Source organism: Streptomyces sp. NPDC015131, from assembly GCF_043079975.1.
GTDB lineage: Bacteria > Actinomycetota > Actinomycetes > Streptomycetales > Streptomycetaceae > Streptomyces.
In genome coordinates this window covers 108,747-333,935 of the sequence record NZ_JBIBVB010000006.1, presented here as the reverse complement: position 1 = coordinate 333,935, position 225,189 = coordinate 108,747, and the positions used below count along the sequence as shown (strand labels likewise).

At 74.3% G+C, this 225,189-nt stretch carries 212 protein-coding genes, 1 tRNA gene, 2 pseudogenes and 1 riboswitch (2 of these 216 running past the window's edge); of the genes and pseudogenes, 113 read left to right on the top strand and 102 right to left on the bottom strand.

Annotated features, from left to right (window positions below; translation table 11 throughout):
• The 3 genes from ACF08D_RS24800 to mscL all read left to right on the top strand — a co-directional run.
• Positions 1–850 carry the 3' portion of an S-methyl-5'-thioadenosine phosphorylase gene (locus ACF08D_RS24800; RefSeq protein ID WP_392225295.1) on the top strand. 176 nt of this gene lie to the left of the window's left edge, so the window shows 850 of its 1,026 coding nt (coding positions 177–1,026); its start codon lies beyond the left edge, outside the window; its stop codon occupies positions 848–850.
• A 401-nt stretch (positions 851–1,251) separates the two neighbouring features.
• Entirely contained in the window at positions 1,252–1,833 is a 582-nt protein-coding gene (locus ACF08D_RS24795) for a hypothetical protein (protein ID WP_392225293.1), read from the top strand.
• Positions 1,834–1,887: 54 nt separating this feature from the next.
• Positions 1,888–2,403: a large conductance mechanosensitive channel protein MscL gene (mscL, locus tag ACF08D_RS24790; RefSeq protein WP_392225292.1), complete on the top strand. Its 516-nt coding sequence runs from the start codon at positions 1,888–1,890 to the stop codon at positions 2,401–2,403.
• A gap of 6 nt (positions 2,404–2,409) precedes the next feature.
• On the opposite strand, the gene ACF08D_RS24785 is transcribed toward mscL, so the two are convergent.
• Entirely contained in the window at positions 2,410–2,655 is a 246-nt protein-coding gene (locus ACF08D_RS24785) for a hypothetical protein (protein WP_392225290.1), read from the bottom strand.
• A gap of 106 nt (positions 2,656–2,761) precedes the next feature.
• Between ACF08D_RS24785 and ACF08D_RS24780 the strand changes: the two genes are divergently transcribed.
• The 3 genes from ACF08D_RS24780 to ACF08D_RS24770 all read left to right on the top strand — a co-directional run bounded on the left by ACF08D_RS24780 (position 2,762) and on the right by ACF08D_RS24770 (position 5,870).
• Complete coding sequence (locus tag ACF08D_RS24780) at positions 2,762–3,952, top strand: low temperature requirement protein A (RefSeq protein WP_392225288.1); 1,191 nt, start codon at positions 2,762–2,764, stop codon at positions 3,950–3,952.
• The gene (locus tag ACF08D_RS24775) at positions 3,949–4,998 is read left to right on the top strand and encodes a P1 family peptidase (protein ID WP_392225286.1); all 1,050 of its coding nucleotides are present in this window, start codon (positions 3,949–3,951) and stop codon (positions 4,996–4,998) included. The genes ACF08D_RS24780 and ACF08D_RS24775 overlap by 4 nt, the downstream gene beginning before the upstream one ends.
• Positions 4,999–5,150: 152 nt before the next feature.
• Complete coding sequence (locus ACF08D_RS24770) at positions 5,151–5,870, top strand: DUF6227 family protein (RefSeq protein WP_392225612.1); 720 nt, start codon at positions 5,151–5,153, stop codon at positions 5,868–5,870.
• A gap of 55 nt (positions 5,871–5,925) precedes the next feature.
• Here the strand turns inward: ACF08D_RS24770 and ACF08D_RS24765 are convergent, their stop codons facing one another.
• Entirely contained in the window at positions 5,926–7,512 is a 1,587-nt protein-coding gene (locus tag ACF08D_RS24765) for an MFS transporter (protein WP_392225284.1), read from the bottom strand.
• Between the two features lie 61 nt (positions 7,513–7,573).
• On the opposite strand from ACF08D_RS24765, the gene ACF08D_RS24760 reads away from it, so the two are divergent.
• Entirely contained in the window at positions 7,574–8,551 is a 978-nt protein-coding gene (locus ACF08D_RS24760; RefSeq protein ID WP_392225283.1) for a helix-turn-helix transcriptional regulator, read from the top strand.
• A gap of 68 nt (positions 8,552–8,619) precedes the next feature.
• Here ACF08D_RS24760 and ACF08D_RS24755 read toward each other — a convergent pair whose 3' ends face one another.
• Entirely contained in the window at positions 8,620–9,621 is a 1,002-nt protein-coding gene (locus ACF08D_RS24755) for an RNA polymerase sigma factor RpoD/SigA (RefSeq protein WP_392225281.1), read from the bottom strand.
• 150 nt (positions 9,622–9,771) lie between these two features.
• Here ACF08D_RS24755 and ACF08D_RS24750 point away from each other — a divergent pair, with 150 nt between their 5' ends.
• Complete coding sequence (locus tag ACF08D_RS24750) at positions 9,772–10,344, top strand: GNAT family N-acetyltransferase (protein WP_392225280.1); 573 nt, start codon at positions 9,772–9,774, stop codon at positions 10,342–10,344.
• Between the two features lie 61 nt (positions 10,345–10,405).
• Positions 10,406–10,918 (top strand): MarR family winged helix-turn-helix transcriptional regulator, encoded by a 513-nt coding sequence (locus ACF08D_RS24745; RefSeq protein ID WP_392225278.1) that lies wholly within the window; start codon positions 10,406–10,408, stop codon positions 10,916–10,918.
• Positions 10,919–10,939: 21 nt separating this feature from the next.
• Here ACF08D_RS24745 and ACF08D_RS24740 read toward each other — a convergent pair whose 3' ends face one another.
• The 5 genes from ACF08D_RS24740 to ACF08D_RS24720 all read right to left on the bottom strand — a co-directional run bounded on the left by ACF08D_RS24740 (position 10,940) and on the right by ACF08D_RS24720 (position 16,255).
• A complete protein-coding gene (locus ACF08D_RS24740) occupies positions 10,940–12,124 on the bottom strand; it encodes a YeiH family protein (RefSeq protein WP_392225276.1) in 1,185 nt (394 codons plus the stop codon).
• A complete protein-coding gene (locus ACF08D_RS24735) occupies positions 12,124–12,684 on the bottom strand; it encodes a cysteine dioxygenase (protein WP_392225274.1) in 561 nt (186 codons plus the stop codon). Before ACF08D_RS24735 ends, ACF08D_RS24740 begins: the two co-directional genes overlap by 1 nt.
• A 92-nt stretch (positions 12,685–12,776) precedes the next feature.
• Positions 12,777–13,682, bottom strand: coding sequence for a LysR family transcriptional regulator (locus ACF08D_RS24730; RefSeq protein ID WP_392225272.1), 906 nt, complete (start codon positions 13,680–13,682; stop codon positions 12,777–12,779).
• Positions 13,683–13,816: 134 nt separating this feature from the next.
• Positions 13,817–15,403, bottom strand: coding sequence for an MFS transporter (locus tag ACF08D_RS24725; protein WP_392225270.1), 1,587 nt, complete (start codon positions 15,401–15,403; stop codon positions 13,817–13,819).
• A gap of 117 nt (positions 15,404–15,520) precedes the next feature.
• Positions 15,521–16,255 carry a TetR/AcrR family transcriptional regulator gene (locus tag ACF08D_RS24720; RefSeq protein ID WP_392225268.1) on the bottom strand — a complete coding sequence of 245 codons (735 nt, stop codon included), beginning with the start codon at positions 16,253–16,255 and terminating at the stop codon, positions 15,521–15,523.
• A gap of 291 nt (positions 16,256–16,546) precedes the next feature.
• Here ACF08D_RS24720 and ACF08D_RS24715 point away from each other — a divergent pair, with 291 nt between their 5' ends.
• Positions 16,547–17,830: a M6 family metalloprotease domain-containing protein gene (locus tag ACF08D_RS24715; protein WP_392225266.1), complete on the top strand. Its 1,284-nt coding sequence runs from the start codon at positions 16,547–16,549 to the stop codon at positions 17,828–17,830.
• A gap of 137 nt (positions 17,831–17,967) precedes the next feature.
• Here ACF08D_RS24715 and ACF08D_RS24710 read toward each other — a convergent pair whose 3' ends face one another.
• The 5 genes from ACF08D_RS24710 to ACF08D_RS24690 all read right to left on the bottom strand — a co-directional run bounded on the left by ACF08D_RS24710 (position 17,968) and on the right by ACF08D_RS24690 (position 23,469).
• Positions 17,968–19,710 carry a class I adenylate-forming enzyme family protein gene (locus ACF08D_RS24710; protein ID WP_392225610.1) on the bottom strand — a complete coding sequence of 581 codons (1,743 nt, stop codon included), beginning with the start codon at positions 19,708–19,710 and terminating at the stop codon, positions 17,968–17,970.
• Between the two features lie 271 nt (positions 19,711–19,981).
• The gene (locus ACF08D_RS24705) at positions 19,982–20,602 is read right to left on the bottom strand and encodes a ScbR family autoregulator-binding transcription factor (RefSeq protein ID WP_392225264.1); all 621 of its coding nucleotides are present in this window, start codon (positions 20,600–20,602) and stop codon (positions 19,982–19,984) included.
• 160 nt (positions 20,603–20,762) lie between these two features.
• Entirely contained in the window at positions 20,763–21,929 is a 1,167-nt protein-coding gene (locus ACF08D_RS24700; protein WP_392225262.1) for a pyridoxal-phosphate dependent enzyme, read from the bottom strand.
• Positions 21,926–22,834: an NAD(P)H-binding protein gene (locus ACF08D_RS24695; RefSeq protein ID WP_392225261.1), complete on the bottom strand. Its 909-nt coding sequence runs from the start codon at positions 22,832–22,834 to the stop codon at positions 21,926–21,928. Before ACF08D_RS24695 ends, ACF08D_RS24700 begins: the two co-directional genes overlap by 4 nt.
• Positions 22,831–23,469: a ScbR family autoregulator-binding transcription factor gene (locus tag ACF08D_RS24690; protein ID WP_392225259.1), complete on the bottom strand. Its 639-nt coding sequence runs from the start codon at positions 23,467–23,469 to the stop codon at positions 22,831–22,833. Before ACF08D_RS24690 ends, ACF08D_RS24695 begins: the two co-directional genes overlap by 4 nt.
• Before the next feature lie 122 nt (positions 23,470–23,591).
• Here ACF08D_RS24690 and ACF08D_RS24685 point away from each other — a divergent pair.
• The 4 genes from ACF08D_RS24685 (at position 23,592) to ACF08D_RS24670 (ending at position 26,406) form a co-directional block, all read left to right on the top strand.
• A tRNA-Arg gene (locus tag ACF08D_RS24685) sits at positions 23,592–23,664 on the top strand.
• Between the two features lie 368 nt (positions 23,665–24,032).
• Positions 24,033–24,599 (top strand): Uma2 family endonuclease, encoded by a 567-nt coding sequence (locus tag ACF08D_RS24680; protein WP_392225257.1) that lies wholly within the window; start codon positions 24,033–24,035, stop codon positions 24,597–24,599.
• A 126-nt stretch (positions 24,600–24,725) separates the two neighbouring features.
• Entirely contained in the window at positions 24,726–25,847 is a 1,122-nt protein-coding gene (locus ACF08D_RS24675; RefSeq protein ID WP_392225255.1) for a DUF1152 domain-containing protein, read from the top strand.
• A 46-nt stretch (positions 25,848–25,893) separates the two neighbouring features.
• Positions 25,894–26,406, top strand: a complete 513-nt coding sequence (locus tag ACF08D_RS24670; protein ID WP_392225253.1) for a hypothetical protein — start codon at positions 25,894–25,896, stop codon at positions 26,404–26,406.
• Positions 26,407–26,539: 133 nt separating this feature from the next.
• Here ACF08D_RS24670 and ACF08D_RS24665 read toward each other — a convergent pair.
• Positions 26,540–26,692: pseudogene (locus ACF08D_RS24665) on the bottom strand (DNA-binding protein); the annotation flags it as partial.
• Positions 26,661–26,831 carry a hypothetical protein gene (locus ACF08D_RS24660; protein WP_392225252.1) on the bottom strand — a complete coding sequence of 57 codons (171 nt, stop codon included), beginning with the start codon at positions 26,829–26,831 and terminating at the stop codon, positions 26,661–26,663. The pseudogene ACF08D_RS24665 and the gene ACF08D_RS24660, both read right to left, overlap by 32 nt.
• A 108-nt stretch (positions 26,832–26,939) precedes the next feature.
• Here ACF08D_RS24660 and ACF08D_RS24655 point away from each other — a divergent pair, with 108 nt between their 5' ends.
• From ACF08D_RS24655 to ACF08D_RS24640, 4 genes are all read left to right on the top strand, one after another.
• The gene (locus tag ACF08D_RS24655; RefSeq protein WP_392225608.1) at positions 26,940–29,561 is read left to right on the top strand and encodes a LuxR C-terminal-related transcriptional regulator; all 2,622 of its coding nucleotides are present in this window, start codon (positions 26,940–26,942) and stop codon (positions 29,559–29,561) included.
• Positions 29,562–29,662: 101 nt separating this feature from the next.
• Complete coding sequence (locus ACF08D_RS24650) at positions 29,663–31,297, top strand: MFS transporter (protein ID WP_392225250.1); 1,635 nt, start codon at positions 29,663–29,665, stop codon at positions 31,295–31,297.
• Between the two features lie 18 nt (positions 31,298–31,315).
• Positions 31,316–31,858: a hypothetical protein gene (locus ACF08D_RS24645; protein ID WP_392225248.1), complete on the top strand. Its 543-nt coding sequence runs from the start codon at positions 31,316–31,318 to the stop codon at positions 31,856–31,858.
• 18 nt (positions 31,859–31,876) lie between these two features.
• Positions 31,877–32,074, top strand: a complete 198-nt coding sequence (locus ACF08D_RS24640; protein ID WP_392225246.1) for a hypothetical protein — start codon at positions 31,877–31,879, stop codon at positions 32,072–32,074.
• Positions 32,075–32,113: 39 nt separating this feature from the next.
• On the opposite strand, the gene ACF08D_RS24635 is transcribed toward ACF08D_RS24640, so the two are convergent.
• Together ACF08D_RS24635 and ACF08D_RS24630 are read right to left on the bottom strand one after the other, a co-directional pair.
• On the bottom strand, positions 32,114–33,547 hold the full coding sequence (locus ACF08D_RS24635) for a DUF2252 domain-containing protein (RefSeq protein ID WP_392225244.1): 1,434 nt from the start codon (positions 33,545–33,547) through the stop codon (positions 32,114–32,116).
• Positions 33,548–33,693: 146 nt separating this feature from the next.
• Positions 33,694–34,290: pseudogene (locus ACF08D_RS24630) on the bottom strand (potassium channel family protein); the annotation flags it as partial.
• Positions 34,291–34,471: 181 nt separating this feature from the next.
• Here ACF08D_RS24630 and ACF08D_RS24625 point away from each other — a divergent pair.
• The 3 genes from ACF08D_RS24625 (at position 34,472) to ACF08D_RS24615 (ending at position 37,098) form a co-directional block, all read left to right on the top strand.
• Positions 34,472–35,137, top strand: coding sequence for an HdeD family acid-resistance protein (locus tag ACF08D_RS24625; RefSeq protein ID WP_392225242.1), 666 nt, complete (start codon positions 34,472–34,474; stop codon positions 35,135–35,137).
• A 124-nt stretch (positions 35,138–35,261) separates the two neighbouring features.
• A complete protein-coding gene (locus ACF08D_RS24620; RefSeq protein WP_392225241.1) occupies positions 35,262–35,729 on the top strand; it encodes an SHOCT domain-containing protein in 468 nt (155 codons plus the stop codon).
• Between the two features lie 19 nt (positions 35,730–35,748).
• Positions 35,749–37,098, top strand: coding sequence for a diacylglycerol/lipid kinase family protein (locus ACF08D_RS24615; protein WP_392225240.1), 1,350 nt, complete (start codon positions 35,749–35,751; stop codon positions 37,096–37,098).
• Between the two features lie 3 nt (positions 37,099–37,101).
• Here the strand turns inward: ACF08D_RS24615 and ACF08D_RS24610 are convergent, their stop codons facing one another.
• From ACF08D_RS24610 to ACF08D_RS24590, 5 genes are all read right to left on the bottom strand, one after another.
• Entirely contained in the window at positions 37,102–37,893 is a 792-nt protein-coding gene (locus ACF08D_RS24610) for a cytochrome c oxidase assembly protein (protein WP_392225238.1), read from the bottom strand.
• A complete protein-coding gene (locus ACF08D_RS24605) occupies positions 37,890–38,429 on the bottom strand; it encodes a DUF2243 domain-containing protein (RefSeq protein ID WP_392225237.1) in 540 nt (179 codons plus the stop codon). Before ACF08D_RS24605 ends, ACF08D_RS24610 begins: the two co-directional genes overlap by 4 nt.
• A gap of 244 nt (positions 38,430–38,673) precedes the next feature.
• On the bottom strand, positions 38,674–39,378 hold the full coding sequence (locus ACF08D_RS24600) for an adhesin (RefSeq protein ID WP_392225236.1): 705 nt from the start codon (positions 39,376–39,378) through the stop codon (positions 38,674–38,676).
• A gap of 53 nt (positions 39,379–39,431) precedes the next feature.
• On the bottom strand, positions 39,432–41,135 hold the full coding sequence (locus ACF08D_RS24595) for an MFS transporter (RefSeq protein WP_392225606.1): 1,704 nt from the start codon (positions 41,133–41,135) through the stop codon (positions 39,432–39,434).
• Positions 41,136–41,533: 398 nt separating this feature from the next.
• A complete protein-coding gene (locus ACF08D_RS24590) occupies positions 41,534–43,810 on the bottom strand; it encodes a hypothetical protein (protein ID WP_392225234.1) in 2,277 nt (758 codons plus the stop codon).
• Between the two features lie 176 nt (positions 43,811–43,986).
• Here ACF08D_RS24590 and ACF08D_RS24585 point away from each other — a divergent pair, with 176 nt between their 5' ends.
• The 3 genes from ACF08D_RS24585 (at position 43,987) to ACF08D_RS24575 (ending at position 46,240) form a co-directional block, all read left to right on the top strand.
• Positions 43,987–44,721, top strand: a complete 735-nt coding sequence (locus tag ACF08D_RS24585) for a GPP34 family phosphoprotein (protein ID WP_392225232.1) — start codon at positions 43,987–43,989, stop codon at positions 44,719–44,721.
• Positions 44,722–44,965: 244 nt separating this feature from the next.
• Complete coding sequence (locus ACF08D_RS24580; protein ID WP_392225230.1) at positions 44,966–45,835, top strand: helix-turn-helix domain-containing protein; 870 nt, start codon at positions 44,966–44,968, stop codon at positions 45,833–45,835.
• 195 nt (positions 45,836–46,030) lie between these two features.
• Positions 46,031–46,240 (top strand): DUF397 domain-containing protein, encoded by a 210-nt coding sequence (locus tag ACF08D_RS24575; protein ID WP_392225228.1) that lies wholly within the window; start codon positions 46,031–46,033, stop codon positions 46,238–46,240.
• A gap of 219 nt (positions 46,241–46,459) precedes the next feature.
• Here the strand turns inward: ACF08D_RS24575 and ACF08D_RS24570 are convergent, their stop codons facing one another.
• The 3 genes from ACF08D_RS24570 to ACF08D_RS24560 form a co-directional block, all read right to left on the bottom strand.
• Positions 46,460–47,581, bottom strand: a complete 1,122-nt coding sequence (locus ACF08D_RS24570) for an ADP-ribosylglycohydrolase family protein (RefSeq protein WP_392225227.1) — start codon at positions 47,579–47,581, stop codon at positions 46,460–46,462.
• 154 nt (positions 47,582–47,735) lie between these two features.
• Positions 47,736–50,324: a bifunctional FO biosynthesis protein CofGH gene (locus ACF08D_RS24565; RefSeq protein ID WP_392225226.1), complete on the bottom strand. Its 2,589-nt coding sequence runs from the start codon at positions 50,322–50,324 to the stop codon at positions 47,736–47,738.
• A gap of 27 nt (positions 50,325–50,351) precedes the next feature.
• The gene (locus tag ACF08D_RS24560; RefSeq protein ID WP_392225225.1) at positions 50,352–51,179 is read right to left on the bottom strand and encodes a TIGR03619 family F420-dependent LLM class oxidoreductase; all 828 of its coding nucleotides are present in this window, start codon (positions 51,177–51,179) and stop codon (positions 50,352–50,354) included.
• 100 nt (positions 51,180–51,279) lie between these two features.
• On the opposite strand from ACF08D_RS24560, the gene ACF08D_RS24555 reads away from it, so the two are divergent.
• From ACF08D_RS24555 to ACF08D_RS24545, 3 genes are read left to right on the top strand one after another with little or no spacing between them, the layout of a single operon-like run.
• Positions 51,280–52,746: a CehA/McbA family metallohydrolase gene (locus tag ACF08D_RS24555; protein ID WP_392225223.1), complete on the top strand. Its 1,467-nt coding sequence runs from the start codon at positions 51,280–51,282 to the stop codon at positions 52,744–52,746.
• A 24-nt stretch (positions 52,747–52,770) separates the two neighbouring features.
• Positions 52,771–53,556 (top strand): IclR family transcriptional regulator, encoded by a 786-nt coding sequence (locus ACF08D_RS24550; RefSeq protein ID WP_392225221.1) that lies wholly within the window; start codon positions 52,771–52,773, stop codon positions 53,554–53,556.
• Positions 53,557–53,593: 37 nt separating this feature from the next.
• Positions 53,594–53,923, top strand: coding sequence for a putative quinol monooxygenase (locus ACF08D_RS24545; protein WP_392225220.1), 330 nt, complete (start codon positions 53,594–53,596; stop codon positions 53,921–53,923).
• Positions 53,924–54,019: 96 nt separating this feature from the next.
• Here ACF08D_RS24545 and ACF08D_RS24540 read toward each other — a convergent pair whose 3' ends face one another.
• The 4 genes from ACF08D_RS24540 to ACF08D_RS24525 all read right to left on the bottom strand — a co-directional run bounded on the left by ACF08D_RS24540 (position 54,020) and on the right by ACF08D_RS24525 (position 57,396).
• A complete protein-coding gene (locus ACF08D_RS24540; RefSeq protein ID WP_392225219.1) occupies positions 54,020–54,337 on the bottom strand; it encodes a cupin in 318 nt (105 codons plus the stop codon).
• Between the two features lie 127 nt (positions 54,338–54,464).
• Positions 54,465–56,036, bottom strand: coding sequence for an APC family permease (locus ACF08D_RS24535; RefSeq protein ID WP_392225218.1), 1,572 nt, complete (start codon positions 56,034–56,036; stop codon positions 54,465–54,467).
• A 298-nt stretch (positions 56,037–56,334) separates the two neighbouring features.
• A complete protein-coding gene (locus ACF08D_RS24530) occupies positions 56,335–56,748 on the bottom strand; it encodes a PaaI family thioesterase (RefSeq protein WP_392225216.1) in 414 nt (137 codons plus the stop codon).
• A gap of 54 nt (positions 56,749–56,802) precedes the next feature.
• Positions 56,803–57,396, bottom strand: a complete 594-nt coding sequence (locus tag ACF08D_RS24525; RefSeq protein ID WP_392225214.1) for a pentapeptide repeat-containing protein — start codon at positions 57,394–57,396, stop codon at positions 56,803–56,805.
• A 244-nt stretch (positions 57,397–57,640) separates the two neighbouring features.
• On the opposite strand from ACF08D_RS24525, the gene ACF08D_RS24520 reads away from it, so the two are divergent.
• Complete coding sequence (locus ACF08D_RS24520; RefSeq protein ID WP_392225212.1) at positions 57,641–60,595, top strand: BTAD domain-containing putative transcriptional regulator; 2,955 nt, start codon at positions 57,641–57,643, stop codon at positions 60,593–60,595.
• Between the two features lie 259 nt (positions 60,596–60,854).
• Positions 60,855–61,076: a sigma-like protein gene (locus tag ACF08D_RS24515; protein ID WP_392225210.1), complete on the top strand. Its 222-nt coding sequence runs from the start codon at positions 60,855–60,857 to the stop codon at positions 61,074–61,076.
• Between the two features lie 132 nt (positions 61,077–61,208).
• On the opposite strand, the gene ACF08D_RS24510 is transcribed toward ACF08D_RS24515, so the two are convergent.
• Both ACF08D_RS24510 and ACF08D_RS24505 read right to left on the bottom strand, forming a co-directional pair.
• Positions 61,209–61,487, bottom strand: coding sequence for a hypothetical protein (locus ACF08D_RS24510; protein WP_392225208.1), 279 nt, complete (start codon positions 61,485–61,487; stop codon positions 61,209–61,211).
• A gap of 309 nt (positions 61,488–61,796) precedes the next feature.
• The gene (locus tag ACF08D_RS24505; RefSeq protein WP_392225206.1) at positions 61,797–62,342 is read right to left on the bottom strand and encodes a hypothetical protein; all 546 of its coding nucleotides are present in this window, start codon (positions 62,340–62,342) and stop codon (positions 61,797–61,799) included.
• Positions 62,343–62,499: 157 nt separating this feature from the next.
• On the opposite strand from ACF08D_RS24505, the gene ACF08D_RS24500 reads away from it, so the two are divergent.
• Positions 62,500–63,210, top strand: a complete 711-nt coding sequence (locus ACF08D_RS24500) for a hypothetical protein (RefSeq protein ID WP_392225205.1) — start codon at positions 62,500–62,502, stop codon at positions 63,208–63,210.
• Positions 63,211–63,264: 54 nt separating this feature from the next.
• Here the strand turns inward: ACF08D_RS24500 and ACF08D_RS24495 are convergent, their stop codons facing one another.
• Both ACF08D_RS24495 and ACF08D_RS24490 read right to left on the bottom strand, forming a co-directional pair.
• Positions 63,265–65,682 (bottom strand): PQQ-binding-like beta-propeller repeat protein, encoded by a 2,418-nt coding sequence (locus ACF08D_RS24495; RefSeq protein ID WP_392225203.1) that lies wholly within the window; start codon positions 65,680–65,682, stop codon positions 63,265–63,267.
• Positions 65,683–65,820: 138 nt separating this feature from the next.
• Positions 65,821–66,603: a VOC family protein gene (locus ACF08D_RS24490; protein WP_392225201.1), complete on the bottom strand. Its 783-nt coding sequence runs from the start codon at positions 66,601–66,603 to the stop codon at positions 65,821–65,823.
• 353 nt (positions 66,604–66,956) lie between these two features.
• On the opposite strand from ACF08D_RS24490, the gene ACF08D_RS24485 reads away from it, so the two are divergent.
• The 6 genes from ACF08D_RS24485 to ACF08D_RS24460 all read left to right on the top strand — a co-directional run bounded on the left by ACF08D_RS24485 (position 66,957) and on the right by ACF08D_RS24460 (position 70,980).
• Positions 66,957–67,604 (top strand): TetR family transcriptional regulator, encoded by a 648-nt coding sequence (locus ACF08D_RS24485; RefSeq protein ID WP_392225199.1) that lies wholly within the window; start codon positions 66,957–66,959, stop codon positions 67,602–67,604.
• 172 nt (positions 67,605–67,776) lie between these two features.
• Complete coding sequence (locus tag ACF08D_RS24480) at positions 67,777–68,448, top strand: pyridoxal 5'-phosphate synthase (protein WP_392225198.1); 672 nt, start codon at positions 67,777–67,779, stop codon at positions 68,446–68,448.
• 48 nt (positions 68,449–68,496) lie between these two features.
• Complete coding sequence (locus tag ACF08D_RS24475) at positions 68,497–69,159, top strand: GPP34 family phosphoprotein (protein WP_392225196.1); 663 nt, start codon at positions 68,497–68,499, stop codon at positions 69,157–69,159.
• A gap of 64 nt (positions 69,160–69,223) precedes the next feature.
• Positions 69,224–69,898 carry a hypothetical protein gene (locus ACF08D_RS24470; RefSeq protein ID WP_392225194.1) on the top strand — a complete coding sequence of 225 codons (675 nt, stop codon included), beginning with the start codon at positions 69,224–69,226 and terminating at the stop codon, positions 69,896–69,898.
• Between the two features lie 32 nt (positions 69,899–69,930).
• A complete protein-coding gene (locus ACF08D_RS24465; RefSeq protein ID WP_392225192.1) occupies positions 69,931–70,356 on the top strand; it encodes a VOC family protein in 426 nt (141 codons plus the stop codon).
• A gap of 78 nt (positions 70,357–70,434) precedes the next feature.
• On the top strand, positions 70,435–70,980 hold the full coding sequence (locus ACF08D_RS24460) for a hypothetical protein (RefSeq protein WP_392225190.1): 546 nt from the start codon (positions 70,435–70,437) through the stop codon (positions 70,978–70,980).
• A gap of 71 nt (positions 70,981–71,051) precedes the next feature.
• On the opposite strand, the gene ACF08D_RS24455 is transcribed toward ACF08D_RS24460, so the two are convergent.
• From ACF08D_RS24455 to ACF08D_RS24445, 3 genes are all read right to left on the bottom strand, one after another.
• Positions 71,052–72,386, bottom strand: a complete 1,335-nt coding sequence (locus ACF08D_RS24455; protein ID WP_392225188.1) for a hypothetical protein — start codon at positions 72,384–72,386, stop codon at positions 71,052–71,054.
• Positions 72,387–72,507: 121 nt separating this feature from the next.
• Complete coding sequence (locus tag ACF08D_RS24450) at positions 72,508–73,392, bottom strand: hypothetical protein (RefSeq protein ID WP_392225186.1); 885 nt, start codon at positions 73,390–73,392, stop codon at positions 72,508–72,510.
• Positions 73,393–73,511: 119 nt separating this feature from the next.
• Positions 73,512–74,822 carry an MFS transporter gene (locus tag ACF08D_RS24445; RefSeq protein ID WP_392225184.1) on the bottom strand — a complete coding sequence of 437 codons (1,311 nt, stop codon included), beginning with the start codon at positions 74,820–74,822 and terminating at the stop codon, positions 73,512–73,514.
• 71 nt (positions 74,823–74,893) lie between these two features.
• Here ACF08D_RS24445 and ACF08D_RS24440 point away from each other — a divergent pair, with 71 nt between their 5' ends.
• Positions 74,894–75,925 carry a GlxA family transcriptional regulator gene (locus ACF08D_RS24440; protein WP_392225182.1) on the top strand — a complete coding sequence of 344 codons (1,032 nt, stop codon included), beginning with the start codon at positions 74,894–74,896 and terminating at the stop codon, positions 75,923–75,925.
• Here the strand turns inward: ACF08D_RS24440 and ACF08D_RS24435 are convergent.
• The 4 genes from ACF08D_RS24435 to ACF08D_RS24420 all read right to left on the bottom strand — a co-directional run bounded on the left by ACF08D_RS24435 (position 75,827) and on the right by ACF08D_RS24420 (position 79,357).
• Positions 75,827–77,092, bottom strand: coding sequence for an MFS transporter (locus ACF08D_RS24435; RefSeq protein ID WP_392225181.1), 1,266 nt, complete (start codon positions 77,090–77,092; stop codon positions 75,827–75,829). The two genes, ACF08D_RS24440 and ACF08D_RS24435, sit on opposite strands and share 99 nt — an antisense overlap.
• A 432-nt stretch (positions 77,093–77,524) precedes the next feature.
• Positions 77,525–78,028 carry an ATP-binding protein gene (locus tag ACF08D_RS24430; RefSeq protein ID WP_392225180.1) on the bottom strand — a complete coding sequence of 168 codons (504 nt, stop codon included), beginning with the start codon at positions 78,026–78,028 and terminating at the stop codon, positions 77,525–77,527.
• Between the two features lie 389 nt (positions 78,029–78,417).
• Complete coding sequence (locus tag ACF08D_RS24425; RefSeq protein WP_392225178.1) at positions 78,418–78,951, bottom strand: EF-hand domain-containing protein; 534 nt, start codon at positions 78,949–78,951, stop codon at positions 78,418–78,420.
• Positions 78,952–78,982: 31 nt separating this feature from the next.
• Positions 78,983–79,357, bottom strand: coding sequence for an STAS domain-containing protein (locus ACF08D_RS24420; RefSeq protein ID WP_392225176.1), 375 nt, complete (start codon positions 79,355–79,357; stop codon positions 78,983–78,985).
• Positions 79,358–79,577: 220 nt separating this feature from the next.
• Here ACF08D_RS24420 and ACF08D_RS24415 point away from each other — a divergent pair, with 220 nt between their 5' ends.
• Together ACF08D_RS24415 and ACF08D_RS24410 are read left to right on the top strand one after the other, a co-directional pair.
• Positions 79,578–80,141, top strand: coding sequence for a sigma-70 family RNA polymerase sigma factor (locus tag ACF08D_RS24415; RefSeq protein WP_392225175.1), 564 nt, complete (start codon positions 79,578–79,580; stop codon positions 80,139–80,141).
• On the top strand, positions 80,138–81,367 hold the full coding sequence (locus tag ACF08D_RS24410; RefSeq protein WP_392225174.1) for a zf-HC2 domain-containing protein: 1,230 nt from the start codon (positions 80,138–80,140) through the stop codon (positions 81,365–81,367). The genes ACF08D_RS24415 and ACF08D_RS24410 overlap by 4 nt, the downstream gene beginning before the upstream one ends.
• Before the next feature lie 15 nt (positions 81,368–81,382).
• Here ACF08D_RS24410 and purU read toward each other — a convergent pair whose 3' ends face one another.
• Together purU and ACF08D_RS24400 are read right to left on the bottom strand one after the other, a co-directional pair.
• Positions 81,383–82,234, bottom strand: coding sequence for a formyltetrahydrofolate deformylase (purU, locus tag ACF08D_RS24405; protein WP_392225172.1), 852 nt, complete (start codon positions 82,232–82,234; stop codon positions 81,383–81,385).
• Between the two features lie 58 nt (positions 82,235–82,292).
• Positions 82,293–82,739 (bottom strand): hypothetical protein, encoded by a 447-nt coding sequence (locus ACF08D_RS24400; RefSeq protein WP_392225605.1) that lies wholly within the window; start codon positions 82,737–82,739, stop codon positions 82,293–82,295.
• 169 nt (positions 82,740–82,908) lie between these two features.
• Here ACF08D_RS24400 and ACF08D_RS24395 point away from each other — a divergent pair, with 169 nt between their 5' ends.
• Positions 82,909–84,177 (top strand): ABC transporter substrate-binding protein, encoded by a 1,269-nt coding sequence (locus tag ACF08D_RS24395; RefSeq protein ID WP_392225170.1) that lies wholly within the window; start codon positions 82,909–82,911, stop codon positions 84,175–84,177.
• Positions 84,178–84,188: 11 nt separating this feature from the next.
• On the opposite strand, the gene ACF08D_RS24390 is transcribed toward ACF08D_RS24395, so the two are convergent.
• Both ACF08D_RS24390 and ACF08D_RS24385 read right to left on the bottom strand, forming a co-directional pair.
• On the bottom strand, positions 84,189–85,550 hold the full coding sequence (locus ACF08D_RS24390) for a hypothetical protein (RefSeq protein WP_392225168.1): 1,362 nt from the start codon (positions 85,548–85,550) through the stop codon (positions 84,189–84,191).
• Positions 85,551–85,680: 130 nt separating this feature from the next.
• Complete coding sequence (locus ACF08D_RS24385) at positions 85,681–87,063, bottom strand: transcriptional regulator (RefSeq protein ID WP_392225166.1); 1,383 nt, start codon at positions 87,061–87,063, stop codon at positions 85,681–85,683.
• Positions 87,064–87,401: 338 nt separating this feature from the next.
• Between ACF08D_RS24385 and ACF08D_RS24380 the strand changes: the two genes are divergently transcribed.
• The 3 genes from ACF08D_RS24380 (at position 87,402) to ACF08D_RS24370 (ending at position 90,575) form a co-directional block, all read left to right on the top strand.
• Complete coding sequence (locus ACF08D_RS24380; RefSeq protein WP_392225164.1) at positions 87,402–88,103, top strand: bifunctional DNA primase/polymerase; 702 nt, start codon at positions 87,402–87,404, stop codon at positions 88,101–88,103.
• A gap of 97 nt (positions 88,104–88,200) precedes the next feature.
• Complete coding sequence (locus tag ACF08D_RS24375; RefSeq protein ID WP_392225162.1) at positions 88,201–88,992, top strand: ABC transporter ATP-binding protein; 792 nt, start codon at positions 88,201–88,203, stop codon at positions 88,990–88,992.
• Entirely contained in the window at positions 88,971–90,575 is a 1,605-nt protein-coding gene (locus tag ACF08D_RS24370; protein ID WP_392225603.1) for a transporter, read from the top strand. The genes ACF08D_RS24375 and ACF08D_RS24370 overlap by 22 nt, the downstream gene beginning before the upstream one ends.
• Here ACF08D_RS24370 and ACF08D_RS24365 read toward each other — a convergent pair.
• Positions 90,562–91,428 carry an alpha/beta fold hydrolase gene (locus ACF08D_RS24365; protein ID WP_392225160.1) on the bottom strand — a complete coding sequence of 289 codons (867 nt, stop codon included), beginning with the start codon at positions 91,426–91,428 and terminating at the stop codon, positions 90,562–90,564. The two genes, ACF08D_RS24370 and ACF08D_RS24365, sit on opposite strands and share 14 nt — an antisense overlap.
• Before the next feature lie 796 nt (positions 91,429–92,224).
• Positions 92,225–92,917: a metal-dependent transcriptional regulator gene (locus tag ACF08D_RS24360; RefSeq protein WP_392225158.1), complete on the bottom strand. Its 693-nt coding sequence runs from the start codon at positions 92,915–92,917 to the stop codon at positions 92,225–92,227.
• Between the two features lie 151 nt (positions 92,918–93,068).
• Between ACF08D_RS24360 and ACF08D_RS24355 the strand changes: the two genes are divergently transcribed.
• Positions 93,069–93,848, top strand: coding sequence for an SIS domain-containing protein (locus ACF08D_RS24355; RefSeq protein ID WP_392225156.1), 780 nt, complete (start codon positions 93,069–93,071; stop codon positions 93,846–93,848).
• Here the strand turns inward: ACF08D_RS24355 and ACF08D_RS24350 are convergent.
• Entirely contained in the window at positions 93,845–95,059 is a 1,215-nt protein-coding gene (locus ACF08D_RS24350; protein WP_392225154.1) for an ATP-binding protein, read from the bottom strand. The genes ACF08D_RS24355 and ACF08D_RS24350 overlap by 4 nt on opposite strands.
• Before the next feature lie 122 nt (positions 95,060–95,181).
• On the bottom strand, positions 95,182–95,841 hold the full coding sequence (locus tag ACF08D_RS24345) for a response regulator transcription factor (RefSeq protein ID WP_392225152.1): 660 nt from the start codon (positions 95,839–95,841) through the stop codon (positions 95,182–95,184).
• A gap of 90 nt (positions 95,842–95,931) precedes the next feature.
• On the opposite strand from ACF08D_RS24345, the gene ACF08D_RS24340 reads away from it, so the two are divergent.
• Genes ACF08D_RS24340 through ACF08D_RS24325 form a run of 4 tightly spaced genes read left to right on the top strand, consistent with a single transcriptional unit; the run spans position 95,932 to position 99,396 of the window.
• A complete protein-coding gene (locus tag ACF08D_RS24340; RefSeq protein ID WP_392225150.1) occupies positions 95,932–96,402 on the top strand; it encodes a hypothetical protein in 471 nt (156 codons plus the stop codon).
• Entirely contained in the window at positions 96,399–97,457 is a 1,059-nt protein-coding gene (locus tag ACF08D_RS24335) for a peptidoglycan-binding protein (protein ID WP_392225148.1), read from the top strand. The genes ACF08D_RS24340 and ACF08D_RS24335 overlap by 4 nt, the downstream gene beginning before the upstream one ends.
• Positions 97,458–97,477: 20 nt before the next feature.
• Complete coding sequence (locus ACF08D_RS24330) at positions 97,478–98,197, top strand: ABC transporter ATP-binding protein (RefSeq protein WP_392225146.1); 720 nt, start codon at positions 97,478–97,480, stop codon at positions 98,195–98,197.
• Complete coding sequence (locus ACF08D_RS24325; protein ID WP_392225144.1) at positions 98,197–99,396, top strand: ABC transporter permease; 1,200 nt, start codon at positions 98,197–98,199, stop codon at positions 99,394–99,396. Before ACF08D_RS24330 ends, ACF08D_RS24325 begins: the two co-directional genes overlap by 1 nt.
• A gap of 124 nt (positions 99,397–99,520) precedes the next feature.
• Here ACF08D_RS24325 and ACF08D_RS24320 read toward each other — a convergent pair whose 3' ends face one another.
• Positions 99,521–100,834 (bottom strand): PAS domain-containing protein, encoded by a 1,314-nt coding sequence (locus tag ACF08D_RS24320; protein ID WP_392225142.1) that lies wholly within the window; start codon positions 100,832–100,834, stop codon positions 99,521–99,523.
• 385 nt (positions 100,835–101,219) lie between these two features.
• On the bottom strand, positions 101,220–101,888 hold the full coding sequence (gene pdxH / locus ACF08D_RS24315) for a pyridoxamine 5'-phosphate oxidase (protein ID WP_392225140.1): 669 nt from the start codon (positions 101,886–101,888) through the stop codon (positions 101,220–101,222).
• A gap of 222 nt (positions 101,889–102,110) precedes the next feature.
• Here pdxH and ACF08D_RS24310 point away from each other — a divergent pair, with 222 nt between their 5' ends.
• Positions 102,111–103,208 (top strand): citrate synthase 2, encoded by a 1,098-nt coding sequence (locus ACF08D_RS24310; protein ID WP_392225138.1) that lies wholly within the window; start codon positions 102,111–102,113, stop codon positions 103,206–103,208.
• On the opposite strand, the gene ACF08D_RS24305 is transcribed toward ACF08D_RS24310, so the two are convergent.
• The 14 genes from ACF08D_RS24305 to ACF08D_RS24240 all read right to left on the bottom strand — a co-directional run bounded on the left by ACF08D_RS24305 (position 103,190) and on the right by ACF08D_RS24240 (position 121,983).
• Entirely contained in the window at positions 103,190–103,795 is a 606-nt protein-coding gene (locus tag ACF08D_RS24305; RefSeq protein WP_392225136.1) for a TetR/AcrR family transcriptional regulator, read from the bottom strand. The two genes, ACF08D_RS24310 and ACF08D_RS24305, sit on opposite strands and share 19 nt — an antisense overlap.
• The gene (locus ACF08D_RS24300; RefSeq protein WP_392225134.1) at positions 103,783–104,520 is read right to left on the bottom strand and encodes an enoyl-CoA hydratase family protein; all 738 of its coding nucleotides are present in this window, start codon (positions 104,518–104,520) and stop codon (positions 103,783–103,785) included. The genes ACF08D_RS24305 and ACF08D_RS24300 overlap by 13 nt, the downstream gene beginning before the upstream one ends.
• Positions 104,517–106,094 (bottom strand): 4-coumarate--CoA ligase family protein, encoded by a 1,578-nt coding sequence (locus ACF08D_RS24295; RefSeq protein WP_392225132.1) that lies wholly within the window; start codon positions 106,092–106,094, stop codon positions 104,517–104,519. Before ACF08D_RS24295 ends, ACF08D_RS24300 begins: the two co-directional genes overlap by 4 nt.
• 52 nt (positions 106,095–106,146) lie before the next feature.
• Complete coding sequence (locus tag ACF08D_RS24290; protein WP_392225130.1) at positions 106,147–107,289, bottom strand: acyl-CoA dehydrogenase family protein; 1,143 nt, start codon at positions 107,287–107,289, stop codon at positions 106,147–106,149.
• On the bottom strand, positions 107,286–109,184 hold the full coding sequence (locus ACF08D_RS24285) for an acetyl/propionyl/methylcrotonyl-CoA carboxylase subunit alpha (RefSeq protein WP_392225129.1): 1,899 nt from the start codon (positions 109,182–109,184) through the stop codon (positions 107,286–107,288). Before ACF08D_RS24285 ends, ACF08D_RS24290 begins: the two co-directional genes overlap by 4 nt.
• Positions 109,185–109,194: 10 nt before the next feature.
• Positions 109,195–110,793 (bottom strand): acyl-CoA carboxylase subunit beta, encoded by a 1,599-nt coding sequence (locus ACF08D_RS24280; RefSeq protein WP_392225127.1) that lies wholly within the window; start codon positions 110,791–110,793, stop codon positions 109,195–109,197.
• Between the two features lie 114 nt (positions 110,794–110,907).
• The gene (locus ACF08D_RS24275; protein ID WP_392225125.1) at positions 110,908–112,581 is read right to left on the bottom strand and encodes an acyclic terpene utilization AtuA family protein; all 1,674 of its coding nucleotides are present in this window, start codon (positions 112,579–112,581) and stop codon (positions 110,908–110,910) included.
• Positions 112,578–113,366 carry a TIGR03084 family metal-binding protein gene (locus ACF08D_RS24270; RefSeq protein ID WP_392225124.1) on the bottom strand — a complete coding sequence of 263 codons (789 nt, stop codon included), beginning with the start codon at positions 113,364–113,366 and terminating at the stop codon, positions 112,578–112,580. Before ACF08D_RS24270 ends, ACF08D_RS24275 begins: the two co-directional genes overlap by 4 nt.
• Before the next feature lie 78 nt (positions 113,367–113,444).
• On the bottom strand, positions 113,445–114,410 hold the full coding sequence (locus ACF08D_RS24265; protein WP_392225122.1) for a DMT family transporter: 966 nt from the start codon (positions 114,408–114,410) through the stop codon (positions 113,445–113,447).
• Between the two features lie 141 nt (positions 114,411–114,551).
• Positions 114,552–115,295 carry a class I SAM-dependent methyltransferase gene (locus ACF08D_RS24260; RefSeq protein WP_392225121.1) on the bottom strand — a complete coding sequence of 248 codons (744 nt, stop codon included), beginning with the start codon at positions 115,293–115,295 and terminating at the stop codon, positions 114,552–114,554.
• Between the two features lie 198 nt (positions 115,296–115,493).
• Positions 115,494–118,337 (bottom strand): FAD-binding and (Fe-S)-binding domain-containing protein, encoded by a 2,844-nt coding sequence (locus ACF08D_RS24255; RefSeq protein ID WP_392225119.1) that lies wholly within the window; start codon positions 118,335–118,337, stop codon positions 115,494–115,496.
• Positions 118,338–118,422: 85 nt separating this feature from the next.
• Positions 118,423–119,742, bottom strand: a complete 1,320-nt coding sequence (locus ACF08D_RS24250) for a UDP-glucose dehydrogenase family protein (RefSeq protein WP_392225117.1) — start codon at positions 119,740–119,742, stop codon at positions 118,423–118,425.
• A 71-nt stretch (positions 119,743–119,813) separates the two neighbouring features.
• Positions 119,814–120,251: an NUDIX domain-containing protein gene (locus ACF08D_RS24245; protein WP_392225115.1), complete on the bottom strand. Its 438-nt coding sequence runs from the start codon at positions 120,249–120,251 to the stop codon at positions 119,814–119,816.
• A gap of 28 nt (positions 120,252–120,279) precedes the next feature.
• Entirely contained in the window at positions 120,280–121,983 is a 1,704-nt protein-coding gene (locus ACF08D_RS24240; RefSeq protein WP_392225113.1) for an asparagine synthetase B family protein, read from the bottom strand.
• A 384-nt stretch (positions 121,984–122,367) separates the two neighbouring features.
• On the opposite strand from ACF08D_RS24240, the gene ACF08D_RS24235 reads away from it, so the two are divergent.
• Complete coding sequence (locus ACF08D_RS24235) at positions 122,368–123,753, top strand: sporulation protein (protein ID WP_392225111.1); 1,386 nt, start codon at positions 122,368–122,370, stop codon at positions 123,751–123,753.
• 25 nt (positions 123,754–123,778) lie between these two features.
• Here the strand turns inward: ACF08D_RS24235 and ACF08D_RS24230 are convergent, their stop codons facing one another.
• Positions 123,779–124,132, bottom strand: a complete 354-nt coding sequence (locus ACF08D_RS24230) for a hypothetical protein (RefSeq protein ID WP_392225109.1) — start codon at positions 124,130–124,132, stop codon at positions 123,779–123,781.
• A 253-nt stretch (positions 124,133–124,385) separates the two neighbouring features.
• Here ACF08D_RS24230 and ACF08D_RS24225 point away from each other — a divergent pair, with 253 nt between their 5' ends.
• From ACF08D_RS24225 to ACF08D_RS24190, 8 genes are all read left to right on the top strand, one after another.
• Positions 124,386–125,954 carry an ATP-binding protein gene (locus tag ACF08D_RS24225; protein WP_392225107.1) on the top strand — a complete coding sequence of 523 codons (1,569 nt, stop codon included), beginning with the start codon at positions 124,386–124,388 and terminating at the stop codon, positions 125,952–125,954.
• Positions 125,951–126,358, top strand: a complete 408-nt coding sequence (locus ACF08D_RS24220) for a roadblock/LC7 domain-containing protein (RefSeq protein WP_392225105.1) — start codon at positions 125,951–125,953, stop codon at positions 126,356–126,358. Before ACF08D_RS24225 ends, ACF08D_RS24220 begins: the two co-directional genes overlap by 4 nt.
• Positions 126,355–126,723 (top strand): DUF742 domain-containing protein, encoded by a 369-nt coding sequence (locus tag ACF08D_RS24215; RefSeq protein ID WP_392225103.1) that lies wholly within the window; start codon positions 126,355–126,357, stop codon positions 126,721–126,723. Before ACF08D_RS24220 ends, ACF08D_RS24215 begins: the two co-directional genes overlap by 4 nt.
• A complete protein-coding gene (locus tag ACF08D_RS24210) occupies positions 126,704–127,315 on the top strand; it encodes an ATP/GTP-binding protein (protein ID WP_392225101.1) in 612 nt (203 codons plus the stop codon). Before ACF08D_RS24215 ends, ACF08D_RS24210 begins: the two co-directional genes overlap by 20 nt.
• A complete protein-coding gene (locus tag ACF08D_RS24205) occupies positions 127,312–128,529 on the top strand; it encodes a cytochrome P450 (protein WP_392225099.1) in 1,218 nt (405 codons plus the stop codon). Before ACF08D_RS24210 ends, ACF08D_RS24205 begins: the two co-directional genes overlap by 4 nt.
• Positions 128,530–128,609: 80 nt before the next feature.
• A complete protein-coding gene (locus ACF08D_RS24200) occupies positions 128,610–129,845 on the top strand; it encodes a cytochrome P450 (protein WP_392225601.1) in 1,236 nt (411 codons plus the stop codon).
• An 81-nt stretch (positions 129,846–129,926) separates the two neighbouring features.
• The gene (gene serC / locus ACF08D_RS24195) at positions 129,927–131,045 is read left to right on the top strand and encodes a phosphoserine transaminase (protein WP_392225098.1); all 1,119 of its coding nucleotides are present in this window, start codon (positions 129,927–129,929) and stop codon (positions 131,043–131,045) included.
• Between the two features lie 271 nt (positions 131,046–131,316).
• Complete coding sequence (locus ACF08D_RS24190) at positions 131,317–131,976, top strand: DUF4360 domain-containing protein (RefSeq protein WP_392225096.1); 660 nt, start codon at positions 131,317–131,319, stop codon at positions 131,974–131,976.
• Between the two features lie 74 nt (positions 131,977–132,050).
• Here ACF08D_RS24190 and ACF08D_RS24185 read toward each other — a convergent pair whose 3' ends face one another.
• The gene (locus tag ACF08D_RS24185) at positions 132,051–132,953 is read right to left on the bottom strand and encodes an ABC transporter permease (RefSeq protein WP_392225094.1); all 903 of its coding nucleotides are present in this window, start codon (positions 132,951–132,953) and stop codon (positions 132,051–132,053) included.
• Positions 132,950–133,954 carry an ATP-binding cassette domain-containing protein gene (locus tag ACF08D_RS24180; protein WP_392225092.1) on the bottom strand — a complete coding sequence of 335 codons (1,005 nt, stop codon included), beginning with the start codon at positions 133,952–133,954 and terminating at the stop codon, positions 132,950–132,952. The genes ACF08D_RS24185 and ACF08D_RS24180 overlap by 4 nt, the downstream gene beginning before the upstream one ends.
• 114 nt (positions 133,955–134,068) lie before the next feature.
• Between ACF08D_RS24180 and ACF08D_RS24175 the strand changes: the two genes are divergently transcribed.
• The 3 genes from ACF08D_RS24175 (at position 134,069) to ACF08D_RS24165 (ending at position 136,284) form a co-directional block, all read left to right on the top strand.
• Positions 134,069–134,857 (top strand): TetR/AcrR family transcriptional regulator, encoded by a 789-nt coding sequence (locus tag ACF08D_RS24175; RefSeq protein ID WP_392225090.1) that lies wholly within the window; start codon positions 134,069–134,071, stop codon positions 134,855–134,857.
• 95 nt (positions 134,858–134,952) lie between these two features.
• On the top strand, positions 134,953–135,327 hold the full coding sequence (locus ACF08D_RS24170) for a YbjQ family protein (RefSeq protein WP_392225088.1): 375 nt from the start codon (positions 134,953–134,955) through the stop codon (positions 135,325–135,327).
• A 159-nt stretch (positions 135,328–135,486) separates the two neighbouring features.
• On the top strand, positions 135,487–136,284 hold the full coding sequence (locus tag ACF08D_RS24165) for a tetratricopeptide repeat protein (RefSeq protein WP_392225086.1): 798 nt from the start codon (positions 135,487–135,489) through the stop codon (positions 136,282–136,284).
• A 244-nt stretch (positions 136,285–136,528) separates the two neighbouring features.
• On the opposite strand, the gene ACF08D_RS24160 is transcribed toward ACF08D_RS24165, so the two are convergent.
• Positions 136,529–137,521, bottom strand: coding sequence for a WD40 repeat domain-containing protein (locus tag ACF08D_RS24160; RefSeq protein WP_392225084.1), 993 nt, complete (start codon positions 137,519–137,521; stop codon positions 136,529–136,531).
• Between the two features lie 59 nt (positions 137,522–137,580).
• Here ACF08D_RS24160 and ACF08D_RS24155 point away from each other — a divergent pair, with 59 nt between their 5' ends.
• Positions 137,581–138,267, top strand: a complete 687-nt coding sequence (locus ACF08D_RS24155) for a GDSL-type esterase/lipase family protein (RefSeq protein WP_392225082.1) — start codon at positions 137,581–137,583, stop codon at positions 138,265–138,267.
• Positions 138,268–138,276: 9 nt separating this feature from the next.
• On the opposite strand, the gene ACF08D_RS24150 is transcribed toward ACF08D_RS24155, so the two are convergent.
• Entirely contained in the window at positions 138,277–139,191 is a 915-nt protein-coding gene (locus tag ACF08D_RS24150; RefSeq protein WP_392225080.1) for a hypothetical protein, read from the bottom strand.
• 100 nt (positions 139,192–139,291) lie between these two features.
• The gene (locus ACF08D_RS24145; protein ID WP_392225078.1) at positions 139,292–139,702 is read right to left on the bottom strand and encodes a hypothetical protein; all 411 of its coding nucleotides are present in this window, start codon (positions 139,700–139,702) and stop codon (positions 139,292–139,294) included.
• A 97-nt stretch (positions 139,703–139,799) separates the two neighbouring features.
• Between ACF08D_RS24145 and ACF08D_RS24140 the strand changes: the two genes are divergently transcribed.
• Together ACF08D_RS24140 and ACF08D_RS24135 are read left to right on the top strand one after the other, a co-directional pair.
• Positions 139,800–140,603 carry a helix-turn-helix domain-containing protein gene (locus ACF08D_RS24140; protein WP_392225599.1) on the top strand — a complete coding sequence of 268 codons (804 nt, stop codon included), beginning with the start codon at positions 139,800–139,802 and terminating at the stop codon, positions 140,601–140,603.
• A complete protein-coding gene (locus ACF08D_RS24135; RefSeq protein WP_392225076.1) occupies positions 140,600–140,860 on the top strand; it encodes a DUF397 domain-containing protein in 261 nt (86 codons plus the stop codon). Before ACF08D_RS24140 ends, ACF08D_RS24135 begins: the two co-directional genes overlap by 4 nt.
• Here the strand turns inward: ACF08D_RS24135 and ACF08D_RS24130 are convergent.
• Together ACF08D_RS24130 and ACF08D_RS24125 are read right to left on the bottom strand one after the other, a co-directional pair.
• Positions 140,844–142,004, bottom strand: a complete 1,161-nt coding sequence (locus ACF08D_RS24130; protein ID WP_392225074.1) for an alpha/beta hydrolase family protein — start codon at positions 142,002–142,004, stop codon at positions 140,844–140,846. The two genes, ACF08D_RS24135 and ACF08D_RS24130, sit on opposite strands and share 17 nt — an antisense overlap.
• A 146-nt stretch (positions 142,005–142,150) precedes the next feature.
• Complete coding sequence (locus ACF08D_RS24125) at positions 142,151–142,657, bottom strand: carboxymuconolactone decarboxylase family protein (RefSeq protein WP_392225072.1); 507 nt, start codon at positions 142,655–142,657, stop codon at positions 142,151–142,153.
• A 22-nt stretch (positions 142,658–142,679) separates the two neighbouring features.
• Here ACF08D_RS24125 and ACF08D_RS24120 point away from each other — a divergent pair, with 22 nt between their 5' ends.
• From ACF08D_RS24120 to ACF08D_RS24105, 4 genes are all read left to right on the top strand, one after another.
• A complete protein-coding gene (locus ACF08D_RS24120) occupies positions 142,680–143,186 on the top strand; it encodes a MarR family winged helix-turn-helix transcriptional regulator (RefSeq protein WP_392225070.1) in 507 nt (168 codons plus the stop codon).
• A 109-nt stretch (positions 143,187–143,295) separates the two neighbouring features.
• On the top strand, positions 143,296–143,886 hold the full coding sequence (locus tag ACF08D_RS24115; RefSeq protein WP_392225068.1) for a Uma2 family endonuclease: 591 nt from the start codon (positions 143,296–143,298) through the stop codon (positions 143,884–143,886).
• Between the two features lie 284 nt (positions 143,887–144,170).
• Complete coding sequence (locus ACF08D_RS24110; protein WP_392225066.1) at positions 144,171–144,545, top strand: RNHCP domain-containing protein; 375 nt, start codon at positions 144,171–144,173, stop codon at positions 144,543–144,545.
• Between the two features lie 27 nt (positions 144,546–144,572).
• On the top strand, positions 144,573–144,992 hold the full coding sequence (locus ACF08D_RS24105) for an RNHCP domain-containing protein (protein ID WP_392225064.1): 420 nt from the start codon (positions 144,573–144,575) through the stop codon (positions 144,990–144,992).
• A 64-nt stretch (positions 144,993–145,056) separates the two neighbouring features.
• Here the strand turns inward: ACF08D_RS24105 and ACF08D_RS24100 are convergent, their stop codons facing one another.
• Both ACF08D_RS24100 and ACF08D_RS24095 read right to left on the bottom strand, forming a co-directional pair.
• Positions 145,057–145,980: an RNA polymerase sigma-70 factor gene (locus ACF08D_RS24100; protein ID WP_392225062.1), complete on the bottom strand. Its 924-nt coding sequence runs from the start codon at positions 145,978–145,980 to the stop codon at positions 145,057–145,059.
• Positions 145,977–146,465, bottom strand: coding sequence for a carboxymuconolactone decarboxylase family protein (locus tag ACF08D_RS24095; RefSeq protein WP_392225060.1), 489 nt, complete (start codon positions 146,463–146,465; stop codon positions 145,977–145,979). Before ACF08D_RS24095 ends, ACF08D_RS24100 begins: the two co-directional genes overlap by 4 nt.
• Positions 146,466–146,607: 142 nt before the next feature.
• Between ACF08D_RS24095 and ACF08D_RS24090 the strand changes: the two genes are divergently transcribed.
• Complete coding sequence (locus tag ACF08D_RS24090) at positions 146,608–147,594, top strand: aldo/keto reductase (RefSeq protein WP_392225058.1); 987 nt, start codon at positions 146,608–146,610, stop codon at positions 147,592–147,594.
• Between the two features lie 124 nt (positions 147,595–147,718).
• Here ACF08D_RS24090 and thpR read toward each other — a convergent pair whose 3' ends face one another.
• Complete coding sequence (gene thpR, locus ACF08D_RS24085; protein WP_392225056.1) at positions 147,719–148,291, bottom strand: RNA 2',3'-cyclic phosphodiesterase; 573 nt, start codon at positions 148,289–148,291, stop codon at positions 147,719–147,721.
• A gap of 42 nt (positions 148,292–148,333) precedes the next feature.
• Here thpR and ACF08D_RS24080 point away from each other — a divergent pair, with 42 nt between their 5' ends.
• On the top strand, positions 148,334–148,849 hold the full coding sequence (locus ACF08D_RS24080; RefSeq protein WP_392225054.1) for a GNAT family N-acetyltransferase: 516 nt from the start codon (positions 148,334–148,336) through the stop codon (positions 148,847–148,849).
• A gap of 91 nt (positions 148,850–148,940) precedes the next feature.
• Here ACF08D_RS24080 and ACF08D_RS24075 read toward each other — a convergent pair whose 3' ends face one another.
• Together ACF08D_RS24075 and ACF08D_RS24070 are read right to left on the bottom strand one after the other, a co-directional pair.
• Positions 148,941–150,383, bottom strand: coding sequence for an MFS transporter (locus tag ACF08D_RS24075; RefSeq protein ID WP_392225052.1), 1,443 nt, complete (start codon positions 150,381–150,383; stop codon positions 148,941–148,943).
• Positions 150,384–150,413: 30 nt separating this feature from the next.
• On the bottom strand, positions 150,414–150,857 hold the full coding sequence (locus tag ACF08D_RS24070; protein WP_392225050.1) for a MarR family winged helix-turn-helix transcriptional regulator: 444 nt from the start codon (positions 150,855–150,857) through the stop codon (positions 150,414–150,416).
• A gap of 130 nt (positions 150,858–150,987) precedes the next feature.
• Here ACF08D_RS24070 and ACF08D_RS24065 point away from each other — a divergent pair, with 130 nt between their 5' ends.
• Positions 150,988–151,176, top strand: coding sequence for a ribbon-helix-helix protein, CopG family (locus ACF08D_RS24065; protein ID WP_392225048.1), 189 nt, complete (start codon positions 150,988–150,990; stop codon positions 151,174–151,176).
• A 184-nt stretch (positions 151,177–151,360) separates the two neighbouring features.
• On the opposite strand, the gene ACF08D_RS24060 is transcribed toward ACF08D_RS24065, so the two are convergent.
• Positions 151,361–152,818, bottom strand: a complete 1,458-nt coding sequence (locus ACF08D_RS24060) for an NCS2 family permease (RefSeq protein WP_392225046.1) — start codon at positions 152,816–152,818, stop codon at positions 151,361–151,363.
• A gap of 203 nt (positions 152,819–153,021) precedes the next feature.
• On the opposite strand from ACF08D_RS24060, the gene ACF08D_RS24055 reads away from it, so the two are divergent.
• Together ACF08D_RS24055 and ACF08D_RS24050 are read left to right on the top strand one after the other, a co-directional pair.
• Positions 153,022–153,282, top strand: a complete 261-nt coding sequence (locus ACF08D_RS24055; RefSeq protein WP_392225044.1) for a DUF2530 domain-containing protein — start codon at positions 153,022–153,024, stop codon at positions 153,280–153,282.
• 164 nt (positions 153,283–153,446) lie between these two features.
• The gene (locus tag ACF08D_RS24050; protein ID WP_392225042.1) at positions 153,447–155,921 is read left to right on the top strand and encodes an HAD-IC family P-type ATPase; all 2,475 of its coding nucleotides are present in this window, start codon (positions 153,447–153,449) and stop codon (positions 155,919–155,921) included.
• A 31-nt stretch (positions 155,922–155,952) separates the two neighbouring features.
• On the opposite strand, the gene ACF08D_RS24045 is transcribed toward ACF08D_RS24050, so the two are convergent.
• Both ACF08D_RS24045 and ACF08D_RS24040 read right to left on the bottom strand, forming a co-directional pair.
• Positions 155,953–159,060: a sacsin N-terminal ATP-binding-like domain-containing protein gene (locus ACF08D_RS24045; RefSeq protein ID WP_392225597.1), complete on the bottom strand. Its 3,108-nt coding sequence runs from the start codon at positions 159,058–159,060 to the stop codon at positions 155,953–155,955.
• A 105-nt stretch (positions 159,061–159,165) separates the two neighbouring features.
• Positions 159,166–160,080: a DUF3027 domain-containing protein gene (locus ACF08D_RS24040; RefSeq protein ID WP_392225040.1), complete on the bottom strand. Its 915-nt coding sequence runs from the start codon at positions 160,078–160,080 to the stop codon at positions 159,166–159,168.
• Positions 160,081–160,366: 286 nt separating this feature from the next.
• Between ACF08D_RS24040 and ACF08D_RS24035 the strand changes: the two genes are divergently transcribed.
• Genes ACF08D_RS24035 through ACF08D_RS24020 form a run of 4 tightly spaced genes read left to right on the top strand, consistent with a single transcriptional unit; the run spans position 160,367 to position 163,775 of the window.
• A complete protein-coding gene (locus ACF08D_RS24035; RefSeq protein ID WP_392225038.1) occupies positions 160,367–161,713 on the top strand; it encodes an MFS transporter in 1,347 nt (448 codons plus the stop codon).
• Between the two features lie 27 nt (positions 161,714–161,740).
• Entirely contained in the window at positions 161,741–162,223 is a 483-nt protein-coding gene (locus ACF08D_RS24030) for a DUF2771 domain-containing protein (protein ID WP_392225037.1), read from the top strand.
• Between the two features lie 2 nt (positions 162,224–162,225).
• The gene (locus tag ACF08D_RS24025; RefSeq protein WP_392225595.1) at positions 162,226–162,945 is read left to right on the top strand and encodes a futalosine hydrolase; all 720 of its coding nucleotides are present in this window, start codon (positions 162,226–162,228) and stop codon (positions 162,943–162,945) included.
• 2 nt (positions 162,946–162,947) lie between these two features.
• Positions 162,948–163,775, top strand: a complete 828-nt coding sequence (locus ACF08D_RS24020; protein WP_392225594.1) for a 1,4-dihydroxy-6-naphthoate synthase — start codon at positions 162,948–162,950, stop codon at positions 163,773–163,775.
• A gap of 15 nt (positions 163,776–163,790) precedes the next feature.
• On the opposite strand, the gene ACF08D_RS24015 is transcribed toward ACF08D_RS24020, so the two are convergent.
• Complete coding sequence (locus ACF08D_RS24015; RefSeq protein WP_031073201.1) at positions 163,791–164,174, bottom strand: cold-shock protein; 384 nt, start codon at positions 164,172–164,174, stop codon at positions 163,791–163,793.
• A 145-nt stretch (positions 164,175–164,319) separates the two neighbouring features.
• Here ACF08D_RS24015 and ACF08D_RS24010 point away from each other — a divergent pair, with 145 nt between their 5' ends.
• Positions 164,320–164,568 (top strand): hypothetical protein, encoded by a 249-nt coding sequence (locus ACF08D_RS24010; protein ID WP_392225035.1) that lies wholly within the window; start codon positions 164,320–164,322, stop codon positions 164,566–164,568.
• Here the strand turns inward: ACF08D_RS24010 and ACF08D_RS24005 are convergent.
• Both ACF08D_RS24005 and ACF08D_RS24000 read right to left on the bottom strand, forming a co-directional pair.
• Positions 164,547–165,167 (bottom strand): HAD family hydrolase, encoded by a 621-nt coding sequence (locus ACF08D_RS24005; protein WP_392225034.1) that lies wholly within the window; start codon positions 165,165–165,167, stop codon positions 164,547–164,549. The genes ACF08D_RS24010 and ACF08D_RS24005 overlap by 22 nt on opposite strands.
• A 129-nt stretch (positions 165,168–165,296) precedes the next feature.
• On the bottom strand, positions 165,297–166,310 hold the full coding sequence (locus tag ACF08D_RS24000; RefSeq protein ID WP_392225032.1) for a hypothetical protein: 1,014 nt from the start codon (positions 166,308–166,310) through the stop codon (positions 165,297–165,299).
• A gap of 42 nt (positions 166,311–166,352) precedes the next feature.
• Here ACF08D_RS24000 and ACF08D_RS23995 point away from each other — a divergent pair, with 42 nt between their 5' ends.
• The 3 genes from ACF08D_RS23995 to ACF08D_RS23985 all read left to right on the top strand — a co-directional run bounded on the left by ACF08D_RS23995 (position 166,353) and on the right by ACF08D_RS23985 (position 171,423).
• Positions 166,353–169,052: a helicase-associated domain-containing protein gene (locus ACF08D_RS23995; protein WP_392225030.1), complete on the top strand. Its 2,700-nt coding sequence runs from the start codon at positions 166,353–166,355 to the stop codon at positions 169,050–169,052.
• A 362-nt stretch (positions 169,053–169,414) separates the two neighbouring features.
• Positions 169,415–169,567 carry a hypothetical protein gene (locus ACF08D_RS23990; RefSeq protein ID WP_392225029.1) on the top strand — a complete coding sequence of 51 codons (153 nt, stop codon included), beginning with the start codon at positions 169,415–169,417 and terminating at the stop codon, positions 169,565–169,567.
• A 185-nt stretch (positions 169,568–169,752) separates the two neighbouring features.
• Positions 169,753–171,423, top strand: coding sequence for a DNA repair helicase XPB (locus ACF08D_RS23985; RefSeq protein WP_392225027.1), 1,671 nt, complete (start codon positions 169,753–169,755; stop codon positions 171,421–171,423).
• Here the strand turns inward: ACF08D_RS23985 and ACF08D_RS23980 are convergent.
• Positions 171,410–171,583, bottom strand: a complete 174-nt coding sequence (locus tag ACF08D_RS23980; RefSeq protein ID WP_392225025.1) for a hypothetical protein — start codon at positions 171,581–171,583, stop codon at positions 171,410–171,412. The two genes, ACF08D_RS23985 and ACF08D_RS23980, sit on opposite strands and share 14 nt — an antisense overlap.
• 317 nt (positions 171,584–171,900) lie before the next feature.
• Between ACF08D_RS23980 and ACF08D_RS23975 the strand changes: the two genes are divergently transcribed.
• The 12 genes from ACF08D_RS23975 (at position 171,901) to ACF08D_RS23920 (ending at position 187,135) form a co-directional block, all read left to right on the top strand.
• Positions 171,901–173,853: a HelD family protein gene (locus ACF08D_RS23975; RefSeq protein ID WP_392225592.1), complete on the top strand. Its 1,953-nt coding sequence runs from the start codon at positions 171,901–171,903 to the stop codon at positions 173,851–173,853.
• A gap of 900 nt (positions 173,854–174,753) precedes the next feature.
• Positions 174,754–176,043 carry a hydroxymethylcytosylglucuronate/cytosylglucuronate synthase gene (locus ACF08D_RS23970; protein ID WP_392225023.1) on the top strand — a complete coding sequence of 430 codons (1,290 nt, stop codon included), beginning with the start codon at positions 174,754–174,756 and terminating at the stop codon, positions 176,041–176,043.
• Entirely contained in the window at positions 176,036–177,022 is a 987-nt protein-coding gene (gene blsE, locus ACF08D_RS23965; RefSeq protein ID WP_392225022.1) for a cytosylglucuronate decarboxylase, read from the top strand. Before ACF08D_RS23970 ends, blsE begins: the two co-directional genes overlap by 8 nt.
• Positions 177,010–177,927: a CGA synthase-related protein gene (gene blsF, locus ACF08D_RS23960; protein ID WP_392225020.1), complete on the top strand. Its 918-nt coding sequence runs from the start codon at positions 177,010–177,012 to the stop codon at positions 177,925–177,927. The genes blsE and blsF overlap by 13 nt, the downstream gene beginning before the upstream one ends.
• 31 nt (positions 177,928–177,958) lie before the next feature.
• Positions 177,959–179,125 carry an arginine 2,3-aminomutase gene (gene blsG / locus ACF08D_RS23955; RefSeq protein ID WP_392225018.1) on the top strand — a complete coding sequence of 389 codons (1,167 nt, stop codon included), beginning with the start codon at positions 177,959–177,961 and terminating at the stop codon, positions 179,123–179,125.
• Entirely contained in the window at positions 179,122–180,300 is a 1,179-nt protein-coding gene (locus tag ACF08D_RS23950) for a DegT/DnrJ/EryC1/StrS family aminotransferase (protein WP_392225016.1), read from the top strand. Before blsG ends, ACF08D_RS23950 begins: the two co-directional genes overlap by 4 nt.
• The gene (locus ACF08D_RS23945) at positions 180,297–181,550 is read left to right on the top strand and encodes an ATP-dependent carboxylate-amine ligase (RefSeq protein WP_392225014.1); all 1,254 of its coding nucleotides are present in this window, start codon (positions 180,297–180,299) and stop codon (positions 181,548–181,550) included. The genes ACF08D_RS23950 and ACF08D_RS23945 overlap by 4 nt, the downstream gene beginning before the upstream one ends.
• Before the next feature lie 93 nt (positions 181,551–181,643).
• Positions 181,644–182,903, top strand: a complete 1,260-nt coding sequence (locus tag ACF08D_RS23940) for an MFS transporter (protein WP_392225012.1) — start codon at positions 181,644–181,646, stop codon at positions 182,901–182,903.
• A gap of 118 nt (positions 182,904–183,021) precedes the next feature.
• Positions 183,022–184,902, top strand: a complete 1,881-nt coding sequence (locus tag ACF08D_RS23935) for a hypothetical protein (protein ID WP_392225010.1) — start codon at positions 183,022–183,024, stop codon at positions 184,900–184,902.
• Positions 184,903–184,985: 83 nt separating this feature from the next.
• The gene (locus ACF08D_RS23930; RefSeq protein WP_392225008.1) at positions 184,986–185,603 is read left to right on the top strand and encodes a class I SAM-dependent methyltransferase; all 618 of its coding nucleotides are present in this window, start codon (positions 184,986–184,988) and stop codon (positions 185,601–185,603) included.
• A 12-nt stretch (positions 185,604–185,615) separates the two neighbouring features.
• Positions 185,616–186,617, top strand: a complete 1,002-nt coding sequence (locus tag ACF08D_RS23925; protein WP_392225007.1) for a thymidylate synthase — start codon at positions 185,616–185,618, stop codon at positions 186,615–186,617.
• The gene (locus ACF08D_RS23920; protein WP_392225005.1) at positions 186,614–187,135 is read left to right on the top strand and encodes a hypothetical protein; all 522 of its coding nucleotides are present in this window, start codon (positions 186,614–186,616) and stop codon (positions 187,133–187,135) included. The genes ACF08D_RS23925 and ACF08D_RS23920 overlap by 4 nt, the downstream gene beginning before the upstream one ends.
• A 64-nt stretch (positions 187,136–187,199) precedes the next feature.
• Here ACF08D_RS23920 and ACF08D_RS23915 read toward each other — a convergent pair whose 3' ends face one another.
• Complete coding sequence (locus ACF08D_RS23915) at positions 187,200–189,491, bottom strand: heavy metal translocating P-type ATPase (RefSeq protein WP_392225003.1); 2,292 nt, start codon at positions 189,489–189,491, stop codon at positions 187,200–187,202.
• A gap of 209 nt (positions 189,492–189,700) precedes the next feature.
• On the opposite strand from ACF08D_RS23915, the gene ACF08D_RS23910 reads away from it, so the two are divergent.
• The 3 genes from ACF08D_RS23910 (at position 189,701) to ACF08D_RS23900 (ending at position 192,737) form a co-directional block, all read left to right on the top strand.
• Positions 189,701–190,402: a copper homeostasis protein CutC gene (locus ACF08D_RS23910; RefSeq protein ID WP_392225001.1), complete on the top strand. Its 702-nt coding sequence runs from the start codon at positions 189,701–189,703 to the stop codon at positions 190,400–190,402.
• Between the two features lie 396 nt (positions 190,403–190,798).
• Positions 190,799–191,455 (top strand): hypothetical protein, encoded by a 657-nt coding sequence (locus ACF08D_RS23905; protein ID WP_392225590.1) that lies wholly within the window; start codon positions 190,799–190,801, stop codon positions 191,453–191,455.
• Positions 191,456–191,534: 79 nt separating this feature from the next.
• Positions 191,535–192,737: a Cmx/CmrA family chloramphenicol efflux MFS transporter gene (locus tag ACF08D_RS23900; RefSeq protein ID WP_392225588.1), complete on the top strand. Its 1,203-nt coding sequence runs from the start codon at positions 191,535–191,537 to the stop codon at positions 192,735–192,737.
• A gap of 7 nt (positions 192,738–192,744) precedes the next feature.
• On the opposite strand, the gene ACF08D_RS23895 is transcribed toward ACF08D_RS23900, so the two are convergent.
• Both ACF08D_RS23895 and ACF08D_RS23890 read right to left on the bottom strand, forming a co-directional pair.
• Positions 192,745–193,014 (bottom strand): DUF4031 domain-containing protein, encoded by a 270-nt coding sequence (locus ACF08D_RS23895; RefSeq protein ID WP_392224999.1) that lies wholly within the window; start codon positions 193,012–193,014, stop codon positions 192,745–192,747.
• Positions 193,011–193,367, bottom strand: a complete 357-nt coding sequence (locus tag ACF08D_RS23890; RefSeq protein WP_392224997.1) for a hypothetical protein — start codon at positions 193,365–193,367, stop codon at positions 193,011–193,013. Before ACF08D_RS23890 ends, ACF08D_RS23895 begins: the two co-directional genes overlap by 4 nt.
• A gap of 65 nt (positions 193,368–193,432) precedes the next feature.
• Between ACF08D_RS23890 and ACF08D_RS23885 the strand changes: the two genes are divergently transcribed.
• From ACF08D_RS23885 to ACF08D_RS23875, 3 genes are all read left to right on the top strand, one after another.
• Entirely contained in the window at positions 193,433–194,389 is a 957-nt protein-coding gene (locus tag ACF08D_RS23885; protein ID WP_392224995.1) for a MurR/RpiR family transcriptional regulator, read from the top strand.
• A gap of 22 nt (positions 194,390–194,411) precedes the next feature.
• Positions 194,412–195,314 (top strand): N-acetylmuramic acid 6-phosphate etherase, encoded by a 903-nt coding sequence (gene murQ, locus ACF08D_RS23880; RefSeq protein ID WP_392224993.1) that lies wholly within the window; start codon positions 194,412–194,414, stop codon positions 195,312–195,314.
• Between the two features lie 68 nt (positions 195,315–195,382).
• The gene (locus tag ACF08D_RS23875) at positions 195,383–196,774 is read left to right on the top strand and encodes a PTS transporter subunit EIIC (protein ID WP_392224991.1); all 1,392 of its coding nucleotides are present in this window, start codon (positions 195,383–195,385) and stop codon (positions 196,772–196,774) included.
• Here the strand turns inward: ACF08D_RS23875 and ACF08D_RS23870 are convergent.
• The 6 genes from ACF08D_RS23870 to thrC form a co-directional block, all read right to left on the bottom strand.
• Positions 196,752–197,435 carry an ABC transporter ATP-binding protein gene (locus ACF08D_RS23870; protein ID WP_392224989.1) on the bottom strand — a complete coding sequence of 228 codons (684 nt, stop codon included), beginning with the start codon at positions 197,433–197,435 and terminating at the stop codon, positions 196,752–196,754. The genes ACF08D_RS23875 and ACF08D_RS23870 overlap by 23 nt on opposite strands.
• 119 nt (positions 197,436–197,554) lie before the next feature.
• Complete coding sequence (locus tag ACF08D_RS23865) at positions 197,555–198,499, bottom strand: FG-GAP repeat domain-containing protein (protein WP_392224987.1); 945 nt, start codon at positions 198,497–198,499, stop codon at positions 197,555–197,557.
• Positions 198,500–198,725: 226 nt separating this feature from the next.
• Positions 198,726–200,348, bottom strand: coding sequence for a chaperonin GroEL (gene groL, locus ACF08D_RS23860; protein ID WP_392224985.1), 1,623 nt, complete (start codon positions 200,346–200,348; stop codon positions 198,726–198,728).
• A 355-nt stretch (positions 200,349–200,703) separates the two neighbouring features.
• Entirely contained in the window at positions 200,704–200,910 is a 207-nt protein-coding gene (locus ACF08D_RS23855) for a cold-shock protein (RefSeq protein ID WP_008743607.1), read from the bottom strand.
• 409 nt (positions 200,911–201,319) lie between these two features.
• On the bottom strand, positions 201,320–201,598 hold the full coding sequence (locus ACF08D_RS23850) for a MoaD/ThiS family protein (protein WP_392224983.1): 279 nt from the start codon (positions 201,596–201,598) through the stop codon (positions 201,320–201,322).
• Between the two features lie 24 nt (positions 201,599–201,622).
• Positions 201,623–202,930 (bottom strand): threonine synthase, encoded by a 1,308-nt coding sequence (thrC, locus tag ACF08D_RS23845; protein ID WP_392225587.1) that lies wholly within the window; start codon positions 202,928–202,930, stop codon positions 201,623–201,625.
• Positions 202,924–203,069, bottom strand: a riboswitch (SAM riboswitch). (Overlaps the previous gene by 7 nt.)
• A 117-nt stretch (positions 203,070–203,186) precedes the next feature.
• Between thrC and ACF08D_RS23840 the strand changes: the two genes are divergently transcribed.
• Together ACF08D_RS23840 and ACF08D_RS23835 are read left to right on the top strand one after the other, a co-directional pair.
• The gene (locus ACF08D_RS23840; protein ID WP_392224981.1) at positions 203,187–204,134 is read left to right on the top strand and encodes a glucosyl-3-phosphoglycerate synthase; all 948 of its coding nucleotides are present in this window, start codon (positions 203,187–203,189) and stop codon (positions 204,132–204,134) included.
• Between the two features lie 45 nt (positions 204,135–204,179).
• Positions 204,180–205,625: a trehalose-6-phosphate synthase gene (locus ACF08D_RS23835; protein WP_392224980.1), complete on the top strand. Its 1,446-nt coding sequence runs from the start codon at positions 204,180–204,182 to the stop codon at positions 205,623–205,625.
• Positions 205,626–206,045: 420 nt separating this feature from the next.
• On the opposite strand, the gene otsB is transcribed toward ACF08D_RS23835, so the two are convergent.
• The 3 genes from otsB to ACF08D_RS23820 are packed head-to-tail and all read right to left on the bottom strand — an operon-like array spanning position 206,046 to position 208,451.
• Complete coding sequence (gene otsB / locus ACF08D_RS23830; protein WP_392224978.1) at positions 206,046–206,891, bottom strand: trehalose-phosphatase; 846 nt, start codon at positions 206,889–206,891, stop codon at positions 206,046–206,048.
• Between the two features lie 35 nt (positions 206,892–206,926).
• Positions 206,927–207,172, bottom strand: coding sequence for a DUF3263 domain-containing protein (locus ACF08D_RS23825; RefSeq protein WP_392224976.1), 246 nt, complete (start codon positions 207,170–207,172; stop codon positions 206,927–206,929).
• Positions 207,173–207,185: 13 nt separating this feature from the next.
• Positions 207,186–208,451, bottom strand: coding sequence for an extracellular solute-binding protein (locus tag ACF08D_RS23820; RefSeq protein WP_392224975.1), 1,266 nt, complete (start codon positions 208,449–208,451; stop codon positions 207,186–207,188).
• 121 nt (positions 208,452–208,572) lie between these two features.
• Here ACF08D_RS23820 and ACF08D_RS23815 point away from each other — a divergent pair, with 121 nt between their 5' ends.
• The 5 genes from ACF08D_RS23815 to ACF08D_RS23795 all read left to right on the top strand — a co-directional run bounded on the left by ACF08D_RS23815 (position 208,573) and on the right by ACF08D_RS23795 (position 213,568).
• Positions 208,573–209,475, top strand: coding sequence for an SIS domain-containing protein (locus ACF08D_RS23815; protein WP_392224973.1), 903 nt, complete (start codon positions 208,573–208,575; stop codon positions 209,473–209,475).
• A 121-nt stretch (positions 209,476–209,596) separates the two neighbouring features.
• Complete coding sequence (locus ACF08D_RS23810; protein WP_392225585.1) at positions 209,597–210,493, top strand: ROK family protein; 897 nt, start codon at positions 209,597–209,599, stop codon at positions 210,491–210,493.
• Positions 210,493–211,665, top strand: a complete 1,173-nt coding sequence (nagA, locus tag ACF08D_RS23805) for an N-acetylglucosamine-6-phosphate deacetylase (protein ID WP_392224971.1) — start codon at positions 210,493–210,495, stop codon at positions 211,663–211,665. Before ACF08D_RS23810 ends, nagA begins: the two co-directional genes overlap by 1 nt.
• Positions 211,666–211,776: 111 nt before the next feature.
• Positions 211,777–212,703 (top strand): 1-phosphofructokinase family hexose kinase, encoded by a 927-nt coding sequence (locus ACF08D_RS23800; RefSeq protein ID WP_392224969.1) that lies wholly within the window; start codon positions 211,777–211,779, stop codon positions 212,701–212,703.
• 13 nt (positions 212,704–212,716) lie between these two features.
• Positions 212,717–213,568 (top strand): ketose-bisphosphate aldolase, encoded by an 852-nt coding sequence (locus ACF08D_RS23795; protein WP_392224968.1) that lies wholly within the window; start codon positions 212,717–212,719, stop codon positions 213,566–213,568.
• A 12-nt stretch (positions 213,569–213,580) separates the two neighbouring features.
• On the opposite strand, the gene ACF08D_RS23790 is transcribed toward ACF08D_RS23795, so the two are convergent.
• Positions 213,581–214,546, bottom strand: a complete 966-nt coding sequence (locus tag ACF08D_RS23790) for a carbohydrate-binding protein (protein ID WP_392224966.1) — start codon at positions 214,544–214,546, stop codon at positions 213,581–213,583.
• A gap of 65 nt (positions 214,547–214,611) precedes the next feature.
• The gene (gene cdgB, locus ACF08D_RS23785; RefSeq protein ID WP_392224964.1) at positions 214,612–216,300 is read right to left on the bottom strand and encodes a diguanylate cyclase CdgB; all 1,689 of its coding nucleotides are present in this window, start codon (positions 216,298–216,300) and stop codon (positions 214,612–214,614) included.
• Positions 216,301–216,657: 357 nt separating this feature from the next.
• Here cdgB and ACF08D_RS23780 point away from each other — a divergent pair, with 357 nt between their 5' ends.
• Complete coding sequence (locus ACF08D_RS23780) at positions 216,658–217,158, top strand: flavin reductase family protein (RefSeq protein WP_392224962.1); 501 nt, start codon at positions 216,658–216,660, stop codon at positions 217,156–217,158.
• 292 nt (positions 217,159–217,450) lie between these two features.
• On the opposite strand, the gene arfB is transcribed toward ACF08D_RS23780, so the two are convergent.
• Entirely contained in the window at positions 217,451–217,879 is a 429-nt protein-coding gene (arfB, locus tag ACF08D_RS23775; RefSeq protein ID WP_392224960.1) for an alternative ribosome rescue aminoacyl-tRNA hydrolase ArfB, read from the bottom strand.
• Positions 217,880–217,994: 115 nt separating this feature from the next.
• On the opposite strand from arfB, the gene ACF08D_RS23770 reads away from it, so the two are divergent.
• A complete protein-coding gene (locus tag ACF08D_RS23770) occupies positions 217,995–218,570 on the top strand; it encodes a TerD family protein (RefSeq protein WP_392224958.1) in 576 nt (191 codons plus the stop codon).
• A 61-nt stretch (positions 218,571–218,631) separates the two neighbouring features.
• The gene (locus ACF08D_RS23765; RefSeq protein ID WP_392224956.1) at positions 218,632–219,144 is read left to right on the top strand and encodes a GNAT family N-acetyltransferase; all 513 of its coding nucleotides are present in this window, start codon (positions 218,632–218,634) and stop codon (positions 219,142–219,144) included.
• Here ACF08D_RS23765 and ACF08D_RS23760 read toward each other — a convergent pair.
• Together ACF08D_RS23760 and ACF08D_RS23755 are read right to left on the bottom strand one after the other, a co-directional pair.
• Positions 219,125–220,504: a M1 family metallopeptidase gene (locus ACF08D_RS23760; protein ID WP_392224954.1), complete on the bottom strand. Its 1,380-nt coding sequence runs from the start codon at positions 220,502–220,504 to the stop codon at positions 219,125–219,127. The two genes, ACF08D_RS23765 and ACF08D_RS23760, sit on opposite strands and share 20 nt — an antisense overlap.
• A 20-nt stretch (positions 220,505–220,524) precedes the next feature.
• Complete coding sequence (locus ACF08D_RS23755; protein ID WP_392224952.1) at positions 220,525–221,097, bottom strand: heme-binding protein; 573 nt, start codon at positions 221,095–221,097, stop codon at positions 220,525–220,527.
• Between the two features lie 171 nt (positions 221,098–221,268).
• On the opposite strand from ACF08D_RS23755, the gene ACF08D_RS23750 reads away from it, so the two are divergent.
• Positions 221,269–222,345: a sensor histidine kinase gene (locus tag ACF08D_RS23750; protein ID WP_392225583.1), complete on the top strand. Its 1,077-nt coding sequence runs from the start codon at positions 221,269–221,271 to the stop codon at positions 222,343–222,345.
• A complete protein-coding gene (locus tag ACF08D_RS23745; RefSeq protein WP_392224949.1) occupies positions 222,342–222,953 on the top strand; it encodes a response regulator in 612 nt (203 codons plus the stop codon). The genes ACF08D_RS23750 and ACF08D_RS23745 overlap by 4 nt, the downstream gene beginning before the upstream one ends.
• A 3-nt stretch (positions 222,954–222,956) precedes the next feature.
• Here the strand turns inward: ACF08D_RS23745 and ACF08D_RS23740 are convergent, their stop codons facing one another.
• Complete coding sequence (locus ACF08D_RS23740; protein ID WP_392224948.1) at positions 222,957–223,565, bottom strand: Uma2 family endonuclease; 609 nt, start codon at positions 223,563–223,565, stop codon at positions 222,957–222,959.
• Between the two features lie 119 nt (positions 223,566–223,684).
• Here ACF08D_RS23740 and ACF08D_RS23735 point away from each other — a divergent pair, with 119 nt between their 5' ends.
• Together ACF08D_RS23735 and ACF08D_RS23730 are read left to right on the top strand one after the other, a co-directional pair.
• On the top strand, positions 223,685–224,185 hold the full coding sequence (locus ACF08D_RS23735) for a hypothetical protein (protein ID WP_392225582.1): 501 nt from the start codon (positions 223,685–223,687) through the stop codon (positions 224,183–224,185).
• A 93-nt stretch (positions 224,186–224,278) separates the two neighbouring features.
• Positions 224,279–225,189, top strand: partial view of a zinc-binding dehydrogenase gene (locus tag ACF08D_RS23730; protein ID WP_392224946.1) — the 5' portion only. The gene runs 88 nt beyond the window's last position; only the first 911 of its 999 coding nucleotides appear in the window; the start codon lies at positions 224,279–224,281; its stop codon lies off the right edge, out of view.

The window sequence follows — 225,189 nt, the reverse complement described above, 5'->3', positions numbered from 1 at the left end:
GTCCGGTACGGAGGCGGGGCCCGGCGCGGAGATCGGGGTCATCGGCGGGTCGGGGTTCTACTCCTTCCTGGAGGACGTCACCGAGGTCGCCATGACCACCCCGTACGGCAGCCCCAGCGACTCCCTGTTCCTCGGCGAAGTGGCCGGGCGCCGGGTCGCCTTCCTGCCCCGGCACGGCCGCGGCCACCACCTGCCCCCGCACCGCATCAACTACCGGGCCAACCTGTGGGCGCTGCGGGCCGCCGGGGTGCGGCAGGTCCTCGGCCCCTGCGCGGTGGGCGGGCTGCGGCCCGAGTACGGGCCGGGCACCCTGCTGGTGCCGGACCAGCTGGTGGACCGGACCAAGGCCCGCGTCCAGACCTTCTTCGACGGCGAGCCGCTCCCGGACGGCACCGTGCCGAACGTGGTGCACACGACGTTCGCCGACCCCTACTGCCCCGACGGCCGCAAGGTGGCCCTCGCCGCCGCGCAGGGGCGCGGCTGGGAGGCGGTGGACGGCGGCACGATGGTCGTCGTGGAGGGCCCCCGCTTCTCCACCCGGGCCGAGTCGCGGTGGCACGGCGCGATGGGCTGGTCGGTGGTCGGCATGACCGGGCACCCCGAGGCGTACCTGGCCCGCGAACTGGGGCTCTGCTACACCTCGATGGCCCTGGTGACGGACCTGGACGCGGGTGCCGAGACCGGGGAGGGCGTCTCGCACACGGAGGTGCTGCGGGTCTTCGGGGAGAACGTGGGCCGGCTGCGCGAGGTGCTCTTCGACGCGGTGGCCGGGCTGCCGGAGACGGACAGCCGCTCGTGCCTGTGCACGCACGCCCACGACGGCTGGGACCTGGGCATCGAACTGCCGTGACACCGGGGGCGGCTGCTGGTCGCTGAGGGCATGGTCGCGGGGGCTGCTGGTCGGTGAGGGCATGTCGCGGGGGCTGCTGGTCGGTGAGGGCATGGTCGCGGGGGCTGCTGTTCGGTGACGGCTGCGGGCTGCGGGGGTTGCTGGTCGGTGACGGCTGAGGGCTGCGGGGGCTGCTGGTCGGTGAGGGCTGAGGGCTGCGGGGGTTGCTGAGGACCGCGGGGCTGTTGAGGACTGCGGGGGCTGCTGAGGACTGCGGGGGCTGCTGAGGGCGGTCACTCCGGCGGGTGACGGAGTTTTCCCCATCCCCCGGGTCGTCCACAGGCCCGAGCGGGATCGGCGGGGACGCGGAATCGTGAGGGGCGTTGCCCGTTCACGGTTCCTCACGGCAGGCGGTGGTTGCCATGACGTTCCCTTCCCGCTCGCACCCGGTGCGTTCCCCGTTCCCCGGTGCTCCCCCGTTGCCGGTGGTGGCCACCGCCGTGCCCGAGGCGTGCGGGGTGCCGCCGTTCGCACCGCTGCGGGTCGGGCGCGGGCGGCACCGGCTGCGGCGGACGGTACGGCGGCGGCGCCACGCGGTGGCGGCCGGGCTGGCGATGACGGCCGCCGCGCTGGCAGCCTCGGCCGCGGGCTCGCGCGCCCCCGCCGGGGTGGACGAGCCCCGGGCCGGCACGGCTCCGCACCGGGAGCGCGAGCCGGTCGAGATGGTGTCCGCCCCGGTGCGGATCGCCGACGCGGCGACGGTCCGGCTGCTGCGGCCCGGGGACCGGGTGGACGTGATCGCGTCGCCGGTGGCCCCCGTGGACGGCAGGGCGGACGCCCGGGTCCTGGCCCGGGGGGCCCGGGTGGCGGAGGTGCCCCGCGCGACGGGCGGCGAGGGGCCGGACGGGGGCGGCGCGCTGGTGGTGCTGTCCGTCCCGCGCGCCACGGCCACCGTGCTGGCCGGCGCGGGGGCGGCTTCCCGGCTGGCGGTGACGCTGTGCTGACCCGTCACCTGTCCGTGTGTACGGATTTGGCCGGTGCGCGCGGTGCGCGGCGTAATGGCGGCTCCGACTGCACACGCGACGAAAGGCACCGTGGTGGGCCAGGAGAAGGACCAGAGCTTGCTGGAGGGCTTCAAGGCCTTCGTGATGCGGGGCAACGTCATCGATCTCGCGGTGGCGGTGGTGATCGGCGCGGCGTTCACCAACATTGTGAACGCCGTGGTGCGCGGGGTGATCAGCCCCGTCGTCGGCGCCTTCGGCACGAAGAACCTGGACGGTTATCGCGTCTGCCTGAAGGGGCCGTGCCGGGTGAGCGCGGGCGGCGAGGTCACCCAGGGCGTGGCGATCCTGTGGGGGTCGGTGCTCAGCGCCACGCTCAGCTTCCTGATCACGGCGGCCGTCGTCTACTTCCTGATGGTGCTGCCCATGGCGAAGTACCTGGCCCGGCGCGCCGCCCAGGACAGGGCGCGGGAGGGCGTGCGGGAGACGCTGGAGGTCACCGAGCTGGAGGTGCTCAAGGAGATCCGCGACGCCCTGGTCGCACGGCGCGGGCCGGGGGACGCCACTCCGTAGCCGGGCTCAGAGGTGGTGCGGCGGCTTCTCGTCGAGGAAGCGCGCGAGATCGGCCGCGCCGTCGCCGGCCGGAGGCCGCTCACCCCACCCGCGGTCCGTATCGTCCGCGGACTGCGCGTCCAGCGGATCGTCGAAGATCAGCGCCGGCTTCTTCCGGGGCGCGGCCGGCTGTGCCGGTCCGTCGCCTCCGGTGTCGTGGGGCACCGACTGGTTCTCCGCGTCTCGCGGGCCGGGGGCGGGGGCGGTCCTCATGTCTCCAGCGTACGCCGGGCGGCGGGTTCGGCCGTTCCGGGGACTTCGGCGGTGACCGCCTCCGTGATCGGCCCGCGGCGAGCGGGGCCTCTGGTGGGGTGGGCGGATGACCTCCCCTCCCTCCCCGCCTCCCTCCACGCCCCTGCGGCCCCTGGTGTCGCGCAGCCGCGACGAGGCGCACCGCGCCGCCACGCCCCTGGAGCTGTTCTTCGATCTGTGCTTCGTGGTCGCGGTCGCCCAGGCGGGCGTCCAGCTGGTGCACGCCGTGGCCGAGGGCCATGCCGGGGACGGCATCGCCCACTACGCGATGGTGTTCTTCGCCATCTGGTGGGCGTGGATGAACTTCACCTGGTTCGCCTCGGCCTACGACAACGACGACGCCCTGTACCGGGTGGTGACGTTCGTCCAGATCGCCGGTGTCCTGGTCCTCGCGGCGGGGGTGACCAGGGCCTTCGAGGACGACTTCTTCGTGATGTGGCTCGGCTATGTGGTGATGCGGCTGGCGCTGGCGTCGCAGTGGCTGCGGGCGGCGCGCGGCGCCTCGGGCGCCGAGCGGACCATGGCCCTGCGGTACGCGGGCGGGGTGGCGCTCTGCCAGGTGGGCTGGACGGCGCTGCTGCTGGTGCCGGACGGGGCGCGTGCGTGGGTGCTCCTGGTGATGGTGGTCGCCGAGATGGCCGTGCCCGTGCTCGCGGAGCGGGACTTCTCGTCGAGCTGGCACGCGCATCACATCGCCGAGCGGTACGGGCTGTTCACCATCATCGTGCTGGGCGAGACGATCGCCGCGGCGACGGTGGCCGTGAAGACGGGGGTCGAGGAGAACGACGCGCTGGACGACCTGCTGCCGATCGCGGCCGGCGGGCTGCTGCTGATCTTCGCCGCCTGGTGGGTCTACTTCGTCGTGCCCGCCCACCGGAGGCTGCTGTCCAACCGGCAGGCGTTCCTGTGGGGGTACGGCCACTACCTGATCCTGGCGTCGGCGGCGGCGATCGGGGCGGGCATCGAGGTGGCCGTCGAGCAGGTGACCGGCAAGGCGCATCTGTCGGCGACGGCCGCGGCGGCGGCGGTGACCCTGCCGTCGGCGCTGTTCCTGCTGCTGGTGTGGGCGCTGCACTCGCGCTACTTCAAGGCGGGCATCGCGCAGCAGCTGGTGCTGCCGTGTGCCGCGCTCGGGATCCTCCTCTGCACGTTCGCGGGCCGCTGGGGGATCTTCACGGCCGGGTGCGTCGCCGCGGCGGCGGTCGCCACGGGGGTCACCCTCACCGCGCGTGCGGAGCGTGGTACGCAAGGGGGATGACTGACGGACTGACGGATGTGCCCGGCCTGCGGGTCGGCCACGCGCGCGTCCCGGGGGACGGCGCGCTCAGCGGCACCACGGTGGTCTTGGCGCCGGAGGGCGGGGCGGTCGCGGCGGTGGACGTGCGGGGCGGTGGCCCCGGCACGCGGGAGACCGACGCGCTCGACCCGCGCAATCTGGTCCAGCGCGTCGAGGCGGTGGTCCTCACCGGCGGCAGCGCCTTCGGGCTGGAGGCCGCCGCGGGGGTGATGGCCTGGCTGGAGGAGCGCGGCCGGGGCGTGCGGGTGGGGCCCGACCCGTCGCAGGTGGTGCCGGTGGTCCCGGCGGCCTGCGTGTTCGATCTGGGCCGGGGCGGTGACTGGAAGGCGCGGCCCGACGCCTCGACGGGGCGCGCGGCGGTGGAGGCGGCGGCCGCGTCGGGCCTGCGCGCCCCCGTGGAGTGCGGGGCGGTCGGGGCCGGGACGGGGGCGGTGATCGGGGGGATGAAGGGCGGTGTCGGCACGGCGAGCACAGTGCTGGCGTCCGGGGTCACGGTCGGCGCGCTGGTGGTGGCCAACGCGGTGGGCTCGGCGGTCGATCCGCTGAACGGCATGGTGTACGGGGCGTACGGCGAGGGGCCCGTGCGCCCCCCGGACCCGGAGGTGCACGCGGCGGCGGCCCGGCGGCTGGCCGAGGCGCTGGAGCGGAACGACTGGCCGCCGCTGAACACCACGCTCGCGGTGGTGGGCACCGACGCGGAGCTGACCCGCGCGCAGGCGCAGAAGCTCGCGGGGACGGCGCACGACGGCATCGCGCGCGCCGTCCGGCCGGTGCATCTGCTCAACGACGGGGACACCGTGTTCACGCTCGCCACCGGGGAGCGCCCGCTGCCGGACACGCAGGGCCCGCTGGGGCTCAACGAGGTGCTGGCGGCCGGGGCGGCCGTGGTGACCAGGGCGATCGTCCGGGCGGTGCTGGCGGCGGAGTCGGTCACCGGGCCGGGCGGGGACTTCCCGGCGTACCGCGACCTCTACCGGCTCGACACGGCGGCGCCCGGCGGGAGTTGACGGGGCGCGCGGGAACTCGCCCCGCGCGCCCCTCGTTTTGCGGAAGCCGGACGCGTTGTCAGACCCAGGCACTACCGTAAGCAAGCATCGAGTGACACGCGGCGACGGCCTGGAGACCCCTCTTGAACGTTCCGAACGACGAGACGACCGAGATGCACGTCGAGCGCCTCCTGGGGCGGGCGCTCAACTCCTTCGACCTGCCCGACGCTCTGGTCGAGAGACTGGGTTCCGCGCTGGCGCACGACAGTTCGCTGCACTCGTCGCACCACAGCGCGGCGCTCCACCGGACGACCCACCGGCATGTGTACCTGCTCGCGGACGGCTCGTCGCTGACGCTGTGGGAGCTGGTGCACAACACCGGGAGGGACGGCCGCGAGCAGCACGAGCTGTACGCGGAGGAGGCCGACGCCCGGCTCGCCGCCTCGCGCGTCCCGCTGGGCCACCCCGACCCGGAGGACGACCTCGTGGTCGACCTGGAGGCGGACCTGGAGCTGCTGGGCGCCCTGCTGGCCCGGCCCGGGCCCCCGGCCCCTCCGGTGTACGTGCCGGACGACTCCGCCGACCACGCCCGCCGGGTGCTGCGCCGCGCGGAGAACGAGGACCGGCCGGGCGAGGCGGTGGCGGCGCGGCTGCGGGGCGCCTTCGCGCACCACATCAAGCAGGTGTTCGGCCGGCAGTACGGCCTGGCGGGGCGGGACGCCGGCTTCACGCTGTACGAGCACGGCTTCCTGCTGCTGGACGGCACCGAGATGAGCGTCTGGGAGGTGGAGCACACGGCCACTCCGGACGGCCGGCACATGTGCGAGGTGTACGAGGACGAGCACACCGCGCGCCGCGCCATGGAGCTCCGCGCCCGCGGCCAGGTGCGCTGACCCGGCCCGGGGCGGCGGGCACGACTCCCGCCGCCCCGCCGCCGCCCGGCGCCGCTCAGGGAGTGAGCGCCGGGTCGCCCGCCTGGGCCGGGTCGCCCGCCTTCGTCGGCTCGCCCGCCTGGGCCGGGACTCCGGCGCTCTGGGCCGGGGCTTCGGCACCCTCGGCCGCCGCGCCCTCCAGGTGCTGCCGGGGCCGCCGGGGCAGCGCGAACATCACCGCGAAGATCACCACCAGTACGGCCACGACCCACCACAGGGAGCTCTGGAAGGCGTCAGCGAACGCGGCGCCCACCTCGCGCGGGGCGAGCCGCTCCTCGTCGATCACCCCGAAGAAGACCACCGACACCAGCCCGAGGCCCAGCGCCGTACCCATCTGGCCCGTGGTGTTGATCAGACCGGACGCCGATCCTGCGTGCTCGCGCGGCACCTCCGAGAGCACCGCGTCCGTCAGCGGCGCCACGATCAGCCCCATGCCCACGCCCATCACGACCAGCGGCGCGGCCATCTGCCAGGGCTCGATGCCCGTGCCGTACCGCCCGGCCTCCCAGATGTAGAGGAGCACCCCGGCGGCCATGGTGAGGGCGCCGGCCTGGAGGACCTTCCGCCCGAAGCGCGGGACCAGCTTCTGCACGGACACCCCGGCGGCGGCCGACACGGCGATCGAGAACGGCACACCGGTCAGACCGGCCTTCAGCGGCGTCCAGCCCAGTCCGATCTGCATGTAGAGCGTCCACACGAGGAAGAAGACCCCCATCACCACACCGAAGGTGAGCTGCACCGCGATACCCGCCGCGAAGCTCTTCACCCGGAACAGGGACAGCTCGACCAGCGGCGATCCGTCCTTACGGGTCTTGTACCGCTCGTACGCCACGAAGACGGCGAACACCAGCGGGCTGGCGAGCATGCAGACATGGCCCCACAGCGGCCAGTCCAGCTCGCGGCCGCGCGTCAGCGGGTAGATCAGCATGAGCAGGCCGAGGGTCACCAGAGCGACGCCGACGAGGTCCAGCCGGACCTGGCGGTCCGCGCGCGACTCGATGATGTACTTGCGGCCCAGGATCAGCCCGGCGATGCCGACCGGCAGGTTGATCAGGAAGATGGGCCGCCACTCCAGCCCGAACAGGTTCCACTGGGTGAGCAGCGCGCCCAGCAGCGGACCCGACACCGCGCCCAGCCCCACGACCGCGCCGAACATCCCGAAGACCTTGCCCCGCTCGTGCGCCGGGAAGGTGACGTGGATGATCGCCAGCACCTGCGGCACCATCATCGCGGCCATGGCGCCCTGGAGCAGCCGGGAGGCGACCAGCATCTCGGGGCCCGCCGCGAAGCCGCACAGCGCCGAGGCCACGGTGAAGCCCGCGATGCCGACGAGGAACAGCCGCTTGCGGCCGTAGATGTCGCCCAGCCGCCCGCCGGTGATCAGCCCGGCCGCGAACGCCAGGGCGTAGCCGGCGGTGATCCACTGGATGGCGCCGAACGAGGCCGAGAGGTCCCGCTCGATGCTGGGGATGGCGATGTTGACGATGGTGACGTCGACGAGGTCCATGAAGGCGGCCGTCATGACGATGGCGAGCGCGAGCCATCGCCGCCGGTCGGCCGCCTCCGCTGTGGTGCGGGAGGTACGGGTGGTGAAGGAGGTCATGCCGGAAAACTAGTGGGCCTATAGGACAGTACGCGTCCTAATGGGCGCGCATCCTGGAGGTATGACGGACACCCCGGCACGGCTCCTGAATCTGCTGTCGCTCCTCCAGACCCCCCGCGAATGGCCGGGCAGCGAGCTGGCCGAGCGGCTGCGCGTCAGCCCCCGCACCATCCGGCGCGACGTCGACCGCTTGCGGGAGCTGGGCTACCCGGTCGAGGCGACCCGGGGTGCGGTCGGCGGGTACCGGCTGGTCGCGGGCGCCGCGCTGCCGCCCCTGGTGCTGGACGACGAGGAGGCGGTGGCGATCGCCGTCGGGCTGCGTGCCGGGGCGGGGCACGCCATCGAGGGCGTCGAGGAGGCCTCCGTACGGGCCCTGGCCAAGCTGGAGCAGGTGCTGCCGTCGCGGCTGCGGCACCGGGTGGCCACCCTCCAGAACGCCACCATCCCCCTCACCCGGGGCGACGGGGCCACGGTCGCCCCCGCCACCCTCACCACGCTGGCGGCGGGGGTCACCGCGCACGAACGGCTCCGCTTCGGCTACCGCGCGGGCGACGGGACCGAGACGAAACGGCAGGTGGAGCCCTACCGCCTGGTGTCGACCGGCCACCGCTGGTACCTGGTCGCCTACGACCTGGGGCGGGAGGACTGGCGGACCTTCCGGGTCGACCGGGTGTCCGAGCCCTTCGCCACCGGCTCCCGCTTCACCCCGCGCGAGCTGCCGAGCGGCGACGCGGCGGAGCTGCTGGCGCACTCCGCGTCCCGGGCGCAGACGGAACTCGCCGTGGACGTCACCTTCGAGGCCCCCGCCGACTTCGTCACCGCCCGGCTGCCCGCGCACCTCACGCCCACGCCGACAGGCCCCGGCACCTGCCGGCTGCGCGCCCGGTCGGCGGACACGGTGGAGTGGCTGGCGGTGCGGCTGGCGCTGGTGGACTGCGAGTTCACCGTGCACGGCCCGGACGCGCTGGCAGCGCACGTCGCCGCCCTGGCGGGCCGCCTGGCCCGCTCGACCGCCCCGGCGGGAGCACCCCGCCCCTGACCGGCCCGCTCGGCCGGTCCCGGCGGGAGCACCGCGTCCCCGACAATCGCGGGCGAGAATCGCGGACGTTACGCCGCCGCGTCGAAGCCCGTGTCGCGGGCCATGCGCTTCAGCTCCAGCAGCGCGTGCTTCTCGATCTGCCGGATGCGCTCACGCGTCAGGCCGTGCTCCTTGCCGACCTCGGTGAGGGTGCGCTCCCGGCCGTCCTCGATGCCGTACCGCATCCGGATGATCGAGGCCGTGCGGTTGTCGAGCTTGCCGATGAGGTCGTCCAGCTCCTCGCTGCGCAGCAGCGTCAGCACCGACTGCTCGGGCGAGACGGCCGAGGTGTCCTCCAGCAGGTCGCCGAACTGCGTCTCACCGGCGTCGTCCACCGACATGTTCAGCGAGACCGGGTCCCGCGCCCAGTCCAGGACGTCCACCACCCGCTCCGGGTTGGAGCCCAGCTCGGCGGCGACCTCCGCGGGCTCCGGGTCGCGCCCGTGCTCGCGGTTGAACTCGCGCTGCACCCGGCGGATGCGGCCCAGCTCCTCCACCAGGTGGACGGGGAGGCGGATGGTGCGCGACTGGTCGGCTATCGAGCGCGTGATGGCCTGGCGGATCCACCAGGTGGCGTACGTGGAGAACTTGAAGCCCTTGGTGTAGTCGAACTTCTCCACCGCGCGCACCAGGCCCGCGTTGCCCTCCTGGATGAGGTCGAGCAGGGGCAGACCGCTGCGGGGGTACCGGCGGGCGACCGCCACGACGAGACGCAGGTTGGACCGGATGAAGACGTCCTTGGCGCGCTCGCCCTCGGCGACCAGGCGCTCCAGCTCCTCGCGGGACGCGCCCGCGGCCTCGGAGTCCACCTCGCCGTCGAGGATCTGCCGGGCGTACACCCCGGCCTCGATGGTCTGGGACAGCTCGACCTCCTTGGCGGCGTCGAGCAGGGGCGTGCGCGCGATCTCGTCGAGGTACATGCCGACCAGGTCGCGGTCGGCGATCTCCCCGCCCACGGCGCGAACGCTGCTTGCCCTGTCCGTGGTCTCACCGCTGGCGGACTGACGACGGGCGACGGCACGGGTTGCCATGCGAGCTCCCTTGCTGAGTAGGTGTCGCGACACCCTCCCGGGTGCCCTGCATCCGACGGAAACAACGACTGGAAACCGGACAGAATTCCCATGACACCCGCCGGATCCGGTGATCTTGCAGTACCCTGTCCGGCCACCGAGGGAGGGCATATGCCGCGCGGGGCCACGGAGCCGCAGGTCAGACCGGGCACGGAGGGCGACCTCACGGCCCTCACGGACATCTACAACCACTACGTCCGTGAGACGGTCATCACATTCGACACCACCCCGTTCAGCCCCCAGGAGCGCCGCCCGTGGCTGCTCTCCCACCCTGAAGACGGCCCGCACCGCCTCCTGGTTGCTCAGGAGGCGGACGCCGGAGCGGACGACAGAGCGGATGACGGGCGGGCTGACGGCAGGCGGGTCGGTGGCGGGCGGGCCCTCGGGTACGCCACGTCCAGCGCCTTCCGGCCGAGGGCCGCGTACGCCACCTCGGTCGAGGTGAGCGTCTACCTCGCCCCGGACGCCGGCGGGCGGGGCATCGGCACCCTGCTGTACGCGCGGCTCTTCGAGGCGCTGGCCCGGGAGGACGTGCACCGGGCGTACGCCGGCATCGCCCTGCCGAACGAGCCCTCGGTGCGCCTGCACACCCGCTTCGGCTTCCGGCACACCGGGACCTTCACCCAGGTGGGCCGGAAGTTCGGGCGGTACTGGGACGTCGCCTGGTACGAGAAGGACCTCTGAGCCTCCCTGTCGCGCACGTGTGCGCACTTGTTCAACTTTCAAGAAGCCGTAGAGTGGATACATGGACACGGCAACCAAAGGCGGGGACGGGCAGCCGCGCTGGCTCAGCGACGACGAGCAGCGGGTGTGGCGGGCGTACCTCCACGCCACCACGCTCCTGGAGGACCACCTCGACCGCCAGCTCCAGCGGGACGCCGGGATGCCGCACGTCTACTACGGGCTCCTCGTCCAGCTCTCCCAGGCCCCGCGCCGCCGCATGCGGATGACCGAACTCGCCAGGAACGCCAAGATCACCCGCTCCCGGCTGTCGCACGCCGTGGCCCGGCTGGAGAGGAGCGGCTGGGTGCGCAGGGAGGACTGCCCCTCCGACAAGCGCGGCCAGAACGCCCACCTCACGGACGAGGGATACGAGGTGCTCCGGCGCAGCGCGCCCGGTCATGTCGCCGCCGTGCGCCAGGCGATGTTCGACCGGCTCAGCCCGGAACAGGTCGGCCAGCTCGGCGAGATCATGCGCGTCATGGCGGAGGGCCTCCAGCCCTCGGACCGGGACGCCGACCTGCCCTGGCTGCGCTGACCCGCCGGCTCCTCCAGGCCCTCACGCGGTCAGCAGCACGCCCCCGTACGACGCCGCCGCGACGATCACCCAGGCCGACAGGCCCAGCGCCGCGACCCGCACCCCGGTGCGGGACAGCGTCGGCAGGTGCACCGCGCTGCCGAGCCCGAACAGGGCCGCGGCCAGCAGCAGTTCCTGGGCGGACCCGGCGGCGTCCAGCGCTCCGGCGGGCAGCCACCCGGTGGTGCGCAGCGCCACCATGGCGAGGAAACCGGCCACGAACAGCGGCACCAGCGGCGGCCGCCGCCCCGCCGCCACACCCGCGCCCGTGCCCCCGCCCGCGCCGGCACCCGTACCCGTGCACCCGCCCGCGCCGGGACCCGTACCCGCACCCGCACCGACGCCCCCGCCCGCCGCCGCGTCCGCCCGCCGGGCCCGGGCGCTCCGGCGGGCCACCAGGACCATCGCCGCGACCAGCGGGGCCAGCAGCGCCACGCGCATCAGCTTGACCAGCACCGCCTCGTTCAGCGCGGCCGGCCCGGCGGTCCCCGCGGCGGCGACCACCTGGCCCACGTCGTGCACGCCCGCCCCGACCCAGCGCCCGAACTCGGCGTCGCTCAGCCCCAGCGGGCCGTGCAGCAGCGGCAGCACCACGATGGCCAGGGTGCCGCACAGGGTCACCAGGGCCACCGACGCGGCGGCGTCGTCCTCCTCGCTGTCCCGTACCGCGCTCACCGCGCCGATCGCGGACGCGCCGCAGATCGCGTACCCCGCCGCGATCAGCACCGGCTGGTCGCCCGGCAGCCCGAGCCGGCGCCCCAGCCACCAGGTGCCGGCCAGGGTGGCGGCCACGACGGCGAGGACCATGGCGACCGTCCGCCACCCCAGGCCCAGGACGTCCGACAGGCTCAGCTTCAGCCCCAGCAGCACGACACCCGCCCGCATCAGGCGCCGGGCGGCCAGCGTCAGCCCCGGCCGGCAGCGCGCGCCGGCCCCGGAGCGCAGCCAGGGCGTGTGTGCGCACGCCACGCCCAGCACGACCGCGGCGGTGAGCAGCGGGATCGCGGGCACGGCGAGGTGCGCCAGCCAGGCCGCGCCGACCCCGGCGGCGGCGAGCACCAGCCCGGGCACCGGCCCGCGCAGCGGTGCGCGCAGCAATCCGGTGCCGGCCGGGCCGCGTGCCGCGACGGGGCCGCGCGGGCGGACGCGGGATCCGGCGAGCGCCATCAGCGGTCCGCGGGCAGCCGGTAGACGCGCCGGACGCTGGTGCCGAGGCGGGTGATGTCGGCGCCGTAGACGTGCAGCGACAGGGCGGTGCGGTCACCGCCGTTGCGTACGGAGTGGATGTCGCCGGGCGGCGCGAAGGCCGCGACCGCGCCGGGGCCGTTCACCACGTCCTCGGTGGCCAGCAGCCGGGCGGTGGTGCCGTCCGGGACGAGCTGGTAGCGGCGTTCGTGCTCCTCGCCCCGGTGGACGCCGGTCGCGCACCAGGAGACGTGGTCGTGGATGGGCGTGCCCTGGCCCGGCAGCCAGACGAGGGCGACGACGGAGAAGCAGCCGTCCGGCTCGGCGTGCAGCACGTGCTGCCGGTAGTGGCCGGGGTCGGGCTCGCACTGCTCGGGGGTGAGCAGATCGGGCGCGCCGAGGTGCGGGGCGAGGTGGTCCGCCACGAGCCGGGAGGTCGGTTCGGGCGGGAGCCCCCGGTCCACGGTCTCGCGTATCCGGGCGACCAGGGTGCGCAGGCGTTCGGTGGTGGGGCCGACTGCGGCCACGGGGGTCGTCGTCATGACGGCAGCGTCCGCCGCGCCGACCCATCACGTCCAAGGAGGGCTTCTTGCGCACCACCCAACAGACGCTTATGGGTGGGGGTGTGCGGAGATCAGCAGCCGACCCGGGACGCCGCCACCGAGACGATCGCGTCGAGCATCAGCGAGGTGGCCGGGATGCGCAGGTGGTCGCTGAGGACGTACGCGTACACCTGGCGCCGGGTGTGCGGCTCGACGATCCGGCCGGTGACCTTGTCGTGGCAGAGGAACGACAGCACCAGCGCGGGCACCATGGCGATGCCGACCCCGGCCGCCACCAGGCTCTGCATCACCAGGTTGTCGTCGGTGGTGCAGGCGATGTCGGGGCTGAAGCCCGCCTCGGCGCAGGCGTGCAGGAAGTTGGCGTTGCAGCGGGCGCAGCCCGCGATCCACCGCTCGTGCGCCAGGTCCGCCAGGTGCACGCCCCGGCGGCGGGCCAGCGGGTGCCCGGTGGGAAGGAGCACCGTCAGCGGGTCCTCCAGCAGCCGGAACTCGTCCAGCCCGTCGGGGGTGCCGGCCCGCAGCCCCGGGTAGCTGAAGGCCAGCGTGATGTCGCACTCGCCCCGGGCGACCATCTTCAGCGACTCGGGCGGCTCGCTCTCCACCAGCTCCACCCTGATGCCCGGGTGCTCGGCGGCCATCAGGGCCATCGCCTCGGGCAGGATCGTCGCCCCGGCGCTGGGGAAGGCGCACACCCGCACCCGGCCGGAGCGCAACCGAGCTATGGCGTCTATCTGTTCCTGCGCGACGGCCAGGCTGTCGAGGATGGTCCCGGTGTGGCGGGTGAGGGCCTCCCCCGCCTCGGTGAGCCGCAGTCCGCGGCCGACGCGGGTGAACAGCGGGGTGCCGACGTCCCGTTCGAGCGCCTTCATCTGCTGGCTGACGGCCGGCTGGGTGTACCCGAGGGCCCGGGCCGCCGCCGTATAGGAACCGGTCCTGACCACTTCATGGAAGGTCTTGATGTACCGGGAGTCGAACACAGTCGAAGCATAAGCAGAATTTGGGGTACGGACAGGGGTGCTCCCCGGCCACTCCGGTGGCCGGGGAGCACCCCGCGGGCACCCGTCCAGTACCCCTGTGGGCACCCCTCGGGCACCCCGTACGGCGGTACGGCTCAGTGGGCGACGACCGGGATCCGCACCTCGTCCGCGTCGCCGGAACCGTCCCCGGAACCGGTCACGGAACCGGACCCGCTGACGCCCTCCGCCCCGTCGACGGGCCGCGAACCGGCGCCCGGACGGCCGGTGTTGACGAAGGTGAAGGCGATCGCGGCGGAGACCAGCAGGATGCCGACCGCCCACCAGATGGCCGCCGTGTAGCCCTCCACCATGCTCTGGAGCTGGAGCAGCTTCACCGCGCCCGGCGAGGTCGCGGTGGCGGCGTGGTCGGTGAGGTACGCGGTGGTCGCCGACGCGGCGATGGTGTTGAGCAGCGCGGTGCCGATGGCGCCGCCGACCTGCTGCGAGGTGTTCACCATCGCGGACGCCACACCGGCGTCGCGGGCCTCGACGCCGTGCGTCGCCAGCGACATGGCGGGCATGAACGCCGTACCCATGCCGAGGCCCAGCAGCAGCTGCGCGGGCAGGATCAGCCCGGCGTACGAGGAGCCCACCTCCAGCTGCGTCAGCAGCAGCATCCCGGCGCCGGCCGCCAGGAAGCCGGGGCCCATCAGCAGGCGGGGCGCGACGCGGGTCATCAGGCGGGCACCGATCTGGGTGGAGCCCGTGATCATGCCGACGATCATCGGCAGGAAGGCGAAGCCGGTCTCGACCGGCGAGAAGCCCTTGACGATCTGGAGGTAGTAGGTGAGGAAGAGGAACAGGCCGAACATGGCGATGACGGCCAGCCCGAGGGAGAGGTAGACCCCGCCCCGGTTGCGGTCGGTGAGGACGCGCAGCGGCAGCAGCGGCGACTTCACCCGCGCCTCGACGGCGAGGAACGCGGCGAGCAGCACGGCCGAGGCGAGGAACATGCCGATGGTGCCGGTGTCGGACCAGCCGTCGGACTCGGCGCGCGTGAAGCCGTACACCAGGGACACCAGGCCCAGCGTGGACAGGACGACACCGGGGATGTCGAGCGGCGACCGGTTGCGGCTGCCGGCGGGCTCGCGGATCACGAGGTACGCGCCGACGGCGGCGACGACGGCGAACGGGATGTTCACGAAGAACGTCCAGCGCCAGTCGAGGTACTCGGTCAGGACGCCGCCGAGGATCAGGCCCACGGCGCCGCCGCCTCCGGCGATCGCCCCGTAGATGCCGAACGCCTTGGCGCGCTCCTTGCCGTCGGTGAACATCACGGCGAGCAGCGACAGCGCGGCGGGCGCCAGCAGCGCGCCGAAGGCGCCCTGGAGGGCGCGGGAGCCGAGCAGCATCGCCTCACCGGTGGCCGCGCCGCCCAGCGCGGACGCGGCGGCGAAGCCCAGCAGGCCGACGACGAAGGTGCGCTTGCGGCCCCACAGGTCGGCGATCCGGCCGCCGAAGAGCAGCAGTCCGCCGAAGGCGAGGGCGTAGGCGGTGATGACCCACTGGCGGTTGCCGTCCGAGATGCCCAGGTCGACCTGGGCGGAGGGCAGCGCGATGTTCACGATCGTCGCGTCGAGCACGACCATGAGCTGGGCCAGGGCTATGAAGACCAGCGCTCTCCAGCGGCTGGGGTCGGGCGTGAGGGCGGACATCGGGGAGGGCGGAGACGTTTTTGACATGGGAGGGGCCACCTGGGGACTCGTAACGGAGAAAAAGGGAGAGGACGGGCGCGGTTCAGGGGGTCAGGGCGTGCGCCGCGGTTCAGGGGGTCAGGGCGTACGCCGCGGGTTCAGGGGTCAGGGCGTGCGCCGCAGGTCCTGGAGGGTCGCGGCGGTGCCGGGCAGTTCGGAGCGGGCGGGTGTCTGGAGGCCGTCCAGGAACAGCTGCAAATGGCGGTGGACGAACCGGTCGAAGTTGGGGCAGGCGGAGCCCGGCAGCGGCCGGGTGAGCTGGGAGAGGCCGACCAGCAGGTCGCCGACGGCCACGTCGTCGCGCAGCCGCCCGGCCGCCTGCGCCCGGTCGAAGAGGTCCTGGACGGCCTCCTCCAGCCGCCCGCGCTCGGCGTGCAGGTCGGGGTGGTCCTTGTCGAACGCCCCCGAGAGCAGCGGGCACAGGGCGCCGATCCGCTCGTCGGCGGCGGCGTGGGTGAAGCGGCGCAGGGCGTCGAAGGCGTCGGCCTCCTGCTCGGCCGCCTCCAGGGCCCGCTCGGTGGTGCGGGACAGTACCGACAGGACGACCTCGTGGACCAGGGCGCCCCGGTCGGGGAAGTGGCGGTAGAGCGTGGCGTTGCCGACGCCGGCGCGCCGGGCGACCTCGTCGAACGGGACGTCGGGCCCGGACTCCACGAACATCTCGCGGGCCGCCGCCACGATCCGCTCCCGGTTGCGCAGGGCGTCCGCGCGCGGCCGGCCGCCCCGCGCCTCGGAGGACGCGCCGCCGGGCGACGCACCGGCGGGGGCAGTCGCGGTCGTCCCGGTCGCGGGGGCGACCCCGACTGCGGGGGTGGTGGTCGTGGCACCGGTGCGCGTCACGGTCGGTCCTCTCTGCGTCGAAGGCTCTGCACGTCGAAAGCTCTGTACAGGACTGGCGGGCGGCGGAAACGGGGACGGCTTCCCCGGTTGTGCCCGGCACAGGGGTAAACGGGGAAGCCGTCCCCGCTTAGTCCCGGCTCTGGTGTGACCTGCGCCACCATGCGTGTTTCCCGTCGGTAACCCACGTTCGGCCCTGCCCGGCGGGCGCCCGCCCCCGTACCGGCTGAGGCTGATCGGACGGAGAGCAGCCAGGACCCGGCCGGCTGCCGCGACCGAAGGCGAGCAGCGCGGATGCAGCAGACCCGCCGGCGGATACGCAGACCGGTCGCCATCGGCGCGGCCGCCACGACGCTCGCGCTGGCCGGGCTGGCCACGGCGAGCTCGACCCTCCCGGACCCCACCCGCGCCTCGGCCGGGCCGATAGCCGCCCGCCCCGCCGCCGACGAGCCGGGACTCGCCCCCTGCCGCATCACGAGCGCGATGGGCGTCCAGCTCTCGGAGGGCATACCCACGGGCCCGGGTTACGCCCGCTCGACGGGCGAGGTCCGGGCCCTGACCCTGATGGTCGACTTCCCCGACGCCCCCGGCGAGGGCCCGGCGATGGAACGGTTCGCCGAGTTCTTCCCGCAGACCACCGACTGGTTCCGGGTCAGCTCCTACGGCCGGCTGCGCTACCGCCCCGAGGCCCCGCTGAAGGACTGGCTCCGGATGCCGATGCCGTTCGGCTCGTACGGGATCGAGCGCGGCTCACCGTACGACCCGGGCTACCGGCAGCTCGTCCAGGACATCGTGACCGCCGCCGACCCGACGGTCGACTTCGGCGACTACGACCTGGTGAACGTCCTGGTCACCCCGAACGCCGGCCCCTCCGCGCTGGACACCGTGCTGTCCGTCACCTTCTCCGGCAACGGCGAGGCCCCGCACGCGGACGGCACGCCGCTCGCCAACACCTCGTTCGTCTACAGCCGGCAGGACGACGGTTCGGGTACGTACCACCAGACCGGCTACCGCGTCCTGCCCCACGAGAACGGGCACGTCTTCGGGCTCCCCGACCTCTACACCGCCGAGGGCGGGGGCGCGGTGGGGCACTGGGACATCATGTCCGAGGACTGGGGAGCCAACAACGACCTGCTGGCCTGGCACAAGTGGAAGCTCGGCTGGCTGGACAACGGCCAGGTGCGCTGCGCCTCGGCGTCCGGCAGCCGCGACTACACGCTCACCCCGCTGGCCACCAAGGGCGGGCCGAAGCTGGCCTTCGTCCCGCTCACCCCGGAGTCCGGGTACGCCGTGGAGGTCCGCACACGCGAGGGCAACGACGAGGCGGTGTGCGAACCGGGCGTGCTGATCTACCACGTGCAGTCCGACGTGGACACCGGCCACGGGCCGGTCACCGTGGTGGACAGCGACCTCGACAGCGGCGGCTGCACCCGGCGCCCCAACGTGCACGCCGAGCTGTCGGACGCCCCGTACCGGCCGGGCGAGTCCTTCACGGACGAGGAGAACGGCGTACGCGTCACGGTGCTGTCCGAGGACCCGGAGACGGGCACGTACCGCGTCCGCGTCACCCGCCCGTAGGGAGTGCCTTTACGGCGTCCGCCGGTGCCGGTCCCGTGACGCGTGCTGCGCCGGGCGCCCGTTGGCGCCGGGCCCGTAGGCCACGTCCACGCCCCGGCGTCAGCCGGCGCCCGGGCCGTGACGGCTGCCGCCCGGTGTCAGCCGGTGCCCGGCCGGGCGGCCAGCTCCTCCCGCAGGTCCCGCTTGAGCACCTTGCCCGTGGCGTTGCGCGGCAGCGGGACGTCCCGTACGAGGACGTGCGCGGGCACCTTGAAGGGCGCCAGGCCGCGCGCCACGTGCGCCCGCAGGCCCTCGGCGTCCACGGCGGCGCCCGCCCGGAGGCGTACCACCGCGGCGACCTCCTCGCCCAGTACGGGGTGGGGGACGCCGAGCACCGCGGCGTCCAGCACCTCGGGGTGGCCGTACAGCGCCGCCTCCACCTCGACGCAGTACACGTTCTCGCCGCCCCGGATCACCATGTCCTTGAGCCGGTCGACCACGCTGACCCGCCCGTCGCGCACCGTGGCCAGGTCACCGGTGCGGAACCAGCCGTCCGGCGTGAACGCGGCGGCCGTCGCCGCCGGGTCCTCCCAGTAGCCGCGCACCAGTGACTGGCCGCGCAGCCACAGTTCGCCGACCTCCCCGTCGGGCAGCGCCCGCCCGTCGGGCGCGGCGATCCGCACCTCGGTGACCGGCGTGGGGCAGCCGACGCTGCCGGGGAAGCGGCGGTAACCGTCCCCGAAGGCGGCGAGCACCCCGCCGCTGGTCTCGGTCAGCCCGTAGCCGTTGCGCGCCTCGACGCCCCCGGGGCAGCGGCCCACGATGCCGGGCGGTGCGGCGGCTCCCCCGGTGTTCAGCTGGGTCAGCGGCCCGAGCCCCTCGCCCGGTGCCTCGCCCGGTGCCTCGCCCGATGCCTCGGCGGCGTCGAGGAGCTGGAGCGCGGTCGTGGGCACCCCGGCGTAGTGGGTCACGCCGTGCCAGTGGATGAGCCGCAGGGCCTTCTCCGCGTCCCATTTGCGCATCAGCACCAGCGTCCCGCCGGTGGCCATCACGGAGTAGAAGGACGTGAAGGCGGCGACATGGAAGAAGGGGAACGTCGTCAGCGACACGGGCGCCGGCCCCTGGCCGGGGATCTCGCCCCGTTCCAGCGCGGCGAGCGCGGCGTGGAAGCGGGGGTTCATCGCGGCGCCGGTCTGGGCGAGGTGGGTGGCGACCGCCCCCTTGGGCCGCCCGGTGGTGCCGGAGGTGTAGATGATGGTGGCGTCGTCCTCGGGCCGGACGTCCACGTCCGGAGGCCCGAGCGCCGGGTCGGGCGCGGGGAGGTCCTCGTACCGCTCGACACCCTCCTCGCACTCCTCGCGGCCACCGTGGAAGACGATGAGCCGGGCGCCGGTGCGGCGCGCCCAGGCCCGTACCCGCTCCACCCGCTCGCCGTCGACCAGCAGCACGCGCGGGCGGCAGTCGTCGAGGGCGTACGTGAACTCGTCGGGCGTCCACCAGGCGTTGAGGGGTACGGCGACGAGCCCGGCGAGCTGCGCCGCCCAGAACGCCACCTGCCACTCGGGGTGGTTGCGCATGGCGACGGCCGCCCGCTCGCCGGGGCGCAGCCCGTACACGTCGGTGAACCGGCGGGCGAGGGCGCAGGCTTCCGCGAAGAACTCGCCGTAGGTGTACGTCCGCTGCTCGGCGATCAGGAACGGCCGGTCGCCGTACGCCCAGGTGACCTCCACGAACTCCCGCAGGGTGCGCGGCCCTTCGGCGTAGACCAGCCGGCCGTCTCCGTCCCGTACGACGGCGAAGGGGGCGCCCGGCGCGGTGAGCAGGGACGCCCCGCCGGGGCCGGAGTCCCTGTCGTGTCCGGGGTCCTGGGGGTGGGTGGACGGCTCGGTGTGCGGCACGATCGCCTCTTCCTAAGCGGTTGCTCAGTCTCCGGGCGACGCTATGCGGCCGGACCGGACGCCGTCAAGGTCCGTGTACGCACCACGCACCCGACCACCCGGGCCGCCAGCGCAGCTCACCGCGTCCAGCCGGGGTCCCCCGCGCCGCGCGCCGTCCGGCCCGCGCCGGCACCGCCCGCGCGGGGCCGGCCGGGATCGGCGCCCTCCGCGTACCGCGTCCAGCCCGGGTCCGTGCCGTGTGCCCGCCGGGTCCAGCCCGGGTCCGTGCCGTGCCTCATGCCGCGGGCGCCAGAACGGGTCGTACGACGTGCCACATGCGGGCCAGCCACTCCTGCGCCGTCTGGTGCGGCGCGGGCAGTCCCTCGCCGAAGGCCGTCTCCGCCCGCGTACGGGCCATCGTCTCGGCGCCCATGATCACCGACATCACCAGGCCGGCAGAGGACCGCGCGTCGGCGCCGGGCAGCGCCGTCCCGTCCGCCTCGGCGCGCCGCAGCGCCCGGAACAGACTGCCGAGCCAGTTGACATGGCAGTGCAGCGCCGGGTCCTCCGGCGTCTCCAGCTCCCGCGCCAGCCGCAGCCCCGCCCGGGTGACGACGTCGCTCTCCAGCAGGTCCACGAGGGTGTACGTCATGTCGACGACGACCTGGAAGGCGGGGCCGGGCCGCTCGGCGCACTCCCGGAGCGCGGCGCCCGAGGTGGCGCACGCCTCGATCTGCACGGCGCGCGCCAGCTCCGACTTCGCCGCGAAGTGGAAGGACAACGCCCCCTTGGTCACCCGCGCCTGGTCACTGATGACCGCGAGGGTGGCGCGCTCGTACCCGACCTCGTCGAACACGGCGGCCGCCGACCGGATCAGATTCGCCCGGGTCCGCTCCGCCCTCTCCTGCTTCGCCACAGTCCCCACCCTTCTCGCCGGGCACGACAGTAGAAACCAACCTTTTGGTTTGTCAATGGCGCGGAAAAACAACGGGCTTTCGGCGCAAGCCGCGCCCACGAGGCCAGTTTGCCACTCGGAACCCCCGTCAAACAAACCATCTACGCGGTTCTGTTTGGCCTCAGGCAGGTGAACCGGCGGCGTACGGATTCGCCTCCGGGCCCTCGGTGTTGAGCAGAACGAGCCTCGGCGCGACCCGTGCGCCGGGGTGCACGCCCAGCGCGTCCCGGCGCTCCCGCGCACCCTCCCCGGTGAGGGCGGCCCGGGCCCCGGCGAGCGAGGCGGCCCCGCACGGTCCGGCCGCCACTCCGAGGGCGGCCAGGTCGCGGGCGGCGCGCAGGGCGGCGGCGTCGGTGACGGCGACCGCGGCGTCCAGGCCGTCCCGGAGGCGGGGCCAGGCGATGCTGGAGGGGGTGCCGCAGTTCAGCCCGGCCATGACGGTCTCGCCGGTGGCCACGGTGACCGCCCTTCCCCGCACCAGGCCGGCCAGCACACAGGCCGCGCTGCGCGGCTCCACGACCATCAGGGCCGCCGCCCGCCCGCCCGGGCCGGCGGGGCGGCTGCGGTAGTGGGTGACGGCGGCCTGCGCGAGCGAGCCGACGCCGGCGGGCACGACGACCACGACGGGCCCGCCTTCCTCGGGGGCATCCCGCACGGACCCGCCCCCGGCGCGAGCCCCGCCGGCGGCTTCCGGCACCCCGAGCTGCGCGTCGACCTCGGCGAAGAGGGTGGAGTACCCCTCGACGATCCAGCCGGGGATCTCCTCGTAGCCGGGCCAGGCGGTGTCCTGGACGAGCACCGCGCCGGGCCCGCGTGCCGCGTCGGCCGCGCGGCGCACCGCCTCGTCGTAGGGGCCGGCGACGGCGGTGACCTCCGCCCCCTCGGCGGCGATGGCGGCCACGGCCGAGGGGTGGACGCCCTGGGGCACGAAGACGCTCGCGCGCTGCCCCAGCAGCCGGGCCGAACGGGCCACCGCCCGGCCGTGGTTGCCGTCGGTGGCCGTGACGAGGGTGAGGGGGCCGCCGCCCGGGGCCCGGGTGGTGGCCAGGACGCGGTGCACCGCCCAGGTCACCCCGAGCGCCTTGAAGGCCGGCAGCCCCAGCCGGGACGACTCGTCCTTCACGTACACCCGGCCGACGCCCAGCTCGGGGGCGAGCGCGGGGAGTTCGGTGAGCGGCGTGGGGGCGTACCCGTCGAGCGAGGCGTGGAACTCCTGGACGGCCGCGGGCGGGGGCGGGCACCGCCAGCTCCGTGCGCCGGGGCGGGCGTACCACCAGGAGGACGTCACGCGGACGCCCCGGGCGCGGGGGTACCGGGCGCGAAGGCTCCGGCGTGCGCCCGCGCCCAGTCGGCGAAGTCGCGCGGGGCGCGCCCGGTGGCCTCCCGTACGCCGTCGGCGACCGCCGTCTTCGCGCCGTCCCGCTGGCGCCGGGCGCTCTCCAGGAGGGCGTGGACGAGCGGCTCCGGATAGCGGGCGCGCCACGCCTCGATTGCCTGAGCCTCCGTCAACTCCTCGTAGCGCAGCTCCCGTCCGAGCACCGCGCCCAGTGTGGCGATCTGCTCCTCGGCGGACAGCGGCTCGGGTCCGGTCAGGGCGTAGGCCCGCCCGGCGCACGCCGGATCGAGCAGGGCGCGTACGGCCGCGTCGGCGACGTCCCGCGGGTCGACGCAGGCGTTGCGGCCGGCGCCGTGGAGGGCGCGGACGACACCGTGGTCGCGTACGGAGGCGGCCCAGCCGAGCGCGTTCGACATGAACGCGCGGGGGCGCAGCAGGGTCCACTCCAGCCCGGAGGTCCGCAGCCGTTCCTCGTTGTCCCGCTGCCAGCGGGTGAGCACGTCCTGGGCGCCGGTGTCGAGCACCGCGAGGGCGGACAGCTTGACCGCGCGGCGCACCCCGGCGGCGCGGGCCGCGTCGAGGACGTTCTCGTCGTGCCGGGCGCGCAGCGGGTCGGCGGTGACGACGAGCAGCGCGTGGGCGCCCTCCAGTGCGCGGGTGAGCCCGCCGGGAGCGTCGAGGTCGGCCGGCACGACGTGGCCGGGCAGCCCGAGGCGGGCGGCCTTCTCCGGGTCGCGCACCAGCAGCCGTACCCCGGCCTCTCCGGTGGCGGCGAGCCCGTGGGCGACCAGCCGCCCGATGGTGCCGGTGGCGCCGGTGAGGGCCACCACGGGCCGGGTGCGTCCGTGGTCCGTCATGCCTGGTCCCCTCCCCGGGACAGCCGCTGTCCGCGCTCGGTGCCGGTGTCGTACGCCCGGCCGGCCCCGGGGGCGGTGATCCCGGGCAGCAGGCAGTCCCACATCTCCCGCATGCGGTGCGGCAGGTCCTCGCGGCCGGTCGTCTGGCGGGAGTACAGCTGTACGCCGGTGCAGGCGCCCACCACGAACCGCGCGATCACCTCGGGGTCGGCCCCCTCCCGCAGCTCGCCGCGCTCACGCGCCTCCCGCAGGTGCCCCGCCATGACCTCGCGCCACCCCTCGAACGCCGCCCCGCCGGCGAAGCTCTCCTGCCCCATCGACAACTGCACCCCGGCCCGCAGCAACGGGTCCTCCCGCAGCCGGTGCGCCCACACCAGCGTGATGTCGACCACCCGCTGCAACCCCTCGGACTCCAGCTCCGGCGCCACGGCCCGCTGCTGCGCCCCCATGATCGCCCGGGCCAGCTCCTCCTTGGACCCGAAGTGGAAGTACAGCGCCCCCGCGGTCAGCCCGGCGCGGGACAGAATCCTGTTGATCCCGGCCCCGGCGTACCCGTGCTCCTCGAACACCTCCGCCGCGGCCCGCATCAGCACCGCCCGCGTCCGCACGGCCCGCTCCTGCTTGAGCTCCCCCACGCGCCACCCTTCCCCCAGCCAAAAGAACGCCCCCACGCTACGCACCCCGCGGCCTCCCCCACCACCGCCGCGCGCGCCCCCTCACCCGCTACACTGACGCCGGTGCCGCCACGGCACCGCACGCCTCCGTAGCTCAGGGGATAGAGCACCGCTCTCCTAAAGCGGGTGTCGCAGGTTCGAATCCTGCCGGGGGCACGACGCGTTACCGCTCTGACCTGGGGTTTCTCCCCCAGGGAAGGCACTTCTACACGGCCTCGGACTTCTCGTCCGGGGCCGTTTGCGTGAGCCACGGGGACTGCTTGCCGCGCCCCCGACGATCAGCAGGGGGCCGGGCAGGGTCCGGAGCAGCGAGGTGAACGCCCGTACGGTCCCTCGACGAAGGCGCGGCTCCCGACCGGGACGTTCTGCAGCCGGGCGCCGCCTCCCTACTTGCCGTGGGCTCGCTGGTCGGATGCGAGCCGACGGGAGGGATGGGAGCGAGATCCGCAAGGCGGAGCGGACGGCAGACAGTACGCTGAACCCCGCGGGTTCGGGCCCACAGCACAGTGTCCGGGAGGTGCCGCATGGCGGCCGAGATGGTGGCCCCGGCGTGGATGCATGAGCAGATCACGGCGGAGGAGTACGAGTCCTGGTCCGATGAGCAGTGCGCCGGTATCGAGATCGTGGACGGGATGGTCGTCGTAAGGCCGAGTGCCTCCAAGCGGCACAACCGGCTGGCCCGGACTCTGGCGAACGCCCTGGATGCCGCCGCGGGCCCGGAGTGGAACGCCGACACGGACTTCGACGTCCGGCTTCACGACCTCCCTCTCACCAATCGGCGCCCGGACGTCGTCGTGTACCGCGCGGACACCATCGACATCTCCCCCACTCGCCCTGAACACGTGCTGCTGGTCGCGGAGGTGGTGTCGCCAGGTTCGGAGACCACCGACCGGATCGTGAAGGTCGACCAGTACGCCAAGGCAGGCATCGGCTTCTACTGGCGGATCGAGCAGGCCGCGACAGGCGTTCCTCTCGTGTACACCTACGTTCTCGACCCTGCGACGAAGACCTACCGGGACGGAGAGGTGTTCACCGGCGTCCTCAAGGCAGCGGCCCCCTTCCCGGTGGAGATCGACCTCGGGCAGGTCTGACACACGCGCGGCTCAGCAGCGGGTGCCCTGAGACATCAACGGCGCCGATCACTCACGGCAGGCCCGCCTCCTGAGCAGCCAATCCACTGCGGCCGTGTCCGATACCGCACCCCTACGCTTGGTCCCATGACGCGGTTGATCGTCGCAGCGGGAGGAGGCGGCGACGCGGTCGCCGCCGCAATGCTTGACGCCGCCCTCTACGGCGACGACGACGGCCGGGCGGTGATCCTCACGTACGCGTGGGACCGCCTGCTGATCGACCCGGTACCCGGCCCCCGTGGGCGTGAGGACTTCACCGGCCTTGAGCCCCTCGCCCCAGCCGTCTGGCAGGTGCCGGCGCGGGCCCGGCCGCTCGCCCCGGCAGGCTCCACTCTCCCCCGGCTCGCGGCAGAGCTCCCGCACACTTTCGCACTGATCGACCCGGAACACGGCGCCGCAGGCGTCACACGCCAACTCAAGGATCTGGTGCGCCACTTGAAGCCCGAATCGATTGACCTCCTGGACGTGGGCGGTGATGTCCTGGCGCACGGTGACGAGCCGACGCTGAAGAGCCCGCTCGCGGACGCCGTCACGCTGGCGGCATGTGCCCAGGCGAACGCGCCCATCCGGCTGCTGATCGCAGGCCCGGGACTGGACGGGGAACTCCCACACGACGACCTGCGCGGCCTGCTCGGCCCGGTTGTCCACACCCTCACAGCCGGGGACGTGGAGCCGGTCAGTTCGGTCCTGGAGTGGCACCCGTCCGAGGCGACCGGAATGCTCGCGGCAACGGCCCGAGGAGTGCGGGGCACATGCGAGGTCAGGGATGCGGGACTTCCCGTCCCCCTGACCGACGAAGGCCCGACGATCCATGAGGTCGACCTTAACGAGGCGCTGAGTCGTAACCAGTTGGCCCGCGCGATCATGACGACGGCCACTCTGGACGAGGTCGAGGCACTCAGCCGCGACGTGTGCGGCTTCTCGGAGATCGACTACGAGCGCAGCAAGGCCCTTCGGCTGAAGGATCAACGTCCGACGCAACTGGACGCGAATTCGGTGCTACCCCGACTCGACCAGTTCGAGGCCGATGTACGAACCCGCGGAATCACCCACACGACGTTCCGCCGACTCACAGAAGCACTGAACCTCGACGGCACTCAGCGCGAGGCCCTGCGCCAACTACTCATCACCACCCGGCCGGAGCAGTACGCCGCCCCACTGTGGCGCATCACAGCTGCCAGCACCGACCACATAATCCCGGTTGAGTAATCGCCGCTGGCGGTACGGTCTCGTGAACGGCGCGGGAGGGGATGGGATGACGGGGGATCTTCGGTTCAGCTGGGAGCTTGCCGGCTCTGGGTGGGCAAGATATCGGATTGCCGATGCCGCGTCGGAGAGGGTTGGCATCGCCAGCTACTGCACCGATGCTCTTTCCGACTTGTTGCGCGCGGTGGCGCGTCTCTACGAAGCAACCGATGCCGCGCGCTTCTCCTTCGACCTCGAACCCGACGAGGTGAGGTGGCGACTCCAGCCTCAGGGCGTGGACGTGAAGATCGACATCTTGAGATTCCCGGACATGACCCAGAGTTGGAATGTCCCCGATGACGAGGGCGCCCGCTGCTGGAGCAGCACCCAGTCCCGCGCCGCCCTCAGTCACGTGGTGCTGGAGGCCGCCGAGACGGTGCTGCGGCTGCACGGAGAGGCCGGCTACCGGGAGAAGTGGGTACAGCACGACTTCCCCGGTGCGGCTCTGGACGATCTGCGACAGCTCCATCGGCGTGACGACGGGTGCCGTCAAGAGAGTTGCCGGGTCAACGGCCATTCCTGACATGTGTGACTGACATCAACGGGCTGCACGCGGGCATACCACCGTGCGCGCGGGCTTGGCCCTTCGAACTGGCCCTGCTTGCGTGTCGGCTCTTCGCCGCCTGGGGGACGTCGCCCGCCGGGCACGCCTGCGGGTCATCAGACCTCGGGTGGTCCTCCTCGACCAGCACCGCGGCCGAGGTGATCACGGGCAGGTCCGCGTCGCGCGCCGCTGTGAGCCACTCGTGGATCTCCCGGTCGTGTTCAGGGCGCCGCTCACGCGACCGCGTCGGCACGCGGAGCGTCACCGGTAGCCACGGCTTCGGGGTCGACAGGGCCGTGCACCCGGTCGAAGTCGGCGATCAGCTCGTCCAGGTTGTCCCGTTCGATCTGCCGCTGGGCCGCCTTCTCCAGGTATGTGGAGAAGTCCACGGCGTCGCCGCTCATGAGCCGCTCCGGCCCGGAGGTCGCGTGGGCCGGGGGCCTGGGTGATCCTGAGAGGGCAGCGCCGGCCGTGACGTGGGGCTGAGGGACAGGGTGGTGAGCGCCGTGGCCATGACGTACGGGGATGCGGCCGGGCCCGCCGGGCCGGGGTTTCTGCGGAGCCGGCTGGCCGTGCCGGGGCGGCCCGGGACGTTTCTGCGGCGGGAGCGGCTCGTCGAGCGGCTCGACCGGGGGCTGCGGGCGCCGTTGACGCTGGTGGGCGGGCCGGCCGGGGCGGGCAAGACGCTGCTGGCCGCCGACTGGGCCGCCGGGGCGCGGGCGCCGGTCGCGTGGCTGACCGCCGAGGCGGGCGACCGGGACCCGGGGGCGTTCTGGGCGTACGCCGTCCAGGCGCTGCGCGGCGTCGACCATTTCCCGGTGGACGCGTCCCGGGTGGACGACGCGTTCCTGGGCGCGCTGGCGGCACGGCTGGGCGACCGGGAGCGGCCCGTGGTGCTGGTGGTGGACGAGTTCGACCGGGTGACCGCGCCCGAGGTGGCGGAGCAACTGGACTTCGTACTGCGCCACGCCGGGCGGGGACTGCGCCTCGTCCTCGTCTCCCGTACCGAACCGCTGCTCCCGCTGCACCGCTACCGGGCCGCCGGCGAGCTGACGGAGATCCGCGCCGCCGAGCTGGCCCTCACCCCCGCCGAGGCCGGCGCGCTGCTGGAGCTGCACGGGCTGCGGCTGTCCGCCCACGCCGTCCACGCCCTGGTCGACCGCACCCGGGGCTGGGCCGCCGGGGTACGGCTGGCCGCCCTGGCCGCCCGGGAGAGCGACGACCCGGAGCGGTACCTCAAGGAGTTCGAGGCCGGCCACGGGGTGATCGCGGACTTCCTGCTGGCCGAGGTGCTGAAGCGGCAACCGGACCGGACCCAGGACCTGCTGCTGCGGGTGAGCGTCCTGGACCGGTTCCGTCCCGGCCTCGCCGACGCGCTGACCGGCCGCGCCGACGCGGAGGCGCTGCTCGTGGGGCTCCACCGGGCCAACGCGTTCGTCGAGGACCTCGGGCACTCCTGGTACCGCCTCCACCCGCTGTTCCGCGAGATCCTCCGGGCCCACCTGCGGATGCGGCTGCCCGGGCTGGAACCGGAGCTCCACCGGCGGGCCGCCCGCTGGCTGCACGAGCAGGGTTTGCTGCCCGAGACCCTCGCCCACGGCGCCGCCGCCGGCGACTGGGACTACACCGCCCGCGCCCTGGTCGACGACCTCGCCATCGGCACCCTCCTCACCCGCCCGGGCCCCGGCGGACCGGTCGGGTCGTCCTCCCTGTTCGCCGGCATGGGGCCCGGGGCCAGAAGTCCCGCGGCGGATCTCGTACGGGCGGCGCGCGAGCTGTCCCGGTACGACGCCGCACGCGCCCGGGCCCCCCTCCGCCGCGCCCGGGAGCACCTGCCCGCCGAGGTGACCGGACCGGCGCCCGGCGCGGCGGCGGAGCGGCTGACCTGCGCCCTCCTGGACGTCCTGGCCGCCCGGCTGACCGGATCGCCCGCGCGCGCGGAGCGGGCCGCCCGGGCGGCGGACGCGCTGCGCCGGGAGGTCCCGGCGGAACTCCTCGACGCGCACCGCGAGTTCTTCGCCCTGCTGGGGACCCACCTGGGCTCGGTACGCCTGTGGGCGGGGCGGTACGAGGACGCCCGCGCCGCCCTGTCGGCGGTGGCGGGTCCCGGCGGCGGCACCGCCGCCCTGCTGCCCCGGGAGGAGGCGCTGGCGCACCTCGCCCTGCTCGACTACCTGGACGGCCGGCTCACCAGGGCGGAGCACAAGGCCCTGGCGTCGATGTCGGCGGGGGCCGACGTCAGAGGGGCCGGTGGGCCCGCGCATGATCGGGCGGGGACGCATGCCGGTTCCGCGCTCGGGCGGCTGGTCCTGGCCGCCGTGGCCGTCGACCGCGACGAGCTGGACCGGGCCGGCGACCTCCTCGGCGGGGCCGCCGCGCCCCCGCCGGACGGGCGCGACCCGGTGCCCGCGGCGGCGCGGGCCCTCGCCACCGCCCAGCTCCTCCTGGCCCGGGGCCGTACCCGGGCCGCCGTGGAGGCCGCGCGGCCGGGCGTCCCGACCGCCGTGGCCTCCCCGTGGGCGGCGGGCCACGAGGCGCTCGCGGTCTCCGCGGCCCACCTCGCCGCGGGGCGCCCCGATGAGGCCGCCGAGGCGCTCGGAGCCGTACCGGACGACGAACCGGCGTGCGCGGTACGGGCCGCCGCCCTCCAGCTCGCCGCCGGGCGCCCCGGCGCGGCCCTCGACCTGCTCGACGGCGTCCGCGCCGCCCGGGGGCGGGCCGGACCGGCGGTGACCGTACGAGCGGCGCTGGTCTGGGCGCGGCTCGCGCACGACGCCGGGGACACCGCCTCGGCCCGCACGCTGGTGGCCCGGGCGGTCGCGGACGCCCGGCGCGAACGGCTGCGGCGCCCGTTCGTGGACGCCGGCCCCTGGCTCCGCCCCCTCCTCCCCGCGGCCCCGGGCGCGCCCGGGCCGCGGCCCCCGGTCGTACCGCTCGTCGCGGTGGAGCTGAGCGGGCGCGAGCACGACGTCCTGGAGCGGCTGGCCGCGATGCTGACGACCGAGGAGATCGCCGCCGACCTCCATGTGTCGGTGAACACCGTCAAGACCCACCTCAAGAGCGCGTACCGGAAGCTGGCGGTGAACCGCCGGAGCGACGCGGTCCGCCGCGCCCGCGACCTCGGGCTCCTCTGAACGCCCCGGAGGGCCGCCTTCCCCCCTGGCGGGTGAGGCGGGAGAGACGTACGCCGGGTCCGATGGAAGGGGCGGACGACGCTGCGAGGTGGGTGAGGAGCGTGAAGCGCTGGCGGGCTCTGATGGTCCTCGGTACCGCCCAATTCCTGATGGTTTTGGACACCGCCGTGATGAACGTGTCCATCAGCCAACTGGTCGAGGACTTCGACACCGAGGTGACCGCCATCCAGGCCGTCATCACCCTGTACGCCCTGGTCATGGCCGCCTTCATGGTCATCGGCGGGAGGCTCGGGGACATCTTCGGGCGACGCCGGATGTTCGTGGTGGGGCTGGTGGTCTACGGGCTGGGGTCGGCCGTCACCGCCGTGGCCCCCACGCTGTGGGTGCTCACCCTGGGCTGGTCCGTCATCGAGGGGCTGGGAGCCGCCATGGTGCTCCCGGCCATGGCGGCGCTCGTCGCCGAGTCGTACCGCGGGCGGGACCGGGCGGTCGCGTACGCGGTCGTCGGCGGACTCGCCGGTGCGGGAATCGCCGTCGGGCCGCTGCTGGGCGGCTGGGTGACGACGTACCTCACCTGGCGGCTCGTCTTCGCCGGCGAGGTCGTGGTGGTGGCGGCGGTGCTGCTCTGCCGCCGTGTGATCGCGCGGTCGGCCCCGGCCGGGGACCGCCCGCGGCTGGACCGGGTCGGCGCGGTGCTCTCGGCGACCGGCCTGGGGCTGGGGGTGCTCGGGGTCCTGCAGAGCAGCAGCTGGGGATGGGTGGAACCCCGTAATCCGCCCTTCACCGTCCTCGGCTTCGCCCCGACGCTGTTCGTCGTCGCGGCGGGAGCCGCTTTCCTGGCCCTCTTCCGGTACTGGGAGCACCGGACGGACAGGCGGGGCGCCGACCCGCTCGTGCACCTGTCACTGCTCCGGCGCCCCGTCCTGCGGGCCGGCCTGCTGACGCTGCTGAGCCAGAACCTCATCCTGCTCGGGCTGTTCTTCACCATCCCCCTGTACCTCCAGGTGGTCCAGGGCTTCGACGCCTTCGAGACGGGCCTCCGCCTGCTCCCGGTCTCCGTGACCATGTTCGTGACCTCGCTGTCGGCGGCGGCGCTGGGCCGGGTCATGGGGGCGCGCCGGGTGGTCCGGCTGGCGCTGCTGACCCTGATGGCGGCCGTCGTGTGGCTGCTGGCGACCCTCGACCCGGTCATCGACGACGCGCAGTTCGCGGGAGCCATGGCGCTGCTGGGCGTGGGGGTGGGGCTGCTCGCCTCGCAGCTCGGCAACGTGGTCCAGTCCGGCGTCGGCGAGGAGGAGCGCAGCGAGGCCGGGGGGCTCCAGTTCACGGCCCAGAACCTCGGATCCGCGCTGGGTACGGCGCTGATCGGGTCAATCCTGGTCGGCGCGCTGGCGCAGGCCCTCACCACCCGGGTCGCCGACGATCCCCGGCTGTCCGAGCAGACCCGCGACCAGGTCGGAGTGGCCCTCCAGGCCGGGATCACCTTCGTCTCGACCGACCAGGTGCGCTCGGCGGCCGAACGTGCCGGACTGCCTCCGGCGGAGGCCGGGGCGGTCGCGGACTCCTACGCCTCCGCGCAGCTGGACGGCCTGAAGGCGGCGGTCCTCGCCACCGGCGGCGTCGCCCTCGCCAGTTTCCTGGTCACACCGCACCTGCCCGGCGTCCGCGAGCCCCGCCCCGGCCGGCCGGAGAAGGCCGGCGGGCAGGCCGGTCCGCCGGACAGGCGGAGCCGCTGACGACGGAGGGAGCCGACCGTGCCCCGGACCGGAGGCCCGCACGTCCCGCACGACCCGCCCGCGTCGCGGCGCGCACGCCGGGCCGAGCGGCGCGGCCGCGCGGACTACACGGGCGGCGTGTACGGCTCGATGCTCGCGGCCTCGGTGGTGATCGGCGCGGGTTCGCTGGGCTCGTTCCCCCGCGCCGAGCTGGTGGTCCTGCTGCTGCTCACCGGGGTGGCCTTCTGGGTCGCCCATGTGCACGCCCAGCTGTTCGGGGCGCGCCTGGCGCACCGGGCGCCCGACCGGCGGGTCGTACTGGCCGTGTGCCGCGACGAGTGGCCGATCGTCAAGGCCGCCGTGCCGCCGGCCGTCGCGGTGGCCGTCAGCCCCCTCCTCGGCCTCGACGTGCGCGGCGCCCTCTGGCTGGCGCTCTGTGTCGCCGTGGCCGGTCAGGTGGGCTGGTCCGTGGCGGCGGCACGCAGCGCCGGAGCCCCTCCCCGGCTGATGGCCACCACCGCGGCGGTCAACCTGCTGCTGGGGCTGCTGATCATCGCCTTCAAGATCGTGGTGAAGCACTGAGCCGGTGAGAGGTGACCCGTGCACTACGAGATCCGCGTCGAGGGACATCTGTCGGAAGCGCTGACCGGTGCGTTTCCGGAGCTGCGGCACGTCGTGATGTCCGGCCAGACCGTCCTGTACGGGCCCGTCGTGGACGAGGCGCAGTTGTACGGCCTCCTGGCGCGCTGTCAGTCACTGGGGCTGCGGGTACTGGAGATGCGCCAGGTGCCGGAGTGAGCCCGGGGCCCGTCTCGGGGCCGCACCTGCTCCCGGGCCTCAGAGCTTCTCGGCGGCGATCCGGCCGGAGCGGTGCGCGGACTCCAGGGCCGCGAAGTCCTGTTCGTTCTGGTCGGCGTACGCCTGGGCGAACTCGGCGAGCGCCCGGTCGAAGCGGTCCCCCGCGCCCAGGTACGCGGCGATCGCGACCGGGTCGCCGGACCGGGCGTGGGCCCGTGCCAGGGACGCCCCGCACAGCCGGCCGAACAGGGTCATCAGGTCCGGCCCCATGGTCTCCGGCCGGGCGATGCCCTTCCAGTCCCACAGCTGCCGCACGTAGAAGTCCCGGTCCCGGCCGTCGAGTCCGGTGACGCGCGTCCAGCCCAGGAAGATGTCGCTGGTCGTCTGGATCAGGCGCTGCCCGGTGACCACCCGGCAGCCCTGGTTGTCCCAGTTCTCGCCGTCCGTGTGCGCGGCCAGCACCGATTCCTGGGCCTCCTTGGCCTGGAGCAGCAGCGGGTCGTCGTCGTCCCGGCCCAGCAGGAGCAGGATCCAGCAGCGGGTGCCCACGCTGCCGACGCCGACCACCTTCCGGGCCATGTCCACCAGGTGGTAGTGGCGCAGCAACCGGCGGCGCTCGGGCGGCAGGGTCCGGGCGTAGCCCTCCACCAGGCCCCGCAGCTCCTTCTCGCGCCCCTCCTCGGAGGGGTCGTCCAGCAGCCGGCCGAGCGGGGTGATCAGGGGCGGGTCGGGGGTGATGCGGCGGCCGTCGGCCGTGACCTCGGTGAGCTTGGCGAAGGCCTTCAGATGGGTGCGGGTACGGGCCCGTTCGGTCGCCCGGGCGGTACGGCGGGCCGCGTCCTCGTCCATCGCCGAGGCCATCAGTTCCCGCAGCCGGTCGATGTCGTCCTGGGCGTACCAGATGTCCAGGGTCCGCATCCCGGCGAAGTCGCGCATCCGCTCCCGGTAGGCGCGTACGCAGGCCCGTACGAGCCCGTTCTGCTCCTTGAGCGGGAAACCGTTGGCGCGGGCCGCCGTGACGAAACCGGACGCCAGCCGTTTGACGTCCCACTCGAACGGGCCGGGCAGGGTCTCGTCGAAATCGTTGATGTCGAAGACCAGCCGGCGTTCCGGGGAGGCCAGCAGCCGGAAGTTCAGCGGGTGGGCGTCGCCGCAGAGCTGGACGCGCAGCCCGGTGGCCGGGAGCGGTGCCAGGTCGGACGCCATGATCGCGGCGGCGCCCCGGTAGAAGCGGAACGGCGACTCCAGCATCCGGCCGTACCGGATCGGCACCAGCTCCGGCACGCGGTCGGCCGACTGGCGTTCGACCAGGTCGACCGGGTCGGGGCGGCGCGGGGCGGGCTCGTACCGGGCGTGCGAGGAGCGCGGCGCCCGGCGGCGCGCGTTCCTGCCGTACGCGGCCCGCTCGGCGGCGGACAGGGACGCGGTGAAGGCGTCGGGCGTGCTGGTGCTGGTGCTGGTGCTGGTGGTCATGGTCCCGTCTCCTCGTCCGGTGGTCCGGCGCCCTCGCCGGAACGCGCTGGTCCGGTCTCCTCACCGGGACGCGCTGATCCGGCCCCCTCGCCGGAACGCGTACGCGCCGATGCCGCGCCCTCACCGGGGCGCGCCGGTCCGGTCTCCTCGCCGGGGCGCGCCGGTGGCGACGGCAGGCCGCGCTTCCGCCGCAGCCCCGCCTGGACCGCGCTCGCCAGCACCCGCGCGGCGACGCCGACGAGCAGCAGCCCTCCCGTCATCTGCGCCATCGCCAGCACCCGCCCGGTCTGCGACTGCGCGGTGATGTCGCCGTAGCCGACCGTGCTGAAGGTGCTCAGCGTGAAATACAGGGCGTCCGTCCTGGTCAGCGGCTCGCTGAAGGAGCCGGGGGCGGACTGGTCCAGCAGGTAGTACGCGCCGGCGAAGAGCACCAGGAACAGCACCAGGGTGGCGGCCAGGGCCTCGACGGCCTTCAGCCGCGGGTGGGGGGAGCGGGCGATGACCCGTACCTCCCACGCGAACACCAGCAGCACCGCCACCAGGCCGCACACCAGGATCGCCGAGGCGCCGGCGGTGTCCCGCTCGTCCAGGGGCAGCAGGTAGTACGCGGTGACGAGACCGACGGCGATGACCAGGGCGCGGGCGACGGCCACCACTCCGGACCGGCGACGGGGCCGGTGCCTCCTCGTGGCCTCCGGGCCGGATCCGGTGGGGTCCGGCCGGGCGGGGCGGGGATCGCTCATCGGGTGCGGATCTCCCCTCGTGGGCTCGTCCCCGGAGCGGGCTCGTCCGGGGCCGGGCTGGGGGCCCGGGGACTTCCAGCTCACCCCGTGGGCCGCGCGGGCGGCTCACCCGCCGGGGGTGAAGCCGCCCCTGTGGGGCGCGCGGGAGGCTGGCTGCCAGGGGCTCGTACGAGGAGGATCCATGACCGTGCCGCACGGTCCGGCGCCGGGCGCCGGGCGGGAGGACGCGCCGGGCCGAGCGCCCGGACCGGGGGCGCCGGGACCGGGGACGGGGCCCACCGACGTACTCGCGCGCCTCGGCCGCTCCTGGACCTGGGTGCTGGCCTCGGCCGTGGCGACGCTGGTGCCGGGTGTCGTCCTGCTGGTCTGGCCGAGGGCGACCCTGCACGTGGTGGCCGTCCTGATCGGCCTGTATCTGCTGGTGACCGGGGTGTTCCGGCTGGTGGGCGTCTTCGCCCGGGAGGGGCACGAGCGGCTGCCGGGTCTGCTCCTGGCGGTGCTGTACGTCCTGGCCGGGGTGCTGTGCCTGCGCAACCCCCTGCAGACCGTCGCCGCGCTGTCCCTGATCACGGGTGCCGTCTGGCTCGTGTCCGGCATCCTCGCCCTGTACACCGCCACCGCGGTACGGGACCTGCCGCACCGCGGGGTCGCCTCGGCCGTCGCCCTGCTCGCCGTCGTCGCGGGCGTCGTGGTGCTCGCGCTGCCCGCCGAGTCGGCGTACGTCCTGACCCGGCTGCTGGGCCTGTGGCTGGTCCTGCTGGGGCTGGCCGAGGCGGTGGCCGCCCTCGGGTGGCGGGCCGCGCTCCGCCGGACGCCGGCCCCGCGGCCCGGCGGCCCGGCCGGGTGAGCGCCGGCGGCCCGCGGTTCACCCGCGCCGGGTGAAGCCGCCCGATTGCCGCCGCGTCCAGCCTGAGGGCAGCACCCGGTGGCCGGGCGGCCGGCCGGGACGGACGGTGGTACGGAGGAGAGACATGACCGCGCAGACGTACCTGGCGTACGACTATCCCCTGCTGAGCGTCTTCTGGAGCATCCTGCTGTTCTTCCTGTGGATCATGTGGTTCGTCCTGCTCTTCCGGGTCGTCACCGACATCTTCCGCGACGACGACCTGAGCGGCTGGGCGAAGACCGGCTGGCTGGTGTTCGCCATCCTGCTGCCCTTCCTGGGCGTCTTCGTCTACGTGATCGCCCGCGGCAGGAACATGGGCCGCCGGGAGATCGCCCAGGCCCGCGCGCAGCAGGAGGACTTCAACGCCTACATCCGGCAGGCCGCGGGCGGCGGCCGGACCAGCAGCGTCGACGAGCTGGCCAAGCTCTCCGAGATCCGCTCGCGCGGCGACATCACGGACGAGGAGTTCCGCAGGGCCAAGGACCTGGTCCTGGCCGGCCACGGCCCGGCGGAGCGGCAGTCCGGGTCCGTGCCGCCCGGCTCGCGCGCCTGAGCGCCGGACGCACAGGGCCGTGCCGAGGGGCAGGGGCAGCGCCGCACGGGCCCGCCTCGCCGTGGCGGCCCTGCTCGCGAGCGTCCTGGTGCCACTGGTCGCCGCCGGTGTGCGCAGCGTGCTGTGGGTGTCGGCCGGTGTCGCCGGGCTGGCGCTCGCCGCCGCCGGCCTGTGGTGGGCCCTGGCCCACACCAGTGTCACGCGTGCCGCCGGGGTGGTCCTTGCGGTGGGCGCGCCGCTCGCCGTCCTCACCCTGTACGCCCTGAACGGTCTGCTGGGTCCGGCTCTGCTCTCCCTGGCCCTCTGGGCGGTGGCCATGACGGCGGCGCGTTCGGCGGTGAGCCCGGAGCCCTCGGTCGCCGGGCGGCCGGGGCGGGCCGCCGCCGAGCCGCCCCGGCATCCCTGGGTCCTGATGAACCCCCGCTCCGGCGGCGGCAAGGTGGGCCGATTCCACCTGGCCGAGAAGGCGCGGGCGGCCGGCTGCCGGGTCGCCCTGCTCCAGGGCGGCCAGGACGTCGCCGAACTGGCCCGGCGGGCCGTCGCCGAGGGGGCCGACCTGCTCGCGGTGGCGGGCGGCGACGGCACCCAGGCGCTGGTGGCCGAGGTCGCCGCAGGACACGACGTACCGTTCCTGGTGATCCCCGCGGGCACCCGCAACCACTTCGCCCTGGACCTCGGCCTCGACCGCGACGATCCGGCGGACGCGCTGGAGGCCCTCCGCGACGGCGTCGAGCTCCGGGTCGACCTCGCGTACGCCGCCGACCGGGTCTTCGTCAACAACGCCTCGTTCGGGACCTACGCGGAGGTCGTCACCGACCCGGCGTACCGCGACGCCAAGGCCCGTACGACCCTGCGCTCACTGCCCGGCCTCCTCACCGGTGCGGACGCGCCGAGGCTGCGGGCGCGGGCGGACGGGACCCGGCTCGACGGGCTCCAGGCGCTGCTCGTCGGCAACAACGCCTACGGGCGCGCCGTCGACGCGGCCCGTCCGGGGCGCAGGGCGCGGCTGGACGCCGGGGTGCTCGGCGTGATGGCCGTACGGGTGGACAGCACCGCCGACGCGGCGCGCGTCGTACGCGGCCCGCGCTCCGGCGGGCTGGTCCGGCTCACTGCCGGGGAAGTCGTCGTCGAGGGCGGTGCGGACACGCTGGCGGTCGGCATCGACGGGGAGCACGTGGTCCTGCCGTCCCCGGTGGTGTGCCGCAGCGCGCCCGGGGTGCTCCGGGTGCGGGTGCCCCGCCGCCGCTCCCGTGCCCCGCGCGCCGGGGGCGGCCCGGCCGACTGGCCCCGCGTGCTGCGCCTGGCCCTCGGTCGCCACGGCCCGGCGGAGCGGCAGTCCGGGTCCGTGCCGCCCGGCTCGCGCGCCTGAGCGTCATCCCGCCGCGCGGGCCCGGGGGTGGGGGCGGGGGGCCGGGCGCCAGGTGGTGATGAGCGCGGCGGCCAGGAGGAGTTCGGCGATGTCACCGCCGTAGTACATGAGCTCCGCGGCCCCCTGGACCTGGGCGGCGGGGGCGGGGACCCGTACCCAGAAGCCGCCGTACATCAGCTGGGAGATCACCGCGTGGGCCGCGATCGCGACGCCGAGGCAGACCAGGCGGGCCGGGACGGACGGGCGGTGGGGCGCGGGGTCGGGGCCCGCGATCACATGGGCGAACAGGCAGCCCGACAGCAGGAAGTGCGCGTGCAGCAGCCAGTGCGCGGCCGGGGCGTGAACGGTGGCGGCGTACAGCGGGGTGAAGTAGAGCACCGCGAGCCCGCCGGCGGACAGGGTGAGCGCCACCGCCGGGTGGCCGACGACGCGGGCCGGCGGACTGTGCAGGGCGGCGGACAGCCGGCGGGCCCGCGGCGCCGGGAGCGTCCGCAGCAGCAGGGTGACCGGGGCGGACAGGACGAGCGCGAGCGGCGCGTACATGCCGATCAGCAGGTGCTGGGCCATGTGGCCGCGGAAGTCCTGGTGCGCGGCCGGGGCGAGCGGCGGGAGCAGCGCCGCGCCGAGCAGCGCGAGGCCCGTCAGGAACCAGGCGGTGCGCCATCCGCTCCAGCCCAGCGCCGGGTTGCGGCGGCGGGCCCGGCGGGCGAGCAGCAGATAGCCGGTGGCGGCGGCCAGGAGCAGGAGCGCCGGCAGGACGACGGGGGCGGCCGGGGACGCGTGGTGATGGCTCATCGGACGAGCCGGTCCTCCGTCCGGCCGCCGCGCGCCAGCAGCAGGCCGCCCGCCACCAGCAGGGCGCCCAGGGCGAGGAAGCCGAGGTCCCACCAGAGCTGCTGCTCACCGGCGTACACGTGGTGGATGCCGAGCACATGGTGGTCCAGCACCCCCTCGACCAGGTTGAACAGGCCCCATCCGACGAGGATCCAGCCCCACAGCACGCGCGAGGTCCACACGCGGAGGCGGTGGTCGGTGACCCGGGCGTACAGGAGGGCCAGGCCGAGGAGGACCGACAGCCAGCACACGGTGTGGAAGATCCCGTCCCACACGGTGTTCATCTCCAGGCCGGGGACGGTGCGGGGGTCGTAGAACTTCACCCCGATGCGGTCGTGGTCGGTGCTGCTGAGCATGTGGTGCCACTGGAGCAGCTGGTGCAGCAGGATGCCGTCGGCGAACCCGCCGAGCCCGACGCCGAGCACGATGCCCGGCAGCCGGATGCTCCGTGGTGGCGCGTCGCCCGCCGTGGTGCCGCCCGCCGTGGTGGTGGTCATCGGCCGCCTCGCCTCCCGCGTCCCGGTGCCGGTCGGCGGCGCCCCGGTCCGGCCGCCGCCCCCGACGACGTTCCCCTTCCGGCCGCCGCCACGCGCGCGTGGGCGCCATCCGGCCCAATACCGCCGCCCGGGTCCCGGCGCCCGTCTCTCACGGCACGTCAGCGCCCGGCGCGGGAAGGCCCGCACGGCACGTCGGGCGCCCGGGGCGGGGTCACTCCCGGCACGTCAGGCGCCCGGCGCGGGGTCACTCCCGGCACGTCAGGCGGAGTTGCGCGGCGGCGTGGTGGGCGCCGGTGAGGGGGCGGGCGCCCCAGTCGCGGCCCCGGTCGGTGAGGCGCACCGTGAAGTCCGGCGACCTGACGTCGTACGAGCCGACCTGGACCAGGCTGCCGCGGTGGATCTTCTGGAGGACGCCGAAGACGGCGTACGCGGAGCCGGGGTCGTCCGGGTCGGCGAGCACCCGGAACACCGTCGGGTCGCCCGCGACATCGATGTCGCGCCGGCCCTCGGGGACGTACACCGCCAGCGCGCAGCGCGTGTAGCCGGGGCCTATCGGCCAGCTCCAGGTGACCGCGCCGGTGCCGTCCCGGTCGGGGCTGCCCGACATGGGGAGGGCGGTGAACCGGCCGTCGCAGCCACCGCCGCGGAAGCCGCCGGACGGCACCGTGAACCAGGCGGCGTCGCCGTTCTCGAAGCGGCCCTCCTCGCGGTACGTGGTCTCCGTCCGGCACCCGGGGCCCGCCCACACCGTGTAGACCGGGGGCCGCTCCGGTGCCAGCCGGGACGGCAGGCCCTGCCCGGGCAGCCGGCCGCCCGCACCGGAGCCGTCCCCGGAACCACCGGAACCGGAACCGGAGCCCGCGTCACCGCCCAGCAGGACCGCCGCGGCGACCAGGCAGCCCGCGGCCACGACGGCTCCCGCCGCCAGCACAGTTCGTACGCTCGCCATGCCGGACCACTATGCAGCGCGACTCGCGGTAACCGTGAGAGCCGGGCAGCGGCTCAGCGCAGCTCCTCCGGGCACGGCGTACCGCGCGGGAAGATCTTGTACGGGGCGGCCAGCCGGTACACCCCGGCCCTCGGCGCGAGCAGCTCCGTCCACTCGTCGCCCTCGCGGTCCTCCTCCGCCTTCAGCAGGCACCCGTGGACATTGCGGAAGGACCTCGGGCCCTCCTCGCGCTCCTGCGAGGCCGCCGTCTCCCGCGGCGGCTCGATCTTCTTGCCCTCGGCGTCGAGGAGCGCCAGCCAGGGCGAGTACGGCACCCGGATCAGCACCCGTCCCGCCGTGCGCACCCGGATCGTCACCTCGCCGGCGCCCGCCCGGTCCACCGTGGCGGGCGGGTCGGCGAGCGGGGTGGGGTCCTCCACCGCGAACAGCCGCCAGTTGGCGTCGGACCACACCGGGCGCAGGTACGGCAGGCCGTCGCCGACCAGCTCCGCCTCCTCCTCGGCGCCGGTGTCCGGCTCGCCCTTGGGCAGCACCACGTAGTGCACGGCCCAGCGGTGCAGCCAGTCGCGGTAGGTGGCGGAGTTGAGCGTGTCGTCGTAGAAGACCGGGTTGCGCTCCATGTCCGCCTGGCGGTTCCAGCCGCGGGCGAGGTTGATGTACGGGGCCAGCGCCGACGCCTCCCGGTGGCTGCGCGCGGGCACCACCTCCACCCGCGCCTTCTCCGCGCCGAGCTGCTGGAGCTGGTTGATCAGCGGCGCGGCCTCCCGAGCCCAGGACGCGTCCGGCGCGGTGCGGACGATGTCGTCGACGCTCTTGAAGCCGATCCAGCCGTTCAGCACGGTGAACGCCAGGACGAGCGCGTACCACCTGCGGGTGCGGCGGGCGGTGTACGGCAGCGCCGCCAGCAGCACGACCCCGGCGAACAGCATCGGCAGCCGCGACACGTTCGACCCGATCTGCGAGTCGATCAGCCAGGTGAGCAGGGTCCCCAGCGCGTACACCGCCGCGGCCGTGCGGACCGTCCGCCAGTCCCGCGGTACGAGGACGAGGACGAGCACCCCGAACGCGAACGGCAGCATCGTCGACCCGAACGACATCGGCTGCGTACCGGAGAAGGGGAACAGCCACGACGACAGCGCCACGACCGCCACCGGCGCCAGCCCCAGGGCGTACGCGCCGGGGCGCCGCTTGTTGAGGAACAGCGCCGCCGCCGCCACGCCCAGGAACAGGCCCGCGACCGGGCTCGCGGCCGTGGCCAGCCCCGCCAGCGGGGCGGCGACCGCGGCCTTGGCCCACCGTTTCCTGCGCCAGCGGTACGGCCAGCAGAAGACGGCCGCCACCGCGCCCAGCGCGAACATCATGCCCAGGCCGAAGGTGACCCGGCCGGACAGCGCGTTGCACAGGAACGCGAACACCCCGGCGAGCGCGCACGCCAGCGGATTGCGCACCGCGCGCACCCGCACCAGGATCAGCGCGGTCAGCGCGGCCGACGCCGTGCCCGCGATCATCATGGTCGTCCGCACGCCGAGCAGCGACATCAGGTACGGGGACACGACGCTGTACGACACCGGGTGCATCCCGCCGTACCAGGCGAGGTTGTACGCGGAGTCGGGGTGCCGGCCCACGAACTCGGCCCACGCGTCCTGGGCGGCGAGGTCGCCGCCGCTGTTGGCGAAGACGAAGAACCAGACGACGTGGATGAGCGCCGCAGCGCCCGTCGCCACGCTCACCGGATGGCGCCACGCCGGGTGCCGCAGGAAGCCCGCGCGGGGCGCGGGAGCCGTCCGGGGAGCGGGCACCGCGGGTGCCGGCACCGCCTCCGCCGCCTCCTCCGCCGCCGCGCTGCCGGGAGTGCCGGGAGTGCCGGGAGTGCCGGGAGTGCCCGAGGCGGGATCGGGGGGAACGAGGGAGGAGGGCGTGACGGGAGCACGCCTTATTCGCGGTCGGGAAGTCGAGGCGTCTTCCGCGCGGGCCGGCTCAGCGCTGGTCGGCTCAGTGGTGGTCACTGCGGCTCTCTGCTCTCTGCGTCGTCCCCCACGTCCCTGCCCCGCACGTCCTGGTCACGTGCTGTCCGTGAAGACGTCTTCGCGGCGACATCCGTTGCCCGGACGCTAACACGGGGGCGCCCCGGAATTCCGGGGCGCCCAGGGTCATTTCAGCCGATGCGGGTGAGCTTGTCCCCGAGGCCCGGCTCGGCCAGCGCGGTCTTGAGCGCCACCGGCACCCGGACCTGGCTGGCGCCCTCGCCCACGGTCAGCTCACCGACCTTCGTGCCGGCGGGCGCGGAGTGCGGCAGCGCCTTGCCGGCGTCGCCCAGCTCCAGCTTGACCGTCAGGCCCGACCAGCCGACGACCGCGACGTCCTTGGTCGCCACCACCGGGGTCGTACCGCCGAGGCCGTCGTCGACGTGCCCGACGACATCGCCCTTCTTCACCACCGTGCGGCTCTGCAGCAGCTCCTGGGTGGCGAGCATCGCCTCCTTGCTGGCGGCGATCGCGCTGCCCAGGATGGGCGTCTTGTACTGCGCCAGGACCGCGCCGACGATCAGCTGGTCGGTGTCGCCGACCTTCTTGTGCGCGGCGAAGAGCAGGTTGCCGCCGGCCCTGGTGGTGCTGCCGGTCTTGATGCCGAGGGCGCCGTTGTACGGGACGAGGTCGTTGTAGTTGCGCCACTTCTTGCCGGACGGGTCGTACCAGTTCGGCATCGCGGTGATCTCCAGCAGCGCCGGGATCTCCACCAGCTTCTCGCCCAGCTTCACCTGGTCCTCGGCGGAGCTGACGGTGGTGTGGTTCAGGCCCGAGGGGTCGGTGTACGTGGTGTTCTTCATGCCCAGTTCCTTGGCGGTGGCGTTCATCTTCTCGACGAACGCCTTCTCGGAACCGGCGTCCCAGCGCGCCAGCAGCCGGGCGATGTTGTTGGCGGAGGGGATCATGATGGCGGCGAGCGCGTCGTACTCGGAGATCTTGTCGCCGGCCTTCACGGTGTTGAGCGTCGACTCGTTCTGCGCGTCGTAGCCGCCCTCCTTCTCCGCGAGGGCGTCGACCTCGATCATCGGGCCCTTGGAGCCCTTCTTGAGGGGGTGCTCCTTGAGGATCACGTACGCGGTCATCGCCTTGGCGACCGAGCCGATGGGCACGGCCTTCTGCTCGCCGAACGAGTCGATCGTGCCGAGGCCGGTCGCCGACATGTAGCCCTGGCCCTCGCCGGGCCACGGCAGCGACGGCTTGCCCCCCTCGAAGGTGTACGACGGCTTCGCCGTGAGCGCCAGGGTGGGCGCCGGGAGCGGCCGGACGAACTGCACGATCGCAAAGACGACCACCAGGAGCAGGACCAGCGGGGTCCAGATCTTGATACGCCGGACCACGGTACGGACCGGGGTCTCCGGCGGCGGCGGGGTGTTCGTCAGCTCAGCGAGCATGTCGAGCGGCGGGCGCGGCGGCAGCGGCTGCTGCTTGGTCCGCTCCGGCTCGGTGAGCGACGCGGGCGTCGCGGCGGCGGGCGTCCCCGTGGCGGGCGCGGCGGGTGCGGCGGCCTGGGGCGCCTTCGGCGCGGCGGCTCCGGACCGGGCGGCCGGCGGGGTCGGAGCCTGCGGCTCGGGCTTCCTCGCGGCGGGCCGCACGTCGTCGCCGCGCAGCGGCACGAACGTGCTCGTGCGCTCGGCGTCCGACTCGGGCGCGGGGGCAGGCTTGGAGCCGGGCTGAGGGCCGGGCTCGGCCTCGGGCTTCGGGGACTTCCCCGAGGACGCGGCCGTGACGGCCTTCAGGGTCGTCGTCGGCTGGTCCACCGGCTTCCGCTGCACGGCCCGGAACACGGCGGTGGGCTGGTCGACCGCCGGCGCGTCGGCGGCGGGGGCGGTGTCGGTGGTATCGGTAGTGCCGGTGTCGGTGGTCCCGGTGGCCGCCGCGTCGGTCTCGGCGGCGTCGGTGTCCGTCGCGTCGGTGTCCGTGTCGGGGGCGTCCGCGTCAGGGGCGTCCGCGTCGGGGGCCACGACCGGAGCGGGCGCCTCCTTGGTGGGCGCGTCCCCGGCGGGCGCCTTCACCACGGGCGCCTCCTTGGTGGGCGCATCCTCGGCGGGCGCCTTCACCACGGGCGCCTCCTTGGTCGGCGCGTCCTTCGCGGGCTCCCCGGCCCCGGCGGCGGGGGCGTCCTCGACGGGGGCCGCCTCCTCGGACGGACCCTCCGCCTCCGGGTCCTCCGGGGCCCCCTCGTGCGGGTCCTCGGTCTTCGTGACCCACGCCGCCACGGCGTCCCGGAGGCGGGCGTCACCGTCCCGGTCGCCGTCCCCGGCCGCGGCGGCCGGCCGCTGCTCCGCGTCCCCGTCCGGCGACGTGGTGTCACCGGTCACGGCAAGCCTCGGGTCGCGTACGTCCGATGCCGTCTCCCCCGGCGACTTCTGCTGCTCCGACTTGTCGGGGGACTCGCCCGCCACCATGCCTCCTTGGATCCACGCCTTGCCCGAACCATGTACCAGTGTCCTGTGTGAGCGCTTGGCTCCCGTGCAAGACGAGAACGACATACCTGCCGGTTCCCGTACGAAGCACCCAGGCGCTCTCGACAGACCAATGTGAGAGGGGTCACCCTGTCATTCATCCACGCGGGGAGGCATGGATGGGCAGGAGCCGCAGAACACTTCCGGAGGAGCTTCTGCTGCTCGCTCTGGACCCGGCCACGGGTACCACAGCGCAGCCGCAGTCGCTCGACCTCGGCCTGGCCGGAGCACAGCTAGTGGAGCTGGCTCTGGCAGGACGGATAGCCCCTGACGGGGATCGTATCGCCGTGGTGATGCCACGGCCGACCGGAGATCCGACACTGGACTCCGCTCTGGAGCTGCTGCGCAGGCGCGGCAGTCCGGTGCGGGCCGTCCACTGGATCGGCGGGCCCCGGCTGGGGCTGCGCCAGACGTATCTCTCGCATCTGGAACGGTGCGGCATGGTGCATGCCGTCGAGGGCCAGATGTGCGGGGTGCTGCCGACGACGCGCTACCAGGCGACGGAGACGGCGATCAGCCGGGAGATCAGGGCCCGGCTGGACAGTGCGATCCGCACCGGCGTACCGCCGGACCCGCGGACCGCGGCGCTCGCCGCGCTGGCCCACGCGGTCGGTCTCGGCAAGCACCTCTACCCGGGCAACGAGGGGCGCTCCTCGCGCTCCCGGCTCCGGGACCTGATCCGGCACGACCCGATGGGCGGTCTCGTGGCGCACGCCGTGATGGACGTCCAGAACGGCGTGGGCGCGCAGCCGCGCCGGGGCTCCGGCGCGGGAGGCGGCGGCCGCCCGGGCGCGGGCGTCCCGATGCAGCCGCAGAGCCGCAGCGGTTCGATGGCCCGCGCCGTCGCGCACTGAGCCGCACGTACCGCGGCGTCCGCGCACCGGACCGGCACAGGGTCCGGTGCCGGGCGCCGCGCGAGCGCGTGGGGCGGTCGTCCCGGCCGCACCGCGCGCTCGCGCATGTCCGGACGTGCGTGCGCTCCGGGGGCGCGTGTGGCCGTTTTCCAGCGCGCACCAGCGCATTGGTGGCAGTCTGCTGAGCAGTAGATACGCAGAGCTACGCCAGCAACGCAGCCGAGAGCCGGAGGTGCAGTTTCCCGTGGCGTCCAACGTCAACCCCACCGTCAGGCGACGCAGATTGGGCCAGGAGCTCCGCCGGCTGCGTGAGCTCAAGGGCATGACGGCGGAGGAGGTGGCGGAGCGCCTGCTGGTCTCGCAGTCGAAGATCAGCCGCCTCGAGAACGGCCGCCGCTCCATCAGCCAGCGCGACGTCCGCGATCTGTGCGGGGTGTACGAGGTCGAGGACCACCGCATCGTCGACTCGCTGATGCAGATGGCCAAGGACTCCCGCCAGCAGGGCTGGTGGCACGCGTTCGGGGACATCCCGTACAGCGTCTACATCGGTCTGGAGACCGACGCGGCCTCGCTGCGGGTGTACGAGTCGCTCATCGTGCCGGGGCTGCTGCAGACCCGGGAGTACGCGCAGGCGGTGATCGAGGGGATGTGGCCCGAGGCGACGGCCTCCGAGATCGAGAAGCGCATCCAGATCCGCCTCAAGCGCCAGGACCGCCTCGCGGACCCGTCCAACCCGCTGCGGTTCTGGGCGGTGATCGACGAGGCGCTGCTGCGCCGGGTGGTGGGGAACCGGTCCATCATGGCCGACCAGCTCCGCCATCTCGCGGAGCTGAGCGAGCGGCCCCATGTCACGCTCCAGGTGCTGACCTACGACGTCGGCGCCCATCCGGGGATGTACGGGAAGTTCGCCATCCTGGAGTTCCAGGAGGCCATGGACGCCAGCGTGGTCTATCTGGAGGGCGTGACGAGCGACCTCTATCTGGAGAAGGCCAACGACGTGCAGAGCTACGCGGTGATGTACGAGCACCTGCGGGCCAAGGCCCTGAGCCCCGAGCACTCCCGTGCGTTCATCCTCGACGTGGCAGGGGAGTACGCCCGGGAGTACAGCGCCTGAGCGTCTCCCCGACGGGGGCGGCGCACGATACACCGGGCGACGGACAACTGAACAGGTCGCGATGGAATATGCCATCCGGATGGGTGAACGGGCCCTGTGGCCGGTGATGTTGCGGCGTAGCGTCCGTAGGGCAGTCGCCGCGTCAGGCACTGCCCGGCAGGACCCACTCAACTGGCACAACCATCGGAGTCACCAATGCTGATCCGGCATGACATGCTGACGGACTGGACCAAGTCTTCCTACTCGGCCGTGAACGGCGACTGTGTGGAAGTGAAGGCGCGGGACCGCCGGACGATCGCGGTGCGCGATTCGAAGGACACCGGACGCCGTGGTCTGAGCTTCTCCGCGGAGAAGTGGGCCGCGTTCGTCGACGACGTCAGCGAGGGCTCGACCCCCGGCGCATGACCGGACCGGCAGGTTCTCCGCGCGCGGCCGGGGACCGAAGGGGCCGGCCCGACCGTGACCCGCCCGACCGCGAACCGCCCGACCGAAGCCCTCTCGACTGGCCCGCCGACCCGGCCGAGGGGGCTGGTTGCTGTCCGGCCCCGGTCCGGAACGGCCCCCCGGCCCAGGTCCCGGTCCGCCCCCGGCCCCCGCGCGCCCGGCGCGCCGCGCTCGGCGGGTTCAGCCCCTGGGGTAGCGGGCCAGCCAGGCCGGGGAGGAACTGGCCGGACCGTGCAGGGCGGGGCCCTGGGTCATCTCCATGGCGAAGTCGTCCGCGAGCTGGAGGATGGTGGGGCGGCCCTCCAGTTCGGCCAGCCAGGCCGGGGGCAGCGCGGTCTCGCCGTGCAGCGCGCCGAGCAGGGCGCCGGTGAGGGTGCCGGTGACCTCGGAGGGGCCGTCGTGGTTGACGGACAGGCGCAGGCCGTGGCGGACGTCCTCGCCGACGAGCGCGCAGTAGACCGCGATGGCCAGCGCGTCCTCGGCGTGCTCGCCGTCGGTGTCGCCGAGCGCGGCGATCCGCGCGGGGCTCGGGATCCCCTGGCGTACGGCGCCCAGCGCGTGCTTGAGCGCCTCGCTGACCGGCTCGTGCCCGGGGCGGGTCGCCAGTTGGGCCAGCGCCCGCTGCACCGACCCGTCGACGGACTCCCCCCGGGCCAGCCCGTGGACCACCACGGCGAACGCGCCGGCCGAGAGGTACGCGGTGGGATGGCCGTGGGTCTGGACGGCGCACTCGACGGCGAGCTGGCACACCAGGTGGGGCTCCCACCCGACGAGCAGCCCGAAGGGCGCGGAGCGCACCAGGGCGCCGGCGTCCCGGGCGGTGGGGTTCTTGGGCCGGTCGAGCGTGCCGAGGATCTCGTCGCCGAGGCCCAGCAGCGTCGTACGGGACGGGTCGCGGCGGACGTACAGCCACTCCTCCAGGGCCAGCCAGCCGTTGTCCTCGCGGCGTTCGTCGGGGCCCCAGTCGCGCTGGGTGGCGGCCCACCGCAGATGGGCGCGGTGCACGTCGGTGGGCGGGTGCCAGGCTCCGGTGTCGCGGCGCACCTGGGCGCGTATCAGGCCGTCCACGGTGAACAGGGACAGCTGGGTGGCGGAGGTGACGGCGCCCCGGCGGCCGTGGGCGGGGGCGAGGTCGGTGAGCCCGGCGTCGCCGTGGGCGGCGCGGATCGCCTCGACCGGCAGGCCGGACACGCCCGCCCCGAGGGCGTCGCCGATGGCGGCGCCGAGGAGGCAGCCGCGTACCCGGGCGCGGAAGTCCTGCTGCTCGGCCCGGCCCCAGACCGCCGCGGCTGCTGCGCTCACCTCGCGTCCGTCCCTCCGTCGCCCGTCCCGTACGGTCGCCGTGACCGCGGCCGTCGCCTCTCCGGCGCGCAGCACTGTATATCGAAGGCGACCGGCCGTCCGGGGGGCGGAGTGTTATGGGTGGGACGCCCGTCCGGTGGGGTTTTGCACGCGGTCACTCCGATACCGGCAGTACGGGCAGCAGCTCCGGGAGGTGCCCGTCCGAGGCGGCCGCCGCGCGGCGGCGCTCCTCGGGGACCTCGCCGTAGAGCGTGGTCCGGGGGCGGGCGGGCCGGCCGGCGCCGGTGGCGATGGCGACGAGGTCGCGTACCGCTTTGTACGAGCCGTAGGAGGAGCCCGCCATCCGGGAGATGGTCTCCTCCATGAGCGTGCCGCCGAGGTCGTTGGCGCCGGAGCGGAGCATCTCGGCGGCGCCGTCCGCGCCCAGTTTGACCCAGCTGGTCTGGATGTTGGGGATGTGCGGGTGGAGGAGGACGCGGGCCATGGCGGTGACGGCCCGGTTGTCGCGGGTGGTGGGGCCGGGGCGGGCGATGCCGGCGAGGTAGACGGGTGCGTTGGTGTGGATGAACGGCAGCGTGACGAACTCGGTGAAGCCGCCGGTCTCCCGCTGGATGCGGGCCAGCGTCCGGAAGTGGCCCAGCCAGTGGCGGGGCTGGTCGACGTGCCCGTACATCATGGTCGAGGACGAGCGGATGCCCAGCTCGTGCGCGGTGGTGACGACCTCGGTCCAGGTGGCGGCCGGCAGCTTGCCCTTGGTGAGGACCCAGCGCACCTCGTCGTCGAGGATCTCGGCGGCCGTGCCGGGGATCGAGTCGAGCCCGGCCTCCTTGGCGGCCGTCAGCCACTCGCGGACCGACAGGCCGGTGCGGGTCGCGCCGTTGACGATCTCCATCGGGGAGAAGGCGTGGACGTGCATGCCGGGGACGCGGGCCTTCACGGCGCGCGCGATGTCGAAGTACGCGGTGCCGGGCAGGTCCGGGTGGATGCCGCCCTGCATGCACACCTCGACCGCGCCGACGTCCCACGCCTGCTGGGCGCGGTCGGCGACCTGGTCCAGGGAGAGGGTGTAGGCGTCGGCGTCGGTGCGGCGCTGCGCGAAGGCGCAGAAACGGCAGCCGGTGTAGCAGACGTTGGTGAAGTTGATGTTGCGGGTGACGATGTACGTGACGTCGTCGCCGACCGCGTCGCGGCGGATGGAGTCGGCGATCCGGCACAGCGCGTCCAGGGCCGGGCCGTCCGCGTGGAGCAGGGCGAGCGCCTGGTCGTCGGTGAGGCGCGTCGGGTCGTCGGCGGCCACCGACAGGGCCGCGCGCACATCGGTGTCGAGCCGCTGCGGCACCATGCCGGGCGCGGCGGCCTCGCGGAGCGCGTCCCAGTCGCCGTACACCTCGTCGTAGTCGTCGCGCCGGTCGGCGGTGCGGCCCGTGGTGTCGATGGTGCGGTGCAGGTCGGTGCGGCCGGAGGCGGTGAAGCCCTCGTCGGGCTCCTGCCACGGCAGGCCCCGCACCTCGGCGTCCGGGTTCGCCAGGCCCGTCGCGGGGTCGGCGAGGGCGCGGACGTGCGGCAGCAGGCGCGGGTCGAGCCAGGGTTCGCCGCGGGTGACGAACTCGGGGTAGACGCACAGCCGTTCGCGCAGTTCGAAGCCGGCGGCGGCGGACCGTTCGGCCAGCGCGTCGATCCGGGGCCAGGGCCGCTCGGGGTTGACGTGGTCGATGGTGACCGGTGACACCCCGCCCCAGTCGTCGATGCCCGCGCCGATGAGCCGCGCGTACGCGCCGTCGACCAGGTTGGGCGGGGCCTGGAGGCAGGCGGAGGGGCCCATGAGGTGGCGGGCGACGGCGACGGTGGCGACGAGGTCGTCCAGTTCGGCGTCCGGCGTGCCGCGCATCGCCGTGCCCGGCTTGGCGCGGAAGTTCTGGATGATCAGCTCCTGGATGCCGTGGTACGCCCGCGCCACGCGGCGCAGCGCGAACAGCGACTCCGCCCGCTCCTCGTACGTCTCGCCGATTCCGATGAGCAGCCCGCTGGTGAACGGCACCGACGAGCGGCCGGCGTCCTCCAGCACCCGCAGCCGCACGGCCGGTTCCTTGTCGGGCGAGCCGTAGTGCGGGCCGCCCGGCTCGGACCACAGCCGGGTCGCGGTGGTCTCCAGCATCATCCCCATGGACGGTGCCACCGGCTTCAGCCGCTGGAAGTCCGTCCAGGACAGCACGCCGGGGTTGAGGTGCGGCAGCAGCCCGGTCTCCTCCAGCACCCGGATCGCCATGGCGCGCACGTACGCGACGGTGTCGTCGTACCCGTGCGCGTCCAGCCACTGGCGCGCCTCGGGCCACCGGTCCTCCGGCTTGTCCCCGAGGGTGATCAGGGCTTCCTTGCAGCCCAGTTCGGCGCCCCGGCGCGCGACGTCCAGCACCTCGTCCGGCGACATGTACATCCCGTGCCCGGCGCGCCGCAGCTTGCCGGGCACGGTCACGAAGGTGCAGTAGTGGCAGGTGTCGCGGCACAGCCGGGTGAGCGGCAGGAAGACGCTCTTTGAGTACGTGATGATCCCGGGCCGGCCCGCCGCGGCGAGGCCCGCGTCCCGGACCCGGGCCGCCGACGCGGTCAGGTCGTCCAGGTCGGCGCCCCGCGCGCGGAGCAGCACGGCGGCCTCCGTGACGTCCAGCGCCACCCCGTCTCTGGCCCGCTTCAGGGCACGTCGCATGGCGTTGGGGGTGGGGCGTCCGGCCGGGTCGTCGGTCATGGCCCCGAGCATACGAGTGCGGCTCCGCTACACGTACGCGGCGTAGTCGTCGAGCGTCCGCAGCACCTCCGCCTCACCGGCCGGGGGCAGCTGGACGACGGTCTCGGTGACGCCCAGGCCGGCGAGGCGGGCGAGCTTGCCGGGCGAGGGGTGCACGGCGTACGGGACGACCTGGAGCGCGCCGGGGTCGCGCCCCGCCCTCTCCCAGGTCTCGCGCAGTACGGGGAGCGACTCGTCCAGCCCCCGCCCGCCGATGGGCAGCCAGCCGTCGGCGTACTCGGCGATGTGGGCGAAGAGGGTGGGGCCCGCCGCGCCGCCGAGCAGGATCCGCGGGGCGCCGCCGGCGGGCTTGGGGAAGGCGTAGGAGGCGCGCACCGAGGCGGTCTTCCCCTCGTACGCCGTCGGCTCCGGCGCCCACAGGGCGCGCATCAGCGCCATCCGCTCACGCACGCTCTCCCGGCGGGTGCTCCAGGCGACGCCGTGGTCGTCGGCCTCCTCGCGGTTCCAGCCGTATCCGACACCGAGGGTGAACCGGCCGCCGGAGAGGTGGTCGAGGGTGGCGACCTGCTTGGCGAGGTCGATCGGGTCGTGCTGGGCGACGAGGGTGATCCCGGTGCCGAGGCCCAGCCGGTCGGTCACGGCGGCGGCCTGCGCGAGGGCGGTGAACGGCTCCAGGGTGCGCCCGTACTCGGGCGGCAGCTCCCCGCCCGCCGGGTAGGGCGTGGTGCGTTCGGCCGGGATGTGCGTGTGCTCGGGCAGGTAGAGGCCCGCGAAGCCGCGCTGCTCCAGCTCGGTGGCGAGCCGTACGGGGGTGATGGTCTCGTCCGTGAGGAAAATCGTCGTGGCGATCCGCATGACGTCTCAACATAGGCCCCGCGGGGGCGCATTCCGTGCGTTCCGTGAGTTTGGCCGGGTGTTGACGGTGGGTTCACCGGCGGCGGGGAAAGTGGAACGCATGCTGGGCAGACGAGGGTTCGTGACGGGCGCCGCGGGGGCCCTGCTGGCGGGCGGCGGCGTGTCCTTCGCCGCCGGGCAGACGGAGCGGGTCGTGCGCGGCACGCTGCCGCCGGGCTCGCCCGACTATGTGTACCTGCCGGTCGAGGTGCCGCGCGGGGTACGGGAGTTGCGGGTGTCGTACACGTACGAGCGGCCCGCCGTCCCGCCCGGGACGCAGGGCAACGCACTGGACATCGGCATCTTCGACGAACGGGGCACCGAGCCGGGCGGGCCCGGGTTCCGGGGCTGGTCGGGCGGCGCGCGCAGCGAGTTCTTCCTCCGCGCCGACGACGCCACGCCCGGGTACCTCGCGGGGCCGGTCCGCGCGGGCACCTGGCACCTGGTGCTCGGCCCGTACACGGTGGCCCCCGAGGGCCTGGCGTACACGGTGACGGTCCGCCTGGTGTACGGCCCTCCGGCGCGGGCCCGGCGCCCGGTGTACCCGCCGGAGCGGGCGCGCGGGCGGGGCAGGGCCTGGTACCGGGGGGACTGCCACCTCCACACGGTGTACTCCGACGGGCGGCGCACCCCCGCCGAGGTGGCGGCGGCGGCCCGGGCGGCCGGGCTGGACTTCATCAATACCTCGGAGCACAACACGCACGCCGCGCACGGGGCGTGGGAGGGCCTGTGGGGCGACGACCTGCTGATCCTGACCGGCGAGGAGGTCACCACACGCACCGGTCACGCCGTCGCGATCGGCACCGACCCGGGCACGTTCGTCGACTGGCGCTTCCGGGCCCGCGACGACCGCTTCGGGCGGTGCGCCCGGGAGATCCGGCGGGCCGGCGGGCTGGCCGTCCCGGCGCACCCGTTCTCCCCTTGCGTGGGCTGCGGCTGGCGGCACGGCTTCACGGAGGCGGACGCGGTGGAGGTGTGGAACGGCCCGTACACCCCGGACGACGAGCTCGCCCTCGCCGCCTGGGACGCCACGCTGGCCCGCGGGGGCGCCTGGATCCCCGCGATGGGCGCCAGTGACGCGCACCGCGAGCCGCAGCGGGTGGGCGAGCCGCAGACGGTCGTCCTCGCCGGCGACCTGACCCGGCGGGCGGTCCTCGCCGGGCTCCGCGCGGGCCGCAGCTACGTCGCCGAGTCGTCCGCCGTGTCGCTGTCCTTCGCGGCGACCGGCGGGCGGGGCGGCCGCGCGGGCATCGGCGAGCGGCTCCCGGTGCCGCCCGGCGCCCCGGTCACGGTGCGCCTGGACGTGACGGGCGCCCCGGGCTGCACCGCCCACTTCGTCACCGACCAGGGCACCCTGCACTCGGCCCCCCTGCCGGCGCCGGGCGCGGGCACGGTCACCTGGACGACGACGGCCGCGTACGCCACCTATGTCCGCGCCGAGGTCCGCCACCCTCCGGTGACCCCGGGCCTCCCGGGCCCGCTCGCGGCGTTCACCAACCCGGTGTTCCTGGGCGTGCCGGGGCACTGACCGGCAGCCCGTAGGGTCGGACGCATGAGCAGTGCGAGTTCCGGGCCCCAGTCCGTCGGCCGTGCGCTGGAGATCCTCGACCTGGTGGCCGACGCGGCCGGGCCGGTCGGGGCGAAGGTGCTGGCGCGGCGGCTGGGGTGCTCGTTGTCGACCGTCTACCACCTGCTGGGGCCGCTGGTGGAGCGGGGGCACCTGGTGCGGGCCGCCGGCGGCGGGTACGCGCCGGGGCCGCGGGTGGCCGCGCTGCACCGGGCGTTCCAGCGGCACGTGGGGGTGGCGGCGCCCGGGGTGGGCGAGGTGCTGGCGCGGCTGCGGCGGGAGAGCGGGGCGGAGGCGTACTTCACGGCGTACCGGGACGGCCGGATCACCGTCGTGAACAGCACGGCGCCCGTCACCGACACGGCGCACCCGTTCGTGCCGGGGCCGGAGGTGCGGGCGCACGCCACCGCGCACGGCAAGGCGCTGCTGGCGGGGCTGGGGCGCGGGGAGCGGCGCCGGTACCTGGCCGCGCACGGGATGGCGCGGTACACCGAGCGGACGATCACCGCGGCGGACCGTTTCGAGGCGGAGCTGGCCCGGGTGCGGGGGCAGGGGTACGCCGTGTCGGTGGGCGAGGCGGACCCGGCGTACACCTGTGTGGCGATGGTCGTGCCGGGTGGCGCCGGGGGCGCGGTGCACGCGCTGTCGGTGTCGCTGCCGACCGAGCGGTTCGCGCGCGGGCGGGGCAGGGTGCGGGCGGCGGTGGCGGACTCGGTGCGCGCCTTCTCCGGGTCCGCGTTTTACGGCGGTGCCGGAAACGCGGGCGCGTGAGCTGGACGGCGGGCCGGGCCGGGAGCACCGTAACGGCATGATCTTCATCGCCGTCAGGTTCACCGTCCGTCCCGAGTACGCCGACCAGTGGCTCACGCTGGTCGGGGACTTCACCCGGGCCACCCGCGCCGAGCCCGGGAACCTCTTCTTCGACTGGTCGCGCGACACCGAGGACCCGCACCGGTTCGTGCTGCTGGAGGCGTTCGCCGACGCGGACGCGGGCGCCGCGCACGTGGGGTCGGCGCACTTCGCCGCCGGGCTGGAGGCGATGGCCGGTGCCGTCGCCACCACGCCCGAGATCATCAACGTGGACCTGCCCGGCCGCACCGGCTGGGACGCCATGGCGGAGCTGACGCCCCGCGCCTGAGCCGGGGAGGCCCGGTCGTGACGGCCGTCGGTCGTGGACGGTCGCCCAGCCGGAGAGGGCCGTCAGTCGTTGCGGGCCGTCGGCCGGGGAGGGCCGTCAGTCGTTGACGGCCGTCAGCAGCACCGCCGCGTCCGTCACCGCCGTCACCCCGTGCCGCTCCGGCGGCAGCAGGTGCAGCGCGCCCATGGTCAGCTCGACGTCGCCGGACTGGGCCGTCACCCGCACCACGCCCCGCAGCACCTGGAGCGAGGCGGCGGGTGGCGTGTTGTGCTCGTCCAGCGAGGTGCCGGCGGTGAGCGCGATGACGCTCTGCCGCAGCGGCGGGTCCCGCAGGATGAGGTTGGCGCTGCGGCCGTGCTCGTCGGCGTGGGCGGCGACGAGGTGTTCCTCTGCGATCGCGTTGAGGTCGTACATACCGTCCACCTTGCCGCCCCGCCGATCGCCGCGCACATGGAAAGGGCGGGCGCCGTGCCGTCCCACGGTGCCCGCCCCTCCGGCTCAGGTGTACGCCGGTCGCGTCCGGGGTCGCCCCGGTGCCGCCTCAGTCCTCGATGACCAGGGCCGGGGTCTCCTTCCTGAGGACCTCGCCGCGGAAGAACGCGGGGCTGCGGCGCTGCATCACCAGCATGATCACGACGCCCAGGAGCAGCAGGCCGACGCCGATCACGAACACCGAGCCGACGCCGAGGACAGACGAGCCGGAGCCGTACGCCGGGTCCCACATGTCGTACAGCGTCTTGGCGAAGACGGCGGTCAGCATCAGCCCGCCGAGGGCCGGCAGGACGCCCTTGAACAGCAGGTCCTTCGCGGAGTTCGCCAGCTCCCTGCGGAAGAACCAGACGCAGGCGAAGGCCGTCAGCGCGTAGTAGAAGCAGATCATCAGGCCGAGCGCGTAGATGGTGTCGACCAGGACGTTCTCGCTGGCCAGCGTCATCACCGCGTAGAAGAGGCCGGTGGCGACACCGGCGACGACGGTCGCCAGGCCCGGCGTCTTGAACCGGGGGTGGACCTTGGTGAAGGACTTCGGCAGGGCCTCGTACGTCGACATGGCGAGGACCGTGCGGGCCACGGGGATGAACGTGGTCTGGAGGCTGGCCGTGGCGGAGGCGAGGACGGCGACGAACAGCGTGACGCCGAGGACGCTGCCCATGACCGGCCCGGCGAGGGCGGCGAAGACGTTGTCCGAGGTGTCGGGGTTGGCCAGGCCGAGGCCGGTGTCCCCGGAGCCGACGACCATCTGCGCGGCGATGCCGGTGGCCAGGTAGGAGCCGATGAGCACGACCATGGTGATCATGGCGGCGCGGCCCGGCGTCTTCGCGCTGCCGGTGGTCTCCTCGTTGGTCGCCATGCAGGCGTCCCAGCCCCAGTAGATGAAGATCGCGAGGGAGAGGCCGGCGGTGAAGGCCGAGAAGGACTGGACGGCGAAGGGGTTCAGCCAGGACCAGGAGAACTCGGCGCCGGTGGGGAAGTCCGCGCTGCCGACCTTGGAGAACGCCATGGCCACGAAGACGGCCAGGACGACGAGCTGGAGCCCGACGAGGGTGTACTGGAGCCCCTTGGTGGCGGTCATGCCCCGGTAGCTGACGGCCGTGGCGATGGCGATCAGGGTGAGGCAGGTGAGGATGTGGACGCCCTTGTTGTCGTCCAGGGCGGCGATGTCCGGGTTGCCGCTGATCTCGCCGGCGAGGAGCCAGAAGTACGAGGTGGCGACGCCCGCCAGGTTGGACAGGACGATGATCGTCGCGATGACCAGGCCCCAGCCGCACATCCAGCCGATGCGGGGGCCGAACGCCTTGACCGTCCAGGTGAAGGAGGTGCCGCAGTCGGGCATGGCCCGGTTCAGCTCGCGGTACGCGAAGGCCACCAGGAGCATCGGCAGGAAGCCGGCCAGGAAGACGGCGGGCATCTGGAGGCCCACCTCGCCGGCGGTGGAGCCGAGCGTGGACGTCAGGCAGTAGACGGGGGCGACGGTGGAGAGGCCGATGACGGCACTGCCCACCAGTCCGACGGAGTTGCCGCCGAGCCCCTTGGACCGTACGTCGCCGGTGCCACCCGCTGGGGTGACGCCCCTTACCGTGTCTCCGGCCTGGGGCCGTGCTTCCACCTGAGTCATGGAAAGGACGTTAGGTGCTGCGGTTTCCATATCCGGAAGAAGGCGCTCCGCGATCTCTGCCTTTCATTGCATGGTGCAAACACCGCTGCGGGCAAGGAATGAAAGTTCGGCGCGGAGCCCGACAGACCGATTGGTAGGTGAAAACCGCACCGTCCGATATGCGGGAACCGCAGCGGTGTCCGATTTGCCGGTTTTCAAATTTTCCCGTGCCGTTTTCGGGGAGGTCACCGGCCGGTCCCCCGGCCCGGTCCCCCGGCTCCGTCCCCCGCCCGGCCCGCCGCCCTTCCGGGCGGGGCGCTCAGCCGAGCAGCGCGTACACCGTGGAGGCCCGGGCCGCCGGCTCCGCCTCCCCCTCGGCGGTGAGCGTGATCTCGGCGAACGCCATCCGCTTGCCGATCTTGGTGAGCCGCGCCTCCACCAGCACGTCCGCGCCCGTCACCGCCCGCAGGAAGCTGGTGGACTGCTGGACGGTGGTCATGGGGACGAACGCCCCGCGCGCCGAGGACACCGCGATGACCGTGGCCGTGTCGGCGGCGGCCATCAGCGCCTGCCCCGACAGCCCGCCGCCCTCCCTGGCCAGCCGGTCGTCCCAGGGCAGCCGCAGCACGGCGTGCGCCTCCCCCGTCTCGACGACGGACAGGCCGAGCTCCAGCACCCAGGGGGCGAAGTTGTCGGCGAGGATCTTGTCGGCTCCGGCGGCGGTGAGAGTCATGCCCGGATGCTGCCGCCCGGGCCCGCCGCCGAAACCCCCGGCGGCCCTCCGCCCTCAGCCCAGCGCGAAGCCCAGCGCCGTCGCGATCACCACCGCCTGCTCCGGGTCGATCCGGGCGCCCGCCACCTCCGCCGTCCGGGGGTCGAGCGACGACAGGTCGCTGCCCCGGAGGTCGGCGCCCCGCAGCCGCGCCCCGCGCAGCTCCGCGCCGGACAGGTCGCAGCGCACCAGCGTCGCGCCCTGCGCGTCGGCCCCGGTCAGCTCCGCCTCCCGCAGGCGTACGCCGTCGAAGGAGGCCCCGCGCAGATCCGCCCCGCCCAGCCCGGCGAAGGACCAGTCCCCGCCGTCGGCCTCCAGCAGCGTGAAGGGCGACCGCTCGAACCGGCTGCCGACCAGCTTGCACTGCGCGAAGCGCGTGTCGAAGAAGACGCACGACCGGAAGACGCAGTTGGTGAACGCCGTCCCGGTGTGACGGGAGGCGTTGAACCGCACGCCCGCGAACACGCACCCGTCGAAGACCGCGCCCTCGCTGGCCACCTCCGTCCAGTCGGTGTCGTAGAAGGCGCACCCCGAGTACGCCGTGCCGGGCCCCAGCTCCCGGCCGTACCAGTCCTCGTCCCGGACGACGGCGTCCTGTTCGCTCACCATGCGGTCCATTGAACCGGCCGCCACTGACAACGGACGCCACCGACGACCGTCGCCGGCCGGCCCGGCCGCCGACGACCCCGTACCCGTACCCGTACCCCGCGCCGACCGCCGCCTGACGTACCGTCAGGAGACCGAGGAGCGGATCGTGTCACGACCTTGTGCAGAGCGTCACCCGCTGCTGACGCGCCCGCCGTCGACAGGGCAGACTGTCGGGGGCGAAACCAGCGGCAGGGCAGGGGGAGCTATGGACCGTGAGGACGGGCCGCGCGTGCCGGAGCAGCGCGCTCCGCAGCCGGGTCCCGCCATGGACGGCGGCGGCCTGCGCTTCGGCGTGCTCGGCCCGGTGCGTGCCTGGCGCGGCGGCGAGGCCCTGCCCTCCGGTTCGCCGCAGCAGCGCGCCCTGCTGGCCGCGCTGCTGCTGCGCGACGGCCGCACCGCCACGGCCGCCGAGCTGATCGACGGCATCTGGGGCGACGAGCCGCCCTCGCAGGCCCTCGCCGCGCTGCGCACGTACGCCTCCCGGCTGCGCAAGGTCCTCCCGCCGAACGTCCTGGTCAGCGAGTCCGGCGGGTACGCGATCCGGGTCCCGGCCGACGCCCTGGACCTCAACCTGGCGCAGGAGCTGGCCGCCGGGGCGGAGAAGGCCCGGGCGGGCGGCGACCGCGACCGGGCGCGGACCCTGCTCGGCGAGTCGCTCGCCCTGTGGGACGGCGAGCCGCTGGCGTCGGTGCCCGGGCCGTACGCCGAGACGCAGCGCGCCCGCCTGGAGGAGTGGCGGCTGACGCTGCTGGAGGCCCGGCTGGACCTGGACCTGGAGTGCGGGCACCACGCGGAGGCGGTGTCCGAGCTGACGGCACTGACCGCCGCGTACCCGCTGCGTGAGCGGCTGCGGGAGCTGCTGATGCTGGCGCTCTACCGGGGCGGGCGGCAGGCGGAGGCGCTCGCGGTGTACGCGGACACGCGCCGGCTCCTCGCCGACGAGCTGGGCGTCGACCCGCGCCCGGAGCTGTCGCGGCTCCAGGAGCGCATCCTGCGGGCCGACACCGAGCTGGCCCGCGCCGCCGAGGCCCCCTCCCCCGCGCCGGCCGTCTCCCGCCCGGCGCAACTGCCCGCCACCGTGCCGGACTTCACCGGCCGGGACGCGTGCGTACGGGAGCTGAGCGACCGGCTGGCGACGGCGGAGGGCTCGGTGATGGCCGTGTCGGCGCTCGCGGGCATCGGCGGGGTCGGCAAGACGACGCTCGCGGTGCACGTCGCCCACACGGCGCGGCCCCGCTTCCCGGACGGGCAGCTCTATGTGGACCTCCAGGGCGCCGGGGCGCGGGCGGCCGAGCCGGAGACGGTGCTGGGCGCCTTCCTCCGGGCGCTCGGCACACCCGACTCGGCCGTCCCCGACACGCTCGACGAGCGGGCGGCGCTCTACCGGTCGACGCTCGCGGGGCGGCGGGTGCTGGTCCTGCTGGACAACGCCCGCGACGCCGCGCAGGTCCGCCCGCTGCTGCCGGGCACCGAGGGGTGCGCCGCCCTGGTGACCAGCCGGGTGCGGATGGTCGACCTGGCCGGGGCGCACCTGGTGGACCTGGACGTGATGTCGCCGGAGGAGGCGCTCCAGCTCTTCACCAAGATCGTGGGCGAGGAGCGGGTGCGGGCGGAGCGGGAGGCGGCGCTGGACGTGGTCGCCGCGTGCGGGTTCCTGCCGCTGGCCATCCGGATCGCGGCCTCGCGGCTGGCGGCGCGGCGCACCTGGACGGTGTCGGTGCTGGCGGCCAAGCTCGCGGACGAACGGCGCCGGCTGGACGAGCTCCAGGCGGGCGACCTGGCGGTGAAGGCCACCTTCGAGCTGGGCTACGGCCAGCTCGAACCGGCGCAGGCCCGCGCGTTCCGCCTGCTGGGCCTCGCTGACGGCCCGGACATCTCGCTGGCGGCGGCCTCGGCGGTGCTGGACCTGCCCCCGCACGACGCGGAGGACCTGCTGGAAGCCCTGGTCGACACCTCCTTGCTGGAGTCCGCCGCCCCCGGCCGCTACCGCTACCACGACCTGGTCCGGCTCTACGCGCGTGCCTGCGCCGACCGGGACGAACAGCCCCCGGCGGAGCGGGAGTCGGCGCTGTCCCGGCTCCTCGACTTCTACCTGTCGACCGCGTCCCGGGTCTTCGCCATGGAGCGCCCCGGCGACCGGCTGGTCGACCACCTGGAGCCCACCGCCTACGAGGGCCTGTCCTTCGCGGACCGCCAGGAGGCGCTGGACTGGCTCTACACGGAGGCGAACTGCCTGCTGGCGTGCGCCCGGCAGGCGGCGGCGGGGCCCCGGCTGCGCCGCGCGGTCGACCTGCTGTGGGCGGCGCAGGACCTGGCCGAGTCGGGCGCGAACTCCAAGCTGTACGAGGCGGCGGCGCTGGCCGCCCGCGAGGCCGCCCGCGCCTCGGGCGACGCCCGCGCCGAGGGACGGGCCCGGACCTCCATGACCAACGTCCACCTGGTCGCGGGGCGTTACGAGGAGGCGGACCGGGAGGCCCGGCAGGCCGCCCGGCTGGCGGAGTCCGCGCAGGACGCGGCCCCCGTCTACTGGGCCGACAACGACCGGGGCATCATCGCCTTCAACCAGGGCCGTTACGCGGACGCCGAGAAGCGGCTGCGCAGCGCCATGGAGGGCTCGCGCGCGGACGGCAACCTGCCGGGCGAGGCGAGCGCCCTGTGCAACCTCTCGCGGACGCAGCTGGCGGTGGGCCGGGTGCCCGAGGCGATCTCGCTGGCCCGGCAGGGTGTCGACCTCTACGTCCGCATCGGGCACCAACTGCGCCTGGCGAACGCCCAGTACGCGCTGGGGGTGGCGCTGACCCAGGCGCGTCACCACGCCGAGGCGCTGGAGCAGCTGGCGCAGGCGCTGCACCGGTTCGAGACCAACCGGCAGCGGCTGTGGGCCGGGACGACGCACTTCCGCATCGCGCAGACGCACCTGTCCGCGCAGCGCGCGGCGCGCGCCGCCCAGCACGCCGAGCAGGCGCTGGCCATCGGCTGCATCGGGGGCGACCGCATCCGGGGCAATGTCCTGATCACCCTGGGCAGGGCGCTGGAGCGGCTCGGCCAGACCGGCCGGGCCCGGGCGTGCTGGCGCGAGGCGCTGGCGCTGCACGAGCAGTCGGGGGCCGCCGAGGCCGAGGAGGCCCGGGAGCTGCTCTCGCCCCTGTCGGCGGCGTGACACCCGGTCAGTGACACGGAGTCGGTGACACGGGGCCGGTGACACAGAGCCGGTGACACGGAGCCGGTGTCACGGGGTCAGTGACACGATACGAGCAGGGCGTTCATCGAATGTTTATGCCCGTCCGGCAGGATCTCTTCCAGTCGGTCCGCCGCCACGGGGGGTACGCGGGCCGGTCAGCCTTCTGCCCGGCGGTCCTCGGGGGAGTCGCCGGACAGAAGGCGCGTACACACCGATCAGCACCTACGGGGGAACAGACATGAGCCAGACCGCGAAGAAGCCCGACGGCATCACCACGATGGGCGACCACCACACCCCGGCCCCGCCGGCCCAGGACGCCATCACCACGATGAAGGACCACCACACCCCGGCGCCGCCCGCCCAGGACGCCATCACCACCATGAAGGACCACCACACCCCGGCGCCGCCGAAGAAGGCCGCCCTGGGGGACCACCACACGCCCGCTCCGCCGGCGGGCTGACGGGAGCCTTCCCGTACGGGGCGGTCGCGGCGGCGCGGAGGGGGAGCCGCCGTCGCCGCGACACCGCCCATGAGGGTGCCGGACCGTGCCGCGTCCGGCACCCTTCCCGTATGTCCCGGGCGGCCGGGGCGGCTATTTCTCCACCGGGTGCGGTGGCCCCGTGGGCGGATGCCACTCGACGGTGCCGGTGTCGCCGGTGGGGTCGAGGGCGTCCGTGCCGTCCTCCCGCCCGCGCGGCCGGAGCGCGAACCGCTGCGAGCTGTTGCTCCGCAGGACCCGGATCAGCAGCAGGCGGCGGTGCAGCTCCCGCGCGTCGAGCCGGGACATCCCGGTCCGCGCGGACGAGGCGAGCAGCGAGGTCATCGAGCACGTCGACGCACACAGCAGGATCAGCCAGGTGATGCCGTTCATGGGTCGGCCCTTCCGGTCGGCGGGGGAGCGGGCTCTCAGCCGCGGCGGAGGGGAGGACGTGTCCCCGCCGCGAGTGCCGCTGTCATAACCCGGCTAACGGAAGGGCGAAGGGCCCGGATCTCTGCCGTTCGGGTGGCTGCGGGCTCCACCCCCGGCGTCTTCTCGCCATTCATGGGCTGTTCAATCACTCCCCGGGCGAGGCGCCTCCCGGCGGGGCGCTCCCTGGGCGAGGCGCTCCCCGGCAGGGCGCTCCCCGTGGCGGGGCGCTCTCCGGGCGGGGCGCTGACGGCTCTCCGGCGGGGGCGCCGCTCAGAGGGCGGTCTTGGAGGCGCGGGAGACCACGCACTCCGTGTACTCGCTGCCGTCGCCACCGCCGGTGTACGCGGCGGTCGCCTCGCCCTGCTCGGAGGCGCCGGCCGGGACGGTCATCCCGGTCACGTCGGCGTACTTCGAGATCGCCCCGGAGCCCCGGAACTTCACGGTGACGCTGTAGGTGTAGTCGACCGTGCCGCTGTTGGTGACGGTGATCCGGGCGGCGAGGTTCTTGCCCGCGCCGTCCATCCGGCACGCGTCGATCCGGACGTCACGGACGGCCTTGCCGCCGGAGCCGGAGCCGGCGGGCACGGACACCCCGCCGGAGCCGCTGCCGGAGTCGTCGTCGTGGCCGCTGGTGCCGCTGGTGGAACCGGTGGTGGAGCCGCCGGTGGAGACGTCTCCCGAGGTACCGGAGCCGGAGTCGGAGCTGTGGCTGCTGCCGCCGGAGCTGCTGCACCCGCCGCCGGAGCCCCGGGCGCCGGTGAGCGCGACCATGGCGACGCCGAACACGGCGATGGCGCGGACATGGCGAAGTTTCACGTTCAACCCCCGTTGAAAGTGTGCGTGCGAGAACCCGATCTTGACGGGCACACGTCACCCTAGCAGCGCGGGAAGGCCCTCCGTCCCGCCGTGTGGCGGGGCCCCTCGGGGCGGCGTAGCGTCGTGATCGAGAGCCGGAGAACGAGGGAGGCCGAGGATGATCCGCAACGTCGTCGGCGCGTTCCTCGCTCTCGTCGGAGCGGCGGCCGCCGTCTGGAGCCCCTTCCGTGCCTGGTACGACGGCCGTCACGGGCGGGACGTCCGCGTGGCCGACCTGTTCGAGGGCATCAGCGCCGCACGGGCGGACCTGTGGACGTCCCTGCTGCTGCCCTTCGTCTTCGCCGCGCTGGTGACGCTGGTCGGACTGGTGCTGCGCTCCCGTCTGCTGGTCGCCCTCGCGGGGGTGGTCGTACTGGGCTTCACCGTCCTGTGGATGGTGCGCCAGGGCCAGGCCGCCGGCGGGCTGAGCGTCGACTCGGACGGCTCGGGACTCGGTCTGGGCGTCGCCATGGCGGCGGGCGGCGGGGTGCTCCTGCTGCTGGCCGCCGCCGTGATGAGCGGGCGCCCCCGCCACGGCGTCCACCGGCGCCCGCACGAGGACGGCGCCTACGGCGAGCCCTACGACCGGCACCCCTACGCGGACGAGCCGCAGCCGGGGCCCGCCCACCCCGACCCCTACGGGCAGCGCCCCTACGCGGACGACGCGCCCACGGCCGAGTACCCGCCGGTCCAGGACCCCTACGGCCGCCCCGGCGACGAGGGCGGGGGCCACGGGTACGGCCCCGAGGCCCCCGGCCGCGGCCCGGACCCGGGACCCGGACCGGACGACCCCGGCGGCCCCACCGGCCCGCACCGCGGACGGTTCTAGCCCCGCGGACGGTTCCGGCCGCGGACGGTCCCCGCGGACAGCTCGCCGGCGTCGCTAGCCGCGTCCTCCGCCCCGGCCCGTGGCCGTGCCCTTCACCGCGTCCAGCGCGTACACGCAGCGGTCCTTGCTGCACGCGTAGACCACGCCCGCCCGGGCGACCAGCGAGCCGGTGATCTCGCCGCCCGTGGTGAGCTTCCAGCGCAGCTGGCCGCCGCTCGCGTCCAGGGTGTAGAGGACGTGGTCGGCGGAGCCGAAGTGGAGGCGGCCGTCCGCGACGACCGGGGCGCCGATGACCGGCCCGCCGGCCGGGAAGCGCCACTTCGGGGTGCCGGTCACCGCGTCCAGCGTGTACAGCGCGCTGCCGCTGCCCACATGGACGTTGCCGTCCGCGACGAGCACCGGCTCGGTCGACTGGCGCGACTCGGTGGCGATGCGCCAGCGGTCCTTGCCGGTCGTGGCGTCGAGCGCGTACACCGTGCCGAGGTGGTCGGCGAGGTACACCCCGCCGCCGGTGACCGCGGGCCCCGGGGCGAAGGCGGGCGGCGAGAGGAAGACCGCCGGGGCCTCGAAGTGCCAGCGGACGTGGCCGGACCGGATGTCGGCGGACAGCACCCGCGTCCCGGCCGACACATAGACGTGGCCGTCCTCGGCGGGCGTGACGCGCGGCGGGACGCCCCCGCAGGAGGCGGCGTCGCCGATCGGGTACGACCAGCGCTCGGTGCCCGTCCGGGCGTCCAGCGCCCGCAGCCGGGCGTCCTGCCACACGTACACGGTGTCGCCGTGGACCACCGGGCCGCCCTCGGGCGTCTCGAAGTCCGTCTGGGCGCCGGACAGCTCCCACAACCGGGCCCCGTTGGCCGCCTCCCACGCCTGTACGCCGCCGCCGCGCGTGCCGGTGACGACGGTGCCCCGGTCCACGGTGAGGCAGTACACCCAGGCGTCGGTGCGCGTCCGCCACCGCTCGCCGCCGTCGAGGGCGTCGAGCGCGTAGAGCGACGGGCCGTCGGAGGCGTGGATGCGCCCGTCGGCCACCGCCATGGACCAGGCCACGTCCCGGGTCTTGAACTGGCGCCGGCCGGTGCCGACGTCCAGGGCGTGCACCTCGAAGGAGGTCACGTACAGCAGGTCGCCCGCGACGACCGGGGTGCCCCACACGTCGTTGGACATCCGGAACCGCCAGGGCCGCCAGTGCCCGGGGCCCGCGCCCTCCTGGGCGGCGGCCGGTCCGGGGACGGGCGGGTTCGCCGGGGGCGCCGGCCGGGGCGGGTGCGCGGGGGCGGGGTCGGCGCCGTGCGGGCCGCCGGCCGGGCGGCGGATCCAGCCGGTGGCCGGCCCGGCGTCCACCGCGAACGCGGCGCGGGTGTCGGCCACCCGGGGCCCGGGGCCGATCGGCACGGCGGCGCCGGCCAGCCGCACCGGGGCGGCGGGCGCCGGGGCCTGCCCGGTACGCGGGTCGGGGGCGCCGTCCCGGTGCCGCGCGCCACCGGGGCCGGGCACCTGCGCGGACCGGCCGGGCGCCTGCGCGGGCGGGGGGCCCGGGGGCGGGGCGGGCGGGACCGGCGGGGGCGGGGGCGCGCTGGGGCGCCCGCCCCGGCGGGTCTCGATCATGGCCGTGGCGCGGGAGGGCAGCCATGCCGACGCCGTACCGCTGTCGTCGCTGCCGGAGAAGAGGTGCGGGGCCAGCTGCGCCTGGAGGTCGGCGGGCGAGGGGCGCAGACCCGCCTCCGTCTGCATGCACGACTCGATCAGGGGCCGCAGCTCGTCCGGGAGGCCCTCCAGGTCGGGGCCCTCGCGCAGCAGCATGAAGACGGTCTCCACCGGGTTCGCGCCGTGGTACGGGGCGTGGCCGGTGGCGGCGAACACCAGGGTGGAGCCCAGCGAGAACACGTCGCTGGCACCGGTGACGCTGCGCGAGTCCTTCGCCTGCTCGGGGGACATGTACGCGGGGGTGCCCACGGCGACGTTGGTCATGGTCAGCCGGGTGTTGGAGACGCCGGACGCGATGCCGAAGTCGATGACGCGCGGCCCGTCCTCCACGACCAGCACGTTGGAGGGCTTCAGGTCGCGGTGGACGAGACCGGCGCCGTGGATGGACTGAAGGGCCTCGGCGATCCCGGCGGCCAGCCAGCGCACGGCCTGGGCCGGGAGCGGCCCGCACTCGTTCACTATCTCCTCGAGCGAGGGCGCCGGGACGTAGGCGGTGGCCAGCCACGGCACCGCCGCGCGCGGGTCGGCGTCCACGACGGCGGCCGTGTAGAAGCCGGACACCGCGCGGGCTGCCTCCACCTCGCGCGTGAAGCGGACGCGGAACAGCTGGTCCTCGGCGAGCTCGGTCCGTACCGTCTTGATCGCCACGCGCCGCCCCGACGCGGATCGCGCGAGATAGACCAGGCCCATGCCGCCGGCACCGAGCCGGCCCAGCACCTCGAACGGGCCGATCCGTCTCGGGTCGTGCTGCGTCAGCTGCTCCACTTGCCTGCCCACCTCCCCGTCAGGTCCATGAGATTACGGCCCCATGGCCCTCTGATTCTTCCTGTCCGGGGCGGTGGTGGCGAACCCGGGGGCGGATCGGGGTGTCTCACCCCGATCCGGACACCCCCGGGCCGCTCGTCAGGCCGCCTTCGGCTCCGCCAGCACGGCGAAGACGGCGCCCTGGTTGTCGGCGATCAGGGCGATCCTGCCGTACGGGGTGTCGAAGGGCTCCTCGGTGACCCGGCCGCCCAGGCCGGTGGCGAGGGCGGCGGTGTCGTCGCAGTCCTCGACCGCGAAGTAGGTGAGGAAGTGGGCGGGCATCTCGGCGGGGAAGGCGTCCGTTATGACGCTGCGTCCGCCGACGGCCGTCTCGTCGCTGGGCTGGGTGCCGGGCGGCGACCAGACGCGGAAGTCGATGGAGGCGTCGTCGAGGTCGCGCACCTGGAAGCCGAAGACGGTCTCGTAGAAGGCGTCCACGGCGTCCTTCTCCCGGGTGTAGACCTCGGTCCAGCAGAAGGAGCCGGGCTCCCCCTGCTTCTCGAAGCCGGTGTGGTCGCCGGGCTCCCAGAGCCCGAAGACGGCGCCGCCCGGGTCGACCGCCTGGGCCATCGTGCCGGAGGAGCCGATCGGGGTGGGGTTCATGACGATCCGGCCGCCCGCCTCCTGGATGCGGCGGGTGGTGGCGGCGGCGTCCGGGGTGGCGAAGTACACGCCCCAGACGGTGGGCATCCGCCCGTCCCGTTTGGGCGCGAGCCCGGCGACGCGCTTTCCCTGGTGGAAGGCGTTGGTGTAGTTCCCGTACTCCTCGCCGCTCTCGTCGAAGGTCCAGCCGAAGAGCTCGCCGTAGAAACGCTTGCCGGCCTCGAGGTCGGGGAGCATCGCATCCGCCCAGCAGGGCGTGCCCTCTGTGAATGCGGCCATGGGCCTGTCCCTTTCCGTCCACGGGCGGGGAGTGTGCTGCCCGTCACGATCACGCTAATGGCGCGGGCCGTCCGGCGCAGGGAAAGAATTCGAACAATTGCCCGTAAATGGGGAGGGAAGCCCGGTGCGCGCCCGGTGATCCATGGGTTGTCCACCGATGTTTTCCACAGGCTGTTCATAAGCCTATCGGGTCGGCGCCGCCCCCTCCGGCGGTGCGAAAGTGGCCGAAAGGTGTCGTACGCGGGCGGGCGCGGGAACCCGGACGACCAGCGGTCCGGGGCGGTACTAAGGGGGGTCACCCCATTTGCAGTCGGCCGAATCGCGCCCCGATCACCCGTCGGTAAGCTGACGGCATGACAGGACAAGTACGCACCGTCGACGGCCGCGTGGCCGGTCGGCGCGGACAGGCGACGCGGCAGAAGCTGCTCGACTGCCTCAGCGAGATGCTCAGCTCCTCGCCGTACCGGGACGTCAAAGTGATCGACGTGGCCCGGAAGGCGGGTACTTCCCCGGCGACGTTCTACCAGTACTTCCCCGATGTCGAGGGCGCGGTTCTGGAGATCGCGGAGGAAATGGCCAAGGAGGGCGCCGGGTTGACGGAACTCGTCTCCGGCCGCACCTGGGTGGGCAAGGCGGCCTGGCAGGCCTCGGAGGAACTGGTCGAGGGATTCCTCGACTTCTGGCGCAAGAACGACGCCATTCTCCGGGTGATCGACCTGGGGGCCGCCGAGGGCGACAAACGCTTCTACAAGATCCGTATGAAGATCCTGAACTCGGTGACCAACTCCCTCACGGACGCCGTGAAGGAACTCCAGTCCCGGAACAAGGTCGACAAGGACGTCAATCCGGCGGCGATGGCGGGCTCCCTGGTCGCCATGCTGGCGGCGGTCGCCTCGCACCAGAAGGGCTTCCAGACCTGGGGCGTCAAGGCGGGCGAACTCCGGCCCAACCTGGCCCTGTTGGTCCACCTCGGCATCACGGGCAGGAAGCCGGCGAAGTAGCTCCCACCCGCACCCGATCCGCCCCGTACGTCCTGTCACGCCGGCGGCGGCCCCTCCCGGCGGCCGCCGCCGGCGTTCCGTTTGCCCGGCCCCTCCGCCCCGGTGTCCGCGCCCGGCGTCCGCCCCCGGTGTCCGCGCCCCGCTCCCTCCCCCCGGGCCGGATGATGGGCCCATGACGTCCACGAACCGCTTCGACGAGACCCTGCGGGCGCTGCGCGTGTGGGACACCGCGCTGCCCTCCTTCGACCCGGACACCGCGCCCGCCGACCCCCTGACGCTGTTCCACGAGTGGTTCCTGGCGGTGGCGGCGGCCGGGCAGGCCGAGCCGCACACCATGACCCTGGCGACGGTCGACGCCGACGGGCGGCCCGATGTGCGGACGGTGATGCTGCACGGCGCCGACGAGCGCGGCTGGCACTTCGCCTCGCACGCCACCAGCGCCAAGGGCCGCCAGCTCGCCGCCGTACCGGACGCTGCGCTCCACTTCTACTGGCCGGTCCAGGGCCGCCAGGTGCGGCTGCGGGGCCGGGTGTCGTCCGGCACGCCCGAGGAGGCGTACGCCGATCTGCACGCCCGCTCGACGGGCGCCCTGGCCGCCGCGCTGGTGGGCCGGCAGAGCGAGGTCCTCGGCTCGGTGGGCGAGCTGGCGGCGGCGAGCGAGGCGGCGTGGACGCGGGCGGGCGCGGAGCCGGACGCGGACGCGGAGACCTGGACGGCGTACGCCCTCGACGCCGACGAGGCGGAGTTCTTCCAGGGCGACGCGCGGCGGCGGCACGTGCGGCTGCGCTACCGGCGGGCGGCGGAGCCGGGGCGGGGCTGGGAACGGGAGCTGCTCTGGCCGTAGATTCGGCGGTCCACACGTCTGTACGGACACGAACGAGGGGGCCTCTCCATGAACGTCACGCTGGCCGAGGAGATCACGCTGCTGTCGCTGGACGACGAGTCCGGGGCGGCGAAGGACCGTGCGTCGGCCGGCTGGGCGGTGGCGGGCGGCATCCTGCTGGAGCTGGCGGTGGCCGGGCGGGTGAGCGTGACCGACGGGCGGCTGGCCGTGGCCGGCACGGAGCCCACCGGCGACCCGCTGCTGGACGGCCGGCTCGCGGCGCTGGAGGAGTGGACCCGGCGCAAGAGCCCCCGGAAGGTCACCGACTGGCTCACCAAGGACCAGTCGAAGGCGGTCGGCGCGACGGTGGAGCGCCTCTGCGAGCGGGGCCTGGTCGCCGAGGAGCGCGGCCGGGTCCTGGGGCTCTTCCCGGTCCGCCGCTACCCGGAGGCGGACGGTTCGGTGGAGCGCGAGCTGCGGGACCGGCTGGCGTCCGTGGTGCTGAAGGGTACGGAGCCGGATGCCCGCACCGGCGGGCTGGTCGCTCTGCTGCACGCGGCCAAGCTGCACCGGCTCGCCTTCCCGGACGTACCCCGCAAGCAGGTGGAGCCGCGCATGGCGGAGATCGCCGAGGGCCAGTGGGCGGGCCAGGGGGTGCGCGACGCCATCCGGAACATGCAGGCCGCGATGGTGGCGGTCACGGTGGTGACGACCACCACGGTGATTCTCTGAGCGCCCCGGTGGGATAGATTGAACGCGTTCAGTTGAACGCGTTCAATCTCATCGGGGGCGGCTCATGGAGACCACGGGAGCGAGAGCCCCGGCGGTGCACGGCTGGCAGCGCGCCCTCGCGTGGAGCGCCGCCGTTGCCACCGTGCCGCCGCTGGCCCTGCTCCTCGACAGTTACGTCTACCCGCTGCACGTGGTGCTCGCGGCGCTGGTGGCGATCCCGCTGTTCCTCACGCGCAGGCCGGCCGCCTTCACCCGGGCCACCCTGACGGTGGGGCTGCCGCTCCTGCCCGTCGGCCTGCTCGGCCTCTACGCCGGGCTGCTCGCCTTCTGGCCCGCCGCCGTGCTGCTCCTGCTGGCCGCGTTCGCCGACCCCCGCAGCCGCCCGAGGTCCGCCGCGGTGATGCTCGTCTCCGGCGCCCTGGTGCTGGCGGCCTTCCTCGCCTGCTCGGGCTCGTACGCCTGGGAGTTCCACGTCCGCCCGGCCCTCGCCGGACCCCGGGCCTTCCGGGCGGTCACCGAGCCCGACGCCTTCTACGCCGGTCTCGGCACCCACGAGACCCGCCTCCGGCGGCTCGGCGCGACCACTGTGTCGGAGGTGGCCTCGGGCGACGCCCACTACCTGGTGGTCGGCTTCCCCGAGGACTTCCCCGAGGAGCGCCGCGCCGCGCTGAGAGCGGAGATCGCGACGCTCCCCGGGGTCGGCCGCGTCGAGCTGTGCCCCGCGCGAGAATGCGGATGAAGGGGCGCCGGGGCCCCTGTTAGGGTGCGCCGATGCCCAAGGTCAAGGAATTCCAAGTCACCTTCGACTGCGCGGAACCCGAGCGCGTCGGCCGCTTCTGGTGCGAGGTCCTCGGATATGTCGCCCCGGTCCCGGACGAGTTCGCCACCTGGGAGGAGTACGACCGCTCCCAGCCGCCCGAGGAGCAGGGCTCGTGGTTCGCCTGCACGGACCCCGACGGCGTGGGCCCGCGCCTCTACTTCCAGCGCGTCCCCGAGGGCAAGACGGCCAAGAACCGGGTGCACCTCGACGTCCGGGTCGGCACCGGCCTGGTCGGCGAGGAGCGCCTGGCCGTCCTGGAGGCCGAGTGCGCCCGCCTCCTCCCGCTCGGCGCGGAACGCGTGGAGCTGCTGTACGACGGCCACAACTCGTGCATCGTCATGCGGGACGTCGAGGGCAACGAGTTCTGCGTCGACTGAGCGTCCCGGTTGTGCGCGGCGCCCGGGGAGTGAACCCTTTCCCGGGGGATCACCACCGACGCGTACGAGGGGGGACGCATGGCGTTCTGGGACCAGGCTCCGGCACTGATCGGTGTCGTCGTGGGAGCCGTCGGCTCCTACCTGGCGGCGAGCCTCACGGAGCGGAGCCGCTGGCAGCGGGCGAGGGCGGAGCGCTGGGACGCGCAGCGCTTCCAGACGTACGCGAGCTACGCCAACACGCTGAAGGCGCAGATACGGCTCGCCCAACGCATCAGCGCCGCGCGGGGGTTCGAGAACGTCACCGATCCGCTGCCGCCCGAGGAGGGGCTGACGCTCCTGGCGGAGGCCGAGTCGAGGCGGGCGGCCGAGTGGGAGTCGGTCCTTCTCGTGGGGGACGCCGCGACCATCGGCGCGGCACGTGCCTGGCACGAGGCGGTCTGGAACGTGGAGCTGTACGCGCGGGGGCTGAGGAGCGATCCGGCGGGCTGGGTCGACGCCGAGAAGGCGGTGAGCGCGGCGCGTGACGAGTTCTACGCGCGCGCCCGGCGGGATCTCGGTATCGCGGGCCCGCCGCCGCCACCGGCCAACTGGCCGCGCCCCTGGCAGCAGCAGGAACTGGAGTGACCGCGCCGGGCGGCCCTGCCCCCGGGGCCCGCACGGTGCGGGGCCGGGGGCAGGGCCCGTGGACGGACTGATCAGGCCGCGGGGGTCAGGACCAGGTTCGCCTGGTTGTTCGCGGTGTTCGGGTCGAACGGGAGCGGGCCCGCGCCGTACGGGGGCTTCAGGGTGATCGCTCCGGTGGCGCGCGGGCCGGCGGTGTCGATGCGCAGCTGGAAGGGGAACGTCACCGTCTGCTTCTCGGCGACCCAAATGGGGAGGTTGCAGACGTAACGCGGGGCGCCCGCCGGGCCGTTCTCGTACCAGCCGCCGGACAGGGTGCGGCCGGAGCAGTTCTCCGGGACGCCGGTGACGGTGGCGCCCTGGGGCACCACGAAGTCGACCAGGCCGACCGGGTCGCCGGAGCCGAGGTTGGCGATCCAGGCGGGGCCGCGGTTGCGGAAGGTCAGCGTGGCGGTGACGGTCTCCCCCGCCGCGCCGCTCACCCGGGTGCCGCGTACGGCGAAGTCGGCGGTGTTCACGGCGGCGACGGCCGCCACCGCGCCGTTGGTCTCGGGCGCCAGGTCGGTGGCGCCGTCACCGGGCTCGACGGTGATGTCCACCCGCTCGTTGAGCGCGTACCGGGCGACGGTGGCCCGCAGCGGCGCGGGCAGGGCGAACGAGCCGCCGGGCGCCACGACGTCGGGGAACGCGCAGTCCACCTTGGTGACGGGCGCGACCGGGCCCTCCCCGGCCGGTGCGGCGGTGCACTGCGGGGCGACCGTGCCGAGGTCGAGGCCCCGGGTGGCGTACAGGGTGACGCGGACGCCCTGGGCGGCCTCGTTGCCCCGGTTGACGACCGTGAAGGGCACCGGGACCGTGCTTCCGGGCCGCGCGCCCTCGACCGGCGCGGGGCCGGTCAGGACGAGGTCGGGGCCCGAGCCGATGGTGACCGCGGTCTCGGAGCCCCCGGGCGCGGTGAGCCCGCCGCCGTTGGAGGTGGCCTTGGCGCTGTACGTGACGCGGCCGGACGCCCCGGCCGCCGCGCCGTCCGCCGCGTGAAGGCCGAGCACGACCTGGTCGGTGGCGGACGTGGGGATCTCGGGGACGGTGCACACCGCGGTGGTGCCGGCCGGGGCGCAGTTCGCGGGCCAGGTCACGTCGGCCACCCCGGCGAGGCCGGAGACGTCCACGGTGAGACGGCCGTCGGTGACCCGGTAGCGCTCGTTGTCGTGGTACAGACCGAGGGCCAGCGTGGTCGCCGCGGGCTTCGGCCCGCCGGCCGGTGCCGCCAGGACGGTGAGCTCGGACGGCGCCTGGATCCAGAGGGTGTCGCTCGCGGCGGACGCGGGCGTGGCCAGGCCGGCCGTGACGAGCGCGGCGGTGGCCGCGCACGCGCCGAGCCGTACGGCGCGGCTGACGGACGTTCTCATCGGGTGGTTCTCCCGGTTCGTGGTGGAGGGTTCCGGTGGCGGTGTCGCACACCGCCGCAGGAACGACCGCCGGGCCCACCGGATGGTTGTACGGGCAATCATGACGGACCGTCAGGGGTGCTCAGCCGGCCCGCCCCAGCTCGTACAGGTCCCCCGAGTCCGGGTCGCCGACGAAGACGTAGAGCGTCACCCGGTCCGGTGTGCCGCCCACCTCCCACTTCTCGGAGCAGCCACCGGCCGAGACCGCCACAGTCTGGCTCCACTCGCTCTCGCCCGCGTCGTACGACCAGGTGCCGGAGCCGGTGCACTCCTCGACCACGTCGTCGAAGTCGTCGTCGAACGTGTGGTGGTCGAGGCCCGTCGCGGTCGCCGTCCCGTCCGCGGCGAGCCGCAGGGTGCCGCCGCGGCCGTCCGTCCAGGTGCCGGCGAGCCGCTCCTCGGAGACCCGGGGCGGGTGGTACTCGCGCAGCAGCCCCGTCTCGAACGCGGCCCAGCTCAGCAGGCACAGCCCGACGACCGCCCCGGTCCCGTACAGCGCCACCCGCGCGAACGCCCGCCCGCCATGGACCTGCACGGGGCGCAGGGCGACCGGGCGCACCGCGAGCGCCGGCACCGCGAGGACCGCCGTGAGCGCCAGCCATGTCCACGCCATGGACACGACGCCCGCCCCGGCGGGCAGCCCGACGGCCGCCACGGGGACGCACACCACCGCGCCCGCCGCCACCGGCGTCCACCACCAGCGGTCCCGGCCACCGCCGAAGCGCCGCCCCAGCCAGGAGCCGAGCACGACCAGCGGCATCACCGCCGCCACCGAGAGGACGAAGCCGAGGACCGCGCCGAGCGGCACCCCGACCACCACGATCACCGCCAGTCCCAGGGGATGGGGGCCCACGCTCGGCGACGCCTCCGTCTCGCTGACGATCATCAGCGTCAGCAGGCCGAGCACCGCCTCCACGAACAGCACGGACATCGACACCAGCAGCGTCGCGCCGAACCTGTTGAACACCCCCGGCGGGCGCCCCGGCAGGGCCCCTCGCCACGCCTTTCGCGGATACGTCGTGTGCGCATCACCCCTCCCCCGGGCATCCTCCTCCCGGCCGCCGGAGGGGCACCGGGCGGGGTCCCTCAGGCCACCGCCGGGCGCCGCCGGATGACCAGCGCCATCAGGGCCGCCGCCGCGCACAGGGCGCCCGAGGCGTACCAGACGACGTCGTACGAGCCGAAGACGTCCCGCGCCACGCCGCCCGCGAAGGCGACGGCCGCTGCGCCGACCTGGTGGGAGGCGAGGACCCAGCCGAAGACGATCGCCGAGTCCTCCCCGTAGTGCTCGCGGCACAGGGCGATGGTCGGCGGCACCGTGGCGACCCAGTCGAGGCCGTAGAAGACGATGAAGAAGACCATCGGCGGGTGCACGGACGGCGCCAGCAGCATCGGCAGGAAGAGCAGCGAGATCCCGCGCAGCGCGTAGTAGACGGCGAGCAGCCGCCGGGCCTCGAAGCGGTCGGTGAACCAGCCGGAGGCGATGGTGCCGACGACGTCGAAGACGCCGATCACCGCGAGGAGCGAGGCCGCGGCCGTCATCGGCATGCCGTGGTCGTGCGCGGCGGGCACGAAGTGGGTCTTGACCAGGCCGTTGGTGGACGCGCCGCAGATGGCGAAGGTGCCGGCGAGCAGCCAGAACGGGCCGGTGCGGGCGGCGGACAGCAGAACGGCGACCGCGCGGCGGGCCGCGCCGGGGACGGGGGCGGGCTTGGGTAGGAGGGTGTCGGCGCCGTACGGCGGCAGCCCCACGTCGGCGGGGTGGTCACGCAGGAGGAGCCAGACGAACGGGACGACGGCGAGGGCGGACAGGGCGACCGTGACGGCGGCCGGGCGCCAGCCGTGGTGCGTGACGAGCCACGACAGCAGCGGCAGGAAGACCAGTTGCCCGGACGCCCCGGCGGCGGTGAGGACGCCGGTGACCAGGCCGCGCCGGGCGGTGAACCACCGGTTGGTGACGGTGGCCGCGAAGGCGAGCGCCATGGAGCCGCTGCCGAGGCCGACGAGGACACCCCAGTAGAGGACGAGTTGCCAGGCCGCGGTCATCCACACGGTGAGCACGGACCCGGCGGAGATGACCGTCAGGGCCACCGCCACCACGCGGCGGATGCCGAACCGGTCCATGAGGGCGGCGGCGAACGGCGCCGTCAGGCCGTACAGCGCGAGGTTGACGGAGACGGCGAAGCCGATGGACCCGCGCGACCACCCGAACTCGGTGTGCAGCGGCTCGATGAGGAGCCCCGGCAGCGACGCGAAGGCCGCCGCCCCGATGATCGTCACAAAGGTGACGGCCGCCACCCACCAGGCGCGGTGGAGGCGCGGCGGACGGACGAGGGGCGCGCGGACGCGGGGCGGGCGGGGGGCCTCGGGGGCGGCGGAGGGGCTTGTCTGGGTCACGTCACACAGCTTCGTCACGGCCCGGGGCCGGAACCAGTGGCCCGGATGACACCCTTCGCTAGGATCGGGCCATGGCCGCCTCCGCACCGTCCGCCCCGCCCGCGCCGCACCGGGTCGTCGTGCTCGCGCTCGCCGGCTGCCTCCCCTTCGAGCTGGGCATCCCGCACCGCATCTTCGGCCGCGCCAAGGACCCCGGCGGGCGCCCGCTGTACGAGATCGTCACCTGCGGCGTGGCAGCGGGGACGGTCGCCACCGACGCCGACTTCGACATCGCGGTCGCCCACGGCCCCGAGGCGCTCGCCACCGCCGACACGGTCGTCGTCCCGGCCTCGTACGAACTGGGCCCGGTCTTCGAGGAGGGCCGGCTCACGCCCGGGCTGGCCGCCGCGCTCGCTCATGTCCGCCCCGGTACGCGGCTGGTGGCGATCTGCACCGGCGGGTACGTCCTGGCCGCCGCCGGCCTCCTCGACGGGCGGCCCGCCACCACCCACTGGGCGTCCGCCGAGCACTTCCAGCGGACGTTCCCCTCGGTACGGGTCGACGCCGGCGTGCTGTTCGTCGACGACGGCGACGTGCTGACCTCCGCCGGGGTCGCCGCCGGCATCGACCTGTGCCTGCACATCGTGCGCCGCGACCACGGGTCGGCCGTCGCCAACGAGGTGGCGCGCCGCACGGTCGTGCCGCCCCACCGGGACGGCGGTCAGGCGCAGTTCGTGCAGCGGCCGGTGCCGGACCCGCAGTTCGCCACCACCACCCGGGCCCGCGCCTGGGCGCTGGAGCGGCTCCACGAACCGATCCCGCTGCGGGAGCTGGCCGCCCGCGAGTCCATGAGCGTACGGACGTTCACCCGGCGGTTCCGCGAGGAGGTGGGCGTCAGCCCCGGACAGTGGCTGACGCGGCAGCGGGTGGAGCGCGCCCGGCACCTGCTGGAGTCCACGGACCTCCCGGTCGACCGGGTCGCCAGGGACGCCGGGTTCGGCACCGCCCAGTCGATGCGGCAGCACCTACAGGCCGCGCTCGGCGTCCCGCCCACCGTCTACCGCCGCACCTTCCGGGCGGGCGCCCCCGGCGACGACGGCGGTGCCGGACACCCGGGCGGCTGACATCCGCCGCTCCCCCGCCAGCCCCACGGCACTGAGCACCAGCGTGAGCGCGACCCCCGCCAGGATGGCCGTGGAGGGCGCCACCACCCGCAGCAGCCCGCCCGCGAGGGCGCCGCTCGCCGCGTAACCGGCGCCCACGGCCGCGTAGTTCACCGAGTACGCGGCGGCCAGCGCGCCCGCCGGGACAACCGCCCGCAGCTGGAGGTTGCGCGCCAGGCCGATCGCCGCCTGGAGCGCGCCCGCCACCACCAGCACCGCGCCGATCGCCCACGTCCAGGGCGCCACCGCGACCAGCACCCCGCAGCCGCACACGGCGGGCAGCATCACCAGGCACTGGCGGGCCGGCCTCCCCGGCCACGACCGCAGCCCGTACAGGAACGCCCCGGCCGCCGACCCCAGCGAGAACCCGGCCAGCAGGAGCCCGGCCCAGCCGATCCCGATGTGCCGCTGCTCCAGCAGCGCGGGCAGGATCAGCTCGGCGAGCGCCAGCATCGCGAGGCTCGCCGCGCCGAGCACGTACACCGGCCAGGCGCGCACCAGGACACTCAGCACGCCGCCGGAGGCTCCCCCGCCGCGCCCGGCCGGTTCGCGCTCGGCCGGCCACCCGGCGGGCAGCGCCCACAGCCCGGCGCAGCCGGCGGCCATGAGCGCCGCCGCGAGGAGCATCGGCGCGTACGGGGCGGCGCCCAGGGCCAGTCCGGTGGTCAGGGCGGGCGCGGCGGCCCACAGCCCGGACGTCAGCACCGACTCCAGGCTCATCGCCGGGGTGACCTGGCCGGGCGGGACCATGCCGGTGAGCACCGCGCGCAGCCCGCCGGGCGCGGCGGACGGCGCGGCGCCCGCGAGGAACGCCAGGGCGCCCAGCACCGCGGGCGGGGCGCTGTGGGCGAGCCAGAGGCCGGTGAACGACGCGGCGCCGACCGCGAGCCCGGCGGCCAGCTGCGGGCGGGCGCGGTCGGGGCGCAGCCGGGTGCCGAGGAGCGGGGCGCCGAGGATCTCGCCGACGACGTAGACGGCGGCGAGCAGGGCGCCGGTGGTGTAGCCGCCGGGCCGCTCCCGCACCAGGAAGACCAGGGCGAGGGGCGCCATCGCCACCGGCATACGGGCGGCGAGGGCGACGAGACACCAGCTCAGGACGGGCCTGGTCAGGAGCTTCCGGTAGGGCATCCCCCGACCGTAGCCGCGCCCCCTCCCCCTCGGTCCACCGGAATTCACGCCAGTGATCGCCGGGCGCCGGCGACTGGGCACCGGCGACTGGGCGGGAGCGACCGGGCGTGAGCGGGCGGTGGGGGCGTGAGCGACCGGGCAAGCTCGGCGGGGGGCTTCGGCGACCGGCGGGAGAACCGGAGCATCGGCGACCGCCGGGGCGGCGTTTCCTTGGGTGGCGGCGCACTCATGCGCGCGTACGCGGCCGGCATGCGGCCGCCACCCGGCTCCGGCGCGCTCACCCTCGCGGGAGGGCCCTGACAGAGCCGCCGTGAAGCCACGACCCGCGCTCGCCAAGGGCGTCAAGCCCTTGGCGTCCCCTCGCCACGAATCGCTGCTCCCAGGGTGATCAGCGGGGCATCCGCCGTCAACACCCCCTCGGGGCTACGCCGTTTATGCCCGATTGGTGACGGCGCACGACGGCGCGAACCCCTGGGCCTCACGCACCACCCCGTTCACCACGGGTGCGCCCCGGTCCACTTCGCACCAGATGCTCTTGCCCGAGCCCTCGTGGCGCCAGCCCCAGCGGTCGGCGAGCCCGTCGACCAGCTCCAGGCCGCGCCCGTTGGTGTCGTCGCCGTCGGCGTGCCGGGGGCGCGGCGGGCAGGCACTGGTGTCGGCGACCTCGACCCGTACCGTCCCGGCCTCCGCCGGCCCGGCGCCGGAGCCGGCGTCACCGCCGGACGCGGGGCCGAAAAGCATCCGCAGCACGGCCGGACAGCCGGTGTGCACCACGGCGTTGGTGACGAGCTCCGAGATGAGCAGCACCAGCGTCTCCGCCAGCGGCTCGTCCTCCCCTATCCCGGACCCGGCGAGACGTGAGCGCGCCCATCTCCGGGCCCGGCCCACCTCCGCCGGATCGGGACCGATCTCCAACTGCATCTGAAGCACCTGCACCGCTCACACCATCCGAACCGGCGGACACAACGCCTCGCGTTTCACAGCGACCACAGCCTTCACAGTCGTCACTGAACGTGATTTCCGTGTGGGACAGCATGGTTGACGTTCCGTCACCGCAACAAGCGCTTCGGGCATATTCCAGCGCGAAGGAGTACGGGTGGTGCATACTGTGCGACGCACTCCGCGGGCAGTCGAACAGGGGCCCGCACCACACCGCGCACCGGACCGCGCACCGGCCGCGATCAACGCTGCGTGACCGCCTCACTCGAAGGTGGGGCTCCGGGGACCACCGCCCCACGGAGCCGCACCCGTGAACCCTCCCGGATCAGGCCGTCCCGGATCAGGCCGTCCCGGATCAGGCCGTCCCGGCCGAGGGACCTCCCGGATCAGGCCGTCCCGGCTCCGGGCTCCTCGGTCATGAAGTAGCGGGCGAAGGCCGTGACCGCCTCCTCCTCGTCGACCAGCCCGCTGCGGTCGAGGTCCACCGACTCGGCCGCGAGCGCGGCGGTGTGCTCGTCCACGCCCAGCGCCCGCAGCGCCCGCTCCAGCTCGCCGATCCCGGCCTTGCCGTCGCCGTCCTGGTCCGCGACGGCGAGCAGCGCGCGCACGAACGGCCGGGCGATCTCGGCGAACCGGTCGGGGTTGTCGCGCAGCCGCTTCACGGCCCCGTTCACGAACTCGCCCCGGGTCACCCGCTGGTCGCCGTCCACGTCCGCGATGCCCGCCATGCCCTGCCAGAAGGCCTCCGCGCCGGCGGCCAGCGCCTGGCCCCGGTCCGAGCGGAACGGAACGCCGAACTCCTCCAGCAGCCGTCCGGCCGCCGTGGTGAAGTCCTCGCGCGAGATGTGGCCGTTGCCGTCCTGGTCGAAGGCGGCGAACCGTGAGGCGATCCGGCGCCGGTACAACTCCTCTGCGTCCATGCCGGGAGCGTACGTCGCCGGACGGGCGCCGTCACGCCGAGAGCTGCTGGTCCTCCTCGCCGGTGGCGGCGGCGACGTCCGCGTACACCGCGAACAACCGCCGTACGCCGAGGGCCGCGAGGACCTTGTTGACGTGCGAGCCCTCCACGGCGCCCTGGGCGGGCAGGATCAGCCGCAGCCTGCCCCGGCAGGAGTGCAGCAGCCGGCGGGACGCGATCAGCACACCCACGCCGCTGGAGTCGCAGAACAGCACCTGGGACAGGTCGAGGACGACGTCGCGCCGACCCTCGGCCACCGCGTCGTGCACCCGTCTGCGGACGACGGCCGAGGAGACCAGGTCCAGCTCGCCCTGGATGCTGAGCACCGTCCAGGCGCCGTGCTCGGCTTCGTCCACCGTGAGCGTCACGCGCCAACCCTTCGCCGATCCAACCGGGGCCCCCGAGAAACGGAAGCGGTGCTTCCTTTGCGCCGCTGCTGCCCCACCGTCCCCCCATGAAACACGATCCACTCCTTGTGATGACGCCCTTACCATCCGGGGTGGGTGCGAGGGGCACTTGGCACAAAGAGGGGCGCGTTGTCGGTGGGGCGCACTACATTCGAGAGGAGTCGGTTGGGGAGGACTCCGTATGGCGAAGGACACACCACCGCGCTGGGACCGCAAGATGCAGCAGCGGCTGGCGCGCGGCGAGGCGGCCGCCCTCGGTGAGCTGTACGACCGCTTCGCCTCCCTCGTGCACAACACCGCCCACCGCGTCCTCGACGACGAGGCCGCCGCCGACCAGGTCACCCGCGAGGTGTTCGGCTATGTCTGGGAGAACCCGGACGCGTACGACCCCAAGCGCGAGGGCGCGATGCGCTCCTGGATGGCGAAGCTCGCCCGCAGCCAGGCCGTGCACCGGCTGCGCCAGGCGGAGGCCAGGGCGTTCGCCGAGCGGGGCGGCGGCTGCGCCGAGGAGCTGGAGCAGAAGGTGCGGCGCGCGGCGGTGTCGGCCCGCGCCGACTTCATCGTCCAGTCCATGCCCGCGCCGCTGCGCGCCGCGCTGGAGCTGGCCTACTTCCAGCGCCGGGACTACCGCCAGACCGCCGCGGACCTGGGCGTGACCGAGGACGAGGCGCGGCGCCGGCTGCGGCTCGGCCTCCAGCTGCTGGCCACCGCGAACAGCCGGCCGCTGGACGGGCGGGCGCTGTGACGGGGCCGCTCGACGGCGGAGGCCACGACGAGGGCCAGGAGGAGGTGGGCGGTGTGCCGCGCATACCCGCGCCGCGCCGGGCCGCCGACAACCTGGAGGCGCTGCCCGCGTCCGAGGCCGCCCCAGCGGCCCCGCCGGCCCTGCCGCACAAGGTGCTCCAGTCGCTCCTCGGCGCCTGGGCGCTGTCCGCCTGCTCCGCCGAGGAGACGGCCGCCGTGGAGGAGCACCTGACCGAGTGCGCCCCCTGCGCCGAGGAGGCCCTGCGGCTGCGCGACGCGGTCGGGCTGCTCCACCACGAGCGGGATCTCGACCTGGACCCGCTGCTGCGCTCCCGGGTCCTGGAGAACTGCCTGGGCCGCCGCCCCGCCCGTATCCCCGTGCCGGACTGGGCCGGGCCCTACGACGCCGAGACCGCCCGGCTGGACGCGCTGCTGCGGGACATCGGCGACGCGGAGTGGCACGCGCCGGTGCGGCTGAAGTGGTTCGAGCGCGACCGGAGCGTCAGCCGCCGCACCACCGTGGCCGGGGTGATCAGCCATCTCCAGGCGGTGGACAGCCTGGTGGCCACGGCGATCGGGCTGGACGACTCCCCGTCGCCGGCGACCCCGGCGGACCGCACCGAGGCGTACTGGCAGGGCGCGCACCACCCGCCCACCCGGTCGGTCCGCGGACCGTGGCGGGACCAGGCGCACACCCTGATCCGCACGGTGTCCTTCGCCGGCCGGGGTGTGGCCGAGATGTCCGTGTCGTACGGCGACTTCTCGCTGCCCCTGCGGGACGCCCTGCTGGACCGGGCCTTCGAGTGCTGGGTGCACGCGGACGACATCGCGGCCGCCGTCGACTACCCGTACGAGCCGCCCAGCGGCGCCCATCTGCACGACATGATCGACCTGGCGGCCCGGCTGCTGCCGGCGGCGCTCGCCGCGCGCCGCCGGGAGGGGCTCGCCGCCCCGGCGCGGCGGCTGGTGACGGCCGGGGCGCCCGGCCGCACGCTGCACCTGGAGGTCGAGGGCGCGGGCGGCGGCGACTGGTACATCGCGCTGGACTCGCCCGCCGCGGTCGCCACCCCGGACCACAAGGTCGCGCAGGTGGCCCTGGACGGGGTGGAGTTCTGCCAGCTGGTGGCGGGCCATGTCGCCCCGGAGGAGGCGGCGGCCGGCCAGGACGGCGACCGCGAGGCCGTGCGGGACGTGCTGTTCGCCGCGGCCTCGCTGAGCCGCCTGTAGGGAGCCGGCCGTCGCTCAGGCGAAGACGACGGTACGGCGGCCGTTGAGCAGGATGCGGTGCTCGGCGTGCCACTTGACGGCCCGGGCCAGCGCCTGGCACTCGACGTCCCGGCCGACGGCGACGAGCTGTTCGGGGGTCACCTCGTGGCCCACCCGCTCGACCTCCTGCTCGATGATCGGGCCCTCGTCGAGGTCGGCGGTCACGTAGTGGGCCGTCGCGCCGATCAGCTTCACCCCGCGGGTGTGGGCCTGGTGGTAGGGCTTGGCGCCCTTGAAGCTCGGCAGGAACGAGTGGTGGATGTTGATGACCCGGCCGCTGAGCTGCTTGCACAGGTCGTCCGAGAGGACCTGCATGTACCGGGCGAGGACGACCAGCTCGACGTTCTCCTCGCGGACCAGCTCCAGCAGCTCGGCCTCCGCCCGGGGCTTGGTGTCCTTGGTGACCGGGATGTGCCGGAAGGGGATGTCGTACGAGGCGACCAGCTCGGCGAAGTCGGTGTGGTTGGAGACGACCGCGACGATCTCGACCGGCAGGGCGCCGATCCGCGACCGGAACAGCAGGTCGTTGAGGCAGTGGCCGAACTTCGACACCATCAGCACGATCCGCATGCGCTCGTCGGCGCGGTGGATCTGCCAGTCCATCGCGAAGGAGTCGCCGACCGCGGCGAAGCTGGCGCGGAGCTTGTCGACCGTGACCGGGGACTCGGCGGAGAAGTGGACCCGCATGAAGAACAGGCCGGTGTCCCGGTCCCCGAACTGCTGACTGTCCTCGATGTTGCAGCCGGTGATGAAGAGGTAACTCGAAACGGCGTGCACGATGCCCTGTTTGTCCGGGCAGGAGAGCGTGAGGACGTACTGGTCGGTCATCCCGGCAGGATGCCACATCCGGGCGGTCCGGCCGGACTCCGGTCCGCGCCGCGGGACCTCACGCGGCGCGCGTCATGATCCGCAGGACGTCCAGCGAGTGCGGCGGTACGTCGGGGTCCTCGCCGTCATTGACGGCCAGCCGGACATGGGCGTCCCGCGCCGCCCGGACCGCCTCCGGCCAGCCGTGGTGGCCCATGTAGGCGGAGACGGGGGCGTCCGGGCCCACCTGGTGCATGATCCGCAGCACCCGCAGCACCGCGACGTCGACCAGCGCGGCCTCGCCGGAGTCCCGGAATATGGTGCCCACGTACTTCTCGGCGGACCAGTTGTCCAGCCAGGTGTCCTCGACCAGCCGGTACACGGCGTCGGTGACGTCCCCGTACCCCTCCGCGCCCGTCAGCCAGCACTCCTGGTGGAAGGCGGGGTCGGAGAGCATGTGCAGCGCCGAGCGCACGTTCGCGCGCCAGCGCCACCACGGCATGTCGTTGAGCGGCATGCCGCCCATGGTGGAGGAGCGACGGCCGCGACGGGAAGAGTTCACGGAAGCTGACACGTTTCGATCGTACGTTCCCCCGGGCGGTCCGGGGACCGGCCCCCGCAATTCACCTCCGTGTCACCCGGCGTTGAACCCTCCTCACCGCCGCGTTACCGATGGGGCGGAAGTGTGCACGCACATGACCCGTAACGGAAGGCGACGACTGCCCGCCACCCGCCCCCTTCTCCTGGCCGCGGCGGCGGTCGGTTCGGCGGCCCTCCTGGCCGGGTGCGGGGTCATCCCTGGGGCCACGGGGGGCTCCAGGGAGCCCCTCACCGTGATGACCTGGGCGCCCGACAAGACACGCGCCACCAATATGCCCGGTATGCCCGCCATGGGCCAGGCGTACGCCCGCTGGGCCAACTCCCGGGGCGGCATCGGCGGGCGCGAGCTGCGGGTGCTCACCTGCAACGAGGGCAACGAGCCCGCGGGCGCCTCCGCGTGCGCCCGGCGCGCGGTGCGCGAGGGCGTGGTCGCGGTCGTCGGCTCGTACAGCCAGTTCGGCCGCGCGTTCATGCCGCAGCTGGAGGCCGCGGACATCCCGTACATCGGCGGCTACGGGCTCACGGACGAGGAGTTCAAGAGCCCCGTCTCCTACCCGGTCAACGGCGGCCAGGCCGCGCTGCTGGCGGGCAACGGGATCCAGCTGTCCCGCTCCTGCGACCGGGTCTCGCTGGTGCGGCCCGACACCATCACCGGCGCCCACCTGCCGTACCTCCTCAACACCGGCCTGGCGCAGGGCGGCCACCGCGGCGCCAGCGACATCCGGGCCGCCGACGACGCGGGCGAGTACGGCGACGCGGCACGGAAGGCCCGCGAACGGGCGGGCGCGGAGGGCGGCTGCGTCACCGCGGCGCTCGGCGAGCGCACCCGGAACTTCTTCGACTCCTTCCGCCGGCTCCCCGCCGACGACCGGGACATCCGGGTCTCCTCGGTGCTCGGCAGCGTCGACCAGCCGCTGATCGACCGCACCGGCGGCGCGAACGGCCCCTTCGAGGGCGCCTACCTCACCGGCTGGTACCCGGACGCCGGAGACGCCCGCTGGGAGCCGATGAAGAGGATGCTGCGCGAGCACGCCTTCGCCGACAACCGAATCGACCCGGCCGACGCGGGCGTCCAGACGACCTGGATCGCCTACACCGTCCTGGAGCGGGCGGTGGAGTCCCTCGGCGACGGGAAGGTGACCGCCGGAGCGATCCGGCTCGCGCTCAACAGGGGCGTCCAGGTCGACACCGGCGGCCTCACCCCGCCGCTGCGCTGGCGCTACGAGGACATGCTCGGCACCACGGCCACCCCCCGGACCATCAACCGCCAGGTCACCTTCCAAGTGGTGCGCCAGGGACGGCTGGTGGCCCAGAAGGAGGGCTTCGTGGACGTCGGCCCGACACTCCGCGAGGCCGCGCTGTAGCGGAGTACGGCTCAGAGCTGGGCCGGCTGGCGCGGGGTCAGGCCGTGGCTGCCCGCGATGCCGTTCCAGAGGGCGGACGCCTCCCGCTTGGCGGCCGTCGCCTCACCGCTGGCCCGGTTGCCCTGGGCGAACTCGCCCGTGCTGCGGGCCTTGCCGCCCTTGCAGCCCTTCTTCTCCTTGACCTCCCCGGCCCAGGCCGCGTAGTGGTCGTCGGCGGAGGCGGACGCCTGCCACGCCTCGGTCAGCGCGGCGCTCAGCTCCGCGTGCCGGGGCAGCTGGTCGACGGACAGGCCCTTCAGCCGGGTCACCAGGTCCCGGCGCTGCCCGGCGGCGGCGCGCAGGTCGGTCGCGGCCTGGTCGAGGTTCTGGCACTTCTTGATGTTCTCGACGGAACGGATCACCGAGTCGCGGCTGTTGTTGCTGTCCGCGAGCAGCTTGTCGAGCGCCTCCGCCTGGATCTTCGCCGGGTTGGCGCCCTCCGTCGAGGCACCGGTGCCGGGCGTCGGTGAACTGGCGGCGGCGACACCGGCCTTGTCCGCCGGGGCCTTCTTGTCGTCCTCGCCGCCGCTCAGCAGGGCGCCCGCGCCCAGCCCGAGGACGGTGCAGCCGACCACGACGGCGGCGATCAGCGGCAGCTTCGAGGAACGGCGCCGCGGGGGCTCCTGGTACGGATCCTGGTACTGCGGGGCACCCGTCTGCGCCTGGGGCGCACGCGGTCCCTGGGGCCCCTGCGGCTGGACGACCGGGGGGAGGTGCTGGGTGGCGGGGGCCTCGTCGCGGAACAGGCTGTCGAACTCGGCGGGCGGCTGCCGGTCGCCGGGCGCCCCGGGCCGTATCCCGTAGGGCGCGCCGGTCGGCTGGGGCGGTACGGGCGGTATGTACTGCGTGGCGTCCGCGTCCTGGCCACCGGGGCGGGTGCCGAGGAACTGGGTGGACTCGGCCGGGCTCTCCGGGGGCACGGGCCGCGCGGGCGGCAGCGGCCCGGCGCCGTGGCCCGCGCCGGCACCGGCACCGGCCACCGGCGGGAGGTACTGGGTGGCGTCCGCGTCGGAGCCGCCAGGCGCGGCCTCGGGCGGCAGCGGCTGGGCACCGGTCCCGTACGCCGGGCCCTGCCCGTACGGCGACGCCTGCTGCTGCTGGTACGGGTCGTAGGCCCCGTGCTGGTTCTGCTGAGGCTGGTGCGGCTGCTGCGGCGAAAGGGGCTGCTGGTGCCCGCCGGGCGGGCCCCAGGGGCCGCCCCACGGCGCGCCCCCGGCGGGCGGCGCGCCGGGTGTCCCCCAGGCGTCGCCGCCGTCGGCGGGCAGCACGACACCCTCGTGCGCGGGCCGCGCCGCCGGGAGGTGCGGCTCTTGACCCTGTCCGCTCTGCGTCACCGGGACTCCTACGTCTCAACCTGTAAACCTACGGAAGCGTCGGCTCACGCTACCGGGTGACGCGGAGCCCGCGCACACGTGTGTGGCGGCAGTAACAAGAACCCCTCCGGCGACGCTGATGAGACGGCGGCTATGCCGCCTGGAGCTCCAGCCGGGCGCCGAACTCCCGTACCGCGGGCTCGTCCGCGTACGGCTCCAGGCGCTGCTGGAGATCGTCCAGGTACTCGGCGCCCCTCGACGACCGCAGGGTGCCGAGCAGTTCGGCCGCCCGCGTCCCGGTGTGGCACGCGGCCTCCACCTCGCGCTGCTGGAGCTGCGCCGTGGCCAGCAGCACCAGCCCGATCGCGCGCCGCCGCGCCCGGGTGGCGGGCAGCCCCTCCAGCGCCTCGCCGGCCGCGCGCGCCGCCTCCTCGGGACGGCCCAGGTCCCGGTAGCAGTGGGCCAGTTCGTCGGCGAGGTACGCCCGGTCGAAGTGGGCGATCCACTGCGGGTCGTCGCCCGCCTCCGGGTCGGCGCGGTCCATCGCGGCCACCGCCCGGGCCACCACCTCCTGGCAGGTGCGCAGATCGCCGAGCAGGGCGTGCCCGCGCGCCTCGGCCGCCAGGAACATCGCCTCCGCCCGCGGCGGCACGTGCCCGCGCGCCCCTTCCTGTGCCGCCCGCGCCAACTGGGCGATCTCGCGCGGGTTTCCGAGCTGGGCCGCCAGGTGGCTCATGGACGCGGCCAGGACGTACCCGCCGTAGCCGCGGTCCCCGGCCGCCTGCGCGAGCCGCAGCGCCTGGATGTAGTAGCGCTGCGCCAGCCCGGGCTGCCCGGTGTCCACGGCCATGTACCCGGCCAGTTCGGTGAGCCGGGCCACGGCGGCGAACAGCTGCCGGCCCACGGTGTCCCGGTACGAGCCGGACAGCAGCCCGGACACCACGCTGTTCAGGTAGTGCACCACCACGGGCCGCACGTGCCCGCTGCCGAAGCGGTGGTCGAGGTCGGTCAGCGCGGCGGTCATCGCCCGTACCGCCTCGACGTCCGCCATGCCCACCCGTGACCCGGCCTGCCGGGCCACCTGCGGGTCGGCGGCGGTGATCAGCCAGTCCCGGCTGGGCTCCACCAGCGCGGAGGCGGCGACCGTGGTGCCCGACAGGAAGTCCCGCCGGCCGACGTCGCTGCGCCACAGCTCGCAGACCTGCTCGATGGCGCCGAGCACGGTCGGCGAGAACGCCAGCCCCACCCCGGAGGCCAGGTTCTTGCCGTTGGCCATGCCGATCTCGTCGATGGTGACCGTGCGCCCCAGCTTGCGGCCGAGGGCCTCGGCGATGATCCCGGGGGCCCGCCCGCGCGGCTGCTGCCCGCGCAGCCAGCGGGCCACCGATGTCTTGTCGTACCGCAGGTCGAGCCCCCGCTCCTGCCCCACCATGTTGACGCGGCGGGCGAGCCCGGCGTTGGAGCACCCTGCTTCCTGGATGAGAGCCTGCAGCCGTTCGTTCGGCTGACGGGCGACGAGCGGCCTCGCTGCCATGACTACCCCCTGTTGCCGCGGTGATCAGTCCCGCTGATCACTGCCCGGCCGATATACGGAGAATGCAGAACTTGACCTGCGAATACCGAGAAAAGCACTGAAGCACCCATACGTGCACGCACAGTTACGGAGCTGACGGAAACCCTGATCCACGCCATGTGCCGACGACGTCCGAAACATCGTGTGATGGCGGGAGACCGCCATATTGCCACCTCCCCCGACAGTGGCTACCCGCCCACCGCTCCCGTCCCTCACGCGCGCCCCCGCCCATGCATCCATGCGCCCCGGATGCCGAATCGATGCTCCTCGGCCTCCCTTCCCGCGCCCCGTAACCCCGGATGGGGCCGGTAGTTGAGCTGTCCGTGGAAGAGACCATCGGAGTCACGGAAGCCGCACAGATCCCCAAGCAGCGAGGCGAGCAGCTGCTGGACAGCGCCGTGCGGTACGCGGAAGAGCGGCACTGGGACGTGTTCCCCGGCACCTGGCTGGAGGCGGTCGACGGCACGGAGCGGTGCTCGTGCGAGGACACCGCGTGCCCCGCGCCGGGGGCGCACCCGGCGCGGCCCGACTGGGCGAACCAGGCGACGGGCAGCGCCGTGGCGGCGCGCCGGATGTGGGGCAAGCACCCGCGGGCGTCGATCCTGCTGCCGACGGGCCGCACCTTCGACGCGCTGGTCGTCCCCGAGGCCGCGGGCTTCCTCGCGCTGGCGCGGATGGAGCGGATGGACCTGACCCTCGGGCCGGTGACCTGCACGCCCGACCGCCGGATGATGTTCTTCGTCCTGCCGGGCGCCGCCCCCAAGGTGCCCGACCTGGTGCGGAAGCTGGGCTGGTCGGCCCCCGCGATCGACCTGGTGGCGCGCGGCGAGGGGAGTTGGGTCGCGGCCCCGCCGACCCGGGTCGGCGGGCACGGGGCGGTGCAGTGGGCGCGCCGCCCCACCCCGGCCAACCGCTGGCTGCCGGACGTGGAGGAGCTGATCTGCCCGCTGGCGTACGCGTGCGCCCGCGAGGCCGCCGATGCCAGGTCCCGGCAGGGTTGAGCCGCCCTCACTGCCGGTTCCCGTCCCCTGCGTGCCCCCCGGGGCGTCCGTAGGCTGGTTCCCGTACGAACACGGGGACGACGGAAGGCAGTGACCGATGCCGGACCAGGTGAAGGAGGGCTCCGCGCCCGCCGTGCGGGTCGAGGGGTTGTGGAAGCGGTTCGGCGAGCAGGTCGCCGTCGCCGGGGTCGATCTGGTGCTCCCAGCGGGCAGGTTCATCGGGCTGGTGGGCCCGAACGGGGCGGGCAAGACGACGACGCTGTCGATGGTGACGGGGCTGCTCCGGCCCGACCAGGGGCGGGTCGAGGTGGCGGGGCACGACGTGTGGGGCGATCCGGCCGCGGTCAAGGCCAGGATCGGGGTCCTGCCGGAGGGGCTGCGGCTGTTCGAGCGGCTCTCCGGCGGTGAACTGCTCGCCTACACGGGGCGGCTGCGGGGGCTGCCCGGTGACGAGGTCGACAAGCGGGCGGCGCAGCTGCTCGACGTGCTGGACCTGGCGGGCGCGCGGAACAAACTGGTCGTCGACTACTCGACCGGTATGCGCAAGAAGATCGGTCTCGCGGCGGCCCTCCTCCACAATCCCGAAGTGCTTTTCCTGGACGAGCCGTTCGAGGGCGTCGACCCGGTGTCGGCGCAGACCATCCGGGGCGTCCTGGAGCGGTACACCGCGTCGGGCGCCACGGTCGTCTTCTCCAGCCATGTGATGGAGCTGGTGGAGTCGCTGTGCGACTGGGTGGCGGTGATGGCGGCCGGCCACATCAGGGCGCAGGGCACGCTGGCGGAGGTCCGGGGCGAAGCCCCGTCGCTCCAGGCCGCGTTCCTGGAGCTGGTGGGCGCGCGGGGCCGGGACGCGGGCGAGTCGCTCGACTGGCTGGGCGGTGCGCGGTGACGCTCACGGGGATCTTCGTCCGGCTGAAGCTGTCGCTGCTGCGCAACGGGCTGCGGCAGTCGGCGGGCCGTACGGCGGCGTATGTGACGTCCGCGGTACTGGCGCTGCTGTTCGCGGCGGGCCAGCTGCTGGGGCTGGTGCTGCTGCGGGGCAACGAGCACGCCGCCACCGTGACGGTGCTGCTGACGGCGCTGCTGGCGCTGGGGTGGGCGGTGATGCCGCTGTTCTTCCCGAGCGGCGACGAGACCCTGGACCCCACGCGGCTGGTGATGCTGCCGCTGCGCCCGGGGCCGCTGGTGCGGGCGCTGCTGGTGTCGTCGCTGGTGGGCATCGGGCCGCTGTTCACCGTGTGCCTGGCGGTCGGGGCGGCGGTCGCGCTGGCGCGCGGCGCGGCCGCCGTGTTGGTCGCCGTGGTGGCCGTACCGCTGGTGCTGCTGGTGTGCGTGGCGCTGGCGCGGGCGGTGGCGGCGGGGAACATCCGGCTGCTGACGTCGCGCAAGGGCCGGGACCTGGCGGTGCTGAGCGGTCTGGTGATCGCGGTGGGCATCCAGTTCGTCAACTTCGGTGCCCAGCGGCTCGGCCGGGCCGGTGGCCTGTCGGCGCTGGACCCGGCGGCGGAGGTGGTGCGGTGGATCCCGCCCGCCTCGGCGGTCGCCGCGGTCGGCTCGGCGGGCGAGGGGGCGTACGGGGAGGCCGCGGCGGGGCTGCTGCTGACGGCGCTGGCCCTGGCGGCGCTGCTCTACGCCTGGCGGCGCAGCCTGGTGAAGCTGATGACCGCGCCGGACGGTTCGACGCTGGCGGCGGCCTCGCGCCCGTCGCGGCGGGAGTCCGCGTCGTCCGCCGAGACCGGGCGGCTCTGGCCCGGGGGGCGTACGGGCACGGCGATGCGGCGCAGCCTGCGGTATGTGGCGCGGGACCCCAAGACCAAGGCGGCATGGGTCACCTCGCTGGTGATCGGCCTGATCGTGCCGCTGTTCAACGCCCTCCAGGGCACCGGTTCGCTGTACTTCGCGTGCTTCGCGGCCGGGATGCTCGGCATCCAGATGTACAACCAGTTCGGCCAGGACACCTCGGCCTTCTGGATGGTGGCCATGACGATCTCCTCCACGAGGGACGCCTACGAGGAGCTGCGGGCGCGGGCGTTCGCCCTGCTCCTGGTGACCCTGCCGTACACCCTGCTGGTCACCGGCCTGACGGCGGCGGTGCTGGGCGACTGGCGTTCGCTGCCGCAGGCGCTGGGGCTGTCCTTCGCGGTGCTGGGCGCGATGCTGGGCACGGGCGCGCTGGCGTCGGCCCGCTTCCCGTACTCCATCCCGCAGGACAGCGGCTACAAGAACGTGGCGCCCGGCCAGGCGGGGCTGGCGTGGATCTCCATCGTGGGCGGCATGCTCACCGCGGCGGTGCTGTGCGCGCCGCTGATCGTCCTGGCGATCGTGCTGGACCCCGGCACCTCGACCGGGCTGCTCCTCCTCGCGCTCGGCGCCGGCTGGGGCGCGCTGCTGGCCTGGGCGGGGCTGCGGCTCGCCGCGCCGAGCACGGCGAACCGGCTGCCCGAGATCCTGGCGGCGGTCAGCAGGGGTTGACCGGTACGGCGTCGAGGAAGGGCGCCACGGCCTGGCGCCAGCCCTCCGGCTGGTCGTAGTGGACGAGGTGCCCGGCGTCCGGGACCTCCGCGTACTGCCCGTGCGGGAGGACCCGGACCATCTCCTGGGCCTCCGCCCGGCCCAGCTCGCCGTCGAGGCCGCGGACGACGAGGGTGGGGCAGCGGACCTGCGCCAGCGAGTCCCAGTGGGCGTCGTGCACCCAGGTCTCGCGGGAGGTCAGCATCTGGCGGCGGGAGAACAGCGGGCGCCAGCCGTCCGGCCCCTCGGCCATCACCTCGGCGTAGAACGCGCCGCGCGCCGGGTTGGGCCGCTCCACCCACGGGTCGTCCTCGCCGAACCACTTCCGTACGTCGGCGAGGGTGGCGAACGGCAGCGGCCAGGAGCGGAACCAGTCCTCCCACTCCCGCTGGGAGGCGGCGCCCAGCGCGGAGGCCCGCATGTCGCAGATGACCAGGGCCCGGACGAGGTCGGGGCGCTCGGCGGCGAGCTGCCAGGCGGTCAGGGCGCCCATGGAGTGGCCGACGAGGGTGACGGGCGCGAGGCCCAGCTGCTCGACCGCGGCGGCGGCGTCCGCGACGTACGCCTCCCGGGTGAAGGGGCCGTCCGCGGGCTTGGCGCTGTGCCCGTGCCCCCGCTGGTCCAGCGCGACCGCCCGGTGCCGCTCGGAGAGCCAGCGCGCGGTGGAGGCCCAGTGCGAGGCGCGGCCCATCAGCCCGTGCAGCAGGAGCACCCCCGGCGCCGGATCGGCCTCGTGCCCCTTGGGCGGGTCGGCGAACTCCCAGGCGGCCAGGCGTAAACCGTCGGCCCCGGTCAGGTCGATGCGTCGCACCATGTGTCCTGGCACCCCCTTCTGTCCGTGCGCGGCCAGACTATCGAACCCGCATTCGAAAATACGGCTCTCGCGCGCAACACCGCTCGTTCGAGTGACCCGGCTCGGGGATTGACGGCCGCCGCCGAGGGGAGATCTTCATCAGGAGGCGGGCCGCTCGGGGAAAACGGTCCGAGGGGGATGACCCTGAGAGCTCGGGGCTCCGGGTCAGCACAGGGGAGGTCGGGCCCCGGCGTCGTGAGGCGTCGGGGCTCTTTCCCTGTCCGAGGCGCACGGGCTGTTCCCTCCCGGGGTCATATGCCTGCCCCCCAGACTGGCACGGGCACGCCGCGGGGCGCTGCCTTTCCGGCCACATCCGGGTGCCCTTACAGGGCGGTACGCCCCACCCACCGTCCCGCAGTCGGCGACGCGCCGGGGTGGGGCCGTGCCCTACCACCCACTGGACCGCAGTCGGCCGACGGCCGGGGTGGGGCCGTGCAGGGTCGCCCCCGCAGCGGATCGGCGGCGAGTGACGGTCACCCTTTCCGACTGGGTGCCCCGCCGACCGCGAGGAGGTGAGCCCGGAGGGGCCCCGCCCCCCACCCACCCGCAGGGTCCGAGGGCACCGCCCTAGGGGGCACCCTTCGCAGGGGGCGCCGCCCCGGTGGGCACCCGTTGTGCCCACCCGTCCCGCCCTGCGGGACGTTTGCCCACAACGGGGATGCGCCGCCCGCAACGGGGGACCCCCATCGCCCTGCGGGACGACTGCCCGCAACGGGGGACGCGCCGCACCGGGCGCGGCGCCCGGGGTCGGCGGGCGTCAGCGCTTGGCTACGAAGACGTGGGACGCGACCTCCGCGCCCAGTTCCGCCGCCTCACCGCTGCTGCCCACCAGCACCCCGCCCGCCGACTCCGTCACGCTGACCACCGAGCCGGGCTGGACGCCCGCGCGGCGCAGGGTGTACATGAGCTGGGCGTCCGTCTGGATGGGCTCACCGATCCGGCGCACCACGACCGTCTTGCCCTCGGGGCCCGCGTCCAGCTCGGCCAGCGAGACCATGCCCTCGTCGAGGAACGCCTCCGCCTCCGCCTTCTCGCCCAGCTCCTCCAGGCCCGGGATCGGGTTGCCGTACGGCGACTCGGTGGGGTGCCGCAGCAGCTCCAGCACCCGGCGCTCCACCGCCTCGCTCATCACGTGCTCCCAGCGGCACGCCTCGGCGTGGACCTGCTCCCACTCCAGGCCGATCACGTCGACCAGCAGGCACTCGGCGAGCCGGTGCTTGCGCATCACGCGGGTGGCCAGGCGGCGGCCCTCGTCGGTCAGCTCCAGGTGCCGGTCGCCCGCGACGGTCACCAGACCGTCCCGCTCCATCCGGGCGACCGTCTGGCTCACCGTCGGGCCGCTCTGGTCGAGCCGCTCGGCGATGCGGGCGCGCATGGGCACCACACCTTCCTCTTCCAGCTCGAGGATGGTGCGGAGATACATCTCCGTGGTGTCGATCAGTCCGGACATACGTGCCCCTCGAAAATTATCGTGCGCTGGCCCTGACTCAATTCTTGCGCATCGCGCCGACAACCGTCCCTCCCCGGGGCCGAGCCGGTATTGACAGAGCATTGGTCCAGACCGCAACGTGATCCGCGACACGTGAGGAAGGGGCCCCACCATGGCTGACGCGACGCCCGGCAGCGGCGGCGAGAGCACGCTGTCCGGCCGGTTCTTCGACGCGGCGATCGGGCTGCTGCGGCGGGTGCGGGACGAGGAGGCGGAGAGCGTGGCGGCGGCGGGCGCGGCCGTGGCCGACACGGTCGCGGCGGGCGGCCGGCTGTTCGCCTTCGGCGCGGGCCACTCCTCGCTGGCCGCCCAGGACGTGGTGTACCGGGCGGGGGGCCTCGCGCTGGTGAACCTGCTCGCCGTGCCGGGCGTCGTCGGGGTCGACGTGATGCCGGCGACGCTCGGCTCCGCCCTGGAGCGGGTGGACGGCCTCGCCGGGGCGGTGCTGGACTCCTCGCCGGCCCGCGCGGGGGACGTACTGATCATCGTGTCGCTGTCCGGGCGCAACGCGCTGCCCGTCGAGATGGCGATGAACGCCCGCGCGCTGGGGCTGAAGGTCATCGGGGTGACGTCCGTGGCGTACGCGGAGGAGACGAAGTCCCGCCACGCGTCGGGCACCTTCCTCCGGGACCACTGCGACGTCGTCCTCGACTCGAAGATCGCCGTGGGTGACGCGGAGCTGACCCACGAGGGCGTCGAGGCCCCGTTCGCCCCGGCGTCCACGGTCGTCACCAGCGCCCTGATGCAGGCGATGATGGCCGCCGCCACCGAGGCCCTGGTGGCGCGGGGCGTCGAGCCGCCGCTGCTGCGCTCGGGCAACGTCGACGGCGGCCACGAGTGGAACGGCCGGGTGATGGACGCGTACGCGGACCGGATCTTCTTCCGCCATTAGGTGCCCTGGGAGCCGGTCCCCCGTCCGAAGGCCACCCGGACGGTCAGCCCGCCGCCCGGCGGCGGGTTCGCCGTGGCGGTGGCCGAGGCGCCGTGCGCGCGGGCGACCGAGGCCACGATCGACAGGCCGAGCCCCGCGCCCTCGCCCGGGGCGTGCCGCCGCTCCGCCAGCCGCCGGAAGGGCTCGAACAGCAGCGGTACCGTCTCCGCCGGGACGACCGGCCCGGTGTTGGACACCTCGACGCCCTCCGGCCCGGTGCGCACCTCCACCCGGCCGCCCCGCACGTTGTGCCGGACCGCGTTGGCCACCAGGTTGTGCACCAGCCGGTCCAGCAGGACCGCGTCGCCGGAGACCGTCAGCGGCGCGGCCCGCACGGTCACGGTGACGTCCCGGGTGCCGGCCTCGGCCGCCAGGGCGTCCACCGCCGAGCGGGCCACCTCGTGCAGGGCCACCGGCTCCCGGGTGCGCAGGCCCTGGTCGGAGGCGGCCAGCAGCAGCAGGCCCTCGATGATCCGCTCGCTCTCGTCGGCGACGCCGATCAGCTTGGCCCGCATCCGGGCCACCCGCTCCGCGTCCGGCCGCCCGGCGAGGCCGATCTCGGCAGCCGCCCGCTGCACCGCCAGCGGGGTGCGCAGCTCGTGCGCCGCGTTGGCCGCGAACCGCTGCTGCGCCCCGACGAGCTGCTCCATCCGGTCGAGCATCCCGTCGAAGGTGTCGGCGAGGCGCTTCAGCTCGCCGGGCGGGCCGGCCAGGGCGAGCCGTTCGTGCAGGTTCTCGCCGGACAGCCGCCGGGCCTTGTCGGTGATCACCGCGACGGGCCGCAGCACCCGGCCGGCCATCCACCACGCCAGGGCCACCGAGACCACCGCGTACAGGACGAGGACCAGCAGCGAGACGGTGAGCAGCCGGCTCAGCGCGGCCTGCTCGGCGGCGTCGCTGAGCTGCCGGGTGACGGCGTAGCCGCGGGTGGCCGCCCCGGAGGGGAGGGGCAGCGGGCTGGCGGGTACGGCCGAGCGGGTGGGCAGCGGGCCGGAGGGCCGGAGGCCGGAGGGGTCGAGCGAGGACGCCGGGACGGCCGTCGTGACCGCCGTGGTGATGGAGGTGGCGAGCCCGTCGCGGACGAGCAGGTAGACGACGCCGGTCAGCAGGGCGCCCGCGCCGACGAGCAGGACGCCGTACAGGGCGGTGAGCCGGGCGCGCTCGCCGCTCACGAGACGATCCGCCAGCCGGCGCCGGGCGCGTTCGCCGCGCACGAGGCGATCCGGCAACCGGCGCCGGGTACCGTCTCCGCTCACGGGACGATCCGGCAGCCGGCGCCGGGCACGGTCTCCGCTCACGAGACGATCCGGTAGCCGGCGCCGGGTACGGTCTCGACCACGGGGGGCTCGCCGAGCTTGGCGCGGAGCTTGCTCAGGGCGACCCGCACGGCGCTGGTGCGGTAGCTGGTGTGCTCCTCCCACACCTGCTCGATCAGGTCCTCGCCGCTGACCACGGCGCCGTCCGCGCGCAGCAGTGCCTCCAGGACGGCGAACTCCTTGCGGGACAGGTGCAGGTGCCGGCCGTCCCGGGCGGCCTGGCGGCGGGCCGTGTCCAGGACGATGCCGGCCCGCTCCAGGACGGGCGGCAGGGCGGGCCGCGCCCGGCGCCCGAGCGCCAGCACGCGCGCGAGGAGCTCGTCGTACGCGAAGGGCTTGGTCAGGTAGTCGTCGGCGCCGAGGCCGAGGCCGGCCACCCGGTCCCGTACCGTGCCGGACGCCGTGAGCATCAGGATGCGGGTCAGCAGCCCCTGCCCCACGACCCGGCGGCAGACCTCGTCGCCGTGCAGGCCGGGCAGGTCCCGGTCGAGGACCATCACGTCGTACGCCCCGAAGCGCAGCTTCCGCAGCGCCTCCGGGCCGTCGGACGCCACGTCCACGGCGAGCGCGTCCCGGCGCAGGCCCTCCGCGATCATCTCCGCGAGGAAGTCCTCGTCCTCCACCACCAGTACGCGCATGCGTCCTGTGTAACCCACGGGAACCTTTCGGCGGTGTTAACGGATCCCTTGGCAGCGCCGAAACGTCCCTCCCGGGCACCCTCCACTGCCATGAGAATCCGACACTGCACAGCGCTCGCCGCCCTCGCCCTGCTCGCCGCCGCCTGCTCGGGCACGGACAGCGGGAAGCAGACCGAGGACGTCAGCGGTGAGGGGAAGAAGGCCGACCAGGCCCTGGAGTACCGCACCTGTCTGCGCGAGAACGGGCTGGACGTGCCCGAACCGAAGCCGGGCCAGGACGAGCGGGGCATCACCGTCGGCGGCGACCTCACCAAGGAGCAGATGGAGAAGGCGTTCAAGGCGTGCCGCGGGAAGGGCGGCGCGGCGGGCTCGGGCGAGATCACCCAGGCCGACAAGGACAAGGCGCTGAAGTACGCGCGCTGCATGCGGGAGAACGGCGTCGACATGCCCGACCCGAAGTTCGACGGGTCGATGGCGCAGGCCCTGCCGATGCCGACGGCGGGCCCGGAGAAGGAGAAGTTCGACAAGGCCATGAAGGTCTGCGGGGGCGAGACCCGGTGACCCGGCGCCGACTCGTGGTGGCCGTCGCGGTGATCGTGCTGGCGGCGGGGGGCGGCACGGCCGCCGTCACCGCCTTCGGCGCGCCGGAGCGGGACTCCGCCCCGGACCGGCCGGCGGCGGCGAGCGCCACCGTCCAGCGCGGCGACCTGCGGGACAGCAGCCGGCAGACCGGCACGCTCGGCTACGCCAAGGAGCGCCGGATCAACGCCGGCGCCCAGGGCACCGTCACCTGGATCGCGGGCGCCGGCGCGTCGGTCGGGCGGGACGGGCGGCTGTACGAGCTGGACGGCCGGCCGGTGCGGCTGATGTACGGCACCGGGCCGATGTACCGGACGCTGAAGCCGGGCGACGAGGGCCGGGACGTGCGGCAGCTGGAGGAGAACCTGCGGGACCTGGGGTTCGGCGCCGGGCTCTCCGTCGACGAGGAGTACACGGAGGCCACCGCCGGGGCGGTGAAGCGCTGGCAGGAGTCGCACGGCCTGAAGGAGACCGGCCGCGCCGGACCGGACCAGATCGCCTTCGCGTCCGGCCCGGTGCGGGTGAAGGAGGCGACCGCGACGGCCGGTGACGTGGCCGGTCCGGGCAGGCCCGTGCTGACGGTGACGGGCGCCGAGCGGGTCGTACGGTTCACGCTGCCCGTCGCGGACGGGTCGCTGGCGCGGACCGGCACCCGGGTCACGGTGGACCTGCCGGACGGCACCAGCGCGCCGGGCCGGGTGTCGGGCGTGGGGAAGACGGCCAAGGAGGGCGACGATCCGCAGGACAAGTCCCCGAAGATCGACATCACGGTGTCGTTCGACGACCCGGGGAAGGTCAGGGCGTTCGACCAGTCGCCGGTCACGGTGAACCTCACCGGCGAGACGCGCGAGGGCGTGCTGTCCGTGCCGGTGAACGCGCTGCTGGCGCTGCCGGGCGGCGGGTTCGGCGTCGAGGTGGTCGAGGGCGGCCGCAGCCGGGACGTGAAGGTGGAGCTGGGCCTGTTCGCCGACGGCCGGGTGGAGGTCAGCGGCGGGGGGCTGCGCGAGGGCATGAAGGTCGGGGTGCCGTCGCTGTGACCACGAACGCACGAAATACGGTGACGAAGAGCAGTGACGGTTCGGGTACGGACGCCGCCCGCACGGTCGTCCGCCTCGACGGTGTCACCAAGCGGTACGCGGGCGGCGTCACCGCGCTCGACGGCGTCGGCCTCCGGGTCGGCGCGGGCGAACTGCTCGGCATCGTCGGCCCGTCCGGGTCCGGCAAGTCGACGCTACTGCATGTCGTCGGCACGCTCGACCGGCCGACGGCGGGCCGGGTGGAGATCGCCGGGCACGACGTGGCCGCGCTCTCCGACCGGCGGCTCTCCGCGCTGCGCGCCCGGCACATCGGCTTCGTCTTCCAGGCGTTCCACCTGGTGCCGGGGGTCAGCGCGCGGGACAACGTCGCGGAGGGGCTGCTGTACTCGGGCCTGCCCCGGGCGCGGCGCCGGGAGCTGGCCGCCGAGGCACTGGCCCGGGTGGGGCTCGCCGACCGGATGCGGCACCGGCCGCACGAGCTGTCCGGCGGGCAGAGGCAGCGGGTGGCCATCGCCCGCGCGGTCGTGGGCCGCCCGGACCTGCTGCTGGCCGACGAGCCGACCGGGGCGCTGGACTCGGCGTCCGGGGAGGCGGTGATGGAGCTGCTGCACACCCTGAACGCGGAGGGCGCCACCATCGCCGTCATCACGCACGACACGGAGATCGCGGCCCGGCTGCCGCGCCAGGTGCGGTTGCGGGACGGACGGATCGTCAGCGACGAGCGGGCGGTGGCGGCCTGATGTCCCGTACGAGACTGAGGGCGGCCCGCCTCGGGCCCCGGGACGTGCTGCACGTCGGGGCGGCCGGGCTGCGCAGCCGTCCGGTGCGGATCGTGCTGTCCGCGCTGGGCATCGCGATCGGCATCGCCACCATGATCGCGGTGGTGGGCATCTCCGCCTCCAGCAAGGAGCAGTTGATGCGGCAGCTCGACGCGCTCGGCACCAACCTGCTGGTGGCGACGCCCGGGGAGTCCATGTTCGCCGGGCAGGACGTCAAGCTGCCGAAGGAGGCGCCCGGCATGGTCGGCCGCATCGACGGCGTACGGCAGGTCGGCGCGACCGGCGACCTGGCGGAGTCGGTGCGGCGCTCGGAGAAGATCCCGGAGGAGGAGACGAGCGGCATCGCGGTGAAGGCCGCCACCGAGGACCTGCTGAAGGTGCTGCGCGGCGGTGTGGGCCGCGGGACGTGGCTGAACGGCGCCAGCGGCCGCTATCCGTCGGTGGTGCTGGGGCATGTCGCCGCCGGGCGGCTGGGGGTGACGGAGCCGGGGCGCCAGGTGTGGATCGGCGACCGGTACTTCACGGTCGTCGGCATCCTGGACCCGCTGCCGCTGGCCCCGGAGGTGGAGCGGTCCGCCCTGGTGGGGTGGGCGGCGGCGCAGCGGCTGCTGGGCTTCGACGGCCACCCCACATCGGTGTACGAGCGGTCGGCGGACGCGTCGGTACGGGAGGTGCGCGCGCTGCTGGCGGCCACGGTCGACCCGCGCAACCCGCAGAACGTGCGGGTGACCGACCCGTCGTCGGCGCTGCGGGCCAGGGCGGCGACGGAGGGCGCCTTCTCGACGCTGCTGCTCGGGCTGGGCGGGATCGCGCTGCTGGTGGGCGGGGTCGGCGTCGCCAACACCATGATCATCTCGGTGCTGGAGCGGCGCCATGAGATCGGGCTGCGCCGCTCGCTGGGTGCGACCCGGGGGCAGATCCGGATCCAGTTCGTCACCGAGTCGCTGATGCTGTCGGGGCTGGGCGGTCTGGTGGGTGTGGCGCTCGGCGCGGCGGCCACCGGAGCGTACGCCGTGTCCGGCGGCCTGCCGTGGGTGGTGCCGCCCTGGGCGGTGGGCGGCGGCTTCGGCGCGACGCTCCTGATCGGCACGGTGGCGGGGCTGTACCCCGCGGTGCGGGCCTCCCGGCTGTCGCCGACGCTGGCGCTGCACGCGGCGTGACCGCCCCGCCCGGGTGACGCCCCGCCCGGGTGGCCGCCCCGCCTGGGCGGCCGGCCCGCCTGGGTGAACGCCCGGGTGGCCACCCCGCCGTCGGTCCCGCCCCGCGGTCGGCCCCGCCCCGCGGTCAGTCCCGGTCCGCCCGGGCCAGGTCCACCGCCGCGGCCACCCGGACCGCGACGCTCTCCGCGTACACCGCGTCCGGCCGCTCGAAGGCCGGGCGTGAGCCCGACCGGAGGAACGTCACCACCCCGAGCGTCCGGCCCCGGCTGCGGAGCACCGCGCACAGCGCGTGCGCCGCGTCCCGGGGCCACTGGCGCTCGGCGGCCCACGCCTCCGACGCGGCGCTCGCCCGGACCGACCCCGCCCGCTCCACCGCCTGCCGGGCCGGGTGCCCCGCCGCGTACCGCACGGGGAATCCGCCACCGGCCGACCGGGCGACCGGGCCGGGCGCGCCGGCCGGGGAGGCGGCGGCCCGGACGAGGTGGTCGCCCTCGGCGAGGTCCACCAGCGCGTGGTCGGCGAACCCGGCGAGCGCGAAGTCCAGGTAGGTGACGGCCGCCTCCATGGGGTCCTCGCACTCGGCCGCCGCGGCGCCCGCGCGGTGCAGCTGGCTGGTGCGGAACCGCATCCGGTCGGCCTCCTGCTCCGCCAGCCGGGCGTCCGTGACGTCCTGGAACAGCCAGCCCACGCCCAGCGGCACGGGCTCCTCCGCGAGCGGTGACGCCAGCCGCAGGAAGCCGCTGCGCCAGCAGCGCCGCCGCTCCCCCTCCGGCGTCCGCACCGTCACCCACAGCTCGACCACGGCCCTCGGGGCGCCCTCCGCCAGGACGTGCTGGAGGGCGCCCTCCAGCTCCTCGACGCCCTGCACCACGATCTCGCCGAGCGGGCGGCCCAGCAGCGACCGGCGCCCGGCGCCCATGGCCCGCGCGGCATGGGAGTTGACGACGGTGGGGCGCAGGTCCACGTCGACCAGGACGACGCCCCAGGAGGCGTCGTCGAACAGCGCCTCGCTCAGCGCGATGGACCGCTCCAGGTCGATCTGCGCGTGCACCTCGCTGAAGGCGCAGTACACCCCGGCCGGCCTGCCGTCGGTGCCCCGCACCCCCGCGGACTGGGTCCGCACCAGCACCCGCCCGCCGTCCTTGCGCAGCAGCGCGAACTCGTGGACCTGGCGGCCGGGCGCGTCCATCACCGACATCAGCCGCCCGTGCACGTCCCCGGCGTCCGCGCTGCGCACCGCCCATCCGGTGAACCCGCTGCGCCCGACGGCCTCCTCCGCGCTCCAGCCGAGGATCCGCTCGGCCTCCTTGTTCCAGTGCGTGACCACCCCGTCGGCGTCGAACGCGCACAACGCGGCATCCATCCCGTCGAGCAGCGCGGCGAGCAGATCCGCCCCGACGCTCAGAGCCTTCGCGGTCTCGCTCCCGGACGCACTCATCCCGGCACCCCCTGCAAGGACGTGTACTACGTGCCCGTGCACGTCACCGTCATTCAACTGGAACGTGACGCAGGGCACACCCGGTTCCCGGAAATCACCGGTCGAAAAACCGGTTGTGGGGCGCGCGGCCGGTTCCTAGGGTGTGGAGCACACGAAGAAAGGAGGTGATCCGGAAGTGGTTTCTTTTCGGATGCGTGAGGTGACCGCGGGCTAGGGCCTGCCGTCGCACCCTGTGCAACGCCGGCAGGTCACCTGCCGAAATCTCCAGCAGTCACCGACCCGCGGGCTCGCCGGTACATCCGGCCGGCCTCTCCTCCCGGAGAGCCCGAGCCCGCGGGTTTCTGCGTGCCGGGACGCTCCCCCGGCGACGGCCGTCGCGCCCGTGTCAGGGCGCCAGCCGCTCCACCCGCCAGGCCGCGCCCTCGCGGACGTACCGCAGCCGGTCGTGGAGGCGGTTCTCGTGGCCCTGCCAGAACTCGACCGTGCCGGGCGTGACCCGGAAGCCGCCCCAGTGCGGCGGGACCGGCACCTGCGTGCCCTCCGGGTAGCGGGCGGCCAGTTCGTCGTAGCGGGCCAGCAGCTCGGTGCGGGAGGCGATCACCGAGGACTGCTCACTGGCCCAGGCGCCCAGCCGCGAGCCGTGCGGGCGGGTACGGAAGTAGGCGGCCGTCTCGTCCCGGCCGACCCGCTCCGCGGTGCCCGTGACCAGGACCTGGCGGGCGACCGGGTGCCAGGGGAAGAGCAGCGCGACGTACGGGTTGCTGTCCAGCTCGACGCCCTTGCGGGAGCCGTGGTTGGTGTAGAAGACGAACCCTCGCTCGTCGACGTGCTTGAGCAGCACGGTCCGTGAGGAGGGGCGGCCGTCCGGGGTGGCCGTGGACAGGACCATCGCGTTGGGCTCGGCGATCGCGGGGCGGGCGGCGGCCTCCTTGAACCAGCGCGCGAACTGCTCCATCGGCTCGGCCGCGAGGTCCGCCTCCCGCAGTTCGGCGGTGCGGTACTGCTCACGCATGTCGGCGGGATCGAGAGCTGCTGGATCAAGAGCGTCTGTCACAGCACCATCCTGCCGTAGAGGCGCAGTCTGCCCGGCACCGCGTGCCGCCAACCCTCCGGGACCGGTTCGGCGCAGTGTGCCGGATGTCACGCTTCCCCGCATCGGAGGAACCCGACAGACTCATGCGCTGGGTCACTGTTCCCTCCCGACGACGGGTGCCGGACGACCACCGGCCGTACGGGGCACCACCACTGGAAGACTCACCTCACGAGGAGCCGCCTGATGTCCGACTTCGTACCCGGACTCGAAGGAGTCGTCGCGTTCGAGACGGAGATCGCCGAACCGGACAAGGAGGGCGGCGCGCTCCGCTACCGGGGCGTCGACATCGAGGACCTGGTGGGCCACGTCTCCTTCGGGAACGTGTGGGGCCTGCTGGTCGACGGGGCGTTCAACCCCGGTCTCCCGCCCGCCGAGCCGTTCCCGATCCCGGTGCACTCCGGCGACATCCGGGTCGACGTGCAGTCCGCGCTCGCCATGCTCGCGCCCGTGTGGGGCCTGAAGCCGCTGCTCGACATCGACGAGGAGCAGGCCCGGGACGACCTCGCGCGGGCGGCCGTGATGGCGCTGTCGTACGTCGCCCAGTCGGCTCGCGGGCAGGGCCTGCCGATGGTCCCGCAGAGCGAGATCGACAAGGCGGAGTCCGTGGTCGAGCGGTTCATGATCCGCTGGCGCGGCGAACCGGACCCCCGGCACGTCAAGGCCGTCGACGCCTACTGGACGTCGGCCGCCGAGCACGGCATGAACGCCTCCACCTTCACCGCCCGGGTGATCGCCTCCACCGGCGCCGACGTGGCCGCCGCCCTGTCGGGTGCCGTGGGCGCCATGTCGGGCCCGCTGCACGGCGGGGCGCCCAGCCGCGTCCTCGGCATGATCGAGGAGATCGAGCGGACCGGTGACGCCACCGCGTACGTCAAGCGGGCCCTCGACAAGGGCGAGCGCCTGATGGGCTTCGGCCACCGCGTCTACCGCGCCGAGGACCCGCGCGCCCGCGTCCTGCGCCGTACCGCCAAGGAGCTGGGCGCGCCGCGCTTCGAGGTGGCGGAGGCGCTGGAGAAGGCCGCGCTGGAGGAGCTGCACGCCCGGCGGCCGGACCGCGTCCTGGCGACGAACGTGGAGTTCTGGGCGGCGATCATGCTGGACTTCGCGGAGGTCCCGGCGCACATGTTCACGTCCATGTTCACCTGCGCCCGTACGGCCGGCTGGTCGGCGCACATCCTGGAGCAGAAGCGCACCGGCCGCCTGGTCCGCCCCTCGGCCCGCTACGTCGGCCCGGGCGCCCGCAGCCCACGCGAGATCGCGGGCTACGAAGACGGGATGTGATCCAGGGCGGCCTCCAGCAGCGCCGTCCACTGGGCGACCACCCGCTCGCGGCGGGCGGAGTCGTCGGTGAGGAGGTTCGCGAGGCCCAGGCCCCGTGCCATGTCCAGGAGGCCCTGGACGGTCTCGCGGACCCCCGGCCGGGACTCGTCCGCGCCCAGCAGGGCGACCGCCATGCGGTGCGTCTCGCGGCCGACGCGGGCCTCCAGCTCCGTCACCCTCGGCCGCAGCTGCTCCTCGTCGGACGCGGCGACCCACAGGTGCAGGGCCGCCCGGAACAGCGGGCCGGTGTAGAGCCCGACCAGGGCGGCCACCACGGTGGCGCGGTCCTGGCCGGGCAGGGCGCGCAGCGCCTGGGAGCGCTCCTCGGCGACGTACTCGACGGCCGCCGTGAACAGGTCCTCCCGGGTCGGGAAGTGGTGCTGTGCCGCGCCCCGGGAGACTCCGGCCCGCTCGGCGACGACGGTCACGGTCGAGCCCGCCCAGCCGCGTTCGGCGAGGCAGGCCACCGCCGCCTCCAGGAGCCGCTGCCGGGTGGCCCGGCTGCGGTCCTGCTTCGGCTCCTTGGCGGCCGTGGTCACACCACCCATACGGGGTCCCGTCGTTCGAGGAAGGCGGTCATGCCCTCGCGGGCCTCCGCCGAGGCGAAGAGCGAGGCCGAGCGCTGGACGAGGTCCTCCGCGTCGCGCTCGAAGGTCTCCAGCACCCTAGCCGTGACCAGCCTCTTGGTCTCCGCCAGCCCCTGGGGCGACGCCTTGCGCAGGCCGTCGAGGACGGGGGCGAGGGCCTCGTCCACGTCGTCGCCGACCATGGTGACCAGGCCGACGCGGGCCGCCTCGGCGGCGTCGAACCGCTCGCCGGTGAGGAAGTAGCGGGCGGCGGCCCGGGGGTCGAGGCGCGGCAGCAGGGACAGCGAGATCACCGCGGGGGCGACCCCGATCCGCACCTCGGTCAGGGCGAAGTCGGAGCCGGTGCGGGCGGCCACGATGTCGCAGGCGCCGAGGAGGCCGAGCCCGCCGGCCCGGACGTGGCCGTCCACCCGGGCCACCACCGGCTTGGGCAGCTCCACGATGGCGCGCAGCAGCGCCACGAAGGTGTACGGGCTGGGCGGCGCCTTCAGGTCGGCGCCGGCGCTGAAGGTGGACCCGGTGTGGGTGAGCACCACGGCCCGTACCGCCGGGTCCTTGCCGCAGTCGTCCAGCGCCCCGGCCAGCTCGCCGACGAGCCGCGCCGACAGGGCGTTGCGGCTCGCCGGTGAGTCCAGGGTCAGGGTGGTGATGCCCCGCTCGTGCGCGGTGGTGACGAGGCTCGTCATGCGCGTTCCCGCTCCCTCAGTTCGCGCCGGAGTATCTTCCCCGACGCCGCCCGGGGCACGCCGTCGGTGAACTCGACGCGCCGGATCTTCTTGTACGGGGCGACCTTCCCTGCGACGAAGGCGATGATGTCCCCCTCGGTGAGGTCGGTGGCGTGCGGCTGCCGCACGACGTACGCCTTGGGGATCTCGTTGCCGTCCTCGTCGGGCACTCCGATCACCGCCGCGTCGGCGATTCCCTCGTGGGTGAGGAGCAGGGCCTCCAGTTCGGCGGGGGCGACTTGGAAGCCCTTGTACTTGATGAGTTCCTTGACGCGGTCCACGACGAACAGCCAGCCGTCGGCGTCGACGCGCCCGACGTCGCCGGTGTGCACCCAGCCGTCGGCGTCGATCATCGCGGCGGTGGCGTCGGGGCGGCCGAGGTAGCCCTTCATGACCTGCGGGCCCCGGATGGCGATCTCGCCCTCCTCGCCGGGGGCGGCGTCCCGCTCCGGGTCGTCCAGGGAGAGGATCCGCATCTCGGTGTTGGGCAGCAGCCTGCCGACGGTGCCGGGCGGCGGGCCGGCGGCGTCCAGCGGGACGACGTGGGTGCCGGGCGACAGCTCCGTCATGCCGTACGCCTGCCGGACGGGGGGCAGTCCGAGCCGGGCGGAGCAGGCTTCGGCGAGGCCGGCGTCGAGCGGGGCGGCGGCGCTGACGACGTACTCCAGGGAGGACAGGTCGTGGCGTTCGACCGCCGGGTGCTTGGCGAGGGCGAGGACGATCGGCGGGGCGACGTAGAGGGCGTTGACGCGGTGCTTCTCGATGGCCCCGAGGAACTGGTCGAGGTCGAAGCGGGGCAGGACGACGACGGTGGCGCCCATCCGCAGCGGGGCGTTCATCAGGGCGGTGAGCCCGTAGATGTGGAAAAAGGGCAGCACCGCCAGAATGCGGTCACCGGGGCCCATGGGGATGAACGGTTCCAGCTGCGCCAGGTTGGTGGCGATGGACCGGTGGGTGAGCATCACGCCCTTGGGGACGCCGGTGGTGCCCGACGAGTAGGGCAGGGCGGCGACGTCCTCGCCGGGGTCGATGGCGACGGCCGGTTCGGGCGCGTCGCCGCCGAGCATGTCGAGGACGGAGCGGTGCCCCTCGGCCTCGTCGCAGACGAAGATCTCGGTCACCCCGCCCGCCAGTTGTGCGGCGCGGCGGGCGGTGGCGAGCAGCGGGGAGACGGTGACGATCCAGCGGGCGGCTGAGTCGCGCAGCTGTGTGGCGAACTCCTCCGGGGTGGCCAGCGGGTGGACGGTGGTGACGGCCGCGCCGGCGCGGGTCGCGCCGTAGAAGACCACCGGGTAGGCGACGGTGTTGGGGCTGTGCAGGGCGAGGACGTCGCCCTTGCGCAGCCCCGCCGCGGCGAGCGCGGCGGCGACCCGCCGGTGGTAGGTGTCGAGGCGGCCGTAGCTGAGGGTCAGTTCGCCCGTGCCGTCGACGAGGGCGGGCAGGTCGGGGTGGGCGGCGGCCGAACGGGCCAGGACCGCTTCGTGGATGGGGAGGGAGACGGGCGGAACGTCCGCGTACGCGCTGTGGAACACCATGCGACGGCTCCTGTCGGTACGGGGTGCTCGTCTTCGCCGCGTGCGTCGCGGGTCAGTACGACTTGGGCAGGCCGAGGGTCTGGTGGGACACGTAGTTCAGAATCATTTCCCGGCTGACCGGGGCGATGCGTGCCACGCGGGACGCGGTGACGAGGGAGGCCAGGCCGAACTCCCGGGTGAGGCCGTTGCCGCCGAGGGTGTGCACGGCGGTGTCCACGGCCCGTACGCACGCCTCGGCGGCGGCGTACTTGGCCATGTTGGCGGCCTCGCCGGCGCCGGTGTCGTCGCCCGCGTCGTACAGGTGGGCGGCCTTCCGCATCATCAGGCGGGCCAGTTCCAGCTCGATGTGGGCTTGGGCGAGGGGGTGGGCGATCGCCTGGTGGGCGCCGATGGGGGCCTTCCACACCTGGCGTTCGCGGGCGTACGCGACGGCCTTCCCGACCGCGTACCGGCCCATGCCGAGGGCGAACGCGGCGGTCATGATCCGCTCGGGGTTGAGCCCGGCGAACAGCTGGAGCAGCCCCGCGTCCTCGTCGCCGACCAGGGCGTCGGCGGGCAGCCGCACCTCGTCGAGGGTCAGCTCGAACTGCTTCTCGTGGGCGTGCAGTTCCATGTCGATCCGCCGCCGCCCGAAGCCGGGGGTGTCGCGCGGGACGACGAACAGGCAGGGCTTGAGGCTGCCGGTGCGGGCGTCCTCGGTGCGGCCGACGATCAGGGTCGCGTCGGCGATGTCGACCCCGGAGACGAAGACCTTCCGTCCGGTCAGCACCCAGTCGTCGCCGTCGCGGCGGGCGGTGGTGGTGATGCGGTGGGAGTTGGAGCCCGCGTCGGGCTCGGTGATGCCGAACGCCATGGTGCGGCTGCCGTCGGCGAGCCCCGGCAGCCAGCGCTCCTTCTGCGCGGCGGTGCCGAAGCGGGCGACGACGGTGCCGCAGATGGCGGGCGAGACCACCATCATCAGCAGCGGGCAGCCGGCCGCGCCCAGCTCTTCGAGGACGAGGGACAGCTCGGCCATGCCGCCGCCCCCGCCTCCGTACTCCTCGGGCAGGTTGACGCCCAGGTAGCCGAGCTTCCCGGCCTCCGCCCACAGGGCGTCGCGGTCCTCCGGGTCGTGGGCGCGGCCGTGCCGGCGGCCCAGGGCGGCGACGGCGGCGCGCAGGGCGGACTGTTCCTCGGTCTCGACGACGGTGCTCATTGCTCTGTCTCCTCTTCGGGCGACTCTTCTACGACGGCGAGCAGGGCACCGACCTCGACCTGGCGGCCGGGGACGGCGTGGAGCGCGGTGAGCGTGCCGGAGGCGGGAGCGGTGACGCGGTGCTCCATCTTCATGGCCTCCAGCCAGACGAGGGGCTGCCCGGCCTCGACCCGGTCGCCGGCCGCGACGCCGGCGACCCGGACGACCGTGCCGGGCATGGGGGCGAGCAGCGAGCCGGGCGCGGTCCGATCGGCGGGGTCGGTGAACCGGGGGTGGGCGGTCAGCCGGTGGCCGTTCACATGGACGACGCCGTCGCCGTACGCGGCCACCTCGTAGCGCCGGACGACGCCGTCCACGTCGAGGCGGACGCACCCGGGCGAGACGTCCACCACGCGCGCGTGCGGGTGGGACTCGACGGTGAAGGAGCCGTCCCGGGTGGGGCGGTAGCGCACCTCGTGGTCGCCGTAGCGGGCGCTCCGCGGCTGCGACGGGACGTTGCGGAAGGCGCCGAACCGGCCGGAGCGGGCGGACGCGGCGGCCAGGGCGGCGGCGACGGCCGCGTACTCCTCGCCGGGCGGGGGCGCGGTGAGGGCGGCGAGGTTCCGTTCGTAGAAGCCGGTGTCGAGGCGGCCCGCGACGACGTCGGGGTGGCGCAGGGTGCGGACGAGCAGGTCCCGGTTGGTGACCGGGCCGTGCACCCGGGCGCGGTCGAGGGCGTGGGCGAGGAGGCGGACGGCCCCGGCGCGGGTGGGGGCGTGGGCGACGACCTTGGCGAGCATGGCGTCGTAGTGGACGCCGACCTCGTCGCCGGCCGCGTATCCGGCGTCGGTGCGCAGCCCGTCGCCCCCGGGGACGTCCAGGGCGTGCAGGACGCCGGTCTGGGGCGCCCAGTCGCGGGCCGGGTCCTCCGCGTAGAGGCGGGCCTCGACGGCGTGGCCGCGCGGGGCGGGCGGCGCGGGCGGCAGGGGGGCGCCCTCGGCGACCCGGATCTGGTGGGCGACCAGGTCGAGCCCGTACACGGCCTCGGTGACGGGGTGTTCGACCTGGAGGCGGGTGTTCATCTCCAGGAAGTACGCGCGGTCGCCGGCGACGAGGAACTCGACGGTGCCCGCGCCGGTGTAGCCGACGGCCTTCGCGGCCGCGACCGCCGAGGTGTGCAGCGCCTCGCGCAGGGCGGCGTCCAGCGCGGGGGCCGGGGCCTCCTCGACGACCTTCTGGTGGCGCCGCTGGAGCGAGCAGTCCCGGGTGCCGAGCGCCCACACCGTGCCGTGCGCGTCGGCGAGGACCTGCACCTCGACGTGGCGGCCGCGTTCGACGTACGGCTCGGCGAACACCTCGCCGTCGCCGAACGCGGACCGGGCCTCGGCGGTGGCCGCCGCCAGTTCGCCGGGCAGCGCCGCCAGGTCCCGGACGATCCGCATGCCCCGCCCGCCGCCGCCGGCCGCCGCCTTCAGCAGCAGCGGCAGGTCCCCGGGCGTGGCCCTCGCCGGGTCCACGGGCGCGAGGAGCGGGACGCCGGCCGCCGCCATCAGCTCCTTGGCGCGGGTCTTGGACGCCATGGCCTCGACGGCCTCCGGCGGGGGGCCGATCCATGTCAGGCCCGCGTCGGTCACGGCCCGCGCGAAGGCGGCGTTCTCCGAGAGGAAGCCGTAGCCGGGGTGGACGGCGTCCGCGCCCGCCGCCAGCGCGGCCTTCACGATCAGATCGCCGCGCAGGTACGTCTCCGAGGGCGCCGCCCCCGGCAGGCGTACCGCCGCGTCGGCCTCGCGCACATGGCGGGCGCCCGCGTCGGGGTCGGCGTACACGGCGACCGTGCCGATGCCGAGGGAGCGGCAGGTGCGGAAGACGCGGCAGGCGATCTCGGCGCGGTTGGCGACGAGGACGGTGGAGATCATGGTGTGGCCCTCACATCCGGAAGACGCCGAAGCCGCCGCGCGCGCCTTCGACGGGGGCGGTGTGGATCGCGGACAGGCACAGCCCGAGGACGGTGCGGGTGTCGCGCGGGTCGATGACGCCGTCGTCGTACAGCCGCCCCGACAGGAACATGGGCAGCGACTCGGACTCGATCTGCTGCTCCACCATGGCGCGCAGCGCGGCGTCGGCCTCGTCGTCGTAGGGCCGGCCCTTGGCGGCGGCGGAGGCGCGGGCGACGATCGACAGGACGCCGGCGAGCTGCTGGGGGCCCATCACGGCGGACTTGGCGCTGGGCCAGGCGAACAGGAAGCGGGGGTCGTAGGCCCGGCCGCACATGCCGTAGTGCCCGGCGCCGTAGGAGGCGCCCATGAGCACCGACAGGTGCGGGACCCGGGAGTTGCTCACCGCGTTGATCATCATGGCGCCGTGCTTGATGATGCCGCCCTGCTCGTACTCCTTGCCGACCATGTAGCCGGTGGTGTTGTGCAGGAACAGCAGCGGGACGTCCCGCTGGTTGGCGAGCTGGATGAACTGGGCGGCCTTCTGCGACTCGGGCGAGAACAACACCCCCTGGGCGTTGGCGAGGACGCCCACCGGATAGCCGTGCAGCCGCGCCCAGCCGGTCACGAGGCTGGGCCCGTACAGCGGCTTGAACTCGTCGAAGCGGGAGCCGTCCACGATCCGGGCGATCACCTCGCGCGGGTCGAAGGGGACCTTGAGGTCGGCGGGGACGATGCCCAGCAGTTCCTCCGGGTCGTACTTCGGGGGCTCGGCGGGGTCCGGGTCGGGGTGCGCCTTGCGGTGGTTGAGGCGGGCGACGATCCGGCGGGCCTGCCGGATCGCGTCGGCCTCGTCCACGGCGTAGTGGTCGGCGAGCCCCGACACGCGCGCGTGCATCTCCGCGCCGCCGAGCGACTCGTCGTCGCTCTCCTCGCCGGTGGCCATCTTGACCAGGGGCGGCCCGCCGAGGAAGACCTTCGACCGCTCCTTGATCATCACGGTGTGGTCGGACATGCCCGGCACATAGGCGCCGCCCGCCGTGGAGTTGCCGAACACCACGGCGACGGTGGGGATGCCGGCGGCGGACAGGCGGGTGAGGTCGCGGAACAGCGCCCCGCCGGGGATGAAGATCTCCTTCTGGGACGGCAGATCGGCGCCGCCGGACTCCACGAGGGAGACGCAGGGCAGGCGGTTGGCGTACGCGATCTCGTTGGCGCGCAGCGCCTTGCGCATCGTCCAGGGGTTGGACGCGCCGCCGCGCACGGTGGGGTCGTTGGCGGTGATGAGGCACTCGACGCCCTCGACGACCCCGATGCCGGTGACGAGCGAGGCGCCCACCGGGTAGTCGCTGCCCCAGGCGGCGAGCGGGGAGAGTTCGAGGAACGGCGCGTCCTCGTCGAGGAGCAGCTCGATGCGCTCCCGGGCCAGGAGCTTGCCGCGCCCCCGGTGGCGGGCGGTGTACTTCTCGCCGCCGCCCGCCAGCGCCTTGGCGTGCTCGGCGGACAGCTCGTCGAGCTTGGCGAGCATGGCCGCGCGGTGGGCGGCGTGGTCGGGCGCGGCGGGGTCGACGGCGGTGGGGAGGACGGTCACAGCGGGGCCTCCGGGGTGCCGGGCCCGCCGGTGCCGGGCGCGGTCGGGGGAACGGTCACAGCAGGGCCTCCGGGGTGCCGGGCCCGCCGGTGCCGGGCGCGGTCGGGGGAACGGTCACAGCAGGGCCTCCGGGATGTCGAGGTGGCGGGCGCGCAGCCATTCGCCCAGCGCCTTGGCCTGCGGGTCGAAGCGGGCCTGCGCGGCGACGCCCTCGCCGAGCAGCCCGGCGACGGTGAAGTTCAGCGCGCGGAGGTTCGGCAGGACGTGCCGGCCGACGTCCAGCGCGGCGGTCTCCGGCAGCAGCCGCCGGAAGCGGTCGGTGGTGAGGGTGTGGGCGAGCCACCGCCACGCCTCCCCGGTGGGCGCCCAGACACCCACGTTGGCGTCGCCGCCCTTGTCGCCGCTGCGCGCCCCGGCGACCAGCCCGAGCGGGGCGCACCGGACCGGTCCCGGCGGGAGCGGCTCGGGCAGGGGCGGCTCGGGGACGGGCTCCAGGGGGCGGGTGGCGGCGGCCGGGTCGATCACCACCCGTTCGCCGTCCGGGAGTACGGCGGTGTGCGTGACGGCGCCGGGGTCGACGTACAGCGCCTCGAACACCCCGTAGGGCGCGCCCTTCCCGGGCGGGGCCGTGACGTGGAAGCCGGGGTAGCTGCCGAGGGCCAGCTCCACGGCCGCGCCGGTGACGGCCCGGCCCACCGCGTCGGGGTCGGCGTCCCTGACGACCAGGCGCAGCAGGGCGCTGGCGGTCTCCTCGCTGGGGGCGTCGGGCCGGTCGGTGCGGGCCAGCTCCCAGCGGACGTCGGAGGTCTTCGCGAGGGCGCCCTCCAGCTGCTCACGCACCAGCCGCGCCTTGGCCTCGACGTCCAGTCCGGTGAGGACGAACACCATCTCGTTGCGCCAGCCGCCGAGCCGGTTCAGCCCGGCCTTCAGCGCGGGGGGCGGCGCCTCGCCGCGCACGCCGGAGATCCGCACCCGGTCGGGGCCGTCGGGGTCGAGGCGCACGGTGTCGAGCCGGGCGGTGACGTCGGGGCCCGGGTAGCGGGCGCCCGCCGTCTCGTAGAGGAGCTGGGCGGTGACCGTGCCGGTGTCGACGACCCCGCCGGTGCCGGGGTGCTTGGTGATGACGGCCGAGCCGTCGGCGTGGAGTTCGGCGAGCGGGAAGCCGGGCCGGCGGACGTCGTGGCGGGTGAAGAAGGCGTAGTTGCCGCCGGTGGCCTGGGTGCCGCACTCCAGGACGTGCCCGGCGGCCACGGCGCCCGCGAGCCGGTCGTACTCCTCGGGCCCCCACCCGAACCACCAGGCCGCCGGCCCGCTGACGAGCGCCGCGTCGGTGACCCGCCCGGTCACCACGACGTCGGCCCCGGCGCGCAGGCAGGCCGTGATGCCGAAGCCGCCCAGGTAGGCGTTGGCGGTCAGGGCGCCCTCGGGCACCGGGAGCTGGTCGCCCTCGACATGGGCGACGCGCACGTCCGGCAGCCCGAGGCGGCCGGCGAGGGCGCGCAGCGCCTTGGCGAGCCCGGCGGGGTTGAGCCCGCCCGCGTTGGTGACGATCCGCACGCCCCGCTCGCGGGCGAGCCCGAGGCCGTCCTCCATCTGCCGGAGGAAGGTCTTGGCGTAGCCGAGGGAGGGGTCCTTCAGGCGGTCGCGGCCGAGGATGAGCATGGTCAGCTCGGCGAGGTAGTCGCCGGTGAGGACGTCGAGTGCGCCGCCGGTGAGCATCTCGCGCACGGCGGCGGAGCGGTCGCCGTAGAAGCCGGAGGCGTTGCCGATCCGCAGCGGGCGCCTCACGCGTCGCCCCGGGGGGCGCGGCCGGGTCCGGCCGGTCCGGCGAACGCCTGGGCGATGTCGAGCCAGCGGTCGGCGTCGGGGCCGTGGGCCAGGACGGCCAGGTCGGCGCGGTGGGCGCGCTGGGTGACCAGGAGGCAGAAGTCGTGGGCGGGGCCGGTGATCCGCTGGGCGGCGTCCTCGGGCCCGTACGTCCAGGGCGGGCCGCCGCCGGGCGGGGTCAGCTCCACGCGGAAGGGCGCGGCGGGCGGGGTGAGGCCGCGTACCGCGTAGGCGTAGTCACGGGCGCGTACGCCGATGTGGGCGACGTGCCGGAGGCGGGCGGAGGGGGCGCGGGTGACGCCGAGGGCGTCGGCGACGTCCTGGCCGTGGGCCCAGGTCTCCATCAGGCGGGCGGTCGCCATGGAGGCGACGCTCATGGGCGGCCCGTACCAGGGCAGGCGGGTGCCGGCCGGGACGGCGGCCAGGGCGCCGGCGAGCCGGGCGCGGCCGGTGCGCCAGCGGTCGAGGAGGGCGGCGGGCGGCCGGGCGGCGCCCTCCTCGGCGCCCTCGTCGACGAAACCGTCGGGGTCCTTCAGCGCCTGGGCGACGTGCGCGGCGAAGCCGGCGGGGTCGGTGGCGGCGAGCAGGGCCGCGTCGTCGGTCCACGCCAGGTGGGCGATCTGGTGGGCGACGGTCCAGCCGGGGGCGGGGGTGAAGGTGGCCCAGGCGTCCGGGTCCAGGCCGGCGACCAGCCGGTCGAGCTCCTCGCTCTCGTCGCGCAGATCGGTGAGCAGGGCGTCGGACACGGTGCGCTCCCTCCGGGACACGGCAGTGCGTGCCCCGGAGCATGGCAGCGCCCCGAGAAACAAGCAAGCGTGCTTGCTTTACTTTCTGGCCGCCCGCTTCGGCACCTGCGACCGCACCGCGCCCATGCTCGCCGCGATGACCAGCGCGATCGCCAACGCGTCGACGGCGGACAGGGCTTGACGCAGGACGAGGAAACCGGCCGTGGCCGCGATCGCGGGCTCCAGGCTCATCAGGATGGCGAAGGTCGGCGCGGGCAGCCGCCGCAGCGCCAGCAGCTCCAGGGTGTACGGGAGCACCGAGGACATCAGCGCCACCGCGAGGCCCAGCCCGATCGTCGACGGCACCAGCAGCGCCGACCCGGCCTCGGCGACGCCCAGCGGGAGGGTCAGCACCGCACCCACCGCCATGGCCAGCGCGAGGCCGTCCGCCTGCGGGAAGCGCCGCCCGGTGCGGGCGCTGAAGACGATGTACGCCGCCCACATCGCGCCCGCCGCCAGCGCGAACGCCGCGCCCGCCGGGTCCAGCCGGTCGAAGCCGCCGCCGCTGAGCAGCACCACGCCGCCCAGCGCGAGGCCCGCCCACACCAGGTTGACCAGCCGCCGCGAGGCGATCACCGACAGCGCCAGCGGCCCGAGCACCTCCAGGGTGACGGCGGCGCCCAGCGGGATGCGGTCGACAGCCTGGTAGAAGAGCACGTTCATCCCGGCCATGGCGGTGCCGAAGGCCACCACCGTGCCCCAGTCGGCCCGGCTGTACCCGCGCACCCGGGGGCGGCAGACCACCAGCAGCACCACGGCCGCGAGGATCAGCCGGAGGGTGACCACGCCGAGCGCCCCGGCGCGCGGCATGAGCAGGACGGCGACGGCGGACCCGAACTGCACGGACAGCCCGCCCGCCACCACCAGCGCGACCGGGCCGAGACCGCCCCGGCGCCCCCGCGCGGCCCCCTCGGGGTGCGCGGCGGACGCCTCGGGCAGCGCGACGGCGGCGGCGTCGGCGGTACGGGCGGCCGCTGCGGCCTCCGTACGGGCGGTGTCGTTCACCGGGGGAACCTCGACTTCTCTCTCTTCGGCTGGTTCATTCGAATGGACTTTCAGTCCATCGTAATGTACCGAAGCGTGGGGGTCCCGGGTCCCGTGGGTCCCCTCCACCGTAGACGCCGCTCCCCCGGCGGCGCCGGGCGGTCAGGCGCGGCAGCGCAGCATCACCAGCGGGGGGTTCGCCCGGAAGTCCGCCCAGTGCTCCTCGCCGAACTCCTTCAGGCCCGCCTCGGACACCTCCATCGGCACCCACTCCAGGTCGCGGAAGCCGGCCGCGGCGAGGCAGTCCTCGTACACCTCGCGGCGCGGGCGGCTGGCGACGAAGGAGACCGGCGGGTCGAGCAGTGCCGTGGTCCGCACCCGCGGCCCGGTCCCGGACTCCTCGCCGGTCAGCTCGGTGCGGAAGCCGTACTTCTCCGGGGTCGGCCCGTCGAAGCGGTAGCCGGGCGACTGGTTGAGCACGAACAGCTCGCCGCCGGGCACCATGCTCCGGTGCACATGGCGGCACATCCGCTCCACGGTGGCGACGTCCTCCGCGTAGTTGAAGAGCTGGACCGCGAGCGCGATGTCGAAGGGCGCCTCGAAGGTCCGCAGCTCCGCCGCGTCGCCCACCTCGTAGCGCACGCCCAGCGGCTCGCCCTCCTCGATCCCCCGCGCCACGGCGACCATCTCACCGGAGATGTCGATGCCGAGCACGTCCGCCGCGCCGCGCCGCCTCAGCTCCCGGCTGTAGAAGCCGGTGCCGCAGGCCAGGTCCAGGACCGACCGGCCCCGCACGTCCCCGACCAGCGCCAGGAAGCTGGGCACCACCACGTACTGCTCCAGCGGCAGGGCCTTGAAGCCCTCGTACGCCTCGCCGATCTCGTCGTACTGCTGCTGAGCGCTCATCGCGCGTCCTCCCCGTGGATCGTCCTGCCGCCGTACCGCCCGTCGGGCGTGCACGGCCGTCGGCCCGGCCCGTCGCCGGCGCCGTGGTTCGGCAGTCTGTCCGAACGCGAGCGGACGCCCGTATGGGCGGAACCTACGAAGATCCGGCGCCGCTCTCGGCCCTCTTGGCGCGGGCGCCGGTCATGGCGCGGGCGCCGGTCAGGGGCCGTCCGGCAGCGCGTCGGCCAGCACCTCCGCCAGGTGCCGCGCCCGTACGCCCGCCAGGTCTGCCAGCTGCGTACGGCAGGAGAACCCGTCCGCGAGCAGCACCGCCTCCGGGCCGGCCGCGCGGACGGCGGGCAGCAGCCGGTCCTCGGCGCAGGCCACCGACACGTCGTAGTGGCCGCGCGCGAAGCCGAAGTCGCCGGCCAGGCCGCAGCAGCCGCCGCTCAGCCCGCCGGTCAGGCCCGCCCGCTCGCGCAGCCGGCGCTCGGCGGCGTCGCCCAGCACGGCGTGCTGGTGGCAGTGGGTCTGGCCGGCGACCGGGCGGTCGAGGCGCGGGGGCCGCCAGCCGGGCGCGTACTCCTCCAGCGCCTGGGCGAAGGTGCGCACCGACCCGGCCAGCCGGCGGGCGCGCGGGTCGTCGGGGAGGAGGCCGGGCAGGTCGGTGCGCAGGGTGGCGGCGCAGCCGGGTTCGAGGACCACGACGGGCGCCCCCAGGACGGGCTCCATGGTGTCGAGGGTGCGGCGCAGCACGGCGCGGGCGTGGTCCAGCTGGCCGGTGGAGATGTACGTCAGGCCGCAGCACACCCGGCCGGGCGGGAGCGCCGGGGGCAGGCCGGCCGCGTCCAGGACGGCGACGGCGGCACGGCCCACGGAGGGGGTGAGGTGGTCGGTGAAGGTGTCGGGCCACAGCAGTGGGCGGTCGTGGCCGTCCTGCCGGTCCTCCCGGCCTTGGCGGCCCTGGCGGTCCTGGCGGTCCTGGCGGGCGAACCAGGCGCGGAAGGTCTCCGGGGCCAGCGCGGGGAGGTCCCGCTGCGGGGCGACGCCCGCCGCCCGCTTGGCCAGCGCCGCGAGCGCGGGCACCCGGGCGGCGGCGTTCAGCGGGCGGGCCAGGGGCGCGGCGAGGCGCAGCCAGCGGGGCAGCCGGCCCATCGCGTAGTGGGCGGCCGGGCGGCGCCGCCCGGCGTAGTGGTGGTGCAGGAACTCCGCCTTGTACGTGGCCATGTCGACCCCGACCGGGCAGTCGCTGAGGCAGCCCTTGCACCCCAGGCACAGGCCGAGCGCGTCGAGCACCTCCGGGGACCGCCAGCCGCCGGTCACCACCTCGCCGGCCAGCATCTCGTGCAGCAGCCGGGCCCGGCCCCGGGTGGAGTGCCGCTCCTCGCCGGTCGCCCGGTAGGACGGGCACATCACCCCGGGCCCCTCGTCCGGGCCGTCCGCCCGGCACGCGGCGACGCCCACGCAGCGGCGCACGGCGGTGGCGAAGTCGCCCCCGTCACCGGCGTACGCGAAGGCGGTGGCCGCCCGCTCGCGCGGCAGGACCGCGAAGCGGAGGTCGCCGTCCAGCGGGGCGGGGCGGGCGAGGACGCCCGGGTTCATGCCGCCGAGCGGGTCCCACAGGTCCTTGAACCGGCCGAAAAGGGCGACCAGTTCGTCCCCGTACATCCTCGGCAGCAGCTCGGCGCGCGCCTGCCCGTCGCCGTGCTCGCCGGACAGCGAGCCGCCGTGCGCGACGACCAGGTCGGCGGCCTCCTCCGAGAAGCGGCGGAAGCGCCGTACGCCCTCGTCCGTGACCAGGTCGAAGTCGATCCGCACATGGACGCAGCCGTCGCCGAAGTGCCCGTAGGGCGTGCCGTGCAGCCCGTGCGCGGCCAGCAGGGCGCGGAAGTCGCGCAGGTACGCGCCGAGGCGGGCGGGCGGCACCGCGCAGTCCTCCCAGCCGGGCCACGCCTCGGCGCCCTCCGCGCTGCGGGTCGCGGTCCCGGCGGCGGCCTCGCGCACCCGCCACAGGGCGGCCCGGGCGGCGGGGTCGGTGACGACCGTGCCGTCCAGGGCACCGGCGGCGCGCAGCAGGGCGCGCCCGGCGGCCTCCGCGGCGGCGGGGGTCGCGCCGCCGGTCTCGGCGAAGAGCCAGGCGCCGCCCCGGGGCAGGAGGGTGCGGGCGGCCGGGTCGCGGACCAGGTCCTCGGCCATGCCCTCGACGGTGAGCGGGCCGTACGGCAGGAGGCCGGGCGCCGCGTCGGCCGCCGCGCTCTCGTCGGCGTACCCCAGGACGGCGAGGGCGCGGGCGGGCGGCGCCTCGACGAGCCGCAGGGTCGCCTCGGTGACGACCCCGAGGGTGCCCTCGCTGCCGCAGAAGGCGCGGGCGAGGTCGGTGCCCCGCTCGGGCAGCAGGGCGTCGAGGGCGTAGCCGGAGATACGGCGGGGAAGGCCGGGCGGGAAGCCGGTGCGGATGGCCGCCAGGTGGCCCGCCACCAGGTCCGCGAGGCCCTCGGGCCCGCCCTCCCAGCCGCGCCCGAGGCGCAGTTCGTCGCCGCCGTACGTGGTGACCGCCAGCCCGTGGACGTTGTCGGCGGTGGTGCCCCACGCCACCGAGTGCGACCCGCAGGCGTTGTTGCCGATCATCCCGCCGAGGGTGCAGCGGCTGTGCGTGGAGGGGTCGGGCCCGAAGGTCAGCCCGTACGGGCGGACGGCGTCGCGCAGCCGGTCGAGCACCAGCCCGGGCTGGACGACGGCGGTGCGGGCCCCGGGGTCGACGGCCAGGATGCCGCGCATGTGCCGGGTGAGGTCCAGCACCACCCCGGTCCCGGTCGCCTGCCCGGCGATGGACGTCCCCCCGCCGCGCGGCACGACGGGCACCCCGTGCTCCCGGCACACGGCCAGCGCGGCGGCCACGTCGTCCGCGTCCCGGGGGGCCACCACCCCGACGGGCACGCGCCGGTAGTTGGAGGCGTCCATGGTGTGCAACGCCCGGGCGGCGGTCCCGAAGTCCACGCCCCCGCGCACGGCCCCCCGCAGGTCCGCCGCCACCCGCCCCACGTCACTCACCCGCTCACCCATGCGCCCAGGATGCCCCGCCGGACCGCCCTCCGGTGACGGGACGGGCCGGGCCCGGTGGTTCTGCTGGAGGTTGGCCCGGGTGCCTTCAGCTGCGGCCGAGTACGCGGACCATCCACCCGGCGTCACGCCACTGGTCAGCGTCCAGAGTGCCCCGGGCGTCAACGGCCTTGGGACTCCGGCTCCGGGCGGCGAGTCGTGTGGGATCGATGCGGGAGAACTGCGACCACTCGGTCAGGTGCAGCAGGAGGTCCGCGTCCTCGGCGGCGGCGATGGGGTCGTCCACGTAATTGAGTTCGGGGTGCGTCTTCCGGGCATTGTCGAGAGCCATGGGGTCGGTGACGGTGACGGTGGCACCAACGTCGTGGAGTGCCTGGGCGACGGCGAGGGCGGGTGAGTCGCGGATGTCGTCGGTCTCGGGCTTGAATGCCGCGCCCCAGACAGTGATCCGCTTGCCCCGCAGGTCGATGCCGAGCTCCTCGCGGGTCAGGTCGATGATCCGTCGGCGGCGGCGGACGTTGACTTCGCCGGCTTCCCGGAGAATGCCAACGGCCTCGTCGGCGCCAAGCTCGTCGGCTCGGGTGATGAAACCGCGGAGATCCTTGGGCAGGCAGCCGCCGCCGAAGCCGAGGCCGGGCCGCATGCCACGTCGTCCGATGCGGACGTCGTGGCCCAGGATGTCCGCGAGTTCGGCGACATCTGCGCCAGACCTCTCGCACACTTCGGCCATCGCGTTGATGAAAGAGATCTTGGTGGCAAGGAAGGAGTTCGCAGCGCCCTTGGCGAGCTCGGCAGTCGCCCAGTCGGTGACGATCGTCGGCACCCCTGACTCAATGATTTTGCCGTACGCCTGCCGTAGCACGGATTCGCCCCAGGAGCGCTCGGTGCGGAAACCGAGGACGAGCCGGTCCGGACGCAGGGTGTCCTCGATGGCGAAGGACTCGCGCAGAAACTCCGGATTCCAGGCGACCTCGATGCGGTCCCCGGCGGGTGCGTGTTCGAGCAGAAGCTTGGCGAGACGGGGTGCCGTCCCGACGGGGACGGTCGACTTGACCGCGACGACGGCAGGGCGGACCAGGCCATGAGCCAGCTTGGTGACAGCGCCGAAGAGGTGGGTGAGGTCGTACCCGTCGCCGTCGATCCGCTCCGGCGTACCGACTCCCACGAAATGCAGTTCGGCGTATGCGGCTGCTTCGGCGTAGGACGCCGTGAACCTCAGCCGGCCCGATCGGATGTGCTTGGCGAGGAGTTCGTCCAAGTCCCGCTCGTAGAACGGAGCTTTGCCTGAGTTGAGGAGGTGAACCTTGTGGATGTCGGAGTCCATACCCAGGACCTCATGGCCGAGTTCAGCCATGCACGCTGCATGGGTGGCGCCCAGATAGCCGCAGCCGATGATGGTCATCTTCATGAGCAGGTGTCCTTTTGGCTGGGGCCGCCGGCCGTGCCCCATCTTCGCCCGTCTCAGGGAGAGCGCGGAGATCAGGAGGGCCGAGCGGCCAGATGACGGTTGATCCCGCCCCGGATGAACGGCGGGATGGTGAGGGTGTCGAGATGCTCAGGGGCCAAGAACTGGAGCTTGACGCCCTCGGTGAGCGGGAGGGCGGTCTCGTCGCCGTCCCACGTCCCGGCGAAGAAGGTGATGATCTGCCCGGATCCGCGATGATCGGTGATCTCGAACAGCTCGGTCAGGGGACCAGCAGCAAGGCCCGCTTCCTCGTCCAACTCGCGGACGATCGCGGTGGCCGGATCCTCGCCGGGGTCGCACCCGCCGCCCAGAAGGCTCCAGTGGGCGGGCCAGGCGATGTCCGGGAGGTCGTCACGGAGGTGGAGGAGGACGTCACCGCGACGGTTGGTGATGATCGCCACGGCTCCGCGGGCGGTGCTCGGCCCCGGACTCGCGGTGGTGTCGGAGTGCATCCCGACACGCTAGTGGGGTTGTTTCTGATCACGCGGCGGACCGGGGTAACTGATCCGACACCCAAGCGGCTGCCATCAGGGCCTGCATACGGGTGCGGTCAAAGAGTCCACCGCGCGCCAACCCTCTCTCGAAGAGGCCGCGGAAAGCCGTAGGGGCGTCGGTGAGGGCGGCGGTGATCTGTGCATCGGCCCACCGGGCGAGGTCGCCGTTGAGCCATGCGGGTACGGGAGAGGCAAAGCCCAGTTTGTCCCGGCCGGCCCACACCTCACGAGGCAGGCCGAGCGCCTTGGCTGCGTCCCGCAGGATCCGTTTGCCCTGTGCCGGTTCGACGATCTTGTGAGCGATCGGGAGACGGTAGGACAGCTCGATCAAGTCACGGGCGAGATAGGGGGAGCGGCGCTCGAGCGCAAAGGAGGAGGCGAGCTTGTCACTGGTCATGACCAGCGGTCGCCATGCCGTCGCCAGGTCGGCCAGGGTGAGTCCGCGGGCCAGATCTCCGCCTGCTCGGGACATCGCGTCGGCGATTAGATCGGTGACCCGTCCGTCAGGGTCCGGCCCGCGCAGAATCAGGCGAGCTGCTGCCTCCGCCGGTTTCCAGGGTTCATCGGCCGGGTGCAGAAGTTTGGCCGCGAGCGGTCGATATGCCTCCAAGCCGGCTTTGAGGACGGCATCAGGGCCGAAGAGCACCATGGCCTGGCGGACGTAGCCCATCAGGAACTCGTCCGGCCCGAGCCCGCCGATCACGACACGAAGACCCAGGTCGGAGATCCTGCGGTAGGCCATGTGCTCGGAGAACGTGGACGCGTTACCCATTGGGTAGTCCAGGGCTCGCGTCATGTGGGACAGGGCCTGGGTGAAGTCGCCGCAGCTCGGCTCGACCACCACGAGCTCGGCCCTGATGTCCCGAGCGATTGCGGCCGCCGTGGACGACTCGTCCAGACGGTCCTGCCCCGCGTATCGCACCGTGACGCAGACCGGGGGCCGCATCAAGTAGGCCAGCACCGCCGAGTCCAGCCCACCGGAGAGGAGGAGAGCGTAGTCGCAGGTGGGAACCCTGAGCGGGATCTGCTCTGCCAGGATGGTGGAAAACCTTGCCAGCGCCTTGCCGTAGGAACCGGTGTACGGAACCCTGTCCTCCAGGTGCCACCAGGTCCTCTGGTCGATGGATCTGCTGGTGACGTCGAAGGACAGCAGAGTGGCCGGGGCCAGCAGTTGGATGCCTTGGAACGGGGTGTCGGTCCCGGTCGGAGTCTCGATCGCAGTGACTTCGGGCCGCAAGACCAGCGGCGCAGGGCCATACTCCGTCAGGGTGGTGACCTCGGAGGCGAAAGCGAGCCGCCCGCCGTCCAGACGCCAGTAGAGGGGCTTCTCCCCGAGTCGGTCGCGGGCCAGGAACAACTTCGCGACTCGGGGGTCATAGATGGCGAGGGCGAACATGCCGTCCAGCCCATCCAGACAGGAAGGGCCGATCTTGACCCAGGCCTGCAGCAGAAAGTCGGCGTCAGTCTTCCGCCCACGGATCTCGATGCCCCAGGCGGCAGCCTGCTGCCGCCAGTTGTAGATCTCTCCGTTGAAGGCCAGGAGGACGCCGGTAGTGCGGTCCAGGTAGGGGCCAGGGATGGCCAGCGGGTCGACGATCAGCAGCGTGTTCATGGCCAGCACCGCCCGCCCGTCCCGGGCAGCGGCGTGCTTGGTGCCGTCCGGGCCGCGATAGCGCTGCGCTTGACCCATCGCGGCTACGGTCTTCTTGAGGCGGAGAGCGTCGTCTCCAGCCAGTCCTGCGATTCCGCACATCTGGTCAGCTCCCGAGCGGTGGAGTCGTGGTGCCTGGTCGGGCTGCCCCGGAAGGCCTTCTTCGTGCCCCGGTGACTGCCTGTTCCCTCATCACACAGGCCGGGCCTCCGTACCGGGGAGGGCTCATACAGGGGCTCACAACTCGCAAGCGCGGTGCACTCAGGGTCGATATGGCAATACGCTCAGTGTTCAGGGCAGGGAGATGCCGGACCAGCTCCATGCACTGCGGGAGGGGCGCGCGATGCGCCCTGCACAGCGAACCAGCCACGGCTCCTTCTCGTCAGTGACGCCGTGACCGACCGGGGCAAGAGAGGGCTGAAGGTGACGTCGACCAGCAGTCGCAAGCGTCCGCCGAACGCGGACTTGGCCCGGCTCATCGAGACCAGCGGCGCAAGCCACAAGTCCCTGGCGCACCGGATCAACCAGCTTGCCCGGCAGGCTGGGCATACAACCGACTACTCACACACTTCCGTCGCCAACTGGTGCCGCCGCGGCATGATCCCCAAGTGGCCCGTGCCCAACCTGCTCGCCCAAGCGATTGCCGAACGGCTCGGCCGGCCTGTGTCACTGGGCGACATCGGAATGGGCGATGCCCGGACGCCGGCCGCGGATGTGGGGTTGGATTTCCCCCGGGACCGTGGCGATGCGGTCCGCGTGGCCACGTCGTTCTGGAGTTTCGTGAACCGCCGCGACTTCCTGACCGGATCCGGCTTCGCCGTGTCCGCTTTCACCACGCCCGTGACCCGCTGGCTGGTCGCCCCCGCCGACGAGGCCGCCGACCACCGGGGCGGACGGAAGGTGGGGCGGGCCGACCTGGCGGAGTTGCGTGACGCGGCCGACGAGGCCCGCCGCTGGGACTCGAAGTACGGCGGCGGGAGCTGGAAGGCCAACTCCGTCACCGTCTGCCTGCAGGAACGGGCGGCCCCTCTGTTGCGCGGCTCCTTCACCGACGCGGTGGGCCGGGACCTGTTCTCCGTCACCGCGGAACTGTCGCGGCTCGCCGGGTGGACGGCGTTCGACGTCGGTCGGCACGACGTCGCCCAGCGGCACTTCATCCAGGCCCTCCGCCTGGCCCGTGCCGGCGGGGACGTCGAGCTCGGCTGCTACGTACTGACCACGATGGCGATGCAGGCGCTGCTGCGGGGCTTCGCCTCCGAGGCCGTGGACATGACCCAGGGCGCCTTCGAGCGGGCCAAGGGCCATGCCGCCCCCAGGGTGCTCGCGTTCACCAGGCTGATCGAGGCCCGGGCACATGCCCGCGAGAGGGACGCCCGGGCCGCCTGCCGGGCCCTGAAGGCTTCCGAGGACCTCCTGGGCCGGGCGGACGCCTCCAGTGGTCCCGAGCCCGCCTGGATCGACTTCTACCACCATGCCCGGCTCTCCGCGGACGCCGCCGAGGTGTTCCGCGACCTCAGCAACCCGAAGGCCGCGCTGGCCTGGAACCAGCAGGCCGCCGCCATGCCCTCCGGAGTGTTCACCCGCTCGGTCGGGATGCGCCTGGCGATCGTGGGGACCGCTCACCTCCAGGCCCGTGACCTCGACCGGGGGCTGGAGCTCGGCAACCGGTCCGTGGACGTCCTGGCCCGTGTCCAGTCCTCCCGGGCCAAGGACTACGTCCGCGAGTTCACCACCGCCCTCGCTCCCTGGCGGCGCGAGGCAGCCGTCCTCGCGTTCCTGCACCGCACACGCACCGAACTCGCCATGTGAGGCGGTACCCCGGCCCCGCACTGGCTCAGCCGCGTACCGCTCGCTGTGCTGCGTCCAGTACGGCGCTGATCTCGGCGAGCGCCTGGTCCACGGCCTCCTCGTCGTCGTGTACGCCGTTCTCGTAGCCGTCCAGTACGTCCTGCGCGTGCTGGTGGCGCAGGCGGAGGTCGGGGCGCCGGGCGATCTCGATGTCGCGGGCCCAGCGCAGCAGCCACGCCTGGACCGGGGTGGGCGACTTCGTGTCGACGGACAGGGCGAGAGCCTCGTCCATCGTGCGCCGCATCTCGTCCAGCCGGGCCGGCGCGACCTCGGCCAGGGCCGCGCGCAGGGCGCCGGCGGACCGCTCCGGGCGCGGGAGCGGTTCATCTGCGGGTCCCACGGAGTGCTCCTTCCGTCCGGGTCCCGAAAATACCGGTCCGCCGGGTGAGAACCACCACTTCGAGCCGTCCTCCGGCGTGGGCTCCGGACCGGAACGGGCGCCGGGTCGGGGCGACTTCGCGGGGGTTCCGTTGTGATCCCCGTCCGAGATCGCACAAGAACTTCCCAAAGTGATCGTCAGTTCTCTTATAGTGACCCGGAATTGTTTGGGAATTGACGGCTCCAGATACCCACACGCCCTGAGGACTGACGACTTGCGCCCCTCTCTCCGGCCCGTCGCGCCGGCCCTGCTGATCTCGGCCGCCGTCACCGGCATCCTCTGCGCGGCGGCGGTGGCCGCCGCTCCCGGGTCCGTGCGGGCGCCGGTGGCGTGGGGCGCCGGCCTGGCGGCCGTGCTGCTGACCGCCGCGGTCACCACCGCCGCGTACGCCCTCGACTCGGCCCGCCGACTGCGCGCACGCACCGCCGCGCTCAGCGAGGAGGCCGCCCGCCGCGCCGCCGACACCGCCCGTACCGTCGCCGAGGCGCGGGCGGAGGCGGCCCGCAGCCGCGCCGACGCGGACCGGGCGGTCGCACGCGCGCGTGCGGAGGCCGACCGCGCCGTCACCGACGCCCGTACCGAAGCGGACCGCGCCGTCACCGAGGCCCGCACCGAAGCGGACCGCGCCGTCACCGAGGCCCGTACCGAGGCCGACCGGGCCCTCGCCGAGCTGCGGGTGGCGGCCGAGCGCGAGGTCACCGAGGCACGCGCACGGGCCGAGCGCGCCCGCGCCGCCGCCGCCCGCAGCGAGACCGCCCGCGCCGCCGCCGTGGCCGCCTGCGCCAACGCCGCCGGCCGCATGCAGGCCCTGGCCACGAGCATGCTCGCCGACCTCCGCGAGATGGAGCACCGGCACGCCGACGAGGACGTCCTCACCGACCTCCTCCACCTCGACCACCGCACCGCCCAGGCCGGCCGCCTGGCCGACTCCGTCGCCGTGCTCACCGGCGCCCGCTCCGGCCGCCGCTGGGCCCGGCCCATCGTGGTGGAGTCCGTCCTGCGCGGCGCGATGAGCCGTATCGCCGGCTACCGGCGTGTACGCCTGCACACCACCAGCGACGCCGCCATCGCCGGGCACGCGGCCGAGGGCGTCATGCACGCCCTCGCCGAACTCCTCGACAACGCGGCCAACTTCTCGCCGCCCACCGCCGAAGTCCATGTGTACGTCGAGGAGGTGCCCGCCGGACTGGTGGTCACCGTCGAGGACAGCGGTCTGGTCATGAGCGAGGTCCAGCTCCGCCGGGCCGAACGCGCCGTGAGCGACGGCGGCACCGACCTGACCGGCCTGTCCGGCACCCGGCTCGGCCTCGCCGTCGTCGGCCGGCTCGCCCGCAAGCACGGCCTGACCGTGTCCTTCCGCCCCTCGGCGCGCGGCGGCACGGGCGCGCTGATGATGATTCCGCACGAACTGGTCACCCGGGCCCGCCCGTCCACACCCGCCGTCTCCGGAACGACCACCACCGCGACCCCCGCCGCGGAAACGCCCCCCGCGTCCCCCGCCGCGGAAACGCCCCCCGCGCCCCCGGCCACGGCCACGGAAACGCCCGCCGGCACCACCGGCACCCCCGGCACTACCGGCACCGGCACCGGCGCACCCGACAGCACCACCCCCGGCGGGCTGCCCCGGCGCCGCCGGGGCCGTACCCTCGCCGCCGCCCACCCCGACGGCACCCCCACCGTCCCCGCCCCGCCCGCCGACGCCGCCGCGCGCACCCGCTCGGCGGGCAGGTTCAGCAGCTTCCGCCAAGCGGTCCGCACCACCACGGAAGGCACCCCCGAATGACCACCGGCCCCACCACCGACGAGAAGCTCAACTGGCTCCTGGAGAACCTCCTCGGGCGCACGCCCGGAGCCCGGCACGCGCTCGTGCTGTCCCGCGACGGGCTCAAGCTGTGCCGGACGCCCGAGCTGTCCGTCGACCAGGCCGACCAGCTCGCCGCCATCGCCGCCGGCATCCAGAGCCTCTCGCAGGGCGCGTCCATGGAGTTCGGCGACGGCACCGGCGGCGTACGGTCCGCGATGGCCGAGTTCTACGGCGGTGTCCTGCTGATCGTGGAGGCCGGCGAGGGCGCCCACCTCGCGGTCGTCGCCACCGAGGACGCGGACGTCGGCCTCGTCGGGCACAACATGAGCGAGCTCGTCGAGCAGCTCGGCGAGCACCTGCACGCCGAGCCCCGCACCCCGTGAGCCCCGCGAGCCACCGGGACGAGTCCCCGGACCGGCTCTACACCCTGACCGGCGGGCGCACCCGGTCCGCCCCGGACACGCCCTTCGACCTCGTCACCCTGGTGGTGGCCGAGTCGGAGCCGGCGCCCGGCATGCAGTCCGAGCACGCGGCGATCCTGCGCCTGTGCCGGCGGCCCACCGCGGTCGTCGAGGTGGCGGCCGGGCTCGGCCTGCCGGTCGGCATCGTGCGGGTGCTGCTGTCCGACCTGCTCGCCACCGGCCGGATCAGCGCCCGCCACCCGCGCAACGCCGCGGTGCCCGGCACGTACCGCCTTCCCGACCCCGACATCCTGGAGCAGGTGCTCGTTGGACTCCGCAATCTCTGAACGGACACCGCTGACCAGCACCGCCGACAACGGTCTGAAGATCGTCGTCGTCGGCGGTTTCGGGGTCGGCAAGACCACCCTCGTGCGCTCGGTCAGCGAGATACGCCCCCTCAACACCGAGGAGACGATGACCCGCGCCGGCGAGGACGTCGACGACGTCGCCCAGGTGCGCGGCAAGACGTCCACCACCGTCGCCTTCGACTTCGGCCGCATCACCCTCGACGCGCACAACGTCCTGTACCTGTTCGGCGCACCCGGCCAGGAGCGCTTCTGGTTCCTGTGGGACCGCCTCTTCTCCGGCACCCTGGGCGCGGTGGTGCTGGTCGACACCCGCCGCCTGGCCGACTCCTGGTACGCGATCGACCGGCTGGAGCACCACGGCATGCCGTTCATCGTGGCGTGCAACGACTTCGGCGGCCCGGCCCACACCGAGCAGGAGATCCGGGACGCGCTCGACCTCCCCGGCGACGTACCGCTGGTGGAGTGCGACGCCCGCGACCGCTCCTCCAGCAAGTACGTGCTGATCACGCTCGTCACCCACCTCCAGCGCCTCCACGCCCAGGACCGAGCCCTCCGGGAGACCCGCGCATGACCGCCCCCGTACCCCTGTCCGGGCCCCGGTTCCAGACCGAACCCGCCCGGCTGTACCGGGAGATGCGGCGCGAGCACGGCGCCGTGGCCCCGGTGCTCCTCGACGGGGACGTCCCCGCCTGGCTGGTGCTCGACTACCGCGAGCTGCACCAGGTCACCGGCGACCCGGTCCTGTTCAGCCGGGACTCGGAGCTGTGGAACCAGTGGGACCGCATCCCCGACGACTGGCCGCTGCTGCCGATGATCGGCCGCAAGCAGCCGTCGATCCTCTACACCGTGGGCGAACGGCACCGCCAGCGCGCCGGGATGATCGAGACGGCCCTGGAGTCCGTGGACCCCTTCGCCCTGCGCCGGTACGCCGAGGAGTACGCGGACGGCCTGGTCGACGCGTTCTGCGGCACCGGCCGGGCGGACCTGGTCTCCGAGTACGCGATGCTGCTGCCGGTCCGGGTGCTGGTGAAGATCTACGGCGTGCCCGACGCGCAGGGGCCCGGCCTGGTCACCGCGCTCAACGACATGATCGACGGCCGGGAGCGGGCCCTCGACGGGCAGCAGCACCTCGCCGGGTCGATCGTCGCCCTGCTCGCCGCCAAGCGGGCCGAACCGGGCGACGACGTCGCCTCCCGGATGCTGGCCGACCCGTCCGGCTTCTCGGTGGAGGAGATGGCCCAGGACCTGATGGTCATGATGGCGGCCGGGCACCAGCCGACGGCCGACTGGATCGGCAACTCGGTGCGCCTGATGCTGACCGACGACCGGTTCGCCGCGTCCCTCTCCGGTGGCCGCCACTCGGTCGCCGAGGCGATGAACGAGGTGCTGTGGGCGGACACCCCCACCCAGAACGTCGCCGGCCGGTGGGCCTCGCGTGACACGCACCTGGGCGGGCGGCACATCAAGGCCGGGGACCTGGTCCTGCTGGGGCTGGCCGCCGCGAACGCCGATCCGCAGGTGCACATCGACAATTCGGCCCTCACCGGCGGCAACAGCGCCCACTTCTCCTTCGGGCACGGCGAGCACCGCTGCCCGTTCCCCGCGCAGGAGATCGCCGAGGTGATCGCCCGGACCGGGATCGAGGTGCTCCTGGACCGGCTGCCCGACCTGGAACTGGCCGTCCCCGCCCAGGCGCTGACCCGCCGCCCCTCGCCGTGGCTGCGCGGCCTGACCGACCTGCCCGTGACCTTCACCCCGACCCCCGCCCTCGGAGGCACCGCGTGAACCCCGTGGAGAGACCGACCGTGGAAGACCCGGCCGCCGCAGACCCCGCCGGGCCCGGACCGGCCGCCGAAGACCCCGCCGTGCCCGGACCGGCCGTCGAAGAGCCCATCGTGCTCGACCCCTTCGTCACCGACCTCGACGGCGAGAGCGCGGCGCTGCGCGCGGCCGGGCCGCTCGCCCGGGTCGTCCTGCCGGGCGGGGTGCCGGTGTGGGCGGTCACCCACCACGCGGAGGCGCGCGCGCTGCTCACCGACCGGCGGCTGGTCAAGGACATCGAGGTGTGGGGCGCCTGGCGGCGGGGCGAGATACCGGCGGACTGGCCGCTGATCGGCCTGGCCAACCCCGGGCGGTCCATGCTGACCGTGGACGGCGAGGACCACCGCCGGATGCGGGCGCTGGTGGCGCAGGCGCTGACCCCGCGGCGGGTGGAGCTGATGCGGGCGCGGATCGCCGAGCTGACCGCGGGGCTGCTGGACGACGTGGCGGCGCTGGCGGCGCAGTCCGCGGACGGCACGGTGGACCTGAAGGCCGCGTTCGCGTACCCGCTGCCGATGTACGTGATCAGCGATCTCATGGGCATCGACCCGGCCGACCACCCGCGGCTGAAGGTGCTGTTCGACAAGTTTTTCTCGACCCAGACGCCGCCCGAGGAGGTCGTGGCCACCCTCGGCGAGCTGGCGGCGATGATGGGCAACGTGGTGGCCGCGCGCCGCGCCGCCCCCGGGGACGACCTGACCAGCGCGCTGATCGCCGCGTCCGAGGACGGCGACCACCTCACCGACGCGGAGATCGTCTCCACCCTCCAGCTGATGGTGGCGGCGGGCCACGAGACGACGATCTCGCTGATCGTCAACGCCGTCGTCAACCTGGCGGCCCATCCGGACCAGCTCGATCTGGTCCGCTCCGGGACGGTGGGCTGGGACGCGGTGGTCGAGGAGACCCTGCGTTTCTCGACGCCCACCTCGCACGTCCTGATCCGGTTCGCCACCGAGGACGTACGGGTCGGGGACCGGACGCTGCCCGCGGGCGAGGCGCTGATCGTGTCGTACGGGGCCATCGGCCGCGACGAGGCGCAGCACGGCCCCACGGCCGGGGTGTTCGACATCACCCGCTCCCCCAACCGGCACATCTCCTTCGGCCACGGGCCGCACGTCTGCCCGGGTGCCGCGCTGTCCCGGCTGGAGGCGGGGGTGGCGCTGCCGGCCCTGTACGAGCGGTTCCCCGGGCTCGCGCTGGCGGTGCCCGCGTCCGAGCTGCGCAACAAGCCGGTGGTCACGCAGAACGATCTTTTCGAGCTGCCCGTACGGCTCGGCTGACGCCCGGCCCGGCACGAGATCCCCGTCTCACCCGACGGACACGGCCCTCCGCCGTGTCCGTCAGGGGCTAGGCTCCGACTCGTGGCTGAGATCCAGATTCCCACCGACATCAAGCCCGCCGACGGCCGTTTCGGCGCGGGCCCCTCCAAGGTGCGCACGGAGGCGCTGGACGCCCTGGCCGCCACCGGAACCTCCCTGCTCGGCACCTCCCACCGCCAGGCACCGGTCAAGAACCTGGTCGGTGAGGTCCGCGCGGGCGTGCGCGAGCTGTTCTCCCTGCCCGAGGGCTACGAGGTGATCCTCGGCAACGGCGGGTCTACCGCCTTCTGGGACGTCGCGACCCACGGACTGATCGAGACCAAGTCGCAGCACCTGTCCTTCGGCGAGTTCTCGTCCAAGTTCGCCAAGGCGTCGAAGCTGGCGCCGTGGCTCGCCGAGCCGACCGTGATCTCCTCCGAGCCGGGTACGCACCCGGAGCCGGCGGCCGAGGCGGGCGTGGACGTGTACGCGTTCACCCACAACGAGACCTCCACGGGTGTCGCGGCGCCGATCCGGCGCGTCGAGGGCGCCGACGAGGGCGCGCTGGTCCTGGTCGACGCGACCTCCGGCGCGGGCGGCCTGCCGGTCGACATCGCCGAGACGGACGTCTACTACTTCGCCCCGCAGAAGTCGTTCGCCTCCGAGGGCGGCCTGTGGATCGGCGTGTTCTCCCCGGCGGCGCTGGAGCGGGCGGCGAAGGTCCACGGCTCGGGCCGGCACGTCCCGGAGTTCTTCTCGCTGCCGACCGCGATCGACAACTCGCTGAAGAACCAGACGTACAACACCCCGGCGCTGTCCACGCTGTTCCTGCTGAACGAGCAGCTGAAGTGGATCAACGGCCAGGGCGGTCTGGACTGGTCGGTGCGGCGCACGGCGACCTCCGCGCGGACGCTGTACGGCTGGGCCGAGGAGTCCAAGTACGCCTCCCCGTTCGTCGCCGACCCGGCGAAGCGCTCGCAGGTCATCGGCACGATCGACTTCGCGGACGAGATCGACGCGGCGGCGGTCGCCAAGGTGCTGCGCGCCAACGGCATCGTGGACACCGAGCCGTACCGCAAGCTGGGCCGCAACCAGCTGCGGGTCGCGATGTTCCCGGCGATCGACCCGGCGGACGTCGAGGCCCTGACGGCCTGCGTCGACTACGTGATCGAGAAGCTGTAACGGCGGTACGCCCCAGGGGCCCCGACCCACCCGGGTCGGGGCCCTTCGCGTGCTGCGACCCCGTCTGCACCGGGCGGCGGCCCGGGGGTGCGGCTTCCGGCCAGGGGGAGCGGTTGCGGAGGTTCCGTATCCGGCCGATTACCGCTCTACCCAGCCGTCTCAGGGGTCCCTACGATCCGTAGCACTCCGGGAGCACCACCACCGGGGATTGACATGTACGCACCATCCACGGTTGGACCCCCCACTTCGACCGGCAACCGATCGGAGACCCATGTCCAGAAGACCCCGGGCCCTGATGGCCGGTACGGCCGTCGCCACGGCACTCGCGGCGACCGTCCTCACCCCGGCACCGGCCTCGGCCGGCATCGTCGCCCCGCCCGACAAGATCGTGATCGAGATCGCGACCGTCAACGGGTCGGGCTGCCGCCAGGGCACGGCCGCCATCGCGGTGGCCCCGGACAACACCGCCTTCACGGTGACGTACAGCGACTACCTCGCCCAGGTGGGCGTGGGCGCGGAGCCCACCGACTTCCGCAAGAACTGCCAGCTCAACCTGATCGTCCACGTCCCCGGCGGCTTCACCTACGCCGTCGCCGGCGCCGACTACCGCGGCTACGCCAAGCTGGAGCGCGGCGCCACCGCCGTCCAGAAGGCGTCCTACTACTTCCAGGGCTCGCCCGACACGGCCCAGCGCAGCCACCCGTACCAGGGCCCGTACGACGACAACTGGCAGGCCACCGACGAGACCGACTGGGGCCAGCTGGTCTGGGCGCCCTGCGGGACGAAGCGGAACTTCAACATCAACACCGAACTGCGGGTCAACGTGGGCACGTCCGACCCGAAGAAGACCAACAGCTTCATGACGATGGACTCGACGGACGGCGAGATCAACACCGTCTACCGCCTGGCCTGGAAGGAGTGCCCGGCGTAACCGGACCGGGCGGGCCCGCGCCCCCTCCGCGGGCCCGCCCTCTCGCCGTACGACCGCTTCCCCGTCGTACGCCGCTACCGGCTCAGCCGCTGGAAGCGCCGTACCGCCAGCGGCAGGAACACCGCCGTCAGCACCACCGGCCACACCACCGCCATCAGCACCGCGTGCTGCTCGACCCAGCTGCCGCCCCCGGCACCGGGGTTGCCGAACAGCTCACGGGTCGCCGCCGCGGTGGAGGAGATCGGGTTCCACGCGGCGAGCGTGCCGAGCCATCCCGGCATCGTCCCGGGCTGGACGAACACGCTGGAGATCATCGTCAGCGGGAAGGCGACCGCGAACAGCCCGCCGGCCGCCTCCGGGTCGGGCACCAGCAGCCCGAGCCAGATGCCCACCCAGGTGAGGCAGTAGCGCAGCAGGAGCAGCAGTCCGAACGCCCCGACCGTGGCGACGAACCCGCCGTCGGAGCGCCAGCCCATGATGAACGCCGTGCCCGCCAGGATGGCCAGTTCGGCGCAGGCGATGACCGCGTCGGTGACCCCGCGCCCGGTGACCACGGCGGAAGGCGCCATGGGCATCGAGCGGAAGCGGTCGATGACGCCCTTGTTGGCGTCGGTGACGACGGCGGTCGCGGTGTTGATGAAGCCGAACGCCATCGTCATCACGAACATGCCCGGCATCAGGAAGTCCCGGTAGTCCGCGGCCCCGCCGCCGCCCGGCGGCTTCATCGCGCCGCCGAAGACGTACCCGTACAGCAGGACCGACAGGATCGGGAAGCCGAGCTGCCAGGCAATGTAGACGGGCTTGCGCCGGTAGTGGGTCAGCTGCCGGCGGACGATGTTGCCGCAGTCGGCGACGGCCCAGTAGAGCCGCCCGCGTCCGGCGAGCGGTGCGAGCGCGGCGCCCGCACCGGCGGCCGGGCCCGGCCCCGTCCCCGTACTCGTACTCGTACTCGCAGTCGTACGTGTCGTCGTGCTCATGCCGCCACCACCTTCTTCTCGTGCTCCTCCTCCCGGCCGGTGTCCTCCCCGGCCCGCTCCTCGGTCGCGTGGCCGGTCAGGCGCAGGAACACGTCGTCGAGGCTGGGCCTGCGCAGTCCGATGTCCTCCACCGCCACGCCCTCGTCCTGGAGGGTGCGGGCGACCTCGGTGAGCGCCACGACCCGGTCGGCGACGGGCGCGTGCACCCGGCGCTCGGCCTCGTCGACGCGCGGTTCGCCCAGGCACACCCGGGCGACGGTCGCGGCGACGCGCGGCAGGTCGACCGCGTGCGCGGCCACCACCTCGACCCGGTCGCCGCCCACGCGGTCCTTCAGCGCCTCGGGGGTGTCGTCGGCGATGGCCCGGCCCCGGTCGATGACCGTGATCCGGGAGGCCAGCTTGTCGGCCTCCTCCAGATACTGGGTCGTCAGCAGCACGGTGGTGCCGCCCGCGACCAGGTGCCGCACCGCGTCCCACACCTCGCCGCGCCCGCGCGGGTCGAGACCGGTCGTCGGCTCGTCCAGGAAGAGCACGCGCGGCGCGAGGATCATGGACGCGGCGAGGTCCAGCCGGCGGCGCATCCCGCCGCTGTAGCCGTCGACGCCCTTGTCGGCCGCCTCGGCCAGGCCGAACCGCTCCAGCAGCTCGGCCGCCCGGGACCGGGCCCGGCGCCCGCCGAGGTGGAACAGCCGGCCGAACATCTCCAGGTTCTGGCGGCCGGTCAGGATCTCGTCGACGGCCGCGTACTGGCCGGTGAGCCCGATCAGGCCGCGTACGCGGCGCGGCTCGCGGGCCACGTCGACCCCGGCGACCTCGGCCCGGCCGCCGTCGAGGCGCCGCAGTGTGGCCAGCACCCGCACCGCCGTGGTCTTGCCCGCCCCGTTGGGGCCCAGCAGTCCGTGGACGGTGCCGGGGCGCACCGCGAGGTCGAACCCGTCCAGCGCCCGCTTCTCCCCGTACCGCTTCTCCAGGCCCTCGGCCCGTACCGCCCAGTCCTCCATGCACGCCTCCCGTTCACGGTTCTCCCGCCGAAACTGAGTACACCGTACCCCATTGCGCGTACGGCGTACCCAGTTTTTCGGCGGGGAGCGGTGGCGGTGATTTACGCTGACGCCATGACCAGCGACAAGGCGCCCGGCAAGACGACCGCGACGAGCGGCAGCGGCGACATCGCGCGCAGCCTCGAACTGCTGTGGGGCACGGGCGAGCCGCCCTCGCGCGGCCCCAAGCGCGGCCTCACGCTGGACCGGATCGTCGGCGCCGCCATCGAGGTCGCCGACGCCGAGGGGCTGGACGCGGTGTCGATGCGGCGGCTCTCCGCAGAGCTGGGCACCGGCACCATGTCGCTCTACCGGTACGTCCCCGGCAAGGCGGAGCTGCTCGACCTGATGCTCGACCGCGTCCAGGGAAACCTCATCGACACCGCCGGCGACCCGGCCGCCGACTGGCGCGTGACCGTCGACGGCATGGCCCGCGTCCAGCTGGAGCTCTACCGCCGCCACCCCTGGCTGCTGAAGGTCAACCAGACCCGCACCGTCCTCGGCCCGAGCGCCCTGCGCAGCCTGGAGTTCGCGCTGGCCGGCCTCAAGGGGATGGGCCTGACCGACCCCGAGACCATTTCGGTGATCATCACTGTCCAGAGCTTCGTCACGGGCATCGCCCGGATGGAGGCCGAGACGGTCGAGGCGGTCAGGGAGACCGGCGTCACCGACGAGGAGTTCTGGGGCCGCCAGGTCCCCTTCCTGGACCGCGCCATGGCCAGCGGCGGCTTCCCCCTCCTGGCCGCCCTGGCCGACGACACGTTCTCGGCCGACTTCGACCACTTCGCCTTCGGCCTGCGCGCCCTGATGGACGGCTTCGAGTCGATGGTGACCCGAGCCGCCGCCCGCACGGCCGAGTCGTAGGGACCGGCGCGGCCGGGCGGGTCGCGGGAGCCGGCCGGCGCCCGTTCGGACTCCCCCGGGTGCGGGTGAAGACGTGCCCGGAGAGGGTGGGCGTCATGGGTATCGAAGATTTCGGCGGTGGCCCCGGTGCCGAGCGGAGCGGCGTTCTCGTCGTGACGACCAACGACGTGCCCGGCTTCCGGGTCGAGAAGGTCGTCGGTGAGGTCTTCGGCCTCACCGTGCGCTCCCGCCACCTGGGCAGTCAGATCGGCGCGGGCCTCAAGTCCCTGGTGGGGGGCGAGCTCCGGGGTCTGACCAAGACCCTCGTCGAGACGCGCAACCAGGCGATGGAGCGGCTCATGGAGCAGGCATCGGCACGGGGCGCCAACGCCGTGCTGATGATGCGCTTCGACGTCTCCGAGGCGGCGGACGTCGGGACCGAGGTGTGCGCGTACGGTACGGCCGTCGTCCTGACCCCGGCGTCCGCCTGACCGACCTCTCCGCCCGACCGACCTCTTCCCGCCTGACCGACCTCTTCCCGCTTCCCGCGTGCCGTGCCGCCGCCGCGGCCGTGTCGGGCGCGTGGGCGCGGGGAAGCATGGGGGCACCGGCCCGGGAGCGGGCCACCGTGGAGGGGGAGGCGGGCTCTGGTGGACGGCTGGCTGGTGTACGCGGGACTCGCGCTGGTCCTCGCCCTGTGGGCGGGCCGCCAGTTAATGATGCGCCATCAGGCGCGCCGGGCGACCGGCGACGAGCAGCCGCCCTTCCCCATACCGGACCGGCCGGAACCGGTCCTGCGGGAGGCCGCGTCCCAGGGCGACGTCGGGGCCATGGTCGAACTGGGCGAACTGGCCGTCCTCCGGCGGGACGCGGCCGAGGCCCTGGAGTGGTGGACCAGGGCGCTCGCGGCCGGGAGCGACCTGGCGGCCTACCGGCTCGGCTGCCTGCACCACGCCCGGGGCGAGGCCGACAAGGCCGCACCCCACTACCTCCGGGCCGCCCGCGCCGGGGTGCCCGAGGCCGCCAACGACTACGCCATGTTCCTCTTCGCCCAGGGCGACGGGTCCGGCCACGAGTGGCTGCGCCGGGCCGCCGAGTCCGGCGACGCGACCGCCATGTACAACCTGGCCGTCCGCGCCGAGGGGCGGGGCGACCTGGTGGAGGCCGAGCGCTGGAGCCGGCGGAGCGCCGACGCGGGCAACCCCAAGGGCGCCTACGCCCTGGGGCTCCTCCTCCACCGGCGCGGCGACACCGAGCAGGCGGAGCGCTGGTACCTGCGGGCGGCCGAGGCCCAGGACCGGGACGCCATGTACAACCTGGGCAACCTGTTGCGCGAGCGCGGCGAACTCGACGGCGCGGACCACTGGTACAGCCGGGCGGCCCGCGCGGGCGACGCCGACGCCGCCCACAACCTCACCCTGCTGCGCCGCCGCCGCTACGGCCGCTGAGCCCGCGCCCGGGGCCCCGGGCTCACGGCCGCTGAGCCCGTACGCCGGGGCCCGACCTCCGCCCGTACGCCCGGGACCGACCCCGCTCAAAGCAGCACAGCACCCGCACCCGCCAAGCGGCCCCCGCCCGGGACCGACCCGGCCCCCGCCCGGGACCGCGGCCCCCGCCCGGGGCCCCGCGCGAAGCGGCACAGCACCCGGCCGTGAGCACCGCCCAGAGCCGACCCGGGCCCCGGCCCGCCCCTCACCCCCGCCCCCGGCGCCGCCCCTTCAGGAGCAGGAACAGCGCGGCGGCGCCCACCAGCACCAAAGCACCCACCGTCGCGTTCCCGCCGCCACCGCCACCGCCCGCGTCCGTACCGCCCGGCGGCGGGGACGACGCGCCCGGCGACGGCGAGGCGCCCCCGCCCGGAGCGGTCGGCCCGCCCTCGACCGGGACCCGCTCCACCCCGCTGCCCGCGCCCTCCGAGCCGTACATCAGCGCCGACCCGTCGGCCGTGTACGTCACCGACTCCGACTGCCGCTGGATCGGGGCGCTCAGCCGCCGCTCCGCGCCGAGGCGCCCGTCCTTCCACGCGTACGCCCGCGCGCTGAAGTAGCTCCGCAGCACCAGCTCCCGGCCGTCCGGCGAGAACGCCCCGTCCGTCACCCACGGCACCTCGCCCACCCGCCGGAAGACGTTCCGCCCGCCGTCGCTCAGCCGCGCGGGCCCCTCGTACAGCCCGCCGCCGTCCTCGTTCTTCGACGCGATGTAGACGCGCCCGGTCACCGGGTGCACCATCAGCGCCTCGGCGTTCCGGGGCCCGTCGGCGTACACGGCGGTGAACTGCGTGGCGTCCACCGTCTGGTCGCGCAGCTCCGCGGGCTCCCGGAAGCGGTAGATCCACACATGGGACCAGGACCCGTCGAGGTTGTCCCCGATGTCCCCCACGTACACCGAGCCGTCCGGCCCGACCGAGATCGCCTCCATGTCGCGGGGCGTGCCGACCCCCCGCAGGGTGACCGTCGCGACGGTCCGGCCGGTCCGCGCGTCGACGGCGAACACCCGTGGCCCGTCCTGGTCGTTGTGCGTCCAGTAGACCCCCGGGTGCGCCCGGCTCGCGGCGAGCCCGCTGGACTCGGTGATCCGGGGGTCCCGCAGCGTGAACGACCCGTCGTCGGCCGGAGCGGGGGCGGCGGACAGCACCACCGCCGGCACGGCGAGGGACGCCACCAGAGTCGTACGCAACGAACGCATGATCCCAGTGTCCATGGTCACATCGCCCCGGCGGCCCGGGGTCGGCGATGATGGCCCCCATGCGTTTCATGTTCGTCGGCGACAGCCAAACCATCGGACGCGCCGGCGACTACACCTGGCGCTACCGGATGTGGCAGCACCTCGACACGGCCTTCCCGGGCCCGTACGAGATCGTCGGCCCCCGCACCGGCCTGTACGAGACGGCCGCCGACGCCCCCGTCTCGCACCGGTACGCCGACCCGGCCTTCCCCGCGCCCGCCCGCAGGCACCTGTCCGGCTGGGGCGAGGGCTGGCTGCACATGGCCCCGCTGATACGCGAGGCCGTGACGGCGCAGCGGGCGGACGTCCTGCTGGTCGCCCTCGGCCTGATAGACCTCGGCTTCTACACCAACAGCGACCAGACGTCCGAGAACGTCCACGCCTTCGTCGCCGGGGCCCGCGCCGCGAACCCGCACGTCCGGGCGGTCCTGCTCCCCGTGATCCCGAACATACGGGCCCGTGACGACGCGCCCTTCGCCGCCGAGTGCGCCCGCTTCAACGAGTTGCTGGCCAAGGCGGTCGCCGACCTCGACGAGCCGGGCTCCCCGCTGCTCCTGGCCTCGGTGCCGGAGTCGTACGACATCGACACCGACACCTACGACGGCACCCACCCGGGCCCCACGGGCGAGCACAAGCTCGCGGCGGCCTTCGCCACGGCGATGCACCAGGCATGGGGCCTGGGCGGACCGTACGTCCCCCGCGCCTAGGCCCACCCGTCAGCCGGGCCCGGCGGCGTCCTGGAGGCGGGTCCGCCAGGAGGCGGGCTGCCGCTCGGCGGCCGGGCGTGGGGCGTAGCGGGCGTACGCGGCGGCCTGGCGGCACGGGCCGCAGTGGGTCTCGTCGCCGACCGGGCGGAAGACGTGCTCGTCCCCCGGTCCGGCGCAGGGCACCAGTTCCCGTACGGCGGGCGGGGGCGCCTCCACCACCGGCAGCGGCAGCTTCTCAGCCAGCCGGTGCCGCAGGAAGCCCACGGCAGAGCGGACACCACCGGGCGGCAGCCCGGCCGTCAGGGCGTGGTGCAGCTCGGCCGTCGAGAACCCGCGCCGCAGCCACTCGGCCGCCGCGTCCACCAGCCCCCGTACCTCCCGGGCGCCCAGCCACAGCGAGCGGTCGCTGTGCCGCAGCGACAGCAACACGCTTTCGGCCGCGGCCACTTCGGGTGGAGGGTGGGGAGTGTTCTTCCCCAAGTCTTCTTCTACCGGAGAAGGACCGACCACCGGGGGCTCCGGTTCACCGACCGCCCGTTCCGGGACAGTCGGAGGCGCCGGGCGCTCCGGAGGAACGGGCGGGGCGGGCGGCTCCTGTCCGTCCCACAGCCGGGTCGCCTGCTCCCCCGTGAGGGGGAGGTTGGACAGCAACTGGTCGGTGACCCAGCGCCCCCGCTCGCGCTGCGACCGCCACTGGTGGAAGAACCCGCACATCACCAGCTCTTCCTTCGCCCGCTGGAACGCCCGGGGCCTCATGCCCAGCGCCTCGGCGTGGTCGCCGAGCGGCTTGGCCGCCTCGGCTTCGGGGAGCCCGTGCACGTAGATGACCAGCAACTTCGCGTCGCTGCCCAGACGCCGGTGGCGTACGAGATCGTGCGAGACCTTGGTGAAGCGCCGCTCGGGCGCGATAGCATGCCGAAGCATTTCTGGTGGACCTGCTTTCCACTGGTGATGAAGGTCCTCGGACGGTGTTGGCGCACCGCCGGGGACCGCCCCATGTCTGGCACGGAGCGTGTTGGCGCGATTACCGTACAGCATGTTCGACCATTTCGCGCAACAAGTCCGGTTCGACGAACGGCACTTCGTCCGTGGGCCGCGACCGCCAGTCCAGCGGCCAGGTCAGCCCGTCCAGCGCGGGGACCCCGACGAAGGCCAGACTTCGCCCGCTCCGGCTGAGCGCCCGCGTCCCGGCCGGCCACTGATGCGCGGCGGCGGTCTGCGGCGGCAGCAGGAAGTAGAGGTTCCGCTCCCCGGCCAGCTCCCGGACGATCGGACCGGCCTGGAAGTCCGTGAACTCCATGAGCCGGTAGGCCACTTCCTCGCCGAGCATCCCCCTGATCCGTACGGCGTCGAAGTGGATGCCCGCGTGGCGCAGGGCGTGACCGGAGGCGGGAATCCAGGACGGAACCCTGTCAAGTGAAAAGCGCGGATTCATGCGGCCAGCCTTCCGGTCCGGCTCTACTGTGACCAGCGCCACAAGGCGTTTGTGCGGGGCTGTGCACCTGGGGAGGACGGGCGTGAACAACGACACCATGGGCAGTCCCGGCGCCGCGAAGGCGTTCGGCCGGCTGCTGCGCTTCTACCGGGAGCGGGCCAAGGTCTCCCAGGAGCGGCTGGGCCGGGAGACGGGCTACTCCAAGTCGCAGGTGGCGATGATCGAGCGGGGGAAGCGCCGACCGAGGGGCAACTTCGCTGAACTGGCGGATGAGTTGCTCTGTGCACAAGGTGCACTGCTGGAGGTGGCCCAGGAGGTCACTGCCAGTGGAGTGCCCGCCTGGTTCGAGGACTATCTGGAAGAGGAGTCCACGGCAGCGGGCATCCATTCGTACGAGAACCATCTGATCCCCGGCCTGCTCCAGACCGAGGCGTACGCACGGGCCGTCTTCGCGTGTGCCAGTCCCCCGTACGAGGACGATGAGCTGGAAGCAATGGTCGCGGCCAGGCTGGCCAGGCACCGGCTGTTCCACCGGAAGCCTGCACCGCTCATCCGCTTCGTCCTGGAGATGGTGGCACTGCGTCGCCCCATCGGCGGGCGCAAGGTGCTGCGCGAGAACCTTCTGCACATCCTCGACATCGGACGGCTGCGGAACGTCGAGATTCAGGTCATGCCGGAGGACCGGCACACTCATGCCGGGCTGAGCGGCCCGTTCGTCCTGCTGGAGACGGCCAAGCGCCAGAGCCAGCTGGTCTACGTCGAGGGGCTGAGCGGCCGCTACTTTCTGAGCGAACAACCCGAGCTGGGAGACGCGTTCGCCCGGTATGGCACCCTGCGGGCACAGGCTCTCAACCCGGAAGACTCCGCGACACTCATCGAACAGGTGGCAACCGAGCTATGAGCACCGACCTGAACTGGTTCAAGAGCAGCTACAGCAGCGAGCAGGGCGGCAACTGCGTCGAGGTCGCCTTCGCCTGGACCAAGTCCACGTACAGCAGTGAGCAGGGCGGCGACTGCGTCGAGGTGGCCCTCTGCCCCCACGCCGTGCACGTCCGGGACTCCAAGGACACCGCCCGCCCCGCGCTCACCCTCTCCCCCGCCGCGTGGGCGGCCTTCGTGGCGGAGGAGAGGGGGAGGGCCATCAGCCCTTCTTGGTGAAGACGACCTCCGGGTGCGCGGCGACGGGGCCGTCCAGGAGCTTGCGGTCCAGGCCCTTGAGGTGCAGGTCGAAGAAGGCCGTGACGTACGCGCGCGTGATCTCCTGCGAGCGCTTGCCGGACAGGGGCTCGTCCGGGGGCAGCAGGCCGAGCTGGTCGCCGAGGACGGGGACGTCGGTGGCGGTGAAGTGGCCCGAGCCGGTGACGCTCAGCCAGCGCTTCCAGCCGTCGAGGAGGGGCCAGTCGCGGTTCCAGGAGGTGTCGTCGTCGCCGGTGCCGAGGAGCATGAAGGGCCGGCCGCCGAGGCCGTTCGCGGGGACGGGTTCCATGAACGAGCCGTCGAGGTTGGCCCCGGCGAGGACGCGCTGGTCGCGGGCCATGGTGGACATGGCGGAGGCGCCGCCGATGGAGTGGCCGGCCATGCCGATCCGCGTACGGTCGATGGTGCGGGCGTGGCGCCAGGCGGGGTGGCGGTCGGCGAGCAGCCGGTCGAGCAGGAAGGACACGTCCTGGGCGCGGACCGGGGGCACGACGCCGTAGCCGCCGGGCTTGATCTGCGCGCAGGAGACGCAGTCGAGGAGCCGGCCGCCGGGGAAGGCGGTGCCGACGGACTCGTAGGCGTGGTCGACGGTGGCGACGACGTACCCCTGGCTGGCCAGTTCCTCGGCGAGCAGGGTGAGGGTGGCGCGGTTCACGGTGAAGCCGGGCGAGAGGACGACCAGCGGGTGCTTGCCGTGCACGGGCGCGGCGCCGGGGCGGGAGTGGGTGCGGGTCCCGGCGAGGGTGGTGGCGGACACCAGGCCGGTCAGCTCCCGGTCGTCGATGAACGCCTGGGCCTCGCCCTTGGTCATGTACGGCGCGGTCCGGCCGCCCCCGGGCCGGGCCGGGTAGTACATGGTCACCATCAGCTCGCGCGCCCCGGACGCGGGCACCCACGGGTCGGGCCGGCCCCGGTCGACCAAGTGCAGGGTGTCGCGCCCTACGGCGTACTTCCCGGTGGGCGCCGGGAGTTGGAGCCGTACGCGGGAGTCCTCGGCGGCCGGGGCGGCGGGCGCGGCGGGCGCGGCATGGGACACGCCCGTACCGAGCAGGGCGAGGGACAGACCGAGCAGTGCGGCGGCAGCGCCGCGAGGCAGTCGATTCATACCGCCGAGGCTAGGCAGCGCCCCCTCCCCGGGTCGTCCGCCTACAGCCCGAACACCATGGCACTCCAGGGCGACGGCGGTCTCCGCCCTGGGGCCGATGCTTCCGAACTCAACTCCGCGCATGGCGGCGGGATTTCACGCCCGCCCTACGCGCGCGTGAGGCGGTTCGCGAACGTCGACATCGTGTACGTACCGATGCCCATGACCACCTCCAGGGCGTTGCGTTCCGTGTAGTCGTGGGCCAGGAAGTTGGCCAGGTCCTCGTCGGCGACCTCGCCCGTGGTCGCGTACGCCGCCTCGACGAAGCGGCGTACGGCGGCGAGCCGTTCGTCGGGGAGGGGGGTGCCGTCGCGGAGGGCGGTGACGACGGCCGGGTCGGCGCCGAGGGCGCGGAGCTTGCGGGTGTGGAGGTCCACGCACACCTGGCAGCCGTTGCGGGCCGCGACGGTCATGATCACCGTTTCGCGGGAGAGGGGGTCGAGCGTCGTCCGGTCGAACAGGGCCGTGAGGCTCATGAAGCCCTCCAGCAGCTCGGGCGAGGCCGCCATGCGGGCGACGGCCGGCGGGAGGTGGCCGCCGGAGCGGGCGGCGACAGCCTCCATGACGGGGCGGGAGGCGGGCGGCGCGGACGCGAGGGTGTGGTCGGTGAACATGGCCGCTCCTAGAATGGACAACATGGTTGACGACAATAAGGTAAACCAGGTTGTCGAAGAGGGCAACGGGTCTCCCGGGTACGAACTCCCGCTCCTGCTCTTCGCGGGCTTCCGCACCCTCATCGACCGCCTCCACGCCGAACTCGCGGCCCAGGGCCACCCGGACGTGCGGCCCGCGCACGGGTTCGCCATGCAGGCGATCGGCCCCGGCGGGGCCACCGCCAGCGAGGTGGGGCGGCGGCTCGGGGTGACCAAGCAGGCGGCGGGCAAGACCGTCGACCGGCTCGTCGCCCTCGGGTACGCCGAGCGCGCCGACGACCCCGCCGACGCCCGCCGCAAACTCGTCCGGCTCACCCCGCGCGGCCTGGACGCCCTGGCCCGCTCGGCCGCGATCTTCGACGAGCTGCGGGCGGACTGGGCACGGACGCTCGGCGCGCGGCGCGTGGGCGACCTGGAGGACGCCCTGCGCAGCGTCGTACCCGCCGGTGCCTTCCGGCTCGACGCGGCGGGGTGGCTGGGCGGGGCGTGACAACGCCGCCGGTCGGCGAGTTGTCGCCACCGGCGTGTCGGGCCGGGGGCGCCTATCGTTGAGCCGCGCGGCTGCATGCGATCACGCGGCAGCGGGGAGGAGCGCCACGATGACCGTCGTAGACGACAGGACTGAGATGGCCGAGAGCGACCCCGAGTGGACCCTTGACGAGATGTTCGAGGCCATCGAGCGGATGCCCCTCTTCGAGGGATACAAGGCCGAGATCGTCGAGGGGGCCATCGTCATGTCGCCGCACCGGCACGTGCACGCGCGGATCATGCGTCTGATCATGCGGGCCCTGGAGGACAGACTCGGCATGGACGCGCTGGTCTCGTTCGACGAGCGCATCGACTTCCCCGGGCACTTGAACGGCCTCTGCCCGGACGTGGTGAAGCTGCGCGACGGTGCCGAGCAGAACCCCAAGGGGCTGTGGCGCTACGAGGACGTCGAGTTCGTCGCGGAGGTCGTCTCCCGCAGCACCGGCATGAACGACTACGGGCCCAAGAAGGCCGCGTACGCCACGGCCGGAGTGCCCGCCTATCTCATCGCCGACCCCTACCAGGGCAGGTGCCACCTCTACACCCGCCCCAAGGGGGACGACTACCTGACGCAGACCACCGTCGCCTTCGGTGTGGGCGTCGACCTCACCGACACCCCCGTCGGCCTCGTCCTCGACACCGCCGACTTCCCCCGGGACTGACCGGCCACCTGATCGGCGCCCCGGAGGGGGCGTCGAATAATGCGTTGACGCACTGGGAAGGGCCTCCTTAACCTCAAGAGGTCGTTCTGCTTCGTTCTGGGCCCGTGTGCCCGCGAAAGGGTGTATTGATGACCCGGCCCGCGCCGAGTGCGCCTCGCCGTACCGCGTAACCGTCCCCGACCTTCCGCCGCCCGTCTCTCCGGGCGGCTGCCGGACGGGCCCTCTGACGAGGCCACTCGGCCTGCTCTTGCTGTCTCGACCCACTTCCAGCAAGGAGCACCCGGGTGTCCAGCCACACCACGAACCACAGCAACAACACTCTCAGCCTCGACACCTTCGCCTGCGCCTGGTGCGGGCTGACCGTGTCCGCGTACGCCGCCGACGGCGCGCCGCGCAACCACTGCCCGTCCTGCCTGCACTCCCGGCACGTCCTCGATCACGTCGAGGGCGGTCCGAGCGACTGCGAGGGCCGGATGTCCCCGATCGCCATCGCCGTGCTCCGCACCGGCGACTGGAGGGTGATCCACCGCTGCGTACGCTGCGACGAGCTGACCTCCAACGCGGTGTGCGCGGACGACAACCAGCTCATCCTGATGCGCATGGCGGTCCGGCCGCTGGCCCAACCGCCTTTCCCGCTCGAAGCGTTCGGAACCCTCTGACCGCCCGGGAAGGAAAGGAGCACCGCCGTGTCACGCACCAACCGCAGCACCCGTGGGCAGCGCCGCCCGCAGCGGCACAAGGACGTCCTGCACACCCGGGGCGGGCACCGGGCGAGCACCTTCCGGTGCGCGTCCTGCCGGCTCGACGTGTCCGTGGACGCCCCCGGCACCGCCCACCGCAACCACTGCCCCGCCTGTCTGGCCAGCCTGCACGTCGACCGGAAGATCCCCGGCGACCGGGACGCCGACTGCCGGGGCCGGATGGAGGCGCTGGGCACGTCCGTCCGCCCGGACGGCGAATGGATGATCATTCACCAGTGCGCCTCCTGCGGTGAGCTCAGCGCCAACCGGATCGCCGGTGACGACAACCCGCTCGCCCTGGTCCGCCTCGCCCTCCGGCCCCTGGCCGACCCCGGGACACCCGGCCGCGCCCTGCTGGCCCTGTGAACCGGCCGCGGCAGCCCGCCCCGACGACGGGCGGGCTGCCGCCACCGGCGTACCGGCTCCGGGGTCACCCCTTCTGCCGCCGGACCCGTTTCACCTCGCCGGCGATGGCGTAGGCGTCGGCGACCGGCCCCAGGTGGCCGAGCTTCTCGGGGTTGATCACCGAGCGGATGGTCTGGATCCGCCCGTCCGCCACGTCGAGGGCGAGCGCGTAGAGGACCCTGCCGTCCCGGTCGCGGACGATCGCGCCGGGCTGGCCGTTGACCTCCCGCGCCTCCAGCGTCACATCGATCCGGGTCAGCACCGGGAAGAGGGCCGCCAGCAGCCGGGCCACGTTGTCCGCGCCGGCCACGGCCCGGGCCAGCTGCGGGGCCTTGCCGCCACCGTCGCCGACCAACTGCACGTCGGCGGCCAGGAGATCCCGCAGTCCGGCGACGTCGCCCTCGTGGAGCGCGTCGAAGAACCGCGCCGCCAGCTCCTGCCGCTGCCGGCGGTCCGCCTCGAACCGCGGGCGCCCGGCCTCCATGTGCCGCCGCGCCCGCACCAGCAGCTGGCGGCACGCCGCCTCCGAACGCCCCACCGCCGAGGCGATGTCGTCGAAGCCGAAGCCGAACACCTCCCGCAGCACGAACACCGACCGCTCCAGCGGACTGAGCCGCTCCAGCAGCAGCAGCGCCGCCATCGACACCGAGTCGGCCAGCTCGGCCGAACGCGACGGATCCTGGTACGGGTCGCTGAGCAGGGGCTCGGGGAACCACGGGCCCACGTACGCCTCCCGCCGCACCCGCGCGGAGCGCAGCACGTCGATCGAGATGCGCGTCACCGTGGTGGACAGGAACGCCTTGACCGAGGTGGGGACGGTCGTCGAGGCGTCGAAGCGCAGCCATGTCTCCTGCACCGCGTCCTCGGCCTCGCTCACGCTGCCCAGGATCCGGTAGGCGATCGAGAAGAGCAGCGGCCGCAACTCCTCGAACTCCCCGACCTTGGTCACTTCGCGCCCTCCAGGCGGAACTGCCCGGCCACGTAGTCGCCGGCCGGCTGCTGGGTGAGGATGTTCATCCGGTTCGCCGCGTTCATGAAGGAGATCAGCAGGACGAGGGCGGTGAGCTGCTCCTCGTCGTAGTGCTCCGCGGCCCGCGCCCACACGGCGTCGCTCACGCCCTCGGCCGCGTCCGCGACCCGGGTACCCTGCTCCGCCAGCTCCAGCGCGGCACGCTCGGCCTCGGTGAAGACGGTGGCCTCCCGCCACACCGCGACCAGATGCAACCGTACCGGCGTCTCGCCCGCCTCGGTGGCCTCCTTGGTGTGCATGTCGACGCAGAAGGCGCAGCCGTTGATCTGGCTGACGCGCAGGGCCACGAGCTCCTGCGTGGCGGCCGGCAGCGGCGCCGACTTGATCGCCATACCCGCCGCCATGAAGTGCTTCAGGGCCTTGGCGGCGGTCGGGTCGGCGAAGTAGTTCAGTCGCGCGTCCATGGTGTTCCCCTCCATGTTCGTCAGTGGCTACGTCCCCTGAGACGAGACGGCCCCCGCCCCCTGTGACACGCCACCACGTGATCCACGTCTCGCCCGGGCGCCCCCTTGCTTCGAGCGCGCTCCAGGGCGTTGGCTTGCATCCATGAAGTACACGCAGCTCGGACGCACCGGACTCAAGGTCAGCCGACTCGTCCTCGGCACGATGAACTTCGGCCCCCAGACCGACGAAGCCGGCAGCCACGCCATCATGAACGCCGCGATCGACGCGGGCATCAACTTCTTCGACACCGCCAACGTCTACGGCTGGGGCGAGAACAAGGGCCGCACCGAGGAGATCATCGGCTCCTGGTTCGCCCGGGGCGGCGACCGGGACAAGGTCGTGCTCGCCACCAAGGTGTACGGCAACATGGGCACCGACGGGCAGGTCTGGCCCAACCACGACAAGCTCTCCGCCGTGAACATCCGCCGCGCCGTCGAGGCCAGCCTCAAGCGGCTCAACACCGACCACATCGACCTCTACCAGTTCCACCACATCGACCGGCGCACCCCGTTCGAGGAGATCTGGCAGGCCGTCGACGTCCTGATCCAGCAGGGCAAGATCCTGTACGCCGGATCGTCCAACTTCCCCGGCTACAAGATCGCCCAGGCCAACGAGGCCGCCGCCCGGCGCGGCATGGTCGGGCTGGTCAGCGAGCAGTGCCTGTACAACCTCGCCGAACGCCGCGCCGAGATGGAGGTCGTCCCGGCCGCGCAGGAGTACGGGCTCGGGGTCATCCCCTGGTCGCCGCTGCACGGCGGGCTGCTCGGCGGGGTGATCAAGAAGGAGGCCACCGGCGGGCGGCGCGGCAGCGGGCGCTCGGCGGACGCGCTCGCCAACACCGACGTACGCCTCCAGATCCAGGCGTACGAGGACCTCCTCGACAAGCACGGGCTCGCGCCGGGCGAGGTGGCCCTGGCCTGGCTGCTCACCCGGCCGGGGGTGACGGGGCCGATCGTCGGGCCCCGGACCGCCGAGCAGCTCGAATCGGCGGTACGAGCCGTGGAGCTGGAGCTGCCGGACGAGGTGCTCACCGAGCTGGACGCGATCTTCCCCGGCCCGGGGCCGTCCCCGGAGGCGTTCGCCTGGTGACGTCCGCGCCGTGGCGGCCCCGCGCAGGTCAGCCGAGCGCGGCCGCCACGGCGATGATCACGAACATCAGCACGAGCACACCGGCCATGATGCGGTTACGGGTCTTGGGGTCCACCCCTCGAGGTTAACCGGCCCGCCCCAGTGGCCAGGAACCGACCGTCTCGTAACGGGGGTGCTCGCCCGCCGCACCGCCGCCCGGCAGGTTGCTGCGGACGAGCGCCAGCTCGGCGACGTCCCAGCGGCTGCCCTCGAACTCCCGCAGCCGCGCCACGAACGGCCGCAGGTCCACCGCGTCGGTACGGCCCCGGGCCACGGTCAGGTGGGCCTGGTAGCGGCGGTGCTCGTCCATCGGCACCCCCGCCCGCCGGGCCGCCGCGTCCGCCCGCTCGGCCAGCAGCCGCATCTCGTCCAGCCCGCCGGCCGCGCCCGCCCACAGCACCCGCCGCCCGAACCGCCCGCCGCCGTGCAGCCGCAGCGGGAACGGCTCCGTGCGGTGCGCGGCGCGGGCCAGCCGCTCACGCAGGCCGGGCACCAGCCGCTCGTCCACCTCGCCCATGAACGCCAGCGTGAAGTGCCAGCCCTCGCGCCGGGTCCAGCGCAGCTCCCCCGCGCCCGGCAGCTCCCGCAACCGGCCTGTCTCGGCGGCGAGTTCGCCCACGGCCTCGGGGCTCGGCAGCACGGCAGCGAAAAGCCTCATACCGCGAGTCTGGCACGGCGCCGTGCGGCGTATCCTCGCCCGATGGCCGACATGCACCTCAGGCAGGGCGGGGCGGACGACGTCCCCGCGATACTCGGCGTACTGGACAGCGCGGTCGCCTGGCTGAACGAGCGCGGGATCACCGGCCAGTGGGGCACCGAGCCGTGGTCGGCCAGGCCCCGGGCGGTGCGGGGCGTCCGGGAGGCCGCCGAGCGCGGCGGCGCGTGGCTCGCGGAGGCCGGCGGGGTGGCGGCCGGGGCGCTGACGCTGGCCGCGCACCCCGGGTCGGCCGAGGTCCCGCCCGCCGGGGAGCCGGAGCTGTACGTGCGCTTCCTGGCCACCGACAGCCGCTTCCACGGGCGCGGCGTCGGCGGGGCGCTGCTGGCCCACGCGGTGGACGAGGCCCGGCGGGCGGGCGTCCGGCTGCTGCGGACGGACTGCTTCGCGGGCGGCGGCGGGCGGCTCGTGGACTACTACGTACGCCACGGCTTCACGCCCACGGTGGCCTACACGTCCGGCGGGGCGTGGCCGGGGCAGGTGCTGGAGCGGCGGGTGTGACACCCGGGACCGGCCCGCCCCGCCTCGGACTCGGACCTGAGCCCCGGACAGGGGGCGGCGCCCGGGGCGGCCCCGGGGCGGCGCCCGGGGCTCAGGCCGCCGTGGCCAGCTGCTCGCGCGGGACGAAGCGGACGTGCGGGTGGCGGCCCCGCAGCTCGACCTTCAGCCGCAGGCCGCCCACCCGGGCCAGCACCAGGCCGATCACCACGGCGGCGGCCAGCGAGACGGCGCCGCCCGTGGCGAAGCCGGCGCGGGCGCCGTAGGTGTCGGTGACCCAGCCCAGCAGGGGCGCGCCGACCGGCGTACCGCCGACGAAGACCATCATGTAGAGGCTCATCACCCGGCCCCGCATCACGGGGTCGGTGGCGAGCTGGACCGACGAGTTGGCGGTGACGTTGACCGTCAGGCCGAACATCCCGATCGGCACCAGCAGCAGCGCGAACAGCCAGAACGACGGCGACAGCGCGGCGGCGATCTCCAGCACGCCGAACGCGACCGCGCCGCCCACCAGCAGCCGCAGCCGGGAGGTGCCGCGCCGGGCGGCGAGCAGGGCGCCGGCGAGGGAGCCGACGGCCATCAGGGTGTTGAGGAAGCCGTAGGTCCCGGCGCCCGCGTGGAAGACGTCGTCGGAGAAGGCGGTCAGCCAGATGGGGAAGTTGAAGCCGAAGGTGCCGACGAAGCCCACGAGGGCGATCGGCCAGATCAGCTCGGGGCGCCCGGCGACGTACCGCAGGCCCTCGCGGAGCTGCCCCTTGCCGCGCGGCGCCCGCTCCACCCGGTGCAGCTCACCGGTGCGCATCATCAGCAGCGAGGCGAGCGGGGCCAGGAAGGACAGGCCGTTGACCAGGAACGCGTACCCGCTGCCGACCGACGCGATCAGCGCGCCCGCGACGGCGGGGCCGACGAGCCGGGCGGACTGGAAGTTGGCCGAGTTGAGGCTGACGGCGTTGCGGACCTGGGCGGGACCGACCAGCTCGGAGTAGAAGGACTGCCGGGCCGGGTTGTCGACGACCGTCACCAGGCCGAGCAGCAGCGCGATCAGGTAGACGTGCCAGACCTGGACGTGTCCGGACAGGGTCAGCACGGCGAGCGCGAGCCCGCACAGGCCGAGGGCGCCCTGGCTGATCATCAGCAGGGTCCGCTTGGGGTAGCGGTCGGCGATGACGCCGCCGTACAGGCCGAGCAGCAGCATCGGCAGGAACTGGAGCGCCGTGGTGATACCGACGGCGGCGGCGGAGCCGGTGAGGCTGAGGACCAGCCAGTCCTGGGTGATCCGGGCCATCCAGGTGCCGGTGTTCGACACGATGGCGCCGGTGAAGAAGAGGCGGTAGTTGCGGACCTTGAGCGAGGAGAAGGTCCCGCCGCGGGCGCCGGTGGCGGTCGCGGTGGCGGTGGCACCGGTGGCGGCCGCGGTGGCGCGTTCGTCGCCGGTGTCGCCGGGGTGCTCGGTGCTGCCGGTGTTCTCGGTGTTGCCGGTGTTCTTGTCGGGGTTCTTGTGTGCGGGTGCGGAGTCTGCTCCGGGTCCCGTACTCAAAAGAGTTCGCCTCCTCGGCGTACGTCGGTGTCAGAGATGTGCGAGCTTCTCCAGCACGGGTGCGGCAGCGCGCAGCTTCGCCCACTCGTCCTCGTCCAGACCCTCGGCGAGGGCGGCCAGCCAGGCGTTCCGCTTGCGGCGGGACTCCTCGAGCATGGCCTCGGCCGTCTCGGTCTGGCTGACGACCTTCTGCCGGCGGTCGTCGGGGTGCGGCTCCAGCCGGACCAGCCCCTTCGCCTCCAGCAGCGCCACGATGCGGGTCATCGACGGCGGCTGGACGTGCTCCTTGCGCGCCAGCTCGCCGGGGGTGGCCGAGCCGCAGCGGGCGAGGGTGCCGAGGACCGACATCTCGGTCGGGCTCAGCGACTCGTCGACGCGCTGGTGCTTCAGGCGTCGGCCCAGCCGCATGACGGCGGAGCGCAAGGCGTTCACAGCGGCTGCGTCGTCGCGGTCGCCGTGGGAGAGGTCAGGCATGTATTTAGCGTAACTCATTACCCAGGCTAAAGACAGCGGAAGAGCGGACCGTGGTACGTGTCACCCGTACGAGTGAGAGCAGGCCGAAAAGCGACGCGCGGGCGGGCGCGGGGCGGCGACGCTGAGCGGCATGGGATCGACAGTGCTCAGCCTGCGGATAGACGGAGAGCTGCTCGACCGGGTGCGACTGCATGCCGCGCGCAGCGGAATGAGCGTCCAGGACTACGTGGTCCGGACGCTGGTGCGGGAGGACTTCGACGCACGCTTCGAGGCGGCGGTGGACGAGACGGCCCGCTTCTACGGCCCGCGCGGGGCGTAGACCCACGCCCGGGCGGACCCAGACCCGGACGGCTCCGGACCCGGGCCGGGCCCGCAGCCCCGCCCGCCGGACCCGGGCCCGCAGCCGCGACCACCCGGGGCGGGACGGCCGGAAAGCGGCCCGGGCGGTCGCTCCGCGCGGCGGAACGACCGCCCGGGGACGGGGCGGGGCGTGGCGGCGGGGCCTACGTGAGGCCCAGCGCCGGCATGGCGTAGTAGAACGCGAACACCGCCGAGACGACGTACATCGCTACCGGCACGTCCCGGCCCCGGCCCGTCGCCAGGCGCAGCACGGCGAAGGAGATGAAGCCGATCCCGATGCCGTTGGTGATCGAGTACGTGAACGGCATCATCACCATCGCCAGGAACGCGGGCACCGCGATCGTGAAGTCGCTCCAGTCGATGTCCCGCACCGAGCCCGCGAGGATCAGGAAGCCCACCGCCAGCAGCGCGGGTGTGGCCGCCTGGGACGGGACCATCGTGGCGAGCGGGGTGAGGAAGAGGGCCACCGAGAACAGCGCGCCGGTGACGACCGAGGCCAGGCCGGTGCGCGCGCCCTCGCCGACGCCCGCCGTGGACTCCACGAAGCAGGTGGTGGCCGACGAGGAGGTGGCGCCGCCGGAGGCGACCGCGAGGCCGTCCACCAGGAGGACCTTGTTGATGCCGGGGAAGTTGCCGTCCTTGTCCATCAGCTCGGCCTCGTCGCCGACGCCGAGGATCGTGCCCATCGCGTCGAAGAAGCAGGACAGCAGCACGGTGAAGACGAAGAGGCAGCCGGTCAGCAGGCCGACCTTGCCGAAGCCGCCGAACAGGCTCACCTGCCCGACCAGCCCGAAGTCGGGGGTGGCCACCGGGTTGCCGGGCCACTCGGGGGTGGTCAGGCCCCAGGACGGGACGTCGGCGACCGCGTGGACGACCATGGCGACGAACGTCATCACCACGATCGAGATCAGGATCGCGCCCGGCACCTTGCGGATGATCAGCGCCAAGGTGAGCAGGGCGCCCAGCACGAAGATCAGGACGGGCCAGCCGCCCAGGTGGCCGTCGGCGCCGAGCTGCAGCGGGACGGTGGTGTGGGCGGCGTCCGGGATGCGCGAGACGAAGCCGGAGTCGACCAGCCCGATGAGCATGATGAACAGGCCGATGCCGATGGCGATGCCCTTGCGCAGGCCGAGCGGCACCGCGTTCATCACCCGCTCCCGCAGGCCCGTCGCCACCAGCAGCATCACCACCACACCGGCGAGGACGACCATGCCCATGGCGTCGGGCCAGGACATCCGGGGGGCGAGCTGGAGGGCGACGACCGTGTTGACGCCCAGGCCGGCGGCCAGCGCGATCGGCACATTGCCGATGACGCCCATCAGCAGCGTCGAGAAGGCGGCGGTGAGCACGGTCGCGGTGACGAGCTGGCCGCTGTCGAGCTGGTGCCCGTACATGTCCTTGGCACTGCCGAGGATGATCGGGTTGAGCACGATGATGTACGCCATCGCGAAGAAGGTCGCGAAGCCGCCGCGCACCTCGCGGGCGACCGTGGAGCCACGCTCCGAGATCTTGAAGTAGCGGTCCAGGCGGCCGCTGGTCGACGGCTGGGGGGACGGCGGCCGGGGGGCGGCGTCCGCCGGCGCGGGGGCCGAGGAAGGCATGCGGAACCTCAGGGTGCGGGGGCGGGGTAGCGGTCGTCACCGGTCGCTATTTGGTCATTCAGACGAAAGAAACCGGTCAGACACAAGACGTTTCAGTATGAACGCATCAGACGAAGATCGGTATCTCCGCGCGTAGAACGCTTGTTCCCCAAGGCTCGGCACGGCCCGCGGGGCGCCCAGGCACCCCCGCCTACACTGGGCGCATGGCGAAGTGGACACCCAGGCACGAGGCACCCGAGCCCCTGGAGGGGCCCGTCGTCGCCACCATCACCGGCGGCACGATCATCTGGTTCGTCCTCTTCCTGGTGCAGGTCCCCTTCTACGGCTGGTTCGCCGACCGCGACCTCACCTGGTGGGTGTGGACCTGCCTGGCCGGCGCCGGACTCGGCCTCATCGGCATCTGGTACGTCCGCAGGCGCGACGCCGCCCTCAAGCGCGCCGCCGCCGGGACCGACACCGCCTGACCCCGCGCACCGACACCGCCTGACCGCGCGGACCGACCGCGCGGGCGCCCTACGGGACCGCCCGGGCGTCCCGTAGGGCCTCGGGGCCATCCGTCTCGTACCCCCGGCGGATCTTCCCCCGACTCGCCGTGTGCGGGCGCGGCGACGGTCGTACCGTCGGAGACATGACGCAGCGGGCGAAGATCGAGAACCACCAACCCCACCCCGGCGACCGGCCCGGCGACAAGCCCGGCATCGACGCCGGAGCGGAACTCGACCCCGTCCACCCGGTCCGGCCACCCGTCCGGCACCGGCCCGCCGGGCTGACCGCCGCCGAGGTGGCCGAACGGGTCGCGCGCGGCGAGGTCAACGACGTACCCGTCCGCAGCTCCCGCTCCACCGCCGACATCGTCCGCGGCAACGTCTTCACCCGCTTCAACGCGATCATCGGCGTGCTGTGGGTGATCATGCTGGTGGTCGCGCCCATCCAGGACAGCCTGTTCGGCTTCGTGATCATCGCCAACACCGGCATCGGGATCATCCAGGAGCTGCGCGCCAAGAAGACCCTCGACTCGCTCGCCGTCATCGGCGAGACCAAACCCACCGTCCGGCGCGACGGGACGGCGGCCGAGGTCCACACCTCGGAGATCGTCCTCGGCGACTGCATCGAACTCGGGCCCGGCGACAAGGTCGTCGTCGACGGCGAGATCGCCGAGGCCGACAGCCTGGAGGTCGACGAGTCGCTCCTCACCGGCGAGGCCGACCCGGTCGTCAAGAAGCCCGGCGACCAGGTCATGTCCGGCAGCTTCGTCGTCGCGGGCGGCGGCGCCTTCACCGCCACCAAGGTGGGCCGCGAGGCGTACGCGGCGCAGCTCGCCGAGGAGGCGTCCCGCTTCACCCTCGTCCGCTCGGAGCTGCGCAGCGGCATCTCCACCATCCTCAAGTACGTGACGTGGATGATGGTGCCGACCGCGATCGGGCTCATCATCAGCCAGCTCGTCGTCAAGGACGTGGCCTTCAAGGACTCCATCGCCCGCACCGTCGGCGGCATCGTCCCGATGATCCCCGAGGGGCTGGTCCTGCTCACCTCCGTCGCCTTCGCCATCGGCGTCATCCGGCTCGGCCGCAAGCAGTGCCTCGTCCAGGAGCTCCCCGCCATCGAGGGCCTCGCCCGCGTCGACGTGGTGTGCCTCGACAAGACCGGCACCCTCACCGAGGGCGGCATGGACGTCACCGAGCTGCGCACCCTGAACGGCTCCGACGAGGCGTACGTACGGGCCGTCCTGGGCGCCCTCGGCGAGTCCGACCCCCGCCCCAACGCCTCCCTCCAGGCGATCATCGACGCCTACCCCGACCACGAGGAGTGGCGGTGCACCCGGGCGCTGCCGTTCTCCTCCGCCCGCAAGTACAGCGGCGCGGCCTTCAGCGAGAGCGACGGGCAGTCCAGCACCTGGCTGCTCGGCGCCCCCGACGTCCTGCTCCCCGACGGCGACCCGGTGCTCGGCGAGATCGAGGACCTCAACCAGCAGGGCCTGCGCGTCCTCCTCCTCGCCCGCGCCGCCGACGGCGCCGCCGAGCTGGACGACCCGGCCGTCGCCGACGGCGCCCGCGCCGCCGCCCTGGTCGTCCTGGAGCAGCGGCTGCGGCCCGACGCCGCCGACACCCTCGCCTACTTCGCCGACCAGAACGTCGCCGCCAAGGTCATCTCCGGCGACAACGCCGTCTCGGTCGGCGCCGTGGCCGGAAAGCTCGGACTGCCGGGCGCCGAGCACACCGTCGACGCCCGCAAGCTGCCCGCCGAACGCGACCGGATGGCCGAGGCGCTCGACGAGGGCGCCGTCTTCGGGCGCGTCACCCCGCAGCAGAAGCGGAACATGGTCGGCGCGCTCCAGTCCGGCGGGCACACCGTCGCCATGACCGGCGACGGTGTCAACGACGTCCTCGCCCTCAAGGACGCCGACATCGGCGTCAGCATGGGCTCCGGCTCCGAGGCCACCAAGGCCGTCGCGCAGATCGTGCTGCTCAACAACAGCTTCTCCACCCTGCCCGCCGTCGTCGCCGAGGGCCGCCGCGTCATCGGCAACATCACCCGGGTCGCCACCCTCTTCCTCACCAAGACGGTCTACTCCGTCCTGCTGGCGATCCTGGTGGTGTGCAGCGGCATCGAGTACCCCTTCCTGCCCCGCCACCTCACCCTGCTGTCCACCCTCACCATCGGCGCGCCCGCCTTCTTCCTCGCCCTCGCGCCCAACAAGGAGCGGGCGAAGCCGAACTTCGTCCGCCGCGTCATGCGGTACGCGATCCCCGGCGGCATCGTCGCCGCCGCGGCCACCTTCACCACGTACCTGCTGGCCCGCTCCCACTACAGCGGGACGGACGCCCTGGGCGCCGAGACCAGCGCGGCGACGCTCACCCTGTTCCTGGTGTCCATGTGGGTGCTGGCGATCGTCGCCCGCCCCTACACCTGGTGGCGGATCGCGCTGGTCGCCACCATGGCGGGCGCCTTCGTGCTCGTCCTCGCGGTGCCGTGGCTCCAGGACTTCTTCGCGCTGCGGCTGGTCGGCACCACGATCCCGTGGGTGGCGGTCGGCATCGCGGCGGCCGGCGCGGCGCTGGTGGAGCTGGCCTGGCGCTACGTCGACCGCCGCTACCCCGCCTGAGCCGCGGTCCGGCCGCCGCCCGGGACCCGCGTCAGTCGAACCAGCGGTCCCGGGCCAGCTCCGCCGTCCGCGACGGGTCCTCCAGCAGCGCCGCCACCTCGAAGCGGCGCGGCCACTGGCCCGCCGCCCAGGCCAGGCCCGCCGCGACGCCCTCCAGGGTGGCGGCGTGGACGACCCCGTCCGGGGTGCGGCGCCAGTCCAGCTCGGCGCCGCCGGCGCGCAGCTCCTCGTGCTCGACGTACACCGCGGGCGTGCCCGGCCCCAGCAGCGCGTGCACCGCGTCCGGCACCTCGTGCTCCTCGCCGGGCGCCTCCACCTCCGCGTCGACCTCCTCGCTCAGCCGCCGCACCTGGAACAGCTCCGCCAGGTCCGCCGCCAGCGCCGGAGCCACCGGGAGCAGCGCCCGGCCCCCGGCCAGCGGCAGCAGGTCCGGCGCGTCCGCGATCAGCGCCTCGCCCGCGTCCACCACCCGCACCTCGCCGTCCACCACCGCGCGCAGCTCGTCCGGCAGCGTCACCTGCTCCGGGTCGAGGCCGGCCAGCGCGGTGTACAGCCCGTGCAGCTGCGCCGGGCCGACCTCCCGCTCCGGGTCGGCGAGCCGCGCCAGCAGCTCGGCCGCCCCGCCCGGCTCGTCCAGCAGGGCCGCGACCGTGGTCCGCACCCCGAGGGCGCGCAGCACCTGCGGGTCGCGGAAACCGGTGGCGATGTCCACCGCGTCGTACAGGCCCTCCAGCAGCGGGTCCGCCCCGGCGGCGCGCAGCCCGGCGGGGCGCCGGCCGTCCAGCACCGGATGGTCGCGCAGCCACCACGCGGTGTAGGGGCGGACCGTCTCCGTCGTGCCGTCCGGCAGCAGCACCCGCACCGGCTGCACCAGCGCGTCCCGCAGCGGCGGCCGGGCCAGCATGGCCAGCGCCTCGGGCCAGGCGTCGTCGTCCACCAGGTCCAGGTCCCGTACGGCGACGATCTCCGTCGCCACCGGCGGCACCGGCGTGTCCGGCAGCCGGTCCAGCACGTCCTCGCACCACACGTCGACGGCGTCCAGCAGGCCCGCGTCGTCCGGCTCGGCGAAGTCCCCGTCGCGGGGCTCCAGTTCGTCCGGGTCCAGCACCACGTCGGTGGCCCGTACGAGGGCGAAGCCGGCCAGCACCCCGCACGCGGCGAGCGGCTGCTCGCCCCACCGCCCGGCCAGCGCGGCGTCCACCGACGCCAGCTCGTCCTCGCGCATCACGGCCGCGAACGGGCTGCCCGGCAGCACCAGTTCACCCGCCGGTGCGAGCTCCCCGTCCTCGTCGGGCAGCGCCAGCGCGCCCAGCCACGGCTCGTCGCCCGGCTCCAGACCGGCGTCCCGCACCAGCGCCAGCACGGTGTCCGCCAGCTCGTCGGCGTCCAGGCCCTCCTCGTCCCACACCTCCGCCGCGTCCAGCGACCCGGCGACCGCCGCCCGCACCTGCGGCGTGGTCAGCACCGCGCGCGGGGTGGCGGGCAGGGCGCCCAGCTTCTCCAGCAGCGGGTGCGCGGCGTCCGGGTGGGCGACCTTGAGGCCGAGGCGGCCCAGGTCGGCGGGCGTGTCCGGCAGCGGCAGCAGCACATGGCGCGGACCGGTCGCGGTACGGCCGCCGGCCAGCGGCACCGGCAGGCCGGTCAGCCGGTCCGGGTCGACGCCCGCCAGCGACTCGTACAGCCGGTGCCACCAGCCGGGGCTGCGCTCGGTGCCCGCCAGCCGGTCGATCGCGTCGCCGAGGGACAGCCGCGCCACGCCCAGGGCGCGCAGCTCGGTGCGGCGCTCCAGCCCGGCGGGCAGCAGCGTCGGCAGCACCTCCGCGAGGACCCGTACGGTGTCGGCGCCCGCGCCCTCGACGACCTCCGCCTCGAAGGGCCGCAGCGCGTGCGGCACCTCGTCGCCGGGCGGCGCGGCCGGCGCCAGGAACGCCACGCGCGGCAGCAGTTCCAGCACGGCCGCGCGGATCGCCCCGTCCAGGACGCCCTGGCCGAGCGGGCCGGGCACCAGGTCGATCGTCCCGGTGGTCACGGGGCGCCAGGCGGCGAGGAGTTCGGCGTACGCCTCGGCGGCGCGGTCCACCAGGAAGTCGGTGAGCGGACCGGGCGCCGGGTGGCGCCGGGTGGTGTCCAGCGGGAACGACGCGATGAGCAGCGCGGGGACGCCCAGCGGTTCGTCGGTCGGCGTCGGGGCGTGCACCACCGGCGCGGTGCGCGGCCGGGCGGGCGCGCCCGCCTCGTCCACGGGCACCGCCCAGGTGACGGACCAGTGCGGGCGGAGCCGCTCCTCGACGGGCCGGTCCTTCAGCAGCGCGGCGTCGACGGCGCCCCGGTGGGTGACGGTGCGCCAGCGCCGGGTGCCGTGCTCGGTGTCGTCGACCTGGACGTGGCCGTCCCGCTCGTGCCGGGTGAGCGTCCGTGTCCCCTGCGCGGTCTCCACGACCACCTCGGCCAGCCCGGGGAGGGTCAGCAGCAGGGCGTCGTCGACCCCGGCGAGGAGCCGTTCGGCGAGGTCCACGGCGGCGGTGTCCCGCAGCGGCAGGATCACCACCGTGTCGTAGCCCTCGGGGGCGGTGCCCTCGGCGGGCAGCGGCAGCCTCAGCAGCGGTACGTGCCCGTCGCGGCGGCGCAGTTCGTCGCCCAGGCCGGGGCTGCCCTGCGCGGCGTCCGCCGCCAGCGCCCGGGCCTCCCGCAGCGACCAGCGCACACCGCCGTGCCGGCCCACCACCGCCGGCTCGTCGCTCACCGCCAGCACCGCCGCGAACCCGACGCCGAAGCGGCCGACCGCGCCCTCGTGGCCCTCCCGCTTGGCGGACGCCCGCAGGGTGCTCAGCGACTCGACGCCGGCCGCGTCCAGCGGCGCGCCCGTGTTGGCGGCGGCCAGTACGGCGGGGCCGTCCGCGCCGGCCGGGTGCAGGGTGAGCCGCAGCCGGCCGGGCACACCGGCGCGGGCGGCGGCGTCGGCGGCGTTCTGCGCCAGCTCGACCACCAGCCGGTCGCGGTACCCGCCGAGCGCGAGGTCCTCCTCGGCGTTGGCGTCCTCCCGGAACCGCGCGGGCCCGGCGCCCCACGCGTCGAGCACTCCGCGTCGCAGCCGGGCCGTCCCGAACGGGTCGGCCCCCTCGGTCGCCGTCGCCCTCACGCTCACGTCGTGCTCCGCTCTCTCGCCCTGCGCGTCGTTACGGAGCCCGAAGGTACCGCCTGCGCGGACGCCCACGTCGCGGCCGGGGGCGGCGGCCCGGGAAGGCTAGGGCGTGTCCCCGGACGCCTCGTCCGGCTCCGGCGGGACCGGGCCGCCGTCGCGGGCCGGGCCCAGCGGGAACGCGTCGGCGCCCATCGAGTCCAGCACCGGCGGCGCGGGGCGCGGCGGCTTGGGCATCACGGCCGCCTCGGAGTGGCCGCCGCAGCCGTACGTCAGCGACACCACGTGCCCGTCCGCCGGCGAGAACTCGTTGGCGCACACGCCGAACGCCTGCCGCAGGGAGCCGCCCAGTGGCAGCAGGAACCCGCAGGAGACGCACGGCGCCGGGGCGGCCTGCGCCATCGGGGTCTTCGCGCCGAAGCCCTCCTCCCACCGGTCGGCCGCGACATGGAGCCCGTACCGCGAGAGCACCCGCGCCCGGCGCATGCCCAGCTCCTCCGCGACCGCCGCGATGGTGCCGCGCGACGGGGTGCGGGTGACGAGGTCGGCGTCCTCGGAGTCGACCAGCTCGGCCATCTCCTCCGAGACGGGCGAGTTCGGCGGGGGCACGTCCTCGCCGGTGTAGCCGGGCTCCAGCCGGAGGTCGTCCTGCTCGGTCGGCAGCAGGTCCCCGGGGCCGAGGTCGCCGGGGCGCAGCCGCTCGCTCCACGGCACCCACTCGGGCGCGAGGAGGGCGTCGGGGCCGGGCAGGAGCACCGCCTCGTCGAGCGTGACGACCTTCGCGCGGGACGCGCGGGCGACGGTCACCGCCCAGCGCCACCCCCGGTAGCCGGGCTCACGGCACTCGAAGAAGTGCGTGACGACCCGGTCGCCGTCGGCGACGACACCCGTGTGCTCGCCCACCTCCCCGGGCGCGGCCACCTCCGCGGCCGCTTCCCGGGCCAGGTCCACCGCCTCGGCGCACAGGCGGTCGGGGGCGGGGGTACGCGGGGTACGGCTTCGCGTCGTCGCAGCACTCACAGGTCTCGCTCATCTCCTACGCCGTCTCACAGATGCGCCGGCCGATTCGCGATGTACGGGCGGCGGGCGGAGCGGACCAGCGGGCCGCATCGACGTCCGCGCCCGACGTGTCTCGGGCACACCTCACGTCATCCATTCTGCGGGATGCCGAAGAGGCGCGCGGCCGGGAACTTCCGCCGGTGGCGCGCTACGCACGCTACCCCCTCCGCAGCCCGCCGCCCACCTGCCCGCCCCAAGTAGCCCTCATCACGGTTCGCCGGAGCGGGTGCCGGGGCACTATGACGAGGTGGCAGCCGTGAGGTCGCACGACACCGCCGGGCCGCTCCAGAGGGCGGGCCGGCGGGTGGGCCGTGCCCTGCACCTGCCGTTCACCGGCACGGCGCGCGGCATCCGGCGGGCGACCCACGCCCACGGCGCCGGTGAGTCGGGCCTGGGCAAGCTGATCGAGCTGCACGCGGTGAACGGCGCGGGCGATGTGATGATCACGGTCGCGCTGGCCTCCACGGTGTTCTTCTCCGTACCGACCGACGAGGCCCGCGGCCGGGTCGCGCTCTACCTGGCCATCACCATGGCCCCCTTCACGCTCCTCGCGCCGGTGATCGGGCCGCTGCTGGACCGGCTGCCGCACGGCCGGCGGGCCGCGATGGCGGGCGCGATGCTCGCCCGGGTGCTGCTGGCCGTCACCCTGTCGGGGGCGGTCGCCACCGGCGGCCTGGAGCTGTACCCGGCGGCGCTGGGCGTGCTGGTGGCGTCGAAGGCGTACGGGGTGGTCCGCAGCGCCGTGGTGCCCCGGCTGCTGCCACCGGGTTTCTCGCTGGTGAAGGCGAACTCGCGGGTGACGCTCGCGGGGCTGGTGGCGACGGGGATCGCCGCGCCGGTCGGCGTGGGGCTCCAGCGGATCGGGCCGGAGTGGCCGCTGTACGGGGCGTGCGTGCTGTTCGCCGGGGGGACGCTGCTGGCGCTGTCGATGCCGCACAAGGTGGACTCGGCGAAGGGTGAGCGCAAGGCGCACATGCTGACGCACGGCGAGCGCCGGCCGAGCCTGCGCACGGTCGGCCCGTCGGTGCTGCACGGCCTCCAGGCGAACGCGGCGCACCGCGTGCTGTCCGGCTTCCTGATCTTCTTCCTGGCGTTCCTGCTGCGGGAGCATCCGCTGCCCGGCCAGAGCGCGGCGGTGTCGCTGGGCATCGTCGGTGTGGCGGCGGGCGTCGGCAACGCTTGCGGTACGGCGCTGGGGGCGCTGCTCCGCTCCCGGGCGCCGGAGCTGATCGTCGCCGCGATGGTGACGCTGGCGATGACGGCGGCGATCGTGGCGGCGGTGTTCTTCGGCGGGGTGGCCGTGGCGGTGCTGGGCGCCGTGGCGGGGCTGTCGCAGGCCCTTTCGAAGCTGTCGCTGGACGCCATGATCCAGCGGGACGTGCCGGAGGCGGTGCGCACCTCGGCGTTCGCCCGGTCCGAGACGCTGCTGCAGATGTCGTGGGTGGTGGGGGGCGCCATCGGCATCGTCCTGCCGCTCAACGGCACGCTGGGGATGTCGGTGGCGGCGGGCATCCTGGCCCTGGGGGTCGCGGTGACGGTGCGGGGGCTGCTGACGGCCGCGCGGCGCGGCACGCCGCACCCCCGCGTGGCGTGATGCGGGGCGGCGTATAGCCTTCGGCACATGACCGTTGCGTTCTTTCCCGGTAAGGCCCGCCGGGCCGGCGTCGCTCTGGGTGCCGTCTCCGCCGGACTCCTCGTACTCTCCGCATGCGGCTCCAAGCCGACCCCGCTCGCGACCGTGACGGTCGGGTCCGACTCGGTCAACGCCGAAGCCGCCTGCTACAACGGCGGAAAGGCGATCAAGGAGTCGCAGATCAAGACGTGCCTCGAAAAGAAGCCGGAGAAGACCATCAAGGTCGCTCCGGACGACCGGATCCGGTTCGGTGTCGAGCCCGAGATCGCCGAGAACGGCTGGACGCTGTTCATCGGCGGGCAGCAGGCCGAGCAGGAGCCGTACAAGAAGACGTACCGCTCGATCCCGGCCAGCGCGTTCCTCTCCAGCCAGACCGGTGAGTCCTCCGACTCCGCGCGCATCAGCATCGTGGAGACCAGCGGCAAGAAGCTGACGGGCGTCTGGCACTTCGAGCTGGAGAAGGAGTCCTGACCCTGCGGGTCCTCGTCGTGACGGCGGTGGCGGCCGAGGCGGACGCCGTCGCCGCGGGCCTCGGCGGTCCCCCGGCGTCCGCGCCGCGCGCCCTGCCGTCCGGCCACCCGCTGATCCGCCCGGCCGCCCCGGGCACCGTGGACGTCGTCACCGGCGGGGTGGGCCCCGCCGCGGCGGCCGTGGCTGCGGCCGTGGCGCTGGCCTCCGCCCCCGGCGCGTACGACCTGGTGGTCTCCGCCGGTATCGGGGGCGGCTTCGCCCCGCACGCGCCCCTCGGGTCGGTCGTCGTCTCCGACGCGATCACCGCCGCCGACCTGGGCGCCGACACACCCGGCGGGTACGTCCCCGTCGAGGAGCTGGGCTTCGGCCGCTCCGTCGTCCTGCCGCCGCCCGCCCTGCCCGGCCGGATCGCCGCCGCGCTGGACGCGGCCGGGCTGCCGCACCTGGTGGCGCCCGTGCTGACCGTGTCGACGGTCACCGGCACCGCCGCCCGTACCGCCGAGCTGACCGCCCGTCACCCGCGGGCCGGCGCGGAGGCGATGGAGGGCTTCGGCGTCGCCGAGGCCGCCGCCGCGCACGGGGTGCCCGTGGTGGAGATCCGGGCGGTGTCCAACACGGTCGGCCCCCGTGACCGGGCCGCCTGGCGGCTCGGCGAGGCGCTGGACGCGTTGCGGTCCGCCTTCCGGGCGCTCGGCGCCACCGTCTTCCTGGAGGACCTGTGAGGATCGCGTACTCCCCCTGCCCCAACGACACCTTCGTCTTCCACGCCTGGGCGCACGGCCTGGTGCCGGGCGCACCGCCGCTGGACGTGACGTTCGCCGACATCGACGTCACCAACGGGATGGCGGAGCGCGGCGAGCTGGACATGCTGAAGGTGTCGTACGCGGTGCTGCCGTGGGTGCTGGAGGAGTACGCCCTGCTGCCCTGCGGCGGCGCGCTGGGGCACGGCGTCGGCCCGCTGGTCCTCACCCGCGAACCGGGCCAGGACCTCACCGGCCGGACAGTCGCGGTGCCCGGTGAGCGCTCGACCGCCTACCTGCTGTTCCGGCTGTGGGCGGCGGAGGTCGTCCCCGGCGGGGTGGGCCGGGTCGTGGTGATGCCCTTCCACGAGATCATGCCGGCCGTGCGGGACGGCCGGGTCGACGCGGGGCTCGTCATCCACGAGGCCCGCTTCACCTACCAGCGCTATGGGCTGCACCGGCTCGCCGACATGGGCGAGCACTGGGAGACCACCACGGGCCTGCCCATCCCGCTGGGCGCGATCATCGCGAAGCGCTCGCTGGGCGCGGACACGCTGCGGCTGCTCGCCGCCTCGGCCCGCGCCTCGGTCCGGATGGCGTGGGACGACCCGGAGGCGTCGCGCGGCTATGTCGCCGAGCACGCCCAGGAGATGGACCGGGCCGTCGCCGAGCAGCACATCGGGCTGTACGTCAACGAGTTCACCGCCGACCTCGGCGACACCGGCCACGCGGCGGTACGGGGCCTGCTGACCCGCGCGTCCGCCGAGGGCCTGGTGCCGCCGCTGAAGCCGGACGCGCTGGCCTTCCCGTAGGACCTGCCGTCCGGATCAGACGTCGAGCTGGTCCGCGACCGCGCGCAGCAGGCCGGCGATCTTCTTGCCGTGGACCTTGTCGGGGTAGCGCCCGCGCTCCAGCATCGGCGTGATGTTCTCCAGCAGCGTCGTCAGGTCCTGCACGATCGACGCCAGTTCGTCCGGCTTGCGGCGCTGCGCCGCCGCCACCGACGGGGTCGGGTCGAGCACCGTCACCGAGAGCGCCTGGTCGCCGCGCTGGCCGGCGACCACGCCGAACTCCACGCGCTGGCCCGGCTTGAGGGCGTCGACCCCGGCAGGGAGTACCGACGAGTGCACGAAGACGTCGCCGCCGTCGTCGCGGGAGAGAAAGCCGAAGCCCTTCTCGCTGTTGAACCACTTGACCTTGCCGGTAGGCACGTCTGTCCTCGTCCTCGTACTCGATGTCTGGCGCCACGAACATGGCAGTGCGGGGGGACCCCCAGCGTCCCAAGGCTAATGGTCCCCGAGCCGGTGACAAGACGTCTCCGGTTTGTTCCTCCGGCCGGGGAACTACCCTGGCCGAATGCGTAGTGAAACCCCTTCGACCAGCGCCGCCCCCGGTGACGGTCTCGTGCGCGCCGGCGGCATCGTCTTCCTCGTCGGCGCCGTGGCCACCCTGGTCACCGTGGCACCGCTGTTCCTCGGCACCGATCCGTTCCCGCCGGTCGCCTACGCGGTCTGCATGCTGATGGGCGTCGGCTTCATGATCGCGGCGGCCGGTGTGCTGCGCTCGATCGCGGCGCAGCGCCGTCAGGCCAAGTCGGCCCTGTAGGCGTCCCACCAGGCGGGGAAGGCCGTGAGGCCGGGCAGGACCACGTCCGCCCCGGCCGCCCGCAGCTCCTCGGCGGAGCACGGCCCGGTGGGCGTCACCACGGCGAGGGCGCCGGCCGCGCGGGCGCCGCGCACGTCGCCGACGTGGTCGCCCACGTACACGCTCGCGCCGTACTCGCGCAGCGCCTCCGCCTTCGCCTCGGCCCACAGCCAGCCGACCACGGCGTCCGGTTCGATGCCCAGGTGCGCGAGGTGCAGCTTGGCGTTCGGCTCGTGCTTGGCGGTGACGACGACGGCCCGGCCGCCCGCCGCGCGAACGGCTTGAATCGCATCTCTCGCACCGGGCATCGCCAGGGTCGGCGCGATGGCGTGGGCGGGGTAGATCTCGCGGTAGCGGTCGGCCGCCGCCGCTATCCGGTCCGCCGGGAACCAGTGCGCCAGCTCCTGCTCCAGCGGCGGTCCCAGCCGGGTGACCGCCAGGTCGGCGTCGATCGGGACGCCCGTCTCGGCGGTCAGCGCCCGGTACGCGGCGTGGATGCCGGGCCGCGAGTCGATCAGGGTCATGTCGAGGTCGAAGCCGACCGTCAGGAGGGAGGCCATGCCCGCCATTGTGCCCGGCGGCCCGATCCGGCCACGGCCCGCGTGCCCCGGGGCCGCGTGGCCCGCCGGGCGCGCCCCCGTGGCCGCGTGCCCTCCTGGCCGCCCGCCCCGGCCCGTCCCCGGGGGCCGTCAGATCCGACGGGCCCGCCACAGCAGGTACAGCGCCGAGGCGAGTGCCGCCAGGCGCAGCGTCCAGGGCCAGGCGGCGCCCAGCGCGGCGCCCATGGCGTCGCCGCCCGGCGCGATCGCCTCGCCCCAGCGCCCCTCGACCCGGCCCCACAGCCACACCGCCGTGCCCGCCGCCACCGCGCCCGGCAGCCCGAACACGGCCAGCTTCGCCTCCGTACGGCTGAGGCGGCCCGAGGCGTACGCGAGGAGCCACCCGCCCAGCAGGGCGAGCCACGAACCGAGCACCACACCGGCCAGCAGCAGCACCGCGGCCACCACCAGCAGCGGATGCCCCAGCCGCACCGGCGGGAACAGCCGGCGCGCCCCGGCCGGGGCGGCGGCCACCGGGGCCGCCGGAGGCCCGGCCTCCGCCCCCTCGGCGCCCTCCGCCGCCTCCTCCTCGCCCTCGGGGCGCGGCTTCGGCGGGGGCCTGAGCATGTCGGGGATCTCCACCCCGCCGCGGAACCCGGGCGGTACGAGCCCGAGGTCCCCGAGCGGCCCCTCCTCGACCCGCCACCAGTCCGGTCCGTCCGGCCCGTCCGGCCCCGCACCGGCCGTGTCCGGTCCGGTCAGGTGCGGGCTCCACGCCTCCGGCCCCGTCTCCGGGCCCGCCTCCGGGCCGGGCTTGCCCGGCGGGGCGGCGGCGCGCCGGCGGAACCGGGAGCGCGGGGTGCGCTGCTCCGGCACGGCCGGCCGGTCCCGTGACGCGCCCGGCGGCGGGCCGGCCGCCACGCCTCCCGACGGCGGCGGCGCGCCCGAGGCGGCCGCCGTGACGACCTCGTCCGGGGTGCCCAGGGCACCGAGGATGCCGCGCACCGCGCCCGGGCTGTCGTCCCTGGCCCGCCTGCTGTCGATCTCGCCCCGCAGCGACGCCACGAGCCGCATCCGCGCCTGGGAGGACAACTGCCGCTGCTGCGCCAGGTCACCCACCCGGCTCAGGTAGTCGAAGACCAGCTGGTCGCTCTCGATCCCCACCGTCACGACGGTAGCGCCTGCGCAGGGGCTAACGTGGTCCGGATGGGGACCGGTGAGCTCGATCGGGAGGCGCACATGGCGGCGGGGACCGAAGACACGGGCGGTACGACGGCACCGCGCACCCTCGCGGAGGCCCTGCGGGCCCGCGGCGACCAGGGCCTCGCCGCGCTGCTGCGCGCCCGCCCCGACCTGCTGGTCCCGGTGCCGGCCGACCTCACCCAGCTCGCCACCCGGGCCGGGACCCGCGCCTCGGTCGTCCGAGCGCTGGAGCGGCTCGACCGGTTCACGCTCCAGACCGCCGAGGCGCTCGCGGTCGCGCCGGACCCGGCCCCCTACCCCGTACTGCTGCGGCTGATGGCCGGCGACGAGGGCGACCCGGAGGTGACCGCCGCGCTGCCGGGCGCCGTCGCGGTGCTGCGCGACCAGGCCCTGGTGTGGGGCGACGACCGGCGGCTGCGGCTGGTGCGGACCGCCCGCGAGCTGCTGGCCCCCTCCCCGCAGCACCCCTCCCCCACCGGGCTCGGCCCGACGGTCGCGGAGGCGACGGCGGGCATGTCCCCGACCAGGCTCCAGGAGATCATCGCCACGGCGGGGCTCCCCACCACACACGATCCGGTGTCGGCGGTCGCCGCGTTGACGGACCTGTTCACCGACCGGGACCGGATGGGCGCGCTGCTGGACACCGCCCCCATGGACGCGCTCGGCGTCCTGGACCGGCTGGTGTGGGGGCCGCCCTACGGCGAGGTGACGCCCGACCCGGCGCCGCCGGTCCGCTGGCTGCGCGACCGGGGCCTGCTGCTGCCCGCGACGGCCCGCACGGTGGTGCTGCCCCGCGAGGCGGCGCTGCACCTGCGCGCCGGGCGGGCGCACCGGGTGCCGGAACCGGTGGCGCCGGTGGTGGCCGCCGCGCGCGAACACCGTCCACAGGTTGTGGACAGTACGGCGGCGGGCCAGGCCCACACCGCGCTCGCGGTCGTCGAGGAGCTGGCCCGGGAGTGGAACGAGGGCGGACCGGCCGTGCTGCGCGCCGGGGGACTGTCCGTCCGGGACCTGAAGCGGACCGCCGTCGCCCTCGACGTGACCGAGCAGACGGCCGCGTTCTGGCTGGAAGTGGCGTACGGGGCGGGGCTGATCGCCTCCGACGGTGAGGCCGGCGAGCGGTACGCGCCGACGCCCGCGTTCGACGAGTGGCTGGACCTCCCCGCCGCCGAACGCTGGGCGCGGCTGGCCGGCGCGTGGCTGGCCGGCACCCGCACCCCCGGCCTGGTCGGCTCCCAGGACGCCAAGGGCCGTACGCTCGCGGCGCTCGGCCCCGACCTCGACCGGGGCGCCGCGCCCGAGGTGCGCCGCCGGGTCCTGACGCTCCTCGCGGGCCTCCCCGCCGGGGCGTCGCCCGACCCCGACACGCTGCTCGCCCGGCTGCGCTGGGAACGCCCGCTGCGCGGCGCCGCCCGGGAGACCGGCGCCGACCTGCGCGCCCGGCTCGCCGGCTGGACGCTCACGGAGGCGGAACTGCTCGGCGTCACCGGGCGCGGCGCGCTGTCCGCGCACGGCCGCGCCCTGCTCCCCGGCGCGCCCGCCCCCGGCACGGACCACCCGGTGGACGGGCACGCCCCCGCCCCCGGCGGCACGGACCGCCCGGTGGACGGACACGCCCCGCAGCCGCACGGGGCCGCCCTCGCGGGCCCGCCGCACGGCGCCCACGCCCACCCGCTGCCCGGCCAGGTCCCGCCCGGGGCGCCCGCCGCCGGGCCGGCCGACGGGCGGCGCCCCGCCCACACCGCCACCGGCGCCCACGCGGGCGCCGCCGCGCTGCTCGCCCCGCTGCTGCCCGAGCCCGTCGACCACGTCCTGCTCCAGGCGGACCTCACGGCCGTCGCCCCCGGCCCGCTGCGCCGGCCGCTCGCCGAGATCCTGGCCGTGCTCGCCGACGTCGAGTCCAAGGGCGGTGCCACCGTCTACCGCTTCACGCCCGCCTCCGTACGCCGCGCGCTCGACGCCGGGCAGGCGGCGGCCGACCTCCACGCCTTCCTGGCCGCCCACTCCCGCACGCCCGTCCCGCAGCCGCTCGCCTATCTGATCGACGACGTCGCCCGGAAGCACGGCCACCTCCGGGTGGGCGCCGCCTCCGCCTACGTACGCTGCGACGACGACACCGTGCTGGGCGAGATCCTCGCCGACAAGCGGTCGGCCGGGCTGCGGCTGCGGCGCCTGGCACCGACCGTGCTGGCCGCCCAGGCGGACCCCGCCACCCTGCTGGAGGGGCTGCGCGCCATGGGCTTCGCCCCGGCCGCCGAGTCGGCGGAGGGCGATGTGCTGATCGCCCGGGCGCACACCTACCGCACCCCGGCGCGCACGGCGCCCGCGCCGGTGCCCGACGGCCCGGCCGCGCCGGACGCGACCCTGCTGGGCGCGGCGGTGCGGGCGATCCGCGCCGGTGACCTGGCGTCGACGGTGGTCCACAAGGACGAGAGCGGCACCGGCCGTGCCGCCGGTGCGGGCGAACCGCCCCGTACGTCCGCCGCCGAGACCCTGGCCACCGTGCAGGCCGCCGCCATGACCGGCTCCGCCGTCTGGATCGGCTACGTCAACGCCGAGGGCGCCGCCAGCCAGCGGGTCATCGCGCCGGTCCGGGTGGAGGGCGGCTTCGTCACCGCGTACGACCACACGGCCGACGAGGTCCGCACCTACCCGCTGCACCGCATCACGGGCGTCGCGGAGCTGGCCGACGACCCGGCCTGACCCGGCCGGGGCCCGGTCATGCGCGCGGGCCGCCGATTTCCCGCCCCCGGGTGACCACAACCGCACGTGAGGGGGACCTGCCGCATTCCCCCGGCGCGCCGGGGGCAGCCACGGGGCGTCCCGGCAGCACCGGGGACCCGCACAGGAAAGGTCGTCCCATGCGTCGTCGCGTCACCACCGTCCTGGTCACCACCGCCGCGTTCCTCTCCGCCTTCACCGCGCAGGCCGCCGCCATCGGCATCGATCTCGGGGGCGGGCTGACGCTCTGACGCGCCCGCCCCCGTGGCCGCCGGGCCCGCACCACCACGGAAGGTGCGGGCCCGGCCCGCTGCCCCCGTACACACGACCGGAAAGGAACCGCCATGAGCCGACGTGTCGCCCTCCTCCTCACGGGCGCCGCCCTGCTGTTCGCCGCCCTCGCCACCCCGGCGGCGGCAGGCACCCTGCCCCCGATCAGCGGCCCGCTGGCCGACCTCCAGATCGAGGGCCCGCTCTTCACCAGCCCGCTGATCTGACCCGTAGCCCCGCAACCCCACCGGCCGGACCGTCGCCCGGCCGGTGCCCCCGTCCCGGGCCCGCCCCGCGCCTCCCGTTCCGCCCGCACACCGTCCTCGTCCGCCGCGACCCGGCCGATCACTCCGCCGATGCGCGACACTGGATGTTTGGCCACGGTCCCCAGGCCATCAGGAAAGGGTGAGGCGTGAACGGACCCCTGATCGTCCAGAGCGACAAGACGCTCCTGCTCGAGGTCGACCACGAGCAGGCCGACGCGTGCCGGCGCGCCATCGCTCCCTTCGCGGAGCTGGAGCGCGCGCCTGAACACATTCACACCTACCGGGTCACCCCGCTGGGCCTGTGGAACGCCCGCGCGGCCGGGCACGACGCCGAGCAGGTCGTCGACGCGCTCGTCGAGTACTCCCGCTATCCCGTACCGCACGCGCTGCTGGTCGACGTCGCCGAGACCATGGCCCGCTACGGGCGGCTCACCCTGTCCAAGCACCCCGCGCACGGGCTGGTCCTCACCACCACCGACCGGCCGGTCCTGGAGGAGGTGCTGCGCTCCAGGAAGGTGCAGCCGCTGGTCGGCGAGCGGGTCGACCCGGACACCGTCGTCGTCCACCCCTCCGAGCGCGGGCAGATCAAGCAGACCCTGCTCAAGCTGGGCTGGCCCGCCGAGGACCTGGCCGGTTACGTGGACGGCGAGGCGCACCGCATCGACCTGGCCGAGGACGGCTGGGCGCTGCGCCCGTACCAGCAGCAGGCCGTCGAGGGCTTCTGGCACGGCGGCTCGGGCGTCGTGGTGCTGCCCTGCGGCGCGGGCAAGACGCTCGTCGGCGCGGGCGCCATGGCGAAGGCCAAGGCGACGACCCTGATCCTGGTGACCAACACCGTCTCCGCCCGGCAGTGGAAGCACGAGCTGGTGAAGCGGACCTCGCTGACCGAGGACGAGATCGGCGAGTACAGCGGGACGCGCAAGGAGATCCGGCCCGTCACCATCGCCACGTACCAGGTGCTGACGACCAAGCGGAAGGGCGTCTACCCGCACCTGGAGCTGTTCGACTCCCGGGACTGGGGCCTGATCGTCTACGACGAGGTGCACCTGCTGCCGGCGCCGGTCTTCAAGTTCACCGCCGACCTCCAGGCCCGGCGGCGGCTGGGGCTGACGGCGACGCTGGTGCGGGAGGACGGCCGGGAGTCGGACGTGTTCTCGCTGATCGGCCCGAAGCGGTTCGACGCCCCGTGGAAGGAGATCGAGGCGCAGGGCTACATCGCGCCCGCCGACTGCGTCGAGGTCCGCGTCAACCTCACCGACGGCGAGCGGCTCGCCTACGCCACCGCCGAGACGGAGGAGAAGTACCGCTTCTGCGCGACGACCGCGACCAAGCAGAAGGTCGCCGAGGCGCTGGTACGGAAGTTCGCCGGCCAGCAGATCCTGGTGATCGGCCAGTACATCGACCAGCTCGACGAGCTGGGCGAGCACCTGGACGCGCCGGTGATCAAGGGCGAGACGCCCAACGCGCAGCGCGAGAAGCTCTTCGACGCCTTCCGCAACGGCGAGATCAGCGTGCTGGTGGTGTCGAAGGTGGCGAACTTCTCGATCGACCTCCCCGAGGCGACCGTCGCCATCCAGGTGTCCGGCACCTTCGGCTCGCGCCAGGAGGAGGCGCAGCGGCTGGGCCGGGTGCTGCGGCCCAAGGCGGACGGGCACCAGGCGCACTTCTACTCGGTGGTCGCGCGGGACACGATCGACCAGGACTTCGCGGCGCACCGCCAGCGGTTCCTGGCGGAGCAGGGGTACGCCTACCGGATCGTCGACGCCGACGAGCTGCTGGCGTCCCCGGATCCGGACACGGATCTCAGCGGCGCCTGACGCCGGCTTCCTGCCCGTACTCGCCGAGCACCAGCACACCGAACGCCGCCTCGGCGAAGACCTTGATCGCGCGCAGGGCGTTGCCGAGGCGGTGGGCGGGGTGCGGGACGGCGCCGAGGGCGGTGGCGCCGGGGCTGGGGTGAAGGGTGGCTGGGGTCATGTCTCCATGATGGTTTCCGTACGTGGGCGGTACATCGGTCGCTGGACCGAACCCGGACGCCGTCCGCGTACGACTCCCGGCATACGGCGCCCCCCGCATCCCCTACGGGACGGATATCCGGTGGCCGCCCGTCCGGCGGCTGGCTAGAATCTCCGCCCTTGCCCGCCTCCCTCTCGTGGAGCGCCGCCCTCCGGTCGGAAACCGGTCGGCCCCGCCGTCACCCGCGTACGACCTCCGGAGGCTCCGCCGTGCCCATCGACGACCCGCTCGCGCGCGAACGCGCCCACCTCGCCGCCTCGCGGGCGGCCCTGCGCGCCATGCGGGAGGACGCCCAGGCGCTCGACATCCGCGACGTCACCGCGAACTGGGTCAACGCGGCCGTGCTGTCGGCGCAGATCGAGGAGCGGATCAAGGCGCTGGCGGACCTCGCCCACACGCCGCTGTTCTTCGGGCGGCTGGACCACCTCCCCGGTGTCCAGGAGGGCCAGTCGTTTCACATCGGCCGCCGCCACGTCCACGACGCGCACGGCGACCCGCTGGTGGTGGACTGGCGCGCGCCGGTGTCGCAGCCGTTCTACCGGGCGTCGCGGAAAGACCCGCAGGGCGTGGAGCTGCGGCGGCGCTTCGGCTACACCGGCGGGGAGCTGACGGCGTACGAGGACGAGCACCTGTCCGACCCGGCGGAGGAGGAGCGGGCGTCCCGGCTGCTCCGGGCGGAGATCGAGCGCCCGCGCGTCGGCCCGATGCGGGACATCGTCGCCACCATCCAGCCCGAGCAGGACGAGATCGTCCGCGGCGGGCTGTCCGGCTCGGTGTGCGTGCAGGGCGGGCCCGGCACCGGAAAAACGGCCGTGGGCCTGCACCGGGTCGCCTACCTGCTGTACGCGCACCGGGAGCGGCTCGCCCGCACCGGGACGCTGGTGATCGGCCCGAACCGGTCCTTCCTCCACTACATCGAGCAGGTGCTGCCCGCGCTGGGCGAGCTGGAGGTGCGGCAGGCGACGGTGGACGACCTGGTCGCGCACGTGGAGGTGCGGGGCACCGACGAGCCGGCCGCCGCCGTGGTCAAGGGCGACGCCCGGATGGCGCAGGTGCTGCGGCGGGCCCTGCGGTCGCACGTGACCCCGCCGGCCGAGCCGCTGGTGGTGGTGCGCGGCTCGCGGCGCTGGCGGATCCCGGCGTACGAACTGGAGGAGATCGTCGCCGAGTTGCTGGACCGGGACATCCGGTACGGCGCCGCCCGGGAGGCGCTGCCGCGGCGGATCGCCCACGCGGTGCTGGTGCGGATGGAGCAGGCGGGCGAGGCGCCCGACGACCGGGTGCAGGACGCGGTGGCCCGGAACGCCGCGGTGAAGGCCCTGGTCAAGGCGGTGTGGCCGGCCGTCGACCCGGCGCGGCTGGTGCTGCGGCTGCTGTCCGATCCGGCGTTCCTCGCCGAGCACGCGGAGGGGCTCCTCGACGCCGATGAGCAGAAGGCGGTCCTGTGGGCGAAGCCGCCGCGCTCGGTGAAGTCGGCGCGCTGGTCGGCGGCCGACGCGGTGCTGATCGACGAGGCGGCCGACCTGGTGGAGCGCACCGCGTCGCTCGGGCACGTCGTCCTGGACGAGGCGCAGGACCTGTCGCCCATGCAGTACCGGGCGGTCGGGCGGCGCTGCTCCACCGGCTCGGCGACGGTGCTGGGCGACCTGGCGCAGGGGACGACCCCGTGGGCGACGGCGGGCTGGGCGGAGGCGCTGGCGCACCTGGGCAAGCCCGAGGCGGTGGTGGAGGAGCTGACGGCCGGCTTCCGGGTGCCGCGCGAGGTGATCGCGTACGCCTCGCGGCTGCTGCCGCACATGTCGCCGGGGCTGGCGGAGGTGCGGTCGGTGCGGGAGTCGCCCGGCTCGCTGGAGATCGTGGAGTGCGGGGCGGACGCGCTGCCCGCGTCGGTGGTGGCGGCGTGCCGCGCGGCGCTGGAGCACGAGGGCTCGGTGGGCCTGATCGCGGCGGACGCCCGGGTGCCGGTGGTGGCGGAGGCGCTGCGGGAGGCGGGCCTGCCGTGCCTGTCGCCCGGCGAGGAGACGACCGCCGCGTCCCGCCTCACCCTGGTGCCGGCCTCACTGGCGAAGGGCCTGGAGTACGACTACGTCGTGCTGGACGAGCCGGCCGCCGTGGTGGACGGCGAGCCCGACGAACGCACCGGCCTGCGGCGGCTGTACGTGGCGCTGACGAGGGCGGTGTCGGGCCTGACGGTCGTTCACGCGGCGCCACTGCCCCCGCAGTTGGGCTGACGCCCCTCCCCGGGGCGGACGGCTCGCCCCGTCGCCCAGCTCCCTCGCGCCCCCGCACCCCGCCCCGCGGGCGGGCCCGCGCCCCCGCCTCCCCGCCCCGGGAGCGGCCCGTGCGCGGGCGGGCCGAGGCAGGTCGCCCCGGGAACGGCCCGTGCGCGGGCGGGCCGAGGCGCCGCCCGTCGGGCCGCCCAAGGCCCCGGCTCCCCCGCGGGCGGCTCGCCCCGCGGGTGGGGCCGCGCCCCCGCCTCCCCGCCCCCGCGGGCGGCTCGCCCCGGGAACGGCCCGTGCGCGGCATGTTGCCGTGGCGCCGCCCGTCGGGCCGCCCAAGGCCCCGGCTCCCCCGCAGGCGGGTCCGCGCCGGGGCGTCCGTCCGCGCCGGGGCATTCGTCCGCGCACCGGGGCACTCGGCGCCCCGTGACCCGGCCCGCGGGGAAACCGGGGCGGCGGGACCTCGCCAGGGGTGCCCGGGCAACCGGCATGTGCCGTGGTCTCTTTCGGCCGTTGTTTCGCGCCAGGCCCCTCACCGGCTCCGGCCGAAACCGCCCTGTCCGGGCCGGGCCCCCGGGGTGGGCCCGCCGCCCCCGCCGCGCGGGCGGGAGCGGGGCGGGCGGCGGGTTCCCGGGGCGGTCCGCACCGGGCCGACAGGTGTCCTGTTGCAACTGGTTCGCTGCTGCGCGGAGTTGACCGGAAGGCGACCGGGGGGACCTTGCGCCGCCCCCGGCGAGGGCTGATCGTGTGAGGACCGGAGCGCCCGCCCCCGCCTTTGGGAGCGCTCTCGGCACGGAGCGGCACGGACCGCCGGGTCCCGGACCGTACGACCTCGGCGCCCCGCCGCGCACACCCCCCACACACCCGACAGGGGCCGTATCACCGGCCTCGATGAGGGAGTTGGTCCCCACCATGCATGGTGTCCGCCCCCCGGACGATCTCCGGGTCCGACCCTCCGCACCAGGCACCTCCCCCGCCGGCACCGCCCCGGCCACCGTGGCCGTCGCGGGCGCCGAGTTCGGCTGGGGCAGTTCGGGCAAGCTGAGCGCCGTACTGGCCGCGCTGCGCGCACGGAGCGACCGTCCGCTGCGGTTCGTCGGGCTGGCGTCCGGACTCGGAAGGCCCCTGCTGGACGGCGTCGTGGAGCGCTGGTACGACCTGCCGGCGGGCGCCCCGCCGGGGGCGGCCGCGACCGCCGGGGCCGTGGCGAAGGTCGTGGACGCCGAGCGGGTCGACGCCGCCCTGGTCGTCCTCGACGGCCCGGCCGCCATGGCCCTGGAGGCCGCGCGCGTGCCGACCGTGTTCGTGGACAGCCTGCCGTTCCTGTGGACCGAGGGCGACCGGGCCGGGCTGCCGCTGGACGTCTCCGTCTACTGCGCGCAGCAGTGCGTGGAGTTGCCGGCCGAGTGCCGGGACGTGCTCGGCTCCGTACGCGAACTGCGCTGGGTCGAGGCGGTGATCGGTGCTCCCCCGGAGCCCCCGCGCCCGCGTCCCGCCCGGGCGGCGCCGTTCCGGCGGGCCCTGGTGAACCTGGGCGGGCTGCGCGCCCCCGACCTGGCCGACTGGACGTGCTACCCGAGGGTCGTGGTGCCCGCCGTGCTGGAGGCACTGGCCGCCCGCGGGGTGCGCGAGGTGCACGTGGCGGGCAACCTGCCGCCCGACGTGGCCGCCCGGCTCTGCCCGCCGGGCGGCAGCGGGCCGGAGGTGACGGCCGGGCCGCTGCCGCACGCGGAGTTCCTCGACCGCCTCGCCGGCTGCGACGTGCTGCTCACCTCGCCGGGGCTGACCACCCTGCTGGAGGCCGGCAGCCTCGCCGTACCCACCGTCTGCCTGCCCCCGCAGAACCTGAGCCAGATCTTCAACGGCCGCTTCCACAGCCGGGCCGTCGGCGCCGGCGTACGGGTCGTGTGGCCGCCGGCGGTGTTCACCGAGGACGAGGCGCTGGCGCACCGGCCGCTCGGCGAGGACGCGGCGCTGCGCGTGATCTACGGGGGCATCGCCCGGGCCGCCGGGGTGCACCGCGTGCGGCGCTCGGTGGCGGCCGTGCGCGACGGCGTGCTGGACGCGCTGGAGCGTGCGGCGGCCGGCCCCGACTGGGGCGGGCTCACCGGCCGGGTCGGCACCGGGGGCGCCGCCCAGGTGGCCGGAGCCCTGCTGGATCTGCTGGAAACCGCCCGGGAAGGCATCGACGTCCATGGCTGACCGTCAGCGCTACCTCTTCATCAGGATCCTGGAAGCCTGCAACGCGGACTGCTTCATGTGCGAGTTCGCGCTCTCCCGCGACTCCTTCCGCTTCTCCGTCGAGGACTTCGCCGAGCTGCTGCCGAAGGCACGGGCGGCGGGGGTGGCCTATGTGCGCTTCACCGGCGGCGAGCCGCTGATGCACCGGGACGTGGTCGAGCTGGTGCGGGCGGGCACGGACGCGGGGATGCGGATGTCCCTGATCACCAACGGGATGATGCTGCCGAAGGCCGCCCCGCGGCTGGCCGAGGCGGGGCTCGCGCAGGTGATCGTGAGCCTCGACGGGGCGTCGGGGGCCACCCACGACGTGTACCGGCGCTCGCCCGGCATGTTCGACAACGGGCTGCGCGGGCTGCGCGACGCGGCGGCGCTGGGCGTCCTGCCCCGGGTCAACACCGTCGTCGGCCCGCACAACTACACCGAGATGCCGGAGCTGCAGAAGGTGCTGACGGAGGCCGGTGTCCGGCAGTGGGAGCTGTCCGCGCTGAAGCTGGAGCGCTCCATCACCTACCCGGACCCCGACCACGTCCGCGCGGTCTGCGACCCGATCTACGACGCCGACCCGGACCACTGCCTCGTCCCACTGGGCAAGCGCTTCTACGGCGACACCCCCGAGGAGCAGGAGCGGTACTTCACCCGGTCGCAGACGCCGCGCGCCTCCGCACCGCTGTGCCACGTCACCGACGACGTGATCTACATCGACGGCAAGTACGGGCGCATGTACGCGTGCAGCTGCCTGCCGCACCGGGAGGGCGAGGAGCTGGGCGGTGCCCCGCTGCGCGAGGGCGGCGCCATCGAGCTGGACACCCCGGTGTTCCGCGCCCACGCCGACTTCTTCCGCGAGCGGGGGCCCGGCCTGTGCGGCGGCTGCTCCACCACGGCCGCCGGGTACAGCGACGACGTGGCCCGGCTGGGGACGGCGGCACCGTGGCAGTACTGAACCCGGGCCGGGCCGCCCCTCCCGCGCCCGCCCCGCGCCGGGTGCTCCTGGTGGCGCGGGACGAGGAGCTGGACTCGCTGCTGGCCCTGCGGCGCGTCGCCGCCCACCTGACCGAGCTGGAGGTGACCGGACCGGAGGGCGCCCCGCCGGACGTGGCCCTGGTCTGCGACGACGAGGCCGCGGCCGGGCGGCTCCTGGACCGGGGCGTGCCGGTGGTGCACCTGCGCTCCGGGCACAGCACCGACCCGGGCGCGGTGCCCGGGGGCGCCCTGCACCGGGTGCACCGCCCCGGGTGGCTCCCCGGCCCCTGGCCCGCGCCCCCGGACGGGGTGCGCACCACGGGGGCGCTCGCCCCGGCCCGTACCGCCCGGTCCCGCGACCGGCACGGGACGCTCCTGCTGCTCTCCGCCCACGGCACGGACACCGCCGAGTGGGAGGGGTTCACGTCCGGGCCGCTGCGGGAGCTGGCGGCCGAGGCGGTGCGCCGCACCGGGCGCTGCGCGGTGGTGTGCGACCGCCGTACGGGCGCGGTGCGCGACGCGCTGGAGGGCCTGCCCGGCGTCCGGGTGGGGCGCGCCGCGGACACCGACGTCGACGCCCTGCACGCCGGGACCGCGCTGCTGCTGGCCGCCCCGGTGCTGGGGGCGCTGGCGCTCGCCCAGGCGCGGCGCGCGCCGCTGGTCCTCCTGCCGCCGCTGGGCGGCGCGCAGCGGGACCTGGCCGGCCGGGTGTCCCGCGCGGTCCCGCTGGCCGTGGCCGAGGATCCGCGCGACCCGTCCCTGTGGGCCGCCCCGCCGCCGGGCGCCCCGGACCCGTGGTCGGCGCTGGATCCGGCCGCGGACGACCTGCGCGGCGCCCAGCGCGTCGCCCGCACTCTGCGCCAGCTCTCGCTCGCACCCCTGTGAGAGGTCATCCACCCGCCGAACTGGAGACACCATGTCCCGCACCCCCGGACACACCCCAGCGGACGGCCGTCCCGCGCCGGCCCGGCCGGAGATCCCCGACACCGAGTGGAACGACTGGCGCTGGCACATGCGCAAGCGCATCACCAACGCCGAGAAGGCGCGGCAGTGGATCAACCTCACGCCCGACGAGGAGCGCGCCATCGACAAGACGGCGGGCAAGTACCGCTGGAGCGTCACCCCGTACTACGCGTCCCTGATGGACCCGGACGACCCGGCCTGCCCGATCCGCCGGCAGGCCGTGCCCGCGCTGGGCGAGCTGGTGGAGTTCACCGGCGCCGAGGTGGACCCGGTGGGCGACATGTTCTACCGGAAGACCAACCGGGTGGTGCACAAGTACCCGGACCGGGTGATCATGCTGATCACCGAGGCGTGCCCGGTGTACTGCCGGCACTGCACCCGGAAGTTCCACACCACCGACGTCGAGGGCAGCTACTTCCGGGACGACGAGGGCGAGCCGTTCGAGGAGGACCTGCGCTACATCGCGGAGCACCCCGAGATCCGGGACGTGCTGCTGACCGGCGGCGACCCGCTCTCGTACCGCGACGGCAAGCTGGAGGAGATCATCTCCGGTCTGCGGGCGATCCCCAGCGTGGAGATCATCCGCATCGGGAGCCGCTTCCCGGTGCTGCTGCCGCAGCGGGTCACCGACGAGTTCTGCGAGATGCTCGCCCGCCACCACCCGGTGTGGCTGAACACCCACTTCAACCACCCCAAGGAGATCACCCCGGAGGCCGCCGCGGCGGTGGACCGGCTGCTGCGGCACGGCGTCCCGGTGGGCAACCAGACGGTGCTGCTGCGCGGGGTCAACGACGACGTGGACACCATGCGCACGCTGATGACGGAGCTGCTGCGCATCCGGGTCCGGCCCTACTACCTCTACCACTGCGACAACGTCACCGGCGTGTCCCACTTCATGACCTCCATCGAGAAGGGCTGGGAGATCATGGAGGGCCTCCAGGGGCACATCACCGGCTTCGGCGTGCCGCAGTACGTCCTGACGACGAAGATCGGCAAGATCCCGATCGCCCAGCCGTACTTCTCCCGCGTCCCCGAGGGACTGCTGCTCCGCAACTACCGGGGCCAGGAGATGGTCGTGGACGCCGCGGTGCACCCGATCACGGAGGCCGACGCGTCATGACCCTCGACAAACGGCTCGGCCTGCGCTTCCTCCCGTACGGCGCCAACTACCTGGACTGGGCGGACATGCACGAGCTGCGTGCGGCCGTCGAGCACGGGGTGCTGTTCCGCTACCAGACGGAGACCGAGAGCGTCGCCTCCCGGCTCGAACGCCGGGTCGGCGAACGGCTGGGCGCGGACCACGTCCTCGCGGTGCACAACTGCACCGAGGCGCTGCGGCTCGCCCTGGTGTCCACCCGCCCCCGCACCGGTGACCTGGTGTACGTCCCGGCGGTGACGTTCGTCGCCGTGGCGGGCGCGGTCCTGTCCAGCGGGCTGATCCCGGTGCTGGTGGACGTCGACGACTCGCTGTCGCTGGACGCCTCCCTGCTGCCGGCCGGCGCCCAGCGGGTGATCGTCGCCCACATGGAGGGCACCGTCGCACCGCTGCCCGAGGGCGTTCCGTACGTCGTCGAGGACAGCGCCCAGGCGCTCGGCGCCCGCTTCCCCGACGGGCGGCACACCGGGACGCGCGGGTACGCGGGCACCTTCAGCTTCCACCACAACAAGGTGCTCACGTCCGGCGAGGGCGGCCTGCTGGTCACCAACGACCCGGACGCGTACGCGACGATGCGCTGCTACCACGACCACGGGTCGGCGCGGGTCCCCGGCCGCTACCCCACCTGGAACGAGGACGCCTACTACGGCGAGAACATGGTGACCAGCGAGGAGGTGGCGGCGATCCAGTTCCAGCAGTTCCGCCACCTCGACGAGGTCCTCGCCGGGCTGGAGCGCCACCACGCCATCGCCATGGACGCGCTGCCCGACCGGGCCGGCCTGCGGCTGCTGCCCCGGGCCCCCGGCGACGTCAAGATCAGCCTCCGGTTCCGCTGGGAGAGCCGTGAGCTGCGGGACGCCGCCGTGGCCGCGCTGACCGAGCGGGGCATCGCCAACTGGACGCTGAACAAGTACCTGCTGCCCGACCACCCGGTGATCGCCGGCCGCCGCTCCCTGTACGCCGACGGCTTCCCGTGGAACCTGGCCCCCGCCGGGCCGCTCGCCCTCAGCCGGGACGGCTTCGCCCGGACCCGGGACCTGCTGGACCGCACCCTGTGCGTCCCGCTGTCGCCGGAACTGCCCGAGGCGGAGCAGATCGTGGCCGTCAAGGCGGTCCGCCAGGCCCTGGAGACCGCGTGAGCGCCCCGCCGCCGGTGCTGCTGATGGCGGACGACCGCGCCTCCACCTTCACCCGGTACGCGGTGGAGGCCCTGCCCGGCCGGCTGGTGCTGCTGCGGTTCGCCGCCGCCCGCAGGGACCTCTCCGACGCGTACCTGCGGGACACCGCGCACGTCCCGGCGTTCTGGGTGGAGGACGGCGTGCCCCTGGAGCGGGAGGCGGCCCGCTACCGCGCCTGGGCGGCCGCGCACCTGCCCGAGGCGCCCACCCGGTTCTGCAACCCGTCCGAGCCGCGCCAGCACGTCGCCCAGCGGTTCGCCGCCCTCGCCGGGCTGCCCCACCTGACGGAACGCCAGGTCGCCTGGGTGCGCGACAAGGCGGCGATGAAGGACAGGTTCCGGGAGCTGGGCCTGGACACCGCGCGGTACGCCCGGGTCTCCACGGCCCGGGAGACCGAGCGGTTCGCCGCCCGGTGCGGCTGGCCCGTGGTCCTCAAGCCGGTGGACTCCTTCGCCTGCGTGGACACCTTCCGGCTGGACGGGCCGGAACAGCTCGCCGGCGTGGCCTGGGAGCGCCGGGACTGGCTGGTGGAGGAGCACCTGCCGGGCACCGAGTGGGAGGTGTGCGCGCTGATCCACGACGGCGAGGTCCTCGACGCGTGGCCCAGCGCCATGCCGTGCCGCCCGCTGGACATCGTCGACGGCGCGATGAACGCCAACATCTCCGTCGCCACCGCCGACGCCCCGCCCTTCGACCTGCGGGACGTGCTCCAGCGGATCGTCACCGGCATGGGCATCGACCACGGCTACGCGCACATGGAGTTCTTCGTCGTGGACGGCCGGCTGTACGCGGGCGAGATCGGCGTGCGGCTGGCGGGCTGCGAGATCACCGCCAACCACGGGTACGCGTACGGCTTCGACGTGTTCGGCGCCACCCTGGACGTCTACCTCGGGCGCCGCCCCGCGCTCACGTACACCGAACGCCGCTGCGCGGGCGACCTGTTGCTGCCGCTGCCCGGCTCGGGGACGGTACGCCGGGTCACTCCTGAGGAGGAACTGCTGCGGCTGCCGGGCGTGGTGGCGGGCGCCCTGCGGGTCCGGCCCGGGGACGCGGTGGAGGCCCGCCGCGCCTCCCACAACGCCTCCGGCCACGTCCATGTCGTCGGCGGCTCCGTCAAGGAGGTGGAAATGCGCATGCGTGCCGTCCTCGACGCGTTCACGATAGAAGTGGCCGGCCGGTCACCGGTGGCCGGAGCCCCGGCGACCCGCTGAACCGCCCGCCCTCCCGCCGCGCCGCCCCGCACGGGCGCACCGCGCCGGCACCCCCCACCCCCGCCCGCAACGGGCCCGCACGGAACGGGAACCATGGAAGTGAAGCCGAACGGGCTCGCCCGTCGCCTCGCCGCCCTGCTCACACGGCGCCAGGTCGCCGGGCCCGCCTGGTGGAGCGTGGTCTCCAGGCTGCCCGTCTACCTGATGTCGCTCGCCATGGTGCTCGTCGTACGGGAGCAGGGCGGCAGTTACGCCCAGGCCGGCCTGGTCTCCGCCCTCTACACCGCCGGCATGGCCCTGGGCAGCCCGCTCGTCGCCCGCCGGATCGACCGGCGCGGCCGGCGGACGGTGCTGGTGGCGACCGGGCTCGTCTACCCGTCCGCCCTCGCGGCCCTGGTGTGGACGACCACCCCCGGCACCTGGGCGCAGCCGGCCCTCGCGGTGCTCGCCGGGATCGCGCTGCCCCCGGCGAACGCCTGCATGCGGTCGCTGTGGGCCCGCCTGCCGCTCGCCGACGACGAACGGGAGACCGCCTACCTGTGGGAGGCGCTGCTCACCGAGATCCTGGTGATCGGCGCGCCGCTGATGCTCGCCGCCCTGATGCTGACCGGCTCGGCGGGGACGGCGCTCACCGCCGTGTCGGTGATCGGGGGCGCCGGGGCGATCGGGCTCGCCCTCACCCCGGTCCCCGACGGCACCGACGGGCCGGCGAAAGCGCGGGAGGCCGGCCGGAAGGACGCGGGCGGGGCGCCCGGGCCGCTGCGGTCGGCACCGATGCTCGCGCTGACCGCCGTGATGGCGTTCAGCGCCGTACCGATCGGCCTGATGACCCTGGCCATCCCCGCGTTCGTCGACGCGCACGGCTCCCCCGGCAGCACCGGGGTGGTGTACGCCTGCTGGGGCGTCGGCAGCGCCCTGGGCGCGCTGTGGCTGGGCCGCTCCCAGTCGGAGGTCGCCGTCCATGTGCGCTTCCCCCGCCTGGTGCTCGCCTTCGCGCTCGGTACGGGCCTGCCGCTGCTCGCCGCGTCCCCGCTCACCCTGGGCCTGGCGCTCGCCGTCGGCAGCGTGCCCATCGCGCTGGTGTCCGCCAGCGAGATGTCGCTGGTCAGCCTGGTGGCGGACGAACGCTCCCTGACCGAGGCGTTCACCTGGGCGTCCCTGGCCACGGTGCTGGGCGACGCCGTGGGCCAGCAGGCGGGCGGGCTCCTGATGGAACCGGCGGGCCCCCGGGGCGTCTTCGCGGCGGCCTTCGGCATGGCGCTCGCCGCCGCTCTGATCGCCTTCGCCTGCCGCGGCCTGCTGGGCCGGGCGGCCGCCGGCCGCCCCGTACCCGCCGGGACGGAGGGCCGGTGACCGGTCGCGGCACGGCACGGCCCCCACCGGGCCGGCGCCCCGCCCCCCTCCGCCCCGAACCCCCCGTACGACATGCCACCCCCGCGCGGTCCGCGCACGAAACCCGAGGTCATCCAGCATGAAGTCTGCCGTCACCCCGCAGCGCCACGAGCCGTCGCGCCCGGACCCGGACAGGGCGCTGTTCCGTCCGGTGACGCGCGAGGAATTAGCGCCCGCGGTACGGGAGTTCCTCGACGCGCCCGGCACCGCGCCGATCCCGGTGCTCACCGACGGGCGGGACGACCTGCTCCGCAGCGTGTCCCTCGCCTCGGGCCTCTACCGCGCCGTCCAGCACCCGGCGCCCCTCGACCTCGGTGTCGTCCTGCACCCGGAGGACCTCCCCGACGGGGTCGGGGACCTCGCCCGCCCGCTGGCCCGCGCCTGGCTCACCGAGAAGGACCTCGCCGCCCTCGACGAGCCGCCCCGCGGGACCCTCCTGCTGGTCGGCACCTACGACCGGCTCACCCTCGACCCGGTGCGGGCGCTGCTCCTGGCCGGCTACCGGGACGCCCGGCGCGGCCTGTCGCTGCTGAGCGGCCGGGACGCCGCGTCGGTGGCGTGGAACGTGGCCAAGCAGTACGCCCGGCGGGCCGACGACCTCGACGCCCTCGGCCTGTTCACCGACACCGACCGCCCCCCGCACCTGCCCGGCGTCAGGGTCTTCGACGACCGCGACTTCGAACGCGCCGACATCCAGGCCGAGATCCTCGGCACCCGGTGGCGCCGCGTCGTCTTCCAGGGCCACGGCAAGGACGACAGCATCAACCTCGGCGAGTTCACCATCTGCGGCCTCAACGAGACCGCGCCCGCCCGGCCCGGCGTCCTCGCCCCCCGCTGCGCCTACGGGCTGCCCTGCTACAAGCCGGAGGACAAGCTCGTCCCGCTCAACCGCGTCGAGGCCGCCGAACTGGTCCTCAGCGCCTGCAACAGCGGCCCGCTCGCCGACCTCGCGCTCTACGACCCCAAGTACCAGCTCCTGCTGAACGCCCTCGACAGCCCCGCCCGCACCGTGGTGTCGGCCGTGTCCGTGCACGACTCCGACCGGCCCGAGAACGTCGCCTGGATGCTCGGCGCCGCGTCCGGCGCGGACTCCGTCGACACCCTCAACGCGAGCCTCGCCGGCTCGCACCCGTACCCCGCCTTCATGCGCTTCGGGCTGCCCGACCCGGCGGACGAGACCCCCGCCGCGCCCCCGCCCTCCGACCACCGGCCCGACCCGCTGGTCCTCACCACCGGGCACCGGCTCTCCGCGCTGCTCACCTCCGAGCTGCTGCCGCACAACCACCCGCTGCGGCCGCGCCTCGGCAAGCTGGCCCGCAAGGTCGACCTGTGGGTGGCCCGCCCCACCCACCTCGCCGACCAGGCGCCCGACGAGATCCGTACCTCCCTCACCGCCGACCTCCAGTCCCTCGACCATGTGATCGCGGAACAGGTCTCGGCGAACCCCGAGGACGAGATCATGAACTACCCCGCCCACTTCGGCGACCGCAGCTCGCTGGACCCCGCGGTCCACGAGGTCACCTGCCACTGCGGGCGGCCCGCCCAGGAGTTCACCCGGCGGGGCCTGCTGCCGCACGTCCTCGACACCCTCTGCGTCGTCTGCATGCGCTGCGGCGACGTCACCTTCCGCGTCCCCGGCGCGCCCCGACTGTGGGCGTACGCCCCCGACGAGGTGCCCCAGGGCGGCGTCCTGGAGGTGCGCGCCTCCCTCACCGCCGCCCGCCCCGGACCCGTACGCCTCGGCCTGTTCGTCCCGACCTACCTGCGGGACGACACCGAGGTCGAACCGGCGAAGACCAGGGTCCGCGCCCCCGGCGACCGCGCCAGGGACGTCACCTTCCGGGTGCGGTTCGCGCCCGGCACGGCCCCGCAGGCGTACTACTTCACGGTCTTCGCCGTACAGGACCTGGCCGTCTCGACCGCCCGCCGGCACTTCGGCGTCGTCCCCGGCCACGGCTGAGCCCGGCCACGGCCGAGCCCGGCCACCCTCCCACCCGACCCCCACCACCGGCCGGACCACCGGCCGGACGAAGGACGGTTGTCATGGAGAAAAGCCCCGCACCCGAGATCGAGCTGATCGAGCAGAACGGCGAGGTCACCCTGAGCATCGGCGGCGAACAGGCCATGCAGGCCTGGGAGCGCGACCTGATGTGGGCCAGCGCCGACCTGCTGTGCCGCCACGGCCAGGACTTCTACGAGGTGGGCCTCGGCCTCGGCCTGTCCGCGCTGCGCATCGCCGGGAACCCCGCCACCCGCAGCCACACCGTGCTGGAACTCTTCGGCGAGGTCGAGGACCTGTTCCGCGCCCAGCACCCCGACCTGCCCGCCACCCTGTCCATCGAGCGCGGCGACTTCTTCCGGCGGATCTTCGAGCTGCCGTCGTCGAGCATCGACGGCATGTTCTTCGACCCCGCGCTCGACATGGACGTCTGGAAGGACGAGGAGCTGTGGCGCAGGACCATGCCGGAGGTCGTCCGGGTGCTGCGGCCCGGCGGGGTGTTCATCCCCTTCTTCTCCACCCGGCCCGAGCTGCGGTGGCAGTACGTCGAGCACTTCCGCACCGTCCGCGTGGAACGCCACCCGTACACCGCGTACGACACCACCGAGTACACCTACGGGACCTCCGGCAACGCCTACATCCAGTGCTTCTACAAGGACTGACGGGGGGCCGCGGTGCACAGCACCTACGACACCGTCGAGGACGCCTACCTCACGGAACTGCGCAGCACCTACCACCACGCGGCGTTCCGCAACGCCCCGCGCGGCCGGCCCAGCCGTGAGCGGCTCGGCGCCGGATTCCAGGTCCGGCGCCCCGTGCAGCGCCATGTCGCCCTGCCGGGGCGCCGGTCCAACCTGGTCTTCAACTTCGCCGAGGCGCTCTGGTACCTGTCCGGCTCGGCCGATCTGGCGCTCGTCGCCCACTACGCGCCGAGCATCCGCTCGTACTCCTCCGACGGCGCGACCCTCACCGGCACCGCCTACGGGCCGCGGATCTTCGACTATCCGGGGACGGGCCTCGACCAGTGGCGGACCGTCATCGACGTCCTGACCGAGGACCCCGACAGCAAACGGGCGGTCGTGCAGATCTTCCACCCGCGGGAGCTGCGCGAACCCGGCAACATCGACGTCGCCTGCACCCTGGCCCTGCAGTTCCTGCTGCGCGAGGGGCGGCTGCACGGGGTGGGCTACATGCGGGCCAACGACGCCTACCGCGGCATGGTGAGCGACGTCTTCTCCTTCACCTTCCTGCTGGAGCTGCTCGCCGCGCAGCTCGGTGTCGGCGTCGGCGGTTACGTCCACCAGGTGGGCTCGCTGCACGTGTACGACAGCGACGCCCCGCTGGTGCGGCGTGTGCTGCGGGAGGGCCGGGGCGACGGCCGCCCCGCGGCCTTCCCCGCGATGCCCGCGGGGGACAACTGGCCGCACGTGCGGGAGGTGCTGCGGCTGGAGGAGGGCCTGCGCACCGGCCGGCTGCGGCTCGGCCCCCACGCGCTGCGCGCCCTCGACCTGCCCCGCTACTGGCAGGACGTGACGGGCCTGTTCGAGCTGCACCGCCAGCTGACCCGCGAGGGCCGGATGGACGAGGAGAGCCTGGCCCGGCTCCCGCCGCTGTACCGCCGGATGATGCTGCACCGCTGGCCCCGCCCCGTCACCGACCAGGAGGTCCCCGTATGACCACGACTCCCGCCCCCGCCCGCGGCCTCGCCGGTGAACTGGGCGTCAGCTCCATGTTCCTGGCGGGCCCGTTCCTCCAGCTGCTCGACCCGGTCACCGGGGAGATGCCGCCGGGGACCCGGGCGCCCTTCGCCTTCCTGATCGACCACTTCGAGGGCCACGGCTTCGGGGTCCACAACGCGCACCGCCGCGAGGCGTGGGGCGCCGAGCTGATGTCGCCCGAGACGTGCACCCCGCTGGACCAGGAGGAGATCCGCAAGGCCGATGTGTTCGTGGCCCTGCCGGGCGTCCCCGCCTCGCCCGGCACCCACATCGAGATGGGCTGGGCCAGCGCCTTCGACAAGCCGATCGTGCTGCTGCTGGAGCGGGGCCGGGAGTACGCGTTCCTGGTCCGGGGCCTGCACACGGTGGCGACCGTCGAGTACGTGCTGTACGACGACCTGGCCGCCGCGCTGCCGGAGATCGACGCGGCGGTGCGGCGGGCGGTCGTCCGGCGGCGGGCGGCGGAGGCGGCCTGACGCGTACGCCGAGGCGCCCGGCCGGTGGCCGGCACACCGGCGTGGGCCGCCCCCGCCCGGGCGCCTACGCCGGTGTGAAGCCGCGCAGCCGCAGGCTGTTGCCCACCACGAACACCGAGGAGAACGCCATCGCCGCGCCCGCGATCATCGGGTTGAGCAGTCCCGCCGCGGCGAGCGGCAGGGCCGCCACGTTGTAGGCGAAGGCCCAGAACAGGTTGCCCTTGATGGTGGCGAGGGTGCGGCGCGCGAGGCGGATGGCGTCCACGGCGGCACGCAGGTCGCCGCGTACGAGGGTGAGGTCGCCCGCCTCGATCGCGGCGTCCGTGCCGGTGCCCATGGCCAGGCCCAGGTCGGCCTGGGCGAGGGCCGCCGCGTCGTTGACGCCGTCGCCGACCATGGCGACCGAGCGGCCCTCCGCCTGGAGGCGGCGCACCACCTCGACCTTGTCCTCCGGCATGACCTCCGCGTACACCTCGTCGATGCCGACCTCGGCGGCGACGCTCTCGGCGACGGCCCGGTTGTCGCCGGTGAGCAGGATGGGCGTGAGGCCCAGCCGCCGCAGCCCCCGGACCGCCTCGGCGCTGGTGTCCTTGACGGCGTCGGCGACCTCCAGGACCGCGCGGGCCTCGCCGTCCCAGGCGACGGCGACGGCGGTCCGGCCGGCGGTCTCGGCCGCGTCCCGGGCGGCCTCGAGGGCCGGGGGCAGGTCCACGGACCGCTCGGCGAGCAGCCGGGGCCGGCCGACGAGGACGTCGTGCCCGTCGACGGTGCCCCGGACGCCGAGGCCGGGCACGTTGGCGAAGTGCGCGGGCGCCGGGAGCGCCCCGGCGCGTTCGGCGGCGGCGGTGGCCACCGCGCGGGCGACGGGGTGCTCGGAGGAGTTCTCCAGCGCGCCCGCGATCCGCAGGACGTCCTTCTCTCCGGTGCCCTCGGCGGTGTGGACCGCGAGGAGCGTCATCCGGCCGGTGGTGACGGTGCCGGTCTTGTCGAGGACGACGGTGTCGACCCGGCGGGTGGTCTCCAGGACCTCCGGCCCCTTGATCAGGATGCCGAGCTGGGCGCCGCGCCCGGTGCCGACCATGAGGGCGGTCGGGGTGGCGAGGCCGAGGGCGCAGGGGCAGGCGATGATCAGTACGGCCACGGCGGCGGTGAACGCGGCGGTGAGCCCGGCGCCCTGCGCCAGCCAGAAGGCGAGCGTGGCGAGCGCGAGCCCGATGACGACGGGCACGAAGACCGCGGAGATCCGGTCCGCGAGCCGCTGCGCGGCGGCCTTGCCGTTCTGGGCGTCCTCCACCAGCTTCGCCATCCGGGCGAGCTGGGTGTCGGCGCCGACGCGGGTGGCCTCCACGACGAGCCGGCCGCCGGCGTTCAGGGTCGCCCCGGTGACCGGGTCGCCGGGCGCGACCTCCACGGGCACGGACTCACCGGTGAGCATGGAGGCGTCGACGGCCGACGTGCCGTCCACGACCGTGCCGTCGGTGGCGATCTTCTCGCCGGGGCGGACGACGAACCGGTCCCCCACGCGCAGCTCCCCGGTCGGTACGCGCACCTCCCGGCCCTCGCGCAGGACGGTGACGTCCTTGGCGCCCAGCTCCAGCAGGGCGCGCAGCGCCGCGCCCGCCCGGCGCTTGGAGCGGGCCTCGAAGTAGCGGCCGGCCAGGATGAAGGCGGTGACCCCGGCGGCGGTCTCCAGGTAGATGTTCCCGGCGCCGTCGCCGCGCGAGACGGTCAGCTCGAAGGGGTGGGTCATGCCGGGCATCCCGGCCATGCCGAAGAACAGCGCCCACAGCGACCAGAGGAACGCGGCCGAGGTGCCCACCGAGATCAGGGTGTCCATGGTCGCGGCGCCGTGCCGCGCGTTGGTCCAGGCGGCGCGGTGGAACGGCCAGGCGGCGTAGGTGACGACCGGCGCGGCGAGGGTGAGGGAGAGCCACTGCCAGTACGTGAACTGGAGGGGCGGGACCATGGCCAGGACGATCACGGGCACGGAGAGGACCACGGAGGTGATCAGCCGCTGCCGCAGGGACACCAGCTCGTCGGGGCGGTGGCCGTCGGGGCGGTGCTGGTCGCCGGCCCCGGTCGCGTCGGGCCCGGCGGGGGTGGCGGGCGCGGGTGGGGCGGGTGGTTCGGCGGTGTAGCCGGTCGCCTCGACGGTGGCGACCAGGTCGGCGATCTCGACGCCCGGGGCGTAGCTGACCTTCGCCTTCTCGGTGGCGTAGTTGACGGTCGCGGTCACCCCCTCCATGCGGTTGAGCTTCTTCTCCACACGGGCCGCGCAGGAGGCGCAGGTCATGCCGCCGATGGCCAGCTCCACCTCGGCCGTGGGCCCGGGGGTCGTCGTGGTGGGGGTGCTCATGAGTGCCGCTCCTCGCCGTTGATACCCCGACAGGGTATGCCCTGCCGCTGGCTCCATGTATACCCCCTAGGGGTATCCGGTGCAAGCGGTGGACACGGCGGAGGAGCCCATGCGGCCACGCCGGCGGCAGGCGCGCACTAGGCTGGGCATTGGACTAGACCTGTAGCGGACCTATAGCGAGACCTGTAGCGAATGGAGCCCCTGTGCCTGTGAGCAACCGCGCACTCCTGGAGGTGATCGCCCTCGACGCGGAGGACGCGATCGCCGCCCAGGCCGGAGGAGCGGACCGCCTCGAACTGGTCACCGACATCGCGGCGGACGGGCTCAGCCCGTCGCGCGAGACCTACGGCCGCGTCCGCGCCGCCGTCGACATCCCGCTGCGCGTGATGCTGCGGCTGGCCGACGGCTTCGCCGCGGGCGACATCGACGCCCTGGTACGGGTGGCGCGGGAGCTGCGCGAGGAGGGCGCCGACGAGTTCGTCCTCGGCTTCCTCGACCCGGCGGGCCACGTCGACCTGGTGGCGGTGGAGCGGCTGGTCGCCGAGCTGGAGGGCTGCCGCTGGACGTTCCACCGGGCGCTGGACCGGACGACCGACCGGGACGCCGCCCGCAAGCAGCTCGCCGACCTGCCGGGGCTGGACACCTGCCTGACGGCCGGCTCGGCGGCCGGGGTCGACGAGGGCCTGCACGTCCTGCTGGAGGAGGCCGCGGCCGCGAGGCGCGGCGAGCCCGGCTACGAGCCCCGGCTGCTGGTCGGCGGCGGACTGCGGCTGGAGCACGTGCCGCGGCTGCGGGCGGCGGGCGTGGACGCCTTCCACATCGGCGGCGCGGCCCGCCCCACCGGCTGGACGGCCCCGGTCTCCCCCACAGCGGTCCGCACCTGGCGCACGGCCCTGGACACGCAAGCCTGACGGACCGGTCACCCCGGCCCCCCTGTTGGGGCGGTGCCCCCGCCAGCCCCCCGTTGTGGGCGGTACCCCCTGCCAGTCCCCCAACCCGTTGTGGGCAATCGTCCCGCTGGGGCGGGACGGGTGGGCACAACGGGGTGCCCACCGGGACGGTGCCTGTTCCTGGGCTGCGCCCCGGAGCGGTGCCGGTGGGGGTGGGGCGGGGCCCCTCCGGGCTCACCTCCTCGCGGTCGGCGGGGTGCCCTACCGGCTAGGTGACCGTGCGACGCCGCCAACCGCTGCGGGGGCGACCCTGCACGGCCCCACCCCGGTAGTACGCCGACTGCCGGTCGTGGGTGGAGGGCCACCCGGGTGCGGGCCGACCGCGAGTCGCCGCACCGCCCGGGGCCGACCGGCACAATGGGCCGCATGGCCCTCCCCGCACACCCCGCCCACGACGACCTCCGCCGGCGCTGGGCCTCGGCCACCGGGCACGCCCCGCACGCCGACCGGTACGCCGACGACCTCCTCGCCCGCTGGGCCGAGCCGCAGCGCCGGTACCACACCACCGACCACCTGCTCGCCGTCCTCGACCGCGTCGACGAGCTGGCCGACCACGCCGACGACCCCGACGCCGTACGCCTCGCCGCCTGGTTCCACGACGCCGTGTACCTCCCGGAGCGGTCCACCAACGAGGAGCGCAGCGCCCGCCTCGCCGAGCGCGCGCTCCCCGAGCTGGGCGTCGGCCCCGCGCGTACGGCCGAGGTCGCCCGGCTGGTCCGGCTCACGGTCACCCACGACCCGGCCGAGGGCGACCGGGACGGCGAGGTGCTGTGCGACGCGGACCTCGCGGTGCTGGCCGCCGCGCCCGACGCGTACGCCGCCTACGCCGCGGCCGTACGGGAGGAGTACGGCTTCGTACCGGACGACGCGTTCCGCGAGGGCCGCGCCGCGGTGCTGCGGCAGCTGCTCGGCCTGCCGTGCCTCTTCCGCACCCCGCACGGCGCCCGCGCCTGGGAGGAGCGGGCCCGGCAGAACCTCACCACCGAGCTGCGGCTGCTGGAGTCCGGCATGTGAGACCTCCGGGCCGCCAGGAATGTAAGGGATCATGCGGGCGTTGGCTCCTGGCATGCCGTCTGTCGCCGAACGCACCCGTATGCCCCTGGCCGTCTACATCCTCGGCCTGTCCGTCTTCGCGCTCGGCACGAGCGAATTCATGCTGTCGGGGCTGCTGCCACCGATCGCCGACGACATGGGCGTCTCCATCCCCCGCGCCGGGCTCCTCATATCCGCCTTCGCCATCGGCATGGTGATCGGCGCGCCGCTCCTCGCGGTCGCCACGCTCCGGCTGCCGCGCAAGACCACGCTCATCGCCCTGATCAGCACGTTCGGCGTGGGCCAGCTGGTGGGCGCGCTGGCACCCTCGTACGGGATCCTCTTCGCGTCGCGCGTGGTCAGCGCGCTGGCCTGCGCCGGCTTCTGGGCGGTGGGGGCCGCTGTCGCCATCGCGATGGTGCCGGTCGGCGCCCGCGCCCGCGCGATGGCCGTGATGATCGGCGGCCTGTCGATCGCCAATGTGCTGGGCGTCCCGGCCGGCGCGTTCCTGGGCGAGCACCTGGGCTGGCGGTCCGCGTTCTGGGCCGTGGGCGCCGCGTCGGTGATCGCCCTGGTGGGCGTGGTGACCCTCATCCCGCGCATCCCGCTGCCCGCGGAGCGGCCCCGGCTGCGGCGCGAGCTGACGATCTACCGCGACCGGCAGGTCTGGCTCGCGGTGGTGGTGACGGCGCTCGCGGCGGGCGGGGTGTTCTGCGCCTTCTCCTACCTCGCGCCGTTGCTCACCGACGTCTCGGGGCTCGCCCCGGGCTGGGTGCCGACCGTGCTGGGCCTGTTCGGCATCGGCGCGCTGGTGGGCACCACGATCGGCGGCCGGGTCGCCGACGCCCACCTGTTCGGGGTGCTGCTGAGCGGCATCACCGCGTCGACGGTCTTCCTGGTCGCGCTGGCCCTCCTCGCGTCCAGCCCGGTCGCGGCGGTGATCCTCTCGTTCCTGCTGGGCGTCTCCGCGTTCTACACCGCCCCGGCGCTCAACGCCCGGATGTTCAACGTCGCGGGCGCCGCCCCCACGCTGGCGGGCGCCACCACGACCGCCGCGTTCAACCTGGGCAACACCGGCGGCCCGTGGCTGGGCGGCACGGTCATCGACGCCGGCCTGGGCTTCCCGTCCACCGCCTGGGCGGGCGCCGCCATGACCGTCGTGGGGCTCGCCGCCGCGGCCGTGGCGCTCCGGCTCCACCGTTCGACGTCCCGGGTGGTCGCCGGTTCGGGCGCCGCGCTGGACGCCGAGACCGCCCGTCTCTGACCGGCCGTCAGGGGGAGGCGCGCCGCTTCGGGCGGCGCAGCCCCGCCTCCGTGAGCCGGCGGACCAGTTCCTTGGAGCCGACCTCCACCGCGCCGGCCGCCACCGCGTCCGCGTACCGCTCGGACGGCACGTCGTAGTGGTCGCCGTCGAAGGCGCGGGGCGGGGCGCCGATCCCGGCGGCGAAGGCGTGCAGTTCCTCGTAGGAGGCGTCGCTCACCAGGTGGGACCACATGCGGCCGTGCCCCGGCCAGTTCGGCGGGTCGATGTACACCGTCACGTGAGGCCGCCGACCGGTGCCACCACCACGCCCGCCTTGCCGCACACCCAGTGCGGGTCGGGCCCCAGCTCCGGTTCCACGTCCAGGGCGTGCGGGTCGCCCGCGCTGCACACCGGGCACAGCGGCCAGCGGCCGTGCCGCTCCAGCAGCGCGTCCTGCACGTCCTGGGCGACGAGCCCGGCCACGTACGCCGCGCCCTCCGGCCACTGCTCGACCCACCAGCGGCGGTGCGTCACCGCGTCCTCCACGAGCGAGACCACCTCCGCCCGGGCGACGTCCCGCGCCATCAGGTCGGCGAGGACCAGCGACCGGGCGGCGTGCAGGGCCTGCTCCAGGGGGTTCACGGCGTCCATGGGCCCATTGTCTCCCCAGGTCCGGAGGGGTTGACGGCCCCCGGGGCTGAAAATACCTTTCAGAGGTGACCCGCCATGTGAAGGAAAGTTTCAGCAACGGCGGCGGCCCCGCCCCGATACCGGGCCCCGCCGCACCCGCCCCCGCCCCAGCGCCCGCCGCGCTGGCCGCGAAGGTCCGCACCCTCGCACCCTCCATGACCCGCTCCATGCAGCGGGTCGCCGAGGCCGTGGCCGGCGACCCGGCCGGCTGCGCCGCCCTCACCGTCACCGGCCTTGCCGAGCTGACCGGCACCAGCGAGGCCACCGTGGTGCGCACCGCCCGCCTGCTGGGCTACCCCGGCTACCGCGACCTGCGCCTCGCCCTCGCCGGGCTCGCCGCCCAGCAGCAGTCCGGCCGGGCGCCCTCCGTCACCGCCGACATCACGGTCGACGACCCGATCGCGGACGTGGTCGCCAAGCTCGCCCACGACGAGCAGCAGACCCTCGCCGACACCGCCGCCGGGCTCGACACCATCCAGCTCGGCGCCGCCGTCACCGCCCTGGCCGCCGCCCGCCGCACCGACATCTACGGCGTCGGCGCCTCCGGGCTGGTCGCCCAGGACCTCGCGCAGAAGCTGCTGCGCATCGGGCTGATCGCCCACGCCCACAGCGACCCGCACCTCGCCGTCACCAACGCCGTCCAGCTCCGCCCCGGCGACGTGGCCATCGCCATCACCCACTCGGGCTCCACCGGCGACGTCATCGAACCGCTCCGGGTCGCCTTCGACCGGGGCGCCACCACCGTCGCCATCACCGGCCGCCCGGACGGCCCCGTCGCCGGGTACGCCGACCACGTCCTCACCACCTCCACCGCCCGCGAGAGCGAACTGCGCCCCGCCGCCATGTCGTCCCGCACCAGCCAGCTCCTCGTCGTCGACTGCCTGTTCACCGGCGTCACCCAGCGCACGTACGAGAAGGCGGCGCCCGCGCTCTCCGCCTCGTACGAGGCCCTCGCCCACCGCCACTCGCCCCGCACCCGCTGACCGGCCGAAAGAGCACGCCCGCATGAAGCCCTCCGAGCTGTCCTCCCTGACCACGGAAGCCTTCCGCCCCGAGCTGGCGGACATCGACCGCCTGCCCACCGCCGAGATCGCCCGCCTGATGAACGCCGAGGACCAGTCCGTGCCCGGCGCGGTCGCCGGCCAACTGCCCCGGATCGCCGCCGCCATCGACGCCACCGCCGACCGCATGGCGCGCGGCGGGCGGCTCGTCTACGCGGGCGCGGGCACCGCCGGGCGGCTCGGCGTGCTGGACGCCAGCGAGTGCCCGCCCACCTTCAACACCGCGCCCACGCAGGTCACCGGCCTCATCGCGGGCGGCCCCCGGGCCCTGCTGGAGGCCGTCGAGGGCGCCGAGGACTCCCCGGAGCTGGCCGCCGCCGACCTGGACGGCCTCGGGCTGACCGCCGAGGACACCGTCGTCGGGATCTCCGCATCCGGCCGCACCCCCTACGCCGTCGGCGCCGTCCGGCACGCCCGGGCGCGCGGGGCCCTGACGATCGGGCTGTCCTGCAACCCGGGCAGCGCCCTCGCCGCCGAGGCCGAGCACGGCATCGAGGTCGTGGTCGGCCCGGAGCTGCTCACCGGCTCCACCCGGCTCAAGGCCGGCACCGCGCAGAAGCTGGTGCTCAACATGATCTCGACCATCACGATGATCCGGCTCGGCAAGACGTACGGGAACCTGATGGTCGACGTCCGTGCGTCCAACGACAAACTGCGCGCCCGCTCGCGCCGGATCGTCGCCCTGGCGACCGGCGCGCCGGAGCCGGACGTGGAGGCGGCCCTCACCGCCACCGACGGCGAGGTCAAGCCGGCGATCCTCACCCTGCTCGCCGGGGTCGACGCCGGGACGGCGGCCGAACTGCTCGCCAAGACGGACGGCCACCTGCGCGCGGCGCTGGACCAATAGGCGGGGCACGGGCCGCCCACCGGCGCGCGACCGCCCCCGGCGGCACCCGCCGCTGGCAGCATCCGCTCATGACCGCAGCCGCACCCGCACCGGACCCCCGCACCACCGCAGGCGCCATCCTCCCCCTCGTCGGCGGCGCCGCGAACGTCACCTCCGTCGCCCACTGCATGACCCGCCTCCGCCTCGGCCTGCTCGACCGCGCCCTGGTCCGGGAGGAGGAGCTGCGGGCGCACCCCGCCGTCCTCGGCGTCGTCGAGGACGGCACGACGTACCAGATCGTCCTGGGCCCGGGCACCGTCGCCCGGGTCACGCCCGCCTTCGAGGAGCTGGTGTCCGCGTCGCGGGGCGAGGAGCTGAAGGCAGCCCAGAAGGCCAGGAACGCCACCCCCGGCAAGCTCCTGCTGCGCCGGGTGGCGGACATCTTCGTCCCGCTGATCCCCGCCCTGATCGGCTGCGGCATCATCGCCGGCGTCAACGGCCTGCTGCTCAACCTGCACTGGCTGCCCTGGCTGACGCCCGCGCTCGCCGCCGTCGCCTCCGGCTTCATGGCGCTGATCGCGGTGTTCGTCGGCATCAACACCGCGAAGGAGTTCGGCGGCACACCGGTGCTCGGCGGCGCGGTGGCCGCGATCATCGTGTACGCGGGCGTCGCCCGGATCGAGGCGTTCGGCCAGCAGCTCTCCCCCGGGCAGGGCGGCGTCCTCGGCGCGCTGGCCGCCGCCGCGCTCGCCGTCCAGGTGGAGAAGTGGTGCCGCCGCCGCGTCCCCGAGGCGCTGGACGTGCTGGTCACGCCGACGCTCACCGTGCTGGTGGCGGGCCTGGTCACGGTGTACGGGCTGATGTTCGTGGCCGGCGGAGTGTCGGCCGCCATCGGCACGGCCGCCGACTGGCTGCTCAGCCACGCGGGCGCGGTCGCCGGATTCGTGCTGGGCGGGCTGTTCCTGCCGCTGGTGATGCTGGGGCTGCACCAGGCGCTGATCCCCATCCACACCACGCTCATCGAACAGCAGGGCCACACCGTCCTGCTGCCGATCCTCGCCATGGCGGGCGCGGGCCAGGTCGGCGCGGCGGCGGCCGTGTACGTACGCCTGCGGCACCGCACCGACCTGCGCCGCACCATCAGGTCCGCGATGCCCGCCGGGCTGCTCGGCGTGGGCGAGCCGCTGATCTACGGGGTGTCGCTGCCGCTGGGGCGGCCGTTCGTCACGGCCTGCGTGGGCGGCGCGTTCGGCGGCGGGTTCGTCGGGCTGTTCACCATGCTCGGGCACACCGTGGGCTCCACGGCGATCGGCCCGTCCGGCTGGGCGCTGTTCCCCCTGCTCGCCGGCGACCGGGGGCTGTCCCCGGCCACGTTCGCGGTGTACGGGGGCGGGCTGCTGACCGGGTACGCGGCCGGGTTCGCCGCGACGTACCTCTTCGGCATCGGCAGGCCGCTGCTCAGCCCACCACCTGCTCCCTGACGCTCATCCGCCCCTCCCGCAGGGTGGCGACCCGGGGAGCGCGCCGCGCCAGGGCGGTGTCCCGGGTGACCATGACGAACGTCAGGCCGTGCCGCTCCCACAGCCCGTCCAGCACCTCCATGATCGCGTCGCGGCCGGCGGCGTCCAGGCCCCCGGCCGGCTCGTCCGCCAGCAGCACCGCCGGGCGCCCGACCCACGCCCGGGCGATCGCCGCCCGTTGCCGCTGCCCGTCCGGCAGCCCGGCGAGCGGGTGCCCGCCCCGCCCGCCGAGGCCCACCGACACCAGGGCCTCGGCGGCCCGTTCGCGCCGCTCGTCCCCCCGGAGCCCGAGCGGTACGAGGCCGGTCTCGACGTACTCCTGGACGGTGAGCCCCGGGACCGGCCCGCGCACCCGGGACACGAAGCCGATCTTCTCCGCCCGCAGCCGCGCGAGCCGCGCCTCCGGCAGGGTGGCCAGGTCCGTCCCGTCCAGCAGCACCCGCCCCCAGCAGGGCCGGTCCAGACCGCCGAGCATCCGCAGGAACGTCGACTTCCCACCCCCGGCGGGCCCGTGCACGACGAGCCGCCCCCCGTCCTCGATGATCAGGTCCACCCCGTCGAGAGCCCGGACGGTGTCCTCACCGCGCCGGTATCGCTTGGTGACGCAACTGAGCTGGTACATGCCCCGAAAGCTAGGGACACGAGGTGATGGCGGGTTGAGGAGCCGGTGAAAGCCGCATGAGAACGGGGTACGCCGCGCCCGCGCCGTACCCCGTCGGTCTCCGCCCTGCCCTGTGCGGGCTACAGCAGGCGGTAGATGTTGTAGCCCCAGCCGATCTTCACCGGCTTGCCGAGCGGGGCGACCGCGTCGCCGGTGCCCGAGTACCGGTACAGGTCGCCCGTCGTGGTGCGGGCCACGAGGTCGGTCCTGCCGTCGGCGTCCAGGTCGCCCACGGACAGCACCCGGTTGTGGGTGTTCCAGCCGGCGCCCACCTTGGCACGGACCTCGAAGGGGGCCCGGTAGTCGCCGGTGCCCTTGTACAGCCACAGGTCGCCCGCCTTGTCGCGGGCCACGATGTCGGCCTCGCCGTCGCCGGAGAGGTCGCCCTGACCGGCGATCTCGGTGTACTGGTTCCAGCCGCCACCGATCCGTACGCGCGGCGACACGCGGCCGTCCGGGTAGCCGGTGTACGTCCACAGGACGCCGGACTTGTCCACGGCGACGAGGTCGGCCTCGGGGGAGGCACCGAGGTGCCCCGGGGACAGCACCTTGGTGTAGGTGTTCCAGCCGGTGCCGATGTCCTTGGTGTGCACATCGAGGTCCTGGGACCAGGTGTAGGTCATCCGGCCGTCCTCGAGGATGCTCCAGGTGCCGTCGCCGTAGCCGTCCTTGTCGTTGTCCACCTCGATGGAGGCCGTGAAGGACTCGAAGCTCACGCCGACGTCGTACCGCTCCTTGAAGCCGCCCATACGGTCCGGGAAGTACAGGTACAGGTTCCCGGTCTTCTTGTCGACGGCGTTCATCGAGAAGGTCGGCGTCAGGACCGTGCCGGGCTCACCGGCGCGCGGGGCGGCGGCGCGGGGCGCCTTGGCGCGGTACTGCGCCTCGGCCTCGGCACGCGCCCGCTCGGCGCCCGCCGGGTCCTCGGCGGCGGTGGCGGTACCGGCCGTGGCGGCCAGGGCGGCGGCGATCAGGGCGGTGGCGACGAGGCGCTTGAACGTACGGCCGGGCGTGATGACGGTCAAAGGGAAGTCCCCCTGCGGTGTGCGAAGTTCGGTAAGGGCCCGCGTCACAGGCCCCCCGCACTCTCTCACGAGTCCTTCACACACGCTTGCGAATTTCACAAGGGTCGGTACCGAAGAGTCTGGTGCAACCCACCCGCCCACCCGGCGAGTTGAAACGCCCGAGGGCGGTACCCCCCTGGGAGTGGGGGTACCGCCCTCGGCGAAGGACGTGTCCGATCCGGGTGGATCAGAAGTCCATGTCACCGCCCGGCATGCCGCCCGGGGCGGCCGCGGCGGCCTTCTCCGGCTTGTCGGCGATGACGGCCTCGGTGGTGAGGAACAGCGCCGCGATGGAGGCCGCGTTCTGCAGAGCGGAACGGGTCACCTTGGCGGGGTCGATGATGCCCTCGGCGATCATGTCGACGTACTCACCGGTCGCGGCGTTCAGGCCGTGGCCGACGGGCAGGTTGCGCACCTTCTCGACGATGACGCCACCCTCGAGACCACCGTTGACGGCGATCTGCTTGAGCGGGGCCTCCAGCGCGAGGCGGACGGCGTTGGCGCCGGTGGCCTCGTCGCCGTCGAGCTCCAGCTTCTCGAAGACGCTGGACGCCTGGAGCAGGGCCACGCCACCGCCGGCGACGATGCCCTCCTCGACGGCGGCCTTGGCGTTGCGCACCGCGTCCTCGATGCGGTGCTTGCGCTCCTTGAGCTCGACCTCGGTGGCGGCACCGGCCTTGATGACGGCCACGCCGCCGGCCAGCTTCGCCAGACGCTCCTGGAGCTTCTCGCGGTCGTAGTCCGAGTCGGAGTTCTCGATCTCGGCGCGGATCTGGTTGACGCGACCGGCGACCTGGTCGCTGTCACCGGCACCGTCGACGATGGTGGTCTCGTCCTTGGTGATGACGACCTTGCGGGCGCGGCCCAGCAGGTCCAGGCCGGCGTTCTCGAGCTTGAGGCCGACCTCCTCGGAGATGACCTGGCCACCGGTGAGGATGGCGATGTCGTTCAGCATGGCCTTGCGGCGGTCGCCGAAGCCCGGGGCCTTGACGGCGACGGACTTGAAGGTGCCGCGGATCTTGTTGACGACCAGGGTCGACAGGGCCTCGCCCTCGACGTCCTCGGCGATGATCAGCAGCGGCTTGCCCGACTGCATGACCTTCTCCAGCAGCGGGAGCAGGTCCTTCACCGAGGAGATCTTCGAGTTGACGATCAGGATGTACGGGTCGTCGAGCGACGCCTCCATACGCTCCATGTCGGTGGCGAAGTACGCCGAGATGTAGCCCTTGTCGAAGCGCATACCCTCGGTGAGCTCCAGCTCCAGACCGAAGGTCTGGGACTCCTCGACGGTGATGACGCCTTCCTTGCCGACCTTGTCCATGGCCTCGGCGATGAGCTCGCCGATCTGGGTGTCGGCGGCGGAGATGGAGGCCGTGGAGGCGATCTGCTCCTTGGTCTCGACATCCTTCGCCTGCTCGAGCAGCGCGCCGGAGACGGCCTCGACGGCGGTCTCGATGCCGCGCTTCAGGGCCATCGGGTTGGCGCCGGCGGCGACGTTGCGCAGGCCCTCGCGGACGAGCGCCTGGGCGAGGACGGTCGCGGTGGTCGTACCGTCACCGGCGACGTCGTCCGTCTTCTTGGCGACTTCCTTGACCAGCTCGGCGCCGATCTTCTCGTACGGGTCCTCGAGCTCGATCTCCTTGGCGATGGACACACCATCGTTGGTGATCGTGGGGGCGCCCCACTTCTTCTCGAGGACGACGTTGCGACCCTTGGGGCCCAGGGTCACCTTGACGGCGTCGGCGAGCTGGTTCATGCCGCGCTCGAGGCCGCGCCGTGCCTCCTCGTCGAACGCGATGATCTTGGCCATGTGAAGTGGTCCTCCCGGACTGGGGTGGATGCTCCGGACCGCGCTGGCGCCCGCGACGGACGGCCTGCCTGCCTGAGGTGGTTCCTTGCCCCACCGGCCTGCGGGCCTCACCGACCCGGTCCTTCGTTGTCACTCTCACCTTCAGAGTGCTAACGCCAATGATTAGCACTCGACCCCTGCGAGTGCAAGCGCCTCTCGCGGAGAGACCCCCGGGGGTGTGCCCGCACACGCGCGAGGGGTCCGCGTCCCCCTGGACGCGGACCCCTCGGCGTTCGTGAAGCCGGCCGGCCGGTCTCCCGGCGGCCGATGGTCGGTGGCCGATCGTCCGGCGGGCCGGCCGATCGCGACGCGACGCTCAGCCGGCGGCGAGCTTGACCATGTCCGCCTGCGGACCCTTCTGGCCCTGCGAGATCTCGAACTCGACTCGCTGACCTTCTTCAAGGGTGCGGTAGCCGTCCATCTGGATCGCGCTGTAGTGGACGAAAACATCCGCACCACCGTCGACCGCGATGAAGCCGTACCCCTTCTCCGCGTTGAACCACTTGACGGTGCCCTGAGCCATGCCTAACTCCCCTATTACTGGCCCTTGCACAGGACCGCACTTCGCGGACCCGGGTCAGACCTCGCCCCCTGACAGGTGGAGGCGTGCGCCGGAACGCGTCGACCGCCGCTGAATGTATCTGCCCAACTGCCGTCTGCAACAGGTCAATCGGACGAGAAATCCGAGCACGGGTGAACGGAAATTGCGCCCCAAGGCGCCGGAATCCCGGGCAAGTCGGGCCGGGCAAAGCGCACTATTGGCGCAATTCGCTGGCACACATTGACTGCATCTTGTCGCGGCCGCGCGGCTTCTCATATGCGGGCGGCACTCGCGACGGCGGGCACTTCCCCAACTCTACCGTGCTGAACCATGCAGAATTGCCCCCTCCGCTTCTCTCGCGGAGGGGGCAACGCCGGTCACGCTGTGTGGGTCAGCAGCCGCCCGCGACGGCCGGGATGATCGACACGCCCGCCCCGTCGGGCGTGGCCGTCTCCAGACCGCCCTCGAAGCGCACGTCGTCGTCGTTGACGTACACGTTCACGAAGCGGCGCAGCTTGCCCTGGTCGTCCAGGACACGGGCCGCGATGCCCGGGTGGTTCGTCTCCAGCGACGCGATGACCTCGGCGAGGGTCGCGCCCTCCGCCGGGACCTCGGCCCGGCCGCCGGTGTAGGTGCGGAGGATGGTGGGGATGCGGACGTTGACGCTCATGTCGTGGTGCTGCCTCTCGGTCGGTCAGGCCAGGCCGGCGTCGCGGAACGCGTCCAGGCTCGGGCGGATGGTGGCGGTCGGGCCCGTCGTCGGGGCGACCGCGTCCAGGGTCTTCAGGCCGTCACCCGTGTTGAGCACGACCGTCGTCAGGGACGGGTCCAGCAGGCCCGCCTCGATCAGCTTCTTCGTCACGCCCACGGTCACCCCGCCCGCCGTCTCGGCGAAGATGCCCTCCGTACGCGCCAGCAGCTTGATCGCCTCGACGATCCGCTCGTCGTCCACGTCCTCCACCGCGCCGCCGGTGCGGCGCGCGATGTCCAGGACGTACGGGCCGTCCGCCGGGTTGCCGATGGCCAGCGACTTGGCGATGGTGTCCGGCTTCTGCGGGCGCACCACGTCGTGGCCGGCCTTGAACGCCGCCGACACCGGCGAGCAGCCCTCCGCCTGGGCACCGAAGATCTTGTACGGCCGGTCCTCGACCAGCCCCAGCCTGATCAGCTCCTGAAGCCCCTTGTCGATCTTCGTCAGCTGCGAGCCGGACGCGATCGGGACGACCAGCTGGTCCGGCAGCCGCCAGCCGAGCTGCTCGCAGATCTCGTACGCGAGGGTCTTCGAGCCCTCCGCGTAGTACGGCCGCAGGTTCACGTTGACGAAGCCCCAGCCCTCGCCCAGCGGGTCGCCGATGAGCTCCGAGCAGAAGCGGTTGACGTCGTCGTAGGTGCCCTCGATGCCGACCAGGTCACCGCCGTACACCGCCGCCATCACGACCTTGCCCTGCTCCAGGTCGTGCGGGATGAACACGCACGAACGGAAACCGGCCCGCGCGGCGGCGGCCCCGACGGCACCCGCCAGGTTGCCCGTGGAGGAGCACGACAGGGTGGTGAAGCCGAAGGCGCGGGCCGCCTCGATCGCCTGGGCGACGACCCGGTCCTTGAAGGAGTGCGTCGGGTTGCCCGAGTCGTCCTTGACGAACAGCCTGCCCGGCTCGACCCCCAGCTCGCGCGCCAGGTTGTCCGCCTGGACGAGCTTGGTCCAGCCCGGGTTCAGGTTCGGCTTGCCGGCCACGTCCGCCGGGACCGGCAGCAGCGGGGCGTACCGCCAGATGTTGGCGGGACCGGCCTCGATCTGCTTGCGCAGCGCCTCCGGGTCACCGGACGGCAGGTCGTAGGAGATCTCCAGGGGCCCGAAACACAGCTCACAGGCGAAGATCGGCCCCAGTGCGAAACGCTCGCCGCACTCACGACAGGAGAGGGCGGAAGCAGGCCCGAGGTCGACGTTCTTGGCGGTGGCGACAGTCTGTACAGCCATGGAGGCGAGGCCCTTTCTCCTCATCTTCCTCATGGCGCACTTCGCCATGAGACGGATTTGGCACCTTCCCTAGCCGGGGCCTCGCGCATGGTGGTTGCGAGTGCCGGCTGGAGGGTTGCCGGGGCTTCAACGGGCCGTGTCCCTCTGCCCCTCTGGATGAGCGGTATTCGATTGTGTGCGCGGGGGGACCCGACATGCGACGGTCATCCGCGTTGTTCAAGACTGTAACCGAACCCCTGGACAGCTGAGACGGCCGTCCGATACGCGAGATGGAGATCACGTGCTGGAAGAGGTGGAGCGCTGGCTGGACCGGCGGTCCTGGTCCGTGGCGGACAGACCGCTCGGCCGGCTGCTCGCGGCCAAGCATGGCACGACGGTCAGCGTCGTCCTCCCGGCGCTGAACGAGGAGGCCACCGTCGGCGACATCGTCACCGTGATCCGCCGCGAGCTGATGAGCGCCGCCACCCCCCTCGTCGACGAGCTCGTGGTGATCGACTCCGGCTCCACCGACCGCACCGCCGAGGTCGCCGCCGCCGCCGGCGCGCGCGTGGTCCACCGGGACGCCATACTCCCCCGCGTCCCCGCCCTCCCCGGCAAGGGCGAGGTCCTGTGGCGCTCCCTCCTCGTCACCGGCGGTGACATCGTCTGCTTCGTCGACGCCGACCTGCGCGACTTCTCGGCCGACTTCGTCACCGGGATCGTCGGCCCCCTCCTCACCGACCCGTCCGTCCACTTCGTCAAGGCCATGTACGACCGCCCCCTCGCGGGCACCCCCTCCGGCCAGGGCGGCCGGGTCACCGAACTGGTCGCCCGCCCGCTGCTCAACCTGCACTGGCCGCAGCTCGCCGGCTTCGTCCAGCCCCTCGGCGGCGAGTACGCCGCCCGGCGCTCCCTGCTGGAACGGCTCCCCTTCCCCGTCGGGTACGGCGTCGAACTCGGGCTCCTCGTGGACGCCCTGCACACCGTGGGCCTCGACGCCCTCGCCCAGGTCGACGTGGGCGTGCGCAAACACCGGCACCAGGACGAGCGGGCGCTCGGCCGGATGGCGGCGGCGATCTACCGGACGGCCCAGCTGCGGCTGTCGCGCGGACACCTGGTGCGGCCCCGGCTGACCCAGTTCGACCGCGGCGACGGCGGCTTCGTCCCCCGTACGCACGAGGTCGACACCGAGGAACGCCCGCCGATGACCGAGGTGGCCGAGTACGCGCGGCGCCGCCGCGTGGCGTGATCGCCGCACGTTTGAGCGTTTCCGCTACGGGCTAGGTTCGTCTCCATGGCAGCCGAGATTCTTGTCGCCTCGAACCGCGGACCCGTCAGCTACGTCCCCCGGGACGACGGGACGTTCGACACCCGGCGCGGCGGGGGCGGCCTGGTGTCCGGCCTCTCCGCGATCGGCCCCGACGCGGGCGCGCTGTGGGTGTGCGCCGCGCTCAGCGAGGGCGACCGGCAGGCGGTACGGCAGGGCGTCGCCGCGGAGCCCGGCGTCAAGATGCTCGACATCGACGCGGCCGTGCACGCCGACGCGTACAACGGCATCGCCAACTCGGTGCTGTGGTTCGTCCACCACATGCTGTACCAGACCCCGCTGGAACCGGCCTTCGACGCCGAGTTCCGCCGCCAGTGGGCCTCCTACCGCCTCTACAACCGCGCCTTCGCCGAGGCCCTCGCCGAGGAGGCGGCCGACGGGGCCGTCGTCGTCGTGCAGGACTACCACCTCGCGCTCGTCCCCGGCATGCTCCGCGCGCTCCGCCCCGACCTGCGCATCGGGCACTTCTCGCACACCCCGTGGGCCCCGCCCGCCTACTTCGCCATGCTCCCCGACGACATCGCCGAGGAGCTGCTGCTCGGCATGCTCGGCGCGGACCGGCTCGGCTTCCTCACCTGGCGGTGGCTGAAGGCCTTCCAGGACTGCTGCGCCGCGACCCTCACGGACATGGACGTCACCACCCACTGGCCCAAGGACCAGTCGCCGAGCGTCCAGTACTGGTCGAAGGGCACCCCCCACCAGACGTACCTGGGCGTGCACGGCCTCGGCGCCGACGCCGACTTCCTGCGCGAGCGCTCGCGCCGCGCCGACGTCGCCGACCGCATGGCGCTGCTGCGCGAGCAGATCGGCCCCGACCGGCGGACGATCGTCCGCGTCGACCGCACCGAGCTGTCCAAGAACATCGTCCGCGGCCTCCTCGCCTACCGGCACCTGCTCGCCGAGCGCCCCGAGTGGCGCGAGCGCGTCGTGCACGTCGCCTTCGCCTACCCCTCCCGGCAGGACCTCGCCGTCTACCGCGACTACACCGCGCAGGTCTCGCGGCTCGCCGACGAGATCAACGCCGAGTACGGCCGCGACGGGTGGACGCCGGTGATCCTCCACGTCGAGGACGACTTCGCCCGCTCCCTCGCCGCGTACCGCCTCGCCGACGTGGCGCTGGTCAACCCCATCCGGGACGGCATGAACCTGGTGGCCAAGGAGGTCCCCGTCGTCTCGGACGCGGGCTGCGCCCTGGTGCTCTCCCGCGAGGCGGGCGCCCACGAGGAGCTGCGGGACGACGCGATCACGGTGAACCCGTACGACGTGACGGGCACGGCGGACGCGCTGCACGAGGCGCTGTCGATGCCCCCCGCGGAACGGGCGGACCGCACGAAGCGCCTCGCCGCGGCGGCGACGTCCCTGCCCCCGGCACGGTGGTTCCTGGACCAGCTGAACGCCCTGCGAGCGCTGTAGCAACGCCCCCCGTCGCGGGCGGTCGCCCTCCCGGCCCCCGCCGTGGGCGGTCGTCCTCCCGGGCCCCCCGTTGTGGGCGGTCGCGCGCCCCCGTCCCCGCCCCCCGTGGTGGGCAATCGTCCCGCAGGGCGATGGGGGTCCCCCCTGCTCGAGCGAAGCCGAGAGCTTGGGGGAGGGTGGGCACAACGGGTGCCCCCGAGGGCGGCGCCTCGGCGGAGCGGTGCCTCCCGGTGGGTGGTGGGGCGGGGCCCCTCCGGGCTCACCTCCTCGCGGTCGGCGGGGCACCCGACCGGTCCGGTCACCGTGCGACGCCGCCAACCGCTGCGGGGGCGACCCTGCACGGCCCCACCCCGGCGCGTCGCCGACTGCCGGTCGTGGGTGGGAGGGGCACTGCCCCACCGGCGGACGCCCCGCCCCGGGTCAGGCGGCCGCCGCGGCCAGCGCGGACAGCAGCGCCACCACCCCCGCCGGGCCCGGGACCGCGAGGTCCGCGCGCGCGGCGACCTCCGCGACCTCGTCGCTGCCGCTGCACACCAGCAGGCCCCGCACCCCGTCCTGGCGCAGCTTCTCCACCGCCGCGAACGCGGGCAGGTCGCCCAGGTCGTCCCCGGCGTACAGCACGGTCTCCGCGCCGGTCTCGCGTACGTACTCGGTGAGCGCCACGCCCTTGTCGACGCCCGGCGGCCGGAGCTCCAGGACCAGGCGGCCGGGCTCCAGGACCAGGCCGTGGCGGGCCGCCAGGTCCGCGAGCGGCTCCCGCAGCGCGTCGAAGGCCGCCTGCGGGTCGGCCGCCCGCCGGGTGTGGACCGCCACCGCGCGGCCCTTCTCCTCGATCCACGTGCCGGGCCACGCGCCCGCCCGGTCCAGCAGGCCGGGCAGCTCGGCGCGGACGGCCGCGACGCCCGGGTGCTCGGGGGCGGCCCGGACGGTGCCGGTCACGGCGTCCCACCGCTCGGCGCCGTAGTGCCCGAGCACCACCAGCCGTTCCAGTCCGGGCACTCCGGCGAAGCCGCCGTACCGTACCGCCACTCCGGCCGGGCGGCCGGTGACGACCGCGACGGACGCGACGTGCGGGGCGAGCGCGGCGATGGCGGGGACGGCGCCGGGGTGGGCCCGGGCCTGCTCGGGGTCGTCGACGATGTCGGCGAGGGTGCCGTCGAAGTCGAGCGCGACGACCGCCCTCCCGGGGTCGGCCAGGAACGCCGCGAGGCCCTCGCGGCCGGCGGCCGTGGCGGGACGGGGCAGGGAGTCGGGTTGGGTGGCCATGCCCGGAACCTATCCAGGGCCCCGCCCGCGCACACCTACCGGCGTGCCTCCCGCGACGCCCGCAGCCGCCGCAGCCGGTTGACGGTGACGGGGTCGTGGGCGAGGGCGCGCGGGTCGTCGAGGAGGGCGTTGAGCAGCTGGTAGTAGCGGGTGGGCGACAGGCCCAGCTGCTCGCGTATCGCGCGTTCCTTGGCGCCGGGGCCCGGCCAGGAGCGCCGTTCCAGGGCGAGGACGGCGCGGTCCCGGTCGGACGGTTCCGGCGGGGGGTGCTCGGCGGTCATATGAGCAACATAGTTACTCGGCCGCCTCGGCGTCAGTGGCCGCCCGCTCTATCTCGGTGAGCACGGCCTCGGGGTCGGCGCCGGGCGCGACGGCCCTGCCGATGTTCTTCTTGACGCTCTCGCTGGCCTTGGCCCAGGAGGTGCGGCCCACCGGGTACAGCTCGGAGGTGGGCAGCTCCTCCAGGAACGGCCACAGGTCCTTCTGCTCGGGGTCCTGGCGCATGGCGCTGGTGGCGGTGCTGGTGACGGGGAGGATGTCGTACTGCTCCGAGAAGGCCAGCACGTTCTTGTCCTCGTACACGTACTCCAGGAACGCGCCCACCTCCTTGCGGTGGCCGTTCTGCTTGAAGGCCATCATCCAGTCGGCGACGCCCATGGCGGGGCGGGACTCCCCGCCGGGGCTGGGCAGGGGCACCTTGCCGACGTCCACGCCGGCCTTCTCGGCGGCCTCCATCAGGGTGGGGTGGCCGTTGAGCATCCCGACGTCGCCCTTGACGAAGGCGTCGAACGCCGCCTGCCGGTCGAGCTTCCCGGGGGCGACGGGGCCGGTGAGGCCCTTGGCGACGAGGTTGTCCCGCAGCCAGGTGAAGGTGGCGATGTTCTCGTTGGAGGCGATGTCGTAGGAGACGTTGCCCGGGTCGCGGTATCCGCCGCCGCCGGCCAGCATCCACATCATCGTCTCGGCCTGGGACTCCTCGGCGCCGAGCGGCAGCGCGAAGGGGTACGGCACGCCCTCGCCCTTGAGCTTCTCGGCGGCGGCGCGGATCTCGTCCCAGGTCTTCGGCGGCTGGGCGCCGGCCTTGGCGAACAGGCCCTTGTTGTAGAAGAGCAGCCGGGTGCTGGCGGCGAAGGGCATGCCGTACTGGTTGCGGTCGACCTCGCCCGCGCGGTCGAGGAGGGGCAGGAAGTTGGCCTGGGTGCGTACGGGGAGGAGTTCGTCGACCGTGTAGAGCCGGCCGGCGGCGGCGTGGTCGGCGTACGCGCCGATCTGGGCGAGGTCGGGCGCCTCGCCCCGGTCGACCATCTCGGCGACCTCGCGGTCGACGTCCTTCCAGGACAGGACGTCGACGTCGATCGTGACGCCGGGGTGGTCCTTCTCGTAGGCGCGGGCGACGCCGTCCCAGTACTTCTGGGTGGTGTTGGCCGCGCCGCTGCCGTAGTCGGCGGCGACCAGTCTGAGGGTGACGCCCTCCTCGCCGCCGGCTCCGCAGCCGGCCAGCGCCGTCAGCGTGCTCAGTGCGGCCACCGCCGCGATCAGTCCTGTGTTGCGGCGCCGCACGAGTCGTTCCCCACCTTTGTCGCTTGCCTGGGTGAGTGATTTTCCCATAGCGCGGATGAGGTCTACACCACCTGGGTATCGCTTGCCCAGCAATCAGTCCGCGGCCGCGAGGAGCACCCCCATGTCACGTACCGCAGCAGAGATCGCCACCCAGCCCGACTGCTGGCGGCGGGCCGCCGATGCGGCGGCGTCGTTCGGGGAGGGGCTCCCGCGGCCCGGGGAGCGGGTCGCGGTGACCGGCTGCGGGACGTCCTGGTTCATGGCCATCGCCTACGCGGCGCTGCGGGAGGCGGCCGGGCAGGGCGAGACGGACGCGTTCGCCGCGTCGGAGTTCCCGTCCTCGCGGCCGTACGACCGGGTCGTGGCGATCACCCGGTCGGGCACCACGACGGAGGTGCTGGACCTGCTGGGGTCGCTGCGGGGGCGGGGGGTGCCGACGCTGGCGCTGACGGCCGACCCGAAGACGCCGGTGAGGGAGGCGGCGGACGCGGTCGCGGTGCTGGACTGGGCGGACGAGGAGTCGGTGGTGCAGACCCGGTTCGCGACGACAGCCTTGGCGTTCCTGCGGGCGGCCCTGGGGGACGTGCCGGGGGTGAAGCCGGTCGCCGGGGCGGCGGTGGACGCGGAGGCGGCGGTGGCGGACCCGCTGCCGGAGGCGGTGACGGGCGCGGAGCAGTGGACGTTCCTGGGCCGGGGGTGGACGTACGGGCTGGCGCTGGAGGCGGGGCTGAAGATGCGGGAGGCGGCCGGGGCGTGGACGGAGGCGTACCCGGCGATGGAGTACCGGCACGGCCCGATCGCGATCACGGGTCCGGGGCGGGTGGCGTGGGTGTTCGGCGCGGTGCCGGAGGGGCTGGCGGGCGAGGTGGCGCGGGTGGGCGGCACGCTGCACGCGGACGGGTCGGCGGACCCGATGGCGGACCTGGTGCGGGCGCAGCGGCTCGCGGTGGCGCTGGCGGAGGCGAAGGGGTACGACCCGGACCGGCCGCGCCATCTGTCCCGGAGCGTGATCCTCTCGTCGTAGCGTTCCGGGCATTTGTATGCACGGACAACAATCCACGAAAGTGGACTAGACCTTTCACGGGGTCACGAGCGACACTGTCCCCGTGAGACACGTCATCGCCCTCGATGTGGGCGGCACCGGGATGAAGGCCGCCCTGGTCGGCACCGACGGGGCCCTGCTGTACGAGGCGCGCCGGGCGACGGGCCGGGAGCGCGGCCCCGACGCGGTCGTGGAGACGATCCTCGGCTTCGCCGCCGAGCTGTACGCCCACGGCCGCGAGCGGTACGGCTCCGGGGCCGTCGCCGCCGGCATCGCCGTGCCCGGCATCGTCGACCCCGACCGGGGCGTCGCCGTCTACGCGGCCAACCTGGGCTGGCGGGACGTCCCGCTGCGGACCCTGCTCGCCCGGCGGCTCGGCGGCCTGCCCGTGGCCCTCGGGCACGACGTCCGCGCCGGCGGGCTGGCCGAGGGACGGGTGGGCGCCGGCCGGGGCGCGGACCGGTTCCTCTTCGTGCCGCTGGGCACCGGCATCGCCGGCGCCATCGGCATCGGCGGCGCCATCGAGGCGGGCGCCCACGGGTACGCGGGCGAGATCGGGCACATCGTGGTCCGCCCCGGCGGGCCCGCGTGCGGCTGCGGCCAGCGCGGCTGCCTGGAGACGCTCGCCTCCGCGGCGGCGGTGTCCCGCGCCTGGGCGGCGGCGAGCGGCGACCCCGAGGCGGACGCGGCGGACTGCGCCAAGGCCGTCGAGTCGGGCGACGAGCGGGCCGTACGGGTGTGGCGGGACGCCGTGGACGCGCTCGCCGACGGGCTGGTCACCGCGCTCACCCTGCTGGACCCCCGGACGCTCATCATCGGTGGCGGTCTCGCCGAGGCGGGGGAAACGTTGTTCACACCCCTCCGGGCGGCCGTCGGGGAACGCGTCACGTTCCAGAAGCTGCCCGCCATCGTGCCGGCGGCCCTCGGGGACACCGCCGGATGCCTGGGCGCGGGCCTGCTCGCCTGGGACCTACTCGCCAGTTCGGAGGTATCCGCCTGATGGCCGATTCGACGGCCGGCCCCACGGCCGGTCCCACGGTTCTCTCCGGCGCCCGCGTGGTGCTGCCCACCGGGATCGTGGACAACGGGCGGGTGATCGTCGACCACGGCCGCATCGCGGGCCACGCCCCGGCGGACGCCCCGGTCGTCGACCTCACCGGGCACTGGGTGGTGCCCGGCTTCGTCGACATGCACAACCACGGCGGCGGCGGCGCCTCGTTCACCTCCGGCACCGTCGAAGAGGTCCTCCAGGGCGTCCGCACCCACCGGCTGCACGGCACCACCACGGTCGTCGCCTCCACCGTCACCGGCGAGATGGACTTCCTCGCCCACCGGGCCGGCGAGCTGTCCGAGCTGGCCGAGCAGGGCGACATCGCCGGCATCCACTTCGAGGGGCCGTTCATCTCGCCGTGCCGCAAGGGCGCCCACAGCGAGACCCTGCTGCGCCACCCCGACCCGGCCGAGGTGCGCAAGCTGGTCGACGCCGCGCGCGGCCACGCCCGCATGGTGACCCTCGCCGCCGAACTGCCCGGCGGCATCGACTCCGTACGCCTGCTGGCCGAGCACGGGGTGATCGCCGCGATCGGGCACACGGACGCCACGTACGAGCAGACGGTCGAGGCCATCGACGCCGGCGCCACCGTCGCCACCCACCTGTTCAACGCGATGCCCGCGCTCGGGCACCGCGCCCCCGGCCCGATCGCCGCCCTGCTGGAGGACGAGCGGGTGACCGTCGAGCTGATCAACGACGGCACCCATCTGCACCCCGCCGCTCTGGAACTGGCGTTCCGTCACGCGGGCCCCGACCGGGTCGCGTTCATCACCGACGCGATGGACGCGGCCGGCTTCGGCGACGGCGTCTACCACCTGGGCCCGCTGGAGGTGGAGGTGCGCGAGGGCGTGGCCCGCCTGGTGGAGGGCGGCTCCATCGCGGGCTCCACCCTCACCCTCGACACCGCCTTCAAGCGGGCGGCCACCGTCGACGGGCTGCCCGTCGAGGCGATCGTCCGCGCGGTGTCCGCCAACCCGGCCAGGCTGCTCGGCCTGTACGACCGGGTCGGCTCGCTCGAACCGGGCAAGGACGCCGACCTGGTCGTCCTGGACGAGGATTTCACCCTGACGGGTGTCATGCGCCGGGGCGTCTGGGTGACGGAGCCGCCGGCCGCACGATGAGCGGATGAAAGTACGGCGGTTGGCCCACAGGTCTGGGACAACCGCCGCCGGTTTGGCATGATCAGATCCCGGAAGCCGAAGCAGTCGCCAACCTTCGCGGGGGTGTTACGGGTGATCCTCACGGTCACGCTCAACACCGCGCTCGACATCACCTACCGGGTCGGCGCCCTCACCCCGCACGCCTCGCACCGCGTCGACGACGTCACCGAGCGCCCCGGCGGCAAGGGCGTCAACGTCGCCCGGGTCCTCGCCGCCCTCGGCCACGAGACCGTCGTCACCGGCTTCGCCGGCGGGCCGGCCGGCGAGGTCCTGCGCGGACTGCTCGCCCCGCTGCCCGTGCGCGACGCCCTGGTGCCCGCCGCCGGCCCCACCCGCCGCACGGTCGCCGTCGTGGACGCCTCCACCGGCGACACCACCCAGCTCAACGAACCCGGCCCCACCCTCACCCCCGCCGAGTGGACGGCCTTCCTCGCCACCTACGAGGAGCTGGTACGGGACGCCGACGCCGTCGCCCTCTGCGGCAGCCTGCCGCCCGGCATCCACGTCGGCGCCTACGCCGACCTGGTGCGCCGCGCCCGCGCCGCCTCCGTCCCGGTCCTCCTCGACACCAGCGGCGAACCGCTGCGCCGGGGCATCGCCGCCCGCCCCGACCTGGTCAAACCCAACACCGACGAGCTGGCCCGGCTCACCGGCTCCCGCGAGCCGCTGCGCGCCACCCGCGACGCCCGCCGCCGGGGCGCCCACGCCGTGGTCGCCTCCCTCGGACCGGACGGCCTGCTGGCGGTCACCCCCGACGGCACCTGGCGGGCGGCCCCGCCCGGGCCGGAGCGCGGCAACCCGACCGGCGCCGGCGACTCCGCCGTGGCGGGCCTGCTCGCCGGGCTGGTCGAGGGCCTGCCGTGGCCGGAGCGGCTGGCCCGCGCCACCGCCCTGTCGGCGGCGACGGTACGGGCCCCGGCGGCGGGCGAGTTCGACATGACGACGTACCGGGAACTGCTGTCCCGCGTCACGGTGACGGAGCACGCCACGGCCGCTTGATGGAGGTACGCACATGCCCCTGGTCCCCACCGGCGAACTGATCGCCCGCGCCCGGTCCGGCGGCGGCGCCGTCGCCGCCTTCAACGTCATCACCCTGGAGCACGCCGAGGCGATCGCCCAGGGGGCCGAACGGGTGGGACGGCCCGCGATCCTCCAGATCTCCGAGAACGCCGTGAAGTTCCACGGCGGGGAGCTGTCCGCCGTCGCCGCCGCCTCGGCGGCCGTCGCCCGCGCCTCCGCCGCGCCGCTCGGCCTCCACCTCGACCACGTCGTCTCGCCGGAGCTGCTGCGCTGCGCCCACACCGAGGGCTTCAGCTCCGTGATGTTCGACGCGTCGAAGCTGAGCTACGGCGACAACGTCAAGGCGACCGCCGAGGCCGTGCGCTGGGGTCACGAGCGGGGCATCTGGGTCGAGGCCGAGCTGGGGAAGGTCGGGGGCAAGGACGGCGAGCCGCCGCTGGACGCCCACACCCCCGGCGTCCGCACCGACCCGGCGGAGGCCGCCGCCTACATCGCCGACACCGGGGTGGACGCGCTCGCCGTCGCGGTCGGCTCCAGCCACGCGATGACCCGCCGCACGGCGTCCCTCGACCACGCCCTGATCGCCGCCCTGCGCGACGCCGTCCCGGTCCCGCTGGTCCTGCACGGCTCCTCGGGCGTCCCGGACGACGAGCTGCGCGCCGCGATCGCCGCCGGGATGACCAAGATCAATATCGGTACGGCGCTGAACACGGCCTTCACCGGCGCGGTACGCGACCACCTGGCCGCCCACCCGGACGCGGTCGACCCCCGGAAATACCTCGTCCCCGCTCGCGAGGCGATGGCGGGGACGGTGGCGCACTTCCTGACGGTGGTCGGTTCCTGAGCCCGGCGGGCGTCAGTTCTTGACCTGGCCCTCCTTGAGCCAGACCTGGTCGAGGTACGCCTCGCACTGATCGCCGGGCTCGCACGACATCTTCATCGTGTTTGTGCCCTTCTTCAGCTCGGCGTAGGAGTAGGTGTAGGTCCACCCCTTCTCCCAGTCGCCCTCGGCGGCGTGCGCGAAGTTCTTCATGTTGATGCCGCGCGGCTGCCCGTCGTTGATCGTCAGGGACGCCTTCGCGTCCTTGCCGGGCACGCTGTAGCTGAGGAACAGCGTGTACTGGCCGTCCTTCGGCACGTCGACCGTCCAGCTCGCGGAGCCGCCGGTGCCGTTGAACATCACGTACGCGCCGTCGGCGCCCTTGGCGCCCTTGATGTCCGTGCCCAGCGCCGCCGGGCCGCCGAGCTGGAGCGTCGCCGCGTCCTGCCGGGGCAGCTCGACCGGCTTCTGGTCCTCGCCCTGGGACGCGCCCGGGCTCGGGGTCTGCTGGACCTGGGAGGCCGGCGCCGTGGGGTTCGCCTGGTCGCCCTTGCCGCCGCCCTTGCCGTTGGTCAGCACGGCCACGGTGATGCCGATCACCACCACCAGGACGACCGCGATCGCGCCGATCAGCAGCCCCCGGGTGTTGGGGCCGCCGCCGCGCTGCGGGGGCTGGGCCTGCGGCACCGGGCGGGTCCGGTCACCGCCGCCGCCCGGGTAGGTCTCGGGAGCGGCGTACTGGGCGCTGGGCTGGGCGTACTGCTGCTGGTACTGCGCCTGCGGCGGCACCTGGCCGACGCCGCCGCCGTACTGCCGCTCGCCGACCGCACGGACCTGGTTGTACGACCTTCTCGGCACCCCCGGCTGAGCGGCCGGACCCGGGTAGCCGTAGCCGCCGCCCTGGCGCGGTGCCTGCGCGCCCGCCGCCTGCCCGTCCGCGTAGAGGTAGCCGAACGGGTCGTCGTCCTCGGGCGTGCTCGCGCCGTTGTTACCGGCAGCCATCCCTGGTCACTCCATTTCCGTGCTCGCCAGCGGTCACCGACCCGGGCGAGCCTACCCCGAACGGCTCACCCGGCCCGGCGGTGAACCTTCGAGCGGGAGCGCTTCTCGATGTACATGCGCTGGTCAGCGGAGTTCAGGACCTCTTCGACGGACATTCCGCACTCCGCCCAGCCGATCCCGAAACTCGCCCCCACCCGCACCGCCCGGCCGTCCACCCGGATCGGCGGGATGATCGCGTTCCGGAGGCGTACGGCCAGGTCGGCCGCGTCGGCCGCGCCCAGCCCGTCGGCGAGGACCACGAACTCGTCACCGCCGAGCCGGGCCACCGTGTCCCCGTCCCGCACCCCGGCCGTCAGCCGCCGGGCCACCTCGATGAGGACCGCGTCACCCGTGTGGTGCCCGAACCGGTCGTTGATCGACTTGAATCCGTCCAGGTCGCAGAAGAGCACGGCGAGGCCCTTCGTCCCGTCGTCAGCCTCGGCGTCCGGCGCCACCGCGTGCACATGGTGGTCGTAGGCCGCCCCGCCCTCCGCGCGGGCGGCGAAGTCGAAGCCGTCGCCCCGGTAGGCCGGCTCCCCGTACTCGTACGCGCCCTCGTAGCCGTAACCGCTCTCATAGCCGCTGTCGTAGCTGTCCACCTCGTGCGTCCCGGACGACGAGCGGACCGCGTGGGGCCGGGAGCACAGCCGGGCGCTGAGGCGGGCGCGCAGCTCGGCGCTGTTCGGCAGGCCGGTCAGCGCGTCGTGCGAGGCGCGGTGGGCCAGCTGCAGCTCGTGGCGCTTGCGCTCCTCGATGTCCTCGACATGGGTGAGCAGGAAGCGCGGCCCGTCGGCGGTGTCGGCGACCACGGAGTTGCGCAGGGAGACCCAGACGTACGTGCCGTCGCGGCGGGCCAGGCGCAGCTCGGCGCGGCCGCCCTCGGCGGAGGTGCGCAGCAGGGTGCCGATGTCCTCCGGGTGGACGAGGTCGGCGAAGGAGTACCGCCGCATCACGGAGGCCGGGCGGCCCAGCAGCCGGCACAGGGCGTCGTTGGCGCGCAGCAGCCTGCCGTGCTGGTCGCCGCCCATCTCGGCGATCGCCATGCCCGAGGGCGCGTACTCGAACGCCTGGCGGAACGACTCCTCGCTGGCGCGCAGGGCCTGCTGCTCGCGCTCCAGCCGGACCAGGGCCCGCTGCATGTTCGCCCGGAGCCGGGCGTTGCTGATGGCGATGGCGGCCTGGGAGGCGTACATCTGGAGCGCCTCCTGGCCCCAGGGGCCGGGGCGGCGGCCGTTGCGCGGCCGGTCGACGGAGATCACGCCGAGCAGCTCGCGGCCGCTGCCGGAGGCGTACATCGGGGCGTAGAGCCGGTCCCGGGGGTGCCACTCGTCCTCGAAGCGCGGCTCGGGGCCGTCGGTGTGCCACTGGGGCACGTCGTCCTCTATCAGGACCCAGCCCTCGGTGTGCGGGATGAAGCGCAGCTCGCCCCAGGACTCGCCCATGCTCAGGCGGCGCTCCCAGGAGGCGCGGGAGCCGACCCGGCCGGTGATCAGCGCCTCGGCGGCGGGGCTGCCGGCGAAGGCGGCGACGACGAGGTCACCGTCGGGGCGTACGAGGTTCACACAGGCCAGCTCGTAGCCGAGCCCGGCGATCACTCCGTCGGCGACGGTCTGGAGCGTGTCGGCCAGGCTCCGGGCCGTGTTGAGGTTGGCGACGACCTGATGCAGCTGCCGCAGGGTCGCAAGACGGACGTACGGCTCCGACTCGGTCTCCATTGCTCGCTCTCCCCGAGACCTCGACAGCAACTCCAGGGTTCTCATCGGCGCTCGTGTTGCACTGTCACCGCCACTGAATCACAGCGAGCTGTGCCCCAGGTACAGAGGGTCAACAAAACCTTCTCTCTGTGACTCAGATCACAAAAGATGATGTTGCGTCGGCTTCGGGCTCGAACCGCCGGTAACCGGTCGCTTAACACGTTGTGAACGCCCAGTATGAGCACACGATCCGCTCCGGTCCTAGGACCCGTGGCTGGTCCCCTGGTCCGATGCGGCGGGCGCGGGCGCCGGGCTAGCGTTCCCGGTGTGTTGCCGACGACCCGTTCCCCCGCCCCCGCCGTCCCCCATGCTGAGGGGGTGAGCAACGACGAGTTCCGGGCCGCGATGGCCCGGCTGGCCGCCGGAGTGGTGCTGGTCACCGCGCACGACCCGGACGAGGGCCCGCGCGGGGAGGACGTCGGCATGACCGCGACGGGCTTCCTGTCGGTCTCGCTGGACCCGCCCCTGGTGCTGGTCAGTCTGCGGGACGGCTCCCGGATGGACGACCTGCTCGCCGAGCAGCCGCTGTGGGGCGTCTCGATCCTCGCGGAGGGCCAGCGTCAGATCGCCGGCCGCTTCGCGATGAAGGGCCGGGTCAGCGACCGGCTCCTCTTCGCGGACCTCCCCACCCGGCGGGGCGCGACAAGCGGCGCGCTGCTGGTGGACGGTGCGCTGGCGACCCTGGAGTGCCGCACGGAACAGCGCGTCCCGGCGGGCGACCACACCCTGGTGGTGGCGCGAGTCCTGGAGGTCGGCTTCCCGACGACGGAGGGTTCACCCCTGACGTACTTCCGCGGCACCTACCGCCACCTGTCCTGAAAGGGGGGCGGCGGGCCGGGCCTGTTCCGTTGTGGGCATACGTTCCGCTGGGGCGGAACGGGTGGGCACAACGGACCGGGGCGGTGCCCTTTGCGGACGGTGCCCACCAGGGCGGTGCCCTCGGGACCCTGCGGGTGCGTGGGGGGCGGGGCCCCTCCGGGCTCACCTCCTCGCGGTCGGCGGGGTACCCGACCGGTCCGGTCACCGTGCGACGCCGCCCACCGCTGCGGGGGCGACCCTGCACGGCCCCACCCCGGCGCGTCGCCGACTGCGGGTCGCGTCGGACCGCCGGTCAGGACCAGTCCCGGGACGACCGGCCCCTCTTCGTCTCCGCCCGCTGCTTCTTCTCCCGCAGCCGCCGCTCATTGATCCCCCGCGGCACCTTCGTCGCACGCCGCGGCTTCGGCGGCGGCGCCGTCGCCTCGGCCAGCAGCGACGCCAGCCGCACCGCCGCCGTCTCCCGGTTCCGCCACTGCGAGCGGTGCTCCGAGGCGCGGACCACCAGCACCCCGCCCACCAGCCGCGACGCCAGGCGCTCCAGCGCCCGCGCCTTCCAGACCGGCGGCAACGCCTCCGTACGCGCCAGGTCGAAGCGCAGCTCCACCTGCGAGTCACTGGTGTTGACGTGCTGCCCGCCCGGCCCGGACGACCTGGAGAAACGCCACATCAGCTCGGCCTCGGGCAGGGAGACCGAACCGCGGATGACATAGGGACCGGACATGTCTCCATGGTCCCTGTCGGAACACGGTCACGTCACCCCGTTTTCCGGACGTGGAACCAGTCGGACCCGCCGTGCGTTATGGCGGGTGACGCTGGGTTCGAGAAAGGGACTTTCCATGGCTGTAAGCCTGTCCAAGGGCGGCAACGTCTCGCTGACCAAGGAGGCGCCGGGTCTGACCGCCGTCACTGTGGGCCTCGGCTGGGACGTCCGTACGACCACCGGCACCGACTTCGACCTCGACGCGTCCGCGATCGGCGTGGACGCGGCCGGCAAGGTCGCCTCCGACGCGCACTTCGTGTTCTTCAACAACAAGTCCACCCCGGACCAGACCATCGTCCACACCGGTGACAACCGCACCGGCGAGGGCGGCGGCGACGACGAGCAGATCAACGTCAACCTGGCCGGCCTGCCGGCCGACGTGGACAAGATCGTCTTCCCGGTCTCCATCTACGACGCGGTCAGCCGCTCGCAGAACTTCGGCCAGGTGCGCAACGCGTACATCCGCATCGTCAACCAGGCCGGCGGCGCCGAGATCGCCCGCTACGACCTGAGCGAGGACGCCGCCACCGAGACCGCCATGGTCTTCGGCGAGCTGTACCGCAACGGCGCCGAGTGGAAGTTCCGCGCCGTCGGCCAGGGGTACGCCTCCGGCCTGGAGGGCATCGCCCGCGACTTCGGCGTCAACATCTGACGTACGGCACGCTCAGTGGCCCCGGCGGCGGACTCCGCGCCGGGGCCCTAGTGTTTTCCGCATGATCGTCGAACCGCTGGAGACCGCCCGCGGCGGTGACCTGCCCGGGCCGCTGCTCACCGAGCTGACCGGGCTGTACGCGTCGAACCGCGAGTTCGCGCAGCTCAGCGGGGACTTCCCGGACCCGGACGACATCCGGCCCGAGCAGGTGGCCGCCTCGCTCGCGGAGGAGCTGTCCCACCCGGACACCGAGGTGCTGCTGGCCCGTTCGGCCGGTCATGTCATCGGGATCTCGGTGACCCGGGCGCACCACCCCGAGCCGGACGACCCGGACCCGTGGATCGGGCTGCTGATGGTCCACGCCCGTGAGCACCGCACCGGCTTCGGGCGCGAGCTGGCCGAGATCGTCGAGAAGCGGTTCCGCGCGGAGGGCCGCCGGGGCGTGCGGCTCGCGGTGCTGGAGAACAACACCAAGGCCATCGGCTTCTGGGAGGCCCTGGGCTACGAGGAGATCGACCGCCGTCCGGACCGGCGGCGCGGCCGGGACTGCGTGGTCATGCGGAAGGGTCTGTAGGGCGGCCCTCGCCGTAGAGCCAGACGTCCCAGAGGCCGGACAGGTCCCTGCCCGCCGCCTTCTCGACGTACGCGGTGAAGTCCCGTGTCGAGGCGTTGCCGTGCCGGTGCTCCGCCGCCCAGCCGCGCAGGACGCGGAAGAAGGCGTCGTCGCCGAGGGCCTGGCGCACCTGGTGGAGGACCATCGCGCCCCGGCCGTACACGGGCGGCCCCGAGAGGTCGTCCGGGGTGGGCGGCGCGGCGGGCGGGAAGGCCCAGTTCTCCTCGTCGGCGAACGCCTCCGCGAAGCTCCCCGCTGCGGGTGTGCCGTCGGCGTCCTCGGCGTGGAGCCACTCCGCGTACGTGGCGAAGCCCTCGTTCAGCCACATGTCCCGCCAGGACTCGGGCGAGACGGAGTTCCCGTACCACTGGTGGGCCAGCTCGTGGACCAGCGTGGGCTCGGTGAGGGTGTTCTTGTCGAAGAACGGCCTGGTCTGCGTCTCCAGCGCGTACTGGACGTCCACGAGGGGGTCGGAGATCGCGCCCGCGGAGGAGAAGGGGTACGGGCCGAAGACGCCCTCGGACCACTCCAGCAGCCCCGGGACGCGGTCGAGGAGCGGGGGCCTGCCCCGGGCGGCGGTGTGGACGGGGATGCCGTCCGGGGTGCGGGTGCTCCTCGTCTCGTACCGGCCGATGGCGAGGGTGGCGAGGTAGCCGGCCATCGGTTCGGCCGAGCGCCAGGTGTAGGTGGTGCGCCCGCCGCTGGTGCGGGGCGGGGACGGCTCGCCGTTGGAGACGGCCTTCAAGCCCGCGGGGACGGTGACGGTCAGGGTGTACGTGGCCTTGTCGGACGGGTGGTGGTTGCCGGGGAACCAGGCCGTGGAGCCGGTCGGCTGGCCGAGGGCGACCGCCCCGTCGGTGGTCCGCAGCCACCCCTCGCGGGCGCCCTCGGAGTCGGTGAGGGTGGCGGGGACGCCCGAGTAGCGGACGACGGCGCGGAAGCCGGCGCCGTCGGCGAGGGGTTCGGCGGGGCGCAGGGTCAGCTCGGCGCCGGAGCGGTGGACGGCGGCGGGCCGGCCGTCGACGGTGGCGGAGTGGACGGTGAGGCCGGTGAGGTCGAGGTTGAAGCTGCCGAGGTCCTGGGTGGCGCGGGCGGTGATGTCGGCGGTGCCGGTGAGGCGGCCGGTGTCCGGCGCGTAGGCGAGGGTCAGGGCGTAGTGGCGTACGTCGTAGCCGCCGTTGCCGAGGCCCGGGAAGTACGGGTCGCCCAGCCCGGCCGCGCCCGCCGGGCCGCGCGCGTCCTCGCCGGTGCAGCCGCCGAGAGCGGCGGTGAGCAGCGTGGCGAGGAGCGCGGCGGCGACGGCGCGCGGGCGGGGGTCCACCCCGTGATCGTAGGGCGGGATCAGCGGCCGAGCGCGGCCACGCCCGCCCGGGCGAACTTCTCGTCCAGGGCGCCGCTGGGGGCGCCGGCCACGCCGATGCCCGCGACCGGGGCGCCCTTGGCGGTGACGGGCGCGCCGCCGGCGAGGAACAGGGTGCCGGGGATGTCCTTGAGGTTGGGCGCCGACTCCAGGCGCCCGGCCAGCTCGGAGGTGGGGGCGTTCCAGGACACGGCGGTGAACGCCTTGCGGACGGCCGACTCGTAGGACTGCGGTCCGGCGCCGTCGCCGCGGAGGGTGACGACGGTGTTGCCGTTGCGGTCCACGACGGCGACGGTGACCCGCTGGTTCTCCTTCTCGGCCGCGTCCAGGGCGGCCCGGGCCGCGCGGGTGGCGGCGTCGATGCTCAGGTGGGTGGACTGGGTGAGGTCGCGGGCCTGGGCGGTGGCGGCGGGTGCCTGGGCGGTGCGGGGGGCCGGTTCGGCGGCGGTCGCGGACACGGCTCCGGCGGTGCCCGCGGCGAGCGCGGCGACGGCGACGGCTCCGGTGAGGAGGCGGGTGCGCAGGGACGTCTTGTGCTTCGGGTGCTTCGTCATGCCCTCGATCGTGGGCCCGGGTACGGGGGGCCGGGGTCAGCCGATCGGTTGATGCCGCGGGGCCGGGGGCGGGCGAGGATGGGACGCGTGGTCCCGTACGTGGACGGTGGACGGTGGACGAGGAGGGTGGACGTGGAGCAGGACCCCGACGCCCGCCGGCCGGCCCGGGTGATGCACGTCGCGTTCTTCGCGCTGCTGGGGGCCTCGCTGGCGCGGTTCCTGCTGCGCCATCCGTGGCTGGAGCTGGGCCCGTGGGTGGTGGCGCTGTCGGTGGCGCTGGCGGTGCTGTACGTGCTGCCGGTGCCCCGGCGGCGGGTGTGGCTGTGCGCGGTCGTCGCGGTGTGGATGGTGCTGGTGGTGCTGGCGCCGAGCTTCGCGTGGTGCGCGGTGCCGCTGTTCTACACCGGGCTGCGTACGCTGCGCCCGCGCGCGGCGCTGGTGCTGGTCGCGCTGCTGACGGTGTTCGTGGTGGCCGCCCAGCTGCGGCTGGCGGACGGCGCCCTGGACCCGAACGTGCTGGTCGCGCCGCCCGCCGTCGCGGCCATCGCGACCGCCGTGTTCCTGCACACCGGGCGGCAGGCGGAGCGGCTGGCGGCCACCGAGCGCCGGGAGGGCGCCCTCGCGGAGCGGCAGCGGCTGTCCATGGAGATCCACGACAGCCTCACGCAGGGCCTGTCCAGCCAGCGGATGCTGCTCCAGGCCGTCGACCGCACCTGGGACAGCGATCCGGGCGCGGCCCGCGACCATGTCCGTACCGCCGCCTCGATCGCCGAGCACAGCCTGGACGAGGCCCGCCGTTTCGTGCACGACCTGGCGCCGGCCGGGCTCGCCGGGGGCGGCGGCCTGGAGGAGGCGCTGCGCGCGCTGGCGGCCGGGGGCTCCGGTGCGACACCGCCCGGTGTGCCGGTCGCCTTCCGGGTGGACGGCCGGCCCGTGCCGCTGCCCGACCGGGTGGGCGCGGCGCTGCTGCGGATCGCGCAGGGCGCCCTGGCGAACGTACGGGAGCACGCGGGCGCGACGTCCGCCGCGCTGACCCTCACCTACCTGGACGACCAGGTCGTGCTGGACGTCGCCGACGACGGGCGCGGCTTCGACCCGGCGGCCGTGGCGCCGTCGGGCCCGCGCGGCCACGGGCTGCCCGCGATCGGGGCCCGCGCCGAGCAGCTGGGCGGCACGCTGACCGTCGAGTCGGCGCCCGGCGAGGGCACGGTGCTGTCCGTGTCGGTCCCCCTGGAGGAGCCCCGGTGACCGTCCGCATCCTGCTGTGCGACGACCACGCCGTCGTACGCGCCGGGCTCCGCGCGCTCCTCGGCAGCGCGCCCGGCATCGAGGTGGCGGGCGAGGCGGGCAGCGGGGAGGAGGCCGTCGCGATGGCGGCGAAGCTGGCGCCGGACGTGGTGCTGATGGACCTTCAGCTCGGGGACGGCATCGACGGCGTGGAGGCCACCCGCCGGATCGCGCCGACCGGGGTGCGGGTGCTGGTGCTCACCACGTACGACACGGACGCCGACGTCACCCGGGCGATCGGGGCCGGCGCGACCGGCTATCTGCTGAAGGCCGAGCGCCCCGAGGAGCTGTTCGCCGCGATCCACGCCGCCGCCGAGGGCCGTACGGCGCTGTCCGCGCCGGTCGCCGCCCGCCGTACGGCCGCCGCCGCGTCGCCCGCGCTCACGGCCCGCGAGCTGGACATCCTGGGCCAGCTGGCGCGGGGGCTGGGCAACCGCGAGATCGCCCGGGCGCTGTTCATCAGCGAGGCGACGGTCAAGACCCACCTGGGCCGGATCTACGCGAAGCTGGGCGTCGACACCCGCGCGGGCGCCGTGGCGGTGGCGAAGGAGCGGCGCCTGCTGGGCTGAGCCTCAGAACGCCCCGGTGTCCAGGGCGAAGCCCAGCGGCGCGGGCAGGGGCACCACCTCGCCGAGCTTGTACGCCGCCTTGGTGCCGTAGTCCTCGCCGGACGGCTCGGTGCACACGACCGCCTGCTCGGTGGCGCGGTCGATGAGCAGGTACACGGGGATGCCCGCGCGGGCGTACCCGCGGATCTTCTTCACCCGGTCGTTGCCGGCGGTGGAGCGGGAGGTGACCTCGGCGACCAGCAGGACGGGCGAGGGGTCGTGGTACTCGGCCTGGTCGGCGAAGCTGCCCTTGGGCGCGAGGACGAGGTCGGGCTGGACCCGGCCGCTGACAGCCCGCTCCGGCAGGAGCAGCCCGAGGCGGGTGTAGCACCTGAGGCTTCTGTCGTGGTCCCACATCTGGCCGGTGAGCCCGGCGACGATCTCCGCGTGCTCGCCGTCGGAGGGCGGCGACACATGGATGTCCCCCTCGACCAGTTCCACCCGCCATCCCTCCGGGGCCACCGCGCCGAACATCTCGAAGGCTCCCTCGACCGTCATGCCGGGGATGCGGTCCTTCGCGGACAGGACCAGCGCCGGATAGTCGAGCGACTCGTCGGGGACGGGCAGTGCCACGGCGGACCTCCTTCGACACGGAGCGACGCTCTCAGAGCAGGACGCGCCCCGTACGGGCCACCGGGCATCGTTCACTCGCACGTGTGAGCGCCCCTCCCGGCCGTGGGACCATCGACCACGTGCTCGACATCGGCTACTCCCTCTCCCGCCGCTTCCCGGACCCGCCGCAGACGGACTACCGCCTCGCGGACGTCCACGCGCTGCGGCACGACCTGTTCTGCGGAGACGTGTACGTCGCCGACACCAAGGCCGACCGGGAGATCTCGACCGCCTGGGGCTGGGTGCCGGTGCTGGACTTCGCGTGGGCGCTGTGCGACATCGCCGAGCGGCTGGACCGCGACCCGGCCGGCAGCCGGGCGGCCCGGCCGCAGTACGCGGAGCTGGACTTCACCGAGTCGGCCGACCGGATGCTGTTCGAGCGCCGCTTCGGCTGGGTGGACGTGGAGGCGGACTGGATGCCGGCCGAGGAGCCCCCGCTCACCTTCGGCCACGCGGCCCTGCGCCGGGAGGCCCGGGACTTCCTGCACGACCTGATCGCCGACCTCACCGACATGCACGAGGGCTTGGCGGACAACCCGGCGATCTGGACGCTCCAGTCGCGATTCCCGCGCGTGCCGTGAAGGTCCGCGACCGCTCCGCTTGACCTCGATCGCGCTTGAGGTCGAAGGCTGTTCCCGACCGGTTCCACCGCCCCGATCGAGGGAGAGCCCGCCATGCGCGCAATCCGCCTGCACGCCTTCGGCCCCGCCGAGAACCTCGTGTACGAGGAGGTCCCCGACCCCGCGCCCGGCCCCGGCCAGGTCCGCGTGGCCGTCGCCGCCGCCGGGGTCCACGTCCTCGACACCGCGCTGCGCGAGGGCGGGACCGGCCTGTACCCGGCGCCCGTCGCCCTGCCCACCGTCCCGGGCCGCGAGGTCGCCGGCACGGTGGACGCGCTCGGCGAGGGCACCGACCCGGGCTGGCTGGGCAAGCGGGTCGTCGCCCACCTCGGCATGGCGCCGGGCGGCTACGCCGAGCGCGCCGTCACCGACGCCGACCGGCTCCACGAGACGCCCGGCGCCCTCGGGGACGCCGAGGCGGTCGCCATGATCGGCACCGGGCGCACCGCCCTCGGCATCCTCCGGTTCACCGAGCTCGGACCGGAGAGCGTCGCCGTGGTCACCGCCGCGGCCGGCGGCATCGGCACCCTCCTCGTCCAGTACGCCAAGAACGCCGGAGCCACCGTCGTCGGCCTCGCGGGCGGGCCGGAGAAGACCGCGCGCGTCCGGGAGAACGGCGCCGACATCGCCGTCGACTACACCCGCCCCGGCTGGCCCGCGGAGGTCCGCGCCCGGCTCGGCGGCGCCCGGGCCACGGTGCTGCTGGACGCCGTCGGGGGCACCACCGCCCGCGCCGCCGTGGACCTCCTCGGGAAGGGCGGACAGCACCTGGTGTACGGCTGGGCGGGCGCCGGGCTGCTCGACGGCGCGCCCCTCACCCTCACCGACGGCGAGCTGGACGCCCTCGGCATCACGTCCGAGCCGGTGCTCGGGCCGCGGATGCTCGCCCGGGCCGGCGGCACCGTCCGCACCCTGGAGCTGGAGGCCCTCGCCGAGGCCGCGGCCGGCCGCCTCCGCCCCGCCGT

Coding starts and splice junctions, on each gene's coding strand:
- ACF08D_RS24795 (WP_392225293.1), top strand. CDS start 1,252: ATGACGTTCCCTTCCCGCTCGCACCCGGTGCGTTCCCCGTTCCCCGGT.
- mscL (WP_392225292.1), top strand. CDS start 1,888: ATGGCGGCTCCGACTGCACACGCGACGAAAGGCACCGTGGTGGGCCAG.
- ACF08D_RS24785 (WP_392225290.1), bottom strand. CDS start 2,655: ATGAGGACCGCCCCCGCCCCCGGCCCGCGAGACGCGGAGAACCAGTCG.
- ACF08D_RS24780 (WP_392225288.1), top strand. CDS start 2,762: ATGACCTCCCCTCCCTCCCCGCCTCCCTCCACGCCCCTGCGGCCCCTG.
- ACF08D_RS24775 (WP_392225286.1), top strand. CDS start 3,949: ATGACTGACGGACTGACGGATGTGCCCGGCCTGCGGGTCGGCCACGCG.
- ACF08D_RS24770 (WP_392225612.1), top strand. CDS start 5,151: ATGCACGTCGAGCGCCTCCTGGGGCGGGCGCTCAACTCCTTCGACCTG.
- ACF08D_RS24765 (WP_392225284.1), bottom strand. CDS start 7,512: ATGACCTCCTTCACCACCCGTACCTCCCGCACCACAGCGGAGGCGGCC.
- ACF08D_RS24760 (WP_392225283.1), top strand. CDS start 7,574: ATGACGGACACCCCGGCACGGCTCCTGAATCTGCTGTCGCTCCTCCAG.
- ACF08D_RS24755 (WP_392225281.1), bottom strand. CDS start 9,621: ATGGCAACCCGTGCCGTCGCCCGTCGTCAGTCCGCCAGCGGTGAGACC.
- ACF08D_RS24750 (WP_392225280.1), top strand. CDS start 9,772: ATGCCGCGCGGGGCCACGGAGCCGCAGGTCAGACCGGGCACGGAGGGC.
- ACF08D_RS24745 (WP_392225278.1), top strand. CDS start 10,406: ATGGACACGGCAACCAAAGGCGGGGACGGGCAGCCGCGCTGGCTCAGC.
- ACF08D_RS24740 (WP_392225276.1), bottom strand. CDS start 12,124: ATGGCGCTCGCCGGATCCCGCGTCCGCCCGCGCGGCCCCGTCGCGGCA.
- ACF08D_RS24735 (WP_392225274.1), bottom strand. CDS start 12,684: ATGACGACGACCCCCGTGGCCGCAGTCGGCCCCACCACCGAACGCCTG.
- ACF08D_RS24725 (WP_392225270.1), bottom strand. CDS start 15,403: ATGTCAAAAACGTCTCCGCCCTCCCCGATGTCCGCCCTCACGCCCGAC.
- ACF08D_RS24715 (WP_392225266.1), top strand. CDS start 16,547: ATGCAGCAGACCCGCCGGCGGATACGCAGACCGGTCGCCATCGGCGCG.
- ACF08D_RS24695 (WP_392225261.1), bottom strand. CDS start 22,834: ATGACGGACCACGGACGCACCCGGCCCGTGGTGGCCCTCACCGGCGCC.
- ACF08D_RS24680 (WP_392225257.1), top strand. CDS start 24,033: ATGGCGGCCGAGATGGTGGCCCCGGCGTGGATGCATGAGCAGATCACG.
- ACF08D_RS24675 (WP_392225255.1), top strand. CDS start 24,726: ATGACGCGGTTGATCGTCGCAGCGGGAGGAGGCGGCGACGCGGTCGCC.
- ACF08D_RS24670 (WP_392225253.1), top strand. CDS start 25,894: ATGACGGGGGATCTTCGGTTCAGCTGGGAGCTTGCCGGCTCTGGGTGG.
- ACF08D_RS24660 (WP_392225252.1), bottom strand. CDS start 26,831: ATGAGCGGCGACGCCGTGGACTTCTCCACATACCTGGAGAAGGCGGCC.
- ACF08D_RS24655 (WP_392225608.1), top strand. CDS start 26,940: ATGACGTACGGGGATGCGGCCGGGCCCGCCGGGCCGGGGTTTCTGCGG.
- ACF08D_RS24635 (WP_392225244.1), bottom strand. CDS start 33,547: ATGACCACCAGCACCAGCACCAGCACCAGCACGCCCGACGCCTTCACC.
- ACF08D_RS24625 (WP_392225242.1), top strand. CDS start 34,472: ATGACCGTGCCGCACGGTCCGGCGCCGGGCGCCGGGCGGGAGGACGCG.
- ACF08D_RS24620 (WP_392225241.1), top strand. CDS start 35,262: ATGACCGCGCAGACGTACCTGGCGTACGACTATCCCCTGCTGAGCGTC.
- ACF08D_RS24610 (WP_392225238.1), bottom strand. CDS start 37,893: ATGAGCCATCACCACGCGTCCCCGGCCGCCCCCGTCGTCCTGCCGGCG.
- ACF08D_RS24605 (WP_392225237.1), bottom strand. CDS start 38,429: ATGACCACCACCACGGCGGGCGGCACCACGGCGGGCGACGCGCCACCA.
- ACF08D_RS24600 (WP_392225236.1), bottom strand. CDS start 39,378: ATGGCGAGCGTACGAACTGTGCTGGCGGCGGGAGCCGTCGTGGCCGCG.
- ACF08D_RS24590 (WP_392225234.1), bottom strand. CDS start 43,810: ATGGTGGCGGGCGAGTCCCCCGACAAGTCGGAGCAGCAGAAGTCGCCG.
- ACF08D_RS24585 (WP_392225232.1), top strand. CDS start 43,987: ATGGGCAGGAGCCGCAGAACACTTCCGGAGGAGCTTCTGCTGCTCGCT.
- ACF08D_RS24575 (WP_392225228.1), top strand. CDS start 46,031: ATGCTGATCCGGCATGACATGCTGACGGACTGGACCAAGTCTTCCTAC.
- ACF08D_RS24565 (WP_392225226.1), bottom strand. CDS start 50,324: ATGACCGACGACCCGGCCGGACGCCCCACCCCCAACGCCATGCGACGT.
- ACF08D_RS24560 (WP_392225225.1), bottom strand. CDS start 51,179: ATGCGGATCGCCACGACGATTTTCCTCACGGACGAGACCATCACCCCC.
- ACF08D_RS24555 (WP_392225223.1), top strand. CDS start 51,280: ATGCTGGGCAGACGAGGGTTCGTGACGGGCGCCGCGGGGGCCCTGCTG.
- ACF08D_RS24550 (WP_392225221.1), top strand. CDS start 52,771: ATGAGCAGTGCGAGTTCCGGGCCCCAGTCCGTCGGCCGTGCGCTGGAG.
- ACF08D_RS24545 (WP_392225220.1), top strand. CDS start 53,594: ATGATCTTCATCGCCGTCAGGTTCACCGTCCGTCCCGAGTACGCCGAC.
- ACF08D_RS24540 (WP_392225219.1), bottom strand. CDS start 54,337: ATGTACGACCTCAACGCGATCGCAGAGGAACACCTCGTCGCCGCCCAC.
- ACF08D_RS24535 (WP_392225218.1), bottom strand. CDS start 56,036: ATGACTCAGGTGGAAGCACGGCCCCAGGCCGGAGACACGGTAAGGGGC.
- ACF08D_RS24530 (WP_392225216.1), bottom strand. CDS start 56,748: ATGACTCTCACCGCCGCCGGAGCCGACAAGATCCTCGCCGACAACTTC.
- ACF08D_RS24525 (WP_392225214.1), bottom strand. CDS start 57,396: ATGGTGAGCGAACAGGACGCCGTCGTCCGGGACGAGGACTGGTACGGC.
- ACF08D_RS24520 (WP_392225212.1), top strand. CDS start 57,641: ATGGACCGTGAGGACGGGCCGCGCGTGCCGGAGCAGCGCGCTCCGCAG.
- ACF08D_RS24515 (WP_392225210.1), top strand. CDS start 60,855: ATGAGCCAGACCGCGAAGAAGCCCGACGGCATCACCACGATGGGCGAC.
- ACF08D_RS24510 (WP_392225208.1), bottom strand. CDS start 61,487: ATGAACGGCATCACCTGGCTGATCCTGCTGTGTGCGTCGACGTGCTCG.
- ACF08D_RS24500 (WP_392225205.1), top strand. CDS start 62,500: ATGATCCGCAACGTCGTCGGCGCGTTCCTCGCTCTCGTCGGAGCGGCG.
- ACF08D_RS24490 (WP_392225201.1), bottom strand. CDS start 66,603: ATGGCCGCATTCACAGAGGGCACGCCCTGCTGGGCGGATGCGATGCTC.
- ACF08D_RS24485 (WP_392225199.1), top strand. CDS start 66,957: ATGACAGGACAAGTACGCACCGTCGACGGCCGCGTGGCCGGTCGGCGC.
- ACF08D_RS24480 (WP_392225198.1), top strand. CDS start 67,777: ATGACGTCCACGAACCGCTTCGACGAGACCCTGCGGGCGCTGCGCGTG.
- ACF08D_RS24475 (WP_392225196.1), top strand. CDS start 68,497: ATGAACGTCACGCTGGCCGAGGAGATCACGCTGCTGTCGCTGGACGAC.
- ACF08D_RS24470 (WP_392225194.1), top strand. CDS start 69,224: ATGGAGACCACGGGAGCGAGAGCCCCGGCGGTGCACGGCTGGCAGCGC.
- ACF08D_RS24465 (WP_392225192.1), top strand. CDS start 69,931: ATGCCCAAGGTCAAGGAATTCCAAGTCACCTTCGACTGCGCGGAACCC.
- ACF08D_RS24460 (WP_392225190.1), top strand. CDS start 70,435: ATGGCGTTCTGGGACCAGGCTCCGGCACTGATCGGTGTCGTCGTGGGA.
- ACF08D_RS24455 (WP_392225188.1), bottom strand. CDS start 72,386: ATGAGAACGTCCGTCAGCCGCGCCGTACGGCTCGGCGCGTGCGCGGCC.
- ACF08D_RS24440 (WP_392225182.1), top strand. CDS start 74,894: ATGGCCGCCTCCGCACCGTCCGCCCCGCCCGCGCCGCACCGGGTCGTC.
- ACF08D_RS24435 (WP_392225181.1), bottom strand. CDS start 77,092: ATGCCCTACCGGAAGCTCCTGACCAGGCCCGTCCTGAGCTGGTGTCTC.
- ACF08D_RS24425 (WP_392225178.1), bottom strand. CDS start 78,951: ATGGACGCAGAGGAGTTGTACCGGCGCCGGATCGCCTCACGGTTCGCC.
- ACF08D_RS24415 (WP_392225175.1), top strand. CDS start 79,578: ATGGCGAAGGACACACCACCGCGCTGGGACCGCAAGATGCAGCAGCGG.
- purU (WP_392225172.1), bottom strand. CDS start 82,234: ATGACCGACCAGTACGTCCTCACGCTCTCCTGCCCGGACAAACAGGGC.
- ACF08D_RS24400 (WP_392225605.1), bottom strand. CDS start 82,739: ATGGGCGGCATGCCGCTCAACGACATGCCGTGGTGGCGCTGGCGCGCG.
- ACF08D_RS24395 (WP_392225170.1), top strand. CDS start 82,909: ATGACCCGTAACGGAAGGCGACGACTGCCCGCCACCCGCCCCCTTCTC.
- ACF08D_RS24385 (WP_392225166.1), bottom strand. CDS start 87,063: ATGGCAGCGAGGCCGCTCGTCGCCCGTCAGCCGAACGAACGGCTGCAG.
- ACF08D_RS24380 (WP_392225164.1), top strand. CDS start 87,402: ATGGGGCCGGTAGTTGAGCTGTCCGTGGAAGAGACCATCGGAGTCACG.
- ACF08D_RS24375 (WP_392225162.1), top strand. CDS start 88,201: ATGCCGGACCAGGTGAAGGAGGGCTCCGCGCCCGCCGTGCGGGTCGAG.
- ACF08D_RS24365 (WP_392225160.1), bottom strand. CDS start 91,428: ATGGTGCGACGCATCGACCTGACCGGGGCCGACGGTTTACGCCTGGCC.
- ACF08D_RS24360 (WP_392225158.1), bottom strand. CDS start 92,917: ATGTCCGGACTGATCGACACCACGGAGATGTATCTCCGCACCATCCTC.
- ACF08D_RS24355 (WP_392225156.1), top strand. CDS start 93,069: ATGGCTGACGCGACGCCCGGCAGCGGCGGCGAGAGCACGCTGTCCGGC.
- ACF08D_RS24345 (WP_392225152.1), bottom strand. CDS start 95,841: ATGCGCGTACTGGTGGTGGAGGACGAGGACTTCCTCGCGGAGATGATC.
- ACF08D_RS24340 (WP_392225150.1), top strand. CDS start 95,932: ATGAGAATCCGACACTGCACAGCGCTCGCCGCCCTCGCCCTGCTCGCC.
- ACF08D_RS24325 (WP_392225144.1), top strand. CDS start 98,197: ATGTCCCGTACGAGACTGAGGGCGGCCCGCCTCGGGCCCCGGGACGTG.
- ACF08D_RS24320 (WP_392225142.1), bottom strand. CDS start 100,834: ATGAGTGCGTCCGGGAGCGAGACCGCGAAGGCTCTGAGCGTCGGGGCG.
- ACF08D_RS24310 (WP_392225138.1), top strand. CDS start 102,111: ATGTCCGACTTCGTACCCGGACTCGAAGGAGTCGTCGCGTTCGAGACG.
- ACF08D_RS24305 (WP_392225136.1), bottom strand. CDS start 103,795: ATGGGTGGTGTGACCACGGCCGCCAAGGAGCCGAAGCAGGACCGCAGC.
- ACF08D_RS24300 (WP_392225134.1), bottom strand. CDS start 104,520: ATGACGAGCCTCGTCACCACCGCGCACGAGCGGGGCATCACCACCCTG.
- ACF08D_RS24295 (WP_392225132.1), bottom strand. CDS start 106,094: ATGGTGTTCCACAGCGCGTACGCGGACGTTCCGCCCGTCTCCCTCCCC.
- ACF08D_RS24290 (WP_392225130.1), bottom strand. CDS start 107,289: ATGAGCACCGTCGTCGAGACCGAGGAACAGTCCGCCCTGCGCGCCGCC.
- ACF08D_RS24285 (WP_392225129.1), bottom strand. CDS start 109,184: ATGATCTCCACCGTCCTCGTCGCCAACCGCGCCGAGATCGCCTGCCGC.
- ACF08D_RS24260 (WP_392225121.1), bottom strand. CDS start 115,295: ATGAGCGCTCAGCAGCAGTACGACGAGATCGGCGAGGCGTACGAGGGC.
- ACF08D_RS24255 (WP_392225119.1), bottom strand. CDS start 118,337: ATGGGTGAGCGGGTGAGTGACGTGGGGCGGGTGGCGGCGGACCTGCGG.
- ACF08D_RS24250 (WP_392225117.1), bottom strand. CDS start 119,742: ATGAAGATGACCATCATCGGCTGCGGCTATCTGGGCGCCACCCATGCA.
- ACF08D_RS24245 (WP_392225115.1), bottom strand. CDS start 120,251: ATGCACTCCGACACCACCGCGAGTCCGGGGCCGAGCACCGCCCGCGGA.
- ACF08D_RS24240 (WP_392225113.1), bottom strand. CDS start 121,983: ATGGGTCAAGCGCAGCGCTATCGCGGCCCGGACGGCACCAAGCACGCC.
- ACF08D_RS24220 (WP_392225105.1), top strand. CDS start 125,951: ATGACCACCGGCCCCACCACCGACGAGAAGCTCAACTGGCTCCTGGAG.
- ACF08D_RS24205 (WP_392225099.1), top strand. CDS start 127,312: ATGACCGCCCCCGTACCCCTGTCCGGGCCCCGGTTCCAGACCGAACCC.
- ACF08D_RS24190 (WP_392225096.1), top strand. CDS start 131,317: ATGTCCAGAAGACCCCGGGCCCTGATGGCCGGTACGGCCGTCGCCACG.
- ACF08D_RS24185 (WP_392225094.1), bottom strand. CDS start 132,953: ATGAGCACGACGACACGTACGACTGCGAGTACGAGTACGAGTACGGGG.
- ACF08D_RS24180 (WP_392225092.1), bottom strand. CDS start 133,954: ATGGAGGACTGGGCGGTACGGGCCGAGGGCCTGGAGAAGCGGTACGGG.
- ACF08D_RS24175 (WP_392225090.1), top strand. CDS start 134,069: ATGACCAGCGACAAGGCGCCCGGCAAGACGACCGCGACGAGCGGCAGC.
- ACF08D_RS24170 (WP_392225088.1), top strand. CDS start 134,953: ATGGGTATCGAAGATTTCGGCGGTGGCCCCGGTGCCGAGCGGAGCGGC.
- ACF08D_RS24160 (WP_392225084.1), bottom strand. CDS start 137,521: ATGCGTTCGTTGCGTACGACTCTGGTGGCGTCCCTCGCCGTGCCGGCG.
- ACF08D_RS24155 (WP_392225082.1), top strand. CDS start 137,581: ATGCGTTTCATGTTCGTCGGCGACAGCCAAACCATCGGACGCGCCGGC.
- ACF08D_RS24150 (WP_392225080.1), bottom strand. CDS start 139,191: ATGCTTCGGCATGCTATCGCGCCCGAGCGGCGCTTCACCAAGGTCTCG.
- ACF08D_RS24145 (WP_392225078.1), bottom strand. CDS start 139,702: ATGAATCCGCGCTTTTCACTTGACAGGGTTCCGTCCTGGATTCCCGCC.
- ACF08D_RS24140 (WP_392225599.1), top strand. CDS start 139,800: ATGGGCAGTCCCGGCGCCGCGAAGGCGTTCGGCCGGCTGCTGCGCTTC.
- ACF08D_RS24135 (WP_392225076.1), top strand. CDS start 140,600: ATGAGCACCGACCTGAACTGGTTCAAGAGCAGCTACAGCAGCGAGCAG.
- ACF08D_RS24130 (WP_392225074.1), bottom strand. CDS start 142,004: ATGAATCGACTGCCTCGCGGCGCTGCCGCCGCACTGCTCGGTCTGTCC.
- ACF08D_RS24125 (WP_392225072.1), bottom strand. CDS start 142,657: ATGTTCACCGACCACACCCTCGCGTCCGCGCCGCCCGCCTCCCGCCCC.
- ACF08D_RS24120 (WP_392225070.1), top strand. CDS start 142,680: ATGGTTGACGACAATAAGGTAAACCAGGTTGTCGAAGAGGGCAACGGG.
- ACF08D_RS24115 (WP_392225068.1), top strand. CDS start 143,296: ATGACCGTCGTAGACGACAGGACTGAGATGGCCGAGAGCGACCCCGAG.
- ACF08D_RS24095 (WP_392225060.1), bottom strand. CDS start 146,465: ATGGACGCGCGACTGAACTACTTCGCCGACCCGACCGCCGCCAAGGCC.
- ACF08D_RS24090 (WP_392225058.1), top strand. CDS start 146,608: ATGAAGTACACGCAGCTCGGACGCACCGGACTCAAGGTCAGCCGACTC.
- thpR (WP_392225056.1), bottom strand. CDS start 148,291: ATGAGGCTTTTCGCTGCCGTGCTGCCGAGCCCCGAGGCCGTGGGCGAA.
- ACF08D_RS24080 (WP_392225054.1), top strand. CDS start 148,334: ATGGCCGACATGCACCTCAGGCAGGGCGGGGCGGACGACGTCCCCGCG.
- ACF08D_RS24070 (WP_392225050.1), bottom strand. CDS start 150,857: ATGCCTGACCTCTCCCACGGCGACCGCGACGACGCAGCCGCTGTGAAC.
- ACF08D_RS24065 (WP_392225048.1), top strand. CDS start 150,988: ATGGGATCGACAGTGCTCAGCCTGCGGATAGACGGAGAGCTGCTCGAC.
- ACF08D_RS24060 (WP_392225046.1), bottom strand. CDS start 152,818: ATGCCTTCCTCGGCCCCCGCGCCGGCGGACGCCGCCCCCCGGCCGCCG.
- ACF08D_RS24055 (WP_392225044.1), top strand. CDS start 153,022: ATGGCGAAGTGGACACCCAGGCACGAGGCACCCGAGCCCCTGGAGGGG.
- ACF08D_RS24050 (WP_392225042.1), top strand. CDS start 153,447: ATGACGCAGCGGGCGAAGATCGAGAACCACCAACCCCACCCCGGCGAC.
- ACF08D_RS24030 (WP_392225037.1), top strand. CDS start 161,741: ATGACCGTTGCGTTCTTTCCCGGTAAGGCCCGCCGGGCCGGCGTCGCT.
- ACF08D_RS24010 (WP_392225035.1), top strand. CDS start 164,320: ATGCGTAGTGAAACCCCTTCGACCAGCGCCGCCCCCGGTGACGGTCTC.
- ACF08D_RS24005 (WP_392225034.1), bottom strand. CDS start 165,167: ATGGCCTCCCTCCTGACGGTCGGCTTCGACCTCGACATGACCCTGATC.
- ACF08D_RS23995 (WP_392225030.1), top strand. CDS start 166,353: ATGGGGACCGGTGAGCTCGATCGGGAGGCGCACATGGCGGCGGGGACC.
- ACF08D_RS23990 (WP_392225029.1), top strand. CDS start 169,415: ATGAGCCGACGTGTCGCCCTCCTCCTCACGGGCGCCGCCCTGCTGTTC.
- ACF08D_RS23980 (WP_392225025.1), bottom strand. CDS start 171,583: ATGACCCCAGCCACCCTTCACCCCAGCCCCGGCGCCACCGCCCTCGGC.
- ACF08D_RS23975 (WP_392225592.1), top strand. CDS start 171,901: ATGCGGGAGGACGCCCAGGCGCTCGACATCCGCGACGTCACCGCGAAC.
- ACF08D_RS23970 (WP_392225023.1), top strand. CDS start 174,754: ATGCATGGTGTCCGCCCCCCGGACGATCTCCGGGTCCGACCCTCCGCA.
- blsE (WP_392225022.1), top strand. CDS start 176,036: ATGGCTGACCGTCAGCGCTACCTCTTCATCAGGATCCTGGAAGCCTGC.
- blsG (WP_392225018.1), top strand. CDS start 177,959: ATGTCCCGCACCCCCGGACACACCCCAGCGGACGGCCGTCCCGCGCCG.
- ACF08D_RS23950 (WP_392225016.1), top strand. CDS start 179,122: ATGACCCTCGACAAACGGCTCGGCCTGCGCTTCCTCCCGTACGGCGCC.
- ACF08D_RS23940 (WP_392225012.1), top strand. CDS start 181,644: ATGGAAGTGAAGCCGAACGGGCTCGCCCGTCGCCTCGCCGCCCTGCTC.
- ACF08D_RS23935 (WP_392225010.1), top strand. CDS start 183,022: ATGAAGTCTGCCGTCACCCCGCAGCGCCACGAGCCGTCGCGCCCGGAC.
- ACF08D_RS23930 (WP_392225008.1), top strand. CDS start 184,986: ATGGAGAAAAGCCCCGCACCCGAGATCGAGCTGATCGAGCAGAACGGC.
- ACF08D_RS23920 (WP_392225005.1), top strand. CDS start 186,614: ATGACCACGACTCCCGCCCCCGCCCGCGGCCTCGCCGGTGAACTGGGC.
- ACF08D_RS23915 (WP_392225003.1), bottom strand. CDS start 189,491: ATGAGCACCCCCACCACGACGACCCCCGGGCCCACGGCCGAGGTGGAG.
- ACF08D_RS23905 (WP_392225590.1), top strand. CDS start 190,799: ATGGGCCGCATGGCCCTCCCCGCACACCCCGCCCACGACGACCTCCGC.
- ACF08D_RS23900 (WP_392225588.1), top strand. CDS start 191,535: ATGCCCCTGGCCGTCTACATCCTCGGCCTGTCCGTCTTCGCGCTCGGC.
- ACF08D_RS23890 (WP_392224997.1), bottom strand. CDS start 193,367: ATGGACGCCGTGAACCCCCTGGAGCAGGCCCTGCACGCCGCCCGGTCG.
- murQ (WP_392224993.1), top strand. CDS start 194,412: ATGAAGCCCTCCGAGCTGTCCTCCCTGACCACGGAAGCCTTCCGCCCC.
- ACF08D_RS23875 (WP_392224991.1), top strand. CDS start 195,383: ATGACCGCAGCCGCACCCGCACCGGACCCCCGCACCACCGCAGGCGCC.
- ACF08D_RS23870 (WP_392224989.1), bottom strand. CDS start 197,435: ATGTACCAGCTCAGTTGCGTCACCAAGCGATACCGGCGCGGTGAGGAC.
- groL (WP_392224985.1), bottom strand. CDS start 200,348: ATGGCCAAGATCATCGCGTTCGACGAGGAGGCACGGCGCGGCCTCGAG.
- ACF08D_RS23855 (WP_008743607.1), bottom strand. CDS start 200,910: ATGGCTCAGGGCACCGTCAAGTGGTTCAACGCGGAGAAGGGGTACGGC.
- ACF08D_RS23850 (WP_392224983.1), bottom strand. CDS start 201,598: ATGAGCGTCAACGTCCGCATCCCCACCATCCTCCGCACCTACACCGGC.
- thrC (WP_392225587.1), bottom strand. CDS start 202,930: ATGAGGAGAAAGGGCCTCGCCTCCATGGCTGTACAGACTGTCGCCACC.
- ACF08D_RS23835 (WP_392224980.1), top strand. CDS start 204,180: ATGGCAGCCGAGATTCTTGTCGCCTCGAACCGCGGACCCGTCAGCTAC.
- otsB (WP_392224978.1), bottom strand. CDS start 206,891: ATGGCCACCCAACCCGACTCCCTGCCCCGTCCCGCCACGGCCGCCGGC.
- ACF08D_RS23825 (WP_392224976.1), bottom strand. CDS start 207,172: ATGACCGCCGAGCACCCCCCGCCGGAACCGTCCGACCGGGACCGCGCC.
- ACF08D_RS23815 (WP_392224973.1), top strand. CDS start 208,573: ATGTCACGTACCGCAGCAGAGATCGCCACCCAGCCCGACTGCTGGCGG.
- ACF08D_RS23810 (WP_392225585.1), top strand. CDS start 209,597: ATGAAGGCCGCCCTGGTCGGCACCGACGGGGCCCTGCTGTACGAGGCG.
- nagA (WP_392224971.1), top strand. CDS start 210,493: ATGGCCGATTCGACGGCCGGCCCCACGGCCGGTCCCACGGTTCTCTCC.
- ACF08D_RS23795 (WP_392224968.1), top strand. CDS start 212,717: ATGCCCCTGGTCCCCACCGGCGAACTGATCGCCCGCGCCCGGTCCGGC.
- ACF08D_RS23790 (WP_392224966.1), bottom strand. CDS start 214,546: ATGGCTGCCGGTAACAACGGCGCGAGCACGCCCGAGGACGACGACCCG.
- cdgB (WP_392224964.1), bottom strand. CDS start 216,300: ATGGAGACCGAGTCGGAGCCGTACGTCCGTCTTGCGACCCTGCGGCAG.
- arfB (WP_392224960.1), bottom strand. CDS start 217,879: ATGTCCGGTCCCTATGTCATCCGCGGTTCGGTCTCCCTGCCCGAGGCC.
- ACF08D_RS23770 (WP_392224958.1), top strand. CDS start 217,995: ATGGCTGTAAGCCTGTCCAAGGGCGGCAACGTCTCGCTGACCAAGGAG.
- ACF08D_RS23765 (WP_392224956.1), top strand. CDS start 218,632: ATGATCGTCGAACCGCTGGAGACCGCCCGCGGCGGTGACCTGCCCGGG.
- ACF08D_RS23755 (WP_392224952.1), bottom strand. CDS start 221,097: ATGACGAAGCACCCGAAGCACAAGACGTCCCTGCGCACCCGCCTCCTC.
- ACF08D_RS23750 (WP_392225583.1), top strand. CDS start 221,269: ATGCACGTCGCGTTCTTCGCGCTGCTGGGGGCCTCGCTGGCGCGGTTC.